Genomic DNA, 230,686 nt, shown 5'->3' with positions numbered 1-230,686 from the left:
GGACTCCATGGAGTAAAGAGCTAAGTAGAGATTTCACCCCAAATGCTAAAGCATTTGTCGAAAATGACAGTAGCGCGTACGTAAACGAATACAACAATGTCATCAACAGCCTAACTGCTGACGGTAAAGCGGTCGGTAACCAGAGTATCAAAGAAGACTCATCTTCTCTAAAAACTCGTAATACCATCGTAGCTCCCGTTCTTCCAAATATTGTTACTGCAGATGGCGAAGCGAGTGTAGTAGAAAGCCACGCATGGAATACGGATGGTGTGTTTACGGTTGGAAGCGTATCCAGAACTGCAAGTAATACTAATGGCACTCACCATACCTCTAAAGCCGCTATTTGGGATCAAACTAAAGTTATCAGTGAAGTTCCTTGGCAAAGTGGGACGTCAAAAGACGGCGAAAGACTTGCTCAAGGGAGCATGCGTGATCTCGTAGTAGATGGTACGACAGTGTATGGCGTTGGTTACAACACATATGCCAATGACAATTATCTAAACGCGACCGTATTTGTTGGCAAGTTAGAATCGGAAACCTCCATTGCCAACGTCACCTGGGAAAGCAAAGTGGTTGCAGGAGCGAGACAAAAAGAGGGCGATGAAACAGTTCACCTCAACTCTAGACTTACTGATGTAAACTCAAACTTCGTAGCTATCGGTGAAGCAAAACGTTCCGGTGGATACTTGATGCCAACGGGTTCTGCGCCAAATCGTTTGTTTATTGTTGATGATGTTCGCTCTGCATCTCTCAGTGCTATTTACCCAACGACGGGCATCTTCTTCAACGGTGCGGGCGGTAAAATGGGTGGTATAAACGCTTACAACGAAATTGTGGGTCAGTTAGATGCGGAATCTACCCGTGAAGATGATGGCAAACCTCGTCGTAAGCGTGGATTTATCTATCCATATGCTCAAGGTGGAACAGTTAGTGAGCGTGCTAAAGAAATCTTCGATGGCAAAGCGTGGTTCCTCGACGATCTTACCAACGGTGCAAACGATCAGAGCGCAAGCGCTAGAGATATTTCTGACAGCAACAACGAGTTCCGTATCATTAATGCTTCAGATATCAACGATGCCGGCGTTATCTCAGCGACAGCAATGAAGTGCGCAGGCGGTTACGACACAACGGCTCACAACTCTTTCTGTAGTAGCGGTGAAGAGAAAATCGTTGCAGTCAAGCTTAAGCCGATTCCAGGTGCAACTAAAGCTAATATTCAACCACGAAGTGTTGAAGAAGAAGCAGCGGAACGTCAAGGCGCAGGCCTTGGTTGGTTAGCTTTGACCATGCTTGGTTTGTTTGGGTTCCGTAGAAAATAGTCAGTAATTTTTAATTCAAGCAGAGGCTCACAGAATTGAGCCTCTGCTTTTTTTATGCCTTGAGAAATCGCGCAATTTGATCGATTCTTATAAGTGGAGTCATAAAAACTCCATTAAAGTTTCACAATAACAGCTGTACGTTAGTAAATGGACCTGTATGAGGAATTAACTATGAAGAGACAAAAGCGTGATCGCCTAGAACGAGCTCAATCTCAAGGCTATAAAGCTGGGTTGAATGGAAGGTCTCAAGAGGCTTGCCCGTATCAACAAGTAGACGCTCGGTCGTATTGGTTAGGTGGTTGGCGTGATGCCAGAGATGAAAAACAATCTGGTCTCTATAAATAACTCTCCACATACAACAGAAGGATTCGAAAGGGCTCTTAGAGAGCCTTTTCTCGTAATTACCAAGCATAAAAAGCCCCAGATAGGGGCTTTAAAAATTTATAGAGAAGGGTAACTAGAAGCTCGAAGTATCTTGGAACAAGCCAACTTTAAGATCCTTCGCAACATAAATTTCTTTGCCGTCAACGCATACGCGGCCATCTGCTAACCCCATCACTAGTTTACGGTTCACAACGCGCTTCATATGAATTTCGTACGTTACTTTCTTAGCAGTTGGCAGAATTTGGCCAGTAAACTTCACTTCACCAACGCCAAGAGCTCGACCTTTGCCTTTGCCGCCGACCCAACCTAAGAAGAAGCCTACTAACTGCCACATGGCATCTAGACCGAGACAGCCTGGCATTACTGGGTCACCAGGGAAGTGACAATCGAAGAACCAAAGATCTGGAGTAATATCCAACTCTGCAAGAATTAAACCTTTACCAAAATCACCTTCTGTTTCAGACATTTTAGTAACTCGGTCCATCATTAGCATGTTTGGTGCAGGAAGCTGTGGGTAACCCGGACCAAAAAGCTCGCCTTGGCTAGAAGCAAGAAGATCATCACGGTTGTAAGAATCACGTTTGTTTTGCATTATCAATTACTCCAATTTTTGACAGATGCATGTTAGTGAACACGTGTACGCTAAACAACTCCGATCAGTACTAGACAAACCAGTTTTTGATGCGCTGCACAATTCCTTCTGGATGCTCATGTCTTTCAAAATTTTCAATACGTTCGGCGATCTTGCCGATGACGCTATCATCTTCGCCTCTGAATGGTTTGCCCATTAGAATTGGTATTGCTTCATCAACGGTAGAAACAGACCAAATATGGAACTCACCATTCTTAATGCTTTCTATGACATCTTTATGTAAAGCAAGGTGCTTCAAGTTCGATTTAGGCATAATAACGCCTTGATGACCAGTGAAGCCTTGGTGTTTACAAACTTGATAGAAACCTTCGATCTTCTCATTTAAACCGCCTACCGCTTGTACTCGACCAAATTGGTCCACCGCGCCAGTCACCGCGATTTGTTGATTAACCGGTGATTCAGAGAGTGCACTTACCAAACAGCATAACTCTGCCAATGAAGCACTATCACCATCAACTTCACTATAGGATTGCTCGAAAACAATAGACGCAGAGTAAGGCAGTGGCTCATCCAAATTCAAAGCAGAGCTTAGAAATGCTTGCATGATCATCATGCCTTTCGCATGAAGATTGCCTCCAAGTTCAGCTTTGCGCTCAACATCGGAAATGTCACCATCTCCAAAGTGAATAACACATGAAATTCGCGCTGGCTCGCCATAAGAGACAGGATGCCCGGCCATATCAATAACCGTGAGTCCGTTAATTTGGCCGACTTGTTCGCCAGTAGTCTCAATGATGACCTGACCATCAAGAATGTCATAAACTGCACGTTGAGGAAGGTAAGACTCTCGATAATATTTATCGTCGATGGCTTTATCTATCGCCACATAATCAATGATATTTTGATCGCTAAACTGAGCAGCTAAGCTAAGTAGTTGGCAATGCCACATCACACCTAAAGGCAAATAATGTTGGTCCTCAGTTAAACGCATGCCTGCTAATAGTAACCGTTGAAAAGCACCTTCATCCAACGATGGGAAACCGTACTCCGAACAAATCCAATTCACCAAACCTACATACAACTCTAAGTTACTTGCAGATAAGTGGATATCTTCTTCAACTTCGGTATACATCGTTAGGCCGGTTGAAAAATCTTCGTCAACATACTCAAGGTCGGCCAATTGATTACGATCGCCAGTAACAATAATCTTAACGTCAAATTCTTTTTCATCGGCCGTTAAAATAGGTAGTCGAGTAGGGCTTACATTCAAGGGTTTTACTGGCTTTCCTTGAATGGCAGACTTAATGCTCGGCCAATATCCGGGATTCGCCAAAATGAGGTTCGCTGGTAAAATCAAATACCCACCGTTAGCCTTGGAAAGTAATCCAGCTTCAACTACAGCATCGCCTTTTAAATCAACACTGTAGCGATCAAACAAGAGCTTTGCGTCCAAAGACTCTGTCACTATTGCGGGCTCTGAACCATCAGTGACCACGTCACAAATAAACTTACGATAAACCGTATTATCTGCACAGTTTATTACCAATACTCGAGTCAAGCCCTTGATTTTCTTAAATCGTTCAACAGTAGCGAGGAGTCTTGTTTGAAGTTCTACGAACTTCTTCTTAGGTAGAGAGGAGGCAGATTTTAAAATGTCGTCGTACTGTTCGAACGAAGGAGTCACGTCTTTCCAATTAAGTTGATTCATTTAATTTCATCATTATTCAATATTGCGGTTATTATAACGAAAGGGCTCTGAACTCCCTAGCGCCAATTGGTGTAGTTGTAAATGCAAATAACTCATTGAGTATCATTTGGACAAATGAGTGATCAACATCGATACTTCAAAGAGTTTTCATTGATGAATAACTATAACTGGGTTACGCTGTCACCAGGTTAGCTTTATGAGTCAGAAAGAATGAAATATCAGCAACTTGAAAATTTAGAATGTGGATGGAAGTGGAAGTATCTAATCAAAAAATGGAAAGATGGTGAAGCGATTACCAGACATATTGATACAAGTGAAGCTGATGCAGCTGTCGCCGAGTTACGACGCATAGAGCACGAGCCTACATTAGTGCTAGCTTGGATTGAAAAACACATGTCTGAAGAGCTAGAGAACAAACTCAAGCAGGCTATTCGCGCAAAACGAAAGCGTCACTTCAACGCAGAACAAGTTCATACCAAAAAGAAATCGATCGATCTTGATTACCGTGTTTGGGAAAAATTATCTAATCGAGCCAATGAACTGGGGTGTACGCTGTCTGATGCCATTGAATATTTACTTTCAGAAGCCTCAAGAAGTGAAAAAGCAAGCCAGAAAGTTACGTCCATCAAAGAAGACTTGAGTAAGCTACTATCCAGCTAAGGAGTGTTAGATGCTATATGTGATATTAATTGCTGCAATCGTCATATTCTGGTTGATCGCCGTGGATAGACCCGTGTTAAAAGTGAGTTTTGATGACGGCCACTTGAGCAAGGTAAAAGGGCATATACCTCCATCTTTTAAACATAACTTACAAGATATTGGCGAACATGACCCATTTACTGGTGAACTCAAAGTGTACAACCAACGCTCCGGAATGAGGCTGGTCTTTTCTAAAGACGTACCAAAGAAAGTTCAACAACGAATTCGAAATGTTTTCCCTCATCAAGGTTTCAAAGCCAATAAAGGTAAGAAACAAGCTTAGCCGACATATCAATTACTTATCTACGTTAAACGGGACGCAAAATTGCGTCCCGTTTTAGCATTTGACGCATAAAAAATTACAATCAGTCCATTTATCAAAAATGGGCTTACGAATGCGATACGTTGTCACTTTATTTTTATTATTGTTACCCACAGCATCAACATTGGCCGATGATTCAGAAACAAATCCAGTGGCTAAGAAAATCAAATCGACGCTACAAAAGAAAGTCGATAAGCAGTTCGACCAATATGATGGTTATTGCGATTTAATGATTGAAATGGAACATAAAGGAAAAGTAGCAATAGTAAAACGAGTTACTGGAAGCGGAGATACAAAAGTTTGCCGTTTTGCTCGTTCAAACTTAAAAACCGGTAAGCGATATCGTTACAAACATCCTGAAAAATATATCCGTATACATATAACAACTGGTTCGTGAACCTTCAGCTTACAGTAAGCAAGACCGAGTTATCGCAAATCAATTGGTTTTCTATAATCCGTAGATAGCAGATAAAAGCAGTATGGAGAGGAATTGAAAAAAAGTTTGATGGGCTTGGAATCTCTGGATTTTCAATGGTTTGTGCCGGATTTGCTGTAGTGTTTACAAGCCCATTAGAACCACTACATCAGTGCGCATTATGGTTATGAATTATGTTGAGTGGTTTGCTGTAAGCCTAGAGTGCACAAAGGGTGGGCGGTGCGACTTGACCAAATCCAGCTTGCTGTGATGGCTAGGAGAGAGAATCGCTTTGAAGGGATAGCCCGTAACATAATTCGCATAATGCTGAACTTTCAGAAATGACATATCAATCGCTGGTATGTCATTTTTTATTGTGGAATAACAAACATTTCCTTTTAATTGTACCGCTCGCCACAGGTCGAAATAGTGAGCGTAGCGAGTCTTTTCTACCGAGGAAGCGGAATTTCTACAGTTCCTTTCCCTTGGCACGTTCACACCTTAGCATCAATTCCCTTTTCCCCTTTATCGACTTATCACCAACACAACGCGACCGCGTTTTGCGCCGCTCCGCGAGCGCGGGACGTGGGGGTGGTGTGTCGTAGATGGGGGGAGGCAAGCGACAGCGCCCCCATCTGAAACCGTTTCATTATCATGTGATGTTAGTCACCGAAACAGGGAGTAGACTCCCTTTAATAGTCTACTCTAGTCCAATATTTAGACTTATCTAACCTGTTTCTCTAACTCATAAACATATCTTTCACCAGCTTCCATCTCGTGAAATTCTTGCTTTGATTCAGGATTTAAGCTTTTGAAGAAAAGCTCATGATCACCGATGGTTTCCCACAGTTTTAGAACTTGCATCTCTGGTGATGGTCGCTCTTCGTTCAATCTGTATATGAACTTCTCCAAACTGTAGCGGGTGTTAAGCTTACCGCGACAAATTTCTGCTTCTGTAATCTTTAATATCTTCGCTAGTTGGCTGACCTGTGTTGCTTTAGGTTCGGTTATCCCGTTCTCCCACTTCATGTAGGTCTGCTTGGTTACACCTAGTTTATCTGCCATATCGTATTGGGACAGATTAGTGTTTGCCCTAGCTTCCTTTAGTACATCACCAATCATAATTTCACTCACTTGGTACATTTTAGTTTTATCATACACCCACTTTTCTATCACATCTGCTTGCTAGTAATTTTTCTTTTGTGTATGGTACATAAAAATGTCCCAACATGTTTCTTGACAGGTTTTTAGAGTGCTAGATTTATTACGAGTTATGATTCCTTTTAAGGCTGAATATTGCTTTCAGCTTGAGAATCGCTCGTCTGCAAATCAGGCGTATCACTTTGAACTAGACGTTAGAAAAGTCTCTTCTGAACTGGGTATAACAACAGGGGTTAGGACGTTACAGCGCAATGCTGATATGACCATCTCATCAGTGAGTGGGGAATACATTCCTTACGACTCGATACCAACTAGCTTTACTGGTGTCGCTATCAAGTTCAATAATGGTTCTCCTAACGTTCCTCCATCTGTCGAAATCAAGGCGAGCCCTGCCAAAATCCTTCAAGGTCACAACATCTTCGGTCCATGCTCAATATTACTTGGGTACGCTGAAATGTGTTCCGCGCTGGAACTCTCTCATCCGATGCTTGCAGATATGCTTGAATGGGATTTAGCTGAAGTGATGCAGTTGGACTGCACGTTCTCGGCAAATGTTGGCACTGAACAGAAAGCAAAACAGGCAATTGCTCATATGGCCAACGTGTCTCATGGGCAAGTTAAAGCGTCACGTAGTGAATACGAAACAACGTGTTATCACAACAGAGCGTCTTCGCACTGGCGTGGTAAGTGTTACTCAAAACAACATGAGTTCGAGAAGCAATACAACGATTATCGAACAAAAGCAGAGAAGGGTGATCAACACGCTCAATCTATTGTCGATGCGATGTCAGACCCACGACTGCACCGCTTTGTAAGATGGCTAATCCGCTTTGAGGCAAGCGTAACGAAACGCAAATTAAAAGAACTGAATATACCGACAAAAATCAACGACCTAATTAACTACCAACAGCAGCTCCAAGAAACAGGCAAAGAGTTAATCCAAGAGTTATGGCTAATGACATATGGAGAGCTGATAAACCACACATATAGGGGTCACTCCATGAATATCTATGATGATGAATTAGTACAAAGTACCTTGAGAATTAAACACCAGAAAGTAACGCCAAAGGGCAACATTAGTTATGCAAAGGCGGATAGGGCGTTCTCGTTTTACCGTCGTTTAGTCAATGAAGGCTATCTCGAAGTCAAAAGATCGTTCTCAGTGAAGCAGACGTTCTATAACAACTTAAATACTCTTATCGAGTCTGGTTTTACCAAGGCTCAGCTACAGAATTTACAAGGCAATGGTATGAATAAGGTTGTACCGTTGGTTGATGTAATCACTGTTGACTTCTCTCAACAATATCCGGACTGGTACTTAGAGCCTGAGTTCGGTCCGTTAACTCGTCAATTACTTGCTAGTGATAACGTTGTTCAGCTTCGAACTGCTTAGGAACACACCATGTTAAAAATAGAAATCTTCGAAGAAGATGTGCGTGTTGATGTACGCACAACCAAGCCTAAAGATGACAAACCCGCACGTAAAATCTATGAGCAAGTTGCTTATGTTTATCTGGGTGGCAAGTTCCCAACACAGATGAAACTGTCACTTGATGAAGAGCAAAAACCTTATGCTGCTGGTATGTATACCGTTGAAAGTTCGAGTTATGTTGTAAATAACTTCGGGTCGCTTGAACTAAAACGCTTTGGCTTAAAAGTCGTGACCTTGGAGCCTGAGCTATGAAAACACCAACACCAGACCAGATTAAAAAAGAGTGCGGTCTGCAAGCGAATGCTCAGTACATCGGCTGGCTAGTGCATAACCCAAATCAAGACGACTTCTTAATACGTTATCACTTGGATAGTTCAGCTTGGTGCTTGATGCCTGACACGGCTCATCGGTTCGAAAGCTTCCAGTCTGCAAGCGATGCGATTAAGCAGCTGGACATAGCAAACAAAGCTATCGTTGTAATCGCGTTCGACTTAGACAGTCAGGTTGTGGTTATCGCACCAGACCAATATCGAGATGAGTTCCAATCCGAATCCAACAATCCGTTTAGAGCACAGGCCTAAACAAATAAGCCCGTAACTGGTAGGACAGCTACGGGCTAATCACAATCAACTTGAGAAGGAAGTTAATTATGAAGGAATATACCTTAGACGATGCACAAGCTGTTGCCAATGACTTATGCGATATCTCGTTGTTCTTAAACTCAGAATCTTGTCAGAGCAACGAAGAACTTAGAGCGGTAGTCTGGGAACGGATGCAAAGCCAGGTCGAAAACTTACAAGGCATCTTGACCTGGTTAGAAATGGCACCAACAGTAAAAGCGCACTGGGAGGAAGCCGACAAGTTGAAAAACGCCACAACAATCAACTAAATATCCTAACCCCTAAGTTCGCATTATGCGACGTTATGTTGAATAATGTTTCATATCAATTACATATACACCCTTTTGATTATCAGGGTTTATATGACGAACTTTCGAAAAATGAGCAAGAATTACGTTTTTCGTGAATTTGAATGCGGTTTAAGTGTAGAAGAAGCAGCAAAACTATGTTTTAAAAGTGTGAGGGTGGTCAAATCTTGGGATAAAGAAAAGCCCATACCACCGGAATGTAAACGCTTGATGAGAATGACCAAGGGGAGGGAACTAGCCACCTCAGAAGCTTGGGAAAACTTCAAGATGCATAACGATAGACTTGAACTACCGACAGGACAACTCGTTACACCTCAAGAGATATTAACCGGAATAGCTTTACTTGAAATTCAATCACCTAGTGACAGAAAAACAATCACTAAATTGGTTAAGTACGCTAGATGCATTGCAAAATTAAGAAAAAGATAAGCAATAAAAAAAGCCCCTCAGGGCTTTTTTATTGCTTAAAGTATCGTGGTTCTTATCGTTACTTTTAATTCTTTATCTACCGTATTGGTCTTTTCTGACCGGAATAGAGCACCAAGCAAAGGCACATCCATCAAGACAGGCACACCGCTTACCGAGTCGCGCTGCTCCTGAGAAATCAAACCACCCAAAGAGATCGTTTGGCGGTCTTTGACCTTGACCACTGTTTGCAGTGTTCGAGTATTAGTGATGATGTCGGATGCGATAGAGGAATCCGTTACCGAGTCGGATTTTTGCATAATCTGCAACACAACATGATCACCAATTACATGCGGTACTACCTCAAGTGACACGCCCACATCCTTGCGCTCAATTTGCTGGACTCGATTACCGCCATCAGTTACCTCAGATGAAGTGAGGAACGGCACGTTCTGACCAACCGTGATATAACCGCGCTCCCTGTCCATAATGAACATGTTTGGTCGTGATAAGAGCTTAGTATTCTGATTCTTAGACACGGCTTTAATCAGCGCGTTAAAATCGCCGCCTTCATAGAACAGCAGGTTATCAACGGCTTTCTTGATTGCAGTTGGCCGAGAAACAAAGCCAGCCTCACTCAATGCTAAGTCCATATTTACGCCGACTTCCTGAGAATCACCGAGCTCAGTTTCGGTAATTACTGCCTCGATAAAGACTTGCTTTTGTGGTCTATCAATCCCTTTGATGAGTACATCAATGTGCTTCAATTGATTCTCAGAACCAGTCACGATAATGCTGTTTGTGGTCGGTAGCACCTCTACCTTGTAATTCTTAATCGCTTTGTTGTTCAGTGTTTGATTCTGAGTTGCAGCAAGCATCGAGGAAATCAAATCAACGACCTTGGTATTTCGAACATTCTCAAAGAAGTACAACTTCACTTGTGAGGGTTCGAACGTCTCCACTTTGTTAGCGTCAGCAATGATGGTAAAAACGCCGTGGTCATGCGTAAGCTCGTAACCGTGCGCACGAAGCACCGAAAGGAAAAAGGCTGGATAGTCCTCATCTTTCAAATCCGGTGCGGTAAAGCTGACCTCACCAGTAACACCTTGACCGAGCACCACCGTATTCCCAGTATGAACCGAGAACCACGATGCAAAGTCTCCAATCGGTGTGTTCTTTGCCTCAAAAGGCGCAGAGCTTGCAGCAAAAGAAGGGGAGCTGAGCAGGGTGCACGCGAGCAGAAAGGTGGTAATGCTGGATGTGGAAAAGTTGGAACAAGCCGTAGTTTGTTTCTCAACTTTACCACAGCGCATAGTGAGCAACGAGAGCGCTGATAATAAGCCTCCGGCACAATAAGATTTTTTTTGTTTTTTTGAAAGACAAGATGTGAGTTTTGCGATTATCCATGACATAAAGCGCACCTTTTTCCCTAGCACATGACTTTGAATGATTGACCGTTGCCGCTAACCGTAATGGAGCAAGAGCCGTTAGATTGAGCCGTAAAGCCTTTTGCGTATAGTTGCGACGACGACAGACGCACATCGTCCTTAACCAGCACAAAAGACGGGGCAACGTTTGGGGGATTCATTGAAGATTCGATTCGATAGCCATCGAGCAAGTCACTCAATGACTCGCGAGGCACCGCGGCTTGAGCCGTTTCGGGTTCCGTCGACATGTTCGGCGTGCCAACTAAGGTGAACACCGCAAACGAGACGGCGACACCTGCCGCAAACACACTGAATCGAGAGTATTTGCGGAGATAGATTTTCGTAATGCGCATGATATTTCTCAACGTATACGGGACAGTGTAACGTCCGTGGGTATAGTAGGGCGGCAATGCTGAATAAACGCCGTCCTCATAGTTGTTTCTAAACATCTGCTTAGTGTCGTAAGAGCTGTATAAGTCCGTACCCCAGAGCATCCATTTATCGACAGTGAGTGAGTTCGCGTTGTCACCATACTTCACAATGCCAACGTGCAACTTGGGCATTTTCAACTTGAGTTGACCGAGCGTCAGAACGGATACCGCCGTCGAGATAATAGGGACTTGAAGACGGTCTAAACGACGACAAAACACGGTGTGTTCAGCCAGTGCAAGACGCGCTTGTTTATCAACAATCGAAATGTCTTGAACGATGAAAATCACATCCCATCCAAGCTTTCGAATATGCAAAAGGTGATCAATTAACTTTTGTCGATTCTTGTCGTTCCATGTGCGCGAGTTAAACCACGTTCCGCACTCATCGAGCACAATCAAGCCGTCTTTTTTGGTGTCATAGCTTTTGTTTGCCGAACCAATCACCATCAAATCTTCCACTTGAGGCTTATCCGGCAAACGATAAAGGCGAGTGTTGCGCTTATCGCGTCCAAGCATTTCTTTCAAGTTGATATCGAGGTTTGTCGCTACAGGCACACCGCGCATAAACGCCTCGCGAATCTTACCGACTGCTGTTAGCGTTTTGCCTGAGCCGAGCTTACCCGTAACAAAGTAGACCGATGCCATTACGCCGCCCTCACAATCGCGTAGAACTTCCACTCCCACACCCAACGCAGCAGACGCGCCGAGTAAATCGCACTCACGCAAGGAATTGCGTTATTTGGAATAAACATGCCCGCCGCTTGTGACCAAAACGGGGGCGTGACGTAAGAAAGCCCAGTGGCAAGCGTATAAATGGCAAGAGTGAGCGCGAGTGTAAGCCCAATCAATAAGGTAATAATCACCAAGTTAATCGTGACGTTGCGCGCCTTGGCGATAAAGAACCAACCAAACAGAGTCGTCGCTATTTGTGCTATAAACGCGACCAAAGCAGGTAAACGCAACGCCGCACTAATGCCTGAAACAATAGGTAATAGCTGAATCATTAGTAATATCTCCCTGAACCTGGCTTGTTACTTGGTACAGGCGTGACCTCAGTCAGCAGGATTTCAACAAGCGTCTTAATCGTGTAGATGTAAATCAGAATAGAGAGGATCATTTTCAACTTATGAGAGAACTCACAAGAGATTGAAACGTTCCCACCATTGAGTGTTGGCAAAGAAAGCCGCATACATTCGCTAGGTTGTGGAAGCAAGTTAAGGAATGAATCAGAAACCGCAGTAATATGCGCCTCAGATTCAGCCGTAATATTCTTTTCAAGCAAATCATTTGCCGCACCAACAACCGTCGATTCATAAGAGCCTAAAGCACCGGAAACAATCGAATCCGCTTGAGTTAGTGCATCACCAACAAAGTTACTATCCAATCCATGAGGACTTTCACAGAATCTATTCTCAGGAGTAGGTACACATGGTTTTAAATCGTCGAGCTTATCCGAAAGCTCATCAAACCCTTGTTGGTTGGTTTGCTGCAAATCTCCAAGGTCACTAGACAGTTGACCAAAACCATTACCTAACTGGTTGTTAGCCGAAGTCAGCAAACGGTTTGTATTATTGCCAATATCAGACAACATATCGGACTGACCTTGAATCGCATTCGCTACATGGTTTGCATTATCGACAACGGTATCGGTATTCAAATCAACCGACGCCTTGAGCGCATCGAGAGCGGATTTAGTTTCAGCCTGATTTCTATTCATGTCGTTATTGATGCCAGTAAGCTGCGCATTCAAATCACTGTTCATGGATTTGATAGCAGCGAGGGTATCACTCGTATTATCGACATCAGGCTCGGGTTTCTCTGGGTCAGGATTACCAGTACCGCCGCCACTTGGTTTATCAGGGTCGCCCAAATCACCGCCTGTTGGAGGGTCAATATCGGTATCAGTCGCACACGCTGGCCAATTAGGACCACCAATAACACAAGATTCGGGTTCAGGTGTGTCACACCAGTTGTTTTCTGGTCTACAGCACGTACCGTATCTAGGGTCCCAATCCGGCGAGTCAGGTGTGCATTCGTCGGGTTCTGGGTCTTTACATGCAGGCCAATCAGATGAATCAGGGGTGCATTGCTCAGTAGGAGGTGGACAACTCATATCAAGATACTCATCCTCATCGCGACAGATGATATTGGCTTGATAACCAGGTCCTTTTGACGAACATGATTGAGAGTAGTCACTCATTTGCTGGATTGTATCGGGACGACTACAGAAAGGTGGAGGGGGTGCCTCACACTGTCCAGTTTCATTATTAAATTCAGTACCATCAGGACAAGTTTTCACACTACCAAACCAAGAGCCAGTCCATCTTTGACCATTTGCTCTTCGTGAAGAAGCCCAAACCCTTTTATTATCCCAATCAATACCAGCACTTAAACAAGTTACAGTTTCGCCGTTAAAATCAAATGTTTTATTTGGAGGAACTACAGCATCAGACACCTTAGAGCCATAGGAATAACCCAAGCAACCAGCAACAACAGCACCAGCGGAGTTGTTATTGCCCAAAACTAAATATTTTGAATAAGCATTAAACGAAACACTCAGCAAAATAACCAGTGACGCAATGCTTTGTTTAATACTCATTTATTTTCCTCATAAAAAACGCCCCCATTCGGAGGCGTTGACCAATGGGTGTATAAAGCAGTCGTTAGAATTACGTTGCTTTGTTTGCACCTTTCTTGAATAGCTTGATGCCGATGAAGCCGACCGTCATTGGCACGGCGATGCCCCATGTCGAGGTGAGCATTTCAGTGACGTAACTTGCCAGCGTGCTAAAGGCTTGTGTTGCCACTTCTGGAAGTGCTGCATTGGCAGAAGATGCTGCCATGAGAAGTGCACCACCAAATGCCGCACGTTTTGCTGTTACTACTGCGCCAGCCTTAGCCATTGCTGCGCGTACTTTGCTTTGCTTTTCCATAGTCTTATTTCCTATGTTATGGTTTATGAAGAAGTTGAAACCTCAGCCGCTTTCTTGAATCCGAGAATGTGGAAGCCAATCGAGAAGCCAAGGATAAAGGCTGTCGCGAAACAGCCGAGCATGAACTCTGATGACAGCATTTATCTTTGTCCTCCGACCATCCAACCGAGCGCAACTAGCAAGAAGCAAATGCCTAAGAACACCATTAACTGAAAATTATCGAGTCGAGCCATTAGCTCTGCAAATTGCGTCTCGGTCATGATTTAGCCCTTACTTTTCGTTTAATTGAGGTAGGGCGTAGAGGTGGAAACCGTCGATAGAGACGTGTTTACCCTCATCGTTCCCAAAGCTGAATTTCTTGTGTTCCACATCAAACATCATGCGATTACCCACACAACGCTTGAGCAGTTCGCCAGCCTTGCCGTTTTCCCAAAGCTCAGGAGAGACACGCACTTCAATAGTGTCCGTTGGGTTGGTCGTGATAAGACGTAGCTTGCCGTTTTGCTTTTGTTCGCCGTTACGGTCTGTTTTGGTTTCTTGAACGATGTCCGAAACATCTAGAATTAAACCTTCCATTCTCATAGTGTTTGGCCCTTATTTTTACGTTGTTGGTTAGTTGAAAATTGAAATGACAGTTATTGACACAAGTCCAAGGGAAATTAATGCATCATGTCGGGCGGGGCTGCGCCCACCCAACACGACGCATTAATTTCCTGAGGGTCAGTGAGCAACAGCGCTTCCATTTCGTCATAGAGCGCTAGGTGTTTTTCGTATTGCTCGTAAAGGTCGTCATACATACGTTCGTACTCTTTTTCACGTTCTAGCGCGTCGAAGTAATCGACCACGTTAGACATGATGCCTTGTTGAGCACGGATGAATTGCTCTTTGTTCTCGGTCTTCCAAGTACGGAAGCGAGTTGCGATAAAAATCTTATGGAACATCAAGCCATTCAAACGCGCTTGAGCCATATCACCGTAGCGAGTCGATGAGTATTCACCGCCCGAAGCAATCAGTTTTTCGATAGAGGTTGAAACGGAATATTCCGCTTTTACTGGTTGGTCTTTGCGCTTAACGAACACGCCGCCCATTGCGTAACAAAACGCTTTCCAGTCGCCCTCATCAGCAGAGCGGCGAACCTTTTCTAATAGAAAGTGTTCGTCTTGAGATAAATCTGTAAACAAAGCATCGTCCTCTTTGAATTCATCACGAAGACGACGAAGCTCACGCCATACCGTGACAGATGGACCACCAATAAATTGAAATTGACGAATTTGATTCACACGCGCCCAAGTCACGACACGTTCCGCCGCATCTGAGCCAGACAAAGACGAACCTTTGTCAGAATCAATGTGTTGGCCGTCGATGTTTTTGCTCAGGTACTTAGCGACATAACCAACGGCTGAACCTTGAGACCAGTCGATAACTTCCGCTTTGAAACGAGCTTTCTTTGCGCCTTTTTCGTCTGGCGAGTCAGCCATAGCAAGACGACGAAACTCAGACGTCACAAATTTGCGTGCGGATTTTTCCATGAACAGCAACAAGTGGTGATGCGGCGTGCCGTCTTGGTGAGGCTCAACAATGCGCATCCCGTAAACCTTGATTTTGCTCTTATCAATCGACTTACGAAGGTTCGCCCAAACGCCCATTAAGTAAGCGTGAGCTGATTTCGCGTCAGGCTTGCCAGCCTCAAGCCATTTCGGGTTAATGTCACCCTTAGAAACAGAGTGAAAACGAGACGGAGCTGTTACCGTGAAGAACACCGCATCGTGATTCGATTCTTGAGCGATTTCCTCAAAGCCACGCAGACGAACAAACATTTCAGCGCGGCGAATCTCGGCGTTAGAAACCGACTTAGCGGATAGCTCACTGAGTGTGAAGTAGTTAGACGGGTCAGCCTCATCGTAAGCAATCGTGTTTTCTAGCGCGATACGATTAGACGTATTGCGGTCACGTTGACGGCTTAGAGAAAAATCCGAGCAGTAAACTTGCTTACGGCGTTGAACAAGCGCTAAATCACGCGCAACACATTCAACCTCGTAAGCACACTTACGGCGCAGCTGACGAACAAGCCAATGCTCATCAAGCGCACGGTTCACCAATGCGAAAAGTTCACAGTTGTTTTCTGCGTATTGAACTTGCTCAGGTGAGAATGCCAAGCCTAATGAATCAAGAAGTTGAACCGCTTTATCAAAACGCGCTTGTGATTCTTCAAGAGGAATCGCACTTAACACGCGAGAAAAGTCGCGTGATTTGCGCTTGGCTAGATTGGTAATTTGCTCATCTGACATCGCGTAGCTATAACCGTGCTCAGTCAAACGGTCGTGAGCGTCGTTAACCGCGCGGACTGCTTCCAAAGCGTTGCGTGTTTTCAGAATGTCGGTGTAAGCGCGTGTCATGTGTCGAGCGAAGTCGCCGTTACGGTGTAATGATTTCGGCAAGTCCAAACAAGGGTTAGAAGTAGGGCGCTCAATAAAATCTGACAGGTCGTGTGAGTAGATTGGCGCACTCATTGCCGATTTCACTGCCGACGGAATGAAATCCTCAGGCGTTGTGAATCTGTGGTCGACGTACTCAAAACGATGGTCGAATAAGTTGTCAGGAATATGCTCACATGAAGCCCAAGAATGGACAGGAACAAAATCAATCCATTCTTGTTTGCCTGATGCCAAATCAATAACAAGTTCACGCATTATTGAGCCTCAAGCTCTGAGTAGAATTTACGCTTCTCATCTTTGCCAGAGCAATGTGAAACAACCAGATACTCATAAACAGTGACGCGACCGTCAGAGGCATAGTCGCGAGCCAAATCACCACAAAATTCATGGTCAAGATAAAACGAAAAAGTTTCGTAATCGTCGTATGGGATTTCAAACGAGTCGTAGATAAGGGAACCAAAGAAATAAATACCCGCGGCAATAACCGAGACAAGAAACAAACTCCAAGCGCGATTCAGATATATTTCTAGTTTTTTTGTATTGGAGACTTCTGACATAACAACCACCTTGACTAGTTGTGAGAGCGACCGCCAAAGCCAAGCGCGAAAGCGTCAAGGGCAAACGCCCAGAGCTAAGGCGGTCTAAATCCTGATTTAAGTGGACTATAAGCCACAAAATTCAGGACTGTAAAGACCGCATTTTGTGGACTGTGGGTATACAATAATCAAGACAGGAGGTGCGACTATGTACACAAATCAACTGCTAGATGCCTACAAAAAGGCAAAGAACTATGTTCAAGATAAGCAAATTGCTCATGATTTGGGGTTAAGCCGCCAAAAGATTAGCGCAATTAGAAATGGACAACGCTATCTAACTGAAAATGAAGCACTTTTTCTTGCGAAAGAAATTGGAGCAGATACAGAATCCGTTTTGGTGTACTTAGCTGCTGATAAAGCCAAAACGTACGAAGCTCAACAAGCTTGGGCGAAGATTGCAAAAAAGTTTAACGGGCTAGGATTATCAAGTATTTCAATGATTTGTGGCATGTTTGCGTTGTGGCTTGGCGACCTTAAAGTAGCTATAGCTAAGTGCGCATTATGTATATTATGTTAAATATAGTATAACCATACGCCAGATTCTTTCTACTTTGCTCTCCTATCTCTTTCAGGTTTTAAATTTGAGCTAACTTTAGGAAGCTGATTAAACATAATCGGTATTTACCATAAAATACTTAATATAGATCTTAATAATCTATCGATTGTTAAGATCTATATTAATGGTTACACCGTTTCTATTAATGATTGTATAGCTTCATAGATATCTTGCCTGCGAACTGGCTTTGATACAAAACTATCCATGCCAGCATCTAAGCACTTATCTTTATCACTTTCTAGCGCGTGTGCTGTTAAAGCGACGATTGGAATTGTGATTCCTTTCTTTCTAATCAGCCTAGTTGCTGTTATTCCATCCATTACTGGCATCGAGACATCCATCAAGATCATATCAATTCGGTTATCGTTTTCTTCAAGAAATGTAAGCGCCTCTGCGCCATGGCTTGCAATATGCACATTATGGCCAAGCTTGTTAAGAATCAATTTAATGACAAGTTGATTTGATTGAGTGTCTTCGACGATAAGCAAGTTTAGAGCTTTGCTTGGTCTATTATGCTCAATTTTTACAGGACTGCTTTGGTTGTAACGTGTTAGAACTGGAATTCGAATGGTGAAGTCAGAACCCTCGTTCTCGCGGCTTTTTACATAGATTTCACCTCTCATCATTTCAACTAAGTGCTTGGTAATAGCAAGCCCTAAGCCTGTACCACCAAACCTTCGAGTAATTGAGCGATCACCTTGATGGAATGCCGTAAACAAATGGGCTTGTTTTGCTCTCGAGATTCCAATTCCGGTGTCAGATATAGAAACTACAATTTCGTCATTTTCTTCAGCGACAGAAACAGACACACTTCCTGAGTCCGTAAACTTAATGGCATTCCCAATCAAATTAAAGAGAATTTGTGACAGCCTCGTCGAATCAATCCAATACTGTTTGTCTGATGAGATCTGACAATCAAAGTTAAAAGAAAGATTCTTAGTTATAGCTATTTGTTTTTGCTGAGAAATCACAAAAGTTACAGTGTCATTTAAATGTATCCACTGTTCGTTTAATTGGAAGCTACCAGATTCAATTTTTGAAAGATCGAGAATGTCGCTAATGATGGCTAAAAGAAGCTCAGCGGAGCATTCCATTTGATTGAGGGCATCAAATTGTTCATCTGATAAGGTAGATTGTCTCAGGATGTCTAGCATTCCTAAAACTGAGTTAAGAGGCGTTCTGATCTCGTGGCTCATCATTGCCAAAAACTCAGATTTTGACTGGTTGGCTAGTTCTGCTTCTTCACGAGCTCTTGCAAGTTGAGTCGTTCTTACCTCAACAATACGTTGTAACTTTTCCTTTGTTTCTATGTCGATAACAGCACGTTCTATAAGAGGTCTAAAGCGCCTTAGAGTCTCTTTGTTTTCAATACTAAAATGCCCTTTTTGAGATCCAATTAATAGTATGATGCTTTGTGTTACTTCCGAACGAATGCCCGTTAAAATCACGGAGTTAACATGTGTTTTAACAAAGCTATTTAAGTTCTCAAACTCTAACAATTTCGTTGGCTCGAATAATAGAATACACTCGCCGTTTAATGCGCGCTCCATCGTGTTACCGTGTAACCACTCTACCTTATCAAACACGCTGTTGGTTGAGATTAACGTTTTGAACGGATAACGGCTGTCATCGCGCGTGATAACAATAAAGTCTTCAAAACTGATGTACTTTTTTAGAACGCTGTTTAGCCCCGAAAAAATTTCATTACGATTTTTTGCCTCGCTCATTGCAGAGATTGCTGAAAGAATCGCTTTGTTTTCATCGGCAAGCAATTTTTCCCGTTGTTTGGTCTGCTTTAGCTCAACTAACGCTTCTTGTAATGCTTCTTGTTGGTATGTGTCTAAATATTTATCTTTCATAAGGTTTATGGAAAATCGCTGATGAGATCATCAAGTTTCCATGTCCATTTTCGCCGCCGATAAATCTTCCCTGCTCACCAAAGGTAAATGGGCATATAAATGGCAAGTGTTCCAGTTCCTGATTAATTTGTTCGCAAACGCTATTCATGTCTTGCATTAAGTGCAACATCGGTCCTGCACAAAATATATTTATGACCCCAATTTTTCGAGATTCTTCTAATTTTTGGTTAAATGCAGCATTCACGACTTTTGCCGCTCGAGCGATTAAATGCTCCCTACTCCCTTTCATCAAAGTAAGCTCTTCCCCTACCGAAATCTGGGTAAATAGCTCAATCCCCCCATCTTCGGTCTCACGTATTGGATGGGAAAGCTTGTAATAAGGTCTATCGTACAAATGCCCTGCAACTCTTCCCAAGGGATAAGCGCTGGAGTTGGTAAAAAGTAGGTTTTCTTTGCTAGTTAGGTTTTCTTGATGACGAGTCCACTTTCGATAAGTATCTAGTGCTGATTCACCATCTATTTCCAGTAAACACCGTCCTTTTGCTTTGGAAACAAGGCCTTTGATGTTGGTTGGTGTGTGACCTGCACTAAAAGCAATATCAACGGGATTAGAGGAGTAAAATAGTGTGAGGCTAATCCCTTGCTTTTCATGACCTTGCGCTGTAATCACTGACCATTTCCCCTCGATGTGGTTATCTGCTGCAGAACCGCCAATGATAGGAACAAGTGTGCCGAAGCGTTCGTCGATCGATTCGATAATCTTTTCTTCTTTCCCAGGAGTTGCATGAAGAAGAATTAAGTTCGGTACTTCCCCAATTCGATTAGCATTTTGAAGAGCCATATCTAGAGCGACGGAGACACACTCATTTTCTTCACAATTAGAAATACCAGTTCCATAAGCATGTGGGCCTAAGTCATAGATAGCCATAGCCGCTATGACAGGCCCAACGTGAAAACCCTGATCGGTCATAATGGCTTGGCATGAACTTGAACCGTGGAATGGAACACCAGGGAAATATCTAAGAAAGGCAGAGCGAATGGCTCTGAAGTCGTATTCTTCTGTGTAATAACAGATGATATAAGACAAGTGTTCTTGCCTCAGCTCTGAACGAAGCCTCTCTACTGCTAAATATTCGTCGGTAATATGGGTAAATACTGATTGGCACTGCATACGCTTTTATTATTGTTTGTCACGTTACTGTTATACCATTACGACAAATTATCGTTAGGCTAGAAGGTTCGAATTTCACAAAGAAGATGCCATTATCTCGTGTCAGATCTAATTTATAAATGCACTAAGACAATATTTTGGTTTATTTTGAGCTTAATCGTTTTGGTTGCAGATATAGCATTCCATTCAGCTCTATAATGATTGTCGCTTATACTATCAAACACACCAGATTGATTCAGATCAATTTTTAGACCTGTACTTTCAGTTGTTTCAATCAAAATCCCACTCGAATCACGATTAATCGTGATTTTATCTTCACCAATTGTTACATCGCATCGCTCTTTTTGTGAACAGTCAACGCTTGTGCTGGTCTCGTGCGTAAAGGTTCTCCAGAAAAACGCACCAACTAAAAGACTGAGCATGATTAAGATTTGTGCAAGTCTCGCCTTTGTTAACTTTTGTGCAGGCATAATTACTAATATCCTTGTTACAAACTTCAAACTTTTTAAATAAAAAATGATTTCCAGAGCTCCAGTAAGGTTACTACTCTGTCATTGAATTGTTAATTCAAGTATAGTGTCACGCTGAAAATGCCACTTTTTATTAAAGTCAGCAATAGAAATAAGGTGATGATAACACTTGAGTTCTAGAGTTTACTTGGGTGGTGTTACGACGCAAGTCGTGTTGGAAGTAAAGTGTAGTTAATTAGAAATTGGAAGCATGCAAATGAGCCAAGTAAAGCAGCTTGAACAAAACTACAACTATACAGTCGTTCGCCAATTTACCCTTGTGACCATTTTATGGGGCATAGTTGGTATGGCTGTTGGTGTTTTGATTGCCGCTCAATTAGTTTGGCCACAGCTAAACTTTGATACGCCGTGGTTGACGTACAGTCGTTTACGTCCACTGCATACTAATGCGGTAATTTTTGCGTTTGGTACTAGTGCCCTGTTTGCAACATCTTATTATGTTGTTCAGCGTACATGTCAAACACGTCTTTTTGGTGGCCCACTCGTTGCCTTCACCTTCTGGGGTTGGCAAGCAATTATCCTAGCCGCAGCGATTTCTCTCCCTCTAGGTTTTACCTCAGGTAAAGAATATGCTGAACTAGAATGGCCTATTGATATCGCTATCGCGATTGTATGGGTTTCATATGCAGTGGTGTTCTTTGGAACGTTAGTGAAACGAAACACTTCCCACATTTATGTGGCGAACTGGTTTTTCGGTGCATTTATCATCACAGTAGCAGTACTTCACATCGTGAACAGCATGGCTATCCCTGTATCACTAGGTAAATCTTACTCGATTTATTCCGGTGCGGTGGATGCAATGGTGCAATGGTGGTACGGACACAACGCGGTAGGTTTCCTACTCACCGCTGGTTTCCTAGGTATGATGTACTACTTTGTACCTAAACAAGCTGAACGTCCTGTTTATTCTTACCGTCTGTCTATCGTTCACTTCTGGGCATTGATCTCTCTATATATTTGGGCAGGTCCTCACCACCTTCACTATACTGCGCTACCAGACTGGACACAGTCTCTGGGTATGGTGATGTCTCTTGTTCTATTTGCTCCTTCATGGGGTGGTATGATCAACGGTATTATGACGTTGTCTGGTGCTTGGCATAAGCTTCGTTACGACCCTATTCTACGATTCCTAATCGTTTCATTGTCTTTCTATGGTATGTCTACCTTCGAAGGCCCTATGATGTCGATTAAGACAGTAAACGCACTATCTCACTACACAGACTGGACTATTGGTCACGTTCACTCTGGTGCGCTAGGTTGGGTTGCAATGGTTTCAATCGGCTCAGTTTACCACTTAGTCCCTCGCCTGTTTGGCCAAGAGCGCATGTACTCTGTGGGTCTGGTCAACGTTCACTTCTGGTTAGCAACAATTGGTACGGTTCTTTACATCGTAGCAATGTGGATCTCTGGCGTGATGCAAGGCTTGATGTGGCGTGCAGTTAACTCTGACGGCACCCTGACTTACAGCTTCGTAGAGTCAGTTGAAGCATCTTACCCATTCTACTTTGTACGTTTCCTAGGAGGTTTCATCTTCCTATCAGGTATGTTCTTAATGGCATACAACACGTACAAAACGGTAAGTGCGCCAAAAGAAAGCCTCAAGGCTATCCCTCATCCGGCATAAGGAGATTTAAGAATGAGTAATAATTCTAATAATCGCCATGAAATTCTAGAACGTAATGTCGGTTTGTTGGCTATTTTTATTGTTTTTGCAATCAGTTGGGGGGCTCTTGTTGAAATCACTCCTTTGATTTTCCAAAAGCAAACCACAGAAAGTGTAGAAAACTTACGAGTCTACACTCCTCTGGAAATGGAAGGTCGTGACATCTATATCCGTGAAGGTTGTAACGTTTGTCACAGTCAAATGGTTCGTCCTTTCCGCTCTGAAACGGAACGCTACGGCCACTACTCTGTAGCAGGTGAAAGTGTGTGGGAACATCCATTCCTATGGGGTTCTAAGCGTACAGGTCCTGATTTGGCTCGTGTCGGTGGTCGTTATTCTGATGAGTGGCACCGCGTACACCTACTTGACCCTCGCGAGCTAGTACCTGAATCAAACATGCCAGGTTTCCCTTGGCTTGCTGAGAACGTATTAGATGGCGAGCTGACTCAGAAGAAACTTGAAGTGTTCCGCGATCAGTTTGGTGTTCCATACGAAGATGAAACAATCGCGAATGCGGCTAAAGAAGTAGAAGGTAAAACAGAGATGGATGCAATCATCGCTTACCTTCAGTCTCTTGGTCATGCAATGAAGTAAGGGGATCATATGGATTTCGGTACAATTCATAGTATTTATACCGTAGTGCTCTTCGCGAGTTTTATCGGCATCGTATGGTGGGCATTTAGCAAGAAGCGTAAAGCACGCTTCGAAGAAGATGCCAACTTGGTGTTTGCTGACGAAGAACAAACGACCCCAAATAACCAAGGAGTGAAGAAGTAATGACTACATTCTGGAGTCTCTGGATTATCGTGATTACTATCGGTACGCTAGTAGGCTGTGCGATCCTCCTGACTTGGTGCGCCAAAGATAAAATGGGCGTCGAGGAAGGGGAAGACATGGGCCACGAGTACGATGGTATTCGCGAGCTAAACAACCCTCTACCGAAATGGTGGACTTACCTTTTCGTAAGCACGTTTGTGTTTGCAGCAGTTTATCTAGCCCTGTTCCCAGGTCTAGGTAGCTTTAAAGGCTTTTTAAACTGGCAAAGTTCGGCTCAAACCGTTCGTTCGCTTGAAGAGTCAAAAGAAGCTATTGCACAGGCACAAGAAAATAAACAACTCAACCAATACGCAAAAGAACTGGATGATGCGGATGCCTACTTCGGCGAAGCATTCCGTAAACTTGCTCATAATGCGAATGGTCTACGCCCTGTTCCTGAGATCGCACAAGACCCAGAAGCATTAAAAGTTGGTCAACGTTTATTCTTGCAAAACTGTTCACAATGTCACGGCTCAGATGCTCGCGGTCAAAAAGGTTTCCCTAACCTAACTGATGACGCATGGCTATATGGCGGTGAGCCAGCAGCAATCGTGACAACCATCATGCATGGCCGTATTGGTCAAATGCCAGCATGGAAAGATGCGCTTGGTGAGCAAGGTGTCCAAGAAGTAGTAAGTTACACATTAAGCCTATCGGGTCGTAAAGTTAACGCTCGTGAAGCTGCAGCAGGTAAAGCTCGCTTTGTTGTGTGTGCAGCGTGTCATGGTACAGATGGTAAAGGTAACCCAGCAGTTGGTGCCCCTGACCTAACTGACCAAGACTGGCTATTTGGTGACTCGCGTGCTGCCGTAACTGAAACCGTAATGAATGGCCGCTCTGGTGTTATGCCAGCATGGAAGGACATTCTAGGTGAGGATAAGGTTCAACTTGTTGCCTCTTATGTCTGGAGTTTAAGCAACTCAGACAATAAGTAACATTTCAATAACAGCCCCTTTCACAGGGGCTGTCTTTCCTTTAAATTTAATGCCTTACATTTTTTCATTTAGCTGTTGAGAACTTTTTTATGGTAAAGCCTTGGTATAAACAATTCTGGCCGTGGTTCCTAATCATCCTTCCTCTTACGGTAGTCGTTTGGACAATCGCCACGGTAGTCGTCTTTTCAAACAACTCTGTTTCTCTTGTTGCTGAGGATTACTATAAAAAAGGCAAAGGCATAAATATCGACATCAGTAAAATGAACGTCGCTCGTGACCTTGGTCTTAATGCGAACATCTCTTCTCTAGATAACAATATCGTAATTGGCTTTACGAAAGGAGCGCTAACGCACTACCCAGCGCTTACAGCAACGTTTACTCACCGTACATTACCCAATCGTGATTTTACGAAGCTAGTTACCGCAGATGCATCTGGCAACTATCGTTTTACCACTGAAGACGCTATACAAGGCCCGTGGTTTGTTGAACTTCAACCACACGATAAGCAATGGATGATTCAAGGCAAAGTCGAATTTCCAGCAGTTTCAGTCTCATTAATGAAGTAATTTTATGTGCAAATCCTGTTACCACTGTGGTGAAGATGTACCAGCAAACACGGATTTTAAAGTAGAAATACTTGGCGAAGTTCGTGAGATGTGCTGCCCGGGGTGTGAAACTGTCGCACAAACTATCGTAGATAGCGGTCTTGTTTCTTACTACCAGTACCGAACCGCGCCCGCTGAAAAAGCGGACCTCGTTCCAGAACAACTTCAAGCTCTGATCCACTATGACAATGAAGACGTTCAATCAGAATTTGTACGTAACCATGACAATGTATCTGAAGTAACATTGTCTCTCGAAGGTGTATCCTGCGCCGCTTGTGCATGGCTTATTGAAAAGCAAGTATCCAGCGCTAAAGGTTTAGTCTCCATACGGGTAAATACGACAACAAACCGCGCTTTGCTTGCGTGGGACAAAACTCAAGTTAAGTTAAGTGAACTGCTTTCAGTTATTCATAAGCTTGGTTATAAAGCCGCGCCATTTGAAGCAGACAAACAAGAAGCATCTTATCACCGAATGATGAAGCAGTACCTTTACCGATTGGGTATTGCTGGCTTAGCGACGATGCAAGTAATGATGCTTGCTGTGGCGTTGTATTTAGAAGTATTTGGCGATTTGGAACCCGAATTTAAAAACTACTTCCGATGGGTAAGTTTGATTTTCGCTACACCAGTTCTTCTTTACTCTGCCCTACCATTTTACCTTAATGCTTGGCGAAGCATTAAAGGGCGAACTCTAGGCATGGACGTCCCAGTTTCGATCGCTTTGATTTTCGCTTATGTTGCGAGTTTAGTTGCGACAGTAACTGAGCAAGGCGAAGTATTCTTTGAATCTATCTCGATGTTTACCTTCTTTTTGTTAGTGGGTCGATTCTTAGAAATGCGCGCTCGCCGCAAAGCTGCTGCTGCTAGCGGTAACTTGCTCAAGCTTATCCCTGCCATTGCAACAACACTAGACGGCGAACAAATTCCAGTTAAAACGCTGAAGATTGGTGATCGCATTCGCGTTCTCCCTGGTGAACATATCCCTGCTGATGGCAAAGTTATTTCTGGCCGTATTCATATTGATGAATCAATGCTGACTGGTGAGTCTGTTCATGTCGTAAAAAAAGAAGGTGATGCTGTTTATGCAGGTACATTAAACGGAGATGAATCATTTGAGTTGGAAGTCACCAATTCAAAAGCAGACTCGATGATTTCAAATATTGTGCGCCTTCAAGATGAAGCACAGCATTCGAAGCCAAAAATTGCAGAAGTTGCTGACGTCGTAGCACGCTACTTTGTTGGTGTAATTCTTATCATCTCAGCTGGAACCTGGTTTTATTGGCACCAAACCAAACCAGATGATGCTTTTTGGATTATGCTTTCGGTTCTCGTCGCTACATGCCCTTGTGCATTATCCCTTGCTACACCGACCGCACTAACTTGTGCGACTTCACGAATGGGCAATTTTGGCATTCTGTTGCGAAAAGGCCATGTATTCGAAACGCTTTGCAAAGTTAATCATCTCGTCGTCGACAAGACAGGAACATTAACGAAAGGTGACATCGAGATTAGCCGTACAAGCACATTCAAAGAGCTTTCTGAAGCGGAAAGTCTGGCCCTTGCATCTGCTCTTGAAGCTCATGCAAACCACCCTATTGCGCGTTCATTTACCGGTTTCAGTAATGACGAGATTATTGTAACAGATGTTAAAAACGTGATTGGCTCAGGAATCGAAGGGATTTGGAATGGTAAGACGGTAAAAATTGGCAGCTCCTCGTTTGTGCTAGATTCGAGCATAAAAGAAAGCAATGCCATTTACTTGTCAATAAACAACGAACACGCTGCAACTTTTTATTATCACGATCCTATTCGCAAAGAAAGTCAGGCGTTTATTCAGCGTTTTGCAGAAGCAGGAATCAAAACAACCCTACTTACCGGTGACTCTATTCAAAACGCGCAGCCAGTTGCTGACGAAATTGGTATCGAGCATGTGATCGCATCTGCAAAACCAGAAGACAAACTCGCGTATCTTAAGAGCCTTGATAGCAGTGATATCACCATGATGGTTGGTGATGGCATAAACGACGCGCCTACTCTAGCGGGAGCCCATTTATCCGTGGCTATGGGCGGTGGTACTGACGTTGCAAAGGCATCAGCAGATATGACGCTTCTTGGAGATAACTTAGAAAAGTTATTGGAAGCTCGCCTATTGGCTCTTCGTACAAGAAAGATTATCCGTGAAAACTTAGCTTGGTCATTAGGCTACAACTTGTTAATTTTGCCGTTAGCGGTTGCAGGGCTAGTTGCGCCTTATATCGCGGTTGTTGGGATGTCAGCAAGTTCAATCATTGTTGTATCTAACTCACTGCGACTTCTTAAAGAGAAGTAAACAAGAGAACACTTATGGAAAGCCTCTATATTTTAATTCCAATCGCGATTGTTCTTGTTTGCGTTGCTGTCGCTATTTTTCTTTGGGCGGTTCGAAGCGACCAGTTTGAAGATCTTGAGCGACAAGGACACAACATTTTATTAGATGAAGAAGAGCAATCATACAATAAGAAACCGTAGTATGTTTTATGAATCCTGATTTTTTAGGTGCTTTGCTTATCGGCCTTGTCGGGGCCGGCCATTGTATGGGGATGTGTGGTGGTATCGCATCCCTACTTTCCTTAGGTAGTTCAAGCTCAAAATCCTCCCCAACCATACCTTTATTCTACAACCTTGGACGACTCATCAGTTACGCCTTAATAGGCGCACTTGTCGGAGGTGCAATATCAGGATTATCGGAACTCAGTGGCTTAGCTCAATCTCTTGCGTGGCTGCGTTTTGTTGCCGCAATCTTCATGATTTTGGTTGCGTTATATATTGCGAAATGGTGGCAAGGTTTACTCATCGTAGAAAAGATGGGCCAGCACCTTTGGAAGTTTATCTCTCCAGCTGGAAAAAGCCTTTTGCCACTTAAAAAGCCAATACACGCACTGCCCTTTGGTTTTGTTTGGGGGTGGTTACCATGCGGGTTAGTTTATTCGGCATTAACATGGTCGGCGGTGTCCGGTAGCGCAGTAAATGGCGGCCTAATCATGCTCGCTTTTGGTTTGGGAACGCTGCCATCCATGCTCGCTGTTGGTTACGGAGCAAGCCATTTTCAGAAACTGCAAAAATCATTAATATTTAGAAACATCTCAGCATTAATCTTAATTGTCTATGGCGCGTATACTGCCGCGGGTGCCATGCAGATGCTTGGTTTCATATAACGTAAAACTCTATACCACCGATATTTTTGCTATCCTTTAGGATTAAGCGGTGCTAAAATATTGATGTATATCAAATAGTGAAAGGTTGTTATGATTTCTGAAAAACCTGCAACAAAGCGTATCCAATCAGGCGGTTGCGCGATTCATTGCCAAGATTGTAGCATTAGCCAACTGTGTATCCCATTCACTCTGAATGAATCTGAACTTGACCAGTTGGACCAAATCATCGAGCGTAAAAAGCCTATCCAAAAAGGACAAGAGCTATTTAAAGCAGGTGATGAGCTTAAATCTTTGTACGCTATCCGTTCTGGCACGATTAAGAGCTACACAATCACAGAACAAGGTGATGAGCAAATCACAGCATTTCACTTAGCTGGTGACTTAGTTGGTTTTGACGCTATTACTGGTGACTGCCACCCTAGTTTCGCTCAAGCTCTTGAAACATCAATGGTTTGTGAAATCCCTTACGAGATCCTTGACGACCTATCAGGCAAAATGCCTAAACTTCGTCAGCAAATCATGCGTCTAATGAGTAACGAAATTAAAGGCGACCAAGAAATGATTCTTCTGCTTTCTAAGAAGAATGCTGAGGAGCGTCTAGCTGCTTTCTTGTACAACCTGTCAACTCGCTTCTCTCAACGTGGCTTCAGCCCAAGAGAATTTCGTTTGACCATGACTCGTGGCGATATTGGTAACTACTTAGGCCTAACGGTTGAAACCATCAGCCGCCTATTAGGTCGTTTCCAAAAATCTGAAATTCTGAGTGTTAAAGGTAAGTACATCACCATCTTAGATCATGATGCGCTAATGGAACTTGCCGGTGTAACAAAAGAGTAATCTCGCTTACTTATTGATGTAGCTCGAAAATGAGCTACATCATGTTTCTCATAAAATCCCTTCGAAAGTCCTCAAAAAGTTCCCCAAACTAAGCTACAGTAAAAATATACGAAGAGTCTCCAATTTACTGATTTAACTTGTTTTCAGTATTTGGTTTCGCAACATAAGTGGGCTTAGTTATGAGTATATACAGTAAGATTCTTGTTGTTGCTGACATCAATAATGATGAACAGCCTGCACTCGCTAGAGCGGTTCAATTAGCTCAAAAGAGTGTATCCAGAAGCCGAATCACCTTCTTCTTATCCATCTACGATTTTTCCTATGACATGACCTCAATGCTGTCAGTCGATGAAAGAGATGCGATGCGTCGCGGCGTTATCCATCAACGTGAGCAGTGGATGCGTAAGATTGCTCAACCGTACTTAAACGATAGCTTCGATTTTGATGTTTGCGTTGTGTGGCACAACCGTCCTTACGAAGCAATCATTGCTGAAGTGTATGCTGGTGGGCACGATCTTCTAATCAAAGGGACACGTAAACACGATGTTTTAGAGTCTGTGATTTTCACGCCGACAGACTGGCATTTATTACGTAAATGCCCTATTCCTGTACTTTTGATCAAGAACTCGGATTGGCCGGAGCAAGCTAATATTCTCGCTTCTGTACACGTGGGGTCAGAAAACCCAACTCACATTGATTTGAACGACGCGATGGTTGAACGCCTCAAAGAGATGTCAAACCGTCTCGATGCTGAACCGTATCTCGTCAACGCTTATCCTGTTACACCGGCTAACATTACGATTGAGTTGCCTGAATTTGACCCAACGACCTACACGGATGCGGTTCGTGGCCACCATCTCACCGCAATGAAAGCATTGAGACAAAAACATGGCATCGACGAAGAACAAACCATCGTAGAACAAGGTTTACCAGAAGACGTCATTCCTGCATCAGCGGAGCGATTAAATGCAGCAATGGTGATTTTGGGTACGACTGGTCGTACGGGTCTTTCAGCGGTCTTTATCGGTAACACGGCAGAGCATGTGATCGATAAGATTAACTGTGATGTACTGGCATTAAAACCAAAAGGTTATATCAGCCCTCTCGATCCAAATACCGCAACGTAGAGCAAATAATAAAATATAAAAACGCCCCTCTTTTGGGGCGTTTTATTTTCGGTTTCAGCAAGTACAAAATAGGAGGCATTGTTGCCTCCTAGTTACTAGATGTTCGTTACATCGATGAATAGAGATTCATCGATGTTAGTTGAAGAAACGACTGCTTCACTAAACTCATACTCTTCGCGGCTACCGTCACGATCTAGCGGCAAGTTTACAAAATCAAACAACTCACGGTCTGCCAATTGGCTTGGGCTTACGTTTTGGATTGATTTGAAAATCGCTTCTACGCGTCCTGGCGTCTTCTTATCCCAATCAATCAGCATTGCTTTGATTGCTTGGCGCTGCAAGTTCTCTTGAGAACCACATAGGTTACAAGGAATAATTGGGAAATCTTTGTGCTCTGCGTATTTGATCAGGTCTTTTTCGCGGCAGTAAGTCAGCGGACGAATAACCACGTTACGACCATCATCAGAGCGTAGTTTTGGTGGCATTGCCTTCAAACGAGAACCATGGAACATGTTCAAGAACATCGTTTCTACGATGTCATCCATATGATGACCAAGTGCAAGTTTTGTTGCGCCGATTTTCTCAGCAAATGAATAAAGCGTACCACGACGTAGACGAGAACATAGACCACACGTTGTCTTACCTTCTGGCACTTTTTCTTTAACTACTGAGTATGTGTCTTTATCTACGATGTAGTAAGGAATATTCAGCGTCTCAAAATACTCAGGCAAAATATGCTCTGGGAAACCAGGTTGTTTTTGGTCTAGGTTAACAGCAACCACTTCAAATTTGATTGGTGCCGCTTTTTGTAGATTCAACAGGATATCGAGCATCGCAAATGAGTCTTTACCACCGCTTATGCATGCCATGACAACATCGCCTTCTTCGATCATGTTGTAATCTGTAATGGCATTTCCAACATTTCTTCTCAAACGTTTTTGAAGCTTGTTGAATTCAAGGGTTTCTTTTCTTGTATCTTTCTGGTTCATTGCGGGCTCTCACATCGCCGATAAAATCGACAGTAGGACTTCCTAACATGGGTTTCTTTGGGGCGTGGATTATACGGGCTTTTGCAGCAGGATTAAATGTTTGTATTGAAGGATAAGAAAATAAGTGCGCTGAATTATCATCATAGAATAGAAAAAGAACCGCGAATGCGGCTCTTTAGTGGAGATAGTGCTATTTCTTTGCTTGGGGCAAATAAGGAAGCACTCTCATCGTTGGTTCCGGTAACGTTATTGTTCCACCTTCGCCAATTTCACTCAAAGCAACCTGCACTTTACCGTTAATAATCGCCTTCTCTTGTCCATTTGAAAAAACGATCTTACCGTTCAGTTCGTTGGCAAACTCCATTGTGACGCCCTGTACTTCAGGTGTGAACCATCCAGCAAACATCCCCCCTAAATCCTCTAACATGCTTTGCATTTGAGGCATTAATGGCTTCAGTTGCTCGTAAGAAACGCTACCCTGTAACGGTTCTTTCGTCATTACAACTAAAGAATAATCACATCGGCTATCTTTAGGGGTATGTACGAATACCAAAGGATTTGCGGATTTTAGATTTTTGTCGATCGGTAATGGCAGTTCTTTCGACGCTGGAATCACAAACTCTTCGTAGTGTTCTTCCTTTTCCATCCACGCTTTTTCGATCGCACACAGCTGCTTAGTTCTGGCATCGACGAAGAACACACCGACTTTAACGTCATCATGCCCTTCTTTAGTGTTATTTTTTAACTGAGTATACAGTTTGGAATACGTAAACATATACTCTTGAGCATGCGTTATCGGTGACGAGAGCAAGAGTGCTGCACTTCCTAAAATTAAGCTTAACTTTTTCATTAGATTATTATTTTATTGAGTCCAGTAGGCGTTATTGTGGCGAATCATCGAGCGTAAGTCATTAACGTATGCAATGCCCCTCTCTGAGTAAGACAACAGTCCATGAGTGAGTTCTGATGCTGTCGCCACGGATAACAAGTTTTTGTGCTTATCTGCCAACATAGCTCGAATATCACGTAAGTCAGCGTAAGCTGGATTGCGATTCACATTCATAAAGTAGCCATGAATTGACTGCTGAACTGAATCGAATTTTTGAACTTCGTGAGTTTTTCCTGCAGCACGCTGAGCAGGCACAATTCCGCAACCCTGTTTATAACACCATTGGCCGAACAAGTTGTTTGCTTGAGTAGCAAAACGAGAAGTACCCCACGCGGATTCATTGGCAGCTTGAGTTAGCACTAATGCTTCTGGTAAAACATTGACTCGCTTTAACATTTCAGTCAGCCAAGCTTCATCAACATGACCATCATGAAGAGGAAACCCATATAACTGCGCTAATCTTTCTGCGTAAGCTTCTTCGTCCGGCGACACTTCTCCAATCTCAAGAGAGCTTAGAAAAGCACGTTCTTTTTCAATCCTGTGATTTTCTAGTGCGATTTTAGGCCGTAAGAAATCGAAAAATGCCGCCTTTTTTTCTTTGGCGTCTTTGATAGAGTTAAAGTCTGGAATGTCCCCAATGTAGGGCAAGTGCGACAAATCAGGATGTTTCACCGGACCTTGAACAACATTAGGATCATTCGCGCTTTTGAACTGGCGGTCGTAATGCAAATATGGACCTACCGAAATAAAAGTGGCGGCTATACAGGCAGCCGCCACTCGTAAAGTCATTAATTTTAAAGATTTAGGCATTAAACACCTGAGATTTACCATCGTGATCGTTATCATTTTTTTGTGTTGCTACGATCTTAAGTTTGATGCCAAACATTTCTCGATAAAGGATGCCCTTCAAATGGAAGAAGAATGGCAAGACAAAAATAAAGCCAATACCGTAGAACATAGCCGCAACAATAAACATCAACATAACGCCCATGTAAAGCCCAGCCACAACAAAAATCTTCTTATTGATCGCACGTAGTGATAATAATAACGATTGCATAGGTGGCACTCTTTTCTCGCAAATCAGTAAGATAGAGTGACTAAACGCCATTGCTAAATATAATGAAAGCGGTGGAAGGATCATTCCCGCGACACCTTGCAACGTTAAACTGAACAGCGTTGCAATAATAACAGGAACGGTAAATTGCAGACCTTTACCGACATGACGAACTTTGGTTTTTAGCCCTGCTACGTGACTCATTGCCATCAAACTGATCCCAGCATAAATGGGGGCGCTGATCACTTCATAACTAAAGTTAGCGATATAAATAGCAGAAACGATATTAGCGGTGAATGCTTCCGGATTTTCTATCGCATCGAGAATGACACTTGGGTCGCCCAATTGAAGTTGAAGTGCAATGTAGAAAATCCCCAACTGGACAAAAAGCAAAAGAATAATCGCAGGTGAGAACGATAAAAAGTGTTGAATGGTTGCGCGCCAAGCTTCACTAAATACAGCACTCGCTTTTAGTTCGTAGTCGCCAGACAAAGCTCGCTCTACACTCCCCCCAAGATTGAAATCTTTTTCAAAATCGTTATTCATATATTATCCAAGATTAACTTGTGAATTTTTTACTGGTATACCAGTCAATTAAAGTGGCCAACATTATAAAGAAATCTTTCCACGTCTAAAATCAGAACTGACGTTCTATCCTTGCAATATCTACTATTTGGTTGATAATTGACCACTCACAAAACTATGAAATTGAAAGCAATTGTTGCTAATGACAAAGCCCTACCAAACTGTGTTTAAAAGGCAAATAACCTCTTAAAAACAGTATGGTAAGGAATGATTACTTTTGCCTGCAAAATTTTTTCTGTTTCAAGATAAGAAAATGCTTTAATTTCACAATTTTGGTGATTATGATGCGCGCCTCAAAAGTGAATGACTTATGTCACACTAATTGGCGTAAACCCAATTTTAACGTGGGAGAAATACAGACGTTGAACGCTAAACAGCAAGCAGGAAAGCCAGTTATTCGTTTATCTGGTATCAGCAAAAGTTTCGATGGAAAGGAAATCATCGGTAATTTAAATCTTGATGTTAATCATGGTGAGTTTCTGACGATTCTTGGTCCATCTGGTTGTGGTAAAACGACGGTTTTACGCATGATCGCTGGTTTTGAAACGGCAGATAACGGTCAAATCGTATTAGATGACCAAGATGTAACGCAAGTTCCTGCAGAGCATAGGCACGTCAACACGGTATTTCAGAGTTACGCATTATTCCCTCACATGACCGTATTCGATAATGTGGCATTTGGCCTACGCATGCAAAAAACGCCTGCGGCAGAAATCGAACCACGCGTAATGGAAGCGCTACGTATGGTCCGTCTAGAAAAAATGGCGCAGCGTAAGCCGCACCAACTTTCTGGTGGTCAGCAACAACGTATCGCGATCGCGCGTGCGGTTGTGAATAAGCCAAAAGTACTGCTACTTGATGAATCGCTTTCTGCTCTTGATTACAAACTTCGTAAACAAATGCAGATTGAGTTGAAACAACTTCAGCGTCAACTTGGTATTACCTTTATCTTTGTTACTCACGATCAGGAAGAAGCTCTATCGATGTCTGACCGCATTATCGTTATGCGCGATGGTGTTATCGAACAAGATGGCTCACCACGTGAAATTTACGAAGAACCTAAAAACTTGTTTGTTGCTCGCTTTATCGGCGAGATTAACGTCTTCAACGCAACAATGCTTGAACGCATTGATGAAAAACGCATCCGTGCGGAAATCGAAGGTGTTGAGTCCGTCGTTTACTACGACAAAGAAGCACAAGCAGGTGACAAACTACAAGTGCTGCTTCGCCCTGAAGACTTGCGTATCGAAGAGATCAAAGAGTCTGAAGAAAAAGGCATTGTTGGTCACGTCACTGAACGTACCTATAAAGGTATGACGCTAGACTCTGTTGTCCAACTGGACTCAGGCATGCGTGTGATGGTTAGCGAGTTCTTTAACGAAGATGATCCAGATGTGGACCACTCTCTCGGCCAAAAAGTCGCTATCACTTGGGTTGAGAGCTGGGAGGTAGTACTCAATGATAAGCAAGAAGATTAATCTTCAGAACGCAATCATTACCCTAATTGTTGGTTGGCTAACACTTTTCGTGTTGGTTCCAAACCTAATGATTATCGGTACAAGTTTTTTAACGCGTGATGAAGCGAACTTAATTGAACTGACTTTTACTTTCGACAACTACCTTCGTTTACTTGATCCATTGTACGCAAAAGTGCTGATGCACTCTTTCTACATGGCAATCATTGCGACGTTGTTGTGTTTAATCATCGGCTACCCATTTGCTTATATCGTGGCGAAAATGCCAGAGAAATGGCGCCCGTTTATGCTGTTTCTTGTGATTGTACCGTTTTGGACAAACTCACTTATCCGTACTTACGGTTTGAAGATTGTTCTTGGCACACAGGGCATCTTGAACAAGTCATTAATGGCAATGGATATTATCGATAAGCCATTGCGTCTTATGTATACCGAAACAGCGGTAATGATTGGTCTTGTCTACATTTTGCTTCCGTTTATGATTCTGCCTCTGTATTCGGCAATCGAGAAGCTAGACAACACCTACATTGAGGCTGCAAAAGACTTAGGCGCAAGCAAACTGCAAACCATCACAAAAGTGATCTTGCCGTTAACGATGCCTGGCATTATTGGTGGCTGTTTGTTGGTACTTCTTCCTGCGTTAGGTATGTTCTACATCTCCGACCTTCTAGGCGGAGCGAAGAACCTATTAATTGGTAACGTAATTAAGAGCCAAGTATTAAACGCTCGTGATTGGCCATTCGGTGCGGCAACCAGTATCGCACTTACTATTGCAATGGCAATCATGCTGTACGCCTACTACAGAGCAGGCAAACTATTGAATAAGAAGGTGGAGCTAGACTAATGGGACGTACAGTTAGATTTAGCTTTATGGCGCTGGTATATGCATTTTTGTATCTACCAATCATCGTATTGATCGTGAACTCATTTAATGCCAACAAATTTGGTATGAAATGGGGCGGGTTTACAACCAAGTGGTACGAAACCCTAGTGAACAATGACAGCCTTATGCAAGCAGCGTGGCACTCACTTAATGTCGCGGTGTTTTCTGCAACAGCTGCTACTATTATTGGTAGTCTGACGGCCGTTGCCCTATTCCGTTACTCCTTTAAAGGTAAAGGTGCGGTAAACGGCATGCTGTTTGTTGTAATGATGTCACCAGACATCGTGATGGCAATTTCATTGTTGGCGCTGTTTTTAGTTTTAGGCGCGCAGCTTGGTTTCTTTACTCTATTGATTGCACACATCACATTCTGTTTACCGTTTGTTGTGGTAACCGTTTACAGCCGCTTGAACGGCTTTGATGTGAAAATGTTGGAAGCAGCAAAAGACCTTGGTGCAAGTGAATGGGTTATCTTAAAACAGATCATCCTTCCTCTTGCGAAGCCAGCGGTTGCTGCAGGTTGGTTACTAAGCTTTACTCTGTCTTTAGACGACGTAATTATCAGCTCGTTTGTAACAGGCCCAACATACGAAATCCTACCATTGAAAATTTACTCGATGGTTAAGGTGGGTATTTCACCGGAAGTGAATGCCCTAGCAACGGTCATGTTGATTGTATCTTTGGTTCTTGTAGTAATTTCTCAGTTGCTAGCAAGAGAAAAAGTAAAGTAAAATCCGCATCCGTTAACATCACGAAACAGAATGGTTACATGCCATTCTGTTTTTCTATCTACCGTCCAAAATGATTTGGACAACGTTTGGTTTGGAGCTAACGTCAATGAAAAAATGGGCTACTCTATTAGCTGGTAGTGCATGTGCGCTTTCTCTGTTCTCAGGTTCAGCGGCAGCGGACGATAAAGAATTGGTATTTATGAACTGGGGTCCTTACATCAACAGTAATATCCTAGAGCAATTTACTAAAGAAACAGGTATCAAAGTGATCTACTCGACTTACGAGTCGAACGAAACTTTGTACGCAAAGCTAAAAACTCATAACCAAGGTTATGACCTAGTCGTACCTTCAACTTACTTCGTAGCAAAAATGCGCGATGAAGGTATGCTACAAAAGATCGATAAGACTAAGCTGAAAAACTTCGGCAACCTAGATAAGAACTACCTAGATAAGCCTTACGATCCAAATAACGACTACTCTATTCCACACGTTGTTGCGATTACAGGTCTAGCAGTTAACGCTGATATGTACGATCCAAACGACTTCCAAAGCTGGGCAGACCTATGGAAGCCTGAGCTTGAAGGTCAAGTAATGCTAATGGACGATACTCGTGAAGTATTCCACATTGCACTACGTAAATTGGGTTACTCAGGTAACTCTACAGATCCAAAGCAAATCGACGAAGCATACGCTGAATTGCAACAGCTGATGCCAAACGTTTTAGTATTTAACTCTGATAACCCGGGTGCACCATACATGTCTGGCGAAGTTGGCGTTGGTATGCTTTGGAACGGCAGTGCGGCTGCGGCGCAAAACGAAGGTCTAAACCTTAAGCTAGTCTTCCCTAAAGAAGGCGGTATTGGCTGGGTTGATAACTTCGCAATCTCTTCTGGCGCGAAAAACGTAGAAGCAGCGCACAAAATGATCGACTTCCTACTACGCCCTGAAATCGCAGAGCAAATTTCTCGTGACACTGGCTACCTAACCGCCGTTACAGAATCAAACTCGAAGTTTAAAGACGTAGCACCGCTGTTCCCTTCTCAAGAAGATCTTGACCGTGTTGAATGGCAAGACTCGGTTGGTGATATGACAGTGAAATATGAAGACTACTTCTTGAAGTTGAAAGCGGGTCAATAATCTGATCTTGCCTACTAAGGCATCGACTAACTGAAAATAGGCAGCGATACGCTGCCTATTTTTGTAATTGACTGATATAATTATGCGTTGCTAGGTTTATTTAGCTCAGTTTCACAGAATTATCGCTTCTCTAAAAAAGGCTCGGTATAAATTGATTTAAATAAACGGGATTGTGCTTATTGCGATTTGGCTCAACTTAATAACTGCGACTAGTATTGATTTGTCCAATCGCTAAACAAAACGGAAAACAAATGAAAAGTAAATTCTACGCAAGCGCTCTATGTGCAGCGACGCTAATCGCTACCCCTGCAATGGCGGCTGACCAAGAACTGTATTTCTACAACTGGTCGGAATACATTCCAAACGAAGTTCTTGAAGACTTTACAAAAGAAACTGGCATCAAAGTTATCTACTCTACATACGAATCTAACGAAAGTATGTACGCGAAGCTAAAAACGCAAGGTTCTGGTTACGATTTGGTAGTACCGTCTACCTACTTCGTTTCTAAAATGCGTAAAGAAGGTATGCTGCAAGAGATCGACAAAAAGAAACTTTCTCACTTTAGCGATCTTGACACCAACTTCCTAGATAAACCATTTGATCCAAACAACAACTACTCTATCCCTTACATTTGGGGTGCGACGGGCATTGGTATCAACGCAGATATGCTAGATAAATCGTCTGTTTCTAAATGGGACGATTTCTGGGATAGCAAGTGGGAAGGCCAACTAATGCTGATGGATGACTCTCGTGAAGTCTTCCACATTGCATTAACAAAGCTTGGTTACTCGCCAAATACAACGAACCCAGATGAAATCAAAGCAGCTTATGAAGAGCTGAAAAAGCTAATGCCAAACGTATTGGTATTCAACTCTGATTTCCCAGCAAACCCTTACCTTGCAGGTGAAGTGTCTCTTGGTATGCTTTGGAACGGCTCTGCTTACATGGCTCGTCAAGAAGGTGCGAATATCGACATCATCTGGCCTGAAAAAGGCACCATTTTCTGGATGGACAGCCTAGCAATTCCAGCTGGCGCGAAAAACGTAGATGCTGCTCATAAGATGATCGACTTCCTACTACGCCCTGAGAACGCCGCTAAGATTGCACTAGAGATTGGTTACCCTACTCCAGTTAAGACGGCACATGAGCTGCTACCAAAAGAGTTTGCTAACGACCCAAGCATCTTCCCTCCGCAAGAAGTAATGGACAGCGGAACATGGCAAGATGAAGTTGGCGAAGCGAGCGTAATGTACGATGAGTACTTCCAAAAGCTAAAAGTAAACAACTAAATCGTTAGTTTTAAAGATGTGAAAAAGCGGCTCATGAGCCGCTTTTTTTTGTATCTAATAGTTGGGTTTAAGTTTTTATGCTTTCGTTTCCAAAGCAAGAATTTCATCAACAAGCTTCGGTACTTCAACGCTTGCTTTACCATAGCGTTTTTCTTCAAATTCACTTTCAACCGCACTTGGCTCAAGGTTAATTTCTATAGTATGAGCGCCATGCATTTTAGCATCATGCACAAAGCCAGCGGCCGGATAGACGACGCCCGAAGTGCCGATAGAGACAAACAAATCAGCTTCTTCCAGTGCTGCGTATATATCTCCCATTCTCAGTGGCATTTCACCAAACCACACAATATGTGGGCGCATTTGTGATGGGATCTGACAACAATGGCAAAGCTCACCAGTTTTTATATCTTCGGTATGTTCAATAACTTGGTTAGATTCACTACATCGAGCCTTGAGTAACTCACCGTGCATGTGAATCACATTTTGGCTGCCACCTCTTTCATGCAGGTTATCAATATTCTGCGTAATGACCGTCACCTTTCCCTCTAATTCCGCTTCAAGACGGCCAAGAGCAAGATGCGCAGCATTCGGTTTGATCGCTTCATCCTGAAGCTTTTGACGGCGTTGATTATAAAAACTCTGAACAAGGTCTGGATCTCGAGCAAAACCTTCAGGTGTTGCTACATCTTCAATTCGGTGATTCTCCCACAGGCCATCTTGGGCTCGAAATGTTTGAATACCAGATTCAGCCGAGATACCTGCTCCAGTAAGTACTACAATATTTCTATAAGGGAAATTCATAACTTATCCTTGTTGTTCTTTTTCATTAGCTTAACACTGAAAGAATAGCAACTGTAGTAGTATGGATTAGACCATGGTCGTAATGGTCACTATTAGAATTACATTTTGAGAGGAATCGCAATGAGACAAGTATCTCTGGCGCTTATATTACTTACGACTTTAGCAGGCTGTCAGCTGACAAATGTGGAAGGTGAAATTGACGACGTAAAAGTAAAAGTCAGCACAAATAATGACAATCATGGGCCGCATGGCAATGGTAGCTTTTGCCCCCCTGGTCAAGCTAAAAAAGGCAATTGCTAAAGCGGCTTGTATATCGGTTTGAAGCAAATAGTTTAAAAAAGAGCGGTTTGATGCCGCTCTTTTTTCGATTAATTTAATCTTCGTTAGTAGACGATATTTTATGAATCGCTAAATCCGCACCATTAAACTCGTCTTCTTCTGAAAGCCTTAAACCTGTTAGAGCGTTAATTGCGCCATAGACTACAAGAGCGCCTAAAACCGCAATGGAAATGCCAAGAAATGTCCCTAAAACTTGAACCGCGAAGCTAACACCGCCCATTCCACCAAATCCACTTTGACCAAAAACTCCTGCAGCGATCCCGCCCCAAGCACCACATACGCCATGCAAAGGCCACACACCCAGTACGTCATCGATTTTGGTTCGGTTTTGCAGGTATGTAAACAGATACACAAACAAAACCCCGGCAACGGCACCTGTCACCAATGCACCAAGCGGATGCATTAAATCTGACCCCGCGCAAACCGCAACCAAACCGGCCAAAGGGCCATTGTGAATAAAGCCAGGGTCATTTTTACCCGCAAGTAATGAAGCTACGATACCTCCAACCATTGCCATCAACGAGTTCATCGCCACTAAGCCACTGATTCCAGAAAGAGTTTGAGCGGACATAACGTTGAAACCAAACCAACCAACACAGAGAATCCAAGCCCCAAGTGCCAAAAATGGGATATTAGATGGAGCGAAGTTCGTATGCTTTCCTGCGCGGATACGACCTCTACGCATCCCTAAAAAAGTAACAGCCACCAGCGCAATCCATCCACCAACGCCGTGCACAACGACCGAACCTGCAAAATCGTGAAAACCATAACCAAAGGTACTTTCAAACCAAGCTTGAACACCAAAGTTTCCATTCCAGATGATTCCTTCAAATAGCGGATATACTATGCCGACAGTGAAAAATGTTGCGATTAGAATCGGATAAAAACGAGCTCGCTCCGCGATACCACCAGAAACAATAGCAGGAATCGCCGCAGCGAAGGTCAGTAAGAAAAAGAACTTAACCAACTCGTAGCCATTATCTTGAGATAAGGTTTGAGCATCAGAAAAGAACGTGCCGCCATAAGCAACCCAATAACCAATAAAAAAGTAAGCAATCGCAGAAATACCAAAATCGGCAATAATTTTAACGAGTGCGTTTACTTGGTTCTTTTGGCGCACGGTTCCCACTTCAAGAAAAGCAAAACCAGCATGCATCAAAAAAACCATGATGGCACCCAATAATAGAAAAAGTGTATCGGAACTTTGTGTGAGAGTTTGTACAACGCCATGTACCTGATCGGCAGTTACACTCATTATGTTTATCTCCGTTATTTGTAGCGCACTCATCCTGTGCATCAAAGTTAAATTCATCACCAATTTGGTGAATGAAATTTACAAAGCGTCTAATACAGCAATTACCGTTCCATAATTTACTCTTCTAACAATTAGGGTTTAATTCATTGTTTTATAAAGCCTTAAATGAAATCAAAAACTTTTATTTGTATTGATTTTATCTATTTAAATGCACCAATGTAGGGTTTATGCACCAATATAATGCGCACAACATGTACGCGTTTAATTAGTAAACTCTGACCATAAACGCAAAAAAGCCACCTCATATAGAGATGGCTCATACATTAAATTTCTAACTAAATGATAATTTATCGTGTGATCTTGTCTGCTTTTACATCTTCTAGCCAACGTCCTTCAACGAGATATGGAGGAAGCTAACTAAGCAGCAAGGTTTAAAATCTCTCTATAGGATATAGTACGTTATTTTATATTTAGGACTAGCACTTGCAATTCTGTAGCTCCCATACAACATCGCTTTAAAACTCTTCTATATCTGCCTCGTCGATCCTACCTTTTTTGAGTGTCTTTAAAGCTTTTTCTGACACTACAAGTCTATAGTCTTCAGCTATCCAAAAATCATCCTTTTTCACACTACCTACTACCTTCAACCAATAGAATTTAGGCAATTGTATTCCTGGATATAGTTCGCCAAATTGCTCAGATGTTGATATCTCCACATCACTCAGTTTGTAACCTGTTAAATTTGCTGATCCAATTTCTTTTGCTAATGACTCGGTAACAATGTAGCAAGGAAACGTCGCTAGTAAATCATCTCCCAACCAACCATCAAATTGATAGTGTAACTTAAACACTTTAGGTGGATGAGTTGATGTATCAAGCAAAGAATGCCTTCCCAATCCACCACTAACCTCAGGTTCAATATAAAAATACATATGCTCCTCCGGACTAATTATCTAATAGGTGGGTTGAATTGTGCACCAAACATATCATCAATTTCTGTCGCCTTATTAAGTAACTGTTGCTTATTCGGGTTAGGGTTCTGCCGATAAAACTTGTCCCACTCTTTCCTGATCTTACTCAAATGAAGTTTAGAGTTTACTTCTTTTGGTATCCCACGCAAATTTTCAAGAGAGTGCATTTCGGATTCCTTTATTATCCCTGGGTATCGCTCACGAACTTGTTGCTCGACTGCATGATGCACAACCACTTTCCCTTCCGTTAAAGGGTTGGCTTCAAAGAACGTTTTTCTATAGTTTATGGTTGTAGACTCACCAAATTTAGCTGATTCGTATTGGCCAAAAACATAAGTCACTCTAGATTCTTTGCGCGGGTGTAAAAGAACAAACTCCTCAATCCCAACAACATACTGCACCTCGTGTCTGCTGCCATCTGAATGATTGATATGACGATAAAAAGTAATCTCGTTTTTCTCGCAATCAATATGGTCTAAATCGTATTCATATCGAATATTGTTTTTACCATTGGGTTTGCGGATTTTGACTTGCGAGCGAACGCCATCTTCTCCGACAGATGACTCTTTTGCCGCCTCTAAAATCTGATCGCAAACCTCTTGGGGGACATCGCTTTGCGCCTGATACTCAGCCAGCATTTGCTGTAAGCGTTTTAGCCCTTCTTCACAAAGGAAACCTGTTGGGTCAATCCACTGGATAGGATTGACTGCATATTGGTAATGGTTAATGCCACCAGCAATAGATATCGGGTCTTGTTGGATAAAACGTCCTAGCTTAGGGTCGTAATACCGAGCGAGGTTGTAATGTAAGTTGGTTTCTTGGTCGAAGTACTGACCTTGAAAACGTAAGGGGTTTACCACCTCTTCAATGTCAATATGGGCGAAGCCGTACACATCATATCTCGCACTCCAAACGACATGACCACTGCAATCAATGAGTCGTTCCGGTTTACCAACCTGATCGCATTCATACAAATAAATTGAGCCATTTTCTAACACAGCCAATGGGATGTAGGTTTCTGGTTGATATAGGTACCAACGGAAGCCATTGACAGTGCGTTCTGCGAGCAAACGCTCACCTTCCCAAAGAAACTCCGTGATACCATGTTGAGTAATTTTCTTTGTTCTACGGCCTAATGCATCATATTCATAGTGACTAATACTCGAATCACCATGTACTTCTACCAGTTGATTTAATGCGTCAAACACACGTTTTTGAACCGTGCCATCGCCTTCTCGTTTAACTTGATTACCTTGTTGGTCGTATTTGTAACGAACACCTGCATAAGCTTCAATGCGGTCACTCATTACCTTAGAATCAGCCAAAGCGGGATTTCCAAAGCTATCTGATTCAAATGTTGAAGTCGAACCGGCTTCACTAACCTTTGTAACGTACCCGAGGGTATCGTACTGATAGTGAGTTGCCCCTGCAGTATTATCTAAAATTGAAGAGATTCGGTTCTGTGCATTGTATATGTATTTTTTTTCTCTACCTGACCATTGCTGCTCGACTAATCGACCGACACCGTCATAAAGTTTGCTCTCTCTGAAACTCTCAGTTTCAGTGACAGAAAGCCTCCCCATAACATCATATTGGAACTCAATTTTTGGTAATGAGTCATCGCTAAACCGGATTTCGGAAAGCCTACCATTGGTGTCGTATGAAAAGTTAAGTGACGTCTTGTCTGGTAAGGTTTGCGAAACACGCTGTCCGGCTCGGTTAAACTCTTCACCGATTTCAAATTGACCTTGAATACGCTTAGTTAAATGTCCAAATGAGGAATATTGATACTGTAGAGTTTGATGACGATTAGAGGCTAAAGTCAGTCTTCCACCTAACGTATAGTTAAAGTGATTCTCAACAATATTTTTTCCATTTCCCGCTTTAATATGCTGAAGAAAGCCAGCATCGTCATAGCTGTATAAAACGGTCCTATCTGCAACATCTTTTCGGATGATTTTTCCCATAGAGTCGTATTTGAATTGGCTGTGTAGCCCATCAAATCCTACGGTACCTGATAGTAAACCTTCACTGTCGTACAAAAACTCAAACGCTAGACCATCACTTCGAACTAATTTCGTTAGGTTACGTTGTTGATCGTACTCGTAGGAAATATGGCTGCCATCAGGGAAGATTACCGCTTCTTGTTGAGCCAAAGCTCCCCATTGATAAGACGTGACACCTTCTGGTGTCTGTATCTGTGCAACACGACTAAACTCGTCATAAGCGTATTCTTCACTGTAACCGACTTTGTCTTCGTCGTTGAAATATCTTATCGATGTGCGGCGTCCGTAATCATCATAGGAAATCTGGGCAACACATCCATCGGGATACGCAATCCCATTAACTAAATCGGTAGCGCCATAACTGTAACGAAGTAAAGTGCCATCTACTTCATGAGCGACTAATCTTTGTTGTTTATCCCACCACCAACGGCTCTTCTTACCATCTTCAGACTCTCTCTTTACGACTTGACCATGTTTATCGTATTCATACTCCGTTACGCAACCTAGAGCATCGATATCCCACACTCGTTGGCCAAGACTGTTGTAATAGGCCTTTTCAAGATCACCATCAGGAGATACCGTTTTTACAAGCTTACCTAAGCTGTCATAACCATATTGAATTTGAGCACCGGAAGAGTGCAGTTTGGAAATTAATTGGCCTTGCTGATTGTACTGGTACTGTGTTGTCGAGTTATCTGGGAATACCGCTTTCTCTTTACGCCCTAAATGATCATAGTGCCATTGCCACGTTCTTCCTGTCGGGCTCGATTTTTCAAGCAGATGACCTTGCTCATCATGAATGAAAGTCCACTCATTATCTAAAGAGTCAGAATAAGAGGACTTTGCCCCCTCATAATGGAATCGATAATCATAAATACCTGAGTCACCAAAGTTTCTAATGCACTTAGCACTCGAGCCTTCTCCCGACCATTCAAAGTGATGCGTAAACCCTGTTGGTCGAACACGTTTGGCTATCAAATGTTGGTCTTGATACTCATATCGCTCAGTCAAACCCAAATCATTCGTCGCACCAACAAGATCGTCTTGCTCGTCATAGATATATGTTGTTAATACTTGTTCTGTCTTTGCGTTCAGCAATTCAACAAGGCGCCCTTGTTTATCATATTGACACTCAAGAACTGGTCGCTTGTTATGTGCAACTTCAACTAGGCGGTGGTTTCTTGAATAACGAAGTTGGAACGTCGAAAAGATTCCATTGCGGATTTGTTTTAATAGCCAAATGTCTTCTACCAACTCAAAACGATATTGATCACCACTAGAGAGAGTGACAATTTGTGTATTTGGGTTTAGGAAATGACAGCTTGCTCCGACATAGACTTGATAACTTGTTGAACCATGCTCAACTGGTTCAAATTCAATCTCGTCAGCAGAATCACTTACAAATTCCCATGAGGTGACGTTGTGCTTTTCATCTGTGACTTCTTTCAGTTCAAATTGAAAAGCATGTCGCCAACCGTAACCAAGACCTTGATTTCGGTAAGCTTTGGATGAGCGATACGTTCTTGACCAAACGAAGCCATTGGGAAGCTCTACATCATTGAGTGTTAATATTTCTTCGCCCGTTACTAGAGAAACCGGATCTCCCGCTTTTTCATGACATTCGCTGCCCGTCTGTAAAGGCTTTGCAGAGGCTGAATTCTTAGCTTGGGTTTTAGAAGATGTATGTGCTTTGTTCTGCTTAGACTTTGCTTTTACTTGCTTAGGTACCGGTGTTGGTTCACTGGATATTGTCGCGTTTTTCTTTGTTTTAGGGAAACTAGCGACATAAAGAGAACCATTCACAAGTGCTTTTGCAAATGCAGGCGCATAAAGCTCTGGTGTCAGTTCTTCATCCGGTACGTTTGGGGGAAACTGACCAAGTAGATGATACAACTCTTCAACACGGCTTGAGCTAAGCGGTACGAAGTCATCTAGAAACGCCTTCGCACTCTGTTCTGAGTCAAACTTTTTGTGTTCACCTTTTGGGATTGGCTGACTGGAAAAATGATAGCTTTGACCAAGGCAGTTGGTGAGAGGGATAACAAATTGAGGAATCATAGTTGTAACGAGTGTGTCCTTTCCTATTGCCTACCACTGACTTCACAAGTTTGCTTTGTTTTCATCTAGCAGGTACTGAGAATACAAAGCAAACGTGTGAAAGCCGGATCCTTTTCAGAATTCGACTATTCCTTGACTTGAATGCACTAAGGCGAATTTGATGCTCTTTAAAAAAGAATTGCTGAGCGTCGCGTACTCTAGCGGATAAAAATGCCTTGAGTAAATGAACAATAGCGTGAGTGAGACTGAGGTCTCAGCGATTTGCCTTTTAGAGAGCAATTTCTTTTGTTAATTTGATTCTCTCCCCAGATAACAAAATTCACCAAGAAAATTCACAATAGTCGCATGACTGAGATACCGCGTCTCACACAAGAGAAGCTGACTCAAACTATAGAACGTTATGCTCATGTCCAGCGTGTCACGGCAAGCTTCAGGCTTTCCATTGCATAATCGAAGCAATAAAAAAGCCGCCCTAAATAAGGCGGCTTTTGATGCTGTTAAGGTTCAATTATAGGTTTGGACCTGTAGAGGGAGTATGAGGTTGATTGTTACGCAGTTGCTGCATGCCTTGGAACATACGGATGAACCAGACAAGAATAGCTAACGCAGCGAATACCATTCCGACCCAAGGGATGAAGTAAGCGATGTCTTCGATCAACGTACTTTTCACCCAATAGTCACTCACCCCGACGAGCACACCGTTAGAGGTCGCTACGGTGACAATCAGCACCACAAAAAACGTCAGGTAGAGGAAGAAGGTACGAATCAGACCGTAGTAATGAGAAATCACTACGTCGCTGTCTTCCCCCTTATCCAAACGGTAACCCGCATAGATAATTGCGATAACGCCTGAGATCAAAAACGTAAACGGGGTAAAACAACTCAGGATATACGCAATCCAAATCCCGCTATGATGTTTGTTCATTCGCTTTCGCTCCTTTCTCTGTCGTTGGTTTTGATTCTGCTTCGCCCATCGCTTCTTTAGACTTCACTTCTTCATACCAAAGATCGTGATGCTCTTTCGCCCATGTTTCATCGACTTCACCAGTCACCATGCCTTCTAACGCACCTTCCATACCGAATAGACCGATATAGATGTGGAAAATAAAGCCACAGATCAGAATCAGGGCTGAAATGGCATGAACTAGGTTAGAAAGTTCCATATCTCGGCGAGTTTGCCCAAAGATTGGGAAATCCAAAACTAAACCACTTACCGCGACAATAGCGCCAAAGAAAATCAACAACCAGTAGATGGCTTTCTCACCACCGTTTGAGAACCCTGCCGATGGATGCGTTCCTTTGTGCTTACCAACCATGCCGCCCATTTTCATGAACCAACGAATATCCGTCATGTTTGGAATCGACTTGCGCCACCATTTCAAGAGTACAAACATCAGTAAAATGAAGAACAGTGGCCCCATGTAGTTGTGGTATTGCTTCGCCAACATGACGATAAAGCCCCAAAACTCGGTAGGAACATACGGTTTTAAAAAGTGCTTACCGTAAACCAGCATCAAACCACTAAATGCAAGCGTTAAGAATGTAAACGCCATACTCCAGTGGAGAGCGCGATCCAAGCGAGACCAGCGCTTCATCTTTTTGCCTGTACGAGGCTTACTTAGCATCAAAGGGCCAACAAATACGTAAGCCATGATAACCATCGCGATACTGCCGAAAATCGCGACAGCACCAGCAGGAGACATCCATTTCTCTTTTAGAATGTACCAAGTCTCACCAGGTTTACTGATTAATACGCCATGTTCTGGAGATTTAGACGTGGTATAACCTTCTTGCCCCTCTCTGACTTCACGCCAATAATCTGCACCTGCAAGTTGCGTTATCTCCTGTTGAACCACTTTAGAAGATTGCTCCTCTGCTGAAGCAGGCATTGCGAAAGTCAGCAGCAATGCCGTCATCATTGACAGCATTGCTAGAGACGCACGTTTAAGAGTGTTTAACATGTGCCTCTCCTTACTTAGCTTTTCGTCGCATCGTAAGAAAGATCGTTTCCGTCTGTCCAACCTGCGTTTTTCGCGCCGCGCTCTACCACACGTTGGCGGAAAATATCAGAGACTTTCTCTGCGTCACCCGCAAGTAGTGCTTTTGTTGAACATAGCGATGCACACATCGGTAGTTTGCCTTCTGCGATACGGTTCGCACCGTATTTTTGGCGTTCTTCTTCTGAACCAGGTTCAGTGTTTGGACCGCCTGCGCAGAACGTACATTTGTCCATTTTGCCACGTTCACCGAACGCTTCTTGTTTCGGGAACTGCGGAGCGCCAAACGGACAAGCAAACAAGCAGTAACCACAGCCGATACACAGATCTTTATTGTGAAGTACGATGCCGTCTTCTGTATGCTCGAAACAGTCAGCTGGACAAACCGCCATACAAGGCGCATCTGTACAGTGCATACAAGCAACAGAGATCGAGTTTTCACCCGGTTCACCGTCATTAAGTGTCACAACGCGACGACGTTGGATACCCCATTCAAGCGCATCGTCGTTTTCGTTCTTACATGCAGTAACACAGCCGTTACACTCGATACAGCGTTTGGTGTCACATAGGAATTTCATTCGTGCCATTGTCAGACTCCTTACGCTTTACGAATGTTACATAGGGTTACTTTGGTTTCCTGCATCAAAGTAACAGGGTCGTAACCGTAAGTGGTTGCCGTGTTGGCGGCTTCGCCAACAACATAAGGTTGAGTGCCTTCTGGATATTTAGGACGTAGGTCTTCACCTTCGAACTTACCGCCAAAGTGGAATGGAATGAACGCCAAGCCAGGTTTCACACGACGTGTAACCATCGCTTTCACCTTGATTCGTCCCTTCTCTGCACCTTCAACCCAAACATCATCACCATCTCTAAAGCCAAGATCGTTCGCGTCTTTCGGGTTTACTTCAACAAACATTTCTTGTTGAAGCTCGGCAAGCCAAGGGTTTGAACGCGTCTCTTCACCACCACCTTCGTATTCGACCAGACGGCCAGAAGTCAGAACGATTGGGTACTCGCCCGATTTGTCTTGCTCTTGAATTGATTTATACAACGTAGGAACACGGAAGATTGCATCTTTGTCATCCCAAGTTGGGTAATCCGTTACAAGGTCACGACGTGGTGTGTACAGTGGTTCACGATGCAGTGGTACGCGGTCTGGGAACGTCCAAACAATCGCACGCGCTTTCGCGTTACCAAATGGGATACAACCGTGCTTGATCGCGACACGCTGAATACCGCCAGAAAGGTCAGTCTTCCAGTTTTTACCCTCTGCTGCCGCTTTCTCTTCAGCCGTTAGATCGTCCCACCAACCAAGTTGTTTCAACAACTTGTCAGTGAATTCTGGGTAACCGTCTTTGATTTCACAGCCTTTCGAGTAACTGTCTTCTGCAAGAAGGCTCTTGCCTTCGAATTCCACACCAAAGCGCGTACGGAAGTTACCGCCACCTTCTGCAACCGTCTTAGACGTATCGTATAGAATGTGTGTGCCTGGGTGTTTCATTTCCGGTGTACCCCAACATGGCCAAGGTAGACCGTAGGTTTCACCGTTGACAGGGCCACCTTCCGCTTCCAATGTGGTTTTGTGGAACGTATGCCAGTTTTGTTGGTGCGCTTTCAAACGCTCTGGGCTTTGGCCTGTGTAACCAATCGTCCACATGCCTTTGTTGAATTCACGCGTTAGGTCTTCAATCACCGGCTGGTTATTTTCAACACGGATGTTTTTGAACAGAAGATCTGAATAGCCCAGTTTCTTCGAAAGCAGGTACATGATTTCGTGGTCTGGTTTTGATTCGAACAAAGGTTCAATAACCTGATCACGCCATTGTAGAGAGCGGTTAGAAGCGGTAACACTGCCGTATGTTTCAAACTGCGTTGTTGCAGGAAGCAGGTAAACGCCGTCGGTACGGTCGTTCATTACCGCAGCAACAGTTGGGTATGGGTCCACAATCACCATCATGTCCAACTTCTGCATCGCTTTTTTCATCTCAACACCACGTGTTTGAGAGTTCACTGCGTGACCCCAGTAGAACATTGCACGGATGTTTTCGCGTTGACGAATGTTGTCTTTGTTTTCCAGTACGCCATCCACCCAACGAGATACAGGAATACCTGCACTATTCATTGGTTTTTGACCACCGTAAGCGTTGTCATCGAAACGACCTTTAATCCATTCGTAATCGATTTCCCACACTTTTGACCAATGACGCCAAGCCCCTTCAGAAAGGCCGTAGTAGCCCGGTAGCGTGTCAGAAAGTACGCCAAGGTCGGTTGCGCCTTGTACGTTATCGTGACCACGGAAGATGTTTGCGCCGCCGCCTGATTTACCAATGTTACCAAGCGCTAGCTCAAGCACACAGTAAGCACGTGTGTTATTGTTACCAGTAGTATGCTGAGTACCACCCATACACCAAACGATACAGCCTGGGCGATTTTCAGAAAGCAGTTTTGCTGTTTGGTAAACGTCTTCTTCGCTTACGCCTGTTACACGCTCAACTTCTGCTGGCGTCCACTTCGCTACTTCAGCACGGATTTCATCCATACCGAATACACGTTGACGGATGAATTCTTTATCTTCCCATTGGTTTTCGAAGATGTGCCACAACACACCCCAAATGAATGCTACGTCAGAACCAGGACGAAGTGAGACATAGTGATCCGATTTTGCTGCCGTACGTGTACGACGAGGATCCGCTACGACGATCTTACAGTTGTTCTTCTCTTTCGCGATCAGAATGTGCTGCATCGCTACTGGGTGTGCTTCAGCTGGGTTTGAACCAATGAACAGCATCGACTTACAGTTGTGCATGTCATTGAAAGAGTTGGTCATCGCACCGTAACCCCAAGTGTTCGCTACACCCGCCACTGTTGTTGAGTGACAAATACGCGCTTGGTGGTCAACATTGTTAGTGCCCCAAAGTGATGCCATTTTGCGGAACAAGTACGCTTGTTCGTTGCTGTGCTTTGCGCTTCCCAAGAAGTAAACCGAATCAGGGCCAGACTCTTTGCGGATGTCCATCACCTTGTTACCGATTTCTTCGATCGCTTGATCCCAAGAAAGCTTTTTCCACTTACCGTTTTCAAGCTTCATTGGGTATTTAAGACGGCGCTCACCGTGACCATGTTCACGCAGTGCTGCGCCTTTTGCACAGTGACCACCGGCGTTAAATGGGTGGTCGAATGCAGGCTCTTGACCCGTCCAAACACCATTTTGAACTTCTGCGTAAATACCACAACCCACTGAACAGTGAGAACAGATAGTACGTTTTACTTCTGTTTTCGCTTCTGGATCGACTGATTTTGCTTGCGCTTTTTTCATCATTCCCGGTGCGAATAGACTAGCACCAACCACTGCGCCACCAGCGGCAAGCGAAGTGTTTTTCATGAATGCACGACGAGATACGCCAAGCTGGTTCGTTTCTTTGCTCACACTGTCGGAGCGTTTGACAAGTTTCATCCGTTATCTCCTAAAGTGTGTCGTAGTAATCGCGAATGTGTTGAGTTTCACGATACCCTTTCTTCTTCACGTCTTTTTCAGAAGGCTCAACCGTTTCTGAAGCAACGGCCACTTTCGTGGTTCCCGCAACAACAGCACCAGCAACGGCAGCGGTTGTGAAGCCTTTTAGGAGATCCCTACGGCTTGTGTTTATTTCTTTATTATCTTTCATCATTGCTTCCTTACCTTACGGTAGATCTTTGGAGACTCATGCCTCTCTATCGATATGACCAAGTACTGCTCGATTACTCGTAATCAGTGACGTTTTTCACATCAATTTTTAATTTGCTCTTACTGCTTTTGGTGTTCACGCTAAAGCGCACTTGCTCTAACGTTAAAAATGCATCGCAAAGCTGTGCAGCTGGCTTGTAGAAGTTCACGCTTTCTGCGTTCTCTAGTTGGCGCGTAAAAGATTGGAACCAAGGGGCGATGTGTTTGTTAAACACCGCTTGTTGAAGTTCTTCCTCTTCACCCGTCAGCATTGCCATCACTTCGCACAGTGCAGAAATATGGTCTTCAGGCTCTTTCACGTTCTCTTCTCGTTCGATGCCTAAAAGATCCAAATCGCGACGAATTTCCGCTAACGGTTTTTCCATCATCGAGCCAGTGCGATGCCAAGATCCGAATGGCACAACTTCACCACGGCCAATGCCAATAAACAGATCTTGATATTCTTCTTCTAACGCTTCTCGTTGCGCTTCGTTCGCGGCTTGTTGCAGTGCGAGCCAAGCTTTTTGCATCGCGCTCTCAGACGGTTCAATTTCTAACGATTTCAGGAACGCCAGCATTTCATCACTTGGCGCACTACGAAAAAGTGCGGATAGAACGAGATAAATGTCCGTTCTCAGTGTTTGTTCTTGTTGTGTATCCACTGCGAGCTCCTAGTATTTCAATTGATTCATTGGATCAGCAGCCATCGACTCAAACATGTCGATCACACGACAGTCTTCACACATGGCGATGCGATTAATGGCGGCTTCATCAGAGAAATGAGAATGACCACGAAGTTTGTTTTGCAGCATGTCGATCATTGATTGCGGAGCAAAAGGCTTGTGACAGCGAATGCACTCGGCAGCCTTTTCTTCATGAATCACAACCGCTTTCTGGCGTTCTTCTTTCACCCAGTTCATACGAGGAGTGAGCGTCAGCACTTTTTCTGGACACGCTTTCTCGCACAGCCCACATTGAATGCAGTCTTGCTCGACGAATTTAAGCGACGGAGATTGTCCGTCCGTATGCAATGCACGCGTTGGACACACCGCCACACAGCTCATGCACAACGTACAATCTTTGCTTTCACAAGAAACCGTGCCGTAAGGTGCGTTTGCTGGCAGTTCAACAATGTTCTCAACTGGAATACGCGATGCTGACAACGCATCCAACGCCGTAAATAGGCGCTGACGCTTGTTACCTTGCAAGTCTCCTAATGCCAAATCAAAAGACTCGGTACAAAGTGTCGGAGCACCTTCACGTAGTGACTCTAGATACAGAATGTCGATGGTTTCTTTGGCGATACCAAGTTGGTCGAGCAGCTCTTGAGCAATACCGACTTCGCTATTAAGCACACGAATAATGGTTTGAGGCATAAAACGCGAAGCCGCAAACAGCACCTGAGTAGCACCGTTCACAAGCGCGGCAAACCAAGTATCTATACCAACCGAAGGCAGTTCTTCCACCACAATTGGAATTACATTATCTGGCAGCGCTTTTAGTGCCATCACGTTGTAGCTCTCGTGGCGAGAACTACAAATCAATACGATAGGATCTAAACCACCCGCTTGCTCATAGTTGGCTAGCGTACGTTCAATAAACTTTTGCGTATCTTCGGGGTTTGGCAATGCGTAATGAATAGCTTCTGTCGGACACGCTGTAGCACAAGTACCCACGCCTTGACATAGGTATGGGTTGATCTCGATGCGATGGCCCGTTTTGTCGCTGCCTTCACTCGATAATGCACCTGCCGGACAAGCATCCACACAACGTTCGCAACCTTTTACGCCACGAGAGCTGTGTGCACATAGATCGGTATCTAAACGGAAGAATTTCGGTTTATCGAATGTCCCCATCAAGGTTGGAATTTCTTCCAACGCTTCAGCCAGTTTCGGATAGCCACGACCAACTGGGTAGTAGCCCGGTACTGGTACTTCTTCCGACATGCAGCTGTTTAGGCAAAGATCGAGTACGATATCGAAACAATCGCTATTGATCGCGACCTTGGCAAGATTGTTGGTCGAACCATGATTTTCAATGAGAACTTCAAACGTACCTAAGAACCCTGAAACCTGAACCGAATTGGCGTAGTAAAGCTCGGGATTTGTTCCCTTTTCGCCATCGGTAGAAAGCAGCGTTAGGCTGTTCATTTGCGACAATTGCGCTGCCGCACTTTCGATGATTGCCGTTGGACCCACAATCAAAGTATTACCGCCGCTTTCATAGCTTACGGTTGGTGGAATAAGATTGGTCAACTCTACGGTATTTTCGAAAGCGTACAGCCTCGCTTTACCGTTATTGGAAGTTGCTTGTTCTAATAATTGTTTCAGCATTGCTCAATTCCATTTATGAACATGGATAGTCTTTTCCATCTCTTAGTGTAGTTAGCGCCGGAGATTCTGCTGATTAACTTATCAATGAGCATTCTTGTTCCGCCGTCTATAGGCGATGAATACTACGCAGTGCGTCCGGACTAACTTCAACCAGATTGGTATTGAGCAACAAATAGCAAATGTCATGCCAATAAAATATCAACTAAAATTCAATCACTTAGATATTTTACCGACAAATAGTAGGGATAAAAAAACCGGTTGAGACATTTTGTCCCAGCCGGTTCATTGAGTGTTTAGTCAAAATGTACCTATTCTTTGTGTGGTATATTTTGTCTCACCTCGTTAGGCGGTGATTCCTCAGCAAAAGTATCGCTTTCACCGGGCACTGTATTTATATACAGCTCACTTTCATCTTGGGTAATTTCGGCGCTTTTTTCGGCGTTTGGTTCTGCGTCCTCAACCACCTCAGATGCGATATCGTCGGCGTTAAGTTCAGATCCTTGCGCCGTTTCAGCGTCTGGTTCTTCTTCCACTTTTTCTTTAACCCAATCACGCAGCGTCTCTGCGACGTCTTTAGAAAGTGACTTTAAGTTACTGTAATCATCATCGTAATCGTCTAGGCCATCACGCACGTTAAATTCTTCGGACAAGAACATTTTGCGCAGCGCGGCTTTCTTAACGCTTTCTGAAGCTTCAGAAACCAGCAGTTGCGCCACAGACATGTCTTCGGGCTTTTCAGTCTCTACACTCGCGGTAATGTCTGGTGACTGACTAACCTCGTTGACGTTCAAAGCGCCTGAGCTTTCGTCAGCGTTTGAAAGCGCTGTGACACTATCTTCGGATTGCTCCGTCTCTGCTATCGGCGTGATCTCTTCATCATGTTGGGAAGATTCTTCTAATTTACGTTTCGACCAACGGCTTAAAAAACTAGTTGCCATTTGCTCTGCCCGCTCCTTTGCGTTTCTTACGTCTTACTTCTAACAACTCACCGTGGCGACCAATAAAGGCTTCCATCCAAGCCTGAACGGCTAACGGCATATCGTTGGATAGTACAAGGTTGTCGCCATCCATATATTGCGCCGCGACAGATTGTGAAGCCGTTAGTAGCTGTATCGCTGGTTTTTCACCAGACTCGACGTTATCCATCACTAAAAAAAGTTTAGGTTGCTGAGAGCTTAAGTTAAAGCGGTAGTCTGTACGCTCGTCTTTGTGCAATTGCAACAGGCAAACATCTGGAGTCTCTTCTGTCGGATTTAGCGCAAATCCCGTCAACTGCCATTGGGTTGTCACCCAAATCCCTGTACTGATCTCATGCTCAACAAGCTCTACGCCAATTGGCCATACGTCTTCAGTCTTCTCGTAATTGTTCTCGAAATCTTTCTTATCCGACATAACTCACCCAGTTTTTCTATTTTGGTCTGAAAACTCCCAGGACATTTTGACCTTGGCTTTCAACCATTTCATCGCTACAAAGCAATAACCGCGCCAAATCAATCCTATACACAGCGCTATACTCAAGTACCAAAGTAGTTGAAACTCAAATTTATTGATGTGTCATTACTGCGATATCGCAGTTTTAATGCATTGTTGACATAAAACCTCGCAATTTTTATGGGAACCGCTATTTTGGAACGAGATTTGCTTAGCTAACCACTTAGCAAGCTAAATGCGTAGCAACCTAACGCTCTTAATCACTAGGACACGACTGTGCTGAAACCAAATATTATTAAAACCAGTGAAAATCCCCTGCAAACCATTGAAGTCGATGTGTACGACGAGTACGGCGAAAAGCTCACGAAGCAAATCGCTTGCGAGCGTCCTCTTACGGTCATGCTGAACTGGAAAGAAGTGGTCACGCTCATGACGCTAGGTTCGCGTCCAGAAGCGCTAGTACTGGGTTATTTAAAAAACCAAAGCTTCCTGTCCGATCCAGCAGCGATTGAATCCGTCATTATTGACTGGGAAACGCATTCCGCAGCGGTGATTACTAAAGAAAATACCGAACATTTAGAAGGCGCTCTGAAAAAGAAAACCGTCACATCTGGCTGTGGTCAAGGCACCATGTATGGCAACGTGATGAAACAACTTGAGAACTACCAAGTGCCTCAAGTTCCGCTTAAGCAATCAGAAATCTACTCCGCACTAGAAGCGCTGACTCATTACAACGACACCTACAAAAAAGCGGGCGCGGTGCATGGCTGTGCGGTTTGCAAAGGCAATGAGGTATTGTCATTTGTGGAAGATGTCGGCCGTCACAACGCAGTGGATACGCTTGCAGGTGAGATGTGGCTCAAAGAAGAGACAGGTGAAGATAAAATTTTCTACACAACAGGTCGCCTTACATCAGAGATGGTGATTAAAGTAGCTCAAATGGGCATTCCTGTTCTACTTTCTCGCTCTGGCGTTACTCAAATGGGGTTAGATCTAGCGAAGCAATTTGGCATTACGACCATTGCACGTGCGAAAGGTTTGCGATTCCAAGTATTTACCGGAGCGGACAAGATTGAGTTTGATGTGAAAGGCGAAAGCGCACCTCGTTAACGAGAACATATTACAAAACCGCCGATTAGTGTAAACTTATAACGATTGGGATAAGTAAATCATCACGTTATGAAGGCTTAACTAAGCGATATAAGCCAGAAATAGCAACGTTTGTTGTAACAATAACAACACTTGTTTTAATTGATGCTAACTACAGCTCATTCACAAAGGATGTGAACTATGGACAATGACCAACTGTGGAATTTTTTGCTCACGCCCAGTGGCATTATGCTCTCAATGATCATTACATTTGGTGTCGTCGGCATATATGCGTATCTAACCGGTCAGTTTAAGGATTAAGACCAATTAAAAAAGCCTCGCTAAATAGCGAGGCTTTTACTTTTCAAGCGCTGTATGAGTAATTACGCGTCAACGCCACGAGATTTCAAGAACTCAGAGTAAGTACCTTTGAAGTCTGAAATCTTGCCATCGCGAATTTCGATAATACGCGTTGCTAGCGAGTCTACGAACACACGGTCATGAGATACGAAGAACAACGTGCCTTTGTATTGCTCAAGCGCGGTGTTCAAAGATTCGATCGATTCCATGTCCATGTGGTTGGTTGGTTCGTCCATTAGCAACATGTTTGGCTTGTGCATCATCAGCTTGCCAAGCAGCATACGACCTTGCTCACCACCAGACAGTACTTTTACTGACTTCTTAATGTCGTCTTGACCAAACAGCATACGACCTAGGAAACCACGAACTACTTGCTCGTCGTCGCCCTCTTGACGCCATTGACCCATCCAATCCGTTAAGTTCATGTCTTCTGCAAACTCATGCGCGTGGTCTTGCGCGTAGTAACCGATGTTTGCATTTTCAGACCATTTGAACTCACCCGCACGAGGTTCAAGTACACCAGCAAGCGTGTTTAGAAGAGTTGTTTTACCCACACCGTTCTCACCGATGATCGCAACGCGCTCACCCACTTCAAAAATGGCATTGAAGTCTGAGAACAAGTCCTCTTCAAAACCTTGGCTTAGGTTTTCAACAATCAGAGCGTTACGGAACAGTTCTTTCGACTGTTCGAAACGAATGAATGGGTTTTGACGGCTAGACGCTTTAACTTCGTCCAGTTTGATCTTGTCAATTTGCTTAGCGCGAGACGTAGCTTGTTTTGCTTTCGATGCGTTTGCAGAGAAACGCGCCACGAAAGTTTGTAGCTCAGCGATTTGAGCTTTCTTCTTCGCGTTGTCGCTAAGTAGACGTTCGCGAGCTTGAGAAGCCGCGGTCATGTACTCGTCGTAATTACCAGGGTAAACACGTAGTTCACCGTAATCCAAGTCAGCCATGTGCGTACATACTGAGTTTAGGAAGTGACGGTCGTGCGAGATGATGATCATCGTGCAGTTACGCGCGTTTAGCGTGTCTTCCAACCAACGGATCGTATCCATGTCCAAGTTGTTGGTTGGTTCGTCAAGTAGCATGATGTCTGGGTCAGCAAACAGGATTTGAGCTAGAAGCACACGCAGTTTCCAACCTGGAGCCACTTCGCTCATCAAACCGAAGTGTTGTTCCATTGGGATGCCTACAGCAAGAAGCAGTTCACCCGCTTTTGCTTCTGCCATGTAGCCGTCCATTTCCGCGAATTGAACTTCAAGGTCAGCCACTTTCATACCGTCTTCTTCGCTCATTTCTGGCAAAGAGTAAATACGGTCACGCTCTTGCTTCACTTCCCAAAGCTCTTTGTGACCCATGATTACCGTGTCGATAACCGTGAATTCTTCGTACGCGAACTGATCCTGGTTTAGCTTTGCAACGCGCTCATTTGGATCGTAGCTTACGTTACCGCCTGTTGGCTCAAGCTCACCGCTTAAGATCTTCATAAAGGTTGATTTACCACAACCGTTAGCCCCGATTAAGCCATAGCGGTTACCTTCGCCAAACTTAACTGAGATGTTTTCAAATAACGGCTTAGCGCCAAATTGTTGAGTGATATTCGCTGTGGAGATCAAAACCTTTACCTTAGCAATTTAAGTGTATTGAGAAAAAACCGGGCAACGGTACTGCTTCAAGCTACATACTTCAAGTTTTGTTTTTATTAATTAATGGGAAATATGTTTCGTTACCTGTGTTTTTCTGTACGAAAAGGCGAAAAATCCATGTCATTTGTCGTACTTAAAGTGGCAACGAAGGATAAGATGAGTAGATAAGAAAAAGGCCAGTCTTCACTGACCTTTTTTGATGGAACTGGCGTTGGTTTACGTTACGCGATGTTCGTCACTTCCAGCAGTAGCTCGGCTTTCTTCGGTAAATAGATGCTGAATGTACTTCCTTTACCCCACTCCGATTCGGCTTTCAGCTCGCCACCGGTTTGACTAAGAATACTTTGCGAAACCGACAAGCCTAATCCGGTGCCGTCGCGTTTCGTCGTGTAAAACGGTGAGAAAATTCGATTTAAGTTTTCTGGTTTGATACCACAACCATCGTCGATAACATGAATCGCTGCGCCCTTTATTTCACCTTCTTCAATCCAATCTTCACTCATTACGATCAGTTTTCCTTTGCCGTTCATCGCATGAATGGCGTTCATTTGCAGGTTAACCAAAATTTGTAGCAAGTGATGGCGATTAATTTCGACTGGCGTATGCGCTTGTAAATCGGTAACAAATTCGACGTCGCGCTTCTTAGTACCGGTTTTGACCAATGTGATGCTCTCATCAATGATCGGGTTGACATGTTGCCAAGTGATTTCATCTTGAACACCGCCTTGGCGACTGTATTGCAATAAACTGCGAGTGATATTGCGGATACGGTCAATTTGCGCGTGAATTGCATCAATTTCTTCTTGAACTCGATTCGCATCTTCACCCAACTCAAAGTGAATCAACTCAACGTTACCAAGAATTACCGCAGTTGGATTATTGATTTCGTGTGCAATCCCGGCGGTCAGCTCACCGAGCGCCGCCAGTTTTTCATGCACTACCAATTTATCGCGGGTTTGGTTGAGCAACTGAATGTGAAGTTCGAGTTCCTCAGTTTTTTCTCGCAAGCTAGCCGTTCGCTCTTGAACTTTACACTCCAACTGCGCCGCAGCATTTTTGAGTTCGATTTTGCGGTCTTCTAAGGCGTCAAGCATATTGTCGAACTGCCTAGCCAGCTGCGCCAACTCATGATGATCATCCAGCCCCAGTGGACCAATACGTTTCTCTTTGCCAAGTTGAACGAGCTTAACGACTTTATGAATGCGCTCTATTGGCCGGAACAAATCACGCGAACCGCGATAGACCATCACGCCAGAGACCAGTAATAGCATTAAGGTAATAAGGCTGATTTCGGCGATGTTGGTCATGTACGCTTTCACAAATGGCCACATCAGGTAGCCGGTATAAAGCATGCCAATGACGTTATCGTACTGGTCTCTGATTGGTTGATAAGCGGTGATGTACCATGCGTCGTACACATACGCGCGGTCGACCCATTGCTGACCTTGAGAGAGCACTTGGTTATACACTTCTGCACTCACTCGCGTACCAATAGCGCGCCCTAGCCTATGGTCGCTGTCTAGAGGAACGTTGGTGCTCACACGCAAATCATCAAGAAACACGGTCAACGTACCCACAGGGCGAAGGCGGTCATTATCACTGAGATAAATGAGATCGCGGATTTGATCCACCAGCACAGTACTGTTGTTGAGGAGCAAACCACCATCAAGGAAGCCGATCAAATCGTTCGCTTGGCTGTATACCGGAATAACGGTACGGCTCACCAAGCCGCGTGCTTCCATTCCACCATCAGCCAGAATGGGCACTTCGGCCCGTTTGGCGAGTTCCGGATCGAGCTGTTCGAGCTCTTCCCGATTGAGTACATCAAAAAACGATTCGCGCTTGGTGAGGTCCATAAAACGGAATTTGTTTTCCATCGAATTAACGCGTTGGAAAGAGAGAAAGTCTAGGGAGTAACGTTTTTTCTGTTCAGTAACCCACTTTTGTAGCTCGTCTTGTGGTGTCCCTTGATTTATTCGAGTTCGGAAGTCGTAGGAGTCAGCAAACGCTCGCACGTAATTGGCTTGCTTTTGTTGTAACAACGTCACGCTGTTATTTGCCACACCCAAACGCTCTGAAACATCCAGCAGCGCGTTTTGCCACGTGTAATGGATAGACCAATAAATCGTAATACCGATCAGCGCTATCAACGTAAGGAAGATCGGTGCAGAGGTTAAAATCAATAAGCGATAACGCACCATGGTTTTAAAACGGTGCGTCCATTTCGACAATCCTTTGTGCTGCTGCCAGTTAGTCGGCATATCCCTCATCCTCAGAATCCCATTCTTTGTATTTGCGTTCTAACGTCTTGCGGGCCACGCCTAAGTCGCGCGCCGCTGCCGATTTATTGCCTTCATGCAAATTGACGACTTGTTTGATATGCGCTTTCTCGACTTCTTTTAAAGTCCAATTGTTTGGGTAGCCTTCGCCAGTAAATTCTTTGCCTTCTCTAAAAGTTGGTAACTCGGCGGAGTGAGAAACGGTAATCGAAACATTAGGCAGAGAATGACCACCGTTCAGCTCTCGCCAGTAATGCGCTGGTGGCTTACCAAGCAAAATGCAGCGCTCGATGAGGTTCTTCAGCTCACGAATGTTGCCCGGCCAATCGTACTCACTCATGGCTTCCATGTCTTCGTGCGCCCATTTTGGCGCAGGCATACCGAGCTCGCGCGTCAGCATGTTGCTGAAAAATGGCACTAACTCAAATAAGTCGGTTTTGCGCTCTCGCAGCGGACACACTTCAATTTTCAGAACGTTTAAACGGTAATACAGGTCACTGCGAAAATTGCCTTGGTTGACCTCTTCTTGCAGATTACGGTTGGTTGCCGCCACGATACGGACATCAATGCTGATCTCTCTTTCTGAACCGACAGGACGAATTGTACGCTGCTCTAACACGCGCAATAATGATGCCTGCATGGAAAGCGGCATTTCCCCAATTTCATCAAGGAATAAAGTGCCGCCATTCGCTACGCGGAACAAACCTTCGCGTGACTTTTTCGCTCCAGTAAACGCACCTGATGTGTGACCAAATAACTCACTTTCAAGTAGCTCTGGCGCAATCGCCCCACAGTTGATAGGCACAAATGGGCCCGTTCGCCCACTTGCTTGGTGAATGCCTCGCGCGACCAACTCTTTGCCCGTACCTGATTCGCCTTCAACCAATACTGAGGCACGTGATGGAGCAAACTGTGTGATAAGTTGTTTGAGCTGACGCGTTTTTTCTGAACCACCAATGATCTCGGAAGTATTGTGACGCTGATAATCACGCTTCATGGCGTACTGCATGCGCTCGTTCAAACGGCGATCCATACAGCGGCTGACCGCTTTTAACATCTGCTCAAGGTTGAATGGTTTGAGGATAAAGTCGGAAGCACCGAGCTGCAGCGCTCGAATGGCAATTTCTAGATCCGCATAACCCGTCATGAAAATCACATCGGCGCGTTTTTCATCATCTTCAAACGCTTCTTCCCACTCAATCCCAGAACGCCCCGGCAGATTAATATCCAGCAAAATCAAATCATAATGGCGAGAATTGCGCAGTTGTTCTGCTTCTTCGATGCTGCCAGCGGTGTCGACATGTGAGAAAAGCTTTCCCAATGCCTTTTTTAAAATGGCTTGCATGCCCAATTCATCATCAACGACCAGTACGGAAAAGGCGTTATATTGTTGGTTTGTACTAATATGGGATTGAGTAGACATATTTACCCCAGATGGATTCGGATGGGACAGAGTGTACCAAGTTTGAAACGATATACCCTACAAAAAGTGCGACATTTTGTACCAACGCAAACTTTTGTGCAAATAACTCCATGAATCCGCGCATAAATCAAACATTTTTGGCTTGTAAAATGTTGGCATCTTGTTTGCTATAAGGGGTATCCAAGTGATCTCAGGATGTTGGAGAACTTGCTATTCCAACACCCTAAGGCAACTTGTGATTTGAGCAATCAAGATCGCTCCGGAGACTTCGCTGTCACCTAGACGGATAGAAGCCAAAGAATCATTGGAAAGGAAACACATAAAAATGAAAAAAATTGCGCTAACATTGGCCGCAACGTCAATCACGCTTGTAAGCTACTCTGCATTTTCTGCTCAAGACGCTGAACACGTCCGCCTAGCAACTACAACCAGTACTTACCACTCGGGCTTGCTTGACTACCTACTTCCACAATTTGAAAAAGACACTGGCTACAAAGTCGATGTTATTGCTGCAGGTACTGGCAAAGCGCTAAAAATGGGCGAAAACGGTGACGTAGATTTGGTTATGACTCACGCACCAAAAGCCGAAGGCACATTCGTTGAGAAAGGCTACGGCGTTCTGCCTCGTAAGCTGATGTACAACGACTTTGTGATTGTTGGCCCTAAAGCAGACCCAGCAAAAATCAAAGATGACGAAAGCGTGTTAGACGTGTTCAAAGAGATCGCGAACAAAAACGCAACGTTCATCTCTCGCGGCGATGATTCTGGTACGCACAAAAAAGAAATGGGCTTTTGGGCTCAAACTAAAATCGAACCAAACTTTGGTGGCTACCGCAGCGTAGGTCAAGGTATGGGCCCAACGCTGAACATGGCGTCTGAAATGCAAGGCTACACAATGTCAGACCGCGGTACATGGTTGGCTTACCAAAACAAGTTGGATCTAGAAATTCTGTTCCAAGGCGATGAAAAACTGTTTAACCCGTACCAAGTTATTCTTGTTAACCCTGAGCGTTACCCAACAATCAACTACCAAGGCGCGAAAGCTTTCAGTGATTGGTTGGTGAACCCTCGCGGTCAGGAACTTATCAATGGTTTCCGCCTGAACGGTAAACAACTGTTTGTTGCGAATGCTGAGAGCAAATAACGCAATATGAATCTTGCTGATACAACACTGGAAGCGCTTCGCTTACTGGTGAATTTTGATGCAGACCTATGGGAGATCGTTGCGGTCTCCTTTAGTGTTTCTATCACGGCAATATCCTTAGTGGTATTGCCAGCTATTTTGATGTCCTTTGTACTGGCGTATACCGACTTTCGCGGCAAATGGTTCTTGCTGTCGATCGTGAATACGCTGCAAGCGGTTCCTACCGTTGTGATTGGCCTTTTGCTGTATATGTTGCTATCACGCGCTGGCCCTTGGGGAGACTGGCAAATGCTGTTCACTCAGAAGGCGATGATCTTCGGCCAAATGGTGATCTGCTTCCCTGTTTTGGTATCGATGATGCATGGCGCATTGCAATCTAGCGACCGTCGCGCAGTGGAAACCGCCATCACCCTAGGCGTCTCCATTCCGCGCGTGGCCGCTACGATGATTTGGGAAACCCGCTTTCCTCTACTCGCAGCTATTATTGCAGGGTTCTCACGTATCGTAACCGAGGTGGGCTGCTCAATGATGGTAGGCGGAAACATTATGGGCGTGACGCGCAATATTCCGACCGCTATCGCAATGGAAAGCAGCAAAGGTGCTTTTGCGCAAGGAGTTGCATTAGGAATTGTATTACTATCTTTAGCGTTGGCACTAAACTTCTTCTTATCAAGCATGAGAGGCAAAGGCTACCTCAGAACATAGAACATGAAGCAAACAAACGACTCACCATTAACCCCATGTAGAGGCGCATTATGACTATAAAAATCACCGCCGAGCAGTTATCCATGCGCTTTAAAGAGCGTGTGCTTTTTCACATCCCTGAGTTAGCCATCGGCCCAAATGATGCCATTTATCTCAAGGGTGACAATGGTGTGGGCAAAACTACCCTACTCAAAATCCTTGCTGGCTTGCTAAAACCTTCTACTGGCGATGTTGTTGCACCAAAAGATACGTGGCTGAAAAGACTGACGCGCCGCAACGGCCGTGTCGATGTGATTTATCTCCATCAATCTCCTTACCTTTTTGACGGCACTGTTTATGAGAACGTAGTCTATGGAGTGAAATATCAACAAGACACACCAAAAGATAAGCGAGCTCAAGTTATTCACGCACTACGCATGGTAGGTTTAGAAACATTAGCGGACGAACATATCTCCGTGTTGTCCGGCGGTGAAAAACAGCGTGTTGCCATGGCAAGAGCTTGGATCTTAAAACCGTCGATTTTATTGATGGATGAGCCAAGTGCGTCTTTAGACCAAGAGTCCATTGAGCGATTGGTGGTGATGGCAAAAGATCTTTTGGATCGTGGTTCCAGTATCGTGGTGACAAGCCATCAAACCAACGCACTGACCGACTTATGTAAAAAACAGTGGTGGATTAAAGACAAGACTTTGATAGAGTCTCCTCTGTTGTATGTCATACCAAAAGAAACATCCCAAGAGAATGCATATGCTTCAACCAACACAAACTAGTTGGGTCATTTTGGCTGGTGGCCAAGCCAGCCGTATGGGTGGAAAAGATAAAGGTCTGATTGAGTTAAATCAGAAGCCACTCATCGAACACGTTATTGAACGTTTATCTCCACAAACACCACGCATTTTAATTAATGCCAACCGAAACCAAGATGCGTACAGCAAATTTGGTTTCGTATTTAGTGATCAATTCAAAGATTTCCCTGGACCTATGGGCGGTATTCACGCGGGTTTGATGCATGCTGAAACTGACTGGGTCGGATTTGTACCTTGCGATAGTCCACAAATTAACACCGACCTTGTCGAGCGTTTCTGCCAGGCCGTCAAAGAAGACAGCGATATTTTGGTCGCTCATGATGGTGTTCATCAGCAACCTGTCTTCACGCTCTACCACAAGCGCGTACTGCCAAAACTCACCGCATTTTTAGAACGTGGCGACCGCAAAATCATTCTGCTCTACAAAGAGTGCAACACCAGTTACGTTGACTTTAGCGACTCACCAAACTGTTTCGTCAACTTGAACACTCCGGAAGAACTGGCGCAATTTGGACAATTAGAATCATGAAACACACGCTAAACATTCCTATTCTTGGTTTTGCGGCTTATTCAGGCACAGGCAAAACCACACTACTTGAAGCCCTATTGCCAAAGCTGACTGAAGCAGGTTTACGCATTGGCATGCTAAAACATGCTCATCACAACTTCGATGTCGATAAGCCGGGTAAAGACAGCTACCGTTTACGCAAAGCTGGCGCATCTCAAATGCTGATTGCTTCTCGCAACCGTTTTGCGTTAATGACAGAAACGCCAGAAGCCGAAGCGGAGTTTGAATACCTATTAACACGTTTTGATGAAGACATGCTTGATGTGGTTTTGGTTGAAGGCTGCAAAAACATCGCGTTTCCTAAAATTGAATTGCACCGTGAAGAAGTGGGTAAACCTTGGCTTTACCCTCACGATGAAAACATCATTGCTATCGCTTCCGACAGTGCGGAGTTAGATTCTGAGCTCCCTCAAATGAACATCAATGATTTGGATGCCATCGCTCAATTTGTTCTTCAATACGTTCAAGATGCAAAAGCACCAAAATCTAAAGAGAAAGACGCCGCATGTTGCGACACTCTTTCTCCGGCTTTCCTTTCTGTGGTTCAAGGCCAAGAAAAAATCCTTTCTTTGGTGAACACGGTTTCGGAAATAGAAGCATGCAAGATTGAAAACGCCTATGGCCGCGTTCTCGCGGAACATATCATTTCACCAGTAAACGTGCCGCAGTACACCAACTCCGCGATGGACGGTTACGCCATCCGCAGTGATAATGTAGACCGCGATAGCTACCAAGTGGTTGCTGAAGTGATGGCGGGCCATGCTTACGATCAGCCTCTTGAAGTTGGTCAAGCGGTGAAAATCATGACCGGCGCACCAACACCACTTAACGGCGACACAGTGGTCATGCGTGAGCAAGCCTCTCAAGAAGGTGACAAGGTCACCTTTAACGGTGCGCATATCAAAGCAGGCCAAAACGTTCGTCAAGCAGGTGAAGATCTCGCTATCGGCAGTGACGTCTTTACCGCAGGCACTCGCCTAGCCTCTCCAGAAATGGGCATGATCGCTTCTCTTGGTTTTGGTGAAGCGAATGTGTTCCGCAAATTGAAAGTTGCCGTGTTCTCCACCGGTGACGAAGTACAAGCACCGGGAACAGAGCAAAAAGCGAATTCTATCTACGATTCCAACCGTTTTACCATCATGGGCATGCTTGAAAAGCTCGGCTGCGAGATCTTGGATTTCGGTATTCTGGAAGACAACGAGCAGTTAATGATTGAAGCGTTGGAAAACGCATCTGCGCAAGCGGACGTGGTTATGACTTCTGGTGGCGTATCCGTTGGTGATGCGGATTACATCAAACTTGCCTTGGATAAACTTGGTCAAATCGATTTTTGGCGAATCAACATGCGTCCGGGACGTCCACTCGCGTTTGGTCAAATCAACAACAAGCCGTTCTTTGGTCTGCCGGGCAACCCTGTTGCCGTGATGGTCTCTTTCATTAATTTTGTTGAGCCTGCACTGCGTAAGATGCAAGGCGAACAAGGCTGGAAGCCTCTGAAAGTGAGTGCCATCGCGACTGAAAACCTTCGCTCTCGACAAGGTCGTACCGAGTTTAGTCGAGGAATCTATGAACTGGATGACACTGGCCGTTTAACCGTTCGTACAACAGGCAAGCAAGGCTCTGGCATTTTGCGCTCAATGAGTGAGGCGAACTGTTTGATCGAAATCTCCCCAGCTATTGATACAGTAAAAGCGGGAGAAAGCGTGACAATTATCCCACTTCAAGGCAGAATCTAGCCCAAACTAGAAATTCAAAGGTCAGCGAGTCTGGCCTTTTTGTTTAATACAGAAACCTTTTCAGAGAGACAGCTATGGCTCGCACCATTCTTTACACTTACAAAGACCAAGACAAAGAACTGACGTTCTCATACCAGCAGCACCGCAACATTCAAGAAGCGGTTGCAGAAGCAGAAGGTCTCGATATCACTGAGTTCCTAAAGATGGAGCAACAAATCGAAGCAGTGTCTGACACTAAAGCAGTGCGCAACTACCGCGACAACTACTTCAGAAAATTAGGCTTTAGTAAAATCACCCTAGCTCAAAAAGAAAACCTAGGCGTAGGTAAAAAGAATAAATAAGCTTAGCTACAAACAGAAAACTCGCGATTCGTCGCGAGTTTTTTTATATATGCTATTTTTGTTCGTGCTCTATACCCGAGCATACCGAAATTACTTAGGTATATGAGTTACTTGGGTATATGAGTTACTTCGATATATAAGTCAAAAGCCCCGTTTTACCTTGATGGTCTAAACGGGGCTTTAAATTTCTTCTTACTTTATATCGAGTAAGGTTTCAGTCACTACTTGATGTTTAGGAACGCAGCGCCACGTACACCACCTGAATCACCGTGTTTTGCTTTGATGATCTTCGGACACTTCGCGACAGAAAGCAGGTACTTAGGAATACGCTTTGGCATCTCTTCGTAAATTAATTCGAAGTTGGAAAGACCACCACCCAGCACAACAACATGTGGGTCAGTCGCTGTAAAGATGTTTGCAAAACAGATAGCCAGCAACTCCATAAAACGCTCAACGTGCTCAACAGCTTTCGCCTCACCTTCTGCGTGCGCTTTAATGATGTCGATCGCTTTCTTCTCTTCACCGTAGTAATGGGCATAAAGAAGTTCGAAGCCTCGGCCAGAAAGGTAACTGTCTAAACAACCTTTCTTGTCACAACCACAGCCCAATAGAGGTGCGTTTTCGCCTAAGTGGAACCAAGCATCGATAGGTAAACGAGTATGGCCCACCTCACCTGCTACGTGGTTACGACCAGAGAAAACTTTACCATCGTAGATAAAACCGCCACCAAAACCAGTGCCTAGGATCAAACCAAGTACAGAAGGCTCATCTTGAAGCTCTTCGTCCCATGCTTCTGATAGCGCAAAACAGTTCGCATCGTTTTCAATCTTTACGCTGCGACCGATTTTCGCTTCAAGATCCGCACGCAGTGGTTTGCCTTTCGCCGCAGGAACGTTAACCGTTAATACCGTTGCATCGTCTGCGTCTTCCATGCCTGGTAGACCAAGGCCAATGGTGCCTTCGCAACCAAACTCTGCATCGTATTTGTTAACCAATTCCGCAATGGTATCAACCAGCAGCTCGTAGTTGTCTGTTGGTGTAGGTACACGTTCCGTCGCTACACGCTCAAGCTTCTCGTTAAATGCACCAAATTCAATTTTAGTGCCGCCGACATCAAAGCCGTAATACATGTATTTCTCTCCTAAAAAAATGCTTAAACGACTCCGAAAATGGCTGGAGTCAAAAGTATAAACTAGTGGCATTATCCATATCTGTACGCCTGCAAACCGTGACCGAATGCAGATTTATCCCCTCGCTGAAGTCAGTTGAACAACATGCCATCAACAAAAGTTCATTCCTTAGAGTCAGCTCTCGGTTTTCACCCACTCTTTGAAACGTTTCAAATGCGGTCGATTAGGATCGTTTTTGACTCGGGTCTTGGTTAGCATGTAGGTTTCTCTAAAGGCTTCAAACCACAATTGAAGGCATTCCGATGCTTTGTTCTCACCGGCTTGTTTCAAAACTAAAGTCGCGACTTCAGCTGTCGAAAGATGCTGCTCGTTCTCAGAACGACGCATGATGTATTCAGATAAACACTCCGGCTCGATAGATAGGACTGGTAGAGACTGTAAAAACTCAGAGCGACGGAAGATTTTTCGCGCCTCACGCCAACTACCATCGATAAAAATCAACAACCACTTTTTGCTATTACCATCAGTGCGATGTAAGTGCTCAGCGTGTAATCCATCTAGCAATCGCTCAGGTTGATCAACGTAATCGGCAGGAAAGACAATGACAGGCTGATAGTCATCGTTGGACAAAAGATCAAGCATCTCTTGTGAAGGTTCAGTGCGATTCCATTGATACACGTAAGTCTCTTTCACCGTATCAGCAATCAAACGGCCTGTATTGCTTGGCTTAAACACTTCGTTCTCAGACACAATCAGCATGCACGCGACATTGCTATCGATATCAGGTTGCAATTCACATAAACAATGCTGCTCTGAAACCTGACAGAATGGGCAGCGCTGAACTTTGCATCCACGAGCATTGAAAGGCTTCGTTGAGATGGATTGACGATACTGATATAAACGATTGAAAGCGTGGATTCTCATGAAGGAAATGCCAAATAAAAACGAGAGCGCGATTCTACTGGTATAACCGCTCGCTCACAAGGCGGCAGCGTTATTACTCTAAAGACCAAACATTGAAAGAATCTCACGTTAGTTAAGGTCTATTGCGACAAATGCGTAGAAGAAGGAAAGATCAGTGACTGAAAACACGTTTACCGACCCATCTTGGTTGCGACTTAGCTGTTTTATTGGCGTATTGTTGCTGTGTACTCTTTGGGAAAACAAGCTCCCAAGAAAGACGCTCACCGTCAAACGTTCCTTTCGCTGGTTAAACAACCTCTCTTTGGTCGCCCTAAATAGCGCGATCATTGCATTAGTGATACCTATTGCTGCGTTTCAAGCTGCGACCATTGCTCATGATCAGCAATGGGGACTATTCAATCTTCTGTCCCTGCCCGGTTGGTTAAATGTGTTGCTTGCTGTGATTGTTCTCGATCTCATCATCTATGTTCAGCACTTGGTTTTTCATCGCGTGAAACCATTATGGAAAATTCATCGTATGCACCATGCCGATTTGGATATCGATGTCACAACTGGCGCACGTTTTCATCCAATTGAAATCATCATCTCGATGGTCGTCAAAATCGCCTCGGTATTCATTCTTGGCGTTTCACCTCTCGCGATTGTGGTGTTTGAGATCATTCTAAATGCGAGTGCGATGTTCAATCACAGTAACGCAAAACTTGCGTTATCTATCGATAAGAAACTGCGAAAAGTCATTGTGACACCAGACATGCACCGCGTGCACCATTCGGTGATTGTGAAGGAAACCCATTCGAACTTTGGTTTTTTCCTTTCCGTTTGGGATAGATGGTTTGGAACGTATCGCGCACAACCAGCGCTTGGACATAACGATGTCGTGATTGGCGTGCCTGAGATCAGGGAAGCGAGCGAGCAAAGATTGGATAAGCTGCTGACACAGCCTTTTCGTTATCGCGAAGGTAAGGGCAAGAACGATGATTAAAAGAAAAACGTAGATGGAGTAACCAACAAAAACAAATCACAGAGTTCATTGTAGAGTTTTGGAGACCCCATCCACCGAAAAGACTTGCCGAATTAACTTTCGACTAATTGGCGTTTTTTATTTAATTGCATAATGCCAATAATCAAGCCTATGACTCCAAAAACAGCACAAACTAAAGCGCTAGTGTTGACGTGTTGCTGCGTTTCGAAGGAACTGTACACAAAAGCGAGACTGAAGAAAATAGTGCCAAAACTCAAACCTGTTAACGCACTAAAACCGGCAAAACTCGCCAAGTCTTTAAAATCGTTCATAACGAATCCCTGTTGATAATCCTTAAATGTGTGAGTAGATAAAGTTAACGAAATATCTGACGCGATTGCTGGTGCTTTCGCGCATTCCAAAGCCAGATGGAAACGCCCAACGAAAAGCCTAAGAACAGCGTTTTCATTTGCAGAGCCACATTGTTGTCCAATATTTCTAATGTATAGTGAGCGTGTGAACTAAAAATAACGTTTGTCATCAGAATCAATAGCATCAACACCAAACCCACTCGGCGATGTTTCACTAATAAGTACACCGCTAACAAATCTAAAAGACCTAATGCGCTCCAATAAATGTTCAGCCAACGCGGAGCAAAATCGTAAGGCAAAAAGCCATCAACGATGTTGTCATACAGGTGAACCACGCCACCTATCGTCATAAAAAGGCATAAGAGAAACACTACGAATTTATCCATTATCGTTTCCTTATCTGAAAGAATGCGCAAAGCATATAGAAGTCAGTTAAACATTTGTAATCTCATAGCCATTTTTGAGATCGACAGTGCCTTTAAACCGTACACGAGGCGTGCGAAAAAAGAGTAACGGATGCTCTCCCTTATCTATTCGCTTCTGATAGAAGCATAGTGTTTGCTTTGGCACTTCGCTCAAATCCGCTAGTTTTCCCTCGAGATTAGGTGAGAAAGGTTGTCGGGCTCGCGATGATAAAGAGATGTCACACTCAACACTCCTTCGCTATCTCAGACACAAAAACAAACTTTTTCGACGGCGGAAAGATACAATCTTCCGAACATCTAAAACCTCGTAGCCAGAATCCGTCGTCGAGATCCCGTAGATACAAACCACGTGGATAAGCTTTGTCATTCGAAAGCGGGGAAGACACCACAGTAAGGTACTCTCCCTTCGCCCAGTCAATTTCTTGTAAACGGAGGTATGGCGCAACAGCTAAAGGACAAGGTGATAGATTTTGTGTCGACGCCACTTCAATCATTTCTCCAAGGGTCGCGCCAAAATAAAGTCCGAAGTCAAACGGTGTTTTTATCGTTAAAAAGAACGATTGAATCTCATCTGAGCACTCGACTTTACCATCATCGAATAGTTGTTGGGCGAAGGCATTCAATTGAACGCCTTTTTGACTCAGGTGCTTTAACAAGTTCTTCTTTGTTAAACCTCCAACTTGCAACCTCACTTACACCACCCCTTGGTCTATCAGTTTTCGAACTGTTTCCAGTGCATGCTGAAAAACAGTATGCGCCTGTGAGGAAATATCGCTCCCTATATCGTGCCAAAAAAACGCAAAATCATGTCCGCCATCGTCTTGCGTATGAAACGTCCATGAATCCGCTAGGTCTGGACACTCACACAAAACAAAATGCCATGCTTGATTTTGAAATCCACTGTCCCATGAGCATAAATACCGAGCGGAGATAATGTGCGCAATCCCAGATTCTTCAGCCAGCTCCCGTTTTGCAGCCGTAATGTAACTTTCATCAAACGTCTCAACCGTTCCCTTGACTAGCTGAATACCCGCTAAGGGGTGCTGAAAAAGTAGGATCTCTTGGCTTTTCTTACGCAGAACGACGGGACAGATTTTATCGATCATAAAACCACTCCTCGTTGTCTAAACAGAAAACTTTGGCTTGCTCTGGATATAAAGGAATCGTATGAAGTTGATCTAAACGCACCCACTTTAAATGATACTGGTTAACGTCTGATTGTCTGGTTTGTTCCGGCCCCACCCCCAGTTTCACTTTTGAGTTCCCTACATAAGAAAGAAAATAGGTTTCTAAGCGACCTTGGTTTTCGATCTCAAAAACCTTTTGGACTCGATTGAGTTCCAATGAGGTTTCTTCCAGCGCTTCTCTTTTCGCAGCTTCAACAGGCTGCTCTCCAACCTCAACACTACCGCCGGGGAAAACCCAATAGTGTCTATCGTTTTGAAAACGCTGGATAAGCAAAAGTTCTTGCTGATGATTAACCAGTATAAGGCTGGCTCTTTGTAATAGTTGCATGATTCATTCCTTTGAATTCGGACAACATTCTAGCCATCTTGTTTTACCGACATAGCATTAACACCACGTAGTGATAACTCAGCCCTTAAGAAATGAGCAAGATGCGATATAACTCACTTTTGCGATTTGAATAGCAATGAGAAGGTGCGTAGAAGCAACAAAAAAGCAGAACCGAAGTTCTGCTTATAGAAAATAAAAACATGTCACTTAGGCGGACTGATGTAGCTCGTATTTATGCAACATCGCTTGTTGATGCCCTGCAATTTCTGCCACTTGTTCAGAGCTTTCAACCATGGATTCAAGTTGTAGCTTTGTACGCTCTCCAAGCTCGGAAATATTATTGATGGATTGAGACACATCCGCCGTCGCACGTTCTTGCTCTTCCGTGGCAACAGAGATCTGCTCAACACGCTCTTGAATATGCTTAACCGCGAGGTTGATGTCAGAGAACGTCGATTTCACTTCATTGCTGGAATGCAGCGCGTGGGTCATTTCTTCTCGCGAATCGTTTACCGCTTGGCGAGAGCGCTCTGCCGCAGTAATAAGCTCGCTCATCATTTCACGAATATTGGTCGTTTGCTGGGAGGTATCCTTTGCCAGTTTACGGACTTCATCCGCGACGACCGCAAACCCGCGCCCTTGTTCACCTGCGCGAGCAGCTTCGATAGCTGCATTCAGCGCAAGTAAATTGGTGTTTTCCGCAATACCACTGATCATATCGACCATTTCACGAATCTGCTTAACACGCTGGTCTAGCTCTAACATTGATTGTTCATTCATATCCAAAGAGCTTTCTAACGATTCCAACCGCTTGCGGTTTTGCTCGACAACTTGGACACCTTTTTCGGTATGTCGTGTAGCAAGTAATGAATCTTCTGACGAAGCATTCGTTACTGTCGCAATTTCACGTATGGACGCCTCTAGCTGAGTAATCGTAGTCACCATGCTTGCTAACGCTTCGTTTTGCGTCGTTAGACCGTCATTGGTTTGCTCAGCTGCATCGTGGCTGATTTCTGCGGTTTGATAAAGCGTCTCACAGTTACGTGTAACCGTTTGGATAGAGTCGTGTGTTGAATCGATCACCTGATTCAATTTGCGTGCGACCTCTTTTAGCTCAAAGGGGCCCATCTCTTCTGCTTTGGCACGAAAATCGTGGTCAGTTAATGCGGACAAACGTACCAGCACATTCTTCAATCCTCGGTTTGTCCACGTTTTTAGCCCGAACCAAGAGACCAAAATAACCAGAGAGATAACACACGCCGCGACAAGAACCATCATACTGACGTTTTCTATGGTGTTATTGACCATGGCTTCGCGTTCATCAATCAAGTTCGATGCCGACTGCGAAATGCTATCCAAGAGCCTCATGGTTTCATCAGCTAATAACGACGCTTGATGAAACTCACGCTGTTGTTGTTCGCTTTGGGCCAACTTGGCAAGAATGAGTTGCAAAATGCCCTCTTCGTCAAAGCCTGATTTCACCATCTCATAAGGCGCTGTCAAGCTGGCGTAGTCACTGACTTCAGGGTGTAGGGCTTTGAAATCTTCGTAAGCAAGGTTAATCCCCGCAATCCGATTTCGCATCTCCCGATATTCTTTCTCTGCTTTAGGTAAATCGGTATGCATCATCATTACAAGGAAAGTGCTTTCCATCGAACTCGCAGATGCAATAAAACGGTTTGCCGCGTCACTCGACTCAGGATCGTCCAGGCTTAAAAATGAGCTAATTCTGTTCATCTCTGGGCCGATGGAACTCAGTCCATAGCGAAAACCACCAACACTATCGTCGATACGCCCTTGCATCTGAATCACCGCGGATTGCTTGAGTAAAATGGAGTTTGTGATTTGGTGCAACGTCTCCACTTTATCTTTTAGCTCATTGGAAAGCTGTGGGGCGACTTCGGATGTTTTCCCGATCAGACCTTCTGTCTGTTTCGCCAGTGCTTCAATTTGCGCTTCTACAAGCGGTAACTCTTTCGCTTCCGTTACCTGCATTCCATAGTTGAGCAGTTTCACCATCTCCAACACATTTCTGGTCAGAGTCGCATTGGCCATCGCAATCGGTAATGCTTTTTGAGACAAATCTTCAAATTGTTCTCCAACCTGCCCCATTCCTTTGAAACTTGAGACAGAAAGGGCTATAACAAGTGCGATGATAGTTAAAAATGTTGCGCTGATAGTCTGAATCAGTGAAAGCGATGTGCGTGAGCGTTTGCGCGTTGCCATAATCAATTTTTATTCTTTCTTGAGGTTAAGTCGGCTTTGTCGTGAATCCGTCACACATGTGAGACAAAACCGTGATTTTCAGCCCATACTATGGATTGGTTATGACATTAATATTTCAGTTATGAGTCATACAGATGACAGGTGAAGATTTGCGTCGTATATATTTTCCTTTGATAATCAGTGCTCTACTTTCAGCTTGTTCGTCTGGCCCAGAGCCGAGTGAGCAGGTTGAAGTAACTGTACCCACCAATCAGTTATTGTCTAATAACCCTGACTTGTTTCAGTTTTACAACGAGTGGCACGGCACACCCTATCGACTTGGCGGAACGCAAAAATCTGGAATCGACTGTTCGGCTTTCGTTCAAAGAGCCTTTGTCGAAGCGTATCAACTCGCCCTACCAAGGACGACAAAGCAGCAATCCACACAAGGCGTTGAGTTGCGTTGGACTGATGCCAAACAAGGAGATTTGGTGTTTTTTAAAACTCGACGAAGCACCTACCACGTTGGAATCTACTTGGGGAACAAGCAGTTTATGCACGCATCAACGTCTAAAGGGGTAATTATTTCTAGAATCGACAACCCTTACTGGGCGTCCAAGTTTTGGCAAGTAAGAAGAGTTACCTTGTAACCCTTCTTATTGTTGGAATAGTGTTTAGCTGAATATTAGAGGGCATACTCGACATTTGAACATTAGTCGTAAGTGGCGACTGCGGTATCAAATAGGTTTTTCACTAACGCAATGTATTCATCTAGAAAAGCAATCTGTTCGTTCGTTGCTTTCTTGCTCCACACGCCCGCTAGCACTTCACCAAGGTCTTCTACAACGGCATCTGCTTCTTTAAGCAGTTTAAAACGTACGCTTGAGTGAAGCTCAGGGTTTTGCTCAAAGATCGCCATGATGTTTGAAGCAACCATGTCAGTAACCACATCTTCGATGCTTTCGGAACCTGTATCGCCAATTTCCGTTGTGAAAATATCTAGATTAAGCGACAAATGCTCAATGAGAGCGAGATACCCATCGGTTTCTACAACCACTGTTTTTCTCCGTTTATTGCAAGCCTTCGTAGCTGAAAGCGAATTAGTTTCAATAGTAAGACATGCCGAGAAAATTTCATTAACTTATTTCATATTAATAAACATTCATGCGCTAACTGGATGTTTTTCAACCAATTAGCTTAATCGCATTCATGCAAACAAGTTTGGTTTCGCCCATTTTCTTTTGCGCGGTATAACGCCGCATCAGCACTCTTTAACCATTGAGTATGACTTTCAAAATAAGGCTTATACTCGCAAACACCAATACTTATCGTGTAATTAATCAAAAAATCTTCTACTTTCACGATCTCTTGCTCAATTCTCTTACGTAATCGCTCAGCAAAATAGCATGCTTGCTCTTGGTTGGTATGCGGTAATAGCACAGTAAACTCTTCGCCACCAAAGCGGCCACAAATGTCACTGCTGCGCGCGGTTTTACGAAGTAAAGCAGAAGTACGACGAATTACCTCGTCACCCGTTGGGTGGCCATAGGTGTCGTTTACTTTTTTAAAGTGGTCAATATCGAAGATAACCAGAGAACATGGTCCGTCAATCACTTTGAGGTGCGCAAACTCATCTTTTAATGATTGCTCCCAAAATGCTCGATTAAACAAACCTGTTAAACCATCCTTTCTGCTGATCTCAGACAAATGCTGATTGGTTTCTCGCAAATGGATTCGGTTTCTCGCCGTTTCGGAAACATCGTTCACTTGAATCGCAATATGGCTTACTTCGCCAGAAAGTGAACGCAATGGCGTGATAACGATGTCTTGAAACATAAAGTCACAGCTGTTGGAAACCGGTGAAAAGTTGTTGAATTTAAAAAGGTATGGTCGGTTTTCCCAACTGGAGAAGGAACGAGTCTCAAGATCAGCAGAGGCCTTTAGTTTCGTTTCCAACCACGTTCGTGGTAGTTCGTCGAAATGATCGAACAAGCATTGACCTAAAATATCTTGAGACAGCACACCGCTGTAAGACTGCATAAAGCTGTTCCAGACACAAACGTTATATTCTGGATCAAGAACAATGAGCCCAGAATCCATGGTATCTAAAATTTGTGTGACCCAATGAAAGTCTGCTATGTCCAGCGTGATATCGGACATCAGATTAACTCCATGATTTCATAAATAATTTCTACTGATGGTTTGTCTATTAGAAATAATACTTCACACTCAAAATCGAGCGCTTCCGCCATGTAGGTATATTCGATGGTAAAGAGTTCGCCTGATTCTCCTTGTTCTTCATTGTAAGGAGTGATTGTATCGACGATGCCCGGCTGACGAAGTGAAAACTGCTTATCAAGTTGGTTCCCTAAAGAGGTTAGGAATGACGAAACCAGCAAGTTAGAGACATTTAAAATAATTTCATTATGAGGCGTAAATTCGAGCAGATACCCCAACCTTTCGCCAATTTGATTGATATCTTTCCCACGTAGGCAAACCAACGCCTCTCCGTGTATACCGCCGCCAACAAAGCGCTGCGAAACTGCTACAGAGCTATCTCGCCCAATCACGTCCACCAGCGTCATATGCAATTCACCATAGGACAATGGCCCAACATGCGGAACTGGCAACTGGATAAACTCATGCAAGTGATCAGCCATAATGGCCGCCCCTTTGCCTAGTGCAATGTTGGCAATTTCACGAAACTTGGCAAGGGATGAAAGCTCTTCTTGGCTTTGTGCAGAATTAAGCTCCATTGATGTTCGCTGTGCATAATGCAACCCAAGACGCTCGTACAGCGGGATGACTTGTCCTTCTGACAACGGCTTTGCGATAAAATCCATTGCCCCTAACTCTAGGCAGCGCTGCTTTGCTTCTTGTTGTACATCACCCGACACGATCACAATCTGAGTTGGATAATGGCTTACGGGTAAAGACTCAAGAACCTCGAAACCGTCCATAATGGGCATCGTTAAATCGAGGAACAAAACGTCAATATTTTGTTCGGCTAAGATTTTCAGCGCCTCATTCCCGTCTTGGGCTTCGATAAGGTGCAATGAGGTATCTTGTACGATGGTTCGAGCGATAAGCTTACGAGCAACCGCCGAGTCATCACATATCAGTATTTTCATGCCACCAATGGAACTAAAGTCAAAAAAATAATCATACCTGTTGTAAACAAATTGCTCCATATGTTAAGCCGACAAATCATAGGCTTATAGGAGATTTGATTCACACTTATAAAAAATAGGTGTTTTTAATCAAAGTTTTCTTGCCGAAGTATGCTCAACTCCGCGCCAATCTCTTGTCGTTTATTCTAAACTATTGGTGGTCAAATAGATTCGCGAGGTTTTGTATGTGGCAAGCAATATCGCAACAACTTTCTGATACTTTACTGTTTGAATATCAGATCACCGAAAAAGTTCGACTATCCGGCGGAGACATTAGCGAAAGCTATATGATAAACGACGGTGAGCAACGCTATTTTGTCAAAATCAACGACCGAGAATTCTTGCACAAGTTTGAAGTTGAGGCCGAGAGCCTGCACTTGTTACGCGAAACTTCGACAATATTTGTCCCTGAAGTGGTATTGGTCGGTAAGACCAAAAACAACGCTTTCATTATTTTGAACTACCTTCCTACCAAACCCCTAGATGACCCTGAAAACAGCTTCAAATTTGGTCAGCAATTAGCTCAACTGCATCAATGGGGAGAACAGAAAGAGTTTGGTTTCGATACCGACAATTATCTCGGTTCCACCCTGCAGCCGAATCAATGGCACAAAAAATGGTGCATGTTCTTCGCTGAGCAACGTATTGGTTGGCAACTGCAGTTATTAAAAGAGAAAGGCGTGACGCTAGTTGATATCGACGACTTTATTGACGTTGTAAAACAGCTTCTTGCGAACCATACGCCAGAACCGTCTCTTCTACATGGTGATTTATGGAATGGTAATGTCGCTCTCACCGCGTTTGGCCCGATTTGTTTCGATCCTGCATGCTATTGGGGGGACCGAGAATGCGACATCGCGATGACTGAATTGTTTGGAGGGTTCCAACCTGAGTTTTATCAAGGGTATGAATCGGTGATGCCATTGCTGCCTGGCTATCATGAACGAAAAGATATCTACAACCTCTATCACATCCTCAATCATTGTAATTTGTTCGGTGGGCATTATTTGGAGCAAGCTCAGCTCACTATCAATAAAATTATTTCTTACTAATTTGGAAGGCACAATTCACTGCTTTGTGTCAATTTTCGAGGCACATCACTCAAGCTACAGGCCCCAGATTCAAGGTTGAGTTTGGGGTCAAGTTTTGTACTTATTTCGAATCAATTAGCAACAAGTCCACCTAATATCTAAGTAACTTATCTTTAGATTGTGCCTGAGCCGTTGGCATAAATGGCGTTTACGCGATTTGTGAATGGCAAGGCAAAGTAAGTGAAAGGGCTGTACTTCCTTAAATATCGAGTTTTAAAAGCCCTGCAATACTAGGAGTTGTTGTATGAAAAATTATACTGAAAGGCATGTTAAGTGCCCGCATTGTGGGCACTCAATAGGCATAACATTGGATGCAAGTAATGGGGATCAAGAGTTTTATGATGATTGCCCGGCTTGTTGCCATGCGATTCATTTAAATATGCGCGTGGACGAACTTCAAGATAAAGTCGAGTTGTTTATTGATGACAACTACGAGTAGCTACCCTCGGTATTGTTTCAAATCCATTTAAAATAGAAAAAGGAGCCTCTTTGCTCCTTTTTCTTCATCTATATGAGGCCAATCTATAAGGCCAAATCTGCGTTCCAACTACAACTGTTTAGCCGCCAGTACGCGCTCAACAGTATCCACGATCGCTTGAGTTTGTGGATCGAATTCAATGTTCACCTTGTCACCCACCTGTCGACTGCCAAACAAGGTTCTTTGTAAAGTTTCAGGAATCAAATGCACAGAGAAACGGTTTGCTTCAACTTCTCCAATGGTTAGCGAGCAGCCGTCGATACCGATGTAACCTTTCGCAAGAACATATTTCATCGACTCTTGTGGTAACTCAAACCAAATTGTGCGGTTGTTCGGCGTATCAATCACATCCACAATGTTTGCCATTAAGCTAATGTGACCAGACATACTGTGCCCACCGATTTCGTCACCAAATTTAGCAGCGCGCTCAACGTTAACGGCGCTTCCTTCTTCGAGAAGCCCCAAGTTGGTCAACGCAAGCGTGGCTTGCATCAAGTCAAAGCTGACTCGATTTCCATCGATGTTCGTCACAGTTAAACAGCAGCCATTGTGCGCTACAGACGCACCAATTTCTAACCCTTCGATTAGTGCGCCATCGAGTTCAATGACGTGAGTTTGAAAACGCTCTTTCTTATCAATCTGAACAACCTTCGCTGTTCCTTGCACTATTCCTGTAAACATGTCTTTTACCTACTGATGCAATATAAACGTTGGCTATCCGCACAGACACTGAAGTCCCGCGGTATTTTGCCTTCTATACCTAAACAATCCTTCGAAGAAAGCCAAAATGAGAATCGCTTAGGTATAGCATATGCACATACAATTGTTTATCATTTGCGCGGAGTTTCTCCGAGGCATTTTTTCACCTTATCGTGACTAAAATCAACCATCAGATCAGTTCATCACATCTTTTGTCCTCGAGCACTCCCTTTCTTTCAATCTTATTGTTCCGCTCTGGAGTATTTTTCGTGCATCGCTATAAAGAAGAAGCATCGAGTCTAATTAAATTGGCTACCCCTGTATTGATCGCGTCTGTCGCTCAAACGGGCATGGGTTTTGTCGATACCGTAATGGCAGGTGGCGTTAGCGCAACTGACATGGCTGCGGTATCTGTCGCTTCAAGCATTTGGCTGCCATCTATTTTGTTTGGTATTGGCCTGCTTATGGCTTTGGTTCCTGTTGTGGCGCAGCTTAACGGATCTGCGCGTCGCGAAAAGATCCCATTTGAAATTCAGCAAGGTGTTGTCCTTGCGTTGTTAATCAGTATCCCGATCATTGGTGTGTTACTGCAAACACAGTTCATTCTACAATTGATGGACGTAGAAGCTGTGATGGCAGATAAAACCGTCGGCTACATTCATGCTGTGATTTTCGCTGTGCCAGCTTTTCTTCTCTTCCAAACTCTGCGCAGCTTCACTGATGGTATGTCATTAACCAAACCAGCGATGGTGATTGGATTTATTGGTTTGCTGCTGAACATCCCGCTTAACTGGATTTTCGTTTACGGTAAATTTGGCGCGCCTGAGTTGGGTGGCGTAGGCTGTGGCGTAGCAACCACCATCGTATATTGGGTTATGTTCGCGTTGCTGTTGGCGTATGTGGTGACGTCATCACGACTAAAAAGCATCAATGTGTTTGGCGAATACCATAAACCACAATGGGAAGCGCAAGTTCGCCTGTTTAAACTGGGTTTCCCTGTTGCAGCGGCACTGTTCTTTGAAGTGACACTGTTTGCTGTAGTGGCGCTGTTGGTATCACCACTTGGCCCAATCATCGTTGCGGCGCACCAAGTTGCGATTAACTTCTCTTCGTTGGTATTTATGTTGCCAATGAGTGTAGGTGCTGCGGTAAGTATTCGCGTTGGTCACCGTTTGGGTGAAGAAAATGTCGACGGTGCACGCGTTGCATCTCGCGTCGGTATTATGGTTGGTCTTGCTTTAGCAACGATTACAGCGATCATCACAGTACTGTCTCGTGAACTGATTGCTGAGCTTTACACCAATAACCCAGAAGTAATCTCACTAGCGATGCAGTTATTGCTGTTTGCCGCGGTTTACCAATGCACTGACGCCGTTCAAGTAATCGCAGCCGGTGCACTTCGTGGCTACAAAGACATGCGCGCGATCTTCAACCGCACATTCATCGCGTATTGGATTCTTGGCCTTCCTACTGGTTACATTCTTGGTCGTACAGATTGGATTGTTGAACCAATGGGCGCACAAGGTTTCTGGCTTGGCTTTATCATTGGCCTGACCGCAGCTGCGTTAATGCTTGGTGTTCGCCTTCGTTGGATGCACCGTCAAGAGCCCGATGTACAACTTAACTTTTCTCTGCAGTAATTCTGCTCACCATTGGTGACGGTTTACAACAGAACGTAAAAGCCAGCATTCGCTGGCTTTTTTGATCTTCATGGCAAGTTGTTAGGTATACTTTTTGACAACGTATTAATTGAGTAACACAAGCAAACAGATAAGGAAGTTCGTGAAAATCCTATTCTTCGCATTACTCGCTTTGATCAGCGGTTGCAACGGTTGGATGAATCCAGAGCGCGCAATCTTTGAAAAGTACCATCAACGTTTGGCAAACGTACTCGACGTTCCTTTGAGAGAGCTTAACGAGGTTTCCGCTATCACGATTCCTGATAAAAGGGCTTTATATCAAGAGCTGCCAAGATTGTCGCTAGGGTTACTAGAGAGTTACCAGCTGCGTCAATGCGGCCTGTTCAACCTGATTGCGGAAAAGAACTCTCAATTGGGCAAAGTACAAGACCCTTTCCATGATCTGGATTACCAAACGTCTTTGCTCAACACGCTCAATGGTTGTTTGACTGAATACCCATTGAGCGAAGACGAACGAACGACGTTAACTCGCCTGTATGAACAAAAATGGCAGCATCTTCCCGTTCATCTTGATAACGTTCTCCTCACGAGCGAAACCATGCGCAAGCAACTCACTGCTTCAAGTTGGTTATCAGCCAAAAGCCGGAATCAAACTGCTCATGTCAGTGAAACCTTTCATGCGCTAAATGCCATGTATGAGACGCCTCAAGGGGTCATTTCGCGCTTACCCTCTTTCTCCTTCGTGCAATATCAAGAGGAAATGGAAAAGTCTCGCTTGATGGGTAAGGTTTACTTCACTTTGAACAGCACTTCTGAGTGGCTTGATGTCACCACAAAATTGCTTGAAGAAAATCAAGGGCGCATTGTGTGTGGAAAGAACCGAGATACCACACAATTTCGCTATTTGAAAAATGTTTTCCAGTCAATTTATGTTGAAGAAGTACAGCCATACCTCGCCTTTGTCGACAGCACATATCAGCAGTTGAATGATGGTGCGATACTCATTGAGCAGAGAATGGAACTTCATGGGGAAAGTTATGGCGTGATAAAAGCGCATGAGCAATTTAGAACAAAGACCCTCGAACATGTTAAGTTCTGGCAGGGTCTTTTTAAACGTTGTGGCGTGGTAGTTGGAAACTCACCTACTCCTTGAATCGTTCTCTCAAAAAGCGAGCAAATCTTGGTTTCCCCGTTTGGGTAAATCCGTTGTATCTAAACGTAATGGTAGAACCGATTTTCGGCGGATGGCGACGAACTTCATCCGTAAAACCGCTGCCGATGTAAAACTCTGTACCATCTGGCAAACGCACGAGCATTGCGCCCATCATCCCAAGCAAACGCCCCGTTCCCGGTTTGTAGCCAACCACTTGAGCTTCCGTGTCGGCGTAGCGCTTTAGCTTAAGTAAGTCGCTTCCTCTGCCCGCTTGGTAACGGCTCGACACTTTACGCAGCATCACGCCTTCGCCATCGGACAAGGAAATTTTATCCAGTTGAGCAAACAAATGTTGCTCGTTTTGGATAGCTCGGTGCTCAACGTATTTGATGTGGTGCTCATCAATATCAAACACTAAATCCTGAATGTTGTAATAACGTTTTCGGTAATCTCCTGCGGAATACGGCATGTCAAACACCATAAAATCGATTTCGCGCCACGCGCTATCAATTGGTGTTTTATCAAGAACGGTTTGCTGAACAATGTGAAAATTTCCGCGTCCGGCCCAAAGCTCACCATCCAATGGATAGTTCGGAAGTGACTCAGTGAACCACTCGGGCGCATAAATTCGGTTTCCGTTTCGGGTCACGAGGTGCTGACCTGTCCAGTAGGCTCGAATTCCATCGAGTTTCTCACTATACCAATACTCAGAAACATCTATTCCATCTTGATAGGTTTCAGCAAGAGAGACGGGCGGAGCTATAGGTGTATTCGCTTGGGGCTGCGCAGATGCCATAACGGCAAGGGCAATCAATGTCATTTTTAATGGCATGGGGTAACCTTGTACAAAAAAGCATCTTTATTGAAACGTAACTCCACCGATTTACCTATTTGTCAGTGTTAATTCTTCGACTCAGAACAATCAACATAAGTAATGGTTTGCAATGTAAATCATAAAGTTTAGACAGGTATTGCATTTGTTTTTTCAGCTCACGTTAATGGCACGGTTATAAAGCCAAAATCTCCTCTTCAATTTTCAATCTGCATCTAAATCATCGTTCATTTTTGATTCTCAAATTGAGAACTGGGCGTTTCTCAATTTGAACATCACACTGCTATCACATTAATTAATTGAAATTATTGAATTTAAATTTTGGCACGCTCCCTGCTCTACGAGATTAGGAAAGAACCTAAATGGAGATAGGATCATGGAACTACGCAAACTTGAAATCACCCAAGACAAACTAGCGATTGAGATTTTTGGTGACTTGGATGCAAACGGCTGTCGTCAAGCCCAACATCACATTGATGAAGTAATTCACAACAATCATCACAAAGAAGTCGAAATCAACCTCCAGCACGTCCAATTTCTTGATTCCTCAGGGATTGGTGCCATTGTTTACTTATATAAGCGCCTAGTTGAACGTGAACGAAGCATGAGTATTGAAAACGTATCAGGTCAGCCATTAGAAATCATGAGCTTGCTACGTATCAACCATGCCATTCCCGTCAATTCAAAAGGACACTAAAAATACCGGTTTAAACGGAGGTTGGCATGGTAAATCTAATACGACGAAGTGTAGTTAGCGGTCTCGTTGTCGGCATGTTTGGTTGTTCATCATTTGATTATCCCGATCATGGTCAGGGTGGATTGGCGGAAAGCTATCAAGATATTTCGATTGAGAACTATCAGTTCTCGCCTGTAATGCCAGATGAACCATTGGGCCCAGAGCATGGATTGCGATTCGATTGGCAGTTGACCAAGCTACATCTCGACGCTTTGATTCAAGAAGGCGCTCGTTGGTGCTTCCCTGCTGCGGTGGTGCAAGCACTCGAAAAGCAAAATCGCATTGCGCGTGAACTGGAAGGCGGTTTACTGCTTGATGCCGCCAATGACCTGGTCATCCAGCGTCGTCGATTAAACCAGCTTGAGCAGCAACTCGACTACGTACTTACGCAAACCGCTTGCACGCCGCCGGACGACATCGATGCGCTAAGGAATGACCTAAACATCGTCGCCGATATTTATGCGCTACTCAACGTCGATAATCAGTTTGCCATTGATTCTGCGGAGATCAATCCGAAGTACATGGGACACTTGGCAGAAGCCGCTTATATTCTGCGCGACCACCCTGCTCTGTCTCTGGTTGTCACTGGCCATGCGGACGTCACGGGTACGCCTGAGCACAATAAAAAACTAGCACAGGAACGAGCCGAGCAAGTTAAACGATACTTGAGTGTGTTCGGTGTAACGTCAGACCGTGTACAAACCAAATCTGTTGGCGACACATTGCCTTTGTATGAAGGACAAACGCCAGCCGTCCGCCTAACCAATCGTCGTGTGAGCATCGAAGTTCTCAGCGAAAACTCTGATAGCAATGCGCCAAGTAATCACAATTTACCTAACAAAAGCAGCATGCCAACGAGCGCGAGCGGTTCGATAGGAGGTGCGTTATGAGCATTTTCAAAACGTTTTTTGCCTTGTTCACGTTGTGCGTGCTCGCTTGGGTAACCCCTCTGCATGCCGCAGATAACGACACAGTAAAAGTTGGTGACTTAGTACAGATCAACCTGCCCGGCGAAGCATCGCTAAACCAAGGTTTTCAAGTGGACCGCCGCGGACGAATCAACTTACCGGAAATTGGTCCGGTGTTTGTTGCTGGTTATAACGAGCAACAATTGCAAGATGTCATTATTGAAACGCTGAAAACCGTCTATCGAGACGTGAATAACGCTCGCGTGTTCATTAAACAGCAACAACTGCTTGTCTCCGTGCAAGGCTACGTTGTTAAGCCGGGTGAATACACGTTGCCCGCAGGTTCTAACATCCAAATGTTTGTTTACGAAGCTGGCGGACTCCGTGCTGGCGCGCAGCTCGACAAAATGATCGTCAAACGTGGTGTTCAGAACATCGAGTTCGATTACAAACGCTTTTTGGATACAGGCGACAACAGCCAGCTACCAAAACTGGAATCGTTAGACGTGTTATTTGTGCCTGCTTCCCCATTGGTCGGCAACATTGAGCAAGAATTCGATGCAGCCAAACTCGCCAACTCTGGTGACAGTGCCGACTCCGCCCGCGCAATCAAAGTGTTCGGTGAAGTTAACGCTCCGGGCTCATTTACTTACAAGCCAAACACCACACTTGTCGATGTGGTCATGCGCGCTGGCGGTGTTACTCGCTACGCGAGCGTTGAGCAAATTCGCGTGATTACGAACAACACACCAACCATGTTCAACTTGAAAACCTACTTAGACACTGGCGATCAAAGCTTGCTGCCTGAGATATTGCCCGGCGCAACCATCTTTGTTCCTAAGCAGGAAGAAGAGATAAAAGCTGGCGCGAACGTAGTTTATATCATGGGTGAAGTTGCGCACCCGGGGGCTTACGAAGGTAAACAAGGCGCGAGCTTTATGGACATTCTGGCAAACGCGGGGGGCCCGACTCGTTACGCAGAATCACGCCAAATACGAGTGATAAAAGCCGACGGTCAGGTGATCAAATTCGACTTAACGGCGCATACTGAAGGGCTCTCTTCCGTAGCTCCACCAAAAGTGAGCGCCGGCGACGCGATATTCGTACCGGAAAAAACCGACTTTAATGAAAAGTCATGGTTGAAAGTCGCACCAAGTCGCGCCGTTGCCGTAATGGGTGAAGTCGTTCGTCCAGGCCGAATCGAATGGTCGGATGAAATGGACCTCATTGATTTGCTGGCTCACGTTGGCGGCCCGACTCGCCGTGCCGACACCTCCAAAATTGAAGTGGCCAACAACGGTCAAATGACGAATTTCGATTTAGACCAGTACATTTTAGATGGTTCGCCAGCGTCTAACTTGCCACGCGTTTCTGCCGGCACGGTCGTGCGCGTTCATGCACTGCCAGATGACCCTTCCGACAACAAATCTCAATGGGTCAGCCAAAGCTCAGACGCGTCCATTTACGTGTTTGGTCAAATCAACGCACCTGGTCGCTATCGCTTCACGGACGAAATGCACTTTCTCGATATTCTTTCGGCCGCCGACGGCCCGACTATGGATGCCGATATCCACAATATTCGCGTGACTCATCGCGGTTTAGGCTACGCAAAAGTGAGCAAATTAAATCTGTCGATGTATTTTGAAACGGGAGATGAATCTATCCTGCCAGACGTGCGCCCTGGCGACACTATTTACATTCCGGAGAAAAACAAAAACTGGCTCGACCGTTCTAAAGAATCCACCGTGCGCGTACTGGGTGAAGTACGAGATCCGGGACGCTACGTGTTCAACGACAACATGACAGTTTTAGACTTATTGGCAGAAGCTGGCGGCCCAACAAACAGCGCTTACCTTGAGAAAATTAGCATCGTCAATATGTCATGCTGCCAAGGCCAAGCGAGAACGTTCGACCTCGTAAACTTCAGCAAAACCGCCAACATTTACGATCTGCCTGTCATTCGAGCTGGGGATACGATTTACATTCCTCATAAAGATGAAAGCTTTGCAGAAAAAGCGCGCGCTGGTTTGAGAGACATTCTTCAAATCACCACCACCATCGTGTTAATAGGAGCGCTGTAATGACCATTCCTGCGACTCATGCCGAAATAGAGCAAATCTATCTGCAAAGTGAACAAAAGGGGCACAGATCGATTTGCGTGGTGGGCTGTAAATCTGAAGAAGGCGTTACGTCCGTCGCCTCTTCTCTTGCCGAGCGCCTTATCTTGGCAGGTTACAGTACATTATATGTGGACTTGAACTTATTCAAACCCGCGTATCACACGGTGCACGAGTTTGATGATGACGCAAATGTCGGTCATTTAATTACGCGCGAAGATGCGCACCAAACGCTGGTGGGATTGCCTGCCCCGTCCTTGGCAAGCACCAAACTGGCGTATCGAGATCCAACCGCACTGAGGAAAAACATCGAGACATGGTTATCTCAGTATGATCGCATTGTCATCGACACCTCTCCGTTGCTCAGTGTGAATAAGAGTAACATTCCACCGCAAGTCATCGCGGGAGTTTGTGATGCAACGCTTCTGGTTGCTCATTACGGGTCTACGACGACCACGCAACTTGAGCAAGCCAAAAAGCTGCTTGAAGCAAGCGATGCCAATCTGATTGGCTCGGTGCTAAACATGAAACACACTCCGAGCCTAAAAGACGAGCTGATTCGCCAAGTCGAAAAGCTGCGTTTTTTACCGAAAAAATGGAAAGACAAACTGGCCCAGCAGATTAAAAAAAGTGAACTGTTTATGTTATAGGGAGCGCTTATTATGAATTCCAATACTGCACAACACATTGAACAAGAGTTGGTTGATGAGCTCATTCTCCAGCAAATGATTAAAGACACCTGCGCGGAGATCATTCCCACGTTGATTGAACACTATATCGAAGAGTCTCGCGAACGGATGCAAAAAATTGAGCGGGCGTTGGGTGAGCATGACCTAGAAAAACTTGAGTTTGAAGTCCATACACTCGGCAGTTCTGCGCTGGCATTAGGCAACCGCCCATTGTCTCGTCAAGCCAGAAGCATAGAGAAACATTGTGTCGAAGGTAAAACCCAACAAGCGTTGGAGCTGTGTGCGGCATTGCCTTTACTGGCTGAACGTTCGTTTGAAGCGCTCAACCTGCGCAAGGCTCAAGGTTTTGAGTAACAAGAAGAAAACCCGCAAAACCATATGAACCATCGCACTTACTAAAGTGCGATTTGGTCTTCATCTTTTAAAATTCATTCCGCGCTTAATCAATTAAAAAATAAAGAATTTTCGCAATATCCCTGCCCTGTGCTAATACTTAACTATAACTTTTCTCAAATTGAGAATCTTCCAGCGACTTGAGGATGCTTATCTATTTTTTCTTTCTCATCAATCTCCAAGTGAGCTGGCAGAATCATAACAATGAATCAGATTAGGTTGGGATAGGACTATGAGACCAAGGGTGTTATTGGTAGAAGACTCTACCTCATTAGCCATACTTTATAAGCAATATGTGAAAGATGAGCCTTACGACATTTTCCATGTCGAGACAGGTCGTGATGCCATTCAATTCATTGAACGCAGCAAGCCTCAACTGATCATTTTGGATTTAAAACTTCCAGACATGTCGGGTGAAGACGTGTTGGATTGGATCAATCAAAATGATATTCCCACTTCGGTCATCATCGCCACCGCACACGGCAGCGTCGACTTAGCTGTAAACTTGATACAAAAAGGCGCTGAAGACTTCTTAGAAAAACCCATCAATGCCGACCGTCTTAAAACCTCTGTGGCACTGCATCTAAAACGAGCCAAATTGGAAGACTTGGTAGAAAACATTCAGTCTACCTTCGATCGCCACAACTATCATGGCTTCATTGGCTCAAGCCTACCTATGCAAGCGGTATACAAAACGATAGATGCCGTCGCACCAACCTCGGCCAGCGTCTTTATCGTCGGTGAAAGTGGCACGGGTAAAGAAGTGTGCGCCGAAGCCGTTCATCGCCAAAGTGATCGCAGAGACAAACCTTTCATCGCCATAAACTGTGGTGCGATACCAAGAGATTTGATGGAAAGTGAGATTTTCGGTCACGTTAAAGGGGCGTTTACTGGCGCAACCACAGACAGAAAAGGCGCGGCAACATTGGCGCACGGTGGGACGCTATTTCTGGACGAGCTGTGTGAAATGGAACTGGAAATGCAGAAAAAGCTACTGCGTTTCTTACAAACGGGCACTTACACCCCACTTGGCGGCACAAAAGAGATGAAAGTCGATGTACGTATCATTTGCGCCACCAACCGAGATCCACTTACAGAGGTGGAAGAAGGACGCTTCCGCGAAGACTTGTATTACCGTGTTCACGTTGTGCCGATTGATATGCCACCTTTGAGAGAAAGAGGAAGTGACATCGTAACGTTAGCCAAGCATTTTCTCACAACTTACGCCAAAGAGGACAAGAAAAAATTCTCTAACATTGATACCGAAGCGCAGCACGTGATCAAACATTACGAATGGCCTGGCAACGTAAGGCAGCTACAAAACATCATTCGTAATATCGTGGTACTCAACAATGATGAAAAAGTCACGGTGGCTCACCTACCCGCTCAGTTAACTCAAAAGAAAACGCAGGCAAGAACCGTAACCCCTGTGCACGTCGAATCATCAAGCCCGAGCAACAATCTCAACGGACATAATGCTCCAGCGATGCAAACACCACCCATTGAACCAGTGCAACCTGTTCAAGAGGCGCCTGCGCAACAAACACAGCCTACTGTCGGCGTTGAAACACCGAGTCATTCCTTATCGCCGTACTTTAATGCAGACGGAAGTATCCGACCAATGTGGCAAGTCGAACGTGAAGCGATTCAAAACGCGATCGCTTATTGTGATGGTAACGTGCTCAATGCCGCGGTGATGCTGGAGCTAAGCCCTTCAACGGTCTATCGTAAAAAACAAGCGTGGGAAGCGGATGAAGTTAATCTCGAACAATCCTGATTTACCCATTGTGGGCGAAGTTTGGATTTTTGTTGATAGCCGCATTTTTGGCGGCATCGAAAGCCACATATTAGAGCTGGCAAAAGGCATTCTCGCGTTTGGACACTCAGTGCGTATTGTGTTGCCAACGGAGTACACACCTCAAGCACAACTTGTAGAAAAAGCGCAAGCGGCGAACATTCCCACCAGCTATTTGCCGCAAATATCTGGCGTTCCTTCGAATACAATCGCGATCAAGCACCTCACCAGCGCTGTCGCGCATCACCAACCGAGTGTGCTGCACACTCACGGTTACAAGGCGAGCATACTGGCTCGCACCGCCAAACTGCTCACTCGCACTTTTCCGCGTTTGGTTTCAACTTATCATGCAGGTGAGTCGTCTTCGGGCAAACTGTGGCTTTACGACGGGTTGGACAGATGCTCAGGCTATCTCTCCGATCACTGCTTTGCAGTAAGCAAAAGTATTCAAGATAAAGTGCTCTGCCCCTCGCAACTGCTCAACAACTTTGTCGCGCTACCAAGCATGAACAACTATTATCAAGAGATCTCGTTTGTTGGTCGCTTAAGCCATGAAAAAGGCGCAGATCAATTTATAGAGTTAGCGAAAGCCTGCCCCGATTATCGCTTCTCTATCTATGGCGATGGGCCTGAGCGACAAAACTTAGAGACAACCGCACCAGCGAATGTCATTTTTCATGGTCATCAAACCGATATGAACGCGGTATGGGAAAATATCAGCGTATTGATTATCTCTTCTCGCTTCGAAGGACTACCCATGGCGGCACTTGAGGCAATGGCACGCGGCATTGTGGTGATCAGTCTAAAGGTCGGACGTTTACCCGACATCATTCAATCAGGCAACAATGGCTTTATTGCCGATGATGTCCCCGCTCTCGCACTCAATCTGCAACACTGGATGGCGATGGAAAAAAGCCAACAAGAACGAATACGTAAAAACGCACGCCAAACGATCGTAGAACAGTTCTCAACAGAGAGCGTTATTCCCGTATTGCTAACGCAATATCAAATTGAGATGAATAACTAACCCATATTGGTTCTCAAATTGAGAATTTGTCTCGTAGCCTCTTTGTTTTCATCTCCTCACCCATACATTTCAATCACTTAAACCAATAGCATATTTTGGCATCTCGGTTGCAGTAGTCGAATTAGATTAACGATAAGACCGAGGTGGCTTATGACTACTCCAAAACGCATTCTTTACGTTCATTATGGTGATAACTGGATTCGCGGCAGTGAAGTGGTACTACTCGATCTTATCTTGGGTATCGACCGAGACAAGTTCGAACCAATTGTCTGGTCGAACTGCCAACCTCTGATTGAGAAATGCCAAGATCTTGGTATCAAAGCAGAGCACTCTACGTTCAATCTCGTCGGTGGCTGGTGTGCGCCGCGTTGGGACATCACAGGTTGGAATAACCTGATCAAACAAGGTTCAGCGCTCATCGAGAAGCACAATATCGACCTCGTTCATGTCAACAGTGGTGGCCCTTGCCAGTGGATGTCCTTAGCCGCACGCATGAATCATGTACCTCTAGTCACGCAATTGCATTGTCACTACACGCTGCGCGATCGTTTTTCTCTTGGCTTGCACCTTTCGCCAAAATTGATCTGTGTAAGCAAAGATGTAGGCCGTGAAATTCTGCGCGATGGTTATCCAGAAGAGCAACTGCACGTAGTGCACAACGGCGTCTCTTTGGATGACTCTGAAGCGCCTATCGACATCAAAGCGCGCTTGGGTATTCCTGCTAATGCATTCACCTTCCTTTCGGTTGGTTCGCTGATCAAACGCAAAGGGTTTGACCGCCTCATTCATGCTATGCGAATGCACAACTACCATCAAACCAATCCACATCTCGTGATTGTCGGCGACGGTGAAGAGCGCGAAAACTTGAAGCAATTAGTTACCGTTCTTGGTATGCAAGACCGCGTGCACTTCGTCGGAGAACAGACCAATCCAGGCGCTTGGATGTCGGGCAATGCTGACGCTTTCATTAGCGGCGCATACGAAGAGGCTTTTGGTCTAGTCGTAGGAGAAGCGGCATTAGCAAAACTGCCAATCGTAGCACCTAAAACTGGCGGTATTCCCGAATTGTTCGAGCACAACCATAGCGCCCTTCTTTATCCAAACCATGGCATGGCTGGACTGCTGAATGCGATTCAATTGGTCATGCAAGATGCCGACTTGCGAGAAAAACTGGCTGAAAATGCCTACCTACATGCTAGCCAAAACTTGACCACGACCGCTTCCGTCAAAGCGATTGAAGCAATTTATGAAACCGAGCTGGAAAACAAAACTGTTGTACCGATGCCAATGGCGCAGTGCATGAAACCCCTTTCCCGCTGGTTGAGCATCAACTGAGGAACAGATCATGAAACGTGTATTGATGTTCGATGCGATTCCAATGCAAGGCGGCTCCAAAATCGCCAATGCAGAGCTACTCAAACAGTGCAATAAGCTCAACGTTGTTGGTTATTTGGTGACAACAAAGCCCGAGCATTGGACGCCACTTTTGGAAGGCACGCCGCGTATTCAGATTCTCAACATAAAAGCAGCGCCATTTTGCTCCACTCATGGCCTTATCTATTGGTTGATGAACGCGTTTTACCTGATTCAACTGTTCAAGGTTTGCATGAAGCTGCCAAAAATAGATTGGTATTTGGGGCTTTCTTGCCCAAGCAATGACATGCCTTTGTACCTGATGAGATTGTTCAGCCGCAAGCCAGTGGTACAAATGATTCACGGACCTGTTGGCGTCGCAAGATCGTCCGGCTACTGCTTAGTAAAAGCCAGCGCTATCTACTATCTGTCAAACACTCGCGAATCCTTGATTAACGCGTTGCAAGCCTATTTAAAAACACCAAAACCTGCGACGGAAAGATATTGGAGCACATTGAACGCCTCCACATTTGTGAACGGCCTTTCTCGCGAACGCTGGCCGAAACAAGCTAATCCAATCTCCAATCGCGTGTTTTGGGCAGCGAGTTTGTTGAAATGGAAAAACGTGGATTTACTGCTGGATGCCCTAACGTTAGAAAACACCACCACCATTCAATCTACCATTTGTTACATCAAACCGAATGTACCAGGCGTTGAATATTCCACTCCAGATTTTAATACCAAAGGGGTCGATTGGTATGAATCTCCAAACAACCTCAACGAATTGCGTGCACAGTGTGGTGTTTTTGTTTCCACCAGCGTGAACGAACCTTTCGGGCTTTCCATTTTAGAAGCACTGGCGTCCGGTATGTGTGTGGTTATCCCTCACGATGATAGCTATTGGGATCGCGTATTGACTCATGGAAAGAACTGCATCAAATACACACCGAATAATGCGGCTTCTCTGCACAACGCGATTCTTCTGCTTAATGAGTCACCGTGGATGAAGGTCACAATGGGACTTGAAGCCTTAAATGTCGCACAGCTATACAGCGCGGAACGCTGTTACATGCCAATCGCTCAATATTTATGTTCAGAGCATGCGCCAACCAGTCATCACAATGCCAAAGCGCGAAACAACGTCAAAGGATATGACCATGTCTAAAGCAATGACCAACATGTCACTTTTCGCGATTGCGTTAGTGATCAACAAAAGCATCAGCTTACTCATGTTGCCTGTGCTCCCACACTTTTTGACGCCAGAGCAAATGGGCAAACTCGAGCTACTGACCACTTTTGGCGTAGTGACAACCTTGTTGGTCAGCTTTGCTTTGCACGAAGCACTCTATCGTTTTGTCGGCGTGGAGAAAGACGCACAAAAAAGAACCGTTTCTCTCAACCAACTTTATTCATTGTCGGTGCTGATCGCCGGCGCGGTGGCTGCGATTCTCCTGTTACTGATTGCGTTGCTCCCTATTCCTGAACCTTTTACGCGCATCGAATTTGCTGTTGTCACGCTTGCCATTGTTCTGGAAGGCAGCATTGCGATTGGCACGGCTTGGCTGCGCACGCAAGATGACAAAGCCAAAACACTGCTTCAAGTGATGGTGACAACGACTATACTGCAAGTCACGTTTATCGTCGCGGCGCTTGCGCTGCACCCGCATGTCATCTCGGTGTTGATTGGCGGTCTTATCGCAGCGGTCATGCAATTTGTTTGGTTACACATCATCAACCGTTACACCCTTGCTCTGCCTCAGATTGCCTTAGCCAAGCAGTATTTGAATTACTGCCTACCAGTAATGCTGTCTGCACTTGTCGCGTTTTGTTTGAATGGCGCCGAGCGCTGGTTCATCGGTGCAAATGCTTCGTTGGCGACGTTAGGCATTTATGCGATTGCGGTTAAGTTCGCAGTGGGTATGTGTATTTTGGTGCAGCCATTTGGCATGTGGTGGATGCCACGACGCTTTGCGTACCTCGAAAATGGTCGAGATAATGAAGCCGTGCGTGTTTCCCATTTAGGGATGATTTATGTTTCTGCGCTCAGCGTGGTTGTAGCGACACTAGCAATGGTCATGATCACGAACTTCTTGCCAGAGACCTACCATGAAGCGGTACTTTACACTCTGTTCTTGCTACCGATTGCGATGCTCAAGGAATGGAGCGAATTGTTAAACATCGCCATTCTTTTCAAACGCAGAACCCGATGGTTGCTTGGTATTAATGTGGTTTCTGCCTTCGTTGCGATTGGGTTGTTGTTTGGGTTGTCTTCTCTCGGTATTTTTGGCGTGTTCATTGCGTTGTACTACGCGCAGCTTTGTAAACTCGGCCTAACTTACGCGGTTGGCCAACAGTGTATGTCTCTACCATTCCATTTGAGTTTGATGGTTTTACTTCAAATTATCTCAGGTGTGGCACTGTTCCTGCTTCACTCTTCACAATCGATAGGAATCGCCATCGCAATTTGCATTTTGACATGCAGCCTGCTGGCAGGACTCGCCGTTCGTTACATGAGTAAAGAAGCCCGCAGCGCATTAAGTCAGCAATTAATTCGATGGCGCGGACAAGTGAAGAGATATTCGATATGAGCTCAACCGACGTGAGAACAAAACAATCCATTGCAGCGCTGACGATCACCGTCGTGATTGCGTTGCTTTGGATCGTGATGCCTCACCCCATTTTGATTGTGGCAGTGTGCTTTGCACCGTTGGCATTGCTGTTCGTCCTCAATCAAACCTTTTGGCTCGTGACACTGTTCGTTATCTTCTCTTTTTTCCGTATTCACGAAGCGTTTCCTGCCATTTACAGCTTTAAAATTCCATTGCTTTTATCCCTTGGCGCGTTAGCTGCGCTAGCTTTTCATCTACTGCTAAGTCGTCAACTTACGGCATTCTGGCACCCTTCACTCAAGTGGCTGTGCATTTTCTGGGGTCTGGTTATCATCGGGATTGTGTTCGCCTCTAGCCGAGATATTGCCATTACGGTATTTAAAAATACGTATTGGAAAATCATTGTGATGACCTTGGCGATCACTTGGCTGATCACCAAACCACAGCAACTCGCTCAAATGTCCAAAGCGATCATCGTCGCCGGCATGTTGATTGGGTTAGTCGCGCTTAACAACGCAGCGAACGGCATTGATTTAGTCGAAGGCACTCGCGTATCGATTGGGCGTTCCATTGGCTCAGTGCTGGGCGACCCTAACGACTTGGCACTCGTGTTGATGTTTCCTCTCGCCTTTACCGTTAGTCAATTGATGGAAAAACGCTCGCCAACCCTATTACGACTCTTCGCGCTTATCACCTGCTTTATCCTGTTTTTCGCAGTGATACAAACACAAAGCCGTGGCGGTTTGTTGGGATCGCTCTCTGTGTTTGCTTACTTCGCCTTTAAACACATCAAAAGCAAAACCTTGGTTTTGGTTCTTGGGGCGGTTGCGGCTTTAGCCTTATATGCTTTTGCTGGGATTTCGGGGCGTGAATCCGGCGGCGCAGCAGAAGATGGTATCGACGCATCAGCGATGGGTCGTTTGTACGCATGGGAAGCGGCTTTCAAAATGGCACTCCACCACCCGTTTACCGGAGTAGGACTGGATAACTTCTACTTCAACTACTACTTCTACAGCCCACATTGGGATGGCATCAACCACGCGGTGCACAGTACATGGTTTGGCGTGTTAGCGGAAACCGGATTTGTCGGGCTAGCGGTATTCATCACGCTGATCGTCTCGTTGATTCGCACCTCTTTAAAATCCATTTCGCTGCTCACACCCGATTCCGATTACGCACTGACTGTTGGCGCAAACGCGGTATTGAGCGGCCTTATCGGCACCATTGTCTCGGGTACGTTTCTTACTCAAGGCTTTACTTGGCCAATCTACATCCTTGCCGCGCTCACCGTGGTGGTCAGTCGTATCGTTCAATCTGATTGTCAAAATGAGAAATCCTAATCCTTTCATTTTGACAATAATACAACTAGCTGTTTTTAAAAGCTAAAATCCTTGGCACGCATTGTGATTACTCCTTCTATCAGAAACCCAATCTTAAGAACTCAAGGAGAAACACATGACGGATATCGTAGTATTTGGCGAAGACTTCGGCGGCCTACCATCATCAACGCAGCACATCGTTCAGCGACTTGCCACCAACCATCGCATTCTTTGGGTTAATTCCATCGGTTTAAGACAACCAAAACCGACGGGTAAAGACATTCAACGTTTAGTGAGCAAGTTTTCCCGCGTTATCAGCAATACTGGCTCAGATAAGCCAACCATGCATTGTGATGCGGTAGACAACATTTTCACGGTAAATTTGCTGACAATACCAGCTCCACACTCTGCTTTTTCAAGAAAAGTGGCAGCGAAGATGATGCAGCACCAACTAGAAAAACACTTAAAAGCGTTGAACTTCGACAACCCACTGTTTTGGACATCCCTACCAACCGCCGCTGATGTGTGTAATGCCATGAATAAACGCGGGCTGATTTACTACTGTGGAGACGATTTTGGCGCGTTAGCGGGCGTTGATCATCAAACAGTGATGGAGCATGAACGCACACTGGTTGAGAACGCCGATTTTATTCTTGCTGCAAGCGACAAGCTGGCCGCTCGATTTCCGGATAATAAAACCACAACGCTGCCACATGGGGTCGATTTCAGTCTATTTTCAACGCCTGCAGAAAAGGCAAGCGACTTGCCGAACAATGGCCGTAAAATATTGGGTTTTTATGGTAGTTTGTCTGACTGGCTGGACTATCGTTTGATCGACCAAGTCGCCCAACACGCACCGGATTGGGATTTGGTTTTTATTGGACCGAATGAGTTTGCCCACAATCCATTACCACAGCGAGACAACGTTCATTACTTGGGGCCTCGCGCGCATCATTTATTGCCAAGCTATTCCCAACACTGGGACGCAAGTTGGCTACCGTTTGTCGACAACGCACAAATCAAAGCGTGTAACCCGCTCAAACTTTTGGAGTATTTGGCAACGGGCAAGCCCGTTATTAGCACGCCATTTCCGGCTCTGATGCCTTACAAACACATGTTACACATCGTCGCCGACGTCGAAGACGTGTGTGCCAGCCTAAGTCACCTGCTGCCACCACCAAACGGCTCTACATCTTATGTCCAACAACAAAGCTGGGAAGCAAGAGCAGACCAAGTTGAGAAATTAGTGAGGGCACTATGAGCGATTTACGAGAAAACATCAGCGTATTACTGCATGGCGCGTGGCGACGTCGCTATATGATTGTCATTCCGATGCTTGTGCTACCTATCCTTGGTTTTGGCGTAAGCAAGCTCGTTCCAACAACGTACGTCGCACACACCAGCATGTTGATTCAAGAAACGGCGAAGATGAACCCGTTTTTGCAAGATATTGCCGTATCAACCATGCTTAAAGACCGTTTGAGTGCGTTGAGTACTTTGCTGAAAAGCCGTCACGTGCTCTACTCTGTCGCAAAAGAGCAAGGGCTGATTGACGATGACATGGACGCGAAAGAACAAGAGTTCATCATCAAAGATCTCGCTTCGCGCTTGTCTGTTCAACAACTGGGTAAAGACTTTATCCAAATTCAGCTAAGAAGCGGTAAAGCACAAGGAATGGAGTCAATGTTGACGTCGGTGAGTAACCGATTTGTTGAGCAACTGTTGGCACCGGAACGCTCGTCGATTAAGGATTCCAGTCATTTCTTGACCATCCATATCAATAAGCGAAGAGAAGAACTCGACAAAGCCGAGCACGCTTTTGCCGAGTACAAAAACACCTACTCACACGCAACACCAGAAATGCAGGCCCAAAGCTTGACCCGCCTAGCCAGCTTAAAGCAAACCTTGGCGGAGAAAGAAGCCGAGCTTGCCGGTGTGACTCGCAGTTTGGGGAGCTTGGACCAACAGCTTTCCAAAACCAACCCCGTCATCGGTAAGATTGAAGAACAAATTATCGAGATCCGAAGCGAGCTTACTCTGCTCCGCGCCAAATACACCGAAGCGCACAGCCTAGTACAAGGAAAATTGCGCGAATTAAAACGCTTAGAGCAAGAACGCACAGTTCTGCTCAGTTCAAAACAGCCAGAGCTGAACAGTAACCAATTGTGGGACATTGCGAGTAACGCCACGGTAAGTAGCCTTGGAGAAGCGCAGCCATTGCTCGTGTCTCAACTCCATCAACTGCAAATCATGCGTAGCCGTTTTGAATCACTCACCGAAGAAACCGTCAGTTTGCAAAAGATGATTCAAGAGTTAGAAAGCAATGCCCATCGCTTTGGTAGCACCGCGACAGAAATCAACCGTTTAGCACGTGATGTCGCCGTAAAGCGTGAAATGTACGACGACCTCGTCGAGCGTTACGAAATGGCGCAATTGACAGGATCGCTTGGTGTGTTTGAAGAAAACAAACGCGTGAAGATCATTGATGCACCATTCACTCCGACAATTCCGTCTAATCTACCAAGCATTGTATTTATCATTCTAGGCTTTATCGGTGGTGCCGGCCTTGGCGTTGGTCTAGCCACCATACTTGAACTGGCAGACAACTCGGTGCGCTCTCGCCGAGCATTAGAAAAACACCTGGGCGTTCCGGTGATCACCACCTTGCCTAAAGTGACGTTCGCCAGTTAACTCTCCTACTCACCATGACGATAAAGCACTCGTTGACCCGAGTGCTTTTCCTTTGCTACGCCACGTTAATTTACCGCATGGTTTTGTCTTCTCATTAATATGAATCTCAAATTGAGAATGTTGATTTTCAGATTTGACATTCAGGCCTAACTGGTTGTTTTTATTTTAAATAAATAATGGCACGTAGCGTGCAATACGTTGTTCAGAGTAGATACACACTACTGAGGGCGTAAAGATGGAACGCAGAGAAGATAAAAACACCAAACGGAATCATAAAAAAGTGGTTTTGCATGTGGTGCAACACTTGGCACCGGGTGGCTTAGAAACGCTAGTGCTGGATATGCTTCGCTTCGCAGAACCTCGTCACGATGTGTTTGTGGTGAGCTTAGAAGGCGCCAAATCCCAATCCTTAGCGAAATGGGCTAAGTTGACCGAATACAAAAGCCAGCTTCATTTTCTCAATAAACAGCCGGGATTCAGCGTTAAAACCTTAGGCACACTTACGGCGATGATCAAAGGCATTAAGCCAGATGTTGTACACACACATCATATTGGTCCTTTGCTTTACGGTGGCATTGCCTCACGTTTGGCTGGCGTTCCTGTCATCATTCACACCGAACATGATGCCTGGCATTTGAACAATAAAAAAGCTGCGCGCTTACAGTCTGTGCTGCTAAAAACCGTTCGCCCACATGTGGTTGCCGATGCGCACTTTGTTGCCGACCAAATCACAACCAAGCTCAACTATCGCGATGTGTGCACCATTCACAACGGTATTGATTGTCAAAAGTTTCAGTGCGGTGATCGCCAAGCTAAAAGAAATCACTTTGGACTACCTGAGGATAAAACCGTAATTGGCGTAGCAGGCCGATTAGAAACCGTGAAAGGACATAAAGTGCTGATAGAGGCCTTCTCTCACCTTGAATCTCATACCCACCTTGCGATTGCAGGTGACGGCAGCCAACGCGAGCAACTTGAACATTTGGTACGCACACTCAAACTTGAGCAACGCGTCACCTTTCTTGGTTTAGTCGACGACATGCCAAGCTTCTACCAAAGCTTAGACTTGTTTTGTTTACCGTCTCTGCAAGAAGGGTTTCCGCTTTCAACACTCGAAGCGCAAGCGTGTGACATCCCTTGCGTCGCGACGGATGTTGGCGGCGTGAAAGAAACACTTTGCCCGAAAAGCAGCGCTTTGGTAGAACCTAACCGCGTATTTTCACTCGCGGAGGCTCTATCTAAACAATTGGATTCAAACATCCATTCGCCTCGAGCTTACATTCTTCAACATTTCGATATTCGTGACATGGTTGGTCGCTACACTCGTTTGGCTAAGGAGTCGACTTATGAATGATCTCATTTGGATTGCTGGTTTTGGTTTGTCTGCGTTTTTGATCATCTACCATCATGTGGGGTATCCGTTACTGCTGAAATGGCTGCCACTCAAACCAAAATCTAACGACGAAGGCGAACACTTTGCAGAGCGTCATTACAAAGCCTCGGCCAGTGATAACAAACTTCCTTCCGTAACCATCATCATCCCCGCTTACAACGAAGAGCAGTGGATTGCTGAGAAAATTCGCAACTTGGCGAGTTTGGACTACCCAAGGGATAAGCTGAAAGTGGTAATTGCGTGTGATGGTTGTACCGATAAAACTGCAGAAATCGCACAAGATACCATCCAAGAAGCGATTTGCTCTGATACCTTGTTTATTGTGAACGACCACTCTATCAATCGTGGCAAAGTCGCATTGATTAATGAAGAGATGAAACACGTCACGTCCGACATCACGGCACTGAGTGATACATCTGCTCTGGTTTCTTGCGACTCTCTCCTTTTAGCAAGTCAGCATTATCAAAATGAGAAAGTGGGCGTCGTTAACGCGACATACCAAATTATGCACACAAGCAATCAAGGCGAAGCCGCTTACTGGCAGTACCAGTCTCGCGTTAAACACCAAGAATCCTTACTTGGTTCAACGATTGGTTCTCACGGCGCGTTTTACACGTTCAGGACTACGCTGTTTGAGCCACTCGAAGCTGGTACCATTAATGACGATTTCATTCTCCCTATGAGAATCGTTTTGCGAGGCTTCACTTCGGTTTACGAACCTAAGATGCTCGCGCTTGAACTGGAACAAAGCTCAGACGACGCGGACTTTAAGCGCCGCCTACGAATCTCAGCCGGAAACATGCAGCAGCTGATGCAATTGAAAAAATTGTTGCTGCCTCGCTATCGTGGCACCGCCTTTGCATTTCTATCAGGAAAGGTTCTGCGTTTAGCAACGCCGTATTTGATGATTGTGTGCTTAGTGTGCTCATTGTTACTTGCTCAACATCCGGTGTTTCTATTGTTGCTGTTGGCGCAGGTTGGCATTTACGGTATTGCGTTAATGACTTATCTGATACCAGCCCTTAACACAGTGAAACCTTTCAAACTGATTAGCTATATCATCGTTGGCCATATCGCAAACTTTGTCGGCGGTATGAAGTACCTACTAGGCATGGAAAACGGACGTTGGAAACGCGTCAACCAATAAGGAAAGCATCATGAAAAACTCACGTTACGACTCAAATGTATGCCACGCGAAAAGAACGTTTGATGTACTGGTTGCACTGTTGATTCTGCTAGCAACCGCACCACTGTTTCCGTTCATTGCTCTTGCCATCAAGGTCAGCTCAAAAGGCCCAGTGATTTATCGTCAACTGCGTGTTGGTCGCTGCACACCAGAGAAGATGGATCTGTTTCAAATCATGAAGTTTCGCACGATGTACATCGATGCAGAACAACGCTCAGGTGCCGTTTGGGCAACCGAAAATGATCCACGCATTACCCCGGTCGGCCGATTTTTACGTAAGACTCGTCTCGATGAGTTACCGCAGCTATTCAATGTATTGAAAGGTGAAATGTCTATGATTGGCCCTCGCCCTGAGCGACCTGCCTTTTATCAAAAGCTGGAAGATGAAATTCCATATTTTGTAGAGCGTACATACGGCGTACTGCCAGGTATTACAGGCTTAGCGCAAGTAAACCAAGGTTACGATGCTTGCATTGAAGACGTGAGAAGAAAAGTCGGTTTTGACCACAGCTATGCACTAAGCCTTGGGTCGTTCTACTCGTGGATCACGATGGATCTTTCTATCATGAGCAAAACGCTTATCGTAATGATTGATGGACGCGGCCAGTAATGCTTCGAGTCTATTTTATTACTCTTGCCACTGGCGACGCATCTTCTCGATTGTCGCTGGTGGCACATTATGAATGCTCTGATATTCGCCCGAGCACACCATCACTTCCACCTCGATAGATTTCTTTCGGCAGTAATCTAAATACCGCTTCATTTCCCAATGTCGTACAAAGGTATTACTCACAATCACGATTTTCCCTTTGTTCAACCATTTGCGCGTTTGTTCAAAACACCATTCGTGCGCTTGCGGAAGCAAAGACGGATTGAAGTGGTACTCGCCTTTCTCATTCTCAAAATACATGTCGGCTTCGAAATGCTTCGCATCGAAATCTTTTACCAATTGTTTCGCCAAGGTTGTTTTTCCTGAGCCAGGAAGACCACGAATGAGAATAAGTTTAGCAAGCGACATAATGCAGTTGAGTGATGAAAAAGAAGCCCAAACTGTAACGGAATTTCTTAAAAAGAAAAGCAGAAATAAAAATGCCGAGCAAATGAATGCTCGGCATTGAGTATTAATTTATCAACATCGATTAGCGGTAAGCGGAAAGCTCGGTACGTAAACCTTTCACCAAACTCACGCACATCAACAGCAGAACAAAGGTAAATGGCAAGCCGGTCGCAACCACACCAGACTGTAGCGCTTGTAAGGCTTCTTTACCGCCAACCCAAAGCATAACCGCGGCAATTGAACCCTCGATACACGCCCAAAAGATTCGCTGTGGAACGGGAGCATCAATCTTACCGCCCGCAGTGATACTGTCGATAACCAATGAACCGGAGTCAGATGAGGTGATAAAGAACACCAAAATCAAAACAATCGACAGAATAGAAATCACTGAGCTGTATGGTAATACATCGTAAACATGAAATAGTGTCAGTGAAATATCCGTTAAACCATTCGCACCCAATTCACCAACTTTGTTCACGACCTGATCAAGCGCAATACCACCAAATACTGACATCCAAACCAATGTTACCAACGTCGGAATCACGATGACTGCGAACAAAAATTCTCGAACGGTACGGCCTTTCGATACGCGAGCGATAAACATACCCACAAACGGAGACCAAGATACCCACCACGCCCAGTAGAACACTGTCCAACCGTGCATCCACGTTTCGTCTTCACGACCATGCGGGTTACTCAACGGAATGATGTTTTGGATGTATGCCATTGTCGTGTCGACTAATGAACCCATCGCAGTATCAAAGGTAATGAACGTAATAAAAATAAGCAGAGCGAACGCAACGATCATATTGACGTTACTTAGGAGTTTGACACCACCGTCAATACCACGAACAACAGAAAGCACAGCAATAAAGGTTACAAACGCAATCACCACCATTTGTGTACCGATGCCGCCGTCTAAACCAAATACATGGTTAATACCACTGGTTGCCTGCTGAGCACCCAAACCAAGAGAAGTCGCAAGACCGAACAACGTCGAAAGTACAGCAAGGATATCGATAACGTGACCTAACCAGCCCCATGCACGATCACCAAAAATTGGGTAAAACGCCGCACGCAATGAAAGCGGTAAACCTTTGTTAAAGGCGAAAAAAGCAAGCGCCAACGCAACAAGGGCGTAAATACTCCAACCGTGAACACCCCAGTGAAACATGGTCGCACCCATCGCGAGTGATTTAGCATCGGCTGAATACGCTTCTGCGTTTAGCGGTGTACCCCACCAATCCGTGAAATAGGCCGTTGGCTCAGCCACACTCCAAAAGAGAAGGCCAATACCCATACCTGCAGCAAACAGCATTGATAACCATGAAACGGTTGAATGATCCGGCGTCGCCTCTTTACCGCCTAAACGAATCTTACCTAATGGCGAGAAAAGCAGAGCAACAGCGAACAATAAGAAGAAATTGGTAGACCACATAAAGAATGCATCAAACTGTTCAATAATTCCGTTTTTGATCCCGTTTAATGCGTCGCGAGCGGTAACTGGCTCGACAAGAAGAAGTGAAATAAGACAGAAAACAACGAGACCAGCACTGATGCCGAATACGGGATTGTGTATATCGAAGCCCCATTTTTGAACGTTGTCTTGGCCAACCTGATAGTCTGTTGTGTCGATACTATATTTTTTAAATGCATTATCCATAAATACAAATTTAACGTAATTTGAAACGCTTCTCAGGGGAGAAGAACTCCAATACCGCCCTCCATTAATTTGAACTCTAAACTTTAAAAACGAAGCGAATTTTATCACCAATCACAGATTTATGCAAAAATGACACTTTTATTGCATATTTACAGCAAATAAACGCCAAACAAGCATCTTCAACTCACAGAAATAAACTACGACATCTAACTATTTTTCAAAATAGGAATACACAGAGGAAAACCTTCAATCAACAAGGTCAAACGGTATTCAGAACAAAAGAAATGGCTTCGCACATAAGTGCGAGACCATTTTGAGGTAGGTGGAGTTTTTCAACCAACTGTGAAGAGTGAGTTGGATAAAGAAGATCGGGAAGTTTGCGGTTTACAAGAAATGGAAAGTCACGTTGCCCGTAAAGCTGCTTAGGTTATCGCTGTCCCCATTGATATCCACGCCAAATGATTGGTAACTTGCACCAACAGAGATATTGTCTAACAAGAAATATTCTGCGCCGACGCCATACATGTAAGACACGCCATCATCTTTGCTGACCGAGCTTAATCCGCCATTGTAATCGACATTGAATGCATTAATTCCGCCTTTGGCATACACATGTAGCGGACCAAAATCGATGCTTGGTTTCGCCGCTAAGTAGAACGAAGTGAAATCCGCATCCCCTTTGTTGCCACCGAAAGACAAGTCGACTTTACCGTGGTTGAAATAACCGACTTCGATACCGATTAATGGCAGAATCCCCGTTCCGACATGCACGCCATACGTTGTGTCGTTTTCGCCATCAATATCTGATTGACCAATTTGGCCGCCTGCATAAATCCATGAGTCAGCAAGCACTGATGTTGAACACAACGCCAAAGCCAATAACGAGAGTTTTGTTTTCATAGTTATACCTTCCTGTTCGATTCCTGAACGGAACATTACGCATACATGCGCACCTACTCGTCAATATATATTGGAAGGCATGGCGAATTTAAGATCAAAAAGTGAATAATTTATGTTCAGATTTTGTTTGTGTGATATCAATTCAGGTGAATAGTAGAATTAAGAGCAGTTAGGATTATCAATAGACAAAAAAACACCGGCGCAATGCCGGTGTTCAGAATTTGCATCATCTTGAACGGATGATTATAGGAAGTGCAATGTCGCGTTAACAGAGAACGTACCGATGTCGTCTTTGCCCGCAGTGTAGTTCATGTAGCTAGCACCAACAGACATTGGACCAAAAATGAAGTACTCAGCGCCTACACCGTACATTAGATCGAAATCATCATCGTCTTTGCCGCCTTTTACTTTCTTATCCCACTGGTGGATACCACCTTTCGCGTAAACGTGCAGTGGGCCAAAATCGATGCTTGGCTTAAGTGCAGCGTAGTAAGAAGTCAGCTTAGTATCTTGGCCGTTTACGTTGAACTCACCGTGTTGAGTTACACCCGCTTCAATACCGATGATAGGTAGAATACCTGTACCTACGTGCACAGAGTAAGACGTATCTGTCTCGCCTTTGTAGTCAGATTGACCAACAGTTGCACCGCCGTAAATCCAAGAATCTGCCATTGCCGCAGAAGATGCGCCAAGTAGCGCCACTGCTAATAGAGTTTTTTTCATCATCTACCTTTACTCTTTATTATTCCCCACGTCTTGCAAATCAGACGTTGGTACTACAAATACAAGGGAGGCGAACCATTGCCTCCCGAGAACTAAAAACAACACGTGACAAGTTACTAGCAATTACTGTACCAGTAACTTTTTCATCGTTTACAACAAACCACAGCGCCATTTTACTTGTTGATTAACAAGCATCAATCGCGTTTTTGATTCGTTTATCAGAAACCGGATATGGAGTGCCTAATTGTTGAGCAAAGTAGCTCACTCGAAGCTCCTCAATCATCCAGCGGATTTCTTTCACATTTTCTGGAATCACCATCCCTTTCGGGATCTTATTCAGCAACTCTTTGTAATCCTTGGTGACAGATTCCACTTTAAGCATGTGCAAACGGTCTTTGTTCGGATCGATCGGCAATTTCTCCATGCGGCGCTCAATTGCACGCATGTAGCGAAGAATATCAGGCAAACGTTTCCAGCCACATTCCGTTGCAAAGCCTTTAAAAATCAAGCTTTCGATTTGCGCTTTGATGTCCGACAACGCAAACGCCATGGTGAAATCAATCTTGCCTTTCAGCTTTTTGTTGATGTTGAAAGCCGTCGTCAGAATGGTTTCTACCTGTTTGGCAATTTCTACCACGGTATCACCCAGTTCAGCGCGAACGTGTTCTTTCAACGCTTCAAACTTCTCAGACTCCCAAACCAAACCGCCCTGCTCTTCAATAAGCTTATCGACACCACAGGCAATACAGTCATCAATCAGATCAAGCACTTTGCCGTAAGGGTTAAAGTACAGACCCAGCTTCGATTTGTTCGGCAAGTTTGCGTGCAAATATTTAATTGGCGACGGTACGTTCAACAAAATTAAGCGGCGCTGACCAGCGCGCATTGCGGTGATCTGCTCAAATTCGGTTTCGTAGAGTTTGATCTCAACGCTGTCTTTAGTATCAACAAGCGCCGGATACGCTTTTACATCGTAGCCGCCACGTTTTTGTTGATACACTTTCGGCAGTTCGCCAAAGCTCCACGTATGCAGACCTTGTTGTTCGATATCGTCATCCGCGACTTTGGAAAGCGTTTCTTGAACTTTGTCTTTCAAGCTTTCTTTTAGTTCATGAAGATCTTTATTTTCCTTCAGCTTGCGATTTCGATGATCAACCGCGCGGAACGTGACTTTCAAGTGTTCAGGCACTTGTTCTAAGTTCCAATCTTCACGCAGCACTTCTACGCCAGTCATACGACGCAGTTCTTTTTCTAGCGAGTCCAGCAGCGGCGCTTCCATTGGTGTTACGCGTGCTAAAAACGCATCCGCATAGTTCGGTGCAGGCACAAAGTTCTTACGAATTGTCTTCGGCAGAGACTTAATCAAGCTCACCACAAGCTCATGGCGTAAACCCGGGATCTGCCAGTCAAAACCTGCTGGTTCGACTTGGTTTAAAATCGGCAATGGCAAGTGTACGGTTACACCGTCACTATCATCACCCGGTTCAAACTGGTAACTCAACTTGAGCTTCAAACCATTCTGATGCCAGAAGTTCGGGTAATCCAAATCGGTGACATGACTAGCATCACCCTTGAACAGCATCTCTTTTTCAAAGTTCAGCAGTTCCGGATTTTCTTTCGATGCCTTTTTCCACCATGTATCGAAATGCTTACCAGACACCACTTCGGTACCAACGCGTTGGTCATAGAAATCAAACAGCTCATCATCATCCACCAAGATGTCACGACGACGAGATTTGTGTTCAAGCTCTTCCACTTCTTGCAAAAGCTTACGGTTTTGCTTGAAGAACGCGTGTTTGGTTTCCCACTCACCTTCAACCAATGCACTACGAATAAAGATTTCGCGGCTAACGGTAGGATCGATACTGCCGTAGTTCACCAAACGTTTCGGTACGATTGGTACGCCGTAAAGCATGACTTTTTCATGCGCCATCACCGCCGCGCGTTTCTTCGACCAATGCGGTTCGCTGTAACTGCGCTTGATAAGGTGCTTGGCTAATGGCTCGATCCACTCCGGTTGAATCTTGGCGATGATACGACCCCAAAGTTTCGAGGTTTCCACCAGCTCAGCCGACATGATCCACTTAGGTTGCTTCTTGAACAGCCCCGATGCCGGGAAGATATGAAAACGAGCGTTACGCGCGCCTTGGTATTCATTCTTCTCTTGGTCTTTCATACCAATGTGCGACAACAAACCAACCAGAATCGCACTGTGTACGCCATGGTAAGACGCAGGCTCATCGTTAAGTTTGAATTCCATTTCACGCATCGACTGGTGAATCTGGAAGTACACATCTTGCCACTCACGTACGCGCAAGTAGTTCAAGTAATCTTGCTTACATTGTTTGCGGAATTGGTTGCCCGTCAACGCTTTCTGCTGCTTCTGGATGTAATCCCACAAGTTCACAAATGTCAGGAAGTCCGACTCTTCATGGAAGAAACGACGATGTTTATCATCTGACGATTGTTGTTTGTCTGAAGGGCGCTCACGCGGATCTTGAATCGACAATGCCGCTGCGATGATCATCACTTCTTTTAGAGCACCATATTTTGGCGCTTCCAAAACCATACGTGCGAGACGCGGGTCGATAGGCAAGCGAGCCAATTGGCGACCAATGCTGGTTAAGCGTTTTTTCGCGTCCTTCGCTTCGGCGTTAATCGCACCAAGCTCTTCCAACAAGCGAACACCGTCTTGGATGTTGCGTTTATCCGGCGCTTCCACAAATGGAAACGCTTGAATGTCGCCCAAGCCAAGTGCCGTCATCTGCAAGATAACCGATGCTAGGTTAGTACGCAGGATCTCAGGATCAGTAAACTCCGGACGTGACTCAAAATCTTCCTCTGAGTACAGACGGATACAGATACCCTCTTCCACACGACCACAACGACCTTTACGTTGGTTCGCGCTCGCCTGAGAAATTGGCTCAATTGGAAGGCGCTGTACTTTAGTACGGTAACTGTAACGGCTAATACGCGCCGTACCCGGATCGATCACGTATTTGATGCCCGGAACCGTCAACGAGGTTTCTGCTACGTTGGTTGCCAGTACAATTCGACGACCAGCATGCGGTTGGAAGATTTTGTTCTGTTCACCCGCCGACAAGCGCGCGTAAAGCGGCACAATTTCCGTGCTCTTCAGGTTACGTTTAGACAGTGCATCAGCGGTATCACGGATTTCACGCTCGCCGTTCATGAAGATCAGGATGTCACCTAAACCTTCATCACACAGTTCGTCTACCGCTTCGAAAATACCTTCAAGCTGGTCACGATCGTTGTCGTCATCACCACTTAGTGGGCGGTAACGCGTTTCTACTGGGTAAGTACGACCTGACACTTCAATAATTGGTGCGTTGTTGAAGTGTTTTGAAAAACGCTCTGGGTCGATGGTTGCCGACGTGATGATCACTTTCAAATCAGGACGACGTGGCAGCAACTCTTTCAAGTAACCCAAGATGAAATCGATGTTAAGGCTGCGCTCGTGCGCTTCATCGATAATGATGGTGTCGTATTGATTTAAGAAACGGTCATGCTGAATTTCAGCCAGCAAGATACCGTCCGTCATCAATTTGATTTGGGTGTTTTCAGAGATCTGATCGTTGAATCGAACCTTGTAACCAACAAACTCACCCAGTTTGGTTTCCATCTCTTCGGCAATACGGTTCGCAACCGAACGCGCCGCAAGACGACGAGGCTGAGTGTGGCCAATCAGACCAAACTTACCGCGACCAAGCTCAGCACAGATTTTTGGTAGCTGAGTGGTTTTACCTGAACCGGTTTCACCCGCAACGATAACCACTTGGTTTTCTTCGATCGCTTTCGCAATGTCGTCGCGCTTTTGGCTGACTGGCAGGATTTCAGGGTATTCAATCGTTGGCTTGTAGTTGCTGCGTTGTTCCGCAACCATCATCGATTTAGCAATGTCTAATGCGATTTCATCAAACACAGCGTTACGCGCTGCGTCCTTCTTAATTTTGCTTGCACCAGAGATTCTTTTACTCAAACGAAAACGGTCACGCATCATGCACTGATTCAGTGCTTTACGCAGAGATGCCGCGCTATTCACTTGAGCCTGAGGTGTTTGAGCTTGTTTCGCTGTCGCCTTTTGCGCACCATTTGACGGTGTCGCTTGCTCTTCAGCGGGAGTCTTTTTTGGGGGCTGTGACGAAGTCAAAGCGTTTCCTATTCTTTTCATTACAAAAACTGCGCGGATTGTATCACACAAGGTCTGCAACAAGATAACCGAAAGCTCATTCAATTTTTTCGAACATGTTAAGCGAATTGCTAGGCTTTTGAACTCACTTACCTTACTTATAATGGCTCCCATAGTCGAAAGCACTTATTTAAGGAATAACCATTATGTCTCGTGTACTAGCTCTAAAATCAAGCATCCTTGGCGATTACTCTCAATCAAACAAATTGGTTGAAGACTTCATCAAAAATGTAGACCAAGACAAACTGACCGTTCGTGATTTGGCTGCAAACCCACTGCCAGTTTTGGACTTCGCCGTTGCCACTGCACTTCGCACAACGGAAGATCTTTCACAAGAACAACAAGCGGTTGTCGACTTGTCTGATACCTTGATTGAAGAAGTAAAGGCCGCAGACACTTTGGTTATCGCTGCACCAATGTACAACTTCACCATTCCGACTCAGCTTAAAAACTGGATTGATTTGATTGCTCGTGCAGGCGTGACATTCAAATACACAGAAAACGGCGTTCAAGGTTTGATTGAAGGTAAGAAAGCGATCGTAGTAACCACGCGCGGTGGTATCCATAAAGATTCACCAACCGACAACGTGACGCCATACCTACGCACTGTACTGGGTTTTGTAGGAATCACTGATGTGGAATTTGTTTACGCAGAGGCGTTAAACATGGGTGACGATGCGGCATCGAAAGGCATTTCAGAAGCACAAAGCCAACTTGCCACAATGGCATAACTTCAACGACAAAAAGAATACAAATAAAAAGGGATTGGTGTACGCCAATCCCTTTTTTATCGTTTTAAGTCAAAGCTGATCATGCTGGTGTAACAGCTTTGCGCACATTGCCCACAACCTTTGCATTTGGCAGCATCAATTTTGGGTTTGGCATCGTCTTGCCATTGCAATGCATCGTAAGGGCAACTGTCCTCGCAACTGCCGCAATAACCGTATAAGTTTTCGCAGCTGTTCGAGATAGTTGCAATCAAGCCTGTAGACTCTGTTTGGTTTGAAAGCGCCAATGTAGGACACGCCGACTTACACTCACCGCATAAATCACATGCTGAGTAGCTGATGTCTAACGCGGCCACGCCATCGACCATTTCAATGATTTGGCTTGGACATGCAGAGGCACACTCTCCGCATCCATCACACAGACGCGTGAACATTGATTCTTCTACCGCATACGGAGGTCTCGCTTTAACACGACGCTCTTGAGCTTGTTCAACTGGCGCACGACAGAACGAAAGAAAACGCCGCTTGCTTAGATCAACCGATTCAGACTGGCGCATCCGAGTAATCTCTCTTTGCAGGCACAACGACTTGGTATTGTTCACTCAGGGATTGAAGTAATTCTTCAGTAAGGTTCGACAGTTTTGAGTAAGACGTGAGAGTCACCGCTTTTTTGAAGCGCTTGTTGAAAAAGCCAAACCATGTCATCAAGTGTTCGCGCAGCATTTCAGCCGCCAGTTTTTGCTGTTCAGTTTCAATCAACATGCCTAACACCATCAGCATCAAGCCGATTTGATCTTCTGGTTCACGTTGGTCAGATTCCAAAGAAAAACCACAACGCTGCAAAAAGTAACGATATTCAATGGTTGATTCACCAAACAACACCGCCTCTTTATCTAGATAAGCCGATCCCCAAGGTGGCGCTGGCATCTCACCAATACCGGCAAACATACGATCGTGCTCCATTTGCAGTGCCTCTTCGCTCTCGTTTTGGAAGCTGCGTAACATGTCATTAAGCGCTTCGATTGGTGTATCTGTATTGCTCAGCAACCTATTGAGATTTGCCGCTGGGTAATCTTTAGGCTGGTAGTAAAACAGTGCACCAAACAGCTTAAGAACGATGCTGGTATCTTGTGGTTCAAGTTGAGAAATTTGCATGAAGTACCTTTGATGACTGGTGTTTTTATTCTTCGATTAAATGAAACGGAATAGAGGTGGGACGAACACTCGCCCCCCTCTGTTAATGGTTATCAGCACAAATCACGGTTATTAGTACAAACCAGATGTAAAGTGCATGCCGTAGAACACATTGCGACCCAGAATCTCTGCAACGAACAAGGCAACGAATGCCACGATAACCAGCAAGTTCTTCTGACGACCTTCTGCGGTAAACAACTCAGCGAATACCCAAAGACCCGCCGCAACCACAAGCAACAGCACATGACCGGCAACATAGCCAGATAGCATGGTGATTTGATCTAAGCCACTGTGAATCGCGGTTGAGATACCTGCGAAGTGAATGGTTTGCATCACTGTGAATGCTAGGTTCAGAGCAATCAAACTCACACCTGCCCACATTAGGCGACGGTTAGTTTTCTCAGCCGTCACGTCCAATACGTTGATCAGCGTGTAACCAAACATCAGGCCCGAAGTCACGACCGTGAACCAAAACGCAACCGTTGTCATTGGTGAGTACCATGCTGGAACCGTTTCGATTTGGTAAACATTTGCCATCGCGAACATGAAAATCACGCCAACCGCGATAGACAACCAGTTCACGATTTTGCGAACGCCTTCGCTGCCGATTTTTAGAATCGTTAGCAACCAGTACAAACCCGCTAGAGACAGAAAGCTTGCACCCGTTAAGATCTCATTAGATAGCGCCGCACTACCAACACGGTTTAATGCGTTGAATGCACGGAGTGGGCTACCTAAGTGAGTGGTTGAGAACAAGAAACCCAACCCCATCACAACCAAAATTGCGAAACGTGCGATGTTCATACGAGGTTCTGTCACGCGTGGTGGCTTACCGAATTTCTCGAACGCATTAACCGTTAGGTGCGCGCCAACCGCTGTTTGAGCAAGAACCGTAAAGGCAACTAATGGTGCTTCGTATAACATTATTTCACCTCTCTTGGATTCTGTAGGAAACCAGTGCGGTCATTGGTTGGGCGACCATTTGGATTTAGCTTCACGATCAGGTTCGGACTCGTAATGCGAGAATCTGGCAGTGGTGCCACATCCGCGTTTGAACCGTATTTCGCACGCAGCTCATCAATTGGACCAAACTCAATCGCACGTAATGGACAGCTATCAACACACACTGGCATTAAGCCTTCTGCGACACGTTCGTAACAGCCATCACACTTAGTCATGTGACCTTTTTCTTCGCTGTATTGAGGTGCACCGTATGGGCATGCCATGTGACAAGATTTACAGCCGATACACACGCTTTCATCGACAACGACAAAGCCGTCTTCTTCACGCTTGTGCATTGCACCAGATGGACAAACCTTGGTACACGCTGGGTTAGTACAGTGGTTACAAGAGATCGATAGGTAGTACGCGAACACATTTTGACGGAACGCGCCGTTTTCTTCTGTCCAGTTGCCGCCTACATATTCGTAAACACGACGGAAGTTACGGTCGATACCCAGATCTTTGTTGTCTTTACAAGAGAGCTGACATGTTTTGCAGCCAGTACATTTGCTTGAATCAATGTAAAAGCCATACTGCTTCGCTGTGCTCATTATTTAGCCCCCATTTTCTTAATTAGCGTCACTTCAACGAGGTTGGTATGGCTCGGGTTTGATTTTGCCAAAGGGCTTGGACGTTGTGTTGTTAGCACGTTGATTGAGCCCGCTTGGTCAACACCTTTTGCGTTTGGTGCGTACCATGCGCCCTCACCTAAGCCAACCACATGCGGCATGATGCGTGGGGTCACTTTTACGCGAACGTTCATTTCACCAAACTTGCTACGAACGCTCACCAAATCGCCGTTATCAATGTTGCGAGAATCCGCATCGACTGGGTTGATCCAAAGCTCTTGTGGTGCTGCTGCTTTTAGGATGTCCACGTTGCCGTACGTAGAGTGCGCGCGTGATTTGTAGTGGAAGCCCGTTAGCTGAAGTGGGAACTCTTTACGATCTGGCGAATCCCAGCCGTTGAATGTCGAAACATATTCTGGCAATGGTGTGATGGATTCATCTTCATCCAGTTCCCATTCTTCGTTGATCTTCGCGAGGGTCTCTGAGTAGATCTCAATCTTACCTGACGGAGAAGGCAACGGATTCGCCTCTGGGTCACGACGGAAGTCCTCAAACGCCACGTGTGGACGGTCGAATTGCTTCTTGTAGATGCCCTGTTTTCTCATCTCATCGTAAGACGGCAGGTTTGGATCGTTGTTTTGTTTGACGGTCTGAGCGTACATCCATTGCAGCCACTCTTCTTGAGTGCGACCTTCAGTAAACTCATCAAACACGCCCATACGCTTCGCCACGCCAGACATGATGTCGTAGATTGGCTTACATTCGAAACGAGGTTGAATCGCTTGGCTTGCAAAGATGAAGTAAGGCATTGACGCTGCCGCACCATCCATACAGAAATCTGATTGCTCGGACGTTGTACAGTCTGGCAGTACAATATCGGCATACTTCGCAGAAGACGTCATGTGGTTGTCGATCACTACAATCATTTCACACGCTTTTTCATCTTGAAGAATGTCGTGTGTGCGGTTGATGTCTGAGTGCTGGTTAATCAGACAGTTACCTGCATAGTTCCAGATAAACTTGATGTTGTTTTGCAGCTTCTCTACACCTTTGATGCCATCAGTAAGATCGGTCATCTCAGTGCCGCGGAAAATCGCGTCTGTCCAAAGGAACATTGGGATAGAAGCGCTGATTGGATTTGGCACTTTCGGGAAGCGTTGGAATGGGTAAGAGTGGTTACCCTCACGAGCACCAGTACCACCACCTTGTAGACCAACCTGACCACGAAGCAGAGACAGCATCATGATCGCTTTACATGCTTGCTCACCGTTTGCAGAGCGTTGTAGACCCCAACCTTGGGTAATGTAAATACGTTTTGCATCGCCGATGTCGCGCGCAAGTTTCAAGATCACATCAGCAGGAATACCTGTGATTGGTTGTGCCCACTCTGGCGTTTTCTCGATACCATCCGGACCTGTGCCCATGATGTAATCTTTGTAGCTGCCATTTTCTGGCGCTGACGCTGGCAGAGTTTTACGGTCGTAACCCACACAGTAGCGGTCAAGGAAGTCTTGGTCGACTTTATCTTCACTGATCAATACATGGGCGATAGCAGCGACAAGAGCCGCATCGGTACCGTGTTTGATAGGAATCCATTGGTCTTCACGGCCAGCGGCAGTATCGGTGTAACGAGGGTCGATACAGATCGTACGTGTGTGGCTAATATTTTTTGCGTCCACGTAGTTGTGGATTTGACCACCGCCCGACATACGCGTCTCGGCTGGGTTGTTACCAAACATCAGACAAAGTTCGGCGTTTTGTACGTCGTCAATCGAGTTGTTGTCTACCCAACTACCGTAGAAGTACTCAGACATACATTCGATGTTCGCTGCTGAGTAGTCGCCGTAGTGATTCAGGTAACCACCACAAAGGTTCATCATACGTGCAACCAATGTCGCGCTCGGATCCCAGCTCTTAGTTACCGTACCACCCAAGGTACCCGTACCGTAGTTTAAGTAAACCGCGTCATTACCATAGTCTTTAATGATGCGTTTTAGGTTGTCACCGATGAGGTCAAAGGCTTCGTCCCAAGTAATGCGTTTGAACTTACCTTCACCACGTTTACCAACGCGAAGAAGTGGGTATTTCAAACGGTCTGGCGAGTAAACACGGCGACGCATAGAGCGACCACGCAAACAAGCGCGAACTTGGTGATTGTGGTTGTACACATCATCACCCGTGTTATCGGTTTCTACCCATTTGATTTCACCGTCGACCACGTGCATACGAAGCGGACAACGAGAACCACAGTTTACGGTACATGCCGACCAGACAATTTTTTCGTTTGGTTTTGCTGGTGTTTCTTTGGCAACCGCTTTAGTTGCAAACGGGAGAGAAAGCGCGTTTCCTGCTAGCGCTAGAGCGCCAAGAGCAGAACCACCCTTTAAAGCATCACGCCGAGTAATATTAAACTTACCATTTTGACTCATGGTTTTTTCCTAAGTGCATTTAAAATTGGGAGTGGCGCTTAATTAATAACAAGTGGGGAAAGAACACTAATTAGAAACAAATAAGATATAGAGATCGTATTTTCAAAATAGGCATGAATTGAAAACATCTAAAACACTTTGAGGTCAAAGTGACATTTCTAAGATCTATTAATCAAGCTTTACTTATCAGGCCTTGAGCAACTAAAGCCAGACAAGAAACCACTATCGATATCCTTGTAGATTTAATGGCTAATAAGTTTGACCACTATCAATTTATAAATGGCACGATGCGTAATCTTATATTTCATTTTGCGATTTTTTATTAATGAAATATGAATAGGTCAGAGCTAGGTAAAATAGATAATATTTACTAATTCAAATTGAATATATAAATACAAAAATAGAATACAGAAGAATAAAAATAATAATAGTTATCAATTGTTGGATAATAAAAAGCCCTGTAGGATTACAGGGCTTAATAATGTATTTAGAATTCGTATTGGAAATAAATCGTGTTGTAGTTACTTCCGCCTTTAATTCTGCCGAATTGAGAGGCGTTTTCAAAGATCGCAGAGCGATGGTGTAACGAATACCCCACCCACATGTTCTCCCAATCTTTTTGGTTAAACAGGTCACCGACGTTCACATCCAATGAAAAGTCCAAATAGTTAAGCAAGTTACTTGGCGTGTAACCCTTCTCTTCCATTTCTGTACCTTCGATATAGGTGATGTTGTCAATGTAAGACATCCCTTCCGCAACACCAAAACGCCATTGAGTCGGCCAGTTAAAGGTGTAATACGCTTTAATCGCCATGACATATTCGGTACTAGACGACTGAACATCCGACGACCAATGGTGAACCAAACCAGGCGTTAAATAGATATCAAGAGGCAAACCAAACAGTTCATCAGTCAACGGATGTCCGTAGAAAAACGAAGTGAGCTGATTATCGTATTCATCCTTTTCAGCGTTGAACTTGAAAATGTCGCCCATATTGGAAGGCGTCGCCCAACCGTGCGCAATTCGCAAATATGGACGATTGTGAAGGTCAGATTTTCGCTCTTTGCCTTTGTCGTTAAAGAAGCCGAAACCGACAAACACTTCACCTTGGTAACGATCTTCGACAATTCCGCTCTTGTAAGCTTCGTTGTCTAAGCGCGTCACGCTGGTTTCACCCAACAAATAGAGGTTAGAAATCACGTGATAACGCGCTTTGATGCCCAGATTAGCATCTGCGCCAGCACCGATTCTTTCCCCTGTCACATCTTTGAAAGCGTAATACTCGCTGTTGAAATCAGAGTCCTTATAACGGATGGTAAAAGATGGTTCGAACTCCCAATCACCCAGCTCGTAATTTGCTGCAATTCTGTAGTTTGAGTGGAACTGAAACTCGTCATCCGTCATCAACTCCACTTCAGCGCGCCAGTTTTCATTGAAGTCATAACGCAGTTGGCCACCAAAATCGACGCGATCACCTTCAAACGCGTTTTGAACGGATTTAGGAATGTCGACAAAACGAAGACGCGTAATCGCGCTCACTCGCCAGTCAGAATCCTCTTCGTTAAACAGAAAAGCACCACCCTCGAGTCCGTTAATGTACAAATGTTCATTTTCAAAAAACATCATCGGTACGAAGGTGCTCACCGTAGAGTCATCGTTAGCAGTGTAAAAAGGAATCGAGGCCGTGCGATACATGGCGGCAATGCCCCACGTTTGCTCATCTGTTGCATAAGCCGTTGATACAGCCGCAGCGAGCGGAAGCATCATGGTGGCTTGTTTCAATCTCTTCATGGGTTTTAATCAAAGTTGATGGAGAAAATCAGTGAATTAAGCTTATGTTCTTTCGATATTAGCCGTTACAATACTTAACGTTGTCATGTGCGTGACAGTTCGCGTCATGCACTTTGATACGTTGGCATGAACATAATCTCAGTGCGTTGTTAACCTAACAACGAACTATGCCAGTAATCTAGGCATGTCGTCATCAAAAATCATTAAAAGCAGCCACTTATGGGTTTAGCTTGAACTTAAACATAACGAAGTAAACGTGAAAGCATCAGAACTTATCTCTATCCTCAATAATTTGCCGTCTAACTCCAACCCAGACATCGTGATGGGAGAAGAGTGGCTACCTGAAAGATTAGTGGATACCAAGCTCGATGGTGAGCTCCTGTTTTTGCATTTCGATAACGCACCTGAAGATGGACAAGGTGAAGAAGAAGGCCGTGGTTTTGTCGATCATGAAATAGATTTGATACGCACTCGCCTGCAACAAATTCTGGATGAAGACAGTGACAACGCATCAAAAGCGGATGCGATGTTAGGTTTGTTTTTAATGGGACATGAACTTAGCAGCTCTCAAGTCATCGAAGTATTAGAAGAAGAATCAGATACATAAGGAAGCGCTTTGCCAACAACGTTGACCAATACTGAACCTACTCCCCTTCCTCTTGTTATTGCCGGGCCTGTCCTGCGCAAAGTTACCGCGTCTGAAATCAACATTTGGTTAGTGACGACCAAGCCTCTTAAAGGCGTGGTTGAAATAATGGATGCAAGCACTCACAACGTATACACATCACAATCACTTGATGAACTTCAGCAGCTCCAAATAGGTCAGAGCGCGTGGGTAAGCTTACTCGCCATTAAAGGTGATTACCCAACTCATCAACCGCTTCGCTACCAAATTCAAACTCAAGATGGTCTATTGACTGAGCTGTTGCCACATCTGAGCTATGAACAAGACCAACATCCACATCAAGGATTGGAGTTTGTGATCAGCGAGAAAGCCGATTACGTTCTTCATGGCTCTTGTCGAAATCCTCACCATTTTAGTAAAGACACTTTAGTCACTGCAGACGAAAAGGTCGCTAGCTTACGTGTTGATAAGCGACCAGACATGCTGATCATGAGTGGCGACCAAATTTATGCAGACCACGTAGCGGGGCCGACTTTGGACGCCATTGAGCAAGTCGTTAAGCTACTAGGATTACCAGACGAGCAATTTGAGCAAGCGCCCATTGCAGATACAAAAGAACTGTATAAACACCCAGATTGCTACTATGGACGCGATAAGCTTCTGCCACATTATGTCGATGATGGTAGTTTGTTAACTAAGCTGTTCCCTCATCGTGACACACCCATTTTTAGTGCGAAAGAGTGTGAAAACCACCTGATCAGTTTCGCTGAATGCTTTGCGATGTATCTGCTAGTTTGGTCACCTACCCTTTGGGATCTAATCAAACGCGACCGCTTGCTGGAAACTGCATTCACGGTTGGTGGAAAAACTCTCGAACCCAAATGGCAACAGCAATGGCGCGATGAAAAAGTCCAAATAGACAACTTTGTTGCAGGTTTGGCGAAGGTACAAAGACTGCTCGCGCACATTCCTACCTATATGATCTTTGATGATCACGATGTAACCGACGATTGGAACTTAACCATCGGCTGGGAACAAGCGGCTTACAGCAACGCTTTCTCAAAACGCATTATCGGCAACAGTTTGATCGCGTACTGGCTTTGCCAAGGCTGGGGAAACGCGCCAGAAAAGTTTAACGAGACGTTTTGGCGACACGCGAACCACTTTTTCGACGCGCCCTCTTCGCAAGCTCAAGATGCCTTTATTCAACATCTCTATCGCTTCGAAGAATGGCATTACACTATCCCTACTTCACCAAAGGTCGTGGTACTCGACACACGAACTCGCCGCTGGCGGTCTGAATCTCGCATGAATAAACCATCGGGTTTGATGGATTGGGAAGCGATGATTGACTTCCACCAAGAGCTGGTGCATCAAGACAAAGTGATTATTGTTTCTGCCGCTCCCATGTTTGGTGTGAAATTCATTGAAGCCTTGCAGCGTGTGGTAACAATGCTTGGCAAACCGTTGATGGTCGATGCCGAAAACTGGATGGCGCATCCGGGCAGTGCCAATACGCTCATCAGTATTTTTACGCATACCAAAACACCAACCAACTTTGTGATTTTGTCTGGTGACGTTCACTACTCGTTCGCCTATGACATCAAATTGCGTTATCGAAAAAACAGCCCGAATATTTATCAAATCACCTGTAGCGGCATTAAAAACCAGTTCCCTACGCAACTGCTCACGATCTGCGATGGCCTAGACAGAATGCTTTACAGTCCGCGTTCACCACTCAACTGGTTTACGAAACGTAAACGCTTGAAGATCTACAAACGCGCGCCAAGCACTCACAATTTTTATCGCTTGGTTAATCACAGTGCTATCGGAGAGCTACGCTTGGACGATGAAGGGAAACCGAGTCACATTGGCATTCTGACTAGCGACGGAGAGGAGATTAACTTCCCTCCAACTCGCGCAGAAGATAAAGGAAAATAACCAGTCAGGTCGGTGCTAAATTTGATACGACACCTTGAGATTTGCCGTATCTATTACCATCTTAAAAGAAAACAGCTTGGTGCTTACTATGTTTAATTCTCTTACTTCGTTGTTTAAACAACTTATCGACGGCTCGGATTTGAGCAAAACCAATGCACTGTCGCCAAACATGGCGATCGCATGTCTGCTGTGTGAAGTGTCTGGTGCGGATCATCTAATTGATGAAAAAGAAGAAAGCACAAAGCGTTCTTTACTGATGAAGTTGCTCGAGTTAAACGAGCAAGAATCGGAGCAGTTACTTGCTCAGGCAAAAGAAAAAACGCAAGACGCTACCTCTTTGTACGATTTTACTTCCCAGCTTCGAGAGCTCACACAAGAGACTCGCTACAACTTGATTAAGAGCATGTGGGAAGTCGCTTATGCCGATGGACAAATCGACCCACTTGAGGATGCCGTAATTCGCAAAACCGCAGAACTCTTGTACGTTGACCACAGCGATTTTATCCGCGCAAAACTGCAATCACAGTAACGTAATGGCAATAAAATTGGTGCTCAATGCTCATTTTCTACCAATAAAAAAACGCGCATTACGCGCGTTTTTTCTTCAGCCAACGACATTGTTATTAAAATACTGGTCAAGGTATGAATGTGTTTGACAGCTTCTACACTAAGCTACATCCATGACAAAACAACAATGATTGGATGACGAATTAATTACAGCATTGTGAGCGCAAGCTTCGCTAGGTTGTGCGCGTCCACGTAGCCCGAGTGCTGACGCCCTTCCCACTCAATACCTTTCGCTTCTTGCGCAGCTCGGTGGCCAATTCGCTTGTCTTTTAAACGGTTTTGAATACGGTACAGCGTCGCGAGATTGATGAATTCCGTAAACGGCGCTTCAATGCCTTTTTGTTTACACTCTTCAAGAAGAATGACATCGTCACGTCCCCAAGAAGCATAAATCTTGTTGCGACCACCAAAGTTCTTAATCATAGATTTGATTACTTCGGCCAATGGTCTGCCTTGCTTTTCGATTTTACGCGGCGTGATGCCCGTCAGCTCGGCACAAAACAGTGACACTTCATCATGTTCTGGCTTCACGTAGTATTGAGCACGCTTGACGATCTCGCCTTTAGACAAATCTATTTCAGCTAACCCTACTTCGATGATCTCTCCCGTGCGGCCGACGCCATTCTCGCTCCAGCAGCACATTTCTAAATCGAAGCAGACGATACGGTTATGGTTCATAGCTTGTCTTGGTTCCTAGCGTAAATTTGAAAGGGTGCGATTCTACCGCAACACTATGAAAAACTCGAATTTGCGCGCTGATTTAATCGCCGATCGACACGTTATTACGGCCATTTTCCTTACTGAAGTACAGTTGAGCATCCATTTTGTGGTACAAGTTTTCCGGATCTTCGTCGTGATGAACTACCGCACCAATACTCAATGTGCAAATTATAGACGCCTCTTCATAGTCAAATGACGAGCTCGCCACGATGCCGCGTAATTTTTCAAGATACGCTTCTAGCTCTTCTGTGTCCGTCACCGTGGAAAGAATACAAAACTCATCTCCACCAGCACGATAGAATCGGTCACCCGCATTTAAGTTGGCATTAACCAATCTCGTGACATGAAGTAAAGCTTCATCACCCGCCAAATGACCGTACTTATCATTAATCACTTTGAAATGGTCAATATCGAAACCAACCAAAGAGAACGGTTTGCCGCTATTAATTTGATTGAGCAAGTTGTCGTTAAACACTCGACGGTTCAACAATTGCGTCAGAGGGTCTAACTCGGCCATGCGTTTTAGCTCAACCGTCTTAATATCAAGCATTTCGGCTAAACGTTCTTTTTCTCGTGACTGTAAGTTAACGATGTAGCTGATCAAAAACGCAATCAGAAGACCTGCGATGGTCGTTCCCGTTAAAATGGAGCGCTCCCAAGCAGACACGGCATCTGAAAGTTTGAAATCAATTCGCCATTGTCGATTAGGCAGCTGAATCGTTCGGCTGATCACTTTACCGCTGATCCGATCCCAGTTTTCACTTTGAAACAAAAACGGGTCGTCAGAGGCATCGAAACCTAAGTCTTCCACTCTGACCGACATATCAAGTTCCGTCGCCGTCTTGGTGATCAGTTCTTCGAAATAAACAGTGCTACGAATCACACCTGTAACCACACCCAACAGGTTTTTATTCTCGGAGTCAAAGACCGGGTGATACACCAGCAAGCCCGATTTGGGGATGGATTTGTCGTAGCCGTCTTGAAGCAGACGAACTTTATCGGAAACATTTGCGCGTTTGTGCGTCGAGATGTCGTCAAAGATCAAATCAAAACGCTTTCGAGAGGAGTAAAAACCAAGTAAAGATAAGTTGGCTTGGGTTCTTGGGTAGATGTCCGTTGCAACGTAAACAGGAGTGTTGTTTTCTAGAATGTAGCCAAAGGTTTTGGGCTGATCTTTTGGAACGGTAAAGATTTGGTAATCTGGGTATATTTTACGCATTTTAGCAATGTGCGCGTCTAAATCTTCTCGCTCTACTCGTTGCATCCACTGCAAACCAATCAAACTGTGCGAGCTATTGATAACCTGCTCTGCATAAACGGGAAATGCTGACCAATAAGAACTGTCTATAGAATGATAAAAATTGGCTCCCGCTCCGATAAATTTCAAATCATTTTCAACATTTGCTTTTAGAGATTCAGCTTGTCGATCTGCAAGGGTTGCAAAAGTAGCGAGGGTATATCGTTGCTGAATTTGGTAGGCCACACCAATTACGCCTGCAGTGACGAGGAGCGCCGCTACAAAAGCAGAAATGGAATCAGAGTGTCTCTTTATAAAGCTCTTTTGAGCAGTGCTTGTGGTCATCTCGTCTACTGATATTTCCGTAAGTTAAACTTCGGTATTTAGGGAAATACTGCGTTACCAGCGAATAAACATCAAGCAGCAACCTACCAAGCTTAGTCCAATCGTTGATTTTTCACGCTGATCGTACGGTATATTCACGAATTATTACAGCCTTAGGCCTTGAATATGCTACCATCCGTCATCATTTTAATGTCTAAACTTGGTGCAAGATCGCAAAGACGATCGCTTTTAGTCAATAAATTGAGCCAACACTGAGCACCGAGCAATCAATAGAAAGAGAAAAAACGTCATGAACATTGATTTGAACCTAATTCCTCAAACGTTCGATATGCTTCACGCAGGCCTTGCTGCTTCGAGCGTATTGCTTGTTCTGATCGCAGTATCACGCAAATCAAAAGTGATTGAGAAAGTGGTAGAGAAACCTGTCGAGAAAATCGTCGAGGTTGAAAAGCCAGTCGAGAAGATCGTTGAAGTGGAAAAGGTTGTAGAAGTAGAGAAAGTCGTAGAAAAAGTGGTGGAAGTTGAATCAAAACTTGCAACAGCTTCTACTGATTCTGCAATGCAGCTGCTTTCTATCATGCAGCAAGAAGCGCGTCTAATCGACTTCTTGAAAGAAGACCTAACTTCGTTCTCTGATGAAGAAGTAGGCGCTGCGGCTCGTGTTATCCACACTGGCGGTCAAAAAGTATTGAACGATTACGTGACACTTGCGCACGTTCGTAACGAAGAAGAAGAAACTCGTATTACGGTTGAAGAAGGCTTCAACCCACAAGAAATCCGCCTAACTGGTAACGTGACAGGCAGCGCGCCGTTCCACGGCACTCTAGTTCACAAAGGTTGGAAGGCAACGTCTATGAACCTGCCTAAACTGGCTGAGAACTACGATGCTTCTGTGATTGCTCCAGCTGAGGTTGAGCTGTAATGGAATACATGAACCAAGAAAACCTTTCTCAAGAAACAGTGCAAGAGCAACAGTCTCCTAAATTCAGTGTTGGTATCGACTTAGGTACCACTCACTGCGTAATGTCTTACGTTGATACTCAAGACGAAGACGCTCGTGTACAAGTCATGCCTATCCCGCAGCTAACAGCGCCGGGTACTGTAGAAACTCGCAGCCAATTAGGCTCGTTCCTATACCAGCCGCATGAGCATGAAATGAACCCGCAATCACGCGTTCTTCCATGGTCGAGCGAGCCAAAGGCACTTGTCGGTGCGATTGCTCGTAACCTAGGTTCAAAAACACCAATTCGTTTGGTTGCTAGTGCAAAATCTTGGCTTTGCCATGCAGGTGTAAACCGTCGTGACGCATTCCTACCAGCAGGTAGCCCAGAAGAAGTGGAAAAAGTATCCCCTCTTCGCGCAACCGAGTTATACCTTGAGCACCTAAAAGACGCTTGGAATCACGCGAATCCAAACCACAAACTTGCCGATCAAGACGTTACCATTACGGTTCCAGCTTCTTTCGATCCTGCGGCTCGTGACCTGACAGCCGAAGCTGCACGCAACGTTGGTTTTGTGCACCTAACGCTTCTAGAAGAGCCTCAAGCTGCGCTTTACAACTGGATTGATAACAGCAACGACAAATGGCGCGACGAAGTTGAAGTTGGCGACATCGTGCTTGTGGTCGATATCGGTGGTGGTACAACCGACCTTTCTTTAGTTGAAGTAACAGAAGACGAAGGCAATCTAACGTTGAACCGTATCGCGGTAGGTGAACATATTCTACTTGGCGGTGACAACATGGACCTTGCACTTGCGTACCGCTTGAAGATGAAGCTAGCGCAAGAAGGCAAAGAGCTACAGCCATGGCAAGTTCAGGCGATGACGCACGCATGTCGTGACGCTAAAGAAGCGCTATTGAACGACAGCGAGCTTCAGTCAGTGCCAATCGTTGTACCAAGTCGCGGTTCTAAACTGCTTGGTGCAACGCTGAAGACAGAACTGACTCAAGAAGAAGTACAACAAACATTAGTTGACGGTTTCTTCCCTCAAGTTGCGATTACCGACCACCCTGTTCAACGTAACCGTGGTGCACTAACACAAATGGGTCTGCCTTACGCACAAGATGCGGGTATTACTCGCCACATTGCAGCATTCTTGTCTAAGCAAGCACACGCGCAAAGCGGCGGTGAATCAGCGCAAGCTCAAGATTTCAACCCATTTGCAAACATGCCAGGTATGCCTGGCGCGGATGCAGCGCAATCGGCTGACTTCATCAAGCCAACAGCAATCCTATTCAACGGCGGTGTTCTGAAATCGAAACTTCTAGCAACTCGTCTAGAAGACACGATCAACGAATGGCTAATTGAAGCAGATGCAGAAATGGCAAAACGCCTAACAGGTGTGGATCTAGACCTTGCGGTTGCTAGCGGTGCGGCTTACTACGGCTCTGTGCGTCGTGGTCAAGGTGTTCGTATCCGTGGTGGTATTGCTTCGGCGTACTACGTGGGTATCGAAAGTGCGATGCCTGCGATTCCGGGCATGGCGCCTCCAATGGAAGCACTTTGTGTCGCACCATTTGGTATGGAAGAAGGCTCAAGCGTTGACGTACCAAGCCAAGAGTTTGGTTTGATCATCGGTCAGCCAGTTAACTTCCAATTCTTCGGCTCAACCGTTCGTCGTGATGACCTAGCAGGTACTCACTTAGACTACTGGGCACCAGAAGAGCTTGAAGAGCTACCAGAAATCCAAGTAACGCTGCCAGTATCTGAAGGTCGTCGTGAAGGTGAAGTGGTTCCAGTAACTCTTGCTTCTCGCGTCACAGAGCTTGGCACGCTTTACTTAGAAGCCATCGCCGCAGATAACGGGCAAAAATGGCATGTTGAGTTCGATGTGCGCGAAGACGCGAAAAGTGACTCAAACGAAGAACAATAATTAGAAGTCAAACGGCATCCAATCGGGTGCCGTTTTTAAATACACGAAGGTTTGGTTTTGTATGGCATCTCCTCGTTTTCTTGTTGGTATTGACCTTGGCACCACAAACACTGTGGTGGCCTACTGTGAAATAACCGACAACCTTGAACAATCCGAAGTATCCCTATTTGACATTGACCAACTGATTGGTCCGGGCGAAGTCGTTCGTAAACCACTTCTGCCCTCTTTCCGCTATCATCCAGCTGTAGGTCAAATCTCCCCTTCTGACCTCACTCTTCCTTGGGACAACGAACCTGTTGCTGGCGACATTAACAATGTCATCGTTGGTGAATGGGCTCGCGAATTAGGCGCGAAAGTAGAAGGCCGTCAGGTATCCAGCGCGAAAAGCTGGCTCTCACACCAAGCGGTTGATCGTAACTCAGACATTCTTCCTTGGGCTGGTGCGCAAGACGTGGATAAAGTCTCGCCAGTTATTGCCAGTGCAAGTTACCTCAATCACATTCGTCAAGCATGGAACTACCGTCATCCAAGTAACAAACTCGAAGACCAAGACGTAGTTGTCACCGTTCCGGCATCATTTGATGAAACCGCGCGTAAACTGACACTTGAAGCCGCCGAGCTTGCAGGCTTGAAAAAAATCGTCTTGCTCGAAGAGCCACAGGCGGTGTGTTACGACTGGTACGCACGCCACCAGCAAACCGCAGCTGACGAATTAAAAGATTTGCCGCTCATCCTTGTTTGCGATGTGGGTGGTGGTACAACAGACTTAAGTCTTATCGAAGCTAAGTTCACTCATGACGACTTAGCACTTGATCGTATTGGCGTTGGTGAACACTTAATGCTAGGTGGTGATAACCTCGACTTAGCATTAGCACACCTTGCTGAAAGTCGCTTCAATCAAAACAAAAAACTCACTGCTGCAAGCCTGACTAAGCTGATTCAACAAACTCGTAAAGCCAAAGAAAACCTGCTCTCAACAAGCGCGCCTGACGAAGTAAAGATCACCATGCTAGGCAGTGGTTCTAAGCTGCTTGGGGGCACAAAGAGTATTGCTCTAAGCAAACAAGAAGTGCACCAAATCGCATTAGATGGCTTCTTCCCGCTTTCTGATTTCAGTGAAGTACCAGACAAACGCCGCAGCGCGGTTGTCGAGTTTGGTCTTCCATACGTTGCTGACCCAGCCGTCAGTAAGCACGTTGCCGAGTTCTTAACTCAACATCAGCAAGTGTCTCGCGCCGCTCTTGGCATTGAAGACGACAAACAAAACGCGATCCCAGTTGGCTTATTGCTGAACGGTGGCGTGTTCAACAGTGATCTGGTAACTGAACGTGTCACTACCCTACTTTCTGACTGGCGCGGCGCACCAGTTACGGTATTAGATAACCCACATCCAGATTGGTCGGTCGCACTAGGTGCGGTTGCGTTTGGTAAAGCGCGTCGTGGCGCACAACTGAAAATTGGTGGTGGTGCTGCACGCTCTTACTTCTTGCATCTACAAGAAAAAAACAAAATGGGTAAAGCCCTCTGTTTACTTGCAAAAGGCACAGAAGAAGGTCACGAGATCCGCTTAAGTGGTCGTCGTTTCTCGCTTACCCTAGGTGAGCCAGTCCGCTTTAACCTGCTGACTTCTACACACGATACCTTAACCAACAACACGGCGATTCAAAACGGTGTGATGGTTGACGTTGACCCAGACTTGTTTGCTCCGCTACCGCCTTACATCACCACACTTGAAGGTGAAGGCGCAGAGCTACAAGCCAACCAGAAAGAGCGCGTAGAAGTGCAACTGGCGTGTCAGTTAACCGAAGTCGGCACTCTTAAGATGGAGTGTGTCAGTGCCGAAGACGACAACAAACGTTGGGAACTGGAATTTGAAGTTCGCAATAAACAAGCCGATGACGGTGAGGAAATTCAGCTTCATCCAAGATTGAACGAATGCAAGGAGCTGATTGCTCGTCTATACAGCGGCAACAAGAAAAGTGCTGAAGGCAAAGAAATCAAAACCTTAGCAAAAGATCTTGAGAAGAAACTGGGTAAACGCGATGAGTGGGATTTCACCACACTCCGTCAGCTTTTCGATACTTTTGCGCAAGGTCGTAAGCGTCGTCGTCGCTCTGAACAACATGAGAAAAACTGGCTTCGTTTGGCTGGCTTTGCACTGCGTCCGGGCTTTGGCGATCCAACCGACTCTTGGCGTATTGAGCAAGTTTGGGGACTGTACCAACAGAACATTCAGTTCAAAAACCATCAAGGCTGGACAGACTGGTGGGTATTCTGGCGACGTATCGCGGGCGGTCTAAGCCAAGAACAACAAGAAACCATTTTGGCAGACATCGCAAAATATCTGCATCCCGGCGCGATGAAAAATCCGCAGTCAGCAAAAGCGGCTCAGGAGATGGGGTACGAATCCATGGTGCGTCTTTCAGCCTCTCTGGAGCATCTAGAAGTGGAAGATAAAGTCCTGCTGGCGACGTGGTTCTTAAGCAAAGCCATCAACCAAAACCAGTTTGAACAAGCACACTGGTGGGCAATGGGACGTTTGGCTTCTCGCACACCGCTTTATGGCAGCCAGCACAACGTCATTCGTCGTGAACAAGCTGAGCAATGGTTACCTAAGCTTTTGGAACAAAATTGGCTGAAAGAACCAATGATCGCTTTCGCAGCCGTAATGATTTGTCGTAAGACGGGTGACCGATTATTCGATATTTCTGACGACTACCGGGAACAAGTTCTAACAAAACTCAAACAGAGCAAAGTACCTGAGTCGTGGGTATCGCTGGTTGAAGAAGTGAAAGAGCTTTCAGAAAGCGAGTCAAAACGTGTCTTCGGTGATGCTTTACCAAGCGGTTTAACACTTGTTCATCATTAAATCCACTTTACAAAAGAAGACGAGTTAAACGCACAAAGCCCTTCTGACGAAGGGCTTTGTTTTATTTCATTCTTTTGGTTTTGACCGCGCACAACGCGTTAATTCATTTCTGTCGTAATCACCACATCGCGCGTTTCGTTATCCATATCACTAATACCGACCACCGACACTTCTCTGTCCGATAGAGTCTCAATTAGGCTGTCTTCTAATCCACCATCAGCAAGCCAAGAATAGAATTTATCCGCAATACGCTCCGAACCTTCTCCGACAAACGTTAATGTGACCTTCTTCATTTGTGACACTCCATCAATTTACGATTCAGCCACTTAAGCGTAGTATGTTTCGCAAATATCGACATAAACTAGGACTAACTTCTTTTATGAGTATCGAAAAATTTGACGCGATTTATCAACGTGCTGCTGAGCGAAAAGGCGGAGAAGATCAGCTTGAAGCGCTATTGTCTCACCCATTAAGTAAAGAGGAATTAGCAGCGATTCCCGATGACCGTTGGCTCGCCGCTTTTTCGATGAAGGTGTTCCAAAGTGGGATTTCGTGGAGCGTGGTTCGCAACAAGTGGCCGAACTTCGAAGAAGTGTTCTTCGGATTTAAGATTGAGCCACTATTGATGCTGTCTGACGAACAATGGGAAACCAAAGCAACCGATGAGCGCATTATTCGCCACCTAACGAAAGTGATGTCGATTCCTGCCAATGCTCGAATGATCCACGAAGCATCAATCCAACATGGGTCATTTGGCAAAATGGTCGCAGATTGGCCTCAGGAGAAAATCACTGAGCTTTGGGCGTATCTAAAAAAACATGGCAGCCGTTTGGGCGGTAATACAGGGCCATATACTTTACGTCAAATGGGTGCTGATACGTTTATTTTGTCTAACGATGTGGAAGCATACTTGCGCAATTGCAAAATCATCGAAGGCGGAAAAGACACCAAAAAATCTCACGATGCATCAACCCAAGCGTTTATGCAATGGCAAAAGGAGAGCGGTCGTAGCCTCACCGAAATCAGTCAAATCATTGCATTTAGTACTGGTGATAATCGACTCTAACTACAAATTGATAAGCACATTGGCTCTTATCACAGTGTGCTTTTTCTGGCCATATCTCTAGCTCCACTCTTGGCTTCATTAAACTTCAACCACCTTCCCATCTTGAGAACTACAAATAATTGTCGTATCGACAAAATTATTTTTTCATACAATATTTTTATTTATCAAACACCTAACTATGGTTGATGTTTTATTAGGCATGTTTTATTGATTCTGCTCAATTGCATTGCCTATTCAAACTGACTAGGATACACGCCCTTCCTGAGTGAACTATCAAAAATAAAATCGAGAAACTTGCTCGAGTTTCTCAACAGTTCACGAACATTCTCGACAATTATATTCATTTCATGATTTTTTGCGCACTTGAGCGCTGATTGAAACGACCATTGCTCCGTACTCGAAAGATTTCGTATTCGCGCTTTCTTACGTGGAGTTATTTATTTCATCAAGGTTGGTCAAAAGGATGATGCCCCTTGAATGCATTTACTGGAGGACAAAAAATGCCAAAAGGTCTAATGCTGACTGACTTAGCCATCGCAGGCTTACTTTTGATTGTAGCGAAAGTGATTCGCGTGCATACGCCATTGCTACAACGCATGTACATTCCATCTGCTGTATTGGCAGGTTTATTTGGTCTCGTGTTTGGCCCTGCCATGCTCGATCTATTACCGTGGACAGACACATTTACCGCTAACGCAAGCCTATTAACCGCTGCACTTTTTTCTGCGTTAGGGTTAGCAACGGATGTTCCATCCCCAAAAGTTGTCGCACAACGTGCAGGCTCGTTATGGGCATTTAACCAAATTGCTTCTGTCTCACAGTGGTTATTTGCTGCAATGTTTGGCCTGCTCTTAACTACATTTTTCTGGCCAGAAATCAATCCTGGTTTTGGCGTAACAATGTCTGCGGGTTTCATGGGTGGTCACGGTTCAGCCTCAGTTGTGGGAGATATTTTCACGGGTCTTGGTTGGGAAGATGGCTTCACGCTTGGTTTGACCTTTGCGACAGTCGGTATCTTCATCTCAATTTCCATCGGCATGCTGATGCTTCAATTTGCTCTAAAAATGGGTTGGATTCGAAGCTTTACAACTTTTGACAGCATGGATGAACATGAACGAAAAGGTCTTGTCAAACCAACAGAACAAGAGCCAGTGATGAAAGATACAATGTCTTCACTCTCTGTGGATTCATTTGCTATTCACGCAGCCCTTGTCGTCGTCGTTACGGCTTTCTCTTATGTCGCAGCAAACTACTTATCGTCGTTCCACGACAAAGTACAAATTCCGACATTTGTAACGGGCTTTTTGGGCGGAATGCTCGTGCGAATTGTCGCGAAACAAACCAAAGCGTCACGATACCTTTGTGATGGAGCATTTAAGCACGCAGCTGGTATCAGCACCGACTACCTGATCATATTTGGTATTTCGGCAATCAAAATTACTGTTCTTGCTCAGTACCTTGCGCCAATGATCGTACTCGCCATTGGTGGCATCGCATTTACGTTGTGGCTGATCTTCTGGGTTGCGCCTCGAATTATGGGCGATGATTGGTTTGAAAAAGGCATATTCTCCTGGGGCTGGCTAACAGGCACAGTTGCAATGGGCATCGCGCTATTGCGCATTGTTGACCCTAAAATGCGTAGCAAAGTTCTGGATGACTACGCCATTGCTTATGTGCCTGGTTCAATTACCGATATCTTTATCATCTCTCTGATGCCTATCGCGATGTATAACGGTATGGAGTGGCAAGCACTTGGTGTCGGCTTAGCTTATATCGCAGTAGTCCTGTTTATCTGGCGATTTGTATTTAAACGCAGTGGCCAAACGGTAACGGACGCATCTTAAATACTCCGGCTCGGGAGATTTTTCCTCCCGAGCACATCTTTATTCATTTTTTTCCTTTTCCCTCCTCTCTTTAAAATCCCAATTGAGAAACCGCTTCAATCTCTAATGAACAAATAGGCAACTTGTTTTATATATGAGATTTGCAATAACAGTCACACCTTCTCATTCTTTTTTAATACCGATATAACCCCATTTTTATTCCAGAATAGCAGCCTATAAAATGACAAAGCTGGAGGCTGGTTGTGCGTGGTTCACGAGGATTTACCCTTATCGAGTTAATAATGTGCATCATCATTCTTGGTGTTGTTGGCGTTGTTGCCCTGCCCAAGTTCCTCGGAATACAAAAAGACGCACGAATTGCCGTTTTGTATGGTGCAAGAGAAGCGCTAATGACAGCCAACAACCTTGTTTACACTAAAGCCGTTATTCAGTCTCAAGAGAACATCAACTCAGAAGACACGCGAAACATCGACTTAGATAACGACGGAGTAAACGATCTTATTGGTTACTTTGGGTTAATCAAAAACGTGATTCCAGCAAAAGAACTTGCCGGTTTTGACCCACAACTCACCATCAACAAATGGTACGGCGCCGATTCAGAGGCTGAACCCTACTTCCTTATCGGCTTTGCCAACAAACCCGTGAGCATCCATCACCTGTGTTATGTCGAAGTGTACTACCCTAAAACACCAGGCGGACAACTTCGCTATGGAATTCAAACTGAAGACTGCTAAAAACCCTCCCAAACAAGCTTCAAAATTGTACATTTTGAAGCTTTCTACGTTTAGCGCTCACTTATGCGCCAAAACCTCAACTTAACATAGATTTCACATAATTTTGTTGCATGGTTTTCTTGCAGCGAGAAAGCAAGTAATTCCTGAGTGCATATATTCAAAATCGACACAATCTGTTGTTTTCTTCTTCGCTCAAAAATTGTGCTTGTAAACTCATCATTTCGCTCAATAATAGTTCCATAACAAATTCAATAATTTAAAGCAGGAGGCGTAATGAGAATTTTCTGGCAGCTGCGTTGGTATTTCCGACAAAAATGGAAACATTATGTGGGTTCCATTCTTTTATTTGCAGTAATCTCTGCCCTTCAGCTGGTTCCACCCAAGGCAGTCGGAGTGATTGTCGATGGCGTTGTTGATAACACATTAGAAACAAACACGTTAATCATGTGGTTGTTAGGCCTTATTGTTCTACTTTTCACCATCTACGGGTGCAGAATCCTCTGGCGTATATGGCTATTTGGTGCGAGTTGGGAACTTGGAACCATTTTACGCAACCGCCTTTACCGCCACCTTTCGACTCAACCTCCCCGCTTTTTTGAACGATACAAAACTGGCGATTTGATGGCGCGCGGCACGAACGACGTAAGAAACATCGTTATGACAGCTGGCGAAGGGGTATTAACGGCAGCCGACTCGGTTATCACAGGCATAGCAGTATTGATCATCATGGTCACGCAAGTCAGTTGGAAACTGACCGTTATGGCCCTGTTGCCAATGCCATTTCTCGCGGTAATTATTTTCTTTATCGTCCGCATTCTTCACCAACGTTTTCGTGTCGCGCAGGAAGCATTCTCTTCGATGTCCGATATGACGCAAGAATCCCTAAATGGTGTGCGAATGCTGCGTGCTTTTGGTTTAGAAAACCAAGAGCAACAACGATTTGAAGATGTCGTTGACGATACCGGTGCTAAAAACATCGCGGTAGCAAGAGTAGATGCGCGCTTTGACCCTGCGATTCAGTTGACGATTGGTCTTTCGTTTCTTCTTAGTGTGGCGGCAGGCGCGTATCTGGTCGACAAAGGCGAAATCACTCTTGGTGATTTGACAGCCTTCACCATGTACTTGGGTTTGATGATTTGGCCAATGCTAGCGTTCGCATTCTTGTTTAACATCTTAGAGCGCGGTTCTGCCGCATGGAATCGGCTACAGGAAATCTTCGATGAACAACCAGAGATCATTGGTGGTACACAACCTCTAGATAACAAACCATTACCGCTACACATCAAGATTGACGCGTTCCATTGGAGTAAAGAACTCCCACCAGCTCTTGCCGCTGTGGACGTAACGTTAGAGCCAGGGAAAATGCTCGGAATTGCAGGCCCAGTAGGCAGTGGCAAATCGACGTTACTCACCCTGCTATTGCGTCAACATGATTTAGAAAATGGCACCATTCAGTTTGGCGATGTCAAAATCAAAGACGCTATCTTACCTCAATGGCGTAATCGCTTTGCGGTTGTGAATCAGAGTCCATTTTTGTTCTCAAAATCGATCTTTGACAACATCGCTCTTGGTAATCCTCAAGCAACAAAGGAGCAAGTTTATCAAGCAGCGAAATTGGCGTGTATCCACGACGATATAGAGAAATTCCCTGACGGATACCAAACCGAAGTTGGCGAAAAAGGCATTACTCTTTCTGGCGGTCAGAAGCAGCGTATTGCGATTGCACGCGCCATGCTTCTCAACGCTCAAGTGTTAGTTTTAGATGATGCCCTATCCGCCGTAGATGGTCGAACCGAACACCAGATTCTCAAGAACCTTGAAACACACTACCGTGATCAAGCGTTGATCGTTATCGCACACCGATTAACCGCATTGGAAGCGGCTGATGAAATCATCGTTCTTAATCATGGCCATGTCACCGAGCGAGGAAAACATCATTCTCTACTCGAACACCAAGGCTGGTACGCAGAAATGTTCCAGTACCAAAAACTCGAACAAGCAATGGAGGAGTAATCAATGAAACAAACCAGTACATTTAAGCGGTTGTTGTCTTATCCATTGTCTCAGCCGAAGCCAATGATAAAAGGCTTAGCTTTGCTGTTTATCGCGGCGTTAGCGAGTGCGAGTGGCCCTTGGTTGATCCAGTATTTTATTGATGAACACATTGCCAAAGGCGACTACTCTCGTAACGTATTGATTGCTTTAGCGTTGGGCTACGTGTCACTTCAAGTCATTTCAGCAACGTTCCAATATCTTCAATCGTTGCAATTTAGCATGGTGGCAACGAACACGATCAAAACCATTCGCAAGCAAGTGTTTTCGGGAGTGATCAAACAGCCACTTTCTGCGTTTGACTACACGCCTGCCGGTAAGCTTGTTTCTCGAATCACGAATGATACCGAATCACTTCAGCAGTTTTACGAGTTGTTAATCGCGACCGTGGTTAAGAACGTTGTGATGATCGTGGTGATGTTGGGTGTCATGTTCTTCATGAGTTGGAAGTTGACGCTGGTTGTTCTCGTTCTGTTACCGATCGTAATTGGTTTTATGTATCTGTTTAAACAACTCAGTACCGATAGTTATCGCAGAATGCGTGACTTGCTCACGGACATTAACGCCAACTTAAGCGAATCAATCCAAGGGATGAGCGTGATTCAGCTGATGCAACAAGAAGAGCGCTTTAATAAACAGTTTAACGAACTCACTGCTGAGCATTTGGTCGCGTCCAAAAAAGTCATTCGCTTAAACGGGTATCTGCTGCGGCCTCTCATGGATCTGTTGGCTGGCCTTGCCCTACTCTGCTTAGTTGCCATCTTTGGCTTTAATGGTGTCGAGTTGATTGGTGTCGGTGTACTTTATGCGTTCATCAGTTATTTGGCGCGTGTGACCGAACCTCTGATTGAAATGACCCAACAACTTGCACTTTTACAACAAGCGTTGGTGTCGAGTGAACGTGTTTTTGAGTTGATTGATGCGAAGCCACAAACTTACGGTGACGATCATAAACCACTTAAAACGGGCTCAATTGAGCTAAGTAATCTGACGTTCAGTTATGATGGCAAGCAAGATGTATTGAAAGACGTCTCCTTGAAAGCCGCTCATCAAGATTTTATCGCGCTGGTCGGCCATACGGGCAGCGGCAAGAGCACGTTAGCATCTTTGCTCATGGGCTTTTATCCAACCAATGTGGGCGAGTTATTGATTGATGGGCGGCCACTTAATACATTGGGTAAAGACGTACTTCGCAAAGACGTAGCAATGGTTCAACAAGATCCGCACATTCTCCCAGCTTCTGTACGTGAGAACATTTCTCTTAGCCGAGCAGTGAGCGATGAGCAGATATGGGATGCGTTAGATAAGGTAGGTTTATCGGAGCAAATTCGCCGCTATCCAAACGGCTTAGACACTCAACTCGGCCAAGGTGAAACCAACCTTTCGGCAGGTCAAAAGCAATTACTTGCGTTAGCCCGAGTGTTAGTGGCGAAACCAAAAATCTTAATTTTGGATGAGGCAACGGCGAACATCGATTCAGGAACTGAGGCTCTCATTCAAAAAAGCTTAAAAGTTTTGCGCCAAAACATGACGTTAGTGGTCATTGCTCACCGACTATCAACCATATTGGATGCAGACCAAATTGTGGTTCTACACCATGGTGACTTGGTCGAACAAGGCACGCATAAAGCCTTATTGCAACAAAATGGTCGCTACGCTCAAATGTACCAGTTACAACAAGCGAATAGACACCTTCAACAGATTGAGCAAGAAGATACTAAACAACTAGAAGAAGCTGTTTAAGCACTGTACAAGCCACCTGCAAATCGCAATGCAGGTGGCTCCATTTAGTTAAATCCATTCACAATTTAAACTAATTTTTTATTTCTTACCTATTATTGACATAACCCCTCGCTATATAACGCAAGGTCGTTGTAAAATCGTAACGAACTTCAGCTCAACTTCTTGCCGATGACTCGGTGAGCTGATTACCTATTTCTCATATTGCATATTAATCTCATGACACAAGTCCATGGACAAAGATAAGTTTACTAACATCTATCGCTTGCCTGGTTCGATTCAAATTCGGATCGGTAAATGGCAAAAAACGTTCCGCGGCACCTCTGATTTGGTTTTACATCAGGCGCTAATGGAGCGTAATAAACAGTTTAAAAAACCAGACTTTCTACCTAAAGGCTGGTGTGTTACTCCTATTGACGAAAACGACATCACCATTACGCACCACGGTAAGTACATCCAAACAGTCATGCGTACCATGTTAGATAGAAAGGTATCGTATAAGCGGCTGTTTATGTCGCGTATGAATGCAGAAGATGGTGAAAAGGCACTTCGAAAATACAAATTGGAGTGGGTTCAAAAACACAATCAGATTGCGAAAAAATACAACCAAATCAAGAAAAAGCAGTACATGAATTTTGCAAGGGAAGAAGAAGAAACACTCTACCCTTCCATTCCAAAAGGCGAGTTCGACAAAACACTGTGGAACAAATTGGTTATATCCACTTTTGGTCCAGAGAAGAAATACAAAAATCCTCACTTTGTACGCAAAGCAGACATCTAATTAAACACCCCTAAATTTAGGGGTGTTTATCTACACGTTAATACAATAAAAATGCAAGACTGATATTCAACTCAAGTAAACTCGAGATACTTGAGTTCTCGTTTTTGACCTATGGCGTTGAAGGATTGAAATGACGCCATAGCGGTTAATTTAATGACGAGCGTCAGCGCCAAATTCTACTTCTTTATAGATATCGGCCAGCGACTTCTTACCTTGTTTGTCTTTGGCTGAACGCTTTTTCTTTGCATGATAATGATATTCTTGCTCCTGAAGTGCTTCTTCGTGCTCTTTCGCTGACTGCACAAACTCAGGGTTCGCAAGTGCTTGTTGGCGTAAGCGGTTTACTCTCTCAAGGGTTTCCCACAACATACTTCACCTCCAAACTAAATACTGTATATAAAAACAGTATTGTTTATAATTTCCTCCTAGTCAATATTTGTGCTCCTTCGTTTACGGGGATTACATCAGCCCTAAGCCTGTGTAGTGCTCAGGATATTTATGGATGATTTGTTTTAGATAATTTTGATGCTCACGCAGCGCGTTGACACATTCTCTGGACAACAATCCTTGATACACCCATTTCTCCAACTCCAACAAGGCGTAAGGTATCGACCAAGCTTGGCGATATGGGTGGTGAGTCGTAAGCACATCGAATGTGTTAGCCACGGCAACGATTTGCGCTGCAATTGGGATCGCCTCTTTCTTCAAACCGTACGGATAACCAGAACCATTAAGGTTTTCGTATTGGTACGTAATCATCTGCAAAAACAGCGTCACGCTTGGGTGAACTGGATTACCAATACGCGCCACTATATCGTCTGCAGATTCGATACACTGCTCGATATGTTGAAGAAGAATCGCCTCCTGCTCTCTCGTGTAACGTGTTCTACTACAGGCTATTTCTATCGGCAGTTGAATATCGCTCAATGCATGAAACTGCGCAAACGTACCAATATGCTCAACCGTTTCGTCATTGAAATGATGATGATCCGCGAGTTGTGTGGCGATTAACTGGCTGTAATATTTCATCCGTTTAGTATGGGCATAATATTCTGGCGAATAACCCGGCATCATACCCTGCATTCGATCGGCAAGCGTTTCGATGGCATGAACGACATGATCCTCAGACTCAACAGCAAATTGAACCATCTCAAAATAAGGCTTAAGTCCATTCAATGCTTCAAGCTTAAAAGCTTGGGGCTGGGTAGAATTTAAAAAGACAAATCCGGTAAAGGCTTTGTTGTCATAGCAAGGAATCGCGACTGATGACTGATAGCCTTCTTTAAGCAGGGTTTGTATGCGGGAACAATGATTGATGTCGTGAAGATCATCGACAATACGTGGTATTGCATTTTCAGCGGAGATAGTAAGGTTGTGGAGCTTTCTAAACGGCGCCTCATGATGGGCCAAGCACCAAGTATCAAATTCACTTTCGGCGAAAGATTTGAGCATGTCTTGATGAGGGTGATATTTCGCAAACGACACCCTATCGATACACGGCAAATGTGCCTGCATTCTATTCTTCAACGTTTGCAGTTGCTCATTAAGCGGTTTAGCAAACGGGTAAAAACTCCGGTGCGCCATACTTCACCTCCACACCCAAGTAGAGAAACCAGAAGAAAAAGCTCCTTTCTGTCAGAAATTTTGATGATCTTAGAGCGGCTTTTCCCCACTTAAATAATTGATATACCACAACCTAAGTGTACGAAATAAAAACAGATTTCCGCCAATTTTTTCACCGAATATCTTACGGTAATTTGATCCAGATTAAAAAAGCCAACAGGTTTCCTTATTGGCTTTTCGCGTTCAATTTAAACTGTGGAACTAACCTAGAGCAGGTAATACACCTAAAGTAATGAGCACTTGCGCTAAAACGATGCCCGTACCCGCTATACCAGTGACGACCAGCGCTCCTTGCCCACCAGCGACACGGTATTCACCAGAGAAATTATCGGAACGACGAACCTTGATCACCATGACAAGAGGAAGGAAAATCGCAAGAATAGCCAATGCAATCGCCGCGTAACCCAGCGCCATAATGAAGCCTTGTGGGTAAAAAAGCGCAAACCCAAGTGGTGGCGTAAACGTAATCACTGCAGCTAACAAGCGATTTGGTTTCTCACTTTTGCCTTTGATCGTATCACCTAAAAATTCGAACAAACCTAAGCTCACACCCAAAAACGAGGTGAGAAGTGCAAGGTCGGCAAATACACCTACAATGCTGCTCAAGTTGGATTTGTGAACAGTTTGAGATAATTGACCAATAAGTGCACTCAAGCCACCGTTTTCAATAAGCGCATCTTGGCTTACTACGCCTAAGGTAACGATTTGCCAGAAAATGTAGATAACTAAAGGAATCGTCGAACCAACAATAACCGCTTTGCGCAAAGATGACGTATCGCCATCTAGGTAGTTTACGATTGCAGGAATACTGCCGTGGAAACCAAACGATGTGAAAATCACTGGAATCGCCGCAACAATAAGTCCCTGTTCGATAGGCATACTTAGCAAGTATGACTCGGTAACGTTTGGCGCTAAAAATGACAGTACCGCAACCATTGCGACTAGCTTTAACGCAAACAACACGCGGTTTACTTTATCAACTGTTCCTGTACCAATAGTCACCACTAAAGTAACGATCAGAGTGAAAATCACTGTCGCTGTCGGGCCAGAAATGTCTAACTCAAACCACTGAGATAAGCGGTCACCAAATTGGGCACCGCCACCAGCGATGTATGCCGCACACAATGAGTAGAACAAAAATAGCATCGCAAAACTGGCAACCCACTTACCTTTTTGACCAAGGATTTGTTTCGCCAAGGTATGAAGTGTTGCACTACTTTCAGCGTATTGGTGAAGTTCAAGCATCAGTAGCGCAGTAAAGGCCATTAACGCCCACAAACTCAACATGATGATCAGTGATGTAGTGAAACCAATGCCAGCGGAGGCAAGAGGAAGAGCTAGCATACCAGCCCCAATTGTAGTACCAGCAATAATTAGGGTACTACCAAACACTTTAGAACGACTCATTGTATATTTATCTTTACATCTTATTGGCAGTTATCAGCATCAGATCGGGCAACGGCGCACCAAAACTGACACCATATTTGTAATAAGCACGATATTGTAGGATCTTTGAGAGAAGATCAAGCAAAGTGTAAGGATAAAAAACCACAGTCGTAAAATTATGTTTACACAAAACAATCTAAGCGCTTATTTCTATCAATAAGCGAGCGCATTCTTCAGAATTCATAAACTTGGGAACGGGGTAATTCCAATGTGCCTCTTTCAGAATCAGGTCAACCAAGTCTTCGATATCATCTTGTTTTATGACTGTTGTGCATTTTTCGATACCAATAGCATCGTACAAGGATTCAATTTGTTCCAAGAAACGCTCAGCACTTGGTTTGTCTTTCGTATTGATATTGGTCTTCTCGGCAAGCGTTCTTAGCTCATCTTCAATTTCAGGCAAAGAGAACTTTAAGACGGGTAGCAACGCTAACCCATTTGCCATGCCATGTGGCAAACCATACCTTGCCCCTAAGTTGTGCGCGAAAGCATGCACGTACCCTAGACTTGCCTTGGTAAAAGCTAGCCCTGCGTAGTAAGACGCCATGGCCATTTTGTATCGAGCTTCAATATCTCCCCCCTGCGCCATAGCTTTGGGTAGATAATGAAATATCAATTTGATTGCAGCGACTGAATACGCTTGAGTTTCTGGTGTCGCATTGCGCGAAATGTAGGCTTCTACCGCATGAGTTAACGCATCAATCCCTGTGTCAGCAGTGATTTTGGCTGGCAAACCGATAAGCAAGTTGGGATCGAGCGCGGCCATAATCGGCACCAGTTTCGGGTCCATCAAGGGCGTTTTTAAATGCGTATTTGGGTCTGAAACCACTGCTGCGATCGTCACTTCAGAACCTGTACCAGAAGTGGTTGGGATAACAAACAGAGGCGCCGGGGTTCGCCATACTTTGAAAAGTCCTGAGAGCTTTTTGATTGAGCGTTTGTTACTTACTCTTGCAGCAATCACTTTTGCACAGTCAATGGCAGATCCGCCACCTAACGCCAAAATGGCTTCCGACTGAGAGGCGTTGTAAGCACGTAATCCATCTTCGACTTGATCGTAAGTTGGGTCTGGTTTTACTTCAGAAAACACGCCCACCTGTAAGCCCAACCCCTGCGTTTGCTCCAAGACTTTACCTACCATACCGATTCGAACTAATCCCTCATCGGTCACTAGCAACAAACGTCGAAAACCGAGATCAGATATCGCCTCCAACAACTCAGATACGGCTCCCGAACCAGAAAACAACGTCGGCCTTGGAAGTGGCAGCACATGCGCTGCGATTTTTAGCCCTTTGGTGTAACTGCGATACAAACAATGTTTCAACATACAAATTCCTTTTGAGTTGGAGCATTTAGTCTAGTAGATTTTCAGGCAACTCTTCTTTGCGGCTTCACAAATTCGCAATCGAGTCGTTTACCTTTTTTCCTTTAACTCATTGAGCTAATTAAGAAACAAAATGGGGATGTTTTCTTTCCTACAGTGACCACAACAATAGGTATTCCATCTGCACCGCCCATACGATTTACATTGAGAGTGGCAGAAAAACGTGCAACGTCACTTTGAGGCCGAAAACCCTAAAGTCGTCTCTCCCCCTTTGTTTACTGATGCTTTAGTCAAAAGTAGAAATAAGAATACGTTGCATCATGATTTATTGTCGTTTTCAAGGAAGTCAACCAAAGCAACAAGAATCTTTTAAAACCAATACTCAGCTCAAAGAACTGACGTTAAACAGTGAGCTTCGAGTGATATTCTTATGCAACTAGGATTATTATCTACGCCATAATTAAAATTACGTCCAAATAGCCCACCTTTAAGGGTTCTTTTCGCTGTCGCGCCCTTTCTCTAAATATCAGGCCATGATGTCGGTTTGCGTGGGCTTAAAAACATGTCGGTATAAATAATGAAGCATTCTTCCTCTCCCGATGCTATTGCGGGTTTTGAAGTCGATCTAAAACAAGCGCTCATCTGGGTCGCCCGTGCACTCGACTATGTAGGTGTCGATGACACTCACCACAGTCACCGCGTCGCATACATCGCCTACCAATGTGCTCTAGCCTTAAATTGGGATTTAAAGAAAGCAGAGTTTTGTTACTTTGCAGGCATGATTCACGATTGTGGCGTCTCTGAAACGCAAGAACATAAAATGCTGCTGGACGAGCTCATCCCTCAAGATGCCAAAGCACACTGTCTGCGCGGCTACCAAACGCTCAAACAATGTCGCCTTTTAAGTCAATTTGCCGTTCCAGTGCTTTATCACCACACCCATTGGGATGAGCTGCAACATCTCGACCTGCCTGAATTCGAAAAAGACGTTGCGGCCCTACTCTACCTTTCTGATCGACTAGACTTCATGCGTGCACGCTATGTAATGAACTGCCACTGTGACATTGTCACGCTGCATGAGGAATTGATTGCAGAATGTGTATTAGCGAATGCTGACACCTTGTTTAATCCAGTCATGTGCGAAGCCATGGTTAAGCTCATCATGACCGACGGATTTTGGTTCGCAATGGAATCAGAAAACATCGAAACCATTGGTCTGAATTTTAAGAGCATTGATTGGTTACAAAAACAGTTAACCATTTGGGACATGAACAGCCTTGGATTATTTCTGGCGCGCATTGTCGATGCGAAAAGCCCATTTACTTATCAACACTCGCAAAAAGTTGCTGAGTTGTCGCGCTATTTGGCGGGCAAATTAGGACTCGATGAACACGACCAAGAAATGCTGTTTATCGCCGGTTTGGTTCACGACATAGGTAAGCTAAAGACGCCGGATGAAATTCTACATAAGGAAGGCGCGCTCAGTAAGCAGGAATACACGAGAATCAAACGACATACGATAGATACTCAACTTGCGCTGCATAAGGTGTTCCCAAACGCCAAAATCGCAGAATGGGCTTCAAATCACCATGAACGCTTGGACGGCTCTGGCTACCCTTACCATAAAACAGCAGAAGAACTCGACATCCCTTCTCGCATTATTGCCGTTGCCGACGTGTTTCAGGCACTATCGCAAGATCGCCCTTATCGAGGACGAATGAGCCAAACACAAATTGCTGAGATCATGGATGACCTAATTGAGCAGAATAAACTCTGCGCTCACGTCTATGAAGTGTTAGAGCAGAATATGACGGCTTGCTACAACATGTCTATTTGCCACTAAAAGCCGATTTCCGGACATTAAAAAGGGCGCATCACGCGCCCTTTTTAGTATTTAGTAGCGACTAGATTTTTAACCTCTCCACCGATTCTTTTTGTATCTAAAACATCCGTCTCATATAAAGAATAAACTTTTCTTGGCTATGTTCGATTACCAAGGTCAATACATAGACAACCAGACTAGTTGAAATCAAACCAAATATAAGGCCGACCCGAAACGACATCGTGGTCAGAGTGATAAATCTATAGCTAAAAACTCCAATATTAAGCATTGCGTACAAGTTATCCAAACCATAACTTGGTAACGGCATACTAATAAATAGAAGTGGCAACAATAATAATGGAGTCAATCCGTAATAAACAAAGTAAATAATATGGTCCAATCCAGTCCCAACCCTAGTTTAATAAGAGTATTACGCAAGTAACAAATACTCGATGACAGCGCTAAAAAAATATTTTCCTTTATAGTGTTTATCACCAAAATTAAATAACTTGAAAATGCCTACAGAAATACCGAGAACAATCCAAAACATACAGCATGGTAAAACGACCAAATCATACCAATTGGCAACCAAAAAGAGAGCCTCGCTAGTGTGACGTCTTCCTGTTCTTCATAGTGAAGACTCCACCATACGAGCGCTACATTGGCGAACAACACTCCCAAAATGATGACATATTCCGCCTCAGAAATACTAATAATCATAAGTACTAACGCCAGCGTTAAGATAAATACAATCTGGTAGAAGATTGCAGGAAGTGAACAAACTAGTCGCCAGTCGCCAAATTACACGGCCAATATCTTGGAGAGTCTCGTAAGTTTTCGCGATAACATAAGCAACTGCCGCTATAAAGTGTTCAATTTCTTAATTTTCTTCACGTTCAGTTTTCACGTCATTTTTTACAGAATATAAACAGTAGAAAGACTCACTCTCTCTGTTTCTATAAGCTCACGCATTATTGCTTTATCCGTGATGTCATTAACAACCAACGTATGATCTTTATTCTTTTCTAATTCTTGCGATGAAAGATTCAAAGAACATGTAAAACAAAATAAAACTGATAATGTTGAACTGATTGATTTAAAAGTTTAATGACACTTCCCTCTATTTCAAGGCAATATTGGTGACTCGATGTATTGAGTCTACTGACAGCACCTGTCATGCTCTTTCGGTAAATTCAGCCTCATCTATTTAACAAAGTTGAGGAATAATCCATGCTGACTATCAATTCATTCGTTCTCTATGTAGAAAACATTCACGTGAGCCAAACATTTTACTCGAGACTGTTTGATTGTGAGGTCACGCTTTTATCTCCTACATTTGCTTCTATGCCACTTTCCCATAGCGTCAAACTTACGCTCAAACAAAGTGACGTGCTTACTCCAGTCAGCATGGTGAAAGGTGGAGGAGCCGAGTTATCGTTGTCTGTAGCAGACGGACATCAACTGGAGCTGGTTTACAACAAGTGGAAAGAGATGGGCGTAGACTTTATTCAGCCACCAATGACCTCGGTGTATGGGTTAAATTTTGTAGCGACCGATCCTGATAAGCATCGCATTCGCGTGTTCATTAGTGAATAAAAATGCGTTAAAAATGCTTTTTACCATTCCCAACTAGACTTCAATAAATTAGACTCAGGGGACACTAATAAGCTGCGTTGTATATAACTAAAGGAATGCCCATGAGCTCAAGTATGATCCTTAGCGAATCCCTAATTGAAAGTGGACGTGATATCCCACTAAAAGAACTGCTTTATGCAAAGCGCGTGTTAGACAACTACATGGCGGTAGCAAAAGACACAAGCCCGCTTGAGCTATTAACAGAAATGAAAGCTGCAGCTAAACAAGTAAAATACTTCACTACAAATAACAATCCGTGTGAAGCGCGCAATGTCATTAGCAGTATGATTGATGAGATCGACAGTGCAGAAACGTTTGCTGCTTTCAAAACTCTCGCAGGAAAGCCATCTCAAGCTTTGAACGAATTAATTGAAGATCGTGCTCAACTCATTAGGTATGAACGAGAACTTTTGCTTGCATCAGGTTATGATGCCTCTCGTATCTAACGAGTTTTAGCTTAACATAGGTAAAAGGAAAGGAGCTCAGTGAGCTCCTTTTTATATGAACAATCGAGTGTATTGTTGAGCTTATAAACCCATATCCGATGTAATTTCTTTGATCTGTTTGAGATCCATTTTATAGACTTCAATTAGTTGATCAATTTGGCTAAGTCGAGAATTTGCTTCATCGTGCTTATCGCAAGCATCGGATTTTACATCCCACGACTTCCCTTCTAAGAACACATCACATTCTTTCTTCAGCTTGTCGATTTTCGGCAGTAGCTTCTCACGCTCTTTCTCTAACGCTTCTAGATCTTGCGAGATTTTGAGTTCTTTCTGGAATACTTCACGAGAGCGTTCAAACATGGTTGCTTGCATATCCGCTTGGCGAGTAAGCTTTTCATTCTCTGTCTTGCTCGAGCTCAACTTGTCATTCTGTTGCTTCACTTGAGATTCCAACGACAAGTTAACCTTCTCGACCTCGGTAAGCTGAGCTTGTAATTTTTTCAGCGCTTTCTGATGTGCGGCGTCCTTTTCTGCGAGCAGTGCATCCACTTTCTCTTGGATTTCTTTGTCTAGCGACTCTTCACGAGTTTTAACTTGAGAAACTAACGCGGTTTTATCTTGCGCAAGCGCTTGATATTTATCTTCTAAAACTTGGTAAGTAGATTCCCATTTATTCGCCGTCAAAACAGAGCCAGCCAAGCCCCCAAATGCCAAGCCTAGTACCGCTGCAATTGCGATATATATGTGTGTGCGTTTGTCACGTTCCTCAATGACAACCACTTCATCTTGTTCTTCAATATTTTTTTGAGAAGTCACCGTATATTACTCCAAGGACTCTTCTATCTTGCTAGCGAATCAGTTCCGCAATCACAATGGATGCGGTATAAATCAGGAATGCGCCAATCAATGTTATGACGGTCGCTTTTTGGACTTTTTCATTGGTTCGATAACGGAATAGCACAAACGCTACAACTATCAATACCGCAATGGCTAACAATCTGGTCATACAGCCTCCTTGTCCAATCGTGTAAAACTGACTAACTCACAAGACAGTTTCACAAAAGTTTATTGTAACTCATTTCTACGTTACGCAAGGTCAACTTAGCGTAGATTTCCATCCGCGTGCGCTAGATTGGATCAATTTTGTGCTCTTAATTGAATAACTTACCTAAGGCCCACTGGCGATGCATTACCAAAGATTATGTTTGTAAGTGAGAATATTACCAATAGAAATAGTATCAATTCCCTACTCTACTCAACAAACCTATATCCAGTACGCCATAAAAATACCTTTTGTTCAAAAATGTGTTGAAAATAAATCGTCCAAGGGTGTTGAAATGGTCAAGAAACATGATAGAGTTCACACGTTAATGGTGACCAGCATCATTAACTAACCTTTACTCATTTGATTGAGTAAATGTTCCGATGAAGACTGCAGGAGAGTGGTTATTAACCAAACTTTAACATTTGGTTAGATTAACTCGCCGAAGAATTAACTATTTCAGGTGCTACCTTGGTAGCGGGGACTGTAGTTGGAGGAACCTCTGGAGAGAACCGTTAAATCGGTCGCCGAAGGAGCAAGTCCTGCACATGCGTGCGGGGTGAAACTCTCAGGCAAAAGGACAGAGGAGTGGAAAGTTACAACCTAACTATTTGGCGTTCCCGCCTTCTTTAAATAGCTTAGTTCTATTAGAGATCCTTGATCTCGTCCTTTCCCTCTTCTCCTTATTAGTTGTTTTATTAAGGGGAAATCATGAACGACCTACAATCTTTACTACAAACCATTGATAACTTTGTCTGGGGTCCACCACTGCTTATTTTGCTTGTGGGAACCGGTGTTTACTTCACTTTTAGCTTAGGCTTGATCCAGTTTAAACACCTACCAACCGCGTTAGCGATGGTATTCAGTAAAGATAAGTCATCTGATAAACAGGGTGACGTTTCTAGCTTCGCAGCACTTTGTACTGCACTTTCTGCAACTATCGGTACTGGTAACATTGTCGGCGTTGCAACCGCAATCAAACTTGGTGGCCCTGGCGCCCTATTCTGGATGTGGCTTGCTGCCCTATTCGGAATGGCGACGAAATACGCTGAGTGTCTGCTTGCTGTTAAATACCGACGCGTTGACGACAATGGCCAAATGATTGGTGGCCCAATGTACTACCTACAATATGGTGTTGGCTCTAAAGCACTAGCCATCATGTTTGCGGTATTCTCACTTGGGGTTGCTTGTTTTGGTATCGGTACGTTCCCGCAAGTAAATGCAATTCTTGATGCAAGTGAAATCTCTCTAGGTGTAAACCGTGAGCTTGCAGCTTTCATCCTGACGCTTTTGGTTGCATTTGTAACTCTAGGTGGCATCAAATCTATCGCAAGTGTCGCAGGTAAAGTGGTTCCAGCAATGGCGCTGTTTTATGTGTTGGCGTGTCTTAGCGTGATCATCATGAACGCAGATCAACTACTAAATGCTGTTGAACTTGTGTTGGTATCTGCTTTCACGTCTACCGCAGCAACGGGCGGTTTCCTAGGTGCTAGCATCATGTTGGCAATCCAATCTGGTATTGCGCGTGGTGTATTCTCCAACGAATCGGGTTTGGGTAGCGCGCCAATGGCCGCAGCAGCAGCGAAAACAGACTCTTGTGTTAAACAAGGTTTGATTTCGATGACAGGTACCTTCTTCGATACTATCATCATTTGTACCATGACAGGTCTAGCCCTGATCCTAACTGGCGCTTGGCAAAGTGACTTGTCAGGTGCCGCGATGACAACACATGCCTTTGCTGTTGGTCTCAACGCAGAAACATTTGGCCCAATGCTGGTGTCTATCGGTCTGATGTTCTTTGCGTTTACAACGATCCTTGGTTGGAACTACTACGGTGAGCGTTGTGTGGTGTTCCTAATGGGCACAAAAGCGGTTCTGCCTTACAAGATTATCTTCCTTGCTCTAGTGGCTTCAGGCGCGTTCCTGCATCTAGACATGATTTGGATTCTGGCAGATATCGTAAACGGTTTGATGGCGATCCCTAACCTTATTGGTTTGATTGCGCTTCGTCATGTTGTACTAGCAGAAACTAAACTGTTCTTTAACCCTTCAGTTCAATCTGATGATCTTGATGCGGTAAAAGCATAGCTCTACAAAGAACCGTTAAGCCTGCACTTAAACGAGTTAGAAACCTTAAAACACAAAGCCCGCTCATGTTTAGCGGGCTTTATTTTTATCTAGATTCAGATGACAGCGTTAATCACGTAACCACTGATGTTCAACCTTCTCTCCACGCTGTTCAAAAAACTTAGCGTTTTGCTGTTTGAACTGATCAACTTTAATATCCGCGATTGGCCAATGGGCAAAATCTTCCGTAATGAAAGACTCATCAACGCCAAATTCTAGCGAATCTAAATGCTTACCTATGTAACGGTAAAAATAACTCTGTCCGACGCTATCACACACCATTGGCACATGCGCCATTCGCTGACGATTCACTGATACTGATGCCCAAGTTGTGGTGTTCGGTTTGCAAGTTTTCTCCTGCACAACATCGATTTCAAACTTGTTATCTAACGTCGTAGATACAAAAACGACGATCGCATCGTCAAGGTAAACTCGTCTTAACAAGAGCTGTTTGGTGTCGTGCGTTCGGGCCTTTTGGATACCATTGGAAAACGGCTCAAAGTGCGCCCAGTGCCACCCCCACTCCATCCCCCGAGGTGAAAACTTGATTTGTGGTAAAGTCATCCAAGCAACAGCACTCGCAAACCCCAACAAAAACAGCGTCAGCATTAAAGCAAGTCGGTATAAATTGCGCATTTAAAGTGGTTCTTCAATCAGTAACTTAATTCCTAGCGCAACAAGCACAGCACCTGTTACTCCTTCCATCCATTTCATAAAGCTGGCATTTTTGAGCAAGTTCTTTGCTGAGTTTAAAGCCCCTGCCAAGCCACATTGCCAAACCATTGCGATAACAAAATGGATAGCGGCCATCGTCATAGATTGCAACAATGGTGAGCCTTCCGGATTAACGAATTGCGGTAAAAATGCCAAGTAAAACACGGCCGTTTTTGGGTTTAGTACATTTGAGAGAAAGCCCTCTCTAAACGAACGTTTTCCACTGTATACCTGCTGAATTTGTTCAGCGACAGTAACGCCTCCGCCCGATGCCATTAGTGCTTTCAAACTGCTGATACCAAGCCAAATGAGGTACGCGGCACCAATCATTTTAACGATTTGGAATAGCTCTGCGGATTGTGCAAGGATGGCAGAAATGCCCACGGCAGAGAAAAACGCATGTACAAACAAGCCAAAACAAATGCCTAAACTTGTTGTACACCCATCTTTTAAGCCCGAACGACTTGTATTACGAAGAACTAATGCGGTATCCAGCCCCGGCGTCAGCGTTAAAATCGTGATAGCGATAAGAAAAGCTTCAAAATTTAGTATGTCCATATTGTTGTGATAATTAATGGGTAATGCGTCATCAATACCGCCAATCAACTCGATTCGCAAGCTTCTTTTTTAAGAGCGCTATACAACCGGATGAATTTGTGGACAATGAGACGTCATTAAATGTTAATTATTAGTAAATTAACTTCAGTTGCTTAGCGCGACTTGAAGTGAAGGACCCTTTTCGGGTGTTTAGGGAAAGAACAAAAATAAGAGTAGTCACAATGAATGCATTTACAAAACTCGTCGAACATTCAAAAAAAGTCGCCAACTTTGGCCATTTATTAGCAATTGTAGGCTGGGATCAAGCTGCTGTTATGCCATCAGGCGGTGCTGAAGCACGCTCCAACGCAATGGCTGAACTTGAAGTACACATCCACTCGCTCATGACTCAGCCGCATCTTGAGGATCTATTTGCACAAGCAGAAGAAGAAACCCTCGCCACGCAAGAGCGAGCCATGTTACGTGAAATGAAACGCGAATGGCAGCTTGCAAACCTTCTTCCAGAATCATTAGTTCAAGCAAGTTCTCTTGCCGGTTCGAAGTGTGAGCACGCTTGGCGCACACAGCGTGCTAATAATGACTGGACCGGTTTTGAGAAGAACTGGGCAGAAGTTGTAAAGCTATCCCAAGAAGAGGCTCAAATTCGTGCAGACGCAAATGGCACAACGCCATACGATGCGATGCTGAATGTTTACGAGCCAGGCACGACGTCAGCTTCGTTAGATACACTGTTTTCTGACGTCAAAACATGGTTGCCTTCTTTAATTGACGAAGCAATTGAAAAGCAAAAATCAAACAACATTCTGCTTCCTAACGGCCATTACCCTGCTGAAAAACAAAAAGCACTGGGCTTGCAAGTGATGAAGCTGCTCCAGTTCGATTTCGAGCATGGTCGACTCGATGAGAGTGTCCACCCATTCTGTGGCGGCGTTCCTACCGATGTGCGTATCACGACTCGTTACGACGAGAGTGAGTTTATGCAATCATTAATGGGAATCGTGCACGAAACTGGCCACGCTCGTTATGAACAAGGCTTACCTAAGGAATTGGCTGGCACACCAGCGGGTGAAGCGCGATCGATGGGCATTCATGAATCACAATCTCTATTCTTCGAGATGCAAATTGGCCGCAACAACGCCTTTATCGATCATCTTGCTCGCTTGGCTTCAAATCATTTCTCTGGCAACGAGTTCGCGAAGGACAATCTAGCGAAGATATACACGCGAGTAGAAAAAGGCTTCATCCGAGTTGATGCAGATGAACTGACCTACCCTGCGCACGTTATCCTTCGCTACGAAATTGAACGAGATCTCATGAACGGTGTGATTAAACACACTGACGTCCCTGAATTGTGGAACGAGAAAATGAAAGCGTATCTGGGTCTATCTACAGAGGGCAACTTCAAAAATGGTTGTATGCAAGACATCCATTGGACTGAGAGAAAATGTACAGTGCATAACTACAAAAATGGGTGCTTACAAGACATTCACTGGACTCAAGGTGCATTTGGATACTTCCCGAGCTATACACTAGGCGCTATGTACGCAGCTCAGTTTATGGCTGCTATGAAGAAGACAGTTGATGTGGACGGAGCTATAAGATCTGGCAATCTGTCTCCAATTTTCAACTGGTTATCGGCCAACATTTGGAGTAAAGGCAGCTTGCTGACCACTGACGAGCTAGTTAAACAAGCTACTGGTGAGACATTGAATTCTGCTTACTTTAAAGAGCACTTGATTTCAAGATACTTGTAAACTTAACTAGGCAGGTCAAGATAGTAATAACAACTACAAGCCTGCCATTTATAGCGATAGGTGACATCAAAATGAGAGATACTCTTTGTACCAAAGACGCTCGAATGTAAATGACCTAAAAATTTCATCATCGTCACCCACCCACTTTCTTATAATTCAAAGTGAATTGATTGACATGTATAATCAAACATCCAAAATCTCACAGGATTTCTTGTAGTTCGGATAAATGCATGTCAGTATTATCTGCACAATTAGTACCAGTATTGATCTATAAGGCATAATAGTGAGTTTTTTTGTATCAGAGCGGTTCTCTAAAGTCCTAATTTTTTTAGGCGTATTTCTACTGATTGTATTTCTCTTATCCTTTTCTTATAAATCTATATTGTTCAACTTTGATGTTCCAATTAAAACAGACGTTTTCGGACAATTTGGAGATATTGTAGGGGGTGTTATTGGTTCTTTATGGGCTTTAGCTGGAGTTATACTTTTCTACGCGGGACTAACCGAACAGCGTAAAGATATCCAAACTAACCAAAATGCACTTGAAAAACAAATTTCTGCTTTAAATTACCAAAAAGAAGAAATGGAACTGCAGCGAAAAGAATATGCAATGGCTCGAAAAGTATTCGAGGAACAAAGGGAAGCCTTAAAAGAACAAGCAAAAACATCTAGAGTTCAGCAATTTGAGTCAAACTTTTATTCATTACTTGATATTTACATAGGGATTCGTAAAGATATCGCCAGCCAAAGCGGAAGTTTTATATCTAAAGTTAACAAGGAACTTTCCTCTTTAGATATACATAACACAGAAGCAAAAGATAAAATAAAATTAATAAACAATAAATATCAAGAAATATATTACAAAAATAAAGACAACATTTCCCATTATCTTAAGACTATTTATCGAATTTATAAAACTATTGATGAACAAGAAGATTTAAACATCAAAAAGAAATATTTCTATTCAAAAATAGTTCGTTCTCAATTTACTGAAGAAGAGTTATTTTTAATATACTATAACGCTCATTCTTCTTATGGTGTTAATTTTAGGCCTCTAATTTTAAAATACAACATTTTAAAACATTTAATGCCAATTTCAAAAGTTGAATTCAAGTTTATTTTAGATGAAGACAACTCAGTGAATATGAAAAGACATTCTATTACATCTTGGTTAGATAGTTTTTTAAGTTCCAACTGGCATTATATGTATGATCTAGAAATAGAAAATCCAAGTTACTCATCTGAGTTATCTATAGATAGTATAGGTAAAATTATGATTCAGATGGAATTAGATACAGATGAAAATATAATAATTAAGATTACCAATAGCTCACTTGACATTGAAACTAAATTGTGCTTAGAAAAAGGAAAGATGTTAAAATTCATAGAAAATTATTTTTATGACAGACTAATAAACAGTCATTTTGAAGAATTATCAACTAATGATCACATTGACATTGTAGAGACAAACGATTCTATATTAGCTAAAATTAGCATTGAAAAAAATATCAACTTTGTAAAAGATTTTGTTTAATAAGGCATCATACATGGAAAACGAATTTAACAGGTTATTTAAAAACAATCTAAAAATTAACACTCGAACTATATCTGTGAAAACCTTATTAAGTGAGCGAAATCTATCAAGAATAAATTATAAACCTTATTATCAAAGAAATTATGTTTGGGATGCAAAAAAAGCTACATTTTTCATAGAAAGTATTCTTTTAGGTACCGATATCCCACCACTTATTTTTTTCAAATCAGGTAAAAACATTGAAGTAATTGATGGCAGACAAAGATTTGAAACGCTAAAAAGATTCAAAGAATCAAGTTTTAAGCTTACAACTCATGGGTTAATGGAATTAAAAGTTCTTCAAGATGAAAACTTCAACACTCTTAATCCAGAAATTAAAGACGCTTTCTTAAACACTAAAGTTAGATTATTTGAATTTGAAGTAGTTAATGAGCCTAGGTTATCTCTAGAATTAGAAGACAAAATCAAAAAGGAAATATTTAGAAGATATAACACAGGTATAACTCCTATTAACTCAATGGAATTAGATAATGCTAAGTACGATGAAGACTCTTTAACGACTGTGATAAAAGAGTACCTAGAATCGAACAAAGATACTGTAGTAGATATAATTAACTGCTTCTTTAGTAATAAGAAAAGAAAATCGGATGTAACTTCTTCATCAATTGCAGATTTTTTGCGTAGATATATAACGTTATCTCACTTTCCAATATATTCATATGCTGGCAGTGGTAGTAGAACAGACATAAGAGAACTACTTTATGAATTTATTACTGACAATATCGAAGATAACGAGATATATTTTAATAATTTCATTTCATCAGTAAAAGACGTAATATATATCCATAAAAAGATATCGCTTATTGAAGACTTAGATAATAAACTTATTTATGAGTGTATGCTTTGGGCTTTTGAAATAATGAAAAGCGAAGGAGTCGAGTATATCATTGACGATAATATATTCCCAAGCTTGATTGAACACTATAAAAACAACCTGCACCTATACTCTTTAGATGGTGCTCACTATTATGGCAGCATAGTAAAACGATTTGAAGATACTAGCTCATTTTTTGGTAAAAAATACAACTTTGACTTTGGTATATATATTAAAAAAGATGGCTTTAGCTCTCAGATTAAAGAGATGAAACAAACTGAAGAAGATGGATTAAAAAGAATTAATGTTTTAGATAAACTTAGAGTATTAAAGCCGGAACCGTCATCAGAGCCAATTGAGGAAGTAGTATCTGATCTAAACACTAACAAATATATGTTAAGGCCATCTTACCAAAGACAAGAAAGAATTAGTATAGCTAAAGCATCTTCCATTATAGAAAGCATTCTTCTTGGTATTTATCTACCTCCAATATTTATCTATAAAAATAAAGATGGTGTAAAAGAAGTAATTGATGGTCAACAACGCTTACTTTCAATTCTTGCTTTTATGGGCAAACAATACTTAAATGAAAAAGGTCAAGAAGATTACTCAAAAAATAATAATTTTTCTTTGAAAGGATTAAAAATACTGACTGACCTTAATGGTTCTAAATTTAGTGCTCTACCAGAAAATTTATCCGAAAAAATATATGACTTCGATCTAAACATCATTGAAATAGATTATAAGCTAAACAACGCGTTTAAACCCGTAGATTTGTTTATCAGACTAAATAACAAGCCATATCCTATCAAAGAAAATTCTTTTGAGATGTGGAACTCTACTGTTAGTCTGGATGTTATTCAGAAAATAAAAGATATAACTGAAGCCAACATTGATTGGTTTTATTTGAGAGTTGTAAAAAAAGATCGAGTCAACGACCGTATGGAAAACGAAGAAATGATTACTGTTTTATCGTACCTTGATCATTTGGAATCAACTAACTCACCGATTAAAGGCGTAGAGTTTTATCTTAAGCAAGATAGATTAAATAGTCGGATAACGAACAAATCAGGAATATCAAACTTTTTAAATAGCTTAGATTCTAATCCAGCGAAGAAAAATGAGTTTGTCGACAGCATCAATAATACTAAAACTTTTATAGATAAAATAAATTTATTGCTCGGAGATTCTAACGACAAGCTTTCAGAATTAAATGACATGTTCAATGTTAAAAACATCACTGCTTTTAAGCGCTCCCTTCAAGATATATATTTACTTTGGATGGTAATACATAAAATAGATATCAAAACAATAGAAAAATCCAGATTGGAAATAAAAAGTGATTGTGTTGATTTATTAAAGAGCATGAAGAATACAGAATCCAAGGAAATAAATGAACAATATATGTTACAATTTATAAAACAAGTTGATATTGTCATCGAAAAGTACTCTAAACCAACTAATCGCTAGTTTATATTAACTAGGCCTGTATATACACAGGTCTAGCTATCAACTTTTTATCTGCTTAGAACTCTATGAATTGTGGCTCTACTCGTGTGGTATTCTCTCGCCATCGCTGAGAACGAAGCCCCACCAACAAGTTTTGGTTTAATCTCTTCGCGCTGTGCGTCATTAAAACTGCCTTGCGATCACCTTCGTTGCCTATCCGCTCTCTAACACTTTGTAAATGGTCACCAATGATTCAGTCTTCTAGTTCAATAAATACATCAATGACTTTAAGGAACACCTAAGAATTCGATGTCGTTAACTTATATAGCCTAAAAAGGCTTACTTACTAAAAAGCTAGTAGTGCCATTAACTTTATAATCATACAATAGCAATCATAAATATCTTCAAAACGGGAGATATTTACATGAAACCAACATCAACTACTCTGACATTCGACGAATACCTAACAGAATCGAGAACACTTCAAGCAACTCGTAAATGGTTGAGAAAGAACACAGCTAAAACAGGCAAGGTACTCAACAAAAGACTGAAACTACTTCTAGAACGCGCTTTATCAAGCTTGTTTGAGCCAATTGAAGCAACTAAGTTAAGTCGCCAGATCAACTCATATACAACTACTCTTGTTGCTTCATTTGAAGAACTGCAACAACTCGCGAAAACAGTTGTTAACGGCACCAACGCCCAAGTCAATCAATCTAAGCAGCTTAAAACCCTTGCGATACAAACAAGGCAGATGACCAGCCAGTTTTTAACGACTCTAGAAGACTACCGACGTTCAAGCACTAAAAGCGGTAAACTTGCTCATGTTGGCAAAATCGACAAGAAGCTATACGCTGAAGCCATTCGCAAGCTTGAAGCAATAGAAAAGCTCTGTGACCGCACTTCTAAAGCGGCGGCATTTCTAGCAATAGACAACGTAGAAGCCGCTAGTAAACAACTACAGTTCATCATCAACGCCAAACTCTAACTTTAAGCCCTCGCATCACGTCGAGGGCTTTTTCATGCTCAATAACCTGCTCAAAAACTCTTTATAAATAACTGTATGAAGCAAAGTTGCTCTTGCTCATGCACCGAATGATTCCAATTCCTGCTAGTTAGCCGCGCTAGTTGGTGCGAAATGCGGCAATTCTAAATTTACAACATAGAGGCAATAACATGAAAAATGCAGGCGGCAGACCAGAACGGTTTGATGAGATAGCCAGTGCCGAACTGGCAATATTGTCTTGTCTTGGTCTTAAATCGATTAGCTCTCTAGCTCGTGAGAACGGTTGTTCACGAAACACCGTAACCAAGTACGTTAATCGATTTAAAGCACTTTTAGGAGTACTTGGGTATGCAGATTAACTTGAACCACGTTCAACGTGACACTTCAAATCGTTGGCTTGCTAGTGCTGTTCTTGACGCCATTCAGTATCAAGCACCAGAAGCCTTCCAAGCATCTTGTCGTGTTGCTGGTGGACTGAATACTTGGTTAGACGAAGAAGAACTTGAAGCGCTTCTTTCTGCTCATTCAAATGAGTTAAAGCAAGCTAGACAACAAGCCGAGTATGAACAGCTCAAGAAGTCTAGAGAAGAATCTAGAGTTTTATATGCCTTCGACAAACACAACGATTCGACTAAATGGGCTGTTGGCAGAACAACGTTAGACCGCGAGAAAATGACGTTCACTAACTCTCAATTCAAGAACTGGGTTCAACGTCAATTGGAACGTAAAGACATTACGGTGTCACAACGAGAAGATCTAATAGCTGCCAACTACTGGTTAGCAAAGGCTAAGACAATAATTATTAAAAATGGGATTTAAAACATGTACTTCCAAGAACTAAAAAAAGCAGCTTCGGCGCTGGACAGTGGCTTTCTTTACAGCGTTGTTAGTCGATTGGCAACACTTGAACAACAGTCACCAAACGCTGTTATGGCATATCAACTGGAATTCGACAACGTATTGAAAAACAAATCAATTGAATACCTTGCAACAGTTGAACCACGGCTAGGTACTAAAGGCTCAATGGACGAACTACAAGACGATATCAAGTACTTGCTTCACGGCAAGCACCTCGACCAGTTTATGCGCGAATGTCAGCACTACTCTAGTATGCCTAAACCAGTAGTTAAAACAGATAGTCACGCTTTCCGTGAATGGCTTCGAATCAATCAACGTAACTTAGTGGTGTAAAGATGAAAGTATCTAAAGAACAACAACGAATCAAAGAACTTGAGACTGCCCTTGCCGAAGCTGAGCTACATATTGAGCGTCTAACCGAGTATAACGAAACAACTATTTCAACTATCACTGTTAAGCCAGTTGAATTAACGAGCTTTAAACAACATAGCCGCGCTATTGATGATGAAATTGCAAATAGCGACTACTTATCAACAAGTGTTACCGATGCCTTGTCCGAACTACGTTGGATGGTTATTCACTGTAATTCTCTCGCACAATCTATCGAATATGAAAAGCAGTTGATGCGAAGTAAGGCGGCAACAGTATCTGATACCTACGTTGGACAACTAGCGCGTGATGTCGCGAAGAAGTCTGTACTAGGTTCGAAAGTCGCTACTCAACTTGCTGTTTTTAATGCCTTGTTTGAACTAGATCGAGTACAAGAAGAAATGAACGTGTCTGACTTTACCGATGATTTGTTAAAGCATGATGCAACTTCAATTCTTAATAGCTCAACTGGCAAGCTGTCTGATTTAGTGGCTTTGAGAAAGGCGCGAATGAATGGCTCATTTGAGCAGATAGGACAAGCTATCGATAAGATATTGGGTGAAGAAGATTGAAGCGAGCATCTTCGTTAAGACAAGCAAGTGTAAACTCGCTTGTCTTAACTCAATTAGAAGAGTGAACCAGAACGATGCTTAATTGATTCAATTTTATGAGATAAACGAATTTTGGAGTCAGCTTTCTTGAATGCAAAATCACTCATATAAGAAACAAGATGCTCCAAGTCCTCTACGTTGGTTACTCTGACAAAAAGCTTTTCTTTGTTGACGTAAACCCTAGATTTTTTGTCTAAACTCAGCAACTCAATAGCGTTACTCAGCGTACCAGTACTTTTCGTATCCCAAATCATCAAACCAAAATCGCAATCTTTCGCCATAGCCAAATCTTTAGCTGTAAAGAAGTCTCTACTACCAGGCGACGCTTTGCTTTCAATATTGACAACAGTCCATCTACCTACATTGTTTCGAGGTTGACCTCCAGTACAGTAAACGGTTACTTTGGTGTAATCGCGTTGGAAAAAGAACTCTTGAATAGATGTATCTACCCCATCAGCATCACCAACAATTACTTCATAGTCAGACTCAATAAGATGCGCCAATCGGTACTTAACATTTTCATCTAAGTTCTTGATTCGCATTGAGCCCGAGATAAACACTTTTGTCATTACTAAGTCCTAGTCACCGTCGCTACAAAAATCCCAGCGATCTTATCACACTCCCTCAGCTTTTGTGTTGCAGCTTCAAGAGACGTGCCCGTATCAAAGAGATCGTCAATTATCAATACGTTATAACCTGTAGATGGTAACCATTGATCAACTACTTTGAGGTCGATTTCAAAGGCGTCAAGTAAAGTAGCTATACGATCCTCTCGATTTTCAATGTCTTTCATCTGAGGAGTGGTTTTAGATTTGAAGATGATATTATTGATACAAGGCCTATCAATCAGATTTGATAGCGCATTTGCTATTTCGACTACTGGTTGCTTAGCTCTGGTCTTTGAGGGTGGCATAGCTACGATAAAAGAAATATCAGGCAAACGCGGTACAATATTCTCCGCTATGCTTTGGGCAATATCATTACACTGTTCAAAGTCGCTTTTGTATTTCAATTGATACAGTGCTTCACCAGCGTCTGTCCGAAGAGTATCAAAAGTCGGGTGACCATATTCATTATCACCGGTATAGATGCTTTTTATCTTGTGCTTATCTAGCGAGAACCCATTGTCCCAATTGCCCTCAAGCGATTTCAAGTTAAAGTCCATGGTATGCTCCTTATAAATGATTTAGCTGTTCATGACGATGATTTACTCTATTGTGTGCTTTAGCTCTAGCATACCATCTAAAATGACCATAACCATCTGAAATAAAACATTATACCGTAAGCGTCACAGAACAATACTGTGCCATGCAGCCCCTACCATTTGATAAAGACAGTTACACGCTCTGGTGTTGAATTGGACTCAAAATGAAAGCCCTCTTTCTCGAAATACGACCTTAGCCAATCAACTAGCTGATACTTAGCGTTTACGATGTGGTCAAGTGTCAACACTGCAACGGTCTCGCCTTGTTCGGCTTTCTTGCGTACTTCAGAAACAGCAAGCTTAACGACTCGTTGACGCGCTTCTGTTACGTCGGTTTTAAAGCGAATTGTTGGTTCATGTGTCACGGCTCTGATTGATTCCACAAGCATGTCTACCACCCTCGCATTTCTTTTCTGAACTCGCTAGGCGTTGCATCTGCAAGTTCTAGTAATTCTTCTTGGTTCCATTCTTTGATAGCCGTTAAGAGTCGGTCAAAGTAGCGGCAATCGTTATCAGTTAAACCACTCTTTCTTTTTTGATCGGTTGCGTAGATTTGATCCCAGATGCGTTCAACCAAATAAGAACGGTCGATTTGTTGATTTGAAAGACAAATTTCGGGATCGATATTTTGACTGGACAGCAAGCTTGGACAAAGCATTTTAATTTACCTCTCGTTCGTTTGTTGTATTTAGCAAACAAAAAAAAGCAGCCGAAGCTGCTCAACAAAACAAGAGATATTACGATTGAGGTGAATCAACAGATTCAACCGTATTTGTGCAAGGCAAATCCATGTGGAAAGCAGTTTAACGTCTAGAACCAACTCTAAACGACGTTAAAGACTCATTCGACCAAAGCCGTACTACTAAACCGTTTGAAATCGCACTGAAGCGCATCTAGCTTGCGCTATACAAGTCAAAGATAACCAACAAGCAATCAAAAGCTAAACTGTCCGGTAGCACGTAGTGCTATCGCAAGACGGTGACTGCGTAGCAGTCTCTTAGTCTACCAGTTGATACTTATCCAAAGAACTACAAGTACCATCAACTCCATGAAAGCGAAGCGTTGAAGCTCCGATACCGACAATTTTTGTCGTTATCTTCATTAGTTTCATTGACTTCATTACTTTCAGTACATTCATCAACTTCATTGCTTTCAGTACATTCTTTGTGTTCTTTACGTTCATTTCCTTGCTATTAACAAGTACGACGTAGGTGAATAAAAAGTTGCCTGTTTCTACAACTTTCACCAGATCCCTTTATTCCAGAAATATAAATATATGTGAGAGCGCAAAGAGGTGCGTATGTTTTCAACGTACTACTTCCTTGTCAGGTTTTTGCACTGCGCCAACAGTGCACCTCTTTGCGCTCTTCAGCTTTGGCGAGCTGAATATATAACTTTGACATAGGAATAACTCATGGAAACATCTATCCCATATATTGAATTCTCCAATTCAAAAACAACTCATCACTTCATCCGTACCGTCAACCTTTCGGAAGATCACGTATCGGGCTTCACCCATTGCCTTTATGATAACCGAAATGCCAACTGTAATACGTCATCCGATTTAACGGTGAAAATTCAAGCACTATCACTTGATCGCGAATGTATCTCAGAAAAATCAACTCTCTGGCTGAACTTCAATACTAAAGCACCGGATTATCGCGGCATGTCACGAGCAGAAAGAGCACAAAAGCAACATCAAGAATTTTACGCAGAAACACGCCGCTTTTTTGATTCTCTTATTGAGCAAAATCGTGAGCCAGTAATTAGCGCATCAGGTCATAAAAGAACTAAAAAGCCCGATTTCTATACTTGCGGCATCCGATATCCAAAAATACGAAAGAATGCAGAACAAAGTGCAGGGTTACTCATCATGAAAAACGGCAAACCTTACTTGTATGCGGTCTCAATTGGTAAAATTCAATACACATTTTTGGCAACATATGATGCTGATATTCAAGGGGAAGCTTTCGGGCGAGTCACGGTAGAAGATTACGATTTCATCGGCTGTGAGTATGAGTTAGACGAGTGGGATATAGAATGTGAAATGCAGCAACAAACAATCAACATTCCCATGCCTGAACAACAAGCTGACATAGCAAACAATTCAACTTTATCGACTAATGATTCAGTTACAAATCCATCAGGACTCTGTGCAGACAATAAGGTTGAGCAAGAGCACCCTATTGAGGCACTAAGATCTAACCCTTGTTCTGCCAATATTGCTGAGGCGTTTAATTATGCAATACAAAATGGTTGTGCGCTTGCAACCATCAAAGATATATGTGGCTATGCACAAATAGAATTGCCAGCGAGTGCTCGATTTAGGCTACAAGCATTTGCCTCAGAAATGAGAGCGCAATTTTCAGATAAAATAGCTGCGTAACCATACACTCTATACACCGCCTACACTAAGCGTGTAGAGCGTGTATAGTATGTATAGTTGCTAAATCACTTTTTACACATCAAAAAAGTAATAATTGCCTGAACTTTTGCGTCGTCGTTCAATCCCGAGCTGTACAATTTTCTTGCCGAATTCAGTGTTCGACAAGCTTTTCTCTTTGTGAACTTTACGCCATGAGTCATACAACCTGAATAAATCTATCGCTTTATGCTCTTCTGTAACATTAGTTTCACGAAATTCATCTAGCCAGATTTCAACCGATGAACGACAACGCTGAGTTTCGTACTGAATTTGTGTAATTCGCTCAATATGATTGTCTACGTACAGTGGACATTCTGCGTTTTCATCGACGCATCGCCACAGTTTTTCAAAATCTACGTGCTCTAATGCGTCGAAAAGCGGCTTTTTCAAGTTAACTTGCCAAATACGACGCGAGCCTGTTGAGTCTTTTAAAATATCGCTAACATCTACGTTACTTGATGCTATCGCATTTGTTACTTTCTCAAATTGCAATATCGTCGATGTGTTCGGATTTCGCATAGCGACCTTATCTGCGTAACACCATTCTTTGAATTTAGCGATCATTGACGTATTGATCGAAGAAATCTCATCAAAATCAACGACAAGCAGCTTTCGCCACAAGCCGTTGCCGAATGTGTCTTTGATACTAGAAACATCACGTCTCAACGCTAACTCAGCGATTGGCTCATACAGTTTTTGATTGAACGTGCTCTTACCGAAGCGCTGCTCAACAGCGAACAAAAGCGGCATCGGCACTTGCTCTTTCTCTAATTTGTTAATTGTACGTTTAACATTCCAAACCCAAGACTTGAAAATTAGTATGTCATCATCACTGAATTGTGCATATTTTTTCAGCTTCACAAACTCATCAGAGAGCGTTTCATCATATTTCAAACGTTCTCGAAGCTGATCAATCAGCTCATCGTACATATTTACGTCATACTGCGTTAACGCAGCTTTAACATATCGAAGCTTGTGAAACGATTCATCGACTTTTTTACGCTGCATCCACAGAAAAAAGTCGGCATTAAGCTCACTCGGCGTAAGTGTCATCTTATCTTTCGTGAAGCGGCAGAAGCCCCATTTGATATCAGATTGCTCGAAATATTTCTCTACAAGCTGAAGACTATCAGTGCATTCTGCAATACTTTGTAGCTCTGACTGTTCAATAAAATCATCTAATTTAACAACATTCATGTAACACCACCTTAATAGCCTGAAGAAATAAGCGGATTTTTGTCAATCTCACGAGTGAGAAGATACTTCTCTGTGTATGCAAAGACTTTGCGAATATCACCGTTCGAGGCACTGAGAATCATGCGAATAATTTGCATAAACTTGCTATTTAATTGCTTATCTTCGATTTCTTTATCAACAATTCCTGCTACTTTAGCAATTACTAATTCTTCGTTATCTGACTGATTAAAATCTATGCCGTTTACTCGTGACAGTAAGTTAGCGGGAATTTTATCGATAGCGTTTGCTGTCATGATGACTACGCAATTAGTACGCGTTGAGAACTTATTATAAGCTGATGATATTGCTTGCAGTTTTTGCGAACTCAGTTTATCAATTTCGTCAATGACAACGACTGGCGAGCAATTCGATAGATCATTCATCGCTAATTTTCTATCTAAATTGTCGATCTGCTTAGCTGACTGTGCGCATGAAGCGTCGATAAATAATGCTGAATCAGAAATCGAATCAGCGACTATTTTTGCTGCAAGCGACTTGCCTGATCCTGTGCTATTACTGTGAATCAGAAAGAAGCCTTTCATTTTGGCGATAATCTGTAGCTGTTTCTTATTTGAATCAGAAAGAAGCATATCGTCGAGTGACTGTGCTTGTTTAATATACATTGTAGAACTCTCATTTTAAGTTATTGTTTAATATACGTTTTTGCACTTCCTTGTGACGTGTATATACCTTAACCTGCAAATCTTGAGTTCTAAACAAAATAAATTGAAAAATATTTTTTATTATTATTTTTCAGCAATTTAGAATTAAAAACAATTTCATTTATATGAAATTGGGTTGATATTATTGCATTGATTTGGCTTTCGCTCTCTGAACTGTAGAAACTCCAATACCTAGCTGCTGTGCGGTCTTACGAATAGATAGACCGCTTTCAAGACAATCTAATATCGCTTGCTTATCTACTGTTGCTGTACGCCCCTTGTACTTCCCTGCCGCTTTTGCTTTCGCTATACCCTCTGCTTGTCTTTCAAGTAGCATTTGACGCTCAAATTGATATACAGACCCTAGCAAGTTCAGCAACAACTCATTCATTGGGTTACTTTGATCCGCACTGAAAAGCATATTCTCTTTGATAAACTGAACAGCTACCAACTTAGAATTGAAGAACTCAATCAGACCTAATAGGTCTTTCATGTCACGAGCAAGACGTGAGATGTCATGAACCACAACTGTGTCACCTTCCCGTACGTAATCTTTCAATCTCTGTAGCTCTACCCTATCAGCTGTTGAGCCACTGCATTTATCGGTAAACACTTTGTCCAATTCAACACCATCAAGTTGTCGCACTGTATTCTGCTGCACCGTAGATACCCGAACATAGCCAACCTTGCTCATATTTCACTCGCTGTATTCATTTAACTGTAGATGAGACTACATTAGGCTGTGTTCAATGGAAAAAGCAACCGTAATGAATACAGTTACCGTATTCATTCGAATGTGTTCTTAGACAGTAGTCAAATGAACACACAAAAGCCCCGTATATCCAAGAGGGCTATTGATTCAATCGGCAAGCAGTCTTTCAAGTGATTCAATTCGCTCGCCATTGTGTTTCGTCGTTGCCTTTACAAGATCAATGTCATCAAGAATGATATCTGTTCTCTCCAACACCACTTCTTGTTGTGTTGCCAAGGTATCAAGAGTCGAGTTCAACTGACCATAGTTGTTGGAAAATGAAATGTTCGAGATCGCCAACGGCATGATAATAACCAACAGCCCTGCTAGTATCTTATTCATTTCCACCTCCTAGCTGTTCAAGTACCTCTCTTCGTTTACGTTCACGCTCTGATTGCTCAAGCAACGCTTGTTCTTGCGAAGCCAAACGCGTTTGCTCATGTTGTTTCATCTTTTCTCGAATGGCGTTGAGTCGTTGATCTGCCGCTTCTTGATATTCTTGGTCTTTTAACTGCTCACGGCGATATTCATCTAAAGAGCCAACTTCTCGTAATAGCTGTGTATGTGTTAGCTCACTATGATTTAACTCAGAGTCTTGCTGTACTTTCTTAACTGGCTTAAGCATTGTGTGACTCCATGATCGCTTCGAGATCTTGTCGATCCAGTGTCTTCAAATACGCCGCACTGACTAAATCTTGTTCGTCGATTGACTGCTTTAACAATCGGTCTTTATGTTTAAGGTGATGTTGAATCAACATCAAAAGCACTTGCCTTTGAGTAACTGCACCGTAATCGCCATTCAAAGCGTTCTTAGTTAGTTCTTCTTCGTCAAGTGTTGAATCGATGATTAGTTTCTTTGCCGATGTGCGTTTAGACTTGCGACCAGCTTCGGAAGCTGTTTGTGAGTTAAATAATGCCATTGTTCCGTTATCCCGTTATTTTTAACCGTTTATTGTTTTATTTATGGGTTAACGAGATACGAAAAAGGGAGCAATCTGCTCCCTTCAAATAAACATCATTAGACTATTAATTGTTTGCTACCGAATCAGCAGCATTTCGAAAAGCCGCACACATATTTGAGAACTCTAAGTAGCTATGTTCCCACATATCTCTAGCTGCAATTAACCCTACGCGACGTTGTTTTTTATAGACTGAGCTGTCCCAATAATGCTTACCAGTCACTTTTGAGTGAATGTCATTTTTTGCATATGATTCTGATTCATTTATCAACCTCTTCGCTCTTCGATCATTTGGCAAAAAGTAAGTGCCTTTTTCCATGCAGACTTCAATCATACCAATAGCTTGAGCCGTATCGGTCAATTCTTGAACGTGCCAACTAGCTAATTTCTCTTGTTTTTGTCCTTGAATAACGGCGTTATATCTTTCAGCTAATACCTCTTCTTTCATCTCTTTCAGTTTGGGGTAAACTATTCGCGCAAAGCCTGTACCGTATGCTGGTTTTTGATCAGGACCTTCTGCTATTAAGCTAATAAGTCCTTTCTTACGAGAAGTATCTTTAACCATAAATTCAACTGTCGCTGAACACTCCGACACATCAAACTCATCACTAGTTACGTAACCATGAACTCTTGTAGCCGAACTTTTTTCGACGCTTTCTGCTTTAGTTATCGTTAACGTTCCTTTTTGAGTATTGAGACCGTTGTTACGCTCTCCACAATCCAATATCTGTGTGAGTGGAAATTCAAATGATAACGGTTCTGACAACTTAAACCCTTTACTCATTTGAGACCATTTATTCCCATCTGGGAATTTGTTGATATCCCAATTGATTTTTATATCAACCGTGTCTCTATATCGAAGTAAGTTCGTTTCTTCTGTGCGAGTCATTTCGCCAGAATAAGGTTCTGGTTGTGCAGTAGATTGACTCCCCGTTGACTGACAGCCTGTCAATACAGCTACCGATAGCGCACTGACTACGCCTAGTTTTACTTTTTTGCTCATAACATCCTCAAAATAAAAGCAACAAGCACCCGTATGGGTGCAATGAAGCACTATCTTATATGTAACTCTATTTGCACCCATAACGGTGCAGATTAAATCATGAACCAAGTCACAGAAAAAAAGAACATTACTGGCATTAGAATCAAAGAGATACGGTTAAGTAGGGATTGGTCTCAAGCTGACGTTGAGCGAGAATGTAGCTTGCGCGGCATCGAAATGACGCGCAGTAAGCTTGCCAAGATTGAAAGCGGAATGATTCGAGTAACTGACGAGATGATCAGGGATTTTTGTGTCGTGTTAGACACCGATGCCAATTCGCTGTTTGAGTAGCCCTATTCAAAACCAAAAAGGGAAGCTTTTCGCTTCCCTCTCAAATCACCAATGAACATACTAAGCTAGTAGTGGTTTTAGTCTTCTGTTGACTGCCATACCATTATCAACAAACTGTACTGCTCCACTCTTGCCGACTTTAAATTCAAACTGCTCATCAGTGACAAATGTAATCGTAACTACTGGCTCTGATTTTAAATCATGACCCCGTAACTTAATCACAATGCTCTTACAAATGCTGCTGATTAACGTTCTACATTTCAATCTGGCTTCTTTATCATTCGCTCGTGCTTTATCAGCCAATTCCACCAGCTTGTTCACCCATTTCTGAACATCACTTTGATTAACATCTGGCTTCTGTGAATCGCGTTCTTCAATCAGCTTTTGTTTTTCCGACTTCAGTCTGTTGTGAGCATCTTTGAACAAATCCCAAGGTGCACCTGCTGTAACCTGCTCGACAATATGTTTAACTTTGTTGTCTACTTCGTCGATTAAAGCAGAGTAGTTAACATTGTTAACTGTAGGCACTAAAGATTGAGGTTCAACACCAATACATGCAGCAAACAATACCGCGTTTTCTATTGGCTCAAGAAACACAGACGAACAACATGAACTTGTTTCTTTATGCGTTAAACAATGCAATCGTGTAACGGTTTTACTGTATACACCCGAGCGTTTATATTGCTTCTGAGTTTGAGCACCTAACCCACCACCGCAATAACCACAAGTTGTAAACCCTTTGCCATGACCAGTAATCAAGTGAACAACCTCACCTCGACCATGCATTGATTTACTTCGTTTAGTTCTATGTTGTTGTAACGCTAACCACTTTGATTTTGTAATCAACGCTGGGTAGAAGTCTTCAAGGTCATACTCAACACCTTGAACGTTAATTCGCTTCATTCCATATAGAGCATGAGACTTAACGATGTTGGCGACTGTTGTCTGTCCCCATGCACTTCGTTTACCTGATAATGTTGGTATGCTTTCTTCTGTCAGTTGTCTAGCTATCTTTAAAGAACCAATGCCTTGATTATACAGATTAAGAATTCGACGAATCACTTCTACCCGTTCATTAAACGAATACGTGTCATTGTCTTTGTTGAAATCAAGCCAACTAGGATCAGAACCGAGTCGTTGAACCTTTCCATTTGCTTGATATTGATTCAACGCACTCTTTAAGAAAGCATTAGAACGTCGCTGTTTAGTTTCAGACTCTTCATTTGCCCTAATCATCACAACGAGGGACATGATTAACTTGAATGGGTTTTGTTGAATCTCTTCCCGAGAATAAACTTGATTATCTGCGGCTGTAACGACTGTTATACCAGACAATATTAAATCGGTGAGCGCAGCTTGAGCAATCAACGGGTCTTCACGACTTAAACGATCTAATGACTCAACCACCAACACTGAGCCAGACGGAACTTTGCCTGCCGTTACTGCTGCTAAGAATTGACCAAACGCGCCTTTAGTCTTATGCACGCCATGGAACGCACTAAGCCCTTTGTCCATCATGGTTAAGCTCTTATCAAGCTCTAAGCCATGCTCAAGGGCGTATTGCTCAGCGAAATTCGACTGGCGTTCGATTGATGTGCCTTTAGCCTGCTCTGGGCGGCTAAAGCGCATATAACTGTATACTTTTCTCATAGTTACACCATACCATAAAATGCAAGTTATCACTATACATTAGACAGACGGCTCTTTTGGTTATTTCCCATCGTACACACTAGGAGCCATGTACGCGGCACAATTTATGGCAGCGATGAAGAAGACTATCGACGTTGATGGCGTAATTCAAAGTGGTGACCTTTCACCTATCTTTACTTGGCTATCAGACAATATTTGGAGCAAAGGCAGCTTGTTAACGACCGATGAGCTCGTAAAACAAGCAACAGGAGAAACGCTTAATGCTCAACACTTCCAAGCCCACTTAAAAAGTCGTTACCTATAACTGCTGAGCTTAGACTCAAGAAAGTCAATGCCCAAGGAACGCAGCTCCTTGGGCATTTTTCTTTTTAAATACTGATATCCATTGCAGGGACAAGTCTTGGTTTATACAAGCAGTCTTCACCTTCTGGCCTAGTTTTAAAACGTCGGTGGAGCCACATGTATTGGCTTGGGCTTGCCATGATAGATGTTTCAACAATTTTATTAACGAAAGCCGCAGCACTATCGGGATCGTCTTTTGGAAAACCATCCACTGGCGCATCAATCGTCAAGGTATAATGCCCATCTTCGCCTCTGACCATCGTAAATGGGACAATTGCGCAATTTGTATTATCAACTAACAAGCTAGTGCCCGTTGTTGTACAGGCATTTTTAACCGCGAACAACGGAGCAAACGTCGAACGTCTGTTTCCGTAATCATGATCCGGCGCATACCAAACACGCTCGCCAGAGTTGAGTGCTTCAAGCATGGCTTTGACATTTTTACGATCGATCAACGTACGGTTAGAACGAGAACGGCCTTTGTATTGGAAATAGTCGAAACACGGATTGTTGTTTGGTCGATAGACACCCGTCCCAGATTTTTGAATGCCAAATGCGCGAGCTCCTAATTCCAAGTTCATTGAATGGACGGCCAACATTAAGGCACCTTTACCGGACTTTTCTAACGCTTCTAAATGCTCCATTCCTTTAATCGTAACGTGCTTACTGACTCTTTTATCTGACCAAAACCATGCCATCGCTGTTTCGAAGAGTGCAATACCGGAGTTGTCGATATTATCTTTTAAAATCGCCTCGCGTTGAGATTCGCCCATGTGAGGAAAACAAAGCTCAAGATTCCGCCGTATCGTAACTTGACGCTTTTTCATTATTCGCATGGCTAAACGGCCAATACCGCGTCCTAGTGCTAATTGAACATTAAAAGGAAGAAGGCTCAATGAGTACATCACGCCGATGAGAGTTAACGTACCCCAATAACGAGGTAAAAGAAATTTAGCCTTAAATTCAGGCTTTTTGTATTTATTCATGTATGAAATGTTCAGATGCGAGCATCTATAAGTGGGAGAAACAATGATAATAAAAAGCACTTTTATCATTGATAACGCTAATAACATAAATTAAAGCGCGCGGATTCTATGGTTCTTCGACACACTACACAATAAGAACTTTACAAGAATATGTTGGGCGTGCAAAAACACCAAAGACGAGCTCGGACATTACCATCTACTGATGAAATAAATCCACCCGCCTTTCATAAAGTTTGGATAAACATAACCGTGTATTTACAATACCTTGGGTTTCGTATTACCCCCAAAGAGCGGCGATCAGAAAAATAGCCGCAAACAATCCAGCGATAACTAACATTAAGTATGATGGTTTGCCTGTTCCACCTTTTGGCGCTTGATTACAACACCCCATTTGTCTTCTCCTTAACGATTTTCGTTCCCTTTAGCTTAACGCTTACCCTTAGGTGAAGGTCAACCTATGGCAGTTTGTTGTGTGTCTCTTTTACTTTTTGCGCGCCAATACACTAACGCAAACGTTTATATTGCTTATAAATAAATCACTGAGTTTTCGGTTCATTTTTGGGTAAATACATACCATTTTTCGCTATATACCCGCCGTTTATAACAACCCTACAATACGCGCGTCTTACTTGTAGCACGCGGGTTTTCCAACCATGAATTCGTGGCTCGTTTATTAAAGGTATCGAATGAGCAATATCGCCAAGTCCGCTGTTAAACTCAGTGTTTTCTCTGTGATCATGATTACGGTTACATCCGTTGATAGCATCAGAAACATACCGGGTGCCGCCTTATTTGGTAGTCATGCCATCTCTTTCTTTTTACTTGCTGGTTTATGCTTTTTCGTTCCCACGGCTTTAGTGTGTGCCGAGCTAAGCACGACTTACCCTCAACAGGGTGGCGTCTATCTTTGGGGAAAAGAAACGATTGGACCTAACTTCGGCTTTGCGACCGTTTGGTATCAATATGCGGAAAATATCGTTTATTACCCGCCTCTGATCTCTTTCATTGTCGCTACAGGTGCCTACCCATTTTTCCCAGAACTGGCGCAGAATAATATTTTCATGTTAATCGTGATTAACGTGATTTTTTGGGCGCTAACATTGGTAAATATATTCGGCTTACGTTTGTCATCGATGATCACAAACGTGTTTGGCACTCTAGGGCTCATTTTCCCAATTTTGCTGATCATTGGCTTGGGTGGTTACTGGGCATATACCAATCCGGGTGAGTCTCATATCTCCCTTAGTCATGTCTCTGACTGGCTACCCGATTTCTCTCAAGATGGAATTGGGGCAGGTTTCACCGCTGTAGTGCTTTCATTGACTGGTTTAGAAATTACCACCTCATATGCAAGTGAAGTAGAAAATCCACAAAAGGCGTATCCAAAAGCACTCTTAGCTTCTACGGCGCTGATTTTGGTTTCTTTAACAGCTTGCTCGCTGTCAATTTCATCGGTGGTATCAAGCGATCACGCCAGCTTAAGCGAAGGTGTGATCTTGGCGTTCAAAACCTTCTTTGATGATTTGAACCTCTCGTTCATGCTGCCTGTGATAGCTTTGGCGATTGTGTTTGGCACGCTAGCAAGCTTGAACAACTGGATTATTGCACCGACAAAGAGCCTGCATGTGGCGGCGAAAGACCAGTTTATGCCAATCGCACTGTCGAAAGAAAATCAAAACCAAGCACCTGTCGCCCTACTCTTATTGCAAGGGGCTATCGTTAGCGTGTTGTCCTTAGTGTTTATTTTGGTTCCAAACGTTAATCAAGGTATGTGGCTGCTGAACATCTTAATGACTCAGTTATACATGGTGATGTACGTGTGTATCTTTATTAGCTTTTTGGTGTCACGACGCAAACACGCAGACATCGAACGACCATTTCGTGTCCCTGGCGGTAAAGTGGGAATGAGCGTGGTGGCTGGTTTAGGATTAATTAGCTGCATGATCACTATCGTGGTGTCGTTCGACGTACCAGCAGGTATCAGCGCAGAAACGGGCGCGTATGCACTCGTATTGGGGTTCATCGCATTCAGTTTGCCAGCTATCGCGGCGGTGATGTATCGTAATCGAAAAGTTCGCTCTCAAGCTCAACTAATCGAAGCATTAGCAAGCTAATTTTTCCGAAATACGCAATAGAATAAAGCCGCGGCAGTTACCTGTCGCGGATTTTTGTTTTTACATATTTTGTCTAAAAATCATGCAAAGCATGCTTGCAATCCCACGCGCTCTAGTGGGTATTTCGTTTGCCTTCTTTTTGGTACTGTTGAGAAATTTCGAAGTAGATATGCATGTCTATTGGCTCAGGTGTATTCAAAAGCATTTTGCCGACTTCGCGCTGAAAATGGCCGTAGTTCCCAAGCTCATCAGTTAAGCCTAGTTGCTCGTAACATGATTCGCTTGCGAACATGCCATACGCGTAATAATGATGATTCAGATCTTTCTGTTTGTCATAGCCAAGCTCTTGAAGTGCCTGATCAATTTCATCGGGAACGTAAGTGTTTTTATCGCCAAACGAACGCAACAACACGCTTGGAACCTCTTGAGCAATGCTCTGAATTTTCGTTTTTTTCTTAAAAATACCGAACATAATGTCCTCCACTGACGATGTCTCCAAATACCGCACACAACGTGGGTTGAGCGAGCGAATAGTTTTTAGTATGGCTCACGATTTAGAGACTAAGTTACATTCAAGTCACGTTTGTATACTAACTTGATCGCATAATGCGCATCAAATAATAGTCACCTCGTTTCAACCTCGTCTCATCAGAAACCCTGTTTTAATCACAATTGCTGGCTGCTTTGCTGTGCCTTTCCCATACTATCTAATATGCGTCGCTATCTTCTGCTATCAGTGTTTTGAAATAACCTTGGCTAAAGTCACATTTCGTATCGACATCCATTTCAATTTAAGTTAGCTTTAGAAGTATAGACGTCTAGATTGACTAAGCTTAGGGAGAGAAAGTCGTGCCAATTAGAATTCCAGATCAACTACCTGCTTCAGATGTACTAAGGACAGAGAACATCTTTGTAATGAGCGAAACTCGTGCCGCGAGTCAAGAAATACGTCCTTTACGAGTACTGATTCTGAATTTGATGCCCAAGAAAATCGAAACAGAAACGCAGTTTCTTCGCCTCCTTTCAAACAGTCCATTGCAAGTAAACGTCGAGCTACTGCGCATCGATAATCGACCAAGCAAAAACACACCAACCGAGCATTTAGATACGTTTTACCGTCAGTTTGAGATGGTAAAAGGGAAGAATTTCGACGGTCTTATCATCACTGGTGCGCCACTTGGTCTGGTGCAATTTGAAGATGTGATCTATTGGGATCATTTAAAAACCATTATGGAATGGGCGAAAGACCATGTTACCTCGACGTTGTATGTGTGTTGGGCGGCGCAAGCAGGCTTAAAGTTGTTGTATGACTTGCCGAAAAAAACGCGTAAAGAAAAGCTTTCCGGTGTATATCATCACCAAATTCATAATCCATTCCACCCTATTTTGCGTGGGTTTGATGATACGTTTTTAGCGCCCCATTCGCGTTATGCCGATTTTTCGCCACACTTTTTAGAAGAACATACTGACTTAGATATTCTCGCCACATCCGATGTGGCGGGCGTATATCTGGCAACGACCAAAGACAAGCGAAACGTTTTTGTTACCGGCCATCCAGAGTATGACTCGCACACTCTTCACAATGAGTACATTCGGGATTTGGGTGAAGGGATGGAGCCAGCTATTCCGGTCAATTACTACCCGAACAACAACCCAGACAACCCTCCCATTGCGAGTTGGCGAAGCCACGGACACTTGCTGTTCTTGAACTGGCTCAACTACTGCGTATACCAACAAACGCCTTACGATCTGGATCACTTCAGTGAAGATGCTTTCACTAAAGACGATTAAATCAACGAATTAAGTTTGTGAACCGAGCCGCCATCTGGCGGCTTTTTCATATCAGTTTGCAAACCTGATCGCATAGTGCTTTTTCCTCAATGGGCTTTTGCTACGTAATTCATATCATGCTGTCAGATTCAGGGATGTGGGGAAGAAGAATGAAAACCGTAACGCTCAGTGCACTAATGTTGATGACGCAGTTTGCACTCGTAGGCTGTGTTACCGTAAAAGAAAACGGCGCTCCTATCGTGAAGGCCGATCCTGTTGCTATGGCAGAATCTCGCATCGCTCTTGGGCTTGGTTATCTCGAAGGTGGCAATATGATCCGAGCGCACGACAACTTGCAACAAGCCTTGAGCCACGCCCCACAATACTACCGCGCACAGCTTTCTATGGCACACTACTACGAAACTGTTGGTGAAGATGCGAAAGCAGAAGACATGTACAAACGCTCTTTACGCCAACACACCAAAAACGGCAACGTACTCAATAACTACGGAACATTTCTATGTAAACGAGGTGATTTCCAACAAGCCGACCAAATGTTTAACCGCGCAATTGAACAACCTTATTACTACCTCATCCCTGCAAGCTACGAAAACGCCGCTTTCTGCGCATTGAAATCACAAGATAAAGACAAAGCAAAGTACTACTTTACGCGAGCTATCGATCACGACCCACACCGCCCAAAATCGATTCTCCAACTGGCTAAACTCGAAATAGAAAGTGGCAACTTTACCGATGCAAGAATTCGACTGATGCGATTTAATCAAATGTACGGTGTGAAAAAAACGTCACTGCAACTTATGATCGAGTTAGAACGTGCGGCAGGTAATGAAGCGCTAGAGCAAAAATACGTAAAACAGTTAGAACGCATGTCTTAAGGAGCCACACTAATAACCCAAACAGCATAAGTCTTTGCTTAACCTCTCATTTTATTTTCAGGCTCACTTACACCGTTCAAGTTAAGTGAGCCCTGTTTCTCAGAACGCCGACAAATCCCCTGTTTCACTTGTGTTTCAGTCACTGAAAGAGCGACATTACTCCTGTACTTAACATTCAAAATCGGTACTATTTGAAAGATACGTGACCGAGTCACTTTTTGAGTTCTAACTCAATAATTACTGAATGATTGTGCGCTTCGTTGAAGTGCGATTTGCTTTTATTTTTGAATCTTGTCGTTCAAGAACACATACCCAAGGATGTTGACGCCGGATGAAACCTGCCTGCACACTCTTACTGCTTGCTTCTCTAAGCTCCCCCTTTCTTGCTAGCGCTCAACCCGTCAATGACCTCGTATTCACCGTAGGTATCGTTTCCGACAAAGCAAAAAGTAAAATCAAAAAGGCGACACCCTTTGCTCAATATGTATCCGGAAGGCTGAATCATCTCGGTTATACCTCTGGGTCTGTACAAGTCTTCAACAACTATGGACAACTTGCAGTTGCTCTCAAAAATGGCAGCGTTCAAATTGCAACAGCTACACCGTTTAACGCCGTAACCCTAGAACGAGAATCTAACAGCCAAGTGCTCGCCGTAAGGTGGAAAAAAGGACTCGAAAAATACCACTCTGTATTTTTCACCCATCAAGACAGTGACATTCATTCCTTGGCCGATCTGCGCGGCAAAACGCTCATTTTCGAGAGTCGCAACTCCACCAGCAGCTTTTACTTACCTGCCATTACATTGCTCAACCAAGGCGAAAAATTAGAATACCTTCGCTCTATAGATGATCACCCAACGAAAGGCCGTATCGGCTATTTGTTTTTGGATGAACATTTGGAACAATCCAACGAAATCAACCTATCCGTTTGGGTGTATAAACAGCGCGTTACCGCAGGGGCGTTCAGTAATTTCAACTGGAACAACCCAAAAGATTTGCCAGAAAACATGAAGGAAAAACTGACCATTTTCCATAACTCGGTGGAGATCCCGCGTGATTTGGTTTTAGCGTCGCCTACTTTGAGCCAATCGACCAAAAATGAAATTACATCGATTTTATTGAAAATGGATGCCTCACCAGAAGGTTTGCATGCCTTGGATGTATTCCAAAATACCAAGCGCATATCAGCACTCACGCCAGATATGGCAACGTCTCTCGACACGGTTCGAAAGTCTGTTAACTTGCTACCAAAGGCAAACTGATGCTGAACAAACTTTCGCTAGAAACCAAATACATTTTCGCGACCATCTCCGTCGTTGTTTTGGTGGTTGTGGTCAACCTTGTACTTTACATGCATGGCTACGACACATACTCAAACAATCTCGCGCAGCAGATTACGCAAAATTCTCAAGATAAGACGGAATCCTACGTCAAACAAAAAGGATTAGTGTACGCGGAGTTGTTGTCTAAGCAGCTGTTTGATCCGCTTTACAACGATAACATCAGCCAAGTCTATGGACAGATTACGGCAACCTTAAGCCAACCGGACGTATCAAAAATCCATGTTGTAGATAACGATGGACTTGTATTCCACGATGGTACACCTCAGCTTGCCATGTTTGCTCAGCCCCACTACCGCTCAGACTTTATTCTAAAGGCAATTGAACAAGAGCGTGTCCAAGTCGCTCTATCTAGAGAACAACTGGAAATTGCCGCGCCTATTCACCAATCTGATGTGACGCTTGGAGCCGTATATTTGGAGCTCAACCTTGCCCATTTATTAGAAGAAAAAGAGCAAAACATTGCACAAGTTGCAGCGATAACGTCTAAAGATAAACACAACATGTTTATTTTGCTGCTGGCAATCAGCATTATTTCTATCTTCATGGGTAGCTTATTCGCGTTTGCCGTAGGTCGCTCGTTGGTGAAACCAATCAAACAGTTGAGTGAACAGTTTTCGGAATTTGATACTCAAGCACTTCCAGTTACCGATATTCAACGCAAAGATGAAATTGGTGAGCTGATTACTGCCTATAACAAGATGTCTAACAAGGTAAACACCTACACAACCCGTGTTGAGTTCATGGCCTATCACGACATTCTGACTTCGCTTTCTAATCGTGAAAAGCTGCTGATTGATCTTCAAGAACAAATCAGCGCCAAGCGAGCGCCAGCGCTTGCCGTCCTGTTTGTCGATTTGGATGATTTTAAGCACATCAACGACAACTACGGCCACAATGTTGGGGACAAATTACTGGTGCACCTTTCGGCACTTTTGAGAAAGGAACTGCCAATTTATATCGAACCAGATTATCGACCATGGATACTCACAAGCCGCGTTGGGGCGGATGAGTTTGTCGTCGTATTCCCATGCAATAACAGCTTAGAAGCACGCGAGATAGCCAACCAAATTCATAGGCAAGTGCTATCGCCATTGAGGCTCGACAGTCACAATATCCGCTTAACCACCAGCCTTGGTGTTGCGGTATATCCAGAGTTTGGTTGTAACGCAGATTCGTTGCTGCAACTTTCATCCCTTGCCGCACAAGAATCAAAACGTCGCGGCAAAGACATTATGTCCGTTTACGATCCCGCATTCGATGCGACGGTGAAACAACGACTTTATATCGAAAGAGAACTGAGTCGCTCCATCCACGACTTATCGCAATTTGAGCTTTGGTATCAACCTAAATTTGACCTTAAGACCTACCAGTTGGTTGGGGTTGAAGCATTAGTGCGATGGAATCATCCCGAGAAAGGTTACATTGGCCCTGAGCAGTTTATTCCGATTGCAGAACAAAACGACTTGATTCTCGATCTTGGTGAGCATTTGATCGAAACCGCGATCAAGCAAAGAGCGGAATGGGCAGAAGCATTCGACCATGATTTTCATATCGCGTTGAACTTGTCGCCACGACAAATCTACCGTCAGGATCTTAGCCTCATATTTGAGCACTTTTTATCGCAATACAATGTATCCGCAAAAGACATTCACGTAGAAGTGACGGAGTCACTTTTGATGGACGACATCGAAAAAGCCCACTTCGTTTTGCGCAAACTGCAAGCCACTGGTATTGAAGTCTGGTTAGATGATTTTGGTACTGGCTATTCTGCCCTGTCCTATCTTCAACAAGTTAACTTTGATGGGCTTAAAATCGATCGCTCGTTTATCGCACAAACCCAGCAAGACAACAAAGATGACTCTCTGGTACGCGCCATCATTTCAATGGCTCACAACCTCGGAATGAAAGTTGTGGCAGAAGGTATAGAAACCCAAAAACAACTGGCGCTGATCGAGCGTCTAAATTGCGATGTGGCACAAGGCTTTTTCTTAGGCAAGCCTGTTCCAGCGGCGCAGCTCCTAGAACTTGAAAATACTTGCCAAACAATGAAGCACAATGCCTCTTCCATCGTAGGTTAAAAACTGGCATGAAAAGCTCATAACGCTCTGCTTCTTGCTTGGCGTTATGAGAAGCTTTCTGTAAAACACGTCACATTTTTATCCCCTTTTAAACCCGATTGCTCTCATAGCGCTAACAACCTAAATAGATAAACTACACTTTTCATATCAACCCTTTGGATATGGAAATGCGCTGTGGTCGGAATTTTTTCGTGGAATAACCTGTCGGTAAAACACAAACTGTTTGGCCTTGTCTTACTGCCAATCATTTTGTTGTTTTTTCTGGCGGGACAACACGTTCATAATCTTTCGACTCAAGCTCAAGATTTACAAAAAGCTCAGTTATTCTCTGTTTACATCGACAAAGTCTCTTACCTGTTTAATTTACCCAATAACCCATCCATCCCGAATAAAGCTGAAAAAACAGCGCAGCTCATTCAAGAACTAAAAGAAACGACCCCCCGCGTTTTTGGCGACAATTCTGAGGTTTTGCCTCTACTTGCGAGTTTTGAAGAAGCCAGCCTCTCGATGTTCACAGCAATCGATATCGAAGAAAAACTGGATATTGCAGAATGGCGAGCAGATACTTTTGAGCAAATTCTACTTAATCTCGACAAGGTCTATTTTAGTAACGTCAGTTACGAAACCGATCGCCATCTTTCCTCCTTAATGCAATTGGAATGGTTAATGTTTTGGTCGACGGAAGAGCGTCGATTGAGTGAATATCTCATTTATTCAGCCAATAAGCGTCTTCATTACGACGACGCTGTTCGTGATGAGATTCAGTCTCTGATTCAAAACCAACAGCTGCTTGTAGAGCGCTTCGTCGCGCTCAATGCCAACCAGAACCAAGTCCAATTGCTGATAGAAACCTTTAGCAACAAGGTATTTCAAACTAGCCAAGAATTTCGTGATCAGTTACTTAACCAAGAGGAACTACAAGCGTTATCTCCTCTTAAAACGGGAGCTGGACTTGCTGCGCTGAACACGCGACTGGCGCTACTTCATGACATCGACGACACGATGGAACATGAGCTGCAAACGAAGCTCGCACAAACCATTAAAGCAACCACGCAACAGCGGTTGGTATTCATTGTTATCATGTCGTTGGTGACGATTATTGTTATCAGTTTAACCATTCGCTTGGTGCGTAAAGTGACCAACAACCTGCATCTTGTTCTTGAGTTTTTAAGCCGCGAAAATGACAGCGAAGACTCACCACTTTCTGAGCTCATCAAAGGCAAAGATGAGTTAAGCAAGTTTGCTCAAGAAGTGGAAAAACTCAGTCATGAGAGAGAACAAGCAAAGCAGAAACTCACCAAAGCCAAAGAAGACGCAGAGCGCGCCAAAGACGACGCGATTGAAGCCAGCAAAGCGAAAAGTAGCTTCCTCGCGAACATGTCGCACGAGATTCGTACTCCGCTCAACGGTGTGATAGGTATTTCTGAAGTGCTGGCAGACACCCCGTTGACGGCTACACAGCGAGATTACGTCGACACAATAGAGACGTCTTCCCAATTGCTGCTCAGCCTGATTAACGACGTGTTGGATTTTTCCAAAATTGAGTCCGGCATGTTGCTGATAAGTCCTCATTCAACCTGCGTGCGAGAATCAATTTATGACATCGCCTCAATCGTGTCCCCAAAAGCAAAAGAGAAAGGCATCGAATTAACCGTCAGCATTAGCCCGAACACGCCTTATCACATCGTCATTGACGATCACCGCTTGCGTCAGGTGATCATGAACTTCATGTCCAATGCCGTTAAATTTACGGAACGAGGCAGTGTAGAGCTTTCGATTACCACGCTTGAAAGTAATGAATCGGAAGCCATCATCGAGTTTTCCGTGCAAGACTCAGGCATCGGCATCGATGAGCAGCAACAGAAACGAATATTCGCACCATTCGCTCAGGAGGACGATTCCACCACCCGCCAATTTGGAGGTACAGGTTTAGGCCTTGCCATCAGTACGCAACTTGTCGAACTCATGGGCGGAAGCATACAACTTGAATCTGAAAAAGGCCGCGGAAGCCGTTTCTACTTCCAACTCACAGCACCGATTTCTCAAGCTCATTTTCGTGCTCGACATACCGTGAATAATCAAATCTGGCTCGTCTGTGACGACAGTGACCTAGAAACAAAACTGCGCAATGAGTTGAGCTTCTATCACATTCAAGTACATAAATCTGTTCATGATCTTAGTGCTCTTCCAACATGGATTAACGACAAAGAACGCATCATCATTCTTTACGTTGAAACAACGCCAGATGCCGCGGTGAAGAACACAGATTTGATGCGAAATTTGGAACATCAACATGTGCAAGTTTGCCTAATCAAACATCTACACAGCCAACAGCTTGATTTCGGTCACCGTGTCGCAGCGATCATTACTCAACCTTTGCTAGGACAACGTCTACTCAAAGCGCTTGAAAGCTGTGCTGAACGATTTACTCAATCTATTTCCGTCGTTCAGCCTGCAACCCGACTTGAAAAATTACCCAAAGTGCTCGTTGTAGACGACAATACTGTGAACCAAAAAATTGCAGGGTTGCATGTCACCAAAGCAGGTTTTAGTTTTGATGTCGCTGCTAATGGTGAGGAAGCGGTCGACATGTTCAGGACATCCCAATACTGTCTGATTTTGATGGACTGCATGATGCCGGTGATGGATGGGTTTGAGGCAACTAAACAAATCCGACAAATAGAGCAGAAAGAAAATCGAACGTTCCGCATTCCTATCATCGCGTTAACAGCAAGCGTTGTTGATGACGATATTCAAAAGTGTTTTGACGTCGGCATGGACGACTACGTACCAAAACCGTTTAAGGCGGATTTACTCAAAGAGAAACTTGATAAAGCCGTTGGGTTGCGACTTCCCGTAACTGTATCGACAAAGCTCAACCAATCAAGCTTGCCCGCTTTTGAAGAACCCGAATTTAAACAACGCGTTGGTGAGACGTTAAGTGCTGCGCCAATGCGACGTGAACGGATTTTATTGGTGGAAGATAACCGAGTGAATCAAAAAGTTGCTTCTTTACTGTTAAGCAAGGCTGGCTATCAATTTGAAGTCGCGGAAAATGGCCAGATCGCAGTGGAGATGTTCCAGCGCGATGGTGGCTTCGACATCATTTTAATGGATTGCATGATGCCGGTGATGGATGGTTTCGAAGCAACGAAACAGATCCGCGCTTATGAAGCAAGCTTAGGACTCGAAAAAACGCCGATCATCGCGCTAACAGCCAGTGTGGTCGACGACGATATTCAACGCTGTTTTGACTCCGGGATGGACGCTTATGTGCCAAAACCAGTGAGAAAGGAGAAACTGTTGCATCAAATCGAAAACGTAATATAGGCGAGCCACACATGAGCATGATTCTCCCCCCTCATAATCAACGAGCGCTGCGACTACTGGCCTCCGCTTGTTTGCTGCTTATATTTTCGTTGCCTTGGAGCCATCAGGCATTTGCCGCAGAAAGTTACGCCATTTTCTCACTTAACGCTCAGTTTGACGCGTTGACCATTAATAAAGCCAGGAAGCTCTACCGAGGTAAAACCAGACTATTACAAGGCCAACGAATTGAACTCTCTGATTGGCCAGAGACGTCCGTTGAACGAACGGAGTTCTATCGCTACCTGCTTAATAAAAACTTGGCTCAAATGAATGCGCATTGGGCCAGCCTTTCGTTTTCAGGCAAGGCGCGTCCACCCAAAGTAATTGATCAACCCAGTATTGAAATTTTGTTAGCTTGGATGCGGGAACAACCTAATCGCATTGGCTATGCCCCCGTCGACTCGTTGCCGTCGGATGCTCATGTTCTTTATGTCGTCAGTTCGGAGAAATGAAATGAAGAGATCGCTCCTCGCAGTACTTATTAGCAGTGTCGCTTTTCCGAGCTTAGCAACAGTAGAACTGACCGATAACTTATCGCTTAGCGGGTTTGGCTCCATTGCTTGGGCGCAGTCCGACAACGAAACTTCATTGCTCGTGAATCGATTTATTGATGATGACAGCTGTTTCGATTGCGACACCACATTCGGCCTCCAACTTGATTACTTCTATCAAGCTTTTCGTGCTTCTGTTCAAGTCGTCAAGCGACCGCAAGATCATTGGAGTGAACCCAAAGTAGAATGGGCTTACCTCGCTTACACCTATAACAACGTCGAAATTCGTGGTGGTCGATTGCGTTTGCCTGTATTCCTTATTTCTGAATACAACTATGTGGGACAAGCGTTTACCACCGCCAGACCGCCGAACGAAGTGTATGACAGCATTCTCGGGATCACGGCGTATGATGGCCTATCCGTTAGATGGAATTACGACCTTAATGAGAATGTGATGATCACTGCAATGCCGTTTGTGGGCTACGGTTACAGCAGCGACGTTACCATCAGTGAAGATACGGACATTAGTATAGACACCAACTATTCAGCAGGGCTTAACTTGACGTTAAGCGGTGATAACTACCGTTGGAACTTTGCGTATTTGAATGCCGAGTACGATCAAACCACCGTACTTTCTAACGCCATGCAGCCCATACCTGGCCAAAGCAGCGCGGCGGGAACAATACGGCTGAAAGATGAAGACCAACACATCCAGCTCTTTTCACTGGGTACAAAATATGAGTTTGACCGTATAACCGTCACAGCAGAAGGACAAACCAGCGATATCTCGACCTCGTGGTACGCCGCAGCCAGCTACAACCTAAACAAGTTCACCCCTTACGTGGTTTATGGCCAGCAGTTTGACGACAACGAAAAGAAGACCGGTGACAGCGTCCTGACAGGGTTAAGGTTTGACGTGGATTACAACGTGTCAGTGAATGCCGAATGGCAACACTTTAAAGCTTTCAACAACGACTCCGGCGCGTTTTCTCTCCCACCAGCCGATACCAATGCCAACCTCTACACGGTGATGTTGAATTTCGTCTTTTAGCTACTCAATACGAACAAAGGCAGATTAGATGGTCCAATCTGCCTTTTCTTGTTTCTATCTATCGCTTCATGTGCCCAACGTTAAGCCTCTTCTTGGTCGCTATAGACATTGCCCTCGACTTTACGATCCTTGAAGTAAAACTCTCGGTCATGCTCGCCGATTTCACGTAGCACACGACAAGGGTTTCCCACCGCAACGACATTACTTGGAATATCTTTGGTCACAACGCTCCCTGCACCAATAACCGAGTTTTCACCAATCGTCACACCCGGTAACACCACGGAATTTGCGCCAATCCAAACATTGTCTTCGATGTGAACAGGAATATTGAACTGAGCAACTTCCCGACGTAAATCTGGCTCTATAGGATGTCCTGCTGTCGCAATCGTCACATTCGGGCCAATCATCACGGAATTGCCGATATAAATATAGGTGTCATCGACAAGTGTAAGATTGAAGTTGGCGTACACATTATCACCCAGATAAGTGTGACGCCCCCAGTTTGCTCGAAGCGGTGGCTCTAAATAACAGTTATCGCCCACAGACCCAAGTAAACGCTGAAGAATTTCACCACGTTTTTCGCCCTCTGAAGGTCGCGTTTGATTGTAGTCATAGAGAATCTCTAGGCATTGCGTTTGCTGTTTTGCGAGTTCTTCATCAGTACAAAAATAAATCTTCTGACTATGCAGCATTGATTGTCGGTCCATGTATCCATCTCATTTAACGTTCTATTACCTTCGGTCTTACAATAACCAATCACAGTGGCAGACCGGAGTATGTCTTGTAGAAACTAGCAGACCTTGCATGAACAAAATTTGCAAAAAATCATGGAAACCTTGCGGATTACTGCACGAAAAAACAGGAAGTTGCGCCATCGCACAAAATGAAATTAACTCACTGATGAATTGTTTTGCTTTGCTTTTTCTCGCTTCATCTTTAGCTGCTTATCTTTACGTTTTAGAGCACGGAAGAACTTGGACTCTTCGTGATACCAGCCCACAACACTAATCGGGAAACCAACTAACATCATGATGAAGAAATCTGCCGGAAACTGCTCCGTCACGTCCTGAAAAGTGTGAAGCTCTCCAAAGATGAACAAACCGATAATTTTACCCACCAACAACGCACAACAAATCATAAAAAACGATTTCATGATGTAGTGCCATTTTCCTTTCTTTCTCTCCTCTCGCCAATAAGCATACTTATGTTCTCGGTTATACATTACTCCTCCACAAAGTGACGGCGTCACTCATTAAATGATAGTGTGGGTTCAGTGCATCAGCACTATGGTAATCATAGTGCTGTTTACTAGGAGTTGCCTGTCAAACCAATGAGAAGAACACAAAAATGACATTGTGTTTTGGGAAGAATTCGCTTCGCGTTTTAGAAAGGAAAGAAATAGCGACTAAGCTGATAAAATCTCTTTGTATGAGCGATGCTCTCTATCCGCTTCGCTTAGATGAAACTGCTGCGCAAGTGCGACTAACCGCTCGCGATAGCTAGCCAAAGCAGTTTCGTCGTCGGTCATAATAGCGAACTCCGCAAAGTGACCAAAACCATCGAGAAAATCTAAGGTGATATGGAACTCGCCGACAAAGAAGATACTTCTGATTTTCTTGCTGCGTTGAATCACTTCGTAGCCCATGTTTTCGAGCATACTTTGAGCAGAATCTAACTTAGTGATATTTGTTGCTTCACAACGGTCAGCTTCTGGCCCTTTTACAATCCACAGTTTGATACCGGCAGGCTGAATTTCTCTGAGCACTAAACTCTTGCCCTGCTGAGTCAGCGTGCGTTGTGGGGTATCGTAAAACCAATCTGACTCTTGGTTGTTTTCGAACATGACTTCATGCTCAATCTGTTTGAGCATGTTTAAAAATGCATCATGATTTTTTACTCGATACTTTAACTCAACTTCAAACTGCCCTTGGAAATGCGCGTCACTCACCACTCGCCTCTACTACATAAACGTCGAAAGGAGCCGAATACTACACTCAAAATCGTAATCGTGTTGTGGCAATACACTCAGCTTGCGCATTTAGTGCTTTCGAAACACCCAGATTGGGCCGATTAATAAGAACTGTAGGTCCTCAAAAAAGGATGGCTTTTTGCCCTCGATTTTGTGCCCAATGAACTGAAGAATCCACAAAGCGCCAAACAGCAGCATAGAAATGTGTAAGACGGGTAGCTCTAGAATCTCCAACGACCAAATCAAACCAATGCACGCTAACGTGTAACCGAGCATCATCATGAACACACTGAGAGATAAACGGAAGTAAAAGACCCAAACAGGAATGACAGCGAACCAAACCCAGTTGAGCTGAAAACCTAAGATTGAAAGTTGAGGAATGGACCAAATAAGCCCAACCACAGAAAGATAAATACCCGGTACGGCAACTTTGTGAATTTTTTGATTGATTGGGTTTTGATGGCTTTCACCGTAGGCTTCTAACCAGTCAGATAGTGCTCGCATATCACTTCCTTTTTTACGCAACTTCTTTTTATATAGTCCGAGCTCAAAAAAGGTGCGAGTTTTTCAGCGAGCAATTGATGGTTTTCGTTATTGCCTAAACGCTTTCCTGAAATGCTATTTGGCTTCAGTGTCCAAGCAATGTACGTTGCGCTTTGGGCAGTTTCGCTACAACCAAATCGTAGGAGCGCTCGCACAAGTCTTGAATGAGACCATCTTCGGCATCACCATTGAAATACACTGTGACCCAATGGCGTTTGTTAAGGTGGTAGCCCGGTGTGATGTCGATAAACTGGGACGTTAGCACTTCTCCATCTTCCGGTTTCACTTTAACACTGACGTATTCTCGACCACCACGCTCCGCGATTATCGCGAACATTTTGCCTTTTACTTTGAACACAAGCGCGTCAGGGCCAAAGGGGAAGTCACTTTCGGCGCACATAAATGTCTCTAAATACGATTCCAATTCTTTGATATTCATGCTCATTCCTTAGCTTTTTTGCGACGAGATTCGCTATTCAAATTGAGGCAGTAGTAACTTTAACGCCTGATTCACTTGTGACTTTTCGTCCGCCGACAATCCACTAATCAAACTATGTTGTACATCCACATGCTCTTGGATCAACGACTCAATCAATGCCAAGCCTTCAGTCGTTAGCTCAACAGTAACACTGCGTCGGTCTTCTTTACTGTGCTCTCTGGCAATAAAGCCTTTCTTTTCTAGCTTGTCTAAGCGGTTGGTCATCGCTCCGGACGTGAGCATCATCGACGCAATCAACTCTGATGGGGTGAGACGGTAAGGCGCTCCGGCACGGCGCAGCGTGGCTAACACATCAAATTCGCCCATTTTCAGGTCATATTGTTTGTGCAGATCAGCGACTCGACACTCCATATGCTTAGCAATGCGCATTAGCCTACCCATGATAGCCATTGGTTCGGTATCAAGATCTGGTTTTTCCTTTGCCCACTGCGTTACTACTCTATCAATTGCGTCCACGAGTTTTCTTTCTCCAATACGAATTCGGTCTGACGATTTACTTTAACATAAAGATACTTTACAAAAAGTAATCTAGCGCGTACCTTTACAATTAATTATCTCAACGTAAAGATATTTTACATGAACATATTACTCGCAATGATCCCCGCATTTTTCTGGGGCACTACTTATGCCGTTACGCAGTTCACTCTTCCAGACTGGCCGCCAGTGTTGCTGGGAGCACTGCGAGCACTGCCAGCCGGACTACTGCTACTGGCAATCAAACCTTCGCTGCCCAAAAAGCACGAATGGAAAGTGTTATTGATATTGGGCACGATTAACATCGCCTTCTTCTTTGGCCTCATTTTTGTGATGGCGTTGACCCTACCTTCTGCAATTTCCGGTGTCGGCATGATTTCTGTCCCCGTCTTTGCCATGCTGTTTGGTTGGGCGGTTTACAAACGTCAACCTAGCGCAATACAAGGTATTAGCGGCGCAGTGTTGATTGCGTTAGCGTGGTTCTTGTTCGATCCAAGCTCAATCTCGCTGAACCCTATCGGTTTAGGGGCGATGCTGGCGGCCATCATGTGCATCGTGATTGGCAGTAGCGTAACCAAATCACTCGGCACAAAAATGCATTGGTGGACGGTACTCACGTGGCAGTTGATTTTGGGTGGTGTATTGCTGTCTATCGCCGCGGCTGTGTTAGCTACCATCAATCCGCAGCCTTATGTGCATGCCGTACAGAATATCGATATGACCAACACACTAGGGCTGCTGTGGGTAATTGTGCTCAACACCGCGCTAGGCTACGGCATGTATGTGTGGTTGTTGCAACGCATGTCTGTGGTCGACTTTACGTTTGGTGGCATTGCCAACCCGATTGCGGGGATCGTCTCTGGGTTATTGCTGTTGGGTGAAAACTTTACCCCACTCCAATACAGCTTGATGGTGGGCATGATTGTGATGTCTTTACTGCCTCAAATTTTAACGTCGTTGCGCGCAAGAAAAGAAGCAATAGCGGTTTAAGTAATCATCCCCCATCATATTCAATAGAACGCCCGATTTTGTATCGGGCGTTTTGTTATTCAATACGATCAACTCGCTCTGAGCTGGGCTTGTTTTCGATAAGCAAGCGGTGTGGCACCATATTCTTTTCTGAAACAGGCACCAAAATAAGAGGCATGCTTAAAACCACATAGCTCAGCTATTGCACTGACACTCGCGTCGCTGTTGCACACCATTTGTTGTGCTGTATCTAGTCGTGCAGCCTGCAGCACGTCAGTAAACGTCGTCCCTTCCTTGTTCAACTTTCTTTTTACCGTCGACTCACTCATGTAAACCAGTTTCGCAATTTCTTTGAGCGTCCACGGCTTCGTTAGATCTTTAGAAATCAGCGCGCGAATACGTGAAGACAACGAAGAATATGAACGAGTTTCTGCCTGACTGGCGCTCTGCTCAAAGTGCATCAACAAATACAAAAGCATGCTGTTGATATCGAGCAATTCATCGTTTGAACGGTTACCACAGCCCTTTTCTACCATTGCTTTTAATGCAGAGTAGATATCCACGATTCCTGGACGTAAAGTGAAACTCACCGCCACATTCCCCGAGAACACGCCATCGCAAAGCTCGCGGAAGTTCAACTGTTGATTGAGTTTTTCAATGAAACACGCAGCCAGTCTGAAACCCGAAATATTGGCATTTTCTACGAACGAATTGATGGCGATTTGCCCTTTGAAATCCGCGCCAATAGCGACCAAGCAAGGTGGTTCGATAAACTGTTTAATACCTTTAGAATCACATAACTCCAAAGCACAGTTATGGTTTAAGACAATGTAAAAATCCGTCGAACTAATATCAAACTTTTGATTTATCGGACAGTGTTTCACCTGCCCGCCAAGAACCTCAATCAAAGCCTTCATTTACATTTCCAAAATGAGTGTCAACGCTATCTTGAAACGATATGAACAAAGTGTGTGAATGTTAGTTCTCGCGGTCAGAGAGTCAATTTGATATTTTTTAATCAGCGTTCAGAAATACTGAACGCTGAAATCGGTTAGCTAACCAGAGTAATTTCGACTCTTTCTTTTCCTTTACCAACGTTTTTACGTTTTAAGGCAATGCAGCCAACTTCAGAGGTGCGTTTAAGATGCGTACCACCGCAAGGCACTTGAGCGAAGCCTTCCACTTTCCAATAGCGCCTTTCTTGGCCTTCGTCAGAGAATGCGCTCTCAATCTCAGCGTTCGAATCGATAACTGCCTGAGCTTGTTGTTGAAACTCCGCTAGCAGTGGCGTGATGCTTTCAGGCCATTCAAAATCAATTCTGCTTTTATCTGCGGAGATATGTGCACCAACCTTCTGAATGTTTGCAAATTTTTGCGTGAACAGTTCAAGTATGACTTCCGCCGCAAAGTGGAGCTTCATCAACGCATAACGCCTTTGCCAGTCAATTTGAGTGATCACTTGATCGCCAACTCGAAACGTGGGTTGACGTTCTAGAGTGTAAACAATGCGTGAGCCAGACTTAATTGCACCGACGACACGAATCCCGTCGATCGTACCTGCATCGCTCTCTTGTCCGCCGGATTCAGCATAAAAAATAGTGTGGGATAACTCTACTTCGTTGTCCGAAATTCGAGTTACCGTGGAGGTGAGTTCTGTTTGGTAAGGGTTTTTCCAAAATACCTTGACGGTCATATGGCCTTCCTTTGCACATAATATTGACGTACATCGATGCTACGCGGCTAATAAGTGAAGTCAAGCAATGCTAATGAGATAAAAAATAAGCTCCCGAAGGAGCCTATTCACTTACTTTCACTAACTTTCAACTACTTAAGAGGAACGCCAGGCGCGTCAGACACGCAGGAAGCATAAGCCGGGTCTCGAGCATCCATCACCAACTGCGCTCGACCTCGATGCAGGTTAATGATGTCATACACGACACCCTCATGATGCGGTAAATCCATTAGCGAAGTAGACCAATACTCCGAATTCGCTGGCCAACCAAAACCTCCGCCATCTTTGTCTTCTTCATAGATGCTTTCAGTCCCGTCCCAAACACTGCCTCGTGATGCACGATACAAGCTAAACAACTCATTGCGTGTGGCACGGTGCCAGTTGTCACGGCCAGCAAAGTTTCTTACAGACAAATCATGACACCAGTTTGCGTATTGGCTGGTTAAGCCTGCGCGATCACGTCCGTATTGGTTGAACATCGCAAAGTCACCCACAGGGCCGCGTGTACCGTCTTCCGTTTTGATGCCAACGTAAGTTTTCGGTTTTGTCGCGTCGTAGCTCAAAGGTTTAACAAGCTCATAGCCTAGTTTGTTCATGAGCTTCACTGATGGTGGTGCGGTAAATAGGCGACCATCTTCATCACTCGCTACCATCAAACACGCTTCCGCGCTTCCTTCTCCTGAACGAGGCTGTGGGCAAATAGAGATGGCAGACTCTTTTTCTTCCGCCTCAACAACCTTGACCTCAGAGGTGCCTTTTAATTCCCCAAAGGAAGCTGAAATGGTGACCGAACCAAGCTGAGCACTATTTGAGAGTCCACCAGCAATCAAATCTAAAACCGCTTTATTACTGCTTCGCCATGTCACTCGATGCGTTACATCCTGAGTGGTTTCATCGCTATATTCACCGTAGGCATAAAATCGCTGGACGTTCTTTTCCTCTAGAGTGATTTCACTAGGATGAACATGGATTTTTTCTAACACCGCATTCGTTACTTGAATTTGCAATGGTGCACTGGTGATCGCATCTTTGGTGGCGTAAACCATTGCCTGCCCTACCGCAAGACCTTTAACGCGATCGCCTTCTAGTTGTAGGACATCTTGATTATCAACCCACCAAGCAACCTGTTCGGTCAACTCAACGCGGCTTTCATCGCTATAGACTCCTTGTGCAGACAGCAGGGTCGAGTTGCCTTTTGCCACGCTCGACGCATTCGTTGTCACTTCAATATTTGTTAGGATTGCATCGGTTACCTGCACTTGTATTGGCTCGCTTTGCACACCATCTGACGCAGCCGTCACCAACGCTGTTCCTTTATGTTTGGCTTTCACAACGTTGTCGACAATCTCAACCACATCGTTATCGACGTGCCAAGTGATACCTCGGGTGAGGTCGACTTGTTCACCATCGCTCAACGTTCCCATGACCACCAAAGTCTTATGTGTGCCCAACGGCATTTCCAGTGCGGTTGACGAAATGTCCATACTCACTAATACCGCAGGCGTGACAGTAATAGAACCATGCGTACTGGTTAAGCCATCAAGTTCGGCATAGATATCCGCGTCACCCTCATCTTGTGCGGTGAAAATACCATTTGTGCCTGGCATGACAACGCTACAATCTGTGGAATCCCACTCTACGAGATGGCTAATATCACGGGTTTGTTTGTCAGTATATTCACCGTAAGCTTTCGCTTGAAAGCTTAGCCCTTTGGCAATCGCCTTATGTGGCAGATCGAAGTAAATGTTGGTCAACTTCGCGTCCACAACCTGTACGGTCATTTCGCTACTGAACTCATCTAGGTCTGCGCGAATGACCGAAACACCCGTTTTAAGCGCTGTAATCACACCGCGTTCGTCGATGTTAACAATGTCAGCATTTTCAACGTTCCAAACAACTTGTGATGTAAGGTCGTCTTGAGTGCCATTGTTATAAAAGCCGATGACTTTCACCTGCGCCAGCTCACCCTCTGCAAGCGACACACGGCTTTGGTTTAGTGCAATACGAGACACCACTTTGTCTGGTACTGGCGGCTCTGGAATAACGGGATCAGAAGGCTCCGGCGGCGTCACCTCTGGCGTTTCAGGAACTTCCGGTTTGGAAATATCAGGAAACTCAGGCACTGGCAGTTCCGGTATTGGCGCTTCAATTTCTGGCTCGTCAGGTAATACTTCTTCTGGCAAGCTCATTGGTGGTTGGCTAGTGCTGCTTCCACTGTCGCTATTACAACCAAACAAACTCGTGACGAGTAATAGCATTGCGATCTTATTAAAAGTATTTTTGCTTATCATAGAGTCAAACATTCAAACTTTTATTATTAGACAACATTAAAAATTCAAATTATGAATACAAACAACTCAGCAATACCGCTGACTGGTTAGCGCTTCGTATGTATGAAACTTTTTCTCTAATTCAACCTCCAACTCAGCTCTGTTTTTAGTATCTCTCATCAAGATGTTTTCTCGATAACGGGTAATTGCTGAAATTAATTCACTTTTGGCCATCGCTAATTGCTCGTCAAACGAGCACACGAACTCATGTTCACTCATCGTGATTCTCACAATACATAAATTTAGAAATTACATTCTGTTTATTTACTTCGACGACCATCTATGAGATGGCAAAAAAATGTAATGGGAAGTGCTCAATTCGACAATATGCCAAATATCAAAATCGTCTCATCGTGATATAAAAATCAGCTCAAGTTTTCGATTTAAAGTTGGGAGTCAACTCTAATGACTTCCCTATTTTCTGGTAAACAATAGGCAAGAAAAAAAGGTGCCACATTGGACACCTTTAAAATCAACGAACAGAAGTTACGCCTCCGGATTCGATTCAGCAATATTCTCGATTGGCTCTGGTTTTGCGTACACATAGCCTTGAATCAAATAGATATTGTGCGTAGCCAAATACTCAATCTGTTTTCTGTTTTCTACACCTTCAGCAATCATTTCACATTCCGCTTTCATCGCCGCAGACACAATAGAATCCAACACTTTGAGTTTTTGGTCGTCTGAGCCAATTGGATCAACGAACATTTTGTCCACTTTCAAGCAGCGAATACCCAAGTCCTGCAAGTAAGAAAAGCCACCATAACCTGTTCCAAAGTCATCAATTTTGAACTTGTAACCTTTGTTGGTGAGGTAGAAAATCTCTTTTTTCGCGGCTTCTACGTCTTTAACCGGAATTCTTTCTGTTAGCTCAAAATGAATTCGGTTTGCACACGGCCAATTCAAATCTGCCAACAGTTTGGTTAACGAACCGGTTTCTAAGTGAGAAGAGACAATATTGACACTCACCCAAATCGACTCAGGCAGTGACTCAAGATCTTGGATGATTTTGCGAATCATCTGGTTTGTCATCGGAACAATCAATCCGCTCTCTTCTGCGGCGCCAATAAACATATTAGGTGGCACCAAACCATCGCGTCTTGACCAACGCACCAACGCTTCATAACCTACAGTTTGGCCATCTCTGCTATCCACAATAGCTTGATAGTAAGGGATAAATTCGCCGTTATTGATGCCGTTTTGAATCAGCCCTTTGATAGACTTTCTTAGGCTTTTACTTGAGATATAAAACAGCGCAAACACAATCCCAAGAATCAAAGTAGCAGGCACACCCCACACGAAAAGACGCTGATTCGCGTATGCAGCCAAGGCTTCACCACTGTAAATCTTGATGAGCATGTTGGCCTGAGATTCGTCAGAGAAGAAAAACTCGCTCGATAGCGCATTGTCTTCATCAATAATGTTTGGCATGCCGCGACTGATTGAAAGGTCACCAAACATAGGTTCGTGATATTCAAATTTTACGAATAAGCACTCTTCACACGGCTCAGCAATAAGCTGTTTTACCCAACTGTTATCGAGAACCCAAAACACCTCAACGTGCTGATTGTCATAAATCACCATCCATTCTGCTTGGTCTTTGTGTTCCGGTAGAATCAAGGAAATATAGAAGTTGGTATCTAATTGAACCCGTTCGGATGACGTAACTTTGGAGACAGGCATCCCTACGCTTGAACACGAGTCGCCATCTTCCGTGGTCATGCCAATAAACCGAATGTAGCGGTTGTAGTAACGAGGATCACGCAGCACTTTCATATCATCAGATTGGCAGTTAAAATCGAGCTGGGCGATCTGTTTGGTAATGGCACTCTCTAAAAACGTGGATCTTTGATTTAAGTATTCAACCAACGTTTCGATTTTTGCCTCTTTGATATGCCCAACATATAAATTTGATAAAGCATTAAAAGCGACAGCAAAAATAATGATGGGGACTAACCCTATTAAGATGGCATTTCTTATTGTCTTATTAGCCAAAACTCCTCCTAATGTTCTGCCACGAACAATTTTCAGTAAGCAGGTTCACTATCTCACTTTAATAAGTGGAAAAGTGGGGATGGACTCTCAATCGCAAAGAATAAGTGATTGAGCGGCAATTATTTGCTGAGACTACTGCTGCACATTGGCTTTTACAACTCTCTCGCATGAGATTGTGAGCTAATAATGATAGCAATTGACCTTTATTATATACGCAATGGCTTATTGCAAGCGGGAGACTGTTTTCTTCTGATCTTTTGCATGGAATCTAAATTTCCGACTCTGTCTTGCCAAAAACGAAAAAACCACCTTTAACGGTGGTTTTTTCATTATTTTCAGTGTGGCTTAGTCACTAGAGTGATTCAATCGCTTGTTGAATTGCAGGACCAATTTGACGCTTGCGAGACGTCACGCCATCCAATACCAACATGTCATTGTCGATTTTCACATCAAAAGCTTTTGATAGCACTTTCTTATCTGCGTCATCCGCCCAAAGCATGTTTGCACGTTTGTGCTTGGTATCTGTGATCGAGAAGAACAAGTAATCAAGATTCTGAGCTTTCTTATACGCTTGAATGGCTTCGTTGAAGTCCTGTTTGCGGTCAATCAACTGCTGCGCATTGAGCGTTTCTGCTACGCCGATGCCTACCTTTTTACCTGCAAATTCAAAGTTTTTGTAGTCCATCGTCAAAATCGTCTCTGCTGAGAAATGGCTCAGATCCGATTTCGCCAACAACATTTGTTCACCAAAACCTTTGATGTCTTTGATTCCTGCAATGTCCGCCAGCTTTTGCGCGTACTGTTTATCATATTCAGTGGTAGTCGAAGATTGGAACACAACCGTGTCCGACAAAATAGCCCCTAAACCTGCACACGCAATATTCTTTGGCAGTTTAACGTTTAACTTCTCGGCATTTGCCGTAAGAATTGTTGCCGCAGAACCCCAAGCACGAATATCCATCGTGACGATTTGCGGCATGCTGATTGGCGAACTGCCCATCGCGTGGTGGTCGATGATTGCCACGATGGAAGTTGGATCAACCGATTTTGCAAGTTGAGTCGATTGGTTGAAATCCACCAAACCAATGTGGTGAGAAGAGAAATCCGCCTTCACTTTTGGCGCGTCCATGCCACAAAATTCAAACACAAACTTACTTTCTGGGTTCGCTTCGCCAGTTAGCGCTGCTTCTCCGCCGTAGATGTGTGACGCAAGGATAACGGAAACGGCACTATCGGTGTCTGGGCTCAAATGTCCAACCCATACGAGGTTGTCGGTATTATTGTTTGAAAGCGTGGTGAGATCCAAAGCGCCCTCAGCCAAACAGCTGAAAGAGGCAATCATGGTTAATCCAAGTAGTGAACGTTTCATTTGAGTCCTTAATGGTGAGTGGTAAGTTACTATTGGTACTGCATAGACCATTGATTCAAATGTAATTTTTTCGAGTTACCAATTCACCCGATATTCTTGGAATCGCAAGCGTTTTTCGAGTCGATACACACTTTTTTATCGATTCCGCTTACAACTTAAACAGGACGTTTAGACAAGCGAAAGACGATTTTCCAAAAACAAAAAGGAAACGATTGGTGTCAACCGCTTCCTTTACTTGTGATTGCTAATTAAAAGCGCGTGAATTACGCCACTTCAAGAATCACTTTTTCCAACTTATCTAAACCTTCACTAAGCACTTCAGGCTCAATGGTTAGCGGCGGCAACAAGCGAATCACGTTCGCTTTTACCCCACAAGAAAGCAGAATAAGACCGTTTTCTTGTGCTTTGCTGATGACCGCTTTGGTCATATCTTGCAAAGGCTTACCTGATTCTGGATCCGTAAACTCAATTGCCATCATCGCGCCAGTAGTGCGAATTTCACCAATGGCAGGCACTGATTTCTGCAGCTTGGTCAAGCGTGCATTCACCACTTCACCAATGCCCATCGCTTTGGCACACAAATCTTCTTCTTCGATGATTTTCAGCACTTCAAGACCGGCAACACAACCGAGTGGAGACCCCGCGTAAGTACCACCTAAACCACCTGGCAGTGCAGAGTCCATCACATCCGCTTTACCCACGACCGCTGAGATTGGGAAACCACCAGCAATGCCTTTCGCCATTGTCATTAGATCTGGTTCGATGCCGAGGTACTCTGTGGCAAACATTTTACCGGTACGGGCAAAACCAGTCTGGATTTCATCGGCAATCAGCATGATACCGTGCTTATCACACAGCTGACGCAAGCCTTGTGCAAACTCCTCTGGCGCTTTGTAGAAACCACCCTCACCTTGTACTGGTTCGAAGATGATCGCTGCAACGCGTGATGGTTCGATATCACAAGCAAATAGGTCGTCGATCGCTTGTAAGCTTTGCTCCACACTGATGCCGTGGAACGCATTCGGGTACGGCGCGTGGTAAATTTCATTCGGGAAAGGACCAAAACCCGCTTTGTACGGCGCAACTTTACCGGTTAACCCCATCGTCATATTTGTACGACCGTGAAAACCGCCTTTAAATGCTATCACGCCGCTACGACCAGTATGAGCGCGCGCTACTTTCACGGCGTTTTCGACCGCCTCGGCGCCAGTGGTTAGAAAGATCGCTTTCTTCTTAGTCTCACCTGGTGCAAGTTCTGTCAGCTTTTCAGCGAGCTCAACGAATGACGCATACGGCGTGACCATCGCACACGTGTGCGAAAAGTTGTCCAACTGAGCTTTTACCGCTTCACTGATACGTTTGTGAGAATGCCCGGTGTTAGTTACCGCGATGCCCGCTGCAAAGTCGATGTATTTGTTGCCTTCGATATCCCATACGTAAGCGTTTTCTGCTTTCTCGACGTAAAGTGGGTACAGTGCGCCCATGCCTTGAGCGATAACTTGGCTTCTTCTTTCGTGTAGTTGTTGGTTTGTCATTGTTTTGTCCTTAATTAGTTGCCGCCAAAGCAGAGATATTTCACGTCCATGTATTCATCGATACCTTGTTTTGCTCCTTCGCGTCCGATGCCGGACTGCTTAACACCACCGAAAGGAGCAACTTCAGTAGAAATCATGCCTTCGTTAATGCCGACCATGCCGTATTCGAGCGCTTCTGCGATTTTCCAAACACGGTGGATGTTTTGGCTGTAGAAGTACGACGCGAGACCGTAAATGGTGTCGTTCGCCATTTCGATCAGCTGTGCGTCGCTGTCAAAACGAATCACTGGCGCGACAGGGCCAAAGATTTCCTCGGAAACAATCTTCATGTCGTGAGTAACGTCTTTGAGAACCACTGGCTGCATAAATAGGCCATCGAGCTTTTTAAGTTCTGAAACTGGCTTCGCGCCTTGCTCGATAGCACCATCGATCAACGCTTGAATGCCTTGCTTTGCCGATTCGCTGATCACAGGACCGATGTTCACGCCCTCTTCTAAGCCGTTACCGACTTTGAGCTGCTGAACCGCAGCGTCGAACTTAGCAACGAACTCGTCATACACTTTGCTGTGTACGTAGAAACGGTTGGCGCAAACACACGTTTGACCTGCGTTACGAAATTTCGACGCCATCGCGCCCGCAACCGCTGCATCAATATCCGCATCATCGAATACGATAAACGGCGCGTTACCACCCAGCTCCATTGAGGTACGTTTGATGTCAGCCGCGCTTTGTTGCATCAGCACGCTACCCACCTGAGTAGAGCCAGTGAAAGACAACTTGCGAATCAACGGATGCGAAGTGAAGATAGCGCCTACCTGACGTGAGTTTTCACCCAGTACCACTTGCAGTACGTCGCGTGGGATACCCGCTTGGTAGGCGAGTTCTGCAACCGCAAACGCAGACAGCGGCGTGGATTCAGATGGTTTTACGACGAAGCTACAACCTGCGGCTAAAGCGGGTCCTGCTTTGCGCGTAATCATCGCAATTGGGAAGTTCCAAGGCGTAATCGCACAGGCAACACCAATTGGCTGTTTGATGGTAACCAAACGCTTGTCTGCACTTGGCGCAGGAATCGTCTCACCGTAGGTACGTTTCGCTTCTTCAGCAAACCATTCGATAAAGCTCGCGCCGTAAAGCACTTCACCTTGAGCTTCTGTTAGCGGCTTACCTTGTTCTAACGTCATCAAACGGCCAAGGTCGGCTTTGTTTTCCAATAGAAGTTGGAACCAACTATTGAGCATACCAGCGCGCGTTTTTGCTGGCAGTGCCGCCCACTCTTTCTGCGCCACATTGGCACGTTCAATGCCATTTAAAATGTCATTCTCGGTTGAGACAGGTGCGTACCCGAGAAGCTCTCCGGTCGCCGGATTAGTCACTGCAATGCCCTGTTGTGGGTTCGCTACCATAAACGAAACAAGGCTTTGGTTTTGTATCTGTTGCATGGTCATTCCTTTTGACAACTCATCATCACCGCTGAGTCAGCGGTGAGCTTGTGTTTAAGCGGGGATCTGCTGCGTAATGCAGTGAATGTTCCCTCCGCCGAGTAGAACCTCTCTCGACGGTATCGCGATGATTTGGTATTCCGGCATCGCGTTTTGCAAAATATCGATGGCAATGGCGTCGGTTTCTTCGTCCAACATCGGCAAGAACACATGTCCGTTGACGATAAGAAAGTTGGCATAAGAAGCACTTAGGCGTTCACCAGCTTGTCGGCTCATTCCTGAACTGGCGTCAATGCCATTGGCTTCGCACTCGCTGTAATGCAACGGACCCGGTAATGGCAAACGGACAATTTCAATCTCGCGTCCTTTCGCATCTTGCTGCGATTTCAGCACTTGCTCTGCTTGACGAGACAACGCGTATTGCGGATCGCTTGGGTCATCGGTCCAACTCAGTACCACCTTACCCGGTGCGATAACGTGCATCAGGTTGTCAACATGGCCGTCTGTTTCGTCATTGAATAAACCATTTGGCAACCAAATGATTTTTTCGATGCCGAGATACGCCTTTAACTGCTCTTCGATTTGCGCTTTGCTCAATTGCGGATTTCGCCCCGGACTGAGTAAGCACTCTTCTGTAGTGTAAAGCGTGCCTTCACCATCGGTGTGAATCGCCCCACCTTCAAGAACAAACGGAGCGCGGTAATAATCAATACCTATGATGTCGCACACCGAACCAGCGACAAGATCGTCCTGCTGCCAGTTGTCGTAAAGCCCGTTGTATTCGCCGCCCCACGCGTTGAATTGCCAACTAATCCCGCGGCGCTCACCCGCCTGATTCACAAGCACAGTTGGCCCGATGTCTCGCATCCACGCGTCGTTGAATGGGATTTCCACCAAACGTACATCTGAGTGGAGCATTTGACGCGCTCGGTCAAAGTTGTGTGAGCATACCGCGACGCACACTTTGGTCACTTCCGCGATTAAGTTAGCGATTCTGGCGAAGGTTTCTTGCGCGGGTAATGCGCCGTCACGCCAGTTATCTTTTCTTTCTGGCCACGCTAACCAAACTTCACTCACCGGCTGAAATTCAGCCGGAAAATAGAAGCCATCTTGCGCTGGTGTTGTCGATAACTTCATTTTAACGCCACCTTAAACAGCTAGTTTACCAACGCTGGCGTAAAGGTCTGGACGACGGTCGCGGAACAAGCCCCACGCGTGACGCGCTTTCGCTGTCGTAGCGAGGTCGATTTCTGCGTAAATGATGGTTTCACCTTCACGCGGTGCTTCGGCAATTTTTGCACCAGTGTGGTCAGTGATAAAAGAAGAGCCGTAGAACGTGGTCTCGATACCATCATCGACTTCAGTGCCCACTCGGTTTGACGCAATCACTGGAACGAGGTTTGCTGCCGAGTGACCTTGCATTGTACGTTGCCAGTGATCACGCGAGTCCAGTGTTGGATCTTGAGGCTCAGAACCAATTGCAGTTGGGTAGAAAATCGCTTCCGCGCCGTGCAGAGCCAAGCTGCGCGCAAGCTCCGGAAACCATTGGTCCCAGCAAATGCCAGCACCGAACTTACCGAACTTGGTTTGCCACACTTTGAAACCGGTATCGCCAGGGCTAAAGTAGTACTTTTCACTGTAGCCCGGACCGTCAGGAATGTGTGACTTGCGGTAGTTATCTAGTACCGTGCCATCGGCATCTATCATCACTAGCGAGTTAAAAAACGTGTTGCCCGCTTTTTCAAAGTAGCTAACAGGAATAACCACACCGAGTTCTTTCGCCAATGCGCTCATTTCCTGAATAAGGTGGCTATTTGCCGTCTCTTCTGCGAGTTCGAAATACTTCGCTTCTTGTTTTTTGCAGAAGTAAGGTGCGGCGAACAGCTCTTGAGGAAGAATCACGTTCGCGCCGTTTTGTGCTGCTTTACGAATCGCCTTTTTGGCTTTAGCTAGATTTTCTTCCAGGTCCCAGCTCTTAGTCAGTTGAAGAGCTGCAAATTTAACTACTTTGCTCATTGGATATTCCTTATCTCTTAAATCGCTAGTTTGTCACGTAAGTTGTAGTAAGCCGCACCCATTGCTGTAAATGGAATTTGGAAGTGACGGCCACCCGGGAAGGAGTAGTGTTTTAGTGCTGCAAACGCATCAAAGCGTTCCGCGTGTCCGGTTAAAGCTTCAGCTAGAAGCTTACCTGCAAGGTGTGTACACGTAACGCCGTGGCCACTGTAGCCTTGTAGGTAGTAAATGTTGTCTGCAAATGAGCCGAACTGAGGCATACGTGAATAAGTCAGCAGGAAGTTACCTGTCCACGCATAATCAATCTTAATGCCCTTCAACTGTGGGAAGACTTTTTCTAGTTTTGGACGAATCAACGACTCTACGTTTTCTGGATCACGAGCACCGTAAACGACACCGCCTCCGAACAATAAACGCTTGTCGGCGGTTAAGCGGAAGTAGTCAAGCAAGTAGTTACAGTCTTCAACGCAGTAGTCACTGGTTAGCACTTGTTTTAACTGCTCATCACTCAAAGGCTGCGTCGCCACCACTTGCGTGCCACACGGAATCGCTTTGTTGCTGATGTTTGGTGCCAAACCACCAAGATAGGCGTTACCTGCCAGTACCACGTACTTGCTCTTCACGCTGCCTTGCGCTGTTTTCACTACTGGGTTAATGCCTTTATCAATCGACACGACCGCCGACTGCTCAAAGATTTGACCACCTAGAGAAATGAACGCAGCGGCTTCACCTAATGCCAGTTTCAGCGGGTGAATATGACCACCGCGCATATCCAGCAAACCGCCAGTGTACACTTTCGTGCCTACCGCTTGTTCTACCTCTCCTGCGTCAAGCAGAGTCAATTGGTCGTTGCCGTAGCGCTCCCAGTTCTTCTTATGTTCTTCTAGCCCTTTGAGTTGTTTACTATTCAGTGCCGTGAACAAGCCGCCTTGCTTGTAATCGCAATTGATGTCGTATTTGTCAATCAGGCCACGGATGATATCGCCGCCTTCAAAAATCATATCGCACAGAGCTTTAGCTTGGTTTTGGTCGTAACGGCTTTCAATCACGTCAACATCTCGGCTGTAGCTGTTAACGATTTGGCCACCGTTACGACCAGTTGCTCCAAAGCCCACTTTTGCGCTCTCTAACACAGCAACTTTAAAACCTTTTTCCGCTAGGTGTAGTGCAGAAGAAAGACCAGAGAATCCCGCACCGACTACACACACATCGCACTCGATGTTGTCTTGCAGTTGTGGGTATTCCGGCATGTTTGGCACAGAGTGCGCGTAGAACGAATCTGTATGCTTGTTCATAGAACTATTCCTTTATTTATCGTAATCGTCAGCAGGCTTAAGAATGGAGGCGAATCCAAGTGGTTTTGGTTTCGGTGAATTTTTCAATTGCGTGGAGAGACTTGTCTCGACCATTTCCACTCATTTTGAATCCGCCAAATGGAACCGTCATATCACCTTCGTTGTAGTTGTTGACCCAAACCGAGCCGGCTTGCAGTCGTTTTGCTACGCGATGAACACGGTTGATATTGCTACTCCAAAGTGCAGCACCTAAGCCGTACTTCGAATCGTTAGCGATCTCAATTGCTTGCGCTTCGTCTTTGAATGGAATGACACACAGCACCGGACCAAAAATTTCCTCTTGGGCGACACGCATTTTGTTGTCGACGTTGTCTAAAATGGTTGGGGAAACAAATGCGCCCTGCCCATCAACATCGCCGCCACAACGTACGTTTGCACCTTCTGATTCACCTAACGAGATGTATTCCAACACTTTTGATTTATGATCTTGGTCGATAAGCGCACCCATGGATGAACTTGGGTCCATTGGGTCTTTTGGCGTGAACGCTTTCGACGCTTGAATAACTTTTTCTATGAACTGTTCTTTGATGCTTTCGTGAACAAGCAGGCGGGTTGCCGCGACGCACACCTCACCTTGATTGTAGAAACACCCTGCAGCGGTTTCTGCGGCTGCGCGGTCTAAATCATCACAATCTTCAAACACGATGTTCGCGTTCTTGCCACCCGCTTCTGCAAACACACGCTTTAGGTTGCTCTCACCCGAGCTGACCATCAGTTGACCTGCAATGCGCGTCGAGCCTGTGAAGGCGATGCAGTCTACGTCTTGGTGTTTCGCCAGCGCGTCGCCAGCTTCATGACCAAAACCCGTAACGACTTGGAAAACGCCTGTTGGCAAACCCGCTTGAGAGGCAAGTTGACCTAGGAATATCGCGGTGAGAGAAGATTTTTCTGACGGTTTTAGAATCACGCTGTTACCAGCCGCTAAAGCAGGGCCAAGCTTCCAGCACGCGAGCCAAAGTGGGAAGTTCCATGGCACAACTGCAGCCACCACGCCAATTGGCTGATGAGAAATAAAGGCATGTACGTCTTTTTCTGTTGGGGCAACTTCACCGTACACTTTGTCGATCGCTTCGGCGTACCAGCGCAAAGAGTTTGCTGCGCCAGGAATATCGGTAGAGAAGCTGTGAGAGATAGGTTTACCAGTATCGAGAGTTTCTAATAGTGCTAACTCTTCTTGGTGTTGATCAATCAGGTCAGCAAACTGTTTAAGCACTGCTTTGCGATGAGCTGGGCTGCTTTCACTCCAAATGCCAAATTGAAATGCTTGGCGAGCGTATGATACCGCGAGGTCGACATCTTCACTTTGGCAACGGGCGATTTCGGTGAATATCTCGTCTGTTGCTGGGTTAACTACCGGGATGGTTTGCCCTGTTAAAGCGGCACTGTATTCACCGTTAATGTACGCCCTGTTTTCGATGTTTAGATTGTTTTTTAGCTCAATCCATTGCTCTTGGGTTTTCATACGCTCTCCTTGTGATCACACAAGGCAAGCCCCCACTAAAATGTGGTTGGCGTATGCGCACTTATCAATCGACAAGCCTTGTCTGTGTGATTCGTAAATCGATGTGGCTTCGTCGTATCAATAATGTACGACTCGCCGGCTGTGAGGACGTAGGAGTGGCCTTTGTACTCTAGAGTGATTTCTCCCTCTAAAATCGTGCCGACCTCTTCGCCTTCGTGTCTGATTTCCGCCGCACCTGTTGTTCCATGTGGTGCGTATTCTTCGATCAAGAATCCAATAACTTGATCTTTGTCGCCATTCGTCACTAGTTTCATGGATACCGTCTCGCTTCCAATTTCCACGAGATCTGACGGTTTGAAGACCACTTTCACTTCATCATTCGAAGATTGTTCAAAAATGAAAAACTCCGACAGTGATAAAGAAAATACATTGACGATTTTTTGTAGTGAGCTGACCGACGGGCTCACTTTGCCATTTTCAATGGACGAGATTGCACTGTGGGTAATACCAGCGCGTTCGGCTAATTCCCTTTGTGACAATCCATGTTTTTTACGTAACTGAACAATATTTTTACCAATCTCATGATTGTCCATTCATGCAGCTCCAAACGTTTAACGAGAGGCTGCCATCATAAATTCATTGAATAAAATTTGAGAGAAATGATTGTTTTTTGCTTTCCATTCTGGGTGCCACTGCACGCCAACGAAAAATTTTTGTTGCGGAAGACTAAATGCTTCTACTAGGCCATCCGGGGCTTTAGCTTCAACTTGCAGTTGAGGGGCAAGCTGATCGACGCCTTGATTGTGCAGCGTGTTCACTTCAAAAAAGGTGGTATTTTCCCAGTGATTTTGTACCAACCATTGTTCAAACAAACTCTGCTTTTGCACTAATACCGCATGAGCGGGCGCGTATTTTTGTTCGAAATCTTCAACAGTCGCTTCGCGATGATCATTAAAGCCTGAGTCGTGAACGGCTGGGTTTAATGAGCCGCCTAGTGCAACATTCATCTCTTGGAAACCGCGACAGATACCAAGGCACGGAATGTTTTGGTCTACCGCGTGACGAATTAACGTCAGTGATAGTTCATCACGCGCTTCATCTTTATGGCTTTCTTCGTGTGTTGCATTGTATCGATGCGGAGCAACATTCGAATGACTACCAGGAAATAGGAAGCCATCACACATGTCTAATATGGTGGCTACGTCGTCTCCCGACATTTCTGGAGCTAACATAATCGGTAGCCCTCCAAAATCCTTAACGGCGCGTAAGTAAAAGTCGTTGACCGCTTGTATCTGATAGCCACCTAACTCTTTAGTGCAGCTAACCACACCAATGATGGGTTTGCGTGTTCCTGACATGACATTTCCGTGTTCGATTTATTTAACATTTACCCTACAAACCATGTACAAAATTATCAACACAGATATTCTTTATTATCGTCACAACGTGATCTGACGCACTATTTAGGCCACTAAATTGAATATTTATGCTCATTATATTGAACAAAACAAAACCAAATGTTACAAAATAGTTAACAGAAAGACATAAAAACCAGCCGTTAAACACCAAAAGCACAGTATAAGTGCATGTTTAAATTAAAAATAACCTGAAAAACAAACGATTTAATTAAAACACTGTAATTTATTTGTTAACTTGGTTATTTCTAATTTCTACTCGTCAGGCTATTTGGAGAAGAAAATGGAATCGTATCTACAGGAAGTACAAAATTTTAAACAAAAATGGCCCGATATAGAATTTATCGACCTTATCTTTACCGATATCAATGCCACTCCAAGAGGAAAGCGCATCCCGATAGACGCACTAGAGAAGCTTGATAAAGGGGTAGCACTCCCCCTCTCGACCATCACCCTTGATACTAAAGGTAACGTCGTTGAAACTGCGGGGTTGGGCGAAGATCTCGGAGAACCAGATCACCTCTGTTACCCAATCAGTGGAACTTTGATGCCAACGGCAAAGGAACAAGTTGGCCAACTACTGCTTAGTATGATGGATGAAACCGGGCAACACCCTAACCCACTGTTCATCCGCAACATTCTCGCGTCTATGTTGCAAACGCTGCATGCCAAAGATCAGTACCCATGTGTCGCGCTAGAGTTAGAGTTCTATTTAATCGACAAAACTCGTGGGGAAAATGGCGAACCATTAACGGCAATTAATCCAACGAAGAAAACACGAGAAAAAGACACCGAGGTTTACGACCTTGATGGATTAGATGACTACGCGGATTTCTTGACCGATCTTAATCGAATCGCATTAGAGCAAGGGTTGAATACGTCCGGCGCTCTTTCTGAGTCTGCACCGGGACAGTTCGAAATCAACTTCAACCATTCCAAAGATGTACTGCGAGCGTGTGATGAGATCATCATTGCAAAACGTTTGATTCGCCAAGTGGCTCACCAGCACGGGTTTGATGCGACATTTATGGCGAAACCTTTTGGTGAACAAGCGGGTAATGGCATGCACATTCACCTCAGCTTGGTTGATAAAGATGGTAACAACCACTTTAGTCAAACCGATGGTCAAGCTAGCCCCTTCTTCTATCAAACCATGGCAGCCATGTTGTCACAAACCTCCGATGCCATGGGTTTGATTTGTCCGAACGTTAACTCCTTCCGCCGCTTTTTACCGGGTGCGTATGTGCCAACAAAAGCCGACTGGGGAGAAAACCACCGAGGCGTGGCGCTGCGTGTGCCGATTAGCGACAGTAAAAACCGTCGTATTGAGCATCGTATCGCTGGCGCTGACGTTAACCCTTACATTCTCGCTGCAGTAGTACTTTCCGCAGTATTAGCGAGTGATAACTACACCAAAGACCAATGTCCGCCAACCTTAAGTGACGATGCTGTTGAACTGCCGCTGCGTATGTCAGAAGCGCTAGAGCGACTGGAGCACAGCGAGTTGGCTCAATACATCTCACAAGACTTTATTGACTTGTATCTAGCTTGCAAGCGGAGTGAACTCGCAGAATTTGAGCGAGCGATTACTCCATTGGAAATCGACTGGATGTTGCACTCGGCATAAACAAAGGAAATGCACTTTATGACAACGCAAACCAAGGCGCTGGATGCGCCGCTTAAAATCAATACTCAACATATTATTGTTTCTTTAATCTCAGTTGCGACGTTTATCTTTTTTACCACTATCGGATTAAATCATGAGGAAGGCGAAGCCTACGGATGGATGAGCCTTCTGCCAACCGCGTTGGTTTTGGTCTTTGCCCTCACGACACACCGAACTGTGGAAGCCCTTTTTAGTGGCGCAATTGCTGGGGTACTTCTGCTCAATCCAACTGAAGCGGTCGAGCAAATTGTCGATATTTCGATGAGTGTGATGATGGATGAAACCATCGCATGGATCATCCTCGTATGTGGTTTGATGGGCGGTTTGATTGCCGTGTTGGAGAAAGGCGGCAGTATTTTGAGCTTCTCCGATATGCTTGTCACCAAGGTCAAAAGCCGCAAGCAATCGATGTTGATGACATTTGCTCTGGGTATCCTGATCTTTATTGATGACTACTTAAACGCAATTGCAATTTCATCATCGATGAAAAAAGTCACTGACGGCTACAAGATCTCTCGTGAAAAGCTCTCTTATCTAGTGGATTCAACCGCAGCGCCTATCTGTATTCTGGTGCCGATTTCCACTTGGGCCATCTTCTTTAGCTCGCTGCTAGAAGCAAACGGCGTCGCTGAAGCAGGCCAAGGTATTCAGACGTATATGCAAGCAATTCCTTACATGGCTTACGGCTGGGTAACTTTGGTGATTGTTCTGCTGGTTGCGATGGAAAAAATCCCTGACCTCGGCGCAATGAAAAAAGCAGAAGAGCGTGCGAAGAATGGTCAAGTTCGTCCAGACGGCGCAACCGATGTGGACTTTGGTTCTGAAGTTTCTGCGCACACCAATCCGACAATGGGTCTGATCAACTTCCTTTTACCGATGATCGTCCTCGTTGCTGCCAGCTGGTACTTTGGTATCGACCTACTGGCGGGGGTTTTCGTCGCACTGATCTTCACCATTAGCTTCTACGGCGCACAAAAACTGATTTCGATGAACGATATGTTCGAAGCTGTTTATGATGGCATTAAAGTCATGCTACTGCCGCTTGCAACCGTAATTGGCGGCTTCATGCTGAAATCCGTCAATGACTCGCTAGGTGTCACGCAATACGTGATTGAGACCGTAAGCCCTTACTTATCGGCGTCTTACTTCCCTGCGATTATCTTTATGATTACTGGTGCGTTGGTCTTTGCTACGGCATCTTCTTGGGGAACATTCGCGGTAGCGATGCCAATCGTTCTGCCTTTGGGTGAACAGCTTGGCGTGCCACTACACTTAACCGTTGCGGCTCTACTTTCGGCATCAGCGGCCGGTAGCCACTCTTGTTTCTTTAGTGACTCTACCGTGTTGTCTGCACAAGGCTCTGGTTGTACATCCATGCAACACGCGACGACACAGTTCCCTTATGCGCTGATTGGTATTGTTGCAACCGCGATTTTCTTCTTCATCATCGGTTAAGATTAGCCCTAAAAGCAAAAGCCCTGCTCACCAATGAGCAGGGCTTTTTAGTTTGCGAAACATCCAAAGCGGAAATAGACAGAACCTCAACTAAACCTGCACCGCTTTAATATGCTTGATGATACTGGCGTAAAGTAAGGCATACCAAACGATGAATGGCAGAACATCGACGGACGAGCTCACCACAATGCCATCCTCAGGCATCACCGTCATGTAGTAGGCAAACAAAAATACAGATATCGGAATCAATAACGTACAAAACCGCACTGACACAACAAAGCTGATACTAAAGTATCGCCCAAGGAAATCCGTACCATGTTCTGAACCATTGGCCTTATACGCCCAGTACGTACCAAACAAGACAATCAGAATATAAGACACAGATTCGACAGCATCCCATACATTTTGTGGTTCGAGTGGCGAGATGGAAATAAGCTCAATACCAATAGTCACAAACGCTATGCTTAAAAACATATACAAGAACTTATCTTTTTCCGACAGTTTGTTGGCTCGAACATCGTTCTTCAGACTTTGTACATCCCAAAAATACATAGCGACTCCTTTAAGTATTGCTCGTCTTGAACTGAACACGCCGAGTGATACTTGCGCAATTAATTCATAGTAACTCGAAATATAAATTAAAAATCAAATAGATAGTCAAATCGACTAAAAATACTCTCGCACAAATGGGATGGTTTGTCTCTAAGAAATCTCTCGTTATCGGTACCGTCTTGAACTCAACAAGACCAATGTACCAAACCGATTTTTACAATGTAATTGGCAGTCAAAATCACTAACTTTCTAATTTGCCTTTGAAGGAATAAGCAATACATTGCATTATAAGAAACCGCTTACCGCTATAGCACTAACTTACCGACCAAGGAGGGTCTGAAATGAAATTAGCACAGTTAAATATTGCGCTTGCCAAATATCCTCTGGATGCACCTGAAATTAGAGAATTTGTAGACAATTTAGACTTAGTTAATGGTATTGCTGAAGAGAGTGAAGGCTTTGTTTGGCGTTTAAAAGACGACTCCGGTGATGCCACCAGCATTAAATTGTTTGAAGACCCAAACATGATTGTAAACATGTCTGTCTGGGAAAGTACTGACGCACTCAAAAACTTTATGTTCCGTACTGACCATAGAGATTTCATGCGCCGAAAAAGCGAATGGTTTCATCGATTAACAGAAGATAGCTATGTTCTATGGTGGGTTGAAGATGACCATATACCAACACCACAAGAAGCTTTATTCCGCCTTCAACATTTACGCGATAACGGAGATACGCCCTTTGCTTTCACATTTAAAACTAACTTTACAGAAGCAGATCTTGCGTGAGCTATGCGCTGGTTAAATCGCTAAGTTGTATAAAGCACCGATATGACATGCCTCACCCCATCATTGGGGTTGTGCACTTCAAGGGAAATTGTAACTGACTCTAAAGGACAAAGAGTGATAGATCATTTTGAAATTAAGGTAGCGGCATTCGAAGAATGTCGTGCATTTTACATAAATGCGCTAGAGCCATTAGGCATTGAACTCAAATGGTCAGATGAAAATGCTGCTGGTTTCGGGCTTTCGAGCGAGCCAAATGTAAGATTTCTCATTGAAAAAGGTGTCAGTAATTCAACATGCCACATCGCTTTTTCTGCGTTAGACAAACGACAAGTTACAGCATTTCACGAAGCGGGGTTGTCTGCTGGAGGCAAATGTAACGGGAAACCTGGTTTACGAAGTCACTACGCTCCAAATTACTACGCAGCGTTTTTGATTGATCCCGAGGGTAATAATGTGGAATCCGTGGTGTACCTTTAGTACGCATACAACAAAGCGTTTATGAGTAACTTCCCAAGCTTGGGATTTTTACCAAATGGTTCTGGTGATTGAAGAGGCATGTAGTAGCAATAGTATTGCTTACCCCCTCTCCCCTCAGCAAGGCGTTATACGCCAATAGTAAATGAAGAAGCAGACCTTTCGGTGTTAACCACAAAAATTGAGACTGAAGAAGACCTTCAGAACGACTACAAGTAATCTATACAGGCTTAACCAAAACCGTCTCTGACAATACATAAATCTCTTCTAAGCGAGATTTTTCATTAATGTAACTTTCATTCTCTTTGAGATATGAAATACTTTTACTGACTTCACCTTGATAATAATCATCATCTTCAAATGTTGTGAAAACATTAGGGCCTTGTTCAAATAAATATGAGACTTCCTTTCTAAAAGGATGAAGTTCATTTCGTGGCGTTGATTGAATAACCACCGACTTGATAGACACCTTTTCGTTAGACTGACTCGGTGACTATTCAAAAGCCACTGCCTACATTGAAATAGATAGCACTTTCTTCATCACTCATCGCATAGTCCATACCTATGTGTAGACCATATCGACGAGCAATTTGATAACGAAAGCCTACGCCACCAGCATTAACTCGGCTGTCTTGTTCATCACCACTACGTTGGGCCGCTTGACCCGCGCCATAAAACCCACTCACTTTCCAACGATGATTAATGCTGTAAGTAAGTTGAGCTTGCAAGGTTTCGATTTCATCACCTTGGTAACGGTATGAAGAAACACCCCGCAGTACAACATACGGCTTTGCAGTCGGTGACACCATAGAATCTTTCTGCTCAAAATATTGGTAGTTGCCAGCCAAACCTAACGTCCATTTTTCCGCAATCGGGAGGTAGGCTTCTGCATCAAGGTTAAAAGTACGATAATTATAATCACTGCCTAAAGCATCATCATAAATCATATAGTCAGCAGTCACTTTATACCCTTTGCTAGGGTAAAAGAGATTATCGCGAGTATCGTATTCAGCGAGCACACCTAATCCAGACGTTACAGCTTCACTTCCAAGGGTAAGTTGCATGACCTTATCTATCAGCTTGCTATCCGATTCCACTTTAGACTTCGCCAACATTTGTTTTACACCAAGCATTAATGGCGTATCGGCAATGCGAAATTGCACTTTTTGAGCCAGCACTGCGACCGATGTTTTGGTTCCAAATTTGATTTCCTTATCAATCGGGCCAAAGGAGATGTGTTTATACAAATCCAAGTTAGCCACCCCAACACCACCACCGCCTACATAGCGAATAGAATCATTAAGCCAAGAGCGTCGGTGCCCACCAAACGCAAACCAAGTACCATTCTCAGTACCTAATGCGCCTGCGACAGTCATTGCACTCGGCACGAGCTGCGCTCCTCCATCTATTGCTGATAACGCCGCTTGTTTTCTTTTGTTTTTCTCTTCTTGCGTTTCATGCAAAAACAAACCAGCGACACCACCTCCATATCCGATAGCTGGCTCGGTAATTAGGATAGGTACTGGTAAAAAACCATGAGCATTCTCTGCAATGTGATGCCCCATATCGAACTGTCCATCAACCGGATCGTAGAAAGAGGCAAGTGACGAGCATGATAACAATGCAGAAAGAGAAATAAGCGCCCCGCTGTATCGGCGATTCATAAAGTTAACCCTCAGATAAAAAAAGCCGGGTAACTAAACCCGGCTGAAAAATCTGCTTCCGTGCAGCGGTCATATGGTAAAAACACTTTTTGCTCTGGGCTTCCCCATAGAGCGAGACTAGAATAAGCCAAAAAAGGAATACCTCACACTCCTATATAGAGGGTGTAATCCATCAAAACTCGAACTTAAAGTTAACTGAAACGAAAACAAGGCTCTAATTGAACCTTGTTAAAAAATTGGATGAGTCTTTGAGTTAACGACGGAGACCGTCTTCAAATCGCTTGCGATAATTGTTTATCACGGTGATTAACGACTTTTTTATATCAACAATTTGTTTGGAATGTGGACACCAAAGCGCGAAGCCAAACTTGAAGCCCTCTAGCATCTCATCGGCTTCGACTGGCTCAATGGCGTGACTGGCAAACTCAGTGTTTGCTAATGTTTTAGGAAGTAGCGCCCAACCCAAACCAGCTTCTACCATCTTTATCACCAGAGCAAGTTGATCGACTGCTTCATTGTCTGAGCTGTAAATGATTTTCTCTGCCATGCCTTCTTCAATAAAAGATCGCAATACAAATTGCTTGCTGTTTTTCAGAGCCACCAGGACTGCACTTTTCTCCAACCTAGAGAGCTCTCCACCTTTTTGAACAAAAGGAAAAAACTCGAAATGCCCAAGGAAGGTACCATCAAAGCTATACATCGCCTGACGGTCATGCACATTAACGATACCAAAATGGTATTCGCCACTATCTATGCCTCTTTTGATGTCCTGTTTATTCCTAACAAAAAAGTTCACGCGCATTAACGGAAAATCGCGAAGCAATTGCTGGCGGATTTCAACCAAAGCGCGATGAGGAATCACACTAGAATAAGCGATGTTGACGCTTTCTAATCCACCATAAGAGAGGCTTAGCGCCAATTTATCGAAAGTACGCGCTTGCTCGATGGTTAATTTAGCATAGTGGTAAAGAAGGTGACCATCTTCTGTTGGCTCTACCGAACGCCCTACTCGTTCAAATAAGTTGACCGCAAGTTGGTCTTCAAGGTTGGTAATCACCTGCCCTATCGTGGTTCGGTGCTTATTGAGTTTGATCGCAGCTTTACTAAACGAGAGTTGTTCATAAACGGTCACGAACGCGAGAAGTTGTTCAAAACTAAAGTTCATAGGTTGCGCTTCCTTTCTAGAGTTATTTAATTAAAAATATAATAACATTACTATTTGGTAACAATAGCAAACTATGTTTAAACTCTTTCTCGTCGACATAAAAAAACCTACTAAAATTAGTAGGTTTTCTCCATCTTAGTTGTACTCAACAACGCGAGCTAAATAGTTAAATTCACCAGAGTCACCATGGTAATCGCGGTAGACATCGACACTAAAATACTTAGGTTGATCAGCTTGAATGTGGTCAACGATCTTCTGTTCTAGTGACGCCAACGTCTCACCGGTTTTCGAATACACAAACTGCTTATTCACTTTTTCCAATTTGCGTTGCTTCGCTTGTTTGTGTGACACATAATTGTTGATCTCTTCCCATTTGCCGACGTACTCGACCGCAACGTAACTCGAGTCCTCATCAATCATGATAAAGGCAGCACCTTCTTCTTTGATTGCAGAGAGTTGCTGCATGTCACTATCCACTTTTTGCTGATCAAGATGGGCGCCACCTTTTGCAAATGCAGTAGCGGAAGCAGTAAGCATCATTAGTGTTATAACGGCTTTTTTCATTATGTTGTTTTCCTGTATTAAGGGAGTTCAGTCACCCAAAGTTGTCCCTGAGTGGCTTTTTTGAATCCATATTCGTAAATTGTCAGCAAGTAGTGTGAGTCGAACATATCTTTCGTCACTTTTGCGTATCCGAAATCTTGGTCGATATAGGTAAACTGCATCTCAATATCGTTGTTTTCACTGATGTATTTCATGCGATACAAATCACCACGTGCTTGCGCTAACGTAAGGCTTGAGACGCTTTTCGATACCAGGTCAAAACCTTTGTCTTTTAATGGTCGATAAGCGGCTTTCAGTTCGCCGTTCCGAATCACATCCAGCTGCGGCGCCTTTTCTAACCCCAATGCCTCCGAGATTTGGTGGTAGTTAAAGTTAGACGGATTAAAGAACACTTGAGCCGCGAGACCACCGTCTACGTGCAACTCTTCTAATGTTTCTTCTCCATACTCAACATCGATAAATTGCGGAGGGAAGACACCTGGAATCGATGCACTCGCTGCAAGCACTTTGTATATCAATTCAGATTTGTCCGCTAAGTCACTATTCGCAATAGCGCCAATGTTCCAAATCACCAATTCGCCTGAATCAAAATGGGTACTGCCGATAAAGAGGCGTTTACCATTGCGGTGTTGCTGCGCCATCGCCTCGATCATGGGCTCAGGGTAAGCGTCTGCGATGAAATCATAGAGGTTCTCACCATCGGTAAACGCGTCCTTAAACAGGGTATTTAAGAAGTTCTTTTTACCCAAAACGTTTTTATCGTTGATGTTGAGCATCACCTCTTTCATCTTTGGCATCGCTTCGCCACCGGTGAAAACAAACGGGGCAATCAAGGCTCCCGCACTGATCCCCGTGATGATGGCGTAATCTTTCAGTTCACCTTTCTCTTGTAAGCCCATCAAAACACCTGCACCGTATGCACCATTTACGCCGCCACCTGACAACGCCAAAATATTGAGTTGGTCACCCGTCACTTTTATCGGTGTGGTTTTGTTATGCGCCGAATAGAGAAAATCGGGCGCCTCATTGGCCCACATTCGAAGTGGTTCTTTCGGTGTTGAATTTGCGATTTCAACATCTTTATAGTTGGTCTGAGAAACGCGCACATCCAGCGTATGGGGTGAACTGCACGCCGCTACCAATAGCGAGAGCGCAACAGTCACACCAGAGGAAATTAAACGATTCATAATTATTCTCATTTAATGTCTCTGGTGCATGACCAGAGACTCAGTTGGAAATTAATGGGGTCAAAATGAAGTCCGTTTCGTTGTATGAGGGTACTATAGCCAAGCGCATTGAATAACCGTAATCGCGGATGTAGGATGCTATCCATCAATGCAATGATGGCTAGTTTCTATAGCGTTTAACTAAACTCCTAAGCTGTTGCGCTAAGCAATTTTGACGATATTGAACTCATGAGTCGGCTCGACAAATTCATATTGAGCGTTGATCGTCTGCAGTTCCCATGCGTTATATTCTTTAGTGACTTCTAATACACCATAAACTGCATTGTGAGCGTGACGAAATGACGTAACTGGAGACATATTCTTCACCAAACAAGCAGTAAAAATGGCGGAAATCAAATCCCCGACACCGACCGGTTGCAAATCAAAGTCGATGCTTGGACGCTGGGCCAAATAACATGCTTTCGGCATCGCTAGAATCATACTGAAAGCATCATCCGCTAATGCATGAAGGTGTTTCACCAGCACCATTTTCGGTCCCAGATCCAAAGCTTTTTTACAAGCGGTGACCGCATCATAAATTGAGTCTATTTTGACGCCTGTCAACTCACTCAATTCAAACTGGTTTGGAATTATTACATCGGCGATGGGCAACAAGTGTTGTCTGATAGCCTCTTTGACACCATCTTCTACAATACAGCCTTTATCTGGGTCCCCCATAACAGGATCGCACACATAGAGTGCGCTGTGGTTACGGTCCTTTACCAAACTTACCGCTTCGGCGACAGCGCGGCATTGGTCGGCACTGCCTTGATAACCGGACAATATCGCACCACATTCACTGAGCTTTTCAATGTTGTCTAAACCACGCATTAATGAACGAATATCGTCAGAACCAAATTTTTGTCCCGTCCAACCTTGTTGATATTGTGTGTGATTAGAGAACTGAACCGTATGAATTGGCCATACCTCAAGCCCCATTCTTTGCATTGGGAAGACAGCGGAGCTATTACCAGCGTGGCCATAGACCACATGAGATTGAATAGAAATAATACTTTTCATAAGTCACTCTTAGTTGGGAAGTTAGTTAGCTTGGCGACTAAATAAACACAATGCCGCGCACTGTGCTTATTTGGTCGGAATAGCCTCGACAATGCCGAGGCTTATTCTTATTGGGCTAGATTAATTAGCCTTGGAACTCGGCAAAGTACTCATCCAACACTTTGCGCGTTGCACGACCAATGAGCTCGTATTCGTGGTGAGTAAGGTTAGCCAGGGATACTCGAACAGAAGCGTGTACCACATCGAAACCTTTGCCCGGAAGTAAGATAACGCCGGTTTCATGTGCAAGGCGGAAAAGGAAATCTTTGCCCTTTTCACTCGCTTTGAACCATTCAACGAAGACGGGTCCGTACAATTTACCGCCCAGAGTATCGAGCTCAAGCAGTGTGTAGTAGTCCACACGATCTTTGTTTTCTTCAATTTCTACACCCATGTTTTTGTACAGGGTTTTGTAACGCTCGCGGATGATGCGTTTGCATGCTGCTTTGTAGTTTTGCTCTGAGTCCATTAGGCAGTTCAGAGCGAACAGTGCCATTTGAACTTGTTGAGGAAGCGACAAACCTGCCGTGTGGTTAAGTGCAACGCTGCGGCTATCGGCTACGATACGGTCAATAAACTTGATTTCACGAGGTTCCGGAGTTAGCGTTTTGTAACGATCGTCCAACTCAAGTTGACGCGCTTCTGGAAGGCTACGCATTGCGTCGTCAAACACGTTGTTGTGCTGAATCGCAATCGAGCCTAAGCGCCAGCCTGTTGCACCGAAGTATTTAGAGAACGAGTATACACAAAGCGTGTTGTATGGCAGTTTCGCAAACAGTGATACAAAATCGTCTGCAAACGTGCCGTATACGTCATCAGTAATGATGAATAAATCACTGCGTTGCTCATTGACGAAGTTCGTTAAGTTATCTAGCGTCTCATCCGAGAATTTTACTGATGCTGGGTTCGCAGGGTTAACGACACAAAGCAGTTTGATGTCTGTATCCGCCAGTTTCTGGATTTCAGACATTGGTAGTTGCCATGTTGTCTCATCAAGGCGCAACTCAACAACCTCCAATTCATATTCAGAAAGCTCCGGGATCTCTAAATAAGGAGTAAAGATTGGCGTGATCAAAGCAACTTTATCGCCTTTTTTGATTAGACCGTTGTTAAACATCGTTTGGAACGTGTAAGTCATTGATGCGGTGCCACCTTCCGTTGCAAACAGATCGAAATCTGTTGTGATCGGCATAGGACCATACATTTCTTCTGCGATGTACTGCTTCACGACGGTTTCAATGTTTGTCAGCATGCGAGGTGGCACTGGGTAGTTACATGCTAGGTATGCGTTAACCAGTTCATTCAAGAATGCTTGCTTCTGTAGACCTAGACGGTCTTTCGCGTAGCTCAGCGATTTTTCGATAAACTGCACACCTTGATCTTGCTTATTATTGCTCGCGAACGTGTCAAAACGTTCAACGATACCCATTCCATCTGGAATGCCACCAAAGCCACCATCAAGGTATGAATAGGTACGCTCTGCTTCCATCACCGCAAATTCACCTAAACGAATGAATGCTTTACGTGGTAGTGTCGCTAAAAAATTTGGGTTACCACGACCTGCATCTAATAAAATGCGGTCAGGAACAGTTTGTGCCACTTCAATGAGTTTGTCTTTTAATTCAAATGGGCTTAAATCTGCAAACTTTGAAAAATCAATCGTTGTATTTTGCGTAGTCATAATATTTACCTTAATCTTTTATTTACTGAAATTTGGATAATACTTCCCCTATCGCCTAATTAATTAGGCGATAAGATTTTTCTAATTTATTTAAATCACATGCCTGCGTTTAAAGTAATAATGCCGACAATAATTGGTCCCCATAGGGTGAGCAGTACATTGGCTACTGCATAAGTCACGGTGAATGAGAATACCGGTGTTGCGTTACCTGTTTTTTCCATTAAAGCAGCGAATGCTGGGTTCGCACTTCGTCCACCCGTAACGCAGCCAAGCGCTTCAACTGGGTTCTTAATCTTCAATACAAAATATGAGAAGAAGAACGAAATAATCTGAGGGATAATCGTCACGGCCATGCCAAGGAACAACAGGGACATACCGTGTTCTTTAATGGTATCGGCCGCTTGAGGGCCAGCCTCAAGGCCTACAATGCCCACAAATGCTGCCAAACCGAAATCTCGAATAAAGTTCGCGGCGCCCACAGGGAACTGAGCAACGTGTGGATTACGGCTGCGTAACCAACCAACAATCAATCCAGAGATCAAGCAACCTGCACCAGAACCAATCGTGACGGGGATACCGGCAATCTTAAAGCTGATAAGACCAATAAGCAGACCAAGCACCATACCCATACCAAGGACAACGAAGTCCGTCATGGTTGAAGATCCCATGCGTTGACCGATGTTTTTCTCAACGCGATTGATGTCTTTTGCAGTACCCGTAAGCTGAATGACGTCGTTTTTCTTCACCACAAGGTCCGGTGTCATTTCGATTGAACGGCCTTCACGAATATAATCCGTCACATAGATACCACGCATGGAACCTTGATTTGATGCCTCTTTGATCTCTTGCAGTGACTTACCAATCAGTTTGCGGTTGTCAGCAATCAATTGGCGGTTTTCTTCAATAACTTCATAGCCTTCTGGTAGCACAATCTCGTTGTCTGCCAAACCATCTTGCAACTGATGTACCGCATTGCGACGACCAGTGACAACAATGACGTCGCCTTCTTTCAGCGCGGTGTATTTATCCGCCTCTAGCACTTTGCCATCGCGTTGAATTAACTCAATACAAGCAGCCAACGATTGTTGGTTTAGCTGAGCTAAGGTTTTACCTGCTAGCCCGCCATCTTTGCTCACCTTAAATGCTCGTGTAACCAATGCCGTTACTGCATTGAATTCACCCGGTGCTAGCTCGTGCTTGCCATTCGAGTTTTTCTCCTCTAGAGCAATCGCCTCTGCTCGGATATCCCACTTCATCAATGTTGGGAACACCCACGTCACCATAAGAATTGGACCAAGCGAACCAAAGATATATGTGACTGCGTAGCCCACTGCAACATTGGTCTGCATTAAGTGCTTCGCTTCTTCTGTCACGCCGCCAAGACGTGCGATCGCATCACCCGCGGTACCTATGATTGCCGATTGAGTCAAACCACCCGCTGCTAGACCTGCTGCCGTGCCTCTATCTAGGTCGAACATCCAAGCTGCTGCTAATACACAAAGCAGGCCAGAAACCGTCATCACAACAGCAGAAAGTAGAATGTTGATAGTTCTAAAGTTCAATGCTTTGAAGAACTGCGCACCACCCTGATACCCTACTGCGTAAATAAAGAGCGCAAAGAAAATGCTTTTTACGCCGGGATCAATATGAACACCAAATTGCCCAATAATTACACCCATTAATAATGTTCCGGCAACACCGCCAAGAACAAATCGACCAATGGTAATTTTACCTACCATATAACCGAGAGAGAGCGTAATAAAGAGAGCAACAAATGGTGCCATGTCAAAAAGGTTAGAAATAATTTCCATGACAATTTACTCTTATTAAAAATAGAAAAACAAAATAATCTAACGAATAATCTTTCACTCATATTTGTTTGATCATTTAATTTAAAAAGCATCTCGTTTGCTTCGAAGCGAATATTAGGAACAAAAACTCACAACTCGTAATCCTATTTGAAGGATGAAACCATCACTTCGCATATTCAAAAGCAAGCATTGAGAAATAACTATCGAAAATTTAATGACTTAGTGGTCTGTAATGAACATCAGATAAATCGAAAAATAATTTTATTTTTATTTTCTCTGTCCAAAAAACTGTTTGGTTACACTATTCACTCCATATAGCACATAACACCTTTCGTTTGATGGATTAGGCCCTACAAATGCGATTATCACCGCCATCATCATTTGCCTTATCTTTCCATTCATCAAGTTAATAGAGAAAAACACCATGAACTCAATGCCACATGAACTCGTGTGGGGCGAAGTCTACTTCCCACCCTTGTTGCTGGTTATCACATTGGCTTATATGCTCACCATTTTGGTTGGAACCGTTGCGACAAAACTGGGGTTCCATAAATACGTTGCATTTCCTGCACTCGCTGAGCTAAGCCTAATTGTGATTTTTACTGGCGTTATTGGTCAATTCATTACCATCTTTTGAGGCAAATCCCGTGATTAAACGTTATCTCATCACTTTGTTATTACTGTGTTCCGCTGGCACTGTGATTTTCAGCTACTACCAATCATACACAAACAACCCTTGGACTAGAGATGGTCAAGTCAGCGCGCACATCGTTTCAATAACACCCCGTGTAACAGGACAAGTCATTAACGTGTATGTCGAAGACAACTCGCAAGTGAAGCAAGGTGATTTACTGTTTGAGATCGACCCTAGCATCTATAAAGCGGCATACCACAAAGCGTTGGCAACTCAAAAGCAAGCTGTGGCTCTGTTAGCAAAAGCAAATAACGAAGAAAAGCGCGCACTCGAGTTAGAAAAACGCACGCCAGGCGCTGTTCCGGTACTGACATTGAATAACCTAAACAATGCGGTAGAAACGGCGGTCGCCAACGTAGAACTCGCGAAAGCCAATATTGAAGAAGCGAAGTTGAACCTCGATTACACCAAAATTTATGCGCCAACCAACGGTTACATCACTAATTTGAACTTACGAGTAGGCTCTCAAGTTGTGGCAAACTCTCCGATTGTTGCTTTAATAGATGAAGACAGTTTCTGGGTAGAAGGTTACTTCAAAGAAACGGATCTGGTTGGCGTCAATCCTGAAGACACCGCTTATGTAACTTTGATGATGCACAGCGATGTGCAACTGAAAGGTGAAATCAAAAGTATTGGCTACGGTATTGCGAAGCAAGATGGCAGCACAGGCAACGACCTTCTGCCTAATGTCAATCCGAACTTCCAGTGGATTCGTTTGGCTCAACGTATTCCCATCAAAGTAAAACTGGATGAACTGCCAGACGATCTACAACTTCGTGTGGGTATGACTGCTTCTATTAAAATCATTAAGTAACTAGGTGATTGTTATGTTCAACACCTCAACCAAAGAAGCGATCAAAGCTGCGCTATCCATTGTTGTCGCAATCTCCCTTGCCTTCTGGTTTCAATGGGAGAAACCTTATTGGGCAGCCATCTCTGTCGGGGTAATGGCGTTGAATGAAAGCTTCGCTCACTCGATAAACAAAGGCCATAACAGGTTGCGTGGAACCTTGTTGGGCACCGGTTATGCCTTTTTCCTAATCGCAATGTTCTCTCAAGACCGTTTTTTGTTTCTCACCTTTTTCACTTTGTTTCTAGGTGTGTGCATTTATATGTCGAGTGACAAAAAATATGGTGATGTGTTTACCGTCGGTTTTTCAGTGTGTTCGATCATCGCCTGTATGGGGGGATTTGATAACCAAGCAACATTCCACTTCGCTGTACTGCGCATGCAGGAAACCATTCTTGGCGTAATATCCTTCTCTGTGGTGTACCGTTTAGTATGGCCAATTAACACCGAGCAGAACTTCATTCACCGCTTTGAGGCAAGCCGTGAGATTTTGCTTAACGCCATGAAAACGCCCAATCAAATTGATATCAAAGCACTGGAAACCAACACCGCTAACATAGAGAAATTGTTCCAACTGCTCAGCTTACCACTTACTGGTGCCTACTACTTGAAAGAGCATCGTCAATTATGGCGCCTACGCTTAAGTGAAATGGCTCAGATCCAAGAGAGACTCCTTGAACAAGTGGAAAAACAGCAACGAAGTAAGATCGATTGGCCAACTCTTGCTCAGCAACTTCAATGCTTTGATATGGCCAAGCCTAGTACGTCCTTAATCGGTCAAGCACCTTTTGTTGTAAAGACAGATAGAGACTCCATGTGGCATCATGATCACCGTACTTTCATACAGCATTGGCATGAAGATGGCAGAAAGGTACTGCAAGGTATCTCCATGTTCGTCACATCATTATTGATCTGGATTTATCTTCCGGTTCCCGGCGGGTTCATATTCCCGATGATGGCTGGCATATTCTCGTCACTCGTCCCTACCATGCCACCAAGCATTATTAAGGATGCTTTTTTTGGTGTAATAGGCACTGGCACAGTGATTCTTCTGCAATACATTTTCTTAATGCCAATGATGACCGAGCTATGGCAACTTGGACTGTTCTACTTCATCAACATCATCGTAATTTGGAAAATTTTTGCGACACCAAAGCTGATGGTGCACAGAATTTTAGGCGTTAATTTACTGGTTGTTTTGACATCGGGTGCACTCAACTTAACCCCTGTATATCGTATCGAAACACCTTTGCTGATGCTGGTAAACATTCTGATCATTTTGATGATTGCCAAGGTATTTACTGATCTGTTCCGTGCTCGCGTTATCGCCTAAAAATCGTCTCTGTTTTTAACACTAAAGCCCTGCATAGCTTCTGCTCTGCGGGGCGTTTTGTTTTTTCGCTGGGCTCGATTCCTACCTCACCCATAAAGCGAGGATACTATCCATCAAAAGCGATTAACGGGATTTCTCTGCTCCTCATAAAATCCTCTCATTGATTAACGAAATGCAATTAAAAACACTGCATTCACAACATCAATCACAGCAAACGCATCTATCTAACTGAACAAGATGTTCAGTGACACATTAACTGTCTGAGTCTCAAAGGTTTGAGGCTATTCAGAGTGGAAATCGTCATGAGTTTTTTTGAAATACGCGCTAGCAAGACATCTTCTCTTACTGTGCTAGCGAGCGCACTAATGCTTACTACCCCCACTTTTAGCTTCGCCGCAGAAGAGACAACTTATCGTAAAGTTATGGAACAAGGTCGCGAGCTATTCGACAAATACGGTATCAGCCGTGATCTACCGAAACTGGCCATCAGTTCTCTAGCACAAGGTGAACACTTGGTTGAGCATGTTCACCGAACCGTTCAAATCGGCAACGAGGCACGTGACTCTTCGGTGTTTCTTGTAAAGAACACAGACAGCAAGGGCAATATCGATCTACGCATCAAATACAACCCTAAGGAGCTCGATAAGAACGAAAAAGTGCTCGATGAAATCGAAGCCTTCACGCGTACAGAATATCGTCTACGCAACTACGCAGAGAGCTTTGATTCTTCATCGGTACGAGCAAAAGAAGATCAAAACGGCAATGTCATTGTCAGCTTCAACTACTCAAAATATGGGCTTCCACAAGACATCGCCTATTTTCGTTTCTTAAGCGTCAATATCGAACTCGTCAACGGTGAACCAAAACGCATGCTCATCACTAACGACAAGCCGTTCACACACCACAAGTACAAGGTGGATACGTACCATCAAGAAATCCGCTTTCAAAAGCTGGATTCTGGCAAAGTTGTGATTGCGAGCAAACACACTGAAATCGTTGGCTCAAGCAAAAAGAAACCGCTCAAAGTGGTCAGCACTCTTAAGCCTGTTGCCATCTATGAGGATGACATTGGTGTGCAAGTGTTGGATGAGAAACGCTTGAATGAAGTTTCTGACCCACGCATGCAAGAAGCCAGTGTAAAACTTGATCGTATCTTCCCGTTAATGGGCGATATGGTACGCCGTCAAGGTATCGATTTGCCTCTGCCGTTTGGCGTGTCGATGGCTTACCGTAACCAGAATATGAACATCCCTTTTAACGATTTCGTTATTGATGGCGTACGTTTGAACGACCTATTCGATCCAGAAGACACTGTTGGTATTGTAAACGCAGAGAGTTTCAGTATTCGTGGTGACGTCAACATCCTTCCTTTTTGGAATGTGTTCGGTTATGTGGGCAAAATCAATGTCGATGCGAACGTGGATGCTGCTTACACAGGCGAAGGTGGCCAGTATCTAAAAGACAAGCTTAATGATCGTCTACCAGGCTTGGGGGATAAGTTCTGCGATGGATTGTCTGCTCTATGTAATCGCGGACGAGTCAATGTGCCGATTCATCTTGAGTACGACTTGCGCGGTGTTGGTACAACGTTATCAGTTGGTTACAAAGAATTCTTTGCTTCCGTCACCGGTACTTACTCCCAAACGCGTTTAAAAGGCGTAGATGATTGGAGTGACGGCATTGTCACGGTTCAGCCAATGCTTGGCTATCAGTTGGTCGACTACCGAACTCAGTTCTTTGTGGGTGCTGAATACCAAGGTTTGGACTCTCGTATGGATGGCCGAGTAAAAACCGGTGATATCGAGTTCGATTACGACATAGGTGTCGAGCTTGACGAGTGGGCATTCCTGGCAGGTTTCAATAAGCAAATAGGTAAGAACTACAACTTGACCATGCTTTACAACAAAGGCGAAACACGTGACTCACTGACCTTGAACTTGGGTTATCGCTTCTAATCGCACAAAGAAATAACACACAAAGAAACAACACACATTGGTAGGCCATTGGATGGTAGGACTGCATCCTACAAAGGCGATTATTGAACTTGTCATCAATGCCCTACCATTTGAGCCATCAATACAACAAGCCATCCAACCATTCACAGATGAATACCAAAGCGTTAGGACGTCGCTTGTTCGATGCCGTTTAACATTTTCGGTGCACGCACCAAATGACTTTTTGGACATAACAATGACTTTACTCAATCGCTCAACTTTAGCCATTACCATCACTCTTGCCTTAGCAGCCTGTAATGATGATTCAAGTAAACCTAGCGTTCCTTACAATCCGCAGCCATTACAACCGTTACCACCAGAGCAAATTACCTTGGAAATTGGCGATGCAACCATTCAAGCGACTAAAGAGTCTCTTGTCATCACGCCTCTTGATGCAGGTGAAAAACTGGCAGCAGTAGAAGCGTTCAAAGGTATCCAGTTTGCGCAAGCAGACCGCTTTCAACACAGTATTGTCGCACCGCTTGAAGGCAACATTGATGCAACTCAGTTCGGTGATGCGTGTCCTCAGTTAAAAACCACGTTCCAAACACAATCAGAAGATTGCTTGAACCTGAACATTTGGCGCCCAGCCGGGACAGAAGCATATGCAGATTTACCTGTTTATGTCTTTATTCATGGTGGAGACTTTGAACACGGCGCGGGCTCAGAACCGTTGATTCACGGTGATATGGTGGTTGCACAAGGTGCAGACGATGGTAACCCGTTTATTGCTGTTACTTTTAACTATCGTTTGGGCTTGTTGGGCAGTGTTTGGGTCGATGGTTTGGACAACCCAGAAGGTGGTAACTTTGGTCTAGGCGATCAAAAACACGCGCTTGAATGGGTTCAGCAAAACATAGCGGCATTTGGCGGTAATCCGCAAAACGTGACACTTATGGGTCAAGGGGCAGGTGCAATGTCGGTAGGTATTTTGCAGCAATCAAAAGGCGATGCTGCAATCGCTGGTGAGCACTTTCAACGTGCCATCATGCAAAGCAACGCTTACGGCTTTGAGTACAAAAGTTACGATGTTGCCAAGAGCCAACGACCAGAGCAAAGCGTTGAAGATCTTGCATTAGTACCACTTGATGAGGTCATGAAGGTTCAGAGCGACATGCTTGACCCTATTCAACGCCTTAAGAACTGGGTACTGACCGCTGCGAATATTCCGGTTATAAGTCCAACACGAGACAACAGCCCATTAGCCACGTTGATGCCATTTGCTCCTTACATCGAGCACCGCCCACCGGCGTTTCTAGTGAAAGAAGTGCCAGGCCATCACTTTATTGAACAAGCCATTGAGAATGATTGGATCGTACCGACTGTAATTGGCTCAAACAGCGCAGAAAGCAATACTCTGGGCATGCTGCCGAGCCTGACTTTTTTGATCCCTACTATCCTTGAAATCTTGAGCCAAGAAGCGCCAGAAATCATTGAAAGTGGCGATGAGACCTTAATTGTCGAATCCATAGTGGAGTGGCTAGAATCGGAAACAAATCTGAATCGCTTACGCGCGGAATATCGTTCACTACTCAGCGATTCGGCATCGGTTGAACTCGATCTTTCTGACTTATTGGAACTGCTGCCGAGTACAGCATATGAGGCGATGACCAAGTTATTCTTCGGTTTGGGGAACTCTGATTCGACCACTGAGTTACTTGCTCTGGCTGACTTCTTCCCCAACGATGAACGCGAACTGAATGGTGCGGCCAAAAACATGCAGCAATTCAAAACTGTGTTGCATGATTTGCTCTTCACGGGTCCAAATCGTCATAAGGTCTCACGTGAAGAAGCAACAGGAGCGACACCAAGCTTCTACTACTTTGACTACACACCTGGATTCAACGTATGGACTTACAACACCACAGGTGAAAATGGCGATCTCGATGTTGGCGATTTACTTAAGAGCATCAGTTGTATTGTGGCCGCTTGCAATGCATCGGAACTACCATTTGTATTTAACAAAGCATTTAAGCTTGATGGCTCAAGTGTTCGACCAGGCAGCAAAGACAAAGCGATGATGAACAAACTCTCTCGCGTGTGGTTTAGCGAACGTCTATTTGAGGACTTCCAATACAACACCGCGACTGACCGAGTATTGCTGATCGATAACGATGGCGGTATTCAATCCACACAAGACTGGGACAATGCTCATCACTCAGGCATCGATCCGAAACTGCGCCAAGGACGCCTCAACGGTCTCGAGGAACTTGGGCTGATTCTTAGTCACATGTAACGTCATCCTCAGTCACTAAAAACTCATTACCAAATGTCTAAAAGCCAGTTCGCTGGCTTTTTTCATCCTTATTCCTTGAACATAATTAGGAAGGTTTACTCATGTTTCCTAACGCCCTTCGTGCTCTGCTGATCTTTACCTTCAGCGCGCTATTGGTCGGCTGTGCCCAGCCTTACCCTGAAGTTGAACCGGATTTTGAAGCCAATTGGCAAACTACTCAGCATCAAGCCGATGTTTACTTAATTCCTACCGCTCCAGAAGCCTTTGCTCGTCGCGTTGAACTGGTTAGAAATGCTCAACAAAGCATCGATATGACCTACTTTTCTTGGGAAAGTGATACGCTTGGCTTGATGCTACTCAATGAGCTCAAACATGCAGCGGATCGAGGCGTGCAAGTTCGACTCACTCTCGATGATTTATTGGTGTTTAATGAGAAATGGCTTGCTGATCTCAGCGCTCACAACAACATTCAAATCCGTTTATTCAATCCGTTTGATTCACGTAAGTCAGGCTGGATTGGGCGCGCCATCAACTTCTCTACTCATCAACAACGTTTGGACAATCGTCTACACGAGAAGTATTTCAACGTCGACCATCAATGGATGATTCTAGGTGGACGCAACATTGGCAACGACTATTTTGGTTACAGCCGCAAAGCCAACTTCTTTGATATGGATGTGTTGTTTAAAGGCAGCATCATTCAAGCGTTCGATCAAAACTACCAACAGCTTTGGCACAGCAAGCATGTCACACCAATAGAAAATATCGTTAAAGTAAACCCAAACTATTCCGCGTTTGCCAAAGCAGTCAATAAAGAGGAGATAGACAGAAACATCATTCTGGCTGAAGTTGAAAAACAGGTTAAACAACTGACCAGCCCCAATTTCATCACTGCGCAAGTCACCCCTGTTTTCGATTCATTAAAAAAGTTAGAGAACAACAAGCCTTACTTTAGAAAGCGGGCAGAGCGCCAAGTTTGGCAACAAATAACTACAGCGAACAAAGCGGTGATTTCAACCCCTTACGTGGTACCAAGCAACCATGAGTTTACCTTTATTGATACCTTAATGGAGCAAAAAACGGACATCACTTTAATAACGAACTCCTCTGCTTCTAATGATTCTGGGTTTATTCCGGCTTATTACGAGGAGCACCGTCAAACGTTGTTGGATAAAGGCGTAAATATACTGGAGTACAAAAAACAAGCGAAAAATGACGACCACTACTTCCATGCGGATACTTATTATCACAACAAGACCGTGATACTCGATGATCGGCTGACTTATATAGGCTCATCAAACTTCGACCCGAGATCGGACTTCCTCAATGTGGAATTTGGTGTGTTGATCCAAAGCGAAACCTTTGCAGAACATGTCATGCACTACTTAACTCGACAACAAGATGAACTGTTTTGGCGAGTATCTCGAGATGAACAAGGCCAAACTCAGTGGCAATCAATGAATGAAACCCATACTAAGAATCCAAACTATGGTGGATGGCACAAAGCGCCTAACTGGATATTCAAGCAACTGAATGGTGAGTTCGAACTCTGAGCCATCAAACATAAAAAAGGCTCTCTATCTACATGGATGAGAGCCTTTTTTATGCCCGCTAAAACTGCGTGCCTAGTGAGAAGTGAACGCGGAATTGGTCTCCTTGAGGAGCATCTAAACCGTAAGCAAAATCCACTTTAACGGGCACGTATTTTGAGTTCCATATCAAACTCAACCCTGTTCCACTTTTCCAATCTACGCTATCGTTGAAGGCATCACCAACATCGTAAAATGCACCAAGCCATAGTTGGTGGTAGACCTGATATTGATATTCCAAACCAGCAGTAAACATGTAACGGGCACCCGTTAAATCGCCATTTTCATCTCTCGGAGAGATTGACTCATAACCATAACCACGAAGGTTGCCATCACCGCCCGCAAAGAAGCGTAATGATGAGGGGATATCGCTCAGAGCGTCAGCGACATTGATACCGACATTCGAACGAAAGTGAAACTTATGTTTTTCGCTGATATCCCAAGACAGCACACTGTTGCCTTCAATACGCAGCAAACGAGAATCCGAGAAAAAGTTCGGATCCGAGTATTCCAATGAGTAAACGTGACGGTGTTTTATTTCTAATTGATCATTCTTGCGATCAAGCAATGAAAACGTTACTCCCGGCAATAGCATCTGTGAGTCGTTATTTTCCGACGCTTGTTGATAACGCTCTTGCAAATAACGAACGTGCATCGTGCTTTGCCAATCACTGTCTAGCTGCCAATGCTTCTCAAACGACAAATCATTTGAAAAACTCGACGTATCTCGATAGTCGACATGCTTAGATTCAAACTGAATCCCGTAGTAATCCGTTAGAACATTTTGGGTGGGAATTTTGTAACCAAGTAATAGCGATTGTTCCGGTTTGGAAGCGTACGCTTGTGCCTCAAAACTATGTCCACGTTTGTTATACCAAGGTTTAGTCCAATTCAGCGAAGCACGTAATCCCAAGTCTGTCGAATACCCACCGCCGACTTGCACGATATTGCGTGAGTTTGGCTCTGCGAGCACTTCTATCGGCACCTCTTGGCCATCGGATATCTCTTCGAAATCCGCTTTCACAATCACACTGCGAAACCAATCCGTACTGGAGAGATCGGCCTGATATTGACTCAATTTCAAAGTGTCAAAATCGTCGCCCCGCTCAAATGTTCTCATCGCTTCTATTCGTGCCGTTTCGATACCCGATGTAAGAACAGACAACTCTCCAAATTGGTAACGAGGACCACTAGAGAAATACAGATTCACATGGGCTTGATTCAAGCTTGGAATGACTTCCAAAGACGATTCAATAAAACGCCCATCTAGATAACCTTTTTGCTGAGCCAATGAAATCAAGTTTCGCTTTAACGTATCGTACTCAGAATGAAGCAACGGCTGCCCTTGTTTAAGTTGAGCTTGATTGATTAGCTCGATAAAATCCTCATCATTGCTAGCCTCTCCAGACACGACGATATTAGATTTTGCCACCAACATCACCTCCCCAGCGTCGACATCAAGCGTGATGAGATCATTCTCCCCTCTCTGAACATTGAGCTCGGAATGATAGTAGCCATAAGGGTTCAATGCTAACCTAACCAACTTACTGAGCTGACTTACGGGAATGTCATTGGCTGAAGTATTCGCTAACGGCATGAGGTAATATTCCAGATTCCTCTCTAGCGGTTTGGATAAACCTTGAATAGTAAATTCTGCAGCCAATACGCCCCCAAAAGGTATGAAGACGAATATAGAAATTCCAACGAGTTTTTGGACGAGAGAAGCCACAAATCTGCCTTAGTGGGTTTGACACCCAACTAGGCTAATCGCACTCAAGAAATCGCGTTAATCGTGTATGTAGGATGAACTCCTACAAATTTAGATATAATGCTTAAAACTCACGTAGGAGTTACACCAGTTTTTTCAATCTAGTCCATGGATCGACATGAAACTGATCCGCACCAGCAGTTTTGGACACCGAGTTAAGTGAGTACAATCACTAACGAGGTGAA

215 protein-coding genes, 1 pseudogene and 1 riboswitch (1 of these 217 cut by a window edge) are annotated in these 230,686 nt (G+C 44.2%); of the genes and pseudogenes, 104 read left to right on the top strand and 112 right to left on the bottom strand.

The window, feature by feature from the left end; genetic code table 11:
• A protein-coding gene (locus ACF8EG_RS19540; protein WP_069507005.1) for a DUF3466 family protein crosses the window boundary here: on the top strand, nt 1-1,319 show its 3' portion. 433 nt of this gene lie to the left of the window's left edge; the window shows 1,319 of its 1,752 coding nt (coding positions 434-1,752); its start codon lies off the left edge, out of view; it ends in the stop codon at nt 1,317-1,319.
• Between the two features lie 171 nt (nt 1,320-1,490).
• Nucleotides 1,491-1,664 (top strand): ribosome modulation factor, encoded by a 174-nt coding sequence (gene rmf / locus ACF8EG_RS19535; RefSeq protein WP_005494976.1) that lies wholly within the window; start codon nt 1,491-1,493, stop codon nt 1,662-1,664.
• Nucleotides 1,665-1,776: 112 nt separating this feature from the next.
• Here the strand turns inward: rmf and fabA are convergent, their stop codons facing one another.
• On the bottom strand, nt 1,777-2,295 hold the full coding sequence (fabA, locus tag ACF8EG_RS19530; protein ID WP_005390081.1) for a bifunctional 3-hydroxydecanoyl-ACP dehydratase/trans-2-decenoyl-ACP isomerase: 519 nt from the start codon (nt 2,293-2,295) through the stop codon (nt 1,777-1,779).
• Nucleotides 2,296-2,365: 70 nt separating this feature from the next.
• Nucleotides 2,366-4,003, bottom strand: a complete 1,638-nt coding sequence (locus tag ACF8EG_RS19525) for a Lon protease family protein (protein ID WP_069507003.1) — start codon at nt 4,001-4,003, stop codon at nt 2,366-2,368.
• A 210-nt stretch (nt 4,004-4,213) separates the two neighbouring features.
• Between ACF8EG_RS19525 and matP the strand changes: the two genes are divergently transcribed.
• From matP to ACF8EG_RS19505, 4 genes are all read left to right on the top strand, one after another.
• Complete coding sequence (gene matP / locus ACF8EG_RS19520; RefSeq protein WP_005494981.1) at nt 4,214-4,663, top strand: macrodomain Ter protein MatP; 450 nt, start codon at nt 4,214-4,216, stop codon at nt 4,661-4,663.
• A 10-nt stretch (nt 4,664-4,673) separates the two neighbouring features.
• Entirely contained in the window at nt 4,674-4,985 is a 312-nt protein-coding gene (locus ACF8EG_RS19515; protein WP_005494983.1) for a DUF3634 family protein, read from the top strand.
• Between the two features lie 112 nt (nt 4,986-5,097).
• Nucleotides 5,098-5,421: a hypothetical protein gene (locus ACF8EG_RS19510; protein WP_015296753.1), complete on the top strand. Its 324-nt coding sequence runs from the start codon at nt 5,098-5,100 to the stop codon at nt 5,419-5,421.
• Between the two features lie 71 nt (nt 5,422-5,492).
• Nucleotides 5,493-5,630, top strand: coding sequence for a DUF3693 domain-containing protein (locus ACF8EG_RS19505; protein WP_337220091.1), 138 nt, complete (start codon nt 5,493-5,495; stop codon nt 5,628-5,630).
• A gap of 532 nt (nt 5,631-6,162) precedes the next feature.
• Here the strand turns inward: ACF8EG_RS19505 and ACF8EG_RS19500 are convergent.
• Nucleotides 6,163-6,561 (bottom strand): helix-turn-helix transcriptional regulator, encoded by a 399-nt coding sequence (locus tag ACF8EG_RS19500; RefSeq protein ID WP_392419690.1) that lies wholly within the window; start codon nt 6,559-6,561, stop codon nt 6,163-6,165.
• A 130-nt stretch (nt 6,562-6,691) separates the two neighbouring features.
• Here ACF8EG_RS19500 and ACF8EG_RS19495 point away from each other — a divergent pair, with 130 nt between their 5' ends.
• The 5 genes from ACF8EG_RS19495 (at nt 6,692) to ACF8EG_RS19475 (ending at nt 9,389) form a co-directional block, all read left to right on the top strand.
• Nucleotides 6,692-7,993 (top strand): phage/plasmid replication protein, II/X family, encoded by a 1,302-nt coding sequence (locus tag ACF8EG_RS19495; protein WP_392419688.1) that lies wholly within the window; start codon nt 6,692-6,694, stop codon nt 7,991-7,993.
• 9 nt (nt 7,994-8,002) lie between these two features.
• Nucleotides 8,003-8,284, top strand: a complete 282-nt coding sequence (locus ACF8EG_RS19490) for a single-stranded DNA-binding protein (protein WP_337220087.1) — start codon at nt 8,003-8,005, stop codon at nt 8,282-8,284.
• On the top strand, nt 8,281-8,613 hold the full coding sequence (locus ACF8EG_RS19485) for a hypothetical protein (RefSeq protein ID WP_392419686.1): 333 nt from the start codon (nt 8,281-8,283) through the stop codon (nt 8,611-8,613). The genes ACF8EG_RS19490 and ACF8EG_RS19485 overlap by 4 nt, the downstream gene beginning before the upstream one ends.
• A gap of 68 nt (nt 8,614-8,681) precedes the next feature.
• Complete coding sequence (locus ACF8EG_RS19480) at nt 8,682-8,921, top strand: DNA polymerase III subunit alpha (protein WP_392419684.1); 240 nt, start codon at nt 8,682-8,684, stop codon at nt 8,919-8,921.
• A 111-nt stretch (nt 8,922-9,032) separates the two neighbouring features.
• Entirely contained in the window at nt 9,033-9,389 is a 357-nt protein-coding gene (locus ACF8EG_RS19475; RefSeq protein WP_392419682.1) for a regulator, read from the top strand.
• Nucleotides 9,390-9,424: 35 nt separating this feature from the next.
• On the opposite strand, the gene ACF8EG_RS19470 is transcribed toward ACF8EG_RS19475, so the two are convergent.
• The 8 genes from ACF8EG_RS19470 to ACF8EG_RS19435 form a co-directional block, all read right to left on the bottom strand.
• Nucleotides 9,425-10,777, bottom strand: coding sequence for a secretin N-terminal domain-containing protein (locus tag ACF8EG_RS19470; RefSeq protein ID WP_392419681.1), 1,353 nt, complete (start codon nt 10,775-10,777; stop codon nt 9,425-9,427).
• Nucleotides 10,778-10,794: 17 nt separating this feature from the next.
• Nucleotides 10,795-11,868 (bottom strand): zonular occludens toxin domain-containing protein, encoded by a 1,074-nt coding sequence (locus ACF8EG_RS19465; RefSeq protein WP_392419697.1) that lies wholly within the window; start codon nt 11,866-11,868, stop codon nt 10,795-10,797.
• Nucleotides 11,868-12,227, bottom strand: a complete 360-nt coding sequence (locus ACF8EG_RS19460) for a DUF5455 family protein (RefSeq protein ID WP_012841818.1) — start codon at nt 12,225-12,227, stop codon at nt 11,868-11,870. The genes ACF8EG_RS19465 and ACF8EG_RS19460 overlap by 1 nt, the downstream gene beginning before the upstream one ends.
• Complete coding sequence (locus tag ACF8EG_RS19455; protein ID WP_392419679.1) at nt 12,227-13,822, bottom strand: chemotaxis protein; 1,596 nt, start codon at nt 13,820-13,822, stop codon at nt 12,227-12,229. The genes ACF8EG_RS19460 and ACF8EG_RS19455 overlap by 1 nt, the downstream gene beginning before the upstream one ends.
• Before the next feature lie 70 nt (nt 13,823-13,892).
• Nucleotides 13,893-14,156 (bottom strand): major coat protein, encoded by a 264-nt coding sequence (locus ACF8EG_RS19450; protein ID WP_021448020.1) that lies wholly within the window; start codon nt 14,154-14,156, stop codon nt 13,893-13,895.
• A gap of 270 nt (nt 14,157-14,426) precedes the next feature.
• Complete coding sequence (locus ACF8EG_RS19445; RefSeq protein ID WP_005389159.1) at nt 14,427-14,732, bottom strand: hypothetical protein; 306 nt, start codon at nt 14,730-14,732, stop codon at nt 14,427-14,429.
• An 83-nt stretch (nt 14,733-14,815) separates the two neighbouring features.
• The gene (locus ACF8EG_RS19440) at nt 14,816-16,846 is read right to left on the bottom strand and encodes a replication endonuclease (protein WP_392419677.1); all 2,031 of its coding nucleotides are present in this window, start codon (nt 16,844-16,846) and stop codon (nt 14,816-14,818) included.
• Nucleotides 16,846-17,148, bottom strand: a complete 303-nt coding sequence (locus ACF8EG_RS19435) for a hypothetical protein (RefSeq protein ID WP_025518896.1) — start codon at nt 17,146-17,148, stop codon at nt 16,846-16,848. Before ACF8EG_RS19435 ends, ACF8EG_RS19440 begins: the two co-directional genes overlap by 1 nt.
• A 187-nt stretch (nt 17,149-17,335) precedes the next feature.
• Between ACF8EG_RS19435 and ACF8EG_RS19430 the strand changes: the two genes are divergently transcribed.
• Entirely contained in the window at nt 17,336-17,704 is a 369-nt protein-coding gene (locus ACF8EG_RS19430) for a DUF3693 domain-containing protein (protein ID WP_186585305.1), read from the top strand.
• Nucleotides 17,705-17,871: 167 nt separating this feature from the next.
• Here ACF8EG_RS19430 and ACF8EG_RS19425 read toward each other — a convergent pair whose 3' ends face one another.
• From ACF8EG_RS19425 to ACF8EG_RS19415, 3 genes are all read right to left on the bottom strand, one after another.
• Entirely contained in the window at nt 17,872-19,602 is a 1,731-nt protein-coding gene (locus ACF8EG_RS19425) for an ATP-binding protein (RefSeq protein ID WP_045545169.1), read from the bottom strand.
• Nucleotides 19,592-20,773, bottom strand: coding sequence for an FIST signal transduction protein (locus ACF8EG_RS19420; protein ID WP_025632232.1), 1,182 nt, complete (start codon nt 20,771-20,773; stop codon nt 19,592-19,594). Before ACF8EG_RS19420 ends, ACF8EG_RS19425 begins: the two co-directional genes overlap by 11 nt.
• Before the next feature lie 113 nt (nt 20,774-20,886).
• Complete coding sequence (locus ACF8EG_RS19415) at nt 20,887-21,243, bottom strand: hypothetical protein (RefSeq protein ID WP_005457383.1); 357 nt, start codon at nt 21,241-21,243, stop codon at nt 20,887-20,889.
• Between the two features lie 256 nt (nt 21,244-21,499).
• Between ACF8EG_RS19415 and ccoN the strand changes: the two genes are divergently transcribed.
• The 10 genes from ccoN to uspE all read left to right on the top strand — a co-directional run bounded on the left by ccoN (nt 21,500) and on the right by uspE (nt 30,480).
• Nucleotides 21,500-22,927, top strand: a complete 1,428-nt coding sequence (gene ccoN / locus ACF8EG_RS19410) for a cytochrome-c oxidase, cbb3-type subunit I (protein WP_005477654.1) — start codon at nt 21,500-21,502, stop codon at nt 22,925-22,927.
• Nucleotides 22,928-22,939: 12 nt separating this feature from the next.
• A complete protein-coding gene (gene ccoO, locus ACF8EG_RS19405) occupies nt 22,940-23,560 on the top strand; it encodes a cytochrome-c oxidase, cbb3-type subunit II (RefSeq protein ID WP_069507001.1) in 621 nt (206 codons plus the stop codon).
• Nucleotides 23,561-23,569: 9 nt separating this feature from the next.
• The gene (locus ACF8EG_RS19400; protein ID WP_005396487.1) at nt 23,570-23,743 is read left to right on the top strand and encodes a CcoQ/FixQ family Cbb3-type cytochrome c oxidase assembly chaperone; all 174 of its coding nucleotides are present in this window, start codon (nt 23,570-23,572) and stop codon (nt 23,741-23,743) included.
• A complete protein-coding gene (ccoP, locus tag ACF8EG_RS19395; RefSeq protein WP_005477628.1) occupies nt 23,743-24,717 on the top strand; it encodes a cytochrome-c oxidase, cbb3-type subunit III in 975 nt (324 codons plus the stop codon). The genes ACF8EG_RS19400 and ccoP overlap by 1 nt, the downstream gene beginning before the upstream one ends.
• An 89-nt stretch (nt 24,718-24,806) precedes the next feature.
• Nucleotides 24,807-25,283 carry a FixH family protein gene (locus ACF8EG_RS19390; protein WP_025536072.1) on the top strand — a complete coding sequence of 159 codons (477 nt, stop codon included), beginning with the start codon at nt 24,807-24,809 and terminating at the stop codon, nt 25,281-25,283.
• Nucleotides 25,284-25,287: 4 nt separating this feature from the next.
• Entirely contained in the window at nt 25,288-27,651 is a 2,364-nt protein-coding gene (locus ACF8EG_RS19385) for a heavy metal translocating P-type ATPase metal-binding domain-containing protein (RefSeq protein WP_015296750.1), read from the top strand.
• A 14-nt stretch (nt 27,652-27,665) separates the two neighbouring features.
• Nucleotides 27,666-27,830: a cbb3-type cytochrome oxidase assembly protein CcoS gene (ccoS, locus tag ACF8EG_RS19380; RefSeq protein ID WP_031854744.1), complete on the top strand. Its 165-nt coding sequence runs from the start codon at nt 27,666-27,668 to the stop codon at nt 27,828-27,830.
• 8 nt (nt 27,831-27,838) lie between these two features.
• Nucleotides 27,839-28,516: a sulfite exporter TauE/SafE family protein gene (locus tag ACF8EG_RS19375; RefSeq protein WP_069506997.1), complete on the top strand. Its 678-nt coding sequence runs from the start codon at nt 27,839-27,841 to the stop codon at nt 28,514-28,516.
• Between the two features lie 90 nt (nt 28,517-28,606).
• Entirely contained in the window at nt 28,607-29,353 is a 747-nt protein-coding gene (locus ACF8EG_RS19370; protein WP_005477663.1) for an FNR family transcription factor, read from the top strand.
• 179 nt (nt 29,354-29,532) lie between these two features.
• On the top strand, nt 29,533-30,480 hold the full coding sequence (gene uspE, locus ACF8EG_RS19365) for a universal stress protein UspE (RefSeq protein WP_069506995.1): 948 nt from the start codon (nt 29,533-29,535) through the stop codon (nt 30,478-30,480).
• Between the two features lie 95 nt (nt 30,481-30,575).
• Here uspE and ttcA read toward each other — a convergent pair whose 3' ends face one another.
• From ttcA to ACF8EG_RS19345, 4 genes are all read right to left on the bottom strand, one after another.
• Nucleotides 30,576-31,469 carry a tRNA 2-thiocytidine(32) synthetase TtcA gene (gene ttcA / locus ACF8EG_RS19360; protein WP_005477636.1) on the bottom strand — a complete coding sequence of 298 codons (894 nt, stop codon included), beginning with the start codon at nt 31,467-31,469 and terminating at the stop codon, nt 30,576-30,578.
• A 190-nt stretch (nt 31,470-31,659) separates the two neighbouring features.
• Entirely contained in the window at nt 31,660-32,319 is a 660-nt protein-coding gene (locus tag ACF8EG_RS19355; RefSeq protein WP_020840625.1) for a DUF2987 domain-containing protein, read from the bottom strand.
• Between the two features lie 12 nt (nt 32,320-32,331).
• The gene (locus tag ACF8EG_RS19350) at nt 32,332-33,168 is read right to left on the bottom strand and encodes a glucosaminidase domain-containing protein (protein WP_005495027.1); all 837 of its coding nucleotides are present in this window, start codon (nt 33,166-33,168) and stop codon (nt 32,332-32,334) included.
• A complete protein-coding gene (locus ACF8EG_RS19345) occupies nt 33,161-33,958 on the bottom strand; it encodes a hypothetical protein (RefSeq protein ID WP_005457395.1) in 798 nt (265 codons plus the stop codon). Before ACF8EG_RS19345 ends, ACF8EG_RS19350 begins: the two co-directional genes overlap by 8 nt.
• A 323-nt stretch (nt 33,959-34,281) precedes the next feature.
• Between ACF8EG_RS19345 and potA the strand changes: the two genes are divergently transcribed.
• The 5 genes from potA to ACF8EG_RS19320 all read left to right on the top strand — a co-directional run bounded on the left by potA (nt 34,282) and on the right by ACF8EG_RS19320 (nt 39,513).
• A complete protein-coding gene (gene potA / locus ACF8EG_RS19340; protein WP_005477641.1) occupies nt 34,282-35,475 on the top strand; it encodes a spermidine/putrescine ABC transporter ATP-binding protein PotA in 1,194 nt (397 codons plus the stop codon).
• A complete protein-coding gene (gene potB, locus ACF8EG_RS19335) occupies nt 35,456-36,316 on the top strand; it encodes a spermidine/putrescine ABC transporter permease PotB (RefSeq protein WP_005457403.1) in 861 nt (286 codons plus the stop codon). Before potA ends, potB begins: the two co-directional genes overlap by 20 nt.
• Nucleotides 36,316-37,086 carry a spermidine/putrescine ABC transporter permease PotC gene (gene potC, locus ACF8EG_RS19330; protein WP_005389180.1) on the top strand — a complete coding sequence of 257 codons (771 nt, stop codon included), beginning with the start codon at nt 36,316-36,318 and terminating at the stop codon, nt 37,084-37,086. Before potB ends, potC begins: the two co-directional genes overlap by 1 nt.
• Before the next feature lie 106 nt (nt 37,087-37,192).
• Nucleotides 37,193-38,224 carry an extracellular solute-binding protein gene (locus ACF8EG_RS19325; protein WP_025554990.1) on the top strand — a complete coding sequence of 344 codons (1,032 nt, stop codon included), beginning with the start codon at nt 37,193-37,195 and terminating at the stop codon, nt 38,222-38,224.
• Nucleotides 38,225-38,475: 251 nt separating this feature from the next.
• Nucleotides 38,476-39,513: an extracellular solute-binding protein gene (locus tag ACF8EG_RS19320; protein ID WP_005453907.1), complete on the top strand. Its 1,038-nt coding sequence runs from the start codon at nt 38,476-38,478 to the stop codon at nt 39,511-39,513.
• A gap of 75 nt (nt 39,514-39,588) precedes the next feature.
• Here the strand turns inward: ACF8EG_RS19320 and cobB are convergent, their stop codons facing one another.
• Nucleotides 39,589-40,314 (bottom strand): Sir2 family NAD+-dependent deacetylase, encoded by a 726-nt coding sequence (gene cobB, locus ACF8EG_RS19315; protein ID WP_045626700.1) that lies wholly within the window; start codon nt 40,312-40,314, stop codon nt 39,589-39,591.
• A gap of 120 nt (nt 40,315-40,434) precedes the next feature.
• Between cobB and ACF8EG_RS19310 the strand changes: the two genes are divergently transcribed.
• On the top strand, nt 40,435-40,614 hold the full coding sequence (locus ACF8EG_RS19310; protein ID WP_045626701.1) for a hypothetical protein: 180 nt from the start codon (nt 40,435-40,437) through the stop codon (nt 40,612-40,614).
• A gap of 73 nt (nt 40,615-40,687) precedes the next feature.
• Here ACF8EG_RS19310 and ACF8EG_RS19305 read toward each other — a convergent pair whose 3' ends face one another.
• The 12 genes from ACF8EG_RS19305 to ACF8EG_RS19250 all read right to left on the bottom strand — a co-directional run bounded on the left by ACF8EG_RS19305 (nt 40,688) and on the right by ACF8EG_RS19250 (nt 56,368).
• Nucleotides 40,688-41,908: an ammonium transporter gene (locus tag ACF8EG_RS19305; RefSeq protein WP_005495037.1), complete on the bottom strand. Its 1,221-nt coding sequence runs from the start codon at nt 41,906-41,908 to the stop codon at nt 40,688-40,690.
• A gap of 515 nt (nt 41,909-42,423) precedes the next feature.
• Nucleotides 42,424-42,840, bottom strand: a complete 417-nt coding sequence (locus ACF8EG_RS19300) for a hypothetical protein (protein WP_069506993.1) — start codon at nt 42,838-42,840, stop codon at nt 42,424-42,426.
• A 17-nt stretch (nt 42,841-42,857) separates the two neighbouring features.
• Entirely contained in the window at nt 42,858-46,943 is a 4,086-nt protein-coding gene (locus ACF8EG_RS19295) for an RHS repeat-associated core domain-containing protein (RefSeq protein ID WP_242536712.1), read from the bottom strand.
• Between the two features lie 508 nt (nt 46,944-47,451).
• The gene (locus ACF8EG_RS19290) at nt 47,452-47,868 is read right to left on the bottom strand and encodes a hypothetical protein (RefSeq protein WP_069506986.1); all 417 of its coding nucleotides are present in this window, start codon (nt 47,866-47,868) and stop codon (nt 47,452-47,454) included.
• Nucleotides 47,852-48,904 carry a formate dehydrogenase subunit gamma gene (locus tag ACF8EG_RS19285; protein ID WP_005495045.1) on the bottom strand — a complete coding sequence of 351 codons (1,053 nt, stop codon included), beginning with the start codon at nt 48,902-48,904 and terminating at the stop codon, nt 47,852-47,854. The genes ACF8EG_RS19290 and ACF8EG_RS19285 overlap by 17 nt, the downstream gene beginning before the upstream one ends.
• Nucleotides 48,905-48,918: 14 nt before the next feature.
• Nucleotides 48,919-49,527, bottom strand: a complete 609-nt coding sequence (gene fdh3B, locus ACF8EG_RS19280) for a formate dehydrogenase FDH3 subunit beta (protein WP_005453840.1) — start codon at nt 49,525-49,527, stop codon at nt 48,919-48,921.
• An 11-nt stretch (nt 49,528-49,538) separates the two neighbouring features.
• On the bottom strand, nt 49,539-52,394 hold the full coding sequence (locus tag ACF8EG_RS19275; RefSeq protein ID WP_005453899.1) for a formate dehydrogenase subunit alpha: 2,856 nt from the start codon (nt 52,392-52,394) through the stop codon (nt 49,539-49,541).
• 10 nt (nt 52,395-52,404) lie between these two features.
• Nucleotides 52,405-52,605 (bottom strand): twin-arginine translocation signal domain-containing protein, encoded by a 201-nt coding sequence (locus ACF8EG_RS19270; RefSeq protein ID WP_005396171.1) that lies wholly within the window; start codon nt 52,603-52,605, stop codon nt 52,405-52,407.
• A 73-nt stretch (nt 52,606-52,678) separates the two neighbouring features.
• Nucleotides 52,679-53,305: a molecular chaperone gene (locus ACF8EG_RS19265; RefSeq protein ID WP_005495048.1), complete on the bottom strand. Its 627-nt coding sequence runs from the start codon at nt 53,303-53,305 to the stop codon at nt 52,679-52,681.
• Between the two features lie 9 nt (nt 53,306-53,314).
• Nucleotides 53,315-54,976, bottom strand: coding sequence for a 4Fe-4S dicluster domain-containing protein (locus ACF8EG_RS19260; RefSeq protein WP_005396174.1), 1,662 nt, complete (start codon nt 54,974-54,976; stop codon nt 53,315-53,317).
• Between the two features lie 308 nt (nt 54,977-55,284).
• Nucleotides 55,285-55,914, bottom strand: coding sequence for a DUF3306 domain-containing protein (locus tag ACF8EG_RS19255; protein WP_069506982.1), 630 nt, complete (start codon nt 55,912-55,914; stop codon nt 55,285-55,287).
• Nucleotides 55,904-56,368: a DUF3305 domain-containing protein gene (locus ACF8EG_RS19250; RefSeq protein WP_025509643.1), complete on the bottom strand. Its 465-nt coding sequence runs from the start codon at nt 56,366-56,368 to the stop codon at nt 55,904-55,906. Before ACF8EG_RS19250 ends, ACF8EG_RS19255 begins: the two co-directional genes overlap by 11 nt.
• Nucleotides 56,369-56,683: 315 nt before the next feature.
• On the opposite strand from ACF8EG_RS19250, the gene ACF8EG_RS19245 reads away from it, so the two are divergent.
• A complete protein-coding gene (locus ACF8EG_RS19245; protein ID WP_025587843.1) occupies nt 56,684-57,517 on the top strand; it encodes a formate dehydrogenase accessory sulfurtransferase FdhD in 834 nt (277 codons plus the stop codon).
• A 362-nt stretch (nt 57,518-57,879) separates the two neighbouring features.
• Here ACF8EG_RS19245 and ACF8EG_RS19240 read toward each other — a convergent pair whose 3' ends face one another.
• From ACF8EG_RS19240 to ACF8EG_RS19230, 3 genes are all read right to left on the bottom strand, one after another.
• On the bottom strand, nt 57,880-59,472 hold the full coding sequence (locus ACF8EG_RS19240; RefSeq protein ID WP_005453913.1) for an ABC-F family ATPase: 1,593 nt from the start codon (nt 59,470-59,472) through the stop codon (nt 57,880-57,882).
• Between the two features lie 251 nt (nt 59,473-59,723).
• Nucleotides 59,724-61,763 carry a cache domain-containing protein gene (locus ACF8EG_RS19235; protein ID WP_069506979.1) on the bottom strand — a complete coding sequence of 680 codons (2,040 nt, stop codon included), beginning with the start codon at nt 61,761-61,763 and terminating at the stop codon, nt 59,724-59,726.
• Nucleotides 61,753-63,204, bottom strand: coding sequence for a sigma-54 dependent transcriptional regulator (locus ACF8EG_RS19230; RefSeq protein ID WP_005453875.1), 1,452 nt, complete (start codon nt 63,202-63,204; stop codon nt 61,753-61,755). The genes ACF8EG_RS19235 and ACF8EG_RS19230 overlap by 11 nt, the downstream gene beginning before the upstream one ends.
• A 325-nt stretch (nt 63,205-63,529) precedes the next feature.
• On the opposite strand from ACF8EG_RS19230, the gene ACF8EG_RS19225 reads away from it, so the two are divergent.
• The 6 genes from ACF8EG_RS19225 to ACF8EG_RS19200 all read left to right on the top strand — a co-directional run bounded on the left by ACF8EG_RS19225 (nt 63,530) and on the right by ACF8EG_RS19200 (nt 68,504).
• Nucleotides 63,530-64,348 (top strand): substrate-binding domain-containing protein, encoded by an 819-nt coding sequence (locus ACF8EG_RS19225; RefSeq protein WP_005479446.1) that lies wholly within the window; start codon nt 63,530-63,532, stop codon nt 64,346-64,348.
• A gap of 6 nt (nt 64,349-64,354) precedes the next feature.
• On the top strand, nt 64,355-65,053 hold the full coding sequence (locus tag ACF8EG_RS19220) for an ABC transporter permease (protein ID WP_005396188.1): 699 nt from the start codon (nt 64,355-64,357) through the stop codon (nt 65,051-65,053).
• Nucleotides 65,054-65,103: 50 nt separating this feature from the next.
• On the top strand, nt 65,104-65,823 hold the full coding sequence (locus ACF8EG_RS19215) for an energy-coupling factor ABC transporter ATP-binding protein (protein ID WP_005396189.1): 720 nt from the start codon (nt 65,104-65,106) through the stop codon (nt 65,821-65,823).
• Entirely contained in the window at nt 65,801-66,388 is a 588-nt protein-coding gene (gene mobA, locus ACF8EG_RS19210) for a molybdenum cofactor guanylyltransferase MobA (protein ID WP_063517460.1), read from the top strand. The genes ACF8EG_RS19215 and mobA overlap by 23 nt, the downstream gene beginning before the upstream one ends.
• On the top strand, nt 66,385-68,163 hold the full coding sequence (locus ACF8EG_RS19205; protein ID WP_069506973.1) for a bifunctional molybdopterin-guanine dinucleotide biosynthesis adaptor protein MobB/molybdopterin molybdotransferase MoeA: 1,779 nt from the start codon (nt 66,385-66,387) through the stop codon (nt 68,161-68,163). The genes mobA and ACF8EG_RS19205 overlap by 4 nt, the downstream gene beginning before the upstream one ends.
• Before the next feature lie 74 nt (nt 68,164-68,237).
• Entirely contained in the window at nt 68,238-68,504 is a 267-nt protein-coding gene (locus ACF8EG_RS19200) for a DUF2960 domain-containing protein (RefSeq protein WP_020840651.1), read from the top strand.
• Between the two features lie 221 nt (nt 68,505-68,725).
• Here ACF8EG_RS19200 and nagK read toward each other — a convergent pair whose 3' ends face one another.
• Nucleotides 68,726-69,634 (bottom strand): N-acetylglucosamine kinase, encoded by a 909-nt coding sequence (gene nagK / locus ACF8EG_RS19195; protein ID WP_005495063.1) that lies wholly within the window; start codon nt 69,632-69,634, stop codon nt 68,726-68,728.
• Between the two features lie 174 nt (nt 69,635-69,808).
• Complete coding sequence (locus ACF8EG_RS19190) at nt 69,809-70,558, bottom strand: tRNA-uridine aminocarboxypropyltransferase (RefSeq protein ID WP_025503835.1); 750 nt, start codon at nt 70,556-70,558, stop codon at nt 69,809-69,811.
• A gap of 154 nt (nt 70,559-70,712) precedes the next feature.
• Between ACF8EG_RS19190 and ACF8EG_RS19185 the strand changes: the two genes are divergently transcribed.
• Nucleotides 70,713-71,540 (top strand): sterol desaturase family protein, encoded by an 828-nt coding sequence (locus tag ACF8EG_RS19185; protein WP_069506971.1) that lies wholly within the window; start codon nt 70,713-70,715, stop codon nt 71,538-71,540.
• Between the two features lie 92 nt (nt 71,541-71,632).
• On the opposite strand, the gene ACF8EG_RS19180 is transcribed toward ACF8EG_RS19185, so the two are convergent.
• The 6 genes from ACF8EG_RS19180 to ACF8EG_RS19155 form a co-directional block, all read right to left on the bottom strand.
• Nucleotides 71,633-71,851 (bottom strand): hypothetical protein, encoded by a 219-nt coding sequence (locus ACF8EG_RS19180; protein ID WP_069506969.1) that lies wholly within the window; start codon nt 71,849-71,851, stop codon nt 71,633-71,635.
• A 44-nt stretch (nt 71,852-71,895) separates the two neighbouring features.
• The gene (locus ACF8EG_RS19175) at nt 71,896-72,276 is read right to left on the bottom strand and encodes a hypothetical protein (RefSeq protein ID WP_005495070.1); all 381 of its coding nucleotides are present in this window, start codon (nt 72,274-72,276) and stop codon (nt 71,896-71,898) included.
• 263 nt (nt 72,277-72,539) lie between these two features.
• Nucleotides 72,540-73,007 (bottom strand): hypothetical protein, encoded by a 468-nt coding sequence (locus tag ACF8EG_RS19170; protein ID WP_069506967.1) that lies wholly within the window; start codon nt 73,005-73,007, stop codon nt 72,540-72,542.
• A complete protein-coding gene (locus ACF8EG_RS19165) occupies nt 73,008-73,421 on the bottom strand; it encodes an NUDIX domain-containing protein (RefSeq protein WP_069506966.1) in 414 nt (137 codons plus the stop codon). It lies immediately after the preceding gene.
• The gene (locus ACF8EG_RS19160) at nt 73,411-73,830 is read right to left on the bottom strand and encodes an NUDIX domain-containing protein (protein WP_023625020.1); all 420 of its coding nucleotides are present in this window, start codon (nt 73,828-73,830) and stop codon (nt 73,411-73,413) included. The genes ACF8EG_RS19165 and ACF8EG_RS19160 overlap by 11 nt, the downstream gene beginning before the upstream one ends.
• A 207-nt stretch (nt 73,831-74,037) precedes the next feature.
• Nucleotides 74,038-76,056, bottom strand: coding sequence for a methyl-accepting chemotaxis protein (locus ACF8EG_RS19155; protein ID WP_069506965.1), 2,019 nt, complete (start codon nt 76,054-76,056; stop codon nt 74,038-74,040).
• A 134-nt stretch (nt 76,057-76,190) separates the two neighbouring features.
• Here ACF8EG_RS19155 and ACF8EG_RS19150 point away from each other — a divergent pair, with 134 nt between their 5' ends.
• The gene (locus ACF8EG_RS19150; protein ID WP_020840657.1) at nt 76,191-76,685 is read left to right on the top strand and encodes an NlpC/P60 family protein; all 495 of its coding nucleotides are present in this window, start codon (nt 76,191-76,193) and stop codon (nt 76,683-76,685) included.
• Nucleotides 76,686-76,747: 62 nt separating this feature from the next.
• Here the strand turns inward: ACF8EG_RS19150 and ACF8EG_RS19145 are convergent, their stop codons facing one another.
• The 3 genes from ACF8EG_RS19145 to ACF8EG_RS19135 form a co-directional block, all read right to left on the bottom strand.
• The gene (locus tag ACF8EG_RS19145) at nt 76,748-77,092 is read right to left on the bottom strand and encodes a DUF3802 family protein (protein WP_005453925.1); all 345 of its coding nucleotides are present in this window, start codon (nt 77,090-77,092) and stop codon (nt 76,748-76,750) included.
• A 140-nt stretch (nt 77,093-77,232) separates the two neighbouring features.
• Nucleotides 77,233-78,195: a sensor domain-containing diguanylate cyclase gene (locus tag ACF8EG_RS19140; protein WP_005453915.1), complete on the bottom strand. Its 963-nt coding sequence runs from the start codon at nt 78,193-78,195 to the stop codon at nt 77,233-77,235.
• A complete protein-coding gene (locus tag ACF8EG_RS19135) occupies nt 78,195-79,166 on the bottom strand; it encodes a response regulator (RefSeq protein WP_031830140.1) in 972 nt (323 codons plus the stop codon). Before ACF8EG_RS19135 ends, ACF8EG_RS19140 begins: the two co-directional genes overlap by 1 nt.
• 224 nt (nt 79,167-79,390) lie before the next feature.
• Between ACF8EG_RS19135 and ACF8EG_RS19130 the strand changes: the two genes are divergently transcribed.
• A complete protein-coding gene (locus ACF8EG_RS19130; RefSeq protein WP_005455078.1) occupies nt 79,391-80,257 on the top strand; it encodes a fructosamine kinase family protein in 867 nt (288 codons plus the stop codon).
• Nucleotides 80,258-80,540: 283 nt separating this feature from the next.
• Nucleotides 80,541-80,735 (top strand): CPXCG motif-containing cysteine-rich protein, encoded by a 195-nt coding sequence (locus ACF8EG_RS19125; RefSeq protein WP_005396219.1) that lies wholly within the window; start codon nt 80,541-80,543, stop codon nt 80,733-80,735.
• Nucleotides 80,736-80,843: 108 nt separating this feature from the next.
• On the opposite strand, the gene ACF8EG_RS19120 is transcribed toward ACF8EG_RS19125, so the two are convergent.
• The gene (locus ACF8EG_RS19120) at nt 80,844-81,455 is read right to left on the bottom strand and encodes a riboflavin synthase (RefSeq protein WP_020840658.1); all 612 of its coding nucleotides are present in this window, start codon (nt 81,453-81,455) and stop codon (nt 80,844-80,846) included.
• 287 nt (nt 81,456-81,742) lie between these two features.
• On the opposite strand from ACF8EG_RS19120, the gene ACF8EG_RS19115 reads away from it, so the two are divergent.
• Both ACF8EG_RS19115 and ACF8EG_RS19110 read left to right on the top strand, forming a co-directional pair.
• A complete protein-coding gene (locus ACF8EG_RS19115; RefSeq protein ID WP_020840659.1) occupies nt 81,743-83,113 on the top strand; it encodes an MATE family efflux transporter in 1,371 nt (456 codons plus the stop codon).
• A 142-nt stretch (nt 83,114-83,255) separates the two neighbouring features.
• Nucleotides 83,256-84,266, top strand: coding sequence for a DUF3080 domain-containing protein (locus ACF8EG_RS19110; protein ID WP_069506963.1), 1,011 nt, complete (start codon nt 83,256-83,258; stop codon nt 84,264-84,266).
• On the opposite strand, the gene ACF8EG_RS19105 is transcribed toward ACF8EG_RS19110, so the two are convergent.
• Nucleotides 84,256-85,098, bottom strand: coding sequence for a DNA ligase (locus ACF8EG_RS19105; RefSeq protein WP_017448527.1), 843 nt, complete (start codon nt 85,096-85,098; stop codon nt 84,256-84,258). The genes ACF8EG_RS19110 and ACF8EG_RS19105 overlap by 11 nt on opposite strands.
• A gap of 376 nt (nt 85,099-85,474) precedes the next feature.
• Between ACF8EG_RS19105 and ACF8EG_RS19100 the strand changes: the two genes are divergently transcribed.
• From ACF8EG_RS19100 to ACF8EG_RS19025, 16 genes are all read left to right on the top strand, one after another.
• Nucleotides 85,475-85,795, top strand: a complete 321-nt coding sequence (locus ACF8EG_RS19100; protein WP_005454817.1) for an STAS domain-containing protein — start codon at nt 85,475-85,477, stop codon at nt 85,793-85,795.
• A gap of 26 nt (nt 85,796-85,821) precedes the next feature.
• A complete protein-coding gene (locus tag ACF8EG_RS19095) occupies nt 85,822-86,724 on the top strand; it encodes an OmpA family protein (RefSeq protein ID WP_045607634.1) in 903 nt (300 codons plus the stop codon).
• Nucleotides 86,721-88,823, top strand: a complete 2,103-nt coding sequence (locus ACF8EG_RS19090) for an SLBB domain-containing protein (RefSeq protein ID WP_069506961.1) — start codon at nt 86,721-86,723, stop codon at nt 88,821-88,823. Before ACF8EG_RS19095 ends, ACF8EG_RS19090 begins: the two co-directional genes overlap by 4 nt.
• Nucleotides 88,823-89,509, top strand: a complete 687-nt coding sequence (locus ACF8EG_RS19085) for a CpsD/CapB family tyrosine-protein kinase (protein WP_005454821.1) — start codon at nt 88,823-88,825, stop codon at nt 89,507-89,509. The genes ACF8EG_RS19090 and ACF8EG_RS19085 overlap by 1 nt, the downstream gene beginning before the upstream one ends.
• Nucleotides 89,510-89,521: 12 nt before the next feature.
• Nucleotides 89,522-89,902 (top strand): Hpt domain-containing protein, encoded by a 381-nt coding sequence (locus ACF8EG_RS19080; protein ID WP_005454845.1) that lies wholly within the window; start codon nt 89,522-89,524, stop codon nt 89,900-89,902.
• Nucleotides 89,903-90,173: 271 nt separating this feature from the next.
• Nucleotides 90,174-91,718 (top strand): sigma-54 dependent transcriptional regulator, encoded by a 1,545-nt coding sequence (locus tag ACF8EG_RS19075; protein WP_005455006.1) that lies wholly within the window; start codon nt 90,174-90,176, stop codon nt 91,716-91,718.
• Nucleotides 91,693-92,763, top strand: a complete 1,071-nt coding sequence (locus ACF8EG_RS19070) for a glycosyltransferase family 4 protein (RefSeq protein ID WP_069506959.1) — start codon at nt 91,693-91,695, stop codon at nt 92,761-92,763. Before ACF8EG_RS19075 ends, ACF8EG_RS19070 begins: the two co-directional genes overlap by 26 nt.
• 150 nt (nt 92,764-92,913) lie before the next feature.
• Nucleotides 92,914-94,098 (top strand): glycosyltransferase, encoded by a 1,185-nt coding sequence (locus ACF8EG_RS19065; protein WP_069506957.1) that lies wholly within the window; start codon nt 92,914-92,916, stop codon nt 94,096-94,098.
• Between the two features lie 10 nt (nt 94,099-94,108).
• On the top strand, nt 94,109-95,281 hold the full coding sequence (locus ACF8EG_RS19060) for a glycosyltransferase family 4 protein (RefSeq protein ID WP_069506955.1): 1,173 nt from the start codon (nt 94,109-94,111) through the stop codon (nt 95,279-95,281).
• On the top strand, nt 95,274-96,704 hold the full coding sequence (locus ACF8EG_RS19055; protein WP_069506953.1) for a lipopolysaccharide biosynthesis protein: 1,431 nt from the start codon (nt 95,274-95,276) through the stop codon (nt 96,702-96,704). The genes ACF8EG_RS19060 and ACF8EG_RS19055 overlap by 8 nt, the downstream gene beginning before the upstream one ends.
• The gene (locus ACF8EG_RS19050) at nt 96,701-98,065 is read left to right on the top strand and encodes an O-antigen ligase family protein (protein WP_021486645.1); all 1,365 of its coding nucleotides are present in this window, start codon (nt 96,701-96,703) and stop codon (nt 98,063-98,065) included. The genes ACF8EG_RS19055 and ACF8EG_RS19050 overlap by 4 nt, the downstream gene beginning before the upstream one ends.
• Before the next feature lie 115 nt (nt 98,066-98,180).
• Nucleotides 98,181-99,305 carry a glycosyltransferase gene (locus ACF8EG_RS19045; RefSeq protein WP_069506950.1) on the top strand — a complete coding sequence of 375 codons (1,125 nt, stop codon included), beginning with the start codon at nt 98,181-98,183 and terminating at the stop codon, nt 99,303-99,305.
• Complete coding sequence (locus tag ACF8EG_RS19040; protein ID WP_025636835.1) at nt 99,302-100,735, top strand: chain-length determining protein; 1,434 nt, start codon at nt 99,302-99,304, stop codon at nt 100,733-100,735. The genes ACF8EG_RS19045 and ACF8EG_RS19040 overlap by 4 nt, the downstream gene beginning before the upstream one ends.
• Before the next feature lie 235 nt (nt 100,736-100,970).
• Entirely contained in the window at nt 100,971-102,089 is a 1,119-nt protein-coding gene (locus tag ACF8EG_RS19035) for a glycosyltransferase (RefSeq protein ID WP_069506948.1), read from the top strand.
• The gene (locus ACF8EG_RS19030) at nt 102,082-103,275 is read left to right on the top strand and encodes a glycosyltransferase family 2 protein (RefSeq protein ID WP_043036967.1); all 1,194 of its coding nucleotides are present in this window, start codon (nt 102,082-102,084) and stop codon (nt 103,273-103,275) included. The genes ACF8EG_RS19035 and ACF8EG_RS19030 overlap by 8 nt, the downstream gene beginning before the upstream one ends.
• Before the next feature lie 10 nt (nt 103,276-103,285).
• Nucleotides 103,286-103,924 carry a sugar transferase gene (locus tag ACF8EG_RS19025; RefSeq protein WP_029822598.1) on the top strand — a complete coding sequence of 213 codons (639 nt, stop codon included), beginning with the start codon at nt 103,286-103,288 and terminating at the stop codon, nt 103,922-103,924.
• Between the two features lie 18 nt (nt 103,925-103,942).
• Here the strand turns inward: ACF8EG_RS19025 and ACF8EG_RS19020 are convergent, their stop codons facing one another.
• From ACF8EG_RS19020 to hrpA, 5 genes are all read right to left on the bottom strand, one after another.
• The gene (locus ACF8EG_RS19020; protein ID WP_020840675.1) at nt 103,943-104,332 is read right to left on the bottom strand and encodes an ATP-binding protein; all 390 of its coding nucleotides are present in this window, start codon (nt 104,330-104,332) and stop codon (nt 103,943-103,945) included.
• Between the two features lie 121 nt (nt 104,333-104,453).
• Nucleotides 104,454-106,034 carry a BCCT family transporter gene (locus ACF8EG_RS19015; RefSeq protein ID WP_021454428.1) on the bottom strand — a complete coding sequence of 527 codons (1,581 nt, stop codon included), beginning with the start codon at nt 106,032-106,034 and terminating at the stop codon, nt 104,454-104,456.
• Between the two features lie 384 nt (nt 106,035-106,418).
• Nucleotides 106,419-106,934 carry an outer membrane beta-barrel protein gene (locus ACF8EG_RS19010; RefSeq protein ID WP_005454858.1) on the bottom strand — a complete coding sequence of 172 codons (516 nt, stop codon included), beginning with the start codon at nt 106,932-106,934 and terminating at the stop codon, nt 106,419-106,421.
• A gap of 243 nt (nt 106,935-107,177) precedes the next feature.
• A complete protein-coding gene (locus tag ACF8EG_RS19005) occupies nt 107,178-107,657 on the bottom strand; it encodes an outer membrane beta-barrel protein (protein WP_005483427.1) in 480 nt (159 codons plus the stop codon).
• A gap of 184 nt (nt 107,658-107,841) precedes the next feature.
• The gene (gene hrpA / locus ACF8EG_RS19000; RefSeq protein WP_175423252.1) at nt 107,842-111,828 is read right to left on the bottom strand and encodes an ATP-dependent RNA helicase HrpA; all 3,987 of its coding nucleotides are present in this window, start codon (nt 111,826-111,828) and stop codon (nt 107,842-107,844) included.
• Between the two features lie 185 nt (nt 111,829-112,013).
• Between hrpA and ACF8EG_RS18995 the strand changes: the two genes are divergently transcribed.
• Complete coding sequence (locus tag ACF8EG_RS18995; RefSeq protein ID WP_069506946.1) at nt 112,014-112,598, top strand: FMN-dependent NADH-azoreductase; 585 nt, start codon at nt 112,014-112,016, stop codon at nt 112,596-112,598.
• 56 nt (nt 112,599-112,654) lie between these two features.
• Here ACF8EG_RS18995 and ACF8EG_RS18990 read toward each other — a convergent pair whose 3' ends face one another.
• The 6 genes from ACF8EG_RS18990 to ACF8EG_RS18965 form a co-directional block, all read right to left on the bottom strand.
• Nucleotides 112,655-113,152 carry a 4Fe-4S binding protein gene (locus ACF8EG_RS18990; protein WP_069506944.1) on the bottom strand — a complete coding sequence of 166 codons (498 nt, stop codon included), beginning with the start codon at nt 113,150-113,152 and terminating at the stop codon, nt 112,655-112,657.
• Nucleotides 113,139-113,750 carry a molecular chaperone gene (locus ACF8EG_RS18985; protein WP_069506942.1) on the bottom strand — a complete coding sequence of 204 codons (612 nt, stop codon included), beginning with the start codon at nt 113,748-113,750 and terminating at the stop codon, nt 113,139-113,141. Before ACF8EG_RS18985 ends, ACF8EG_RS18990 begins: the two co-directional genes overlap by 14 nt.
• A gap of 111 nt (nt 113,751-113,861) precedes the next feature.
• Entirely contained in the window at nt 113,862-114,713 is an 852-nt protein-coding gene (locus ACF8EG_RS18980) for a DmsC/YnfH family molybdoenzyme membrane anchor subunit (RefSeq protein WP_005483416.1), read from the bottom strand.
• Nucleotides 114,713-115,342 carry a DMSO/selenate family reductase complex B subunit gene (locus ACF8EG_RS18975; RefSeq protein ID WP_005433785.1) on the bottom strand — a complete coding sequence of 210 codons (630 nt, stop codon included), beginning with the start codon at nt 115,340-115,342 and terminating at the stop codon, nt 114,713-114,715. Before ACF8EG_RS18975 ends, ACF8EG_RS18980 begins: the two co-directional genes overlap by 1 nt.
• Nucleotides 115,342-117,789, bottom strand: a complete 2,448-nt coding sequence (locus ACF8EG_RS18970; RefSeq protein ID WP_069506940.1) for a DmsA/YnfE/YnfF family dimethyl sulfoxide reductase — start codon at nt 117,787-117,789, stop codon at nt 115,342-115,344. Before ACF8EG_RS18970 ends, ACF8EG_RS18975 begins: the two co-directional genes overlap by 1 nt.
• 487 nt (nt 117,790-118,276) lie before the next feature.
• Complete coding sequence (locus tag ACF8EG_RS18965) at nt 118,277-119,557, bottom strand: MipA/OmpV family protein (protein ID WP_224067100.1); 1,281 nt, start codon at nt 119,555-119,557, stop codon at nt 118,277-118,279.
• A 280-nt stretch (nt 119,558-119,837) separates the two neighbouring features.
• Here ACF8EG_RS18965 and ACF8EG_RS18960 point away from each other — a divergent pair, with 280 nt between their 5' ends.
• The 3 genes from ACF8EG_RS18960 (at nt 119,838) to ACF8EG_RS18950 (ending at nt 122,676) form a co-directional block, all read left to right on the top strand.
• Nucleotides 119,838-120,188: a hypothetical protein gene (locus tag ACF8EG_RS18960; protein ID WP_021449112.1), complete on the top strand. Its 351-nt coding sequence runs from the start codon at nt 119,838-119,840 to the stop codon at nt 120,186-120,188.
• A 9-nt stretch (nt 120,189-120,197) separates the two neighbouring features.
• Nucleotides 120,198-122,147 (top strand): alkaline phosphatase D family protein, encoded by a 1,950-nt coding sequence (locus ACF8EG_RS18955; protein WP_069506937.1) that lies wholly within the window; start codon nt 120,198-120,200, stop codon nt 122,145-122,147.
• Nucleotides 122,148-122,235: 88 nt separating this feature from the next.
• Nucleotides 122,236-122,676 (top strand): TerB family tellurite resistance protein, encoded by a 441-nt coding sequence (locus ACF8EG_RS18950; RefSeq protein WP_005454910.1) that lies wholly within the window; start codon nt 122,236-122,238, stop codon nt 122,674-122,676.
• Between the two features lie 185 nt (nt 122,677-122,861).
• Here the strand turns inward: ACF8EG_RS18950 and ACF8EG_RS18945 are convergent, their stop codons facing one another.
• Nucleotides 122,862-123,392, bottom strand: coding sequence for a 3'-5' exonuclease (locus ACF8EG_RS18945; protein ID WP_005454828.1), 531 nt, complete (start codon nt 123,390-123,392; stop codon nt 122,862-122,864).
• Nucleotides 123,393-123,474: 82 nt separating this feature from the next.
• Nucleotides 123,475-125,016 (bottom strand): sensor domain-containing diguanylate cyclase, encoded by a 1,542-nt coding sequence (locus ACF8EG_RS18940; RefSeq protein ID WP_031853919.1) that lies wholly within the window; start codon nt 125,014-125,016, stop codon nt 123,475-123,477.
• Between the two features lie 289 nt (nt 125,017-125,305).
• Here ACF8EG_RS18940 and ACF8EG_RS18935 point away from each other — a divergent pair, with 289 nt between their 5' ends.
• From ACF8EG_RS18935 to ACF8EG_RS18925, 3 genes are all read left to right on the top strand, one after another.
• On the top strand, nt 125,306-125,938 hold the full coding sequence (locus ACF8EG_RS18935) for a DUF2760 domain-containing protein (protein ID WP_069506935.1): 633 nt from the start codon (nt 125,306-125,308) through the stop codon (nt 125,936-125,938).
• Nucleotides 125,938-127,890: an Hsp70 family protein gene (locus tag ACF8EG_RS18930; protein WP_069506933.1), complete on the top strand. Its 1,953-nt coding sequence runs from the start codon at nt 125,938-125,940 to the stop codon at nt 127,888-127,890. Before ACF8EG_RS18935 ends, ACF8EG_RS18930 begins: the two co-directional genes overlap by 1 nt.
• 61 nt (nt 127,891-127,951) lie before the next feature.
• Nucleotides 127,952-130,759: an Hsp70 family protein gene (locus ACF8EG_RS18925; protein WP_069506931.1), complete on the top strand. Its 2,808-nt coding sequence runs from the start codon at nt 127,952-127,954 to the stop codon at nt 130,757-130,759.
• A 98-nt stretch (nt 130,760-130,857) separates the two neighbouring features.
• On the opposite strand, the gene ACF8EG_RS18920 is transcribed toward ACF8EG_RS18925, so the two are convergent.
• Nucleotides 130,858-131,052: a hypothetical protein gene (locus tag ACF8EG_RS18920; RefSeq protein ID WP_005455030.1), complete on the bottom strand. Its 195-nt coding sequence runs from the start codon at nt 131,050-131,052 to the stop codon at nt 130,858-130,860.
• An 86-nt stretch (nt 131,053-131,138) separates the two neighbouring features.
• Here ACF8EG_RS18920 and ACF8EG_RS18915 point away from each other — a divergent pair, with 86 nt between their 5' ends.
• The 6 genes from ACF8EG_RS18915 (at nt 131,139) to ACF8EG_RS18890 (ending at nt 138,976) form a co-directional block, all read left to right on the top strand.
• A complete protein-coding gene (locus tag ACF8EG_RS18915; RefSeq protein WP_069506929.1) occupies nt 131,139-131,825 on the top strand; it encodes a DNA-3-methyladenine glycosylase I in 687 nt (228 codons plus the stop codon).
• Between the two features lie 500 nt (nt 131,826-132,325).
• A complete protein-coding gene (locus ACF8EG_RS18910; RefSeq protein ID WP_005454913.1) occupies nt 132,326-133,669 on the top strand; it encodes a sodium/glutamate symporter in 1,344 nt (447 codons plus the stop codon).
• 242 nt (nt 133,670-133,911) lie between these two features.
• Nucleotides 133,912-134,403 carry a prepilin-type N-terminal cleavage/methylation domain-containing protein gene (locus tag ACF8EG_RS18905; protein ID WP_029827916.1) on the top strand — a complete coding sequence of 164 codons (492 nt, stop codon included), beginning with the start codon at nt 133,912-133,914 and terminating at the stop codon, nt 134,401-134,403.
• A gap of 273 nt (nt 134,404-134,676) precedes the next feature.
• Nucleotides 134,677-136,416, top strand: a complete 1,740-nt coding sequence (locus tag ACF8EG_RS18900; protein ID WP_025792275.1) for an ABC transporter transmembrane domain-containing protein — start codon at nt 134,677-134,679, stop codon at nt 136,414-136,416.
• A gap of 3 nt (nt 136,417-136,419) precedes the next feature.
• Nucleotides 136,420-138,198 (top strand): ABC transporter transmembrane domain-containing protein, encoded by a 1,779-nt coding sequence (locus tag ACF8EG_RS18895; protein ID WP_069506927.1) that lies wholly within the window; start codon nt 136,420-136,422, stop codon nt 138,196-138,198.
• A gap of 229 nt (nt 138,199-138,427) precedes the next feature.
• Entirely contained in the window at nt 138,428-138,976 is a 549-nt protein-coding gene (locus ACF8EG_RS18890) for a hypothetical protein (RefSeq protein WP_015296689.1), read from the top strand.
• A gap of 150 nt (nt 138,977-139,126) precedes the next feature.
• Here the strand turns inward: ACF8EG_RS18890 and ACF8EG_RS18885 are convergent, their stop codons facing one another.
• The 4 genes from ACF8EG_RS18885 to ACF8EG_RS18870 all read right to left on the bottom strand — a co-directional run bounded on the left by ACF8EG_RS18885 (nt 139,127) and on the right by ACF8EG_RS18870 (nt 143,372).
• Entirely contained in the window at nt 139,127-139,345 is a 219-nt protein-coding gene (locus ACF8EG_RS18885) for a hypothetical protein (RefSeq protein ID WP_005455055.1), read from the bottom strand.
• Between the two features lie 90 nt (nt 139,346-139,435).
• Nucleotides 139,436-140,560, bottom strand: coding sequence for an HD-GYP domain-containing protein (locus tag ACF8EG_RS18880; protein WP_025570295.1), 1,125 nt, complete (start codon nt 140,558-140,560; stop codon nt 139,436-139,438).
• A gap of 240 nt (nt 140,561-140,800) precedes the next feature.
• The gene (locus ACF8EG_RS18875) at nt 140,801-142,006 is read right to left on the bottom strand and encodes an aromatic amino acid transport family protein (RefSeq protein WP_025534537.1); all 1,206 of its coding nucleotides are present in this window, start codon (nt 142,004-142,006) and stop codon (nt 140,801-140,803) included.
• Between the two features lie 175 nt (nt 142,007-142,181).
• Nucleotides 142,182-143,372 carry an iron-containing alcohol dehydrogenase gene (locus ACF8EG_RS18870; protein WP_031830142.1) on the bottom strand — a complete coding sequence of 397 codons (1,191 nt, stop codon included), beginning with the start codon at nt 143,370-143,372 and terminating at the stop codon, nt 142,182-142,184.
• 574 nt (nt 143,373-143,946) lie between these two features.
• Here ACF8EG_RS18870 and ACF8EG_RS18865 point away from each other — a divergent pair.
• The 3 genes from ACF8EG_RS18865 (at nt 143,947) to ACF8EG_RS18855 (ending at nt 147,272) form a co-directional block, all read left to right on the top strand.
• Nucleotides 143,947-145,212, top strand: a complete 1,266-nt coding sequence (locus ACF8EG_RS18865) for an HD-GYP domain-containing protein (protein ID WP_069506925.1) — start codon at nt 143,947-143,949, stop codon at nt 145,210-145,212.
• A 1,209-nt stretch (nt 145,213-146,421) separates the two neighbouring features.
• Entirely contained in the window at nt 146,422-146,787 is a 366-nt protein-coding gene (locus ACF8EG_RS18860; RefSeq protein ID WP_020840697.1) for a VOC family protein, read from the top strand.
• Between the two features lie 101 nt (nt 146,788-146,888).
• On the top strand, nt 146,889-147,272 hold the full coding sequence (locus tag ACF8EG_RS18855) for a hypothetical protein (protein WP_069506923.1): 384 nt from the start codon (nt 146,889-146,891) through the stop codon (nt 147,270-147,272).
• Between the two features lie 81 nt (nt 147,273-147,353).
• Here ACF8EG_RS18855 and ACF8EG_RS18850 read toward each other — a convergent pair whose 3' ends face one another.
• Nucleotides 147,354-148,088 carry a hypothetical protein gene (locus tag ACF8EG_RS18850; protein ID WP_005464478.1) on the bottom strand — a complete coding sequence of 245 codons (735 nt, stop codon included), beginning with the start codon at nt 148,086-148,088 and terminating at the stop codon, nt 147,354-147,356.
• 31 nt (nt 148,089-148,119) lie between these two features.
• Nucleotides 148,120-148,278 (bottom strand): hypothetical protein, encoded by a 159-nt coding sequence (locus ACF8EG_RS18845; protein ID WP_005477734.1) that lies wholly within the window; start codon nt 148,276-148,278, stop codon nt 148,120-148,122.
• 528 nt (nt 148,279-148,806) lie between these two features.
• Nucleotides 148,807-148,908, top strand: a riboswitch (glycine riboswitch).
• Between the two features lie 117 nt (nt 148,909-149,025).
• Between ACF8EG_RS18845 and ACF8EG_RS18840 the strand changes: the two genes are divergently transcribed.
• Complete coding sequence (locus tag ACF8EG_RS18840; protein WP_005464704.1) at nt 149,026-150,402, top strand: sodium:alanine symporter family protein; 1,377 nt, start codon at nt 149,026-149,028, stop codon at nt 150,400-150,402.
• A 108-nt stretch (nt 150,403-150,510) separates the two neighbouring features.
• On the opposite strand, the gene ACF8EG_RS18835 is transcribed toward ACF8EG_RS18840, so the two are convergent.
• Nucleotides 150,511-151,077, bottom strand: a complete 567-nt coding sequence (locus tag ACF8EG_RS18835; protein ID WP_005464525.1) for a hypothetical protein — start codon at nt 151,075-151,077, stop codon at nt 150,511-150,513.
• Nucleotides 151,078-151,713: a LysE family translocator gene (locus ACF8EG_RS18830; protein WP_069507017.1), complete on the bottom strand. Its 636-nt coding sequence runs from the start codon at nt 151,711-151,713 to the stop codon at nt 151,078-151,080.
• A 221-nt stretch (nt 151,714-151,934) separates the two neighbouring features.
• Between ACF8EG_RS18830 and ACF8EG_RS18825 the strand changes: the two genes are divergently transcribed.
• The 8 genes from ACF8EG_RS18825 to ACF8EG_RS18790 all read left to right on the top strand — a co-directional run bounded on the left by ACF8EG_RS18825 (nt 151,935) and on the right by ACF8EG_RS18790 (nt 160,129).
• Nucleotides 151,935-153,467, top strand: a complete 1,533-nt coding sequence (locus ACF8EG_RS18825; protein WP_206926055.1) for a carboxypeptidase M32 — start codon at nt 151,935-151,937, stop codon at nt 153,465-153,467.
• Nucleotides 153,468-153,750: 283 nt separating this feature from the next.
• Nucleotides 153,751-155,001, top strand: coding sequence for a putative phage abortive infection protein (locus ACF8EG_RS18820; RefSeq protein ID WP_083135279.1), 1,251 nt, complete (start codon nt 153,751-153,753; stop codon nt 154,999-155,001).
• Nucleotides 155,002-155,014: 13 nt separating this feature from the next.
• Nucleotides 155,015-157,345 carry a DUF262 domain-containing protein gene (locus tag ACF8EG_RS18815; protein ID WP_083135278.1) on the top strand — a complete coding sequence of 777 codons (2,331 nt, stop codon included), beginning with the start codon at nt 155,015-155,017 and terminating at the stop codon, nt 157,343-157,345.
• Between the two features lie 403 nt (nt 157,346-157,748).
• On the top strand, nt 157,749-158,312 hold the full coding sequence (locus ACF8EG_RS18810; RefSeq protein ID WP_083135277.1) for a hypothetical protein: 564 nt from the start codon (nt 157,749-157,751) through the stop codon (nt 158,310-158,312).
• Between the two features lie 188 nt (nt 158,313-158,500).
• Nucleotides 158,501-158,689, top strand: a complete 189-nt coding sequence (locus tag ACF8EG_RS18805) for a hypothetical protein (RefSeq protein ID WP_031847803.1) — start codon at nt 158,501-158,503, stop codon at nt 158,687-158,689.
• Nucleotides 158,679-159,149, top strand: a complete 471-nt coding sequence (locus tag ACF8EG_RS18800; protein WP_029834025.1) for a hypothetical protein — start codon at nt 158,679-158,681, stop codon at nt 159,147-159,149. The genes ACF8EG_RS18805 and ACF8EG_RS18800 overlap by 11 nt, the downstream gene beginning before the upstream one ends.
• Nucleotides 159,150-159,152: 3 nt before the next feature.
• Complete coding sequence (locus tag ACF8EG_RS18795) at nt 159,153-159,521, top strand: hypothetical protein (RefSeq protein WP_031847804.1); 369 nt, start codon at nt 159,153-159,155, stop codon at nt 159,519-159,521.
• Nucleotides 159,522-159,523: 2 nt separating this feature from the next.
• The gene (locus ACF8EG_RS18790) at nt 159,524-160,129 is read left to right on the top strand and encodes a hypothetical protein (protein WP_031847805.1); all 606 of its coding nucleotides are present in this window, start codon (nt 159,524-159,526) and stop codon (nt 160,127-160,129) included.
• A 53-nt stretch (nt 160,130-160,182) separates the two neighbouring features.
• Here ACF8EG_RS18790 and ACF8EG_RS18785 read toward each other — a convergent pair whose 3' ends face one another.
• From ACF8EG_RS18785 to ACF8EG_RS18770, 4 genes are all read right to left on the bottom strand, one after another.
• Nucleotides 160,183-160,737 carry a hypothetical protein gene (locus tag ACF8EG_RS18785; RefSeq protein ID WP_031847806.1) on the bottom strand — a complete coding sequence of 185 codons (555 nt, stop codon included), beginning with the start codon at nt 160,735-160,737 and terminating at the stop codon, nt 160,183-160,185.
• A gap of 2 nt (nt 160,738-160,739) precedes the next feature.
• Complete coding sequence (locus tag ACF8EG_RS18780; protein WP_031847807.1) at nt 160,740-161,333, bottom strand: ComF family protein; 594 nt, start codon at nt 161,331-161,333, stop codon at nt 160,740-160,742.
• A 152-nt stretch (nt 161,334-161,485) separates the two neighbouring features.
• Nucleotides 161,486-161,761 (bottom strand): hypothetical protein, encoded by a 276-nt coding sequence (locus ACF8EG_RS18775; RefSeq protein WP_031847808.1) that lies wholly within the window; start codon nt 161,759-161,761, stop codon nt 161,486-161,488.
• Between the two features lie 2 nt (nt 161,762-161,763).
• Nucleotides 161,764-162,030: a hypothetical protein gene (locus ACF8EG_RS18770; protein WP_031847809.1), complete on the bottom strand. Its 267-nt coding sequence runs from the start codon at nt 162,028-162,030 to the stop codon at nt 161,764-161,766.
• 756 nt (nt 162,031-162,786) lie between these two features.
• Here ACF8EG_RS18770 and ACF8EG_RS18765 point away from each other — a divergent pair.
• Nucleotides 162,787-163,758 (top strand): hypothetical protein, encoded by a 972-nt coding sequence (locus ACF8EG_RS18765; RefSeq protein WP_031847811.1) that lies wholly within the window; start codon nt 162,787-162,789, stop codon nt 163,756-163,758.
• A 72-nt stretch (nt 163,759-163,830) separates the two neighbouring features.
• On the opposite strand, the gene ACF8EG_RS18760 is transcribed toward ACF8EG_RS18765, so the two are convergent.
• From ACF8EG_RS18760 to ACF8EG_RS18730, 7 genes are all read right to left on the bottom strand, one after another.
• Nucleotides 163,831-164,994 (bottom strand): VapE domain-containing protein, encoded by a 1,164-nt coding sequence (locus ACF8EG_RS18760; RefSeq protein WP_083135276.1) that lies wholly within the window; start codon nt 164,992-164,994, stop codon nt 163,831-163,833.
• A gap of 11 nt (nt 164,995-165,005) precedes the next feature.
• Nucleotides 165,006-165,656 (bottom strand): AAA family ATPase, encoded by a 651-nt coding sequence (locus ACF8EG_RS18755; protein ID WP_025818065.1) that lies wholly within the window; start codon nt 165,654-165,656, stop codon nt 165,006-165,008.
• Between the two features lie 181 nt (nt 165,657-165,837).
• Entirely contained in the window at nt 165,838-166,389 is a 552-nt protein-coding gene (locus ACF8EG_RS18750; protein WP_031847814.1) for a recombinase family protein, read from the bottom strand.
• Nucleotides 166,390-166,554: 165 nt separating this feature from the next.
• Entirely contained in the window at nt 166,555-166,788 is a 234-nt protein-coding gene (locus tag ACF8EG_RS18745) for a hypothetical protein (RefSeq protein ID WP_031847815.1), read from the bottom strand.
• Complete coding sequence (locus ACF8EG_RS18740) at nt 166,781-167,071, bottom strand: hypothetical protein (protein ID WP_031847816.1); 291 nt, start codon at nt 167,069-167,071, stop codon at nt 166,781-166,783. The genes ACF8EG_RS18745 and ACF8EG_RS18740 overlap by 8 nt, the downstream gene beginning before the upstream one ends.
• Complete coding sequence (locus tag ACF8EG_RS18735; RefSeq protein WP_031847817.1) at nt 167,064-167,366, bottom strand: hypothetical protein; 303 nt, start codon at nt 167,364-167,366, stop codon at nt 167,064-167,066. The genes ACF8EG_RS18740 and ACF8EG_RS18735 overlap by 8 nt, the downstream gene beginning before the upstream one ends.
• 106 nt (nt 167,367-167,472) lie before the next feature.
• A complete protein-coding gene (locus ACF8EG_RS18730; protein WP_065787876.1) occupies nt 167,473-168,408 on the bottom strand; it encodes a hypothetical protein in 936 nt (311 codons plus the stop codon).
• 99 nt (nt 168,409-168,507) lie between these two features.
• Between ACF8EG_RS18730 and ACF8EG_RS18725 the strand changes: the two genes are divergently transcribed.
• A complete protein-coding gene (locus tag ACF8EG_RS18725; protein ID WP_065787875.1) occupies nt 168,508-168,738 on the top strand; it encodes a helix-turn-helix domain-containing protein in 231 nt (76 codons plus the stop codon).
• 60 nt (nt 168,739-168,798) lie between these two features.
• Here ACF8EG_RS18725 and ACF8EG_RS18720 read toward each other — a convergent pair whose 3' ends face one another.
• Nucleotides 168,799-170,388, bottom strand: a complete 1,590-nt coding sequence (locus tag ACF8EG_RS18720; RefSeq protein ID WP_083135275.1) for a recombinase family protein — start codon at nt 170,386-170,388, stop codon at nt 168,799-168,801.
• A gap of 43 nt (nt 170,389-170,431) precedes the next feature.
• Here ACF8EG_RS18720 and ACF8EG_RS18715 point away from each other — a divergent pair.
• Nucleotides 170,432-170,692 (top strand): annotated as a pseudogene (locus ACF8EG_RS18715) (carboxypeptidase M32); the annotation flags it as partial.
• A 64-nt stretch (nt 170,693-170,756) separates the two neighbouring features.
• On the opposite strand, the gene ACF8EG_RS18710 reads toward ACF8EG_RS18715, so the two are convergent.
• Nucleotides 170,757-171,716: an LpxL/LpxP family Kdo(2)-lipid IV(A) lauroyl/palmitoleoyl acyltransferase gene (locus tag ACF8EG_RS18710; protein WP_025554150.1), complete on the bottom strand. Its 960-nt coding sequence runs from the start codon at nt 171,714-171,716 to the stop codon at nt 170,757-170,759.
• 686 nt (nt 171,717-172,402) lie between these two features.
• Here ACF8EG_RS18710 and ACF8EG_RS18705 point away from each other — a divergent pair.
• Nucleotides 172,403-173,830: an APC family permease gene (locus tag ACF8EG_RS18705; RefSeq protein ID WP_069506919.1), complete on the top strand. Its 1,428-nt coding sequence runs from the start codon at nt 172,403-172,405 to the stop codon at nt 173,828-173,830.
• Between the two features lie 112 nt (nt 173,831-173,942).
• Here the strand turns inward: ACF8EG_RS18705 and ACF8EG_RS18700 are convergent, their stop codons facing one another.
• Nucleotides 173,943-174,302, bottom strand: a complete 360-nt coding sequence (locus ACF8EG_RS18700; protein WP_005485673.1) for a hypothetical protein — start codon at nt 174,300-174,302, stop codon at nt 173,943-173,945.
• Between the two features lie 377 nt (nt 174,303-174,679).
• Here ACF8EG_RS18700 and metA point away from each other — a divergent pair, with 377 nt between their 5' ends.
• The 7 genes from metA to ACF8EG_RS18665 all read left to right on the top strand — a co-directional run bounded on the left by metA (nt 174,680) and on the right by ACF8EG_RS18665 (nt 184,827).
• Nucleotides 174,680-175,621 carry a homoserine O-succinyltransferase gene (gene metA, locus ACF8EG_RS18695; RefSeq protein WP_005464332.1) on the top strand — a complete coding sequence of 314 codons (942 nt, stop codon included), beginning with the start codon at nt 174,680-174,682 and terminating at the stop codon, nt 175,619-175,621.
• Nucleotides 175,622-175,770: 149 nt separating this feature from the next.
• Nucleotides 175,771-176,496: a type IV pilus biogenesis/stability protein PilW gene (gene pilW, locus ACF8EG_RS18690; RefSeq protein WP_069506917.1), complete on the top strand. Its 726-nt coding sequence runs from the start codon at nt 175,771-175,773 to the stop codon at nt 176,494-176,496.
• A gap of 331 nt (nt 176,497-176,827) precedes the next feature.
• A complete protein-coding gene (locus tag ACF8EG_RS18685; RefSeq protein ID WP_069506914.1) occupies nt 176,828-177,757 on the top strand; it encodes a phosphate/phosphite/phosphonate ABC transporter substrate-binding protein in 930 nt (309 codons plus the stop codon).
• Complete coding sequence (locus tag ACF8EG_RS18680) at nt 177,757-179,916, top strand: GGDEF domain-containing phosphodiesterase (RefSeq protein WP_069506912.1); 2,160 nt, start codon at nt 177,757-177,759, stop codon at nt 179,914-179,916. The genes ACF8EG_RS18685 and ACF8EG_RS18680 overlap by 1 nt, the downstream gene beginning before the upstream one ends.
• A gap of 174 nt (nt 179,917-180,090) precedes the next feature.
• Nucleotides 180,091-183,246: a response regulator gene (locus ACF8EG_RS18675; RefSeq protein WP_069506910.1), complete on the top strand. Its 3,156-nt coding sequence runs from the start codon at nt 180,091-180,093 to the stop codon at nt 183,244-183,246.
• An 11-nt stretch (nt 183,247-183,257) separates the two neighbouring features.
• Entirely contained in the window at nt 183,258-183,737 is a 480-nt protein-coding gene (locus tag ACF8EG_RS18670) for a hypothetical protein (protein ID WP_020840704.1), read from the top strand.
• A gap of 1 nt (nt 183,738) precedes the next feature.
• Entirely contained in the window at nt 183,739-184,827 is a 1,089-nt protein-coding gene (locus ACF8EG_RS18665) for a sulfate ABC transporter permease (RefSeq protein ID WP_069491306.1), read from the top strand.
• 80 nt (nt 184,828-184,907) lie between these two features.
• Here the strand turns inward: ACF8EG_RS18665 and ACF8EG_RS18660 are convergent, their stop codons facing one another.
• The 6 genes from ACF8EG_RS18660 to ACF8EG_RS18635 form a co-directional block, all read right to left on the bottom strand.
• Nucleotides 184,908-185,534, bottom strand: coding sequence for a sugar O-acetyltransferase (locus ACF8EG_RS18660; protein WP_025508940.1), 627 nt, complete (start codon nt 185,532-185,534; stop codon nt 184,908-184,910).
• 182 nt (nt 185,535-185,716) lie between these two features.
• Nucleotides 185,717-186,049, bottom strand: coding sequence for a hypothetical protein (locus ACF8EG_RS18655; protein ID WP_065764925.1), 333 nt, complete (start codon nt 186,047-186,049; stop codon nt 185,717-185,719).
• Nucleotides 186,050-186,232: 183 nt separating this feature from the next.
• Nucleotides 186,233-186,778 carry a class IV adenylate cyclase gene (gene cyaB, locus ACF8EG_RS18650; protein ID WP_065764926.1) on the bottom strand — a complete coding sequence of 182 codons (546 nt, stop codon included), beginning with the start codon at nt 186,776-186,778 and terminating at the stop codon, nt 186,233-186,235.
• A gap of 87 nt (nt 186,779-186,865) precedes the next feature.
• Complete coding sequence (locus ACF8EG_RS18645; protein WP_005464615.1) at nt 186,866-187,300, bottom strand: DUF962 domain-containing protein; 435 nt, start codon at nt 187,298-187,300, stop codon at nt 186,866-186,868.
• A 124-nt stretch (nt 187,301-187,424) separates the two neighbouring features.
• Nucleotides 187,425-187,778: an MmcQ/YjbR family DNA-binding protein gene (locus tag ACF8EG_RS18640; protein WP_025818078.1), complete on the bottom strand. Its 354-nt coding sequence runs from the start codon at nt 187,776-187,778 to the stop codon at nt 187,425-187,427.
• 33 nt (nt 187,779-187,811) lie between these two features.
• Nucleotides 187,812-188,294 (bottom strand): MarR family winged helix-turn-helix transcriptional regulator, encoded by a 483-nt coding sequence (locus tag ACF8EG_RS18635; protein ID WP_005464470.1) that lies wholly within the window; start codon nt 188,292-188,294, stop codon nt 187,812-187,814.
• Between the two features lie 120 nt (nt 188,295-188,414).
• On the opposite strand from ACF8EG_RS18635, the gene ACF8EG_RS18630 reads away from it, so the two are divergent.
• On the top strand, nt 188,415-189,302 hold the full coding sequence (locus ACF8EG_RS18630; protein ID WP_065764928.1) for a DMT family transporter: 888 nt from the start codon (nt 188,415-188,417) through the stop codon (nt 189,300-189,302).
• Between the two features lie 68 nt (nt 189,303-189,370).
• Here ACF8EG_RS18630 and ACF8EG_RS18625 read toward each other — a convergent pair whose 3' ends face one another.
• The 13 genes from ACF8EG_RS18625 to ACF8EG_RS18565 form a co-directional block, all read right to left on the bottom strand.
• Nucleotides 189,371-190,198 carry a helix-turn-helix transcriptional regulator gene (locus tag ACF8EG_RS18625; RefSeq protein ID WP_069506908.1) on the bottom strand — a complete coding sequence of 276 codons (828 nt, stop codon included), beginning with the start codon at nt 190,196-190,198 and terminating at the stop codon, nt 189,371-189,373.
• 134 nt (nt 190,199-190,332) lie between these two features.
• On the bottom strand, nt 190,333-190,974 hold the full coding sequence (locus ACF8EG_RS18620; protein ID WP_069506906.1) for an alanyl-tRNA editing protein: 642 nt from the start codon (nt 190,972-190,974) through the stop codon (nt 190,333-190,335).
• A 131-nt stretch (nt 190,975-191,105) separates the two neighbouring features.
• The gene (locus ACF8EG_RS18615) at nt 191,106-193,271 is read right to left on the bottom strand and encodes an Ig-like domain-containing protein (protein ID WP_242536711.1); all 2,166 of its coding nucleotides are present in this window, start codon (nt 193,269-193,271) and stop codon (nt 191,106-191,108) included.
• A gap of 558 nt (nt 193,272-193,829) precedes the next feature.
• A complete protein-coding gene (locus tag ACF8EG_RS18610; protein ID WP_065764931.1) occupies nt 193,830-195,338 on the bottom strand; it encodes an EAL domain-containing protein in 1,509 nt (502 codons plus the stop codon).
• A gap of 352 nt (nt 195,339-195,690) precedes the next feature.
• A complete protein-coding gene (locus ACF8EG_RS18605; protein WP_005477846.1) occupies nt 195,691-196,707 on the bottom strand; it encodes a manganese-dependent inorganic pyrophosphatase in 1,017 nt (338 codons plus the stop codon).
• Nucleotides 196,708-196,970: 263 nt separating this feature from the next.
• The gene (gene gabT, locus ACF8EG_RS18600; protein WP_065764932.1) at nt 196,971-198,242 is read right to left on the bottom strand and encodes a 4-aminobutyrate--2-oxoglutarate transaminase; all 1,272 of its coding nucleotides are present in this window, start codon (nt 198,240-198,242) and stop codon (nt 196,971-196,973) included.
• 14 nt (nt 198,243-198,256) lie between these two features.
• A complete protein-coding gene (locus ACF8EG_RS18595) occupies nt 198,257-199,684 on the bottom strand; it encodes an NAD-dependent succinate-semialdehyde dehydrogenase (RefSeq protein ID WP_065764933.1) in 1,428 nt (475 codons plus the stop codon).
• 54 nt (nt 199,685-199,738) lie between these two features.
• Entirely contained in the window at nt 199,739-200,821 is a 1,083-nt protein-coding gene (gene aguA / locus ACF8EG_RS18590; RefSeq protein ID WP_069506900.1) for an agmatine deiminase, read from the bottom strand.
• 12 nt (nt 200,822-200,833) lie between these two features.
• On the bottom strand, nt 200,834-201,700 hold the full coding sequence (gene aguB / locus ACF8EG_RS18585) for an N-carbamoylputrescine amidase (RefSeq protein ID WP_045607673.1): 867 nt from the start codon (nt 201,698-201,700) through the stop codon (nt 200,834-200,836).
• A gap of 17 nt (nt 201,701-201,717) precedes the next feature.
• Nucleotides 201,718-202,995 carry an FAD-binding oxidoreductase gene (locus ACF8EG_RS18580; protein ID WP_069506898.1) on the bottom strand — a complete coding sequence of 426 codons (1,278 nt, stop codon included), beginning with the start codon at nt 202,993-202,995 and terminating at the stop codon, nt 201,718-201,720.
• 37 nt (nt 202,996-203,032) lie between these two features.
• Nucleotides 203,033-204,517 carry an aldehyde dehydrogenase gene (locus tag ACF8EG_RS18575; RefSeq protein WP_069506896.1) on the bottom strand — a complete coding sequence of 495 codons (1,485 nt, stop codon included), beginning with the start codon at nt 204,515-204,517 and terminating at the stop codon, nt 203,033-203,035.
• A gap of 35 nt (nt 204,518-204,552) precedes the next feature.
• The gene (gene puuR, locus ACF8EG_RS18570; protein WP_005464588.1) at nt 204,553-205,110 is read right to left on the bottom strand and encodes an HTH-type transcriptional regulator PuuR; all 558 of its coding nucleotides are present in this window, start codon (nt 205,108-205,110) and stop codon (nt 204,553-204,555) included.
• An 18-nt stretch (nt 205,111-205,128) separates the two neighbouring features.
• The gene (locus ACF8EG_RS18565; RefSeq protein ID WP_005464627.1) at nt 205,129-205,875 is read right to left on the bottom strand and encodes a gamma-glutamyl-gamma-aminobutyrate hydrolase family protein; all 747 of its coding nucleotides are present in this window, start codon (nt 205,873-205,875) and stop codon (nt 205,129-205,131) included.
• Between the two features lie 340 nt (nt 205,876-206,215).
• Here ACF8EG_RS18565 and ACF8EG_RS18560 point away from each other — a divergent pair, with 340 nt between their 5' ends.
• Complete coding sequence (locus ACF8EG_RS18560) at nt 206,216-207,559, top strand: glutamine synthetase family protein (protein WP_005500353.1); 1,344 nt, start codon at nt 206,216-206,218, stop codon at nt 207,557-207,559.
• Between the two features lie 18 nt (nt 207,560-207,577).
• Complete coding sequence (locus tag ACF8EG_RS18555; RefSeq protein ID WP_021449153.1) at nt 207,578-209,053, top strand: Na+/H+ antiporter NhaC family protein; 1,476 nt, start codon at nt 207,578-207,580, stop codon at nt 209,051-209,053.
• A 90-nt stretch (nt 209,054-209,143) separates the two neighbouring features.
• Here ACF8EG_RS18555 and ACF8EG_RS18550 read toward each other — a convergent pair whose 3' ends face one another.
• The gene (locus ACF8EG_RS18550; RefSeq protein ID WP_069506893.1) at nt 209,144-209,605 is read right to left on the bottom strand and encodes a hypothetical protein; all 462 of its coding nucleotides are present in this window, start codon (nt 209,603-209,605) and stop codon (nt 209,144-209,146) included.
• Between the two features lie 341 nt (nt 209,606-209,946).
• Here ACF8EG_RS18550 and ACF8EG_RS18545 point away from each other — a divergent pair, with 341 nt between their 5' ends.
• Both ACF8EG_RS18545 and ACF8EG_RS18540 read left to right on the top strand, forming a co-directional pair.
• Nucleotides 209,947-210,393: a DUF3291 domain-containing protein gene (locus tag ACF8EG_RS18545; protein ID WP_069506891.1), complete on the top strand. Its 447-nt coding sequence runs from the start codon at nt 209,947-209,949 to the stop codon at nt 210,391-210,393.
• Between the two features lie 114 nt (nt 210,394-210,507).
• On the top strand, nt 210,508-210,870 hold the full coding sequence (locus ACF8EG_RS18540; protein ID WP_025543188.1) for a VOC family protein: 363 nt from the start codon (nt 210,508-210,510) through the stop codon (nt 210,868-210,870).
• Between the two features lie 217 nt (nt 210,871-211,087).
• On the opposite strand, the gene ACF8EG_RS18535 is transcribed toward ACF8EG_RS18540, so the two are convergent.
• The 8 genes from ACF8EG_RS18535 to aspT form a co-directional block, all read right to left on the bottom strand.
• Entirely contained in the window at nt 211,088-211,321 is a 234-nt protein-coding gene (locus ACF8EG_RS18535; protein WP_031849978.1) for a hypothetical protein, read from the bottom strand.
• A 43-nt stretch (nt 211,322-211,364) separates the two neighbouring features.
• On the bottom strand, nt 211,365-212,531 hold the full coding sequence (locus ACF8EG_RS18530) for a BamA/TamA family outer membrane protein (RefSeq protein ID WP_069506890.1): 1,167 nt from the start codon (nt 212,529-212,531) through the stop codon (nt 211,365-211,367).
• A 253-nt stretch (nt 212,532-212,784) separates the two neighbouring features.
• Nucleotides 212,785-213,696 (bottom strand): LysR family transcriptional regulator, encoded by a 912-nt coding sequence (locus ACF8EG_RS18525; protein WP_031849976.1) that lies wholly within the window; start codon nt 213,694-213,696, stop codon nt 212,785-212,787.
• A 135-nt stretch (nt 213,697-213,831) separates the two neighbouring features.
• Nucleotides 213,832-214,260, bottom strand: coding sequence for a hypothetical protein (locus tag ACF8EG_RS18520; protein ID WP_031854512.1), 429 nt, complete (start codon nt 214,258-214,260; stop codon nt 213,832-213,834).
• 17 nt (nt 214,261-214,277) lie between these two features.
• Nucleotides 214,278-215,447 (bottom strand): patatin-like phospholipase family protein, encoded by a 1,170-nt coding sequence (locus ACF8EG_RS18515; RefSeq protein WP_031854511.1) that lies wholly within the window; start codon nt 215,445-215,447, stop codon nt 214,278-214,280.
• Nucleotides 215,448-215,648: 201 nt separating this feature from the next.
• Nucleotides 215,649-216,506: a pyridoxal kinase PdxY gene (gene pdxY, locus ACF8EG_RS18510; protein WP_031849973.1), complete on the bottom strand. Its 858-nt coding sequence runs from the start codon at nt 216,504-216,506 to the stop codon at nt 215,649-215,651.
• Nucleotides 216,507-216,630: 124 nt separating this feature from the next.
• The gene (locus tag ACF8EG_RS18505) at nt 216,631-218,226 is read right to left on the bottom strand and encodes a bifunctional aspartate transaminase/aspartate 4-decarboxylase (RefSeq protein WP_043037624.1); all 1,596 of its coding nucleotides are present in this window, start codon (nt 218,224-218,226) and stop codon (nt 216,631-216,633) included.
• Between the two features lie 95 nt (nt 218,227-218,321).
• Nucleotides 218,322-220,037, bottom strand: coding sequence for an aspartate-alanine antiporter (aspT, locus tag ACF8EG_RS18500; RefSeq protein WP_069506888.1), 1,716 nt, complete (start codon nt 220,035-220,037; stop codon nt 218,322-218,324).
• Between the two features lie 424 nt (nt 220,038-220,461).
• Here aspT and ACF8EG_RS18495 point away from each other — a divergent pair, with 424 nt between their 5' ends.
• The 6 genes from ACF8EG_RS18495 to ACF8EG_RS18470 all read left to right on the top strand — a co-directional run bounded on the left by ACF8EG_RS18495 (nt 220,462) and on the right by ACF8EG_RS18470 (nt 228,697).
• A complete protein-coding gene (locus ACF8EG_RS18495; RefSeq protein ID WP_031849971.1) occupies nt 220,462-220,674 on the top strand; it encodes a DUF1656 domain-containing protein in 213 nt (70 codons plus the stop codon).
• Nucleotides 220,675-220,684: 10 nt separating this feature from the next.
• A complete protein-coding gene (locus tag ACF8EG_RS18490) occupies nt 220,685-221,545 on the top strand; it encodes an HlyD family secretion protein (RefSeq protein ID WP_017421514.1) in 861 nt (286 codons plus the stop codon).
• A gap of 13 nt (nt 221,546-221,558) precedes the next feature.
• Nucleotides 221,559-222,914 (top strand): FUSC family protein, encoded by a 1,356-nt coding sequence (locus tag ACF8EG_RS18485; RefSeq protein WP_069506886.1) that lies wholly within the window; start codon nt 221,559-221,561, stop codon nt 222,912-222,914.
• A gap of 302 nt (nt 222,915-223,216) precedes the next feature.
• On the top strand, nt 223,217-224,869 hold the full coding sequence (locus ACF8EG_RS18480; protein WP_069506884.1) for a hypothetical protein: 1,653 nt from the start codon (nt 223,217-223,219) through the stop codon (nt 224,867-224,869).
• Nucleotides 224,870-225,104: 235 nt separating this feature from the next.
• On the top strand, nt 225,105-227,144 hold the full coding sequence (locus ACF8EG_RS18475) for a carboxylesterase family protein (protein ID WP_069506882.1): 2,040 nt from the start codon (nt 225,105-225,107) through the stop codon (nt 227,142-227,144).
• A gap of 101 nt (nt 227,145-227,245) precedes the next feature.
• Nucleotides 227,246-228,697 carry a phospholipase D family protein gene (locus ACF8EG_RS18470; protein WP_069506879.1) on the top strand — a complete coding sequence of 484 codons (1,452 nt, stop codon included), beginning with the start codon at nt 227,246-227,248 and terminating at the stop codon, nt 228,695-228,697.
• 58 nt (nt 228,698-228,755) lie between these two features.
• On the opposite strand, the gene ACF8EG_RS18465 is transcribed toward ACF8EG_RS18470, so the two are convergent.
• Nucleotides 228,756-230,462: an autotransporter assembly complex family protein gene (locus tag ACF8EG_RS18465; RefSeq protein WP_069506876.1), complete on the bottom strand. Its 1,707-nt coding sequence runs from the start codon at nt 230,460-230,462 to the stop codon at nt 228,756-228,758.
• Nucleotides 230,463-230,686 lie beyond the last annotated feature (224 nt).

Source organism: Vibrio sp. YQ_11, from assembly GCF_043103065.1.
In the GTDB taxonomy this organism is placed as follows: Bacteria; Pseudomonadota; Gammaproteobacteria; order Enterobacterales; family Vibrionaceae; genus Vibrio; species Vibrio parahaemolyticus.
The sequence above is the reverse complement of the archived record's forward strand: the minus strand, read 5'-3'. Positions and strand labels throughout refer to the sequence as shown.

Coding starts and splice junctions, on each gene's coding strand:
- rmf (WP_005494976.1), top strand. CDS start 1,491: ATGAAGAGACAAAAGCGTGATCGCCTAGAACGAGCTCAATCTCAAGGC.
- fabA (WP_005390081.1), bottom strand. CDS start 2,295: ATGCAAAACAAACGTGATTCTTACAACCGTGATGATCTTCTTGCTTCT.
- ACF8EG_RS19525 (WP_069507003.1), bottom strand. CDS start 4,003: ATGAATCAACTTAATTGGAAAGACGTGACTCCTTCGTTCGAACAGTAC.
- matP (WP_005494981.1), top strand. CDS start 4,214: ATGAAATATCAGCAACTTGAAAATTTAGAATGTGGATGGAAGTGGAAG.
- ACF8EG_RS19515 (WP_005494983.1), top strand. CDS start 4,674: ATGCTATATGTGATATTAATTGCTGCAATCGTCATATTCTGGTTGATC.
- ACF8EG_RS19510 (WP_015296753.1), top strand. CDS start 5,098: ATGCGATACGTTGTCACTTTATTTTTATTATTGTTACCCACAGCATCA.
- ACF8EG_RS19500 (WP_392419690.1), bottom strand. CDS start 6,561: ATGATTGGTGATGTACTAAAGGAAGCTAGGGCAAACACTAATCTGTCC.
- ACF8EG_RS19490 (WP_337220087.1), top strand. CDS start 8,003: ATGTTAAAAATAGAAATCTTCGAAGAAGATGTGCGTGTTGATGTACGC.
- ACF8EG_RS19485 (WP_392419686.1), top strand. CDS start 8,281: ATGAAAACACCAACACCAGACCAGATTAAAAAAGAGTGCGGTCTGCAA.
- ACF8EG_RS19480 (WP_392419684.1), top strand. CDS start 8,682: ATGAAGGAATATACCTTAGACGATGCACAAGCTGTTGCCAATGACTTA.
- ACF8EG_RS19475 (WP_392419682.1), top strand. CDS start 9,033: ATGAGCAAGAATTACGTTTTTCGTGAATTTGAATGCGGTTTAAGTGTA.
- ACF8EG_RS19470 (WP_392419681.1), bottom strand. CDS start 10,777: ATGTCATGGATAATCGCAAAACTCACATCTTGTCTTTCAAAAAAACAA.
- ACF8EG_RS19465 (WP_392419697.1), bottom strand. CDS start 11,868: ATGGCATCGGTCTACTTTGTTACGGGTAAGCTCGGCTCAGGCAAAACG.
- ACF8EG_RS19460 (WP_012841818.1), bottom strand. CDS start 12,227: ATGATTCAGCTATTACCTATTGTTTCAGGCATTAGTGCGGCGTTGCGT.
- ACF8EG_RS19455 (WP_392419679.1), bottom strand. CDS start 13,822: ATGAGTATTAAACAAAGCATTGCGTCACTGGTTATTTTGCTGAGTGTT.
- ACF8EG_RS19450 (WP_021448020.1), bottom strand. CDS start 14,156: ATGGAAAAGCAAAGCAAAGTACGCGCAGCAATGGCTAAGGCTGGCGCA.
- ACF8EG_RS19445 (WP_005389159.1), bottom strand. CDS start 14,732: ATGGAAGGTTTAATTCTAGATGTTTCGGACATCGTTCAAGAAACCAAA.
- ACF8EG_RS19440 (WP_392419677.1), bottom strand. CDS start 16,846: ATGCGTGAACTTGTTATTGATTTGGCATCAGGCAAACAAGAATGGATT.
- ACF8EG_RS19435 (WP_025518896.1), bottom strand. CDS start 17,148: ATGTCAGAAGTCTCCAATACAAAAAAACTAGAAATATATCTGAATCGC.
- ACF8EG_RS19430 (WP_186585305.1), top strand. CDS start 17,336: ATGTACACAAATCAACTGCTAGATGCCTACAAAAAGGCAAAGAACTAT.
- ACF8EG_RS19425 (WP_045545169.1), bottom strand. CDS start 19,602: ATGAAAGATAAATATTTAGACACATACCAACAAGAAGCATTACAAGAA.
- ACF8EG_RS19420 (WP_025632232.1), bottom strand. CDS start 20,773: ATGCAGTGCCAATCAGTATTTACCCATATTACCGACGAATATTTAGCA.
- ACF8EG_RS19415 (WP_005457383.1), bottom strand. CDS start 21,243: ATGCCTGCACAAAAGTTAACAAAGGCGAGACTTGCACAAATCTTAATC.
- ccoN (WP_005477654.1), top strand. CDS start 21,500: ATGAGCCAAGTAAAGCAGCTTGAACAAAACTACAACTATACAGTCGTT.
- ccoO (WP_069507001.1), top strand. CDS start 22,940: ATGAGTAATAATTCTAATAATCGCCATGAAATTCTAGAACGTAATGTC.
- ACF8EG_RS19400 (WP_005396487.1), top strand. CDS start 23,570: ATGGATTTCGGTACAATTCATAGTATTTATACCGTAGTGCTCTTCGCG.
- ccoP (WP_005477628.1), top strand. CDS start 23,743: ATGACTACATTCTGGAGTCTCTGGATTATCGTGATTACTATCGGTACG.
- ACF8EG_RS19390 (WP_025536072.1), top strand. CDS start 24,807: ATGGTAAAGCCTTGGTATAAACAATTCTGGCCGTGGTTCCTAATCATC.
- ACF8EG_RS19385 (WP_015296750.1), top strand. CDS start 25,288: ATGTGCAAATCCTGTTACCACTGTGGTGAAGATGTACCAGCAAACACG.
- ccoS (WP_031854744.1), top strand. CDS start 27,666: ATGGAAAGCCTCTATATTTTAATTCCAATCGCGATTGTTCTTGTTTGC.
- ACF8EG_RS19375 (WP_069506997.1), top strand. CDS start 27,839: ATGAATCCTGATTTTTTAGGTGCTTTGCTTATCGGCCTTGTCGGGGCC.
- ACF8EG_RS19370 (WP_005477663.1), top strand. CDS start 28,607: ATGATTTCTGAAAAACCTGCAACAAAGCGTATCCAATCAGGCGGTTGC.
- uspE (WP_069506995.1), top strand. CDS start 29,533: ATGAGTATATACAGTAAGATTCTTGTTGTTGCTGACATCAATAATGAT.
- ttcA (WP_005477636.1), bottom strand. CDS start 31,469: ATGAACCAGAAAGATACAAGAAAAGAAACCCTTGAATTCAACAAGCTT.
- ACF8EG_RS19355 (WP_020840625.1), bottom strand. CDS start 32,319: ATGAAAAAGTTAAGCTTAATTTTAGGAAGTGCAGCACTCTTGCTCTCG.
- ACF8EG_RS19350 (WP_005495027.1), bottom strand. CDS start 33,168: ATGCCTAAATCTTTAAAATTAATGACTTTACGAGTGGCGGCTGCCTGT.
- ACF8EG_RS19345 (WP_005457395.1), bottom strand. CDS start 33,958: ATGAATAACGATTTTGAAAAAGATTTCAATCTTGGGGGGAGTGTAGAG.
- potA (WP_005477641.1), top strand. CDS start 34,282: ATGCGCGCCTCAAAAGTGAATGACTTATGTCACACTAATTGGCGTAAA.
- potB (WP_005457403.1), top strand. CDS start 35,456: ATGATAAGCAAGAAGATTAATCTTCAGAACGCAATCATTACCCTAATT.
- potC (WP_005389180.1), top strand. CDS start 36,316: ATGGGACGTACAGTTAGATTTAGCTTTATGGCGCTGGTATATGCATTT.
- ACF8EG_RS19325 (WP_025554990.1), top strand. CDS start 37,193: ATGAAAAAATGGGCTACTCTATTAGCTGGTAGTGCATGTGCGCTTTCT.
- ACF8EG_RS19320 (WP_005453907.1), top strand. CDS start 38,476: ATGAAAAGTAAATTCTACGCAAGCGCTCTATGTGCAGCGACGCTAATC.
- cobB (WP_045626700.1), bottom strand. CDS start 40,314: ATGAATTTCCCTTATAGAAATATTGTAGTACTTACTGGAGCAGGTATC.
- ACF8EG_RS19310 (WP_045626701.1), top strand. CDS start 40,435: ATGAGACAAGTATCTCTGGCGCTTATATTACTTACGACTTTAGCAGGC.
- ACF8EG_RS19305 (WP_005495037.1), bottom strand. CDS start 41,908: ATGAGTGTAACTGCCGATCAGGTACATGGCGTTGTACAAACTCTCACA.
- ACF8EG_RS19300 (WP_069506993.1), bottom strand. CDS start 42,840: ATGTATTTTTATATTGAACCTGAGGTTAGTGGTGGATTGGGAAGGCAT.
- ACF8EG_RS19295 (WP_242536712.1), bottom strand. CDS start 46,943: ATGATTCCTCAATTTGTTATCCCTCTCACCAACTGCCTTGGTCAAAGC.
- ACF8EG_RS19290 (WP_069506986.1), bottom strand. CDS start 47,868: ATGAACAAACATCATAGCGGGATTTGGATTGCGTATATCCTGAGTTGT.
- ACF8EG_RS19285 (WP_005495045.1), bottom strand. CDS start 48,904: ATGTTAAACACTCTTAAACGTGCGTCTCTAGCAATGCTGTCAATGATG.
- fdh3B (WP_005453840.1), bottom strand. CDS start 49,527: ATGGCACGAATGAAATTCCTATGTGACACCAAACGCTGTATCGAGTGT.
- ACF8EG_RS19275 (WP_005453899.1), bottom strand. CDS start 52,394: ATGAAACTTGTCAAACGCTCCGACAGTGTGAGCAAAGAAACGAACCAG.
- ACF8EG_RS19270 (WP_005396171.1), bottom strand. CDS start 52,605: ATGAAAGATAATAAAGAAATAAACACAAGCCGTAGGGATCTCCTAAAA.
- ACF8EG_RS19260 (WP_005396174.1), bottom strand. CDS start 54,976: ATGCTGAAACAATTATTAGAACAAGCAACTTCCAATAACGGTAAAGCG.
- ACF8EG_RS19255 (WP_069506982.1), bottom strand. CDS start 55,914: ATGGCAACTAGTTTTTTAAGCCGTTGGTCGAAACGTAAATTAGAAGAA.
- ACF8EG_RS19250 (WP_025509643.1), bottom strand. CDS start 56,368: ATGTCGGATAAGAAAGATTTCGAGAACAATTACGAGAAGACTGAAGAC.
- ACF8EG_RS19235 (WP_069506979.1), bottom strand. CDS start 61,763: ATGCCGACTAACTGGCAGCAGCACAAAGGATTGTCGAAATGGACGCAC.
- ACF8EG_RS19230 (WP_005453875.1), bottom strand. CDS start 63,204: ATGTCTACTCAATCCCATATTAGTACAAACCAACAATATAACGCCTTT.
- ACF8EG_RS19225 (WP_005479446.1), top strand. CDS start 63,530: ATGAAAAAAATTGCGCTAACATTGGCCGCAACGTCAATCACGCTTGTA.
- ACF8EG_RS19220 (WP_005396188.1), top strand. CDS start 64,355: ATGAATCTTGCTGATACAACACTGGAAGCGCTTCGCTTACTGGTGAAT.
- ACF8EG_RS19215 (WP_005396189.1), top strand. CDS start 65,104: ATGACTATAAAAATCACCGCCGAGCAGTTATCCATGCGCTTTAAAGAG.
- mobA (WP_063517460.1), top strand. CDS start 65,801: ATGCTTCAACCAACACAAACTAGTTGGGTCATTTTGGCTGGTGGCCAA.
- ACF8EG_RS19205 (WP_069506973.1), top strand. CDS start 66,385: ATGAAACACACGCTAAACATTCCTATTCTTGGTTTTGCGGCTTATTCA.
- ACF8EG_RS19200 (WP_020840651.1), top strand. CDS start 68,238: ATGGCTCGCACCATTCTTTACACTTACAAAGACCAAGACAAAGAACTG.
- nagK (WP_005495063.1), bottom strand. CDS start 69,634: ATGTATTACGGCTTTGATGTCGGCGGCACTAAAATTGAATTTGGTGCA.
- ACF8EG_RS19190 (WP_025503835.1), bottom strand. CDS start 70,558: ATGAGAATCCACGCTTTCAATCGTTTATATCAGTATCGTCAATCCATC.
- ACF8EG_RS19180 (WP_069506969.1), bottom strand. CDS start 71,851: ATGAACGATTTTAAAGACTTGGCGAGTTTTGCCGGTTTTAGTGCGTTA.
- ACF8EG_RS19175 (WP_005495070.1), bottom strand. CDS start 72,276: ATGGATAAATTCGTAGTGTTTCTCTTATGCCTTTTTATGACGATAGGT.
- ACF8EG_RS19165 (WP_069506966.1), bottom strand. CDS start 73,421: ATGATCGATAAAATCTGTCCCGTCGTTCTGCGTAAGAAAAGCCAAGAG.
- ACF8EG_RS19160 (WP_023625020.1), bottom strand. CDS start 73,830: ATGCAACTATTACAAAGAGCCAGCCTTATACTGGTTAATCATCAGCAA.
- ACF8EG_RS19155 (WP_069506965.1), bottom strand. CDS start 76,056: ATGGCAACGCGCAAACGCTCACGCACATCGCTTTCACTGATTCAGACT.
- ACF8EG_RS19150 (WP_020840657.1), top strand. CDS start 76,191: ATGACAGGTGAAGATTTGCGTCGTATATATTTTCCTTTGATAATCAGT.
- ACF8EG_RS19140 (WP_005453915.1), bottom strand. CDS start 78,195: ATGTCCGATATCACGCTGGACATAGCAGACTTTCATTGGGTCACACAA.
- ACF8EG_RS19135 (WP_031830140.1), bottom strand. CDS start 79,166: ATGAAAATACTGATATGTGATGACTCGGCGGTTGCTCGTAAGCTTATC.
- ACF8EG_RS19130 (WP_005455078.1), top strand. CDS start 79,391: ATGTGGCAAGCAATATCGCAACAACTTTCTGATACTTTACTGTTTGAA.
- ACF8EG_RS19125 (WP_005396219.1), top strand. CDS start 80,541: ATGAAAAATTATACTGAAAGGCATGTTAAGTGCCCGCATTGTGGGCAC.
- ACF8EG_RS19120 (WP_020840658.1), bottom strand. CDS start 81,455: ATGTTTACAGGAATAGTGCAAGGAACAGCGAAGGTTGTTCAGATTGAT.
- ACF8EG_RS19105 (WP_017448527.1), bottom strand. CDS start 85,098: ATGCCATTAAAAATGACATTGATTGCCCTTGCCGTTATGGCATCTGCG.
- ACF8EG_RS19100 (WP_005454817.1), top strand. CDS start 85,475: ATGGAACTACGCAAACTTGAAATCACCCAAGACAAACTAGCGATTGAG.
- ACF8EG_RS19095 (WP_045607634.1), top strand. CDS start 85,822: ATGGTAAATCTAATACGACGAAGTGTAGTTAGCGGTCTCGTTGTCGGC.
- ACF8EG_RS19090 (WP_069506961.1), top strand. CDS start 86,721: ATGAGCATTTTCAAAACGTTTTTTGCCTTGTTCACGTTGTGCGTGCTC.
- ACF8EG_RS19085 (WP_005454821.1), top strand. CDS start 88,823: ATGACCATTCCTGCGACTCATGCCGAAATAGAGCAAATCTATCTGCAA.
- ACF8EG_RS19080 (WP_005454845.1), top strand. CDS start 89,522: ATGAATTCCAATACTGCACAACACATTGAACAAGAGTTGGTTGATGAG.
- ACF8EG_RS19075 (WP_005455006.1), top strand. CDS start 90,174: ATGAGACCAAGGGTGTTATTGGTAGAAGACTCTACCTCATTAGCCATA.
- ACF8EG_RS19070 (WP_069506959.1), top strand. CDS start 91,693: ATGAAGTTAATCTCGAACAATCCTGATTTACCCATTGTGGGCGAAGTT.
- ACF8EG_RS19065 (WP_069506957.1), top strand. CDS start 92,914: ATGACTACTCCAAAACGCATTCTTTACGTTCATTATGGTGATAACTGG.
- ACF8EG_RS19060 (WP_069506955.1), top strand. CDS start 94,109: ATGAAACGTGTATTGATGTTCGATGCGATTCCAATGCAAGGCGGCTCC.
- ACF8EG_RS19055 (WP_069506953.1), top strand. CDS start 95,274: ATGTCTAAAGCAATGACCAACATGTCACTTTTCGCGATTGCGTTAGTG.
- ACF8EG_RS19050 (WP_021486645.1), top strand. CDS start 96,701: ATGAGCTCAACCGACGTGAGAACAAAACAATCCATTGCAGCGCTGACG.
- ACF8EG_RS19045 (WP_069506950.1), top strand. CDS start 98,181: ATGACGGATATCGTAGTATTTGGCGAAGACTTCGGCGGCCTACCATCA.
- ACF8EG_RS19040 (WP_025636835.1), top strand. CDS start 99,302: ATGAGCGATTTACGAGAAAACATCAGCGTATTACTGCATGGCGCGTGG.
- ACF8EG_RS19035 (WP_069506948.1), top strand. CDS start 100,971: ATGGAACGCAGAGAAGATAAAAACACCAAACGGAATCATAAAAAAGTG.
- ACF8EG_RS19030 (WP_043036967.1), top strand. CDS start 102,082: ATGAATGATCTCATTTGGATTGCTGGTTTTGGTTTGTCTGCGTTTTTG.
- ACF8EG_RS19025 (WP_029822598.1), top strand. CDS start 103,286: ATGAAAAACTCACGTTACGACTCAAATGTATGCCACGCGAAAAGAACG.
- ACF8EG_RS19020 (WP_020840675.1), bottom strand. CDS start 104,332: ATGTCGCTTGCTAAACTTATTCTCATTCGTGGTCTTCCTGGCTCAGGA.
- ACF8EG_RS19015 (WP_021454428.1), bottom strand. CDS start 106,034: ATGGATAATGCATTTAAAAAATATAGTATCGACACAACAGACTATCAG.
- ACF8EG_RS19010 (WP_005454858.1), bottom strand. CDS start 106,934: ATGAAAACAAAACTCTCGTTATTGGCTTTGGCGTTGTGTTCAACATCA.
- ACF8EG_RS19005 (WP_005483427.1), bottom strand. CDS start 107,657: ATGAAAAAAACTCTATTAGCAGTGGCGCTACTTGGCGCATCTTCTGCG.
- ACF8EG_RS18995 (WP_069506946.1), top strand. CDS start 112,014: ATGTCTCGTGTACTAGCTCTAAAATCAAGCATCCTTGGCGATTACTCT.
- ACF8EG_RS18990 (WP_069506944.1), bottom strand. CDS start 113,152: ATGCGCCAGTCTGAATCGGTTGATCTAAGCAAGCGGCGTTTTCTTTCG.
- ACF8EG_RS18985 (WP_069506942.1), bottom strand. CDS start 113,750: ATGCAAATTTCTCAACTTGAACCACAAGATACCAGCATCGTTCTTAAG.
- ACF8EG_RS18980 (WP_005483416.1), bottom strand. CDS start 114,713: ATGTTATACGAAGCACCATTAGTTGCCTTTACGGTTCTTGCTCAAACA.
- ACF8EG_RS18975 (WP_005433785.1), bottom strand. CDS start 115,342: ATGAGCACAGCGAAGCAGTATGGCTTTTACATTGATTCAAGCAAATGT.
- ACF8EG_RS18970 (WP_069506940.1), bottom strand. CDS start 117,789: ATGAGTCAAAATGGTAAGTTTAATATTACTCGGCGTGATGCTTTAAAG.
- ACF8EG_RS18965 (WP_224067100.1), bottom strand. CDS start 119,557: ATGATGCTTCCGCTCGCTGCGGCTGTATCAACGGCTTATGCAACAGAT.
- ACF8EG_RS18950 (WP_005454910.1), top strand. CDS start 122,236: ATGTTTAATTCTCTTACTTCGTTGTTTAAACAACTTATCGACGGCTCG.
- ACF8EG_RS18945 (WP_005454828.1), bottom strand. CDS start 123,392: ATGAACCATAACCGTATCGTCTGCTTCGATTTAGAAATGTGCTGCTGG.
- ACF8EG_RS18940 (WP_031853919.1), bottom strand. CDS start 125,016: ATGACCACAAGCACTGCTCAAAAGAGCTTTATAAAGAGACACTCTGAT.
- ACF8EG_RS18935 (WP_069506935.1), top strand. CDS start 125,306: ATGAACATTGATTTGAACCTAATTCCTCAAACGTTCGATATGCTTCAC.
- ACF8EG_RS18930 (WP_069506933.1), top strand. CDS start 125,938: ATGGAATACATGAACCAAGAAAACCTTTCTCAAGAAACAGTGCAAGAG.
- ACF8EG_RS18925 (WP_069506931.1), top strand. CDS start 127,952: ATGGCATCTCCTCGTTTTCTTGTTGGTATTGACCTTGGCACCACAAAC.
- ACF8EG_RS18920 (WP_005455030.1), bottom strand. CDS start 131,052: ATGAAGAAGGTCACATTAACGTTTGTCGGAGAAGGTTCGGAGCGTATT.
- ACF8EG_RS18915 (WP_069506929.1), top strand. CDS start 131,139: ATGAGTATCGAAAAATTTGACGCGATTTATCAACGTGCTGCTGAGCGA.
- ACF8EG_RS18910 (WP_005454913.1), top strand. CDS start 132,326: ATGCCAAAAGGTCTAATGCTGACTGACTTAGCCATCGCAGGCTTACTT.
- ACF8EG_RS18900 (WP_025792275.1), top strand. CDS start 134,677: ATGAGAATTTTCTGGCAGCTGCGTTGGTATTTCCGACAAAAATGGAAA.
- ACF8EG_RS18895 (WP_069506927.1), top strand. CDS start 136,420: ATGAAACAAACCAGTACATTTAAGCGGTTGTTGTCTTATCCATTGTCT.
- ACF8EG_RS18890 (WP_015296689.1), top strand. CDS start 138,428: ATGGACAAAGATAAGTTTACTAACATCTATCGCTTGCCTGGTTCGATT.
- ACF8EG_RS18885 (WP_005455055.1), bottom strand. CDS start 139,345: ATGTTGTGGGAAACCCTTGAGAGAGTAAACCGCTTACGCCAACAAGCA.
- ACF8EG_RS18880 (WP_025570295.1), bottom strand. CDS start 140,560: ATGGCGCACCGGAGTTTTTACCCGTTTGCTAAACCGCTTAATGAGCAA.
- ACF8EG_RS18875 (WP_025534537.1), bottom strand. CDS start 142,006: ATGAGTCGTTCTAAAGTGTTTGGTAGTACCCTAATTATTGCTGGTACT.
- ACF8EG_RS18870 (WP_031830142.1), bottom strand. CDS start 143,372: ATGTTGAAACATTGTTTGTATCGCAGTTACACCAAAGGGCTAAAAATC.
- ACF8EG_RS18865 (WP_069506925.1), top strand. CDS start 143,947: ATGAAGCATTCTTCCTCTCCCGATGCTATTGCGGGTTTTGAAGTCGAT.
- ACF8EG_RS18860 (WP_020840697.1), top strand. CDS start 146,422: ATGCTGACTATCAATTCATTCGTTCTCTATGTAGAAAACATTCACGTG.
- ACF8EG_RS18855 (WP_069506923.1), top strand. CDS start 146,889: ATGAGCTCAAGTATGATCCTTAGCGAATCCCTAATTGAAAGTGGACGT.
- ACF8EG_RS18845 (WP_005477734.1), bottom strand. CDS start 148,278: ATGACCAGATTGTTAGCCATTGCGGTATTGATAGTTGTAGCGTTTGTG.
- ACF8EG_RS18840 (WP_005464704.1), top strand. CDS start 149,026: ATGAACGACCTACAATCTTTACTACAAACCATTGATAACTTTGTCTGG.
- ACF8EG_RS18835 (WP_005464525.1), bottom strand. CDS start 151,077: ATGCGCAATTTATACCGACTTGCTTTAATGCTGACGCTGTTTTTGTTG.
- ACF8EG_RS18830 (WP_069507017.1), bottom strand. CDS start 151,713: ATGGACATACTAAATTTTGAAGCTTTTCTTATCGCTATCACGATTTTA.
- ACF8EG_RS18825 (WP_206926055.1), top strand. CDS start 151,935: ATGAATGCATTTACAAAACTCGTCGAACATTCAAAAAAAGTCGCCAAC.
- ACF8EG_RS18815 (WP_083135278.1), top strand. CDS start 155,015: ATGGAAAACGAATTTAACAGGTTATTTAAAAACAATCTAAAAATTAAC.
- ACF8EG_RS18810 (WP_083135277.1), top strand. CDS start 157,749: ATGAAACCAACATCAACTACTCTGACATTCGACGAATACCTAACAGAA.
- ACF8EG_RS18805 (WP_031847803.1), top strand. CDS start 158,501: ATGAAAAATGCAGGCGGCAGACCAGAACGGTTTGATGAGATAGCCAGT.
- ACF8EG_RS18800 (WP_029834025.1), top strand. CDS start 158,679: ATGCAGATTAACTTGAACCACGTTCAACGTGACACTTCAAATCGTTGG.
- ACF8EG_RS18795 (WP_031847804.1), top strand. CDS start 159,153: ATGTACTTCCAAGAACTAAAAAAAGCAGCTTCGGCGCTGGACAGTGGC.
- ACF8EG_RS18790 (WP_031847805.1), top strand. CDS start 159,524: ATGAAAGTATCTAAAGAACAACAACGAATCAAAGAACTTGAGACTGCC.
- ACF8EG_RS18785 (WP_031847806.1), bottom strand. CDS start 160,737: ATGACAAAAGTGTTTATCTCGGGCTCAATGCGAATCAAGAACTTAGAT.
- ACF8EG_RS18780 (WP_031847807.1), bottom strand. CDS start 161,333: ATGGACTTTAACTTGAAATCGCTTGAGGGCAATTGGGACAATGGGTTC.
- ACF8EG_RS18775 (WP_031847808.1), bottom strand. CDS start 161,761: ATGCTTGTGGAATCAATCAGAGCCGTGACACATGAACCAACAATTCGC.
- ACF8EG_RS18770 (WP_031847809.1), bottom strand. CDS start 162,030: ATGCTTTGTCCAAGCTTGCTGTCCAGTCAAAATATCGATCCCGAAATT.
- ACF8EG_RS18765 (WP_031847811.1), top strand. CDS start 162,787: ATGGAAACATCTATCCCATATATTGAATTCTCCAATTCAAAAACAACT.
- ACF8EG_RS18760 (WP_083135276.1), bottom strand. CDS start 164,994: ATGAATGTTGTTAAATTAGATGATTTTATTGAACAGTCAGAGCTACAA.
- ACF8EG_RS18755 (WP_025818065.1), bottom strand. CDS start 165,656: ATGTATATTAAACAAGCACAGTCACTCGACGATATGCTTCTTTCTGAT.
- ACF8EG_RS18750 (WP_031847814.1), bottom strand. CDS start 166,389: ATGAGCAAGGTTGGCTATGTTCGGGTATCTACGGTGCAGCAGAATACA.
- ACF8EG_RS18745 (WP_031847815.1), bottom strand. CDS start 166,788: ATGAATAAGATACTAGCAGGGCTGTTGGTTATTATCATGCCGTTGGCG.
- ACF8EG_RS18740 (WP_031847816.1), bottom strand. CDS start 167,071: ATGCTTAAGCCAGTTAAGAAAGTACAGCAAGACTCTGAGTTAAATCAT.
- ACF8EG_RS18735 (WP_031847817.1), bottom strand. CDS start 167,366: ATGGCATTATTTAACTCACAAACAGCTTCCGAAGCTGGTCGCAAGTCT.
- ACF8EG_RS18730 (WP_065787876.1), bottom strand. CDS start 168,408: ATGAGCAAAAAAGTAAAACTAGGCGTAGTCAGTGCGCTATCGGTAGCT.
- ACF8EG_RS18725 (WP_065787875.1), top strand. CDS start 168,508: ATGAACCAAGTCACAGAAAAAAAGAACATTACTGGCATTAGAATCAAA.
- ACF8EG_RS18720 (WP_083135275.1), bottom strand. CDS start 170,388: ATGAGAAAAGTATACAGTTATATGCGCTTTAGCCGCCCAGAGCAGGCT.
- ACF8EG_RS18710 (WP_025554150.1), bottom strand. CDS start 171,716: ATGAATAAATACAAAAAGCCTGAATTTAAGGCTAAATTTCTTTTACCT.
- ACF8EG_RS18705 (WP_069506919.1), top strand. CDS start 172,403: ATGAGCAATATCGCCAAGTCCGCTGTTAAACTCAGTGTTTTCTCTGTG.
- ACF8EG_RS18700 (WP_005485673.1), bottom strand. CDS start 174,302: ATGTTCGGTATTTTTAAGAAAAAAACGAAAATTCAGAGCATTGCTCAA.
- pilW (WP_069506917.1), top strand. CDS start 175,771: ATGAAAACCGTAACGCTCAGTGCACTAATGTTGATGACGCAGTTTGCA.
- ACF8EG_RS18685 (WP_069506914.1), top strand. CDS start 176,828: ATGAAACCTGCCTGCACACTCTTACTGCTTGCTTCTCTAAGCTCCCCC.
- ACF8EG_RS18680 (WP_069506912.1), top strand. CDS start 177,757: ATGCTGAACAAACTTTCGCTAGAAACCAAATACATTTTCGCGACCATC.
- ACF8EG_RS18670 (WP_020840704.1), top strand. CDS start 183,258: ATGAGCATGATTCTCCCCCCTCATAATCAACGAGCGCTGCGACTACTG.
- ACF8EG_RS18665 (WP_069491306.1), top strand. CDS start 183,739: ATGAAGAGATCGCTCCTCGCAGTACTTATTAGCAGTGTCGCTTTTCCG.
- ACF8EG_RS18660 (WP_025508940.1), bottom strand. CDS start 185,534: ATGGACCGACAATCAATGCTGCATAGTCAGAAGATTTATTTTTGTACT.
- ACF8EG_RS18655 (WP_065764925.1), bottom strand. CDS start 186,049: ATGTATAACCGAGAACATAAGTATGCTTATTGGCGAGAGGAGAGAAAG.
- ACF8EG_RS18645 (WP_005464615.1), bottom strand. CDS start 187,300: ATGCGAGCACTATCTGACTGGTTAGAAGCCTACGGTGAAAGCCATCAA.
- ACF8EG_RS18640 (WP_025818078.1), bottom strand. CDS start 187,778: ATGAATATCAAAGAATTGGAATCGTATTTAGAGACATTTATGTGCGCC.
- ACF8EG_RS18630 (WP_065764928.1), top strand. CDS start 188,415: ATGAACATATTACTCGCAATGATCCCCGCATTTTTCTGGGGCACTACT.
- ACF8EG_RS18625 (WP_069506908.1), bottom strand. CDS start 190,198: ATGAAGGCTTTGATTGAGGTTCTTGGCGGGCAGGTGAAACACTGTCCG.
- ACF8EG_RS18620 (WP_069506906.1), bottom strand. CDS start 190,974: ATGACCGTCAAGGTATTTTGGAAAAACCCTTACCAAACAGAACTCACC.
- ACF8EG_RS18615 (WP_242536711.1), bottom strand. CDS start 193,271: ATGCTATTACTCGTCACGAGTTTGTTTGGTTGTAATAGCGACAGTGGA.
- ACF8EG_RS18605 (WP_005477846.1), bottom strand. CDS start 196,707: ATGAAACGTTCACTACTTGGATTAACCATGATTGCCTCTTTCAGCTGT.
- gabT (WP_065764932.1), bottom strand. CDS start 198,242: ATGACAAACCAACAACTACACGAAAGAAGAAGCCAAGTTATCGCTCAA.
- ACF8EG_RS18595 (WP_065764933.1), bottom strand. CDS start 199,684: ATGCAACAGATACAAAACCAAAGCCTTGTTTCGTTTATGGTAGCGAAC.
- aguA (WP_069506900.1), bottom strand. CDS start 200,821: ATGAAGTTATCGACAACACCAGCGCAAGATGGCTTCTATTTTCCGGCT.
- aguB (WP_045607673.1), bottom strand. CDS start 201,700: ATGAGCAAAGTAGTTAAATTTGCAGCTCTTCAACTGACTAAGAGCTGG.
- ACF8EG_RS18580 (WP_069506898.1), bottom strand. CDS start 202,995: ATGAACAAGCATACAGATTCGTTCTACGCGCACTCTGTGCCAAACATG.
- ACF8EG_RS18575 (WP_069506896.1), bottom strand. CDS start 204,517: ATGAAAACCCAAGAGCAATGGATTGAGCTAAAAAACAATCTAAACATC.
- puuR (WP_005464588.1), bottom strand. CDS start 205,110: ATGGACAATCATGAGATTGGTAAAAATATTGTTCAGTTACGTAAAAAA.
- ACF8EG_RS18565 (WP_005464627.1), bottom strand. CDS start 205,875: ATGTCAGGAACACGCAAACCCATCATTGGTGTGGTTAGCTGCACTAAA.
- ACF8EG_RS18560 (WP_005500353.1), top strand. CDS start 206,216: ATGGAATCGTATCTACAGGAAGTACAAAATTTTAAACAAAAATGGCCC.
- ACF8EG_RS18555 (WP_021449153.1), top strand. CDS start 207,578: ATGACAACGCAAACCAAGGCGCTGGATGCGCCGCTTAAAATCAATACT.
- ACF8EG_RS18550 (WP_069506893.1), bottom strand. CDS start 209,605: ATGTATTTTTGGGATGTACAAAGTCTGAAGAACGATGTTCGAGCCAAC.
- ACF8EG_RS18545 (WP_069506891.1), top strand. CDS start 209,947: ATGAAATTAGCACAGTTAAATATTGCGCTTGCCAAATATCCTCTGGAT.
- ACF8EG_RS18530 (WP_069506890.1), bottom strand. CDS start 212,531: ATGAATCGCCGATACAGCGGGGCGCTTATTTCTCTTTCTGCATTGTTA.
- ACF8EG_RS18525 (WP_031849976.1), bottom strand. CDS start 213,696: ATGAACTTTAGTTTTGAACAACTTCTCGCGTTCGTGACCGTTTATGAA.
- ACF8EG_RS18520 (WP_031854512.1), bottom strand. CDS start 214,260: ATGAAAAAAGCCGTTATAACACTAATGATGCTTACTGCTTCCGCTACT.
- ACF8EG_RS18515 (WP_031854511.1), bottom strand. CDS start 215,447: ATGAATCGTTTAATTTCCTCTGGTGTGACTGTTGCGCTCTCGCTATTG.
- pdxY (WP_031849973.1), bottom strand. CDS start 216,506: ATGAAAAGTATTATTTCTATTCAATCTCATGTGGTCTATGGCCACGCT.
- ACF8EG_RS18505 (WP_043037624.1), bottom strand. CDS start 218,226: ATGACTACGCAAAATACAACGATTGATTTTTCAAAGTTTGCAGATTTA.
- aspT (WP_069506888.1), bottom strand. CDS start 220,037: ATGGAAATTATTTCTAACCTTTTTGACATGGCACCATTTGTTGCTCTC.
- ACF8EG_RS18495 (WP_031849971.1), top strand. CDS start 220,462: ATGAACTCAATGCCACATGAACTCGTGTGGGGCGAAGTCTACTTCCCA.
- ACF8EG_RS18485 (WP_069506886.1), top strand. CDS start 221,559: ATGTTCAACACCTCAACCAAAGAAGCGATCAAAGCTGCGCTATCCATT.
- ACF8EG_RS18480 (WP_069506884.1), top strand. CDS start 223,217: ATGAGTTTTTTTGAAATACGCGCTAGCAAGACATCTTCTCTTACTGTG.
- ACF8EG_RS18475 (WP_069506882.1), top strand. CDS start 225,105: ATGACTTTACTCAATCGCTCAACTTTAGCCATTACCATCACTCTTGCC.
- ACF8EG_RS18470 (WP_069506879.1), top strand. CDS start 227,246: ATGTTTCCTAACGCCCTTCGTGCTCTGCTGATCTTTACCTTCAGCGCG.